Consider the following 226914-nt stretch of genomic DNA (forward strand, 5'->3'; position numbering starts at 1 on the left):
AGAGCCCGACGGCAACGAGTACAAGTCGGCGCTCGTGTTCGGCGAGGCCTTCAGGCCGCTCGCGGAGAGAACGCGCTTCCTGAAGCCAGGCGACGAGGTCTGCCCCGGCATCCACGCCCTCGCGGCCTTCGGTCATACGCCGGGCCATCTCGCCTACCATGTCGAGAGCGAGGGGCGGCGGCTGCTGATCTGGGGCGACTGCGCCCATCACGAAGTCGCCTCCCTCGCCCATCCCGAATGGAGCGCCTTCTTCGACATGGACAAGGCGCAGGGCGCCGCGACCCGCCGCGCCATCTACGAGATGGCGGCAACCGAGGAGATCGTGGTGGCGGGCTACCACACCTCGTTTCCGTCGCTGGGTTACGTCGCCCGCAATGGCACCGGCTACCGCTGGGTGCCGGTGAGCTACCAGCTCGATCTGTGAGGACACACCGCCCGTCATTGCGAGCGCAGCGAAGCAATGACGGAGCGGGGCTACTCCGCGGCAGCCAATAGGGCGGATGTAGGCCTCACGACGCCCTCGAGCGCCTCCGGCTTCGGCCCACCCGTCGCCCAGTCGAGCAGTTCCACCGTGTGCAGGATCGGGATGCCGGTGCCCTTCCCGATCTGCGTGGCGCAGCCGATGTTGCCGGTGGCGATGAGGTCGGGCTGCATCCGCTCGATATTGGCGACCTTGCGGGCGCGCAGGCGGTTCGCGATCTCGGGCTGGAGGATGTTGTAGGTGCCGGCCGAGCCGCAGCAGATATGGCCCTCGGGCACGTCTTTCACGGTGAAGCCGGCCTTCTTCAGAAGCGTCTTGGGCTCGGTACGGATGGCCTGGCCGTGCTGCATCGAACAGGCCGAGTGATAGGCGACAGTGAAATCGGTATCGACCACCGGCGGCATCAGGCCGATCGCGGTCACGTATTCGGTGACGTCCTTGGCCAAGGCCGAGACCCTGGCCGCCTTCTGGGCATAGGCCGGGTCGTCGCGGAACATGAAGCCGTAATCCTTGATCGTCGTGCCGCAGCCCGAGGCCGTCACGATGATCGCGTCGAGGCCCGCGCCGTCGATCTCGGCGGTCCAGGCGTCGATGGCGCGCCTGGCATGGGCATGGGCCGACTCCTCCTTGCCCATGTGGTGGGTCAGGGCCCCGCAGCAGCCCTCCCCGGCCGCCTGCACCACCTCGACACCGTGACGGTTGAGCAGACGGATCGCCGCCTCGTTGAAATCGGGACGCAGCACGCTCTGGGCGCAGCCGCGCAGCAGCGCGACCCGGCCGCGCCGTGTGACGGGCGCCGTATCTCCCTGGATCGTCGCGCTGATCTCCTGCGCGGACAGGTCGGCGGGGAAGGTGCCGGGACGATCGCTCGGCACCCGGTTCGGGAGCTGCGCGGGGGCGAGGTCGAGCATCGCCGCGAGACGATTGCCGACGCGCGGCAGCAGGGACACGAGCGGCCTAAGCGGCTGGCCGATCTTCGCGGCGAGCAGCGCCAGGCGGAAGCGGTTCGGATAGGGCAGCACGAAGGCGAGTACGGCGCGGAGCAGCCGGTCGCTCAGCGGGCGCGCATAGGTCTTTTCGATGTGGCTGCGGGCATGGTCGACGAGGTGCATGTAATGCACGCCCGAGGGGCAGGTCGTCATGCAGGACAGGCACGAGAGGCAGCGGTCGACATGCTTGACCACCTCGGCCGAGGCCGCCTTCCCGCCCTCGAACATGTCCTTCATCAGGTAGATGCGCCCGCGCGGGCTATCGAGTTCGTCACCGAGCAGGAGGTAGGTCGGGCAGGTCGCGGTGCAGAAGCCGCAATGCACGCAGGTGCGCAGGATCTTTTCCGAGGCCTTGGTCGCCGGGTCGGCGAGCTGCGCGAGGCTGAAGTTGGTTTGCACGGTCGGTGTTCCTGAAGCCTCAAACGCCCGCGTACATCCGGCCCGGATTGAACAGGCCTGCCGGGTCCTGCGCCGCCTTGATGCCGGCCGTGATCTTCATCAGCGGCTCGGCGAGCGGCTCGAAGACCGGCACCGCCGCGCGCACCGCGTCGGGCGCCCGCACCAGCGTGGCGTGGCCGCCCTGGGCGCGGGTCGCCGCACGGATCGTCTCGGCACCGGCGTCGCCGCTCGCGTCCGTGGCGAGCCAGATCAGGCCGCCGCCCCAATCGTAGTACCAGCGGGCCTCGCGACCGGCAGCGATTGCAGCGGTAAGGGCGGGGCCGCGCACCGGCGCCGTCGAGATGCGCCAGATCGCGGCTTCGGGCTTTTGGCTCAGCGGCTCGACGTCGCGCACGCCCTGCCAGAGCGCGGCGCAGGCCTCGCCATCGACGATCTCGGGCTGGCCATAGCGCTTGAGCAGGCGCGAGAGCTCACCGAGGCGGTAGTCGATCGACTTGGAAAAGCCTTCGACGCGCATAAGCGTGCGGGCCGTCCCCTCCCCCAGTCCGGCCGGCAGATGCGCCGCCCCGGTCAGCTCGAAGGGCGAGCCGAGGGCGGCGGACAGCGCCTCGATGGCGCGGGCGTCGTCGAGGCCGGAGAAGACCAGGGTCGAGACCCGCTCCTGCACCGGGAGCACCTTGAAGGTCACCTCTGTGAGGAGCCCTAGGGTTCCCCACGAGCCGGCCATCAGCTTCACGAGGTCGAGCCCGGTCACGTTCTTCATCACGCGTCCGCCGGACTTGATCGGCTGGCCGCGTCCGTTGACGAAGCGCACGCCGATCAGGCTGTCGCGGGCGGCGCCGGCATTGATGCGGCGCGGGCCGGAATTGTTGCAGGCGGCAACCGCGCCGAAGGTCGGCTCGCCGGCCGAGCCCATCAGGCCGCGATGGTCCATCGGCTCGAAGGGCAGCATCTGGCCTCGCTCGGCGAGGAGCGCCTGGACCTCGGCGAGCGGCGTGCCGGCACGGGCCGAGACCACCATCTCGGCCGGCTCGTAGAGCGTCACGCCGCTGATGGCGGAGGCGGCGAGCGTCGATTCATCCTGGGCCGGACGGCCGATCCCGGCCTTGGTGCCGCCGCCGACAAGGCGCAGGCGCTCCGACCGGCCTGCCGCCTCCGCGACGATCGCGGCGGCCTCCTGCTCGCTCGCCGGAGCGTATGAACCCATCGTTTCCTGCCCGTGAGACGCGTCTCTTCGCAACGCTCTTTGGAAGCAGTCAAAACGGATTGTCCATGAGATTCAAGCGCGACCCCACCGCGCAGCGGCGGATTTCCCGTTTTACGGCAGCTTGCCGGGTCACGCGGCCGGGACGGGATGCCGGGATCGGAAGCGGTCCATCACCAGGGCCTTGAGGCCGGCGATGTCGCAGACCCAGACGGCCCCGCCATAGAGCGCGATGCCGATCCCGAGACACAGCGGCAATGCGATGCCCGGCGCGAGGTGGCGCAGAGGCATCAGCACCAGCAGCATGGCGAGGCTCGCGGCGGCCGAGAGACCGATATCGCGCCAGGGCATGGACAGCCGATCCGCGCCGAACAGCACGCGGGCCGCCAGCAGTGCAACGGCGGCGGCAAGCCCCAGCGACTGCGCGACCGCGATGCCGGGCGGCCCCATCATCCCAGGCAGCACCGTGAGGCCGATCCCGTTCACGGCGCAGCCGAGCAGGGCGGCGGCGACGACCGGACTGGTCTTGCGGCGGATCTGGAAGATCGGGTTGAGCGCGAAGTTCATGATCGACAGGCAGAACAGGCCCGGGATCAGCAGGGCGGTGTAGAGCGCGAACGGCCCTCGGAACGCCTCCGGCACCACGAGTTGCTGGAGCGCCGGCGTGACCGCCCAGTATCCGGCGGCACAAGGCAGCAGCAGGGCCACCACCACGCCGATGTTGCGGCTGATCTGCGCTTCCGCGGCCTCACGGCCGTGATGCTCCTCGGCCCGCACCGCGAGCTGGAACAACAGCAGGTCGAGCGCCGTGCCGAGGGTCGAGAAGCCACGCGAGCCGAGATCGGCCGCGAGGGCGAAATAGCCAGCTTCGGAAAAGTCCGCGGCGGCGGCGATGGCGCCGCGGTTGATGAAGGGCATGAGCTGGTAGATCGCGTTGGCCGCAATCAACGGAAGGCCGTATGCGGCGAACACCTTCAGCGCATGCCGGCTGCGTTCCGGCGCGACCTCGCCGGGCCGGTCGTGCAGGGCCTTGCGCATCACCACCACGGCGAGCGCCTGGCTGGCGGCTCCCGCCAACAGAACCCAGACCGGCTGCGGGAAGAACCAGGCAGTGCCCGCCATCAGCACGACGCCGAAGACGTTCTTCCAGACGACGAGCTTGAGATAGGTCCCGCCGACGAAGCGGGCGCGGGCCAAAGCCGCGTGGTAGTCGAACACGCCGATGCCGACGGCGGTCACGGCCGTCGCCGCGGTGACGGCGAGCCGGCTCTCCGGCGTCGGATCGATCACGAGGCCAAGCCCGGCGCAGAGAGCGGCAACGGCCGTGAGCGCGATGGCGAGGACGCCGTAGGCACGGTCGAGCCCGGCCCGGATCCAGGGCTCGCCCTCCCTCACGCGCGCCGAGTAGAAGCGGGTCGTGGACAGCCTCAGCCACTCGAAGAGCAGCGTGTTCAGCACCACCGCGCCGGCAGTCGCCAGGGCGAAACGGCCGAAATCCGCCGGCCCGAGCATCTTGGCGATGAGCAGGCCAAGCAGCAGGTTCAGGGCCGAGTTGATGACGAAGGCGGCGATGACGGCCATCGGTCCAGGAAATCCCGCACGGGTCCGGCCGATGTCATCATCGGCTTGCGCGGCATTCTCGGGGCGAGGCGCCAAGAAAGACTGAACGTGATCGGCGACCGCCCCGGCTGGGATCAGGCCTCGATTCGGTCTTGCTCTGCCGTTGCCAGCATGGCCGGAAGCCTTTCTTCGATCCACTCGGCGAGGTTGGCGACCCTCTCGGCGGCCTCCTCGCCAAGCGGTGTCAGCGAGTACTCGGTATGCGGGGGCACGACCGGATAGGCACGGCGCAGAACGAGCCCGTCGCCCTCGAGCCATTTCAGCGTCTGCGACAGCATACGCTCGCTGACGCCGTTCACCCGCTGGCGCAGCTCGCTGAAGCGTAACGTGCCGTCCCGCAGGGCTATCAGGATGAGTACGCCCCAGCTCGAGGTGACGTGCTTCATCACCTCGCGCGACGGGCAGCCCGGCGCGAACAGGTCGCCCCTGCGCAGCTTTTCAGCGAGGGTCGCGTGCGGATGGGTCTTCATACTTACCAGAATGTACGTACTTACTTATCGTAAGCAAGGGGATTACGTCGTCTGAACTCACGATCGGCAAGAGGACAGATCCATGTACGCCATCACCGCCGCGAACGGTCAGCTCGGTCGCCTCGTCATCGAGGTGCTGCTCGAAACGATCCCCGCCTCGCAGATCGTCGCGATTGCGCGATCGCCTCAGAAGGCAGCGGATCTGGGTTCGCTTGGCATTGCCGTGCGCGAGGGCGACTACGACCGCCCCGAGACGCTGGCATCCGCCTTTGCCGGCGTGAGCAAGGTCTTGCTGATCTCGTCGAGCGAAGTCGGCTGGCGACTGCCCCAGCACAAGGCCGCGATCGATGCAGCCAAGGGCGCCGGTGTCGGCCTCGTCGCCTATACCAGCATCCTGCATGCCGACACGTCGCCCGCGAAACTCGCCCAAGAACACCGTGCCACCGAGCTGGCGCTGATCGAATCCGGCCTGCCGCACGTCCTGCTGCGCAACGGCTGGTACAACGAGAACTTCCTGATGGCGCTGCCTGCCGTGCTGGAGCACGGGACGCTGATCGGCTCGGCCGGCAACGGTCGCTTCTCGGCTGCCGCCCGTCGCGATTTCGCGGAAGCCGCCGCCGTCGCGCTGACGGCCGAGGGTCAGGCAGGCAAGGTCTATGAACTCGCGGGCGACGAGGCCGTGACCATGAGCGAAATCGCGGCGGAACTCTCCCGCCAGAGCGGCAAACCCGTCGCCTTCCAGAACCTGCCGGAGGAGGCGTTCAAGCAGGCCCTCGTCTCGGTCGGCCTGCCCGAGGTGCTCGCCGATGCGCTCGCCGACGAAGATGCCATCGCGGCCGACGACACGCTGTTCGACGACGGCCGGCAACTGAGCCGGCTCATCGGCCATCCGACCGTGTCGTTCAGGGAGACGGTCGCCAAGGCCCTGGCCGCGAAAATCTGAAACGCTTCAGCGGCGGCGGACATGCTTCCGCCGCTGCTCAGACGGGCAGCTACACCCAGCCCTTGATCCGCGAGACCACGATCGGGATCAGCGCCGAGAGCGCAATCAGGCTGAGGCCATACGGGTAGCCGTAGATCCAGTCGAGCTCGGGCATGTGCTTGAAGTTCATGCCGTACATCGAGGCGACCAACGTCGGCGGGATGCCGACGACCGAGACGACCGTGAGGATCCGGAAGGCGTTGTTCTGCTCGATGTTGATCAGGCCGAGCGCCGCGTCGAGCAGGAACTGAAGCGTTTCCGTCTGACGGGTCTCGAACTCGTCGAGCGAGGTGATGTCGCGCGAGAGCGTGTCGAAGCGTGGGCTTTCCTCGGCATCGAGATGCTCGGCGCAGGAATCCTTCACGAAGGGCACGATGCGCTCCAACCCGAGCAGGCTCGCCCGAACCTTGCCGAGCGCTTTACCCTGCCAGCCGATCGAGCGCAGCAGCCGCCGCAGCGCCAGGTCGCGGCGCTTCGGCGAGAGGCGGCCGACCCTGTCCGACCCCGAGCGCTCGATCGGATCGAAGTCGAAGATCCGCGTCGAGAGCGAGGCGAGGTCGGCCGACATCTCCTCCAGCGTGTCGGCGAGGCCGTCGACCAGCTCCTCGACGATCAGGAGGAAGATCTCGACGCCGGTGGCGCAGTCGCCGTCGCGCTCGGCGATCCGAGTCTTCACCGTGTCGTAGGCCCGCAGCTCGTGGAAGCGGATCGTCACGAGACGGTCCTTGGTGAGCACGAAGCCGACCGGCTTCAGGGCGAAATCCGCGTGGTCGAAGGTGATCATCGGCGAGGACAGCGACAGGCCGCCGGTCTTCAGCCGGCGCAGGCGGCTCGACGACTCGACCTCACTGAGCGCCTCGCGCGTCGGCACCCTGAGGCCGAAGGCCGCCTCGACCTGGCGCGCCTCCTCCTCGGTGGGGTCGAGCAAGTCGATCCAGATCGCCTCGCGCGGCAGCTCCGCCCCCTCCCCCGGACCGGCATGCTCGATCGGCCCCTGGGGCCCGTGCAGACTGATCATCCAGGAAGAACTTTCCGGAAAGGACGAACGGAGGCGAACGCTCACGCTCCTTGACTCGAAGATAGGGCATGCCTATCTCGCGGTCGTCGTTAGCACTCGTTGTTTCGAGTGCTAACGATCGGGTCGGGACGCGGTCCCCGCCGCATCAAGACCATCCGAGATTCTGAAGCAAGAGGGCAGCTCATGAAGTTCCGTCCGCTGCACGACCGTGTCGTCGTCCGCCGTATCGAAGGTGAAGAGAAGACCAAGGGCGGGATCATCATTCCCGACACCGCCAAGGAGAAGCCCCAAGAGGGTGAAGTCGTCGCCGTCGGCCCTGGCGCCCGCGACGAAGCTGGTCGCGTCAACGCCCTCGACGTGAAGGCTGGCGACCGCGTGCTGTTCGGCAAGTGGTCGGGCACCGAGGTCAAGATCGACGGTCAGGACCTCCTGATCATGAAGGAATCCGACATCATGGGCGTCGTCGCCGCCTAAGGCGACCTGCCCTCTTCGGACTGCGACCACCGCCCTTCGAGGCCGCCGAGACCGGCGCGCCTTGGGGCGTATCCCGAAACCAGACAAGGACAACACAGATGGCAGCGAAAGACGTACGCTTCTCGTCCGATGCCCGCGACAAGATGCTTCGCGGTGTCGACATCCTCGCCGACGCGGTGAAGGTGACCCTCGGCCCCAAGGGCCGCAACGTCGTGATCGAGAAGAGCTTCGGCGCTCCGCGCATCACCAAGGACGGCGTCACCGTCGCCAAGGAGATCGAGCTCTCCGACCGTTTCGAGAACATGGGCGCCCAGATGGTGCGCGAAGTGGCCTCGAAGACCAACGACATCGCCGGTGACGGCACCACCACCGCGACGGTGCTCGCCCAGGCGATCGTCCGCGAGGGCACCAAGTACGTGGCCGCCGGCATGAACCCGATGGACCTGAAGCGCGGCATCGATCTCGCCACGGCCACTGCCGTGAAGGACATCACCGGCCGCGCCAAGAAGGTCGCCGAGTCGTCCGAGGTTGCCCAGGTCGGCACGATCTCGGCCAATGGCGACAAGGAAATCGGCGAGATGATCGCCCACGCCATGCAGAAGGTCGGCAACGAGGGTGTCATCACCGTCGAGGAAGCCAAGACCGCCGAGACCGAGCTCGACGTCGTCGAGGGCATGCAGTTCGACCGCGGCTACCTCTCCCCGTACTTCATCACGAACGCGGAGAAGATGGTCGCCGAGCTCGAGGACCCCTACATCCTCATCCACGAGAAGAAGCTGTCGTCGCTCCAGGCGATGCTGCCGGTGCTCGAGGCCGTGGTGCAGACCGGCAAGCCGCTCGTCATCATCGCCGAGGACATCGAGGGTGAGGCTCTCGCCACGCTCGTCGTGAACAAGCTGCGTGGTGGCCTCAAGGTCGCTGCCGTGAAGGCTCCGGGCTTCGGCGATCGCCGCAAGGCGATGCTCGAAGACATCGCGATCCTCACCAAGGGCCAGATGATCGCCGAGGACCTCGGCATCAAGCTCGAGAACGTGGCTCTCCCGATGCTCGGCCGCGCCAAGCGCGTCCGCATCGAGAAAGAAAACACCACGATCATCGACGGCGCCGGCGAGAAGGCCGACATCGAGGCCCGCGTCGCCCAGATCAAGGCGCAGATCGAGGACACCACCTCGGATTACGACCGTGAGAAGCTCCAGGAGCGTCTCGCCAAGCTCGCTGGCGGCGTCGCGGTCATCCGCGTCGGCGGCGCGACCGAGGTCGAGGTCAAGGAGAAGAAGGACCGCGTGGACGACGCGCTCAACGCCACCCGCGCTGCGGTGGAAGAGGGTATCGTTCCCGGCGGCGGTGTCGCCCTCCTGCTCGCCAAGAAGGCGGTCTCCGAGCTCAAGAGCGACAACCCGGACGTCCAGGCCGGCATCAAGATCGTGCTCAAGGCGCTCGAGGCCCCGATCCGTCAGATCGCGTCCAACGCGGGTGTCGAAGGCTCCATCGTCGTCGGCAAGATCACCGATAACGGCGGCTCGACCTACGGCTTCAACGCCCAGACGGAAGAGTATGTCGACATGATCCAGGCCGGCATCGTCGACCCGGCCAAGGTCGTGCGCACCGCCCTTCAGGACGCGGCCTCGATCGCCGGCCTGCTGGTGACCACCGAAGCCATGGTGGCCGATGCTCCGAAGAAGGAGTCCGCTCCCCCCATGGGCGGCGGCGGCGGCATGGGCGGCATGGGCGGCATGGACTTCTAAGTCCGAGCCACCATTACGAGACGAAGGGGGTCGCCGAGAGGCGGCCCCTTTTTCGTTTGGCAGAGCACACACCACCGTCATTCCGGGGCCGCGGAGCGGAACCCGGAATCCACGATCGGGCGCCACATCTCACGCTACCGCGCATCTCGGGTGGATTCCGGGTTCTCGCCTTCCGCGAGCCCCGGAATGACGGGTTTGGAAAGGACTCAGCCCTTCTTCTTTTTCTTGCCGCCCTTGGCCGCAGCCGTGTCGCGGTCCTTGCCGTCCCACGTCGCCGCGAAGGGGCGCTTGCCGAGGGCGCGCTGGGGCGCCGGCTTCTTCGCTACGGCCTTTGCCCGGGAGCCCTTAGGCGCCGCGCTGGGCTCGTCTGCATTCGCCAAGCCTTCGAGCCAGGTGCGGTGCCAGGCCGACGAGGCGGTCTTGAGGGTCGCGTTATGGCGGTCGAGGCGCGCGACGATCGCCTTGATCTCCACATCCGTCATCCCGTCGAGGACGAGCGCGAAGGTCTCCGCGCCGAGCGTCCTGCGGATCAGCCGCAACCGCGCCAGCGGCAGCGCCCTGTGCTTGAGCTGCTTGACCACGAGCGCCCGCGCCGTGCGCGCGATGTCGGGCCGGATCTCGGCGAAAACCTCGGGCACCGTGGCGATGGCGCCAAGCACCGCGTAGCCGTCGATATCAAGCGCCATGGAGGATCCCCTTCAGTTCGTCGATGAGCGGAATCAGCACGGTGGAGACGTGGGTGTTGTATTTCGCGGTGAAGGTCGGCGGCAGGTCACGCGGGACCAGCGCGTCGGCGAGCGCCGCCGCTTGGGGGATGCAGGTCGTCAGCAGCTTGAACCCAGCATCGGGCGCCTCGGCCTCCGCGCGCAACTGGTCAAGCGTGCGCTGGTGCTGGCGGACGTGCTGCTGATAGCGGGTCACCAGCACGTAGGGTGGGCTCTTCGGACGATCCTGCCCATCCCCACCGCTACTGCGCCGCCAGATCGTCTCGACGAAGGCGTTCAATCCGTAGGTCGAGAGGAAATCGGGAATTGAGGTGACCAGCACGAGGTCCGATCCACGCACCGCGACCTCGGTCATCGGCGAGATGCCCGGCGCACAATCGAAGATCACGTAGTCGTAGTCCTCGGCCAGCGGCGCGATGGTGTTGCGGAACAGCTTGGTCAGCCGCTCCTCAATGGCGTGCATCGACAGGCCCTGGCCGGTGAGCTCGTAGATGATCTCGCGCTCGACCATCCGGAGATAAGGGCCCGAGGCCAGCAGCGAGAGCCCGAGGGGCCGGTTCTTGTGCGTCGTCAGGCTGACCTGTTCCTGGATACGCGAGGCCAGCGCCGGCTTGTCCCTCGCGATCAGCTTGAGGGCGAGGAACGCTTCGAGCGTGCGCCCCTTTGCGATCAGCTCGCCGAGGCGGTCCGGACCGGCGAGACAGACCGAGACGCTGGCCTGCGGGTCGAGGTCGGCGACGAGCACGCGCGCGCCATCGGCCGCCAGAGCCTCGGCGAGCATGACCACGGTCGTGGTCTTGCCGACCCCGCCCTTCATGTTGGCGACCGCGATGAGCTTGCCCGTCACGCTCTCGCGTCTCCCGAAGCGTTGGTCTCGAGTGTCTTTGGCAGAGGCTCGCGCCCGTCGGAAGTCGGGAAAGGCCGTTGCGCGCCGGCTCCGGCCGTTCGATCCAAAGGACTTCGCGATGCAGAGCCGGCTCAGCGTCCCGGCGGCACTAGCCGGGCCGAAAAACTCGCCAGAATCAGGCCGACACCGAGGGCGAAGCCCGGGCGGCTGATGTCGCCGCCGATCGACGCGACGATCCAATAGCCGACGATGACGATCCCGGCGATGATCAAGCCGAAGCGCAGGAACAGGCGCAGCGGCGTCCGCCAGGTCAGCCCCGTGTCGGACCCGCTCATGATACGGCGACGCGCGGCCGGGCCGCAGAGGCGGGATCGGCGGCGACGGCCTCCTCGATCATGGCGGCGGCGGTGTCGCCGCCCCGCTCCAGCGTCGCCACCGCGAGGGGCTGGTCGCGTCCGCGAAGGATGTGGGCGCCGAGCCCGCGCGGGGTGACGCCTTCGGGCAGGCGCGGCAGCCGGCCGAGCAGGTCCTCGGAGATCAGGATGTCGACGCCGAGCGGTCGGCAGAGCGCCTCGATCCGCGCCGTGACGTTCACCGCGTCGCCGAAATAGGCGATCTTGTGCCGGTCGACCCCGACTTCCGCCGTGACCACCGAGCCGCCATGCAGGGCTGCGCGCAGGCGCGGCACCGTGCCGAAGCGCGCCCGCCAAGCCTCGGCCTCCGCCTCGATCCGGTCGCGCACGGCGAACAGGCAGGAGACGCAGCGCGCATCCTTGAGGCCGCGCTCCATCGGCCAGGTGATCATCGCCATGTCGCCGATATAGTCGTCGGTCGAGCCCTGGTAGCGCCTTACCGGCTCGGCCAGGGTCGCGAAGACTGCGCTGAGATATTCCTGCGCACGCAAGTCGCCGTGGGTCTCGGCGAAGGCCGTCGAGCCGACCACGTCGAGGAACAGGAAGATGCGCTCCTCCTCGACAGGCCGATGATAGCGCCCGATCAGGAAGTTCACGAAGACCTCGCCGCCGATCAGGTCGCGCATGCGGATCACGAAGACCAGGAAGGCCGAGACCGCGAGCGCGTAGGCCAGCACCCGCGGCGTCGTGCGCACGGCCTCCGAGAGAGGATCGCCGGTCAGTCCGAACGCCCAGACGAAGACGCCGCCGAGCGCGTTGCCCGCCACGATCATCAGCACGTAGGAGAGTTCTGCAGCCGGAACATAGAGTGACGCCGGCAAGCGGCGGATGCGCGATTGCAGGCCCGCCAGGATGAGGCCGCGGTCGAAGCCGAGCGCCGCCGTGCCGATGCAGAAGCCGTAGACGAAGCCGGCCGCCGGGGAGGCCCCCTGCGCGAAGACGAGGTTGTAGATCAGGCCCGCACCGCCGGCGGCGACGAGGATCAATGCCCAGAACCAGCGATGCTGCGGCAACATCAGCCGACCCTCGCGACGCCGGATGCCGCCGGCCTGCCCGCGCCGGCCTGCAACCCTACGGCGCAGCGGTGAGGCGGGGCGGTTCGCACGGGCGCTCCTTGTCGCGTCGATGAGGAGAGGGCGTGGCAGGCAGAGAGGGGGGCACGCCCAGGCGTTGCAAGGCTCATGCTGGTATGATGGCTTCAGTATGGCGCAGGCGCCCGAGAGCCGAAACTGATCACCGCCTGTGTCTGAACGGATGCAAAACAAAAGGGCCGGCGTTTCCACCGGCCCTTCGATCGAAAAGAGGTCTGGCTGCGCTCAGCGCTGGACGATGACCCGCGTGCCGACCTTGACCCGGGTGTAGAGGTCCGAGACGTCTTCGTTGGTCATGCGGATGCAGCCCGAGGAGACGGCGGTACCGATCGTATCCGGCTCGTTCGAGCCGTGGATGCGGTAGATCGAGTTACCGAGATACATGGCGCGGGCGCCGAGAGGGTTCTCGATGCCGCCCTTCATGTAGCGCGGCAGGTCGGGACGGCGCTTCAGCATCTCGGACGGCGGACGCCAATCCGGCCATTCCTTCTTCATGGTGATGTTCTGGGTACCGCCCCAGGTGAAGCCCGGTCGGCCGACGCCGATGCCGTAGCGCATGGCCTCGCCGCCACCCATGATCAGGTACAGGCGGCGCTCGGCGGTCGACACCACGATCGTGCCGGCCGTGTAGGGCCCGTTATAGGCGACGACTTCCTTCTGGATCGCCGCGGCCTGCGGGGCGGTGGCCGCCTGCTGCTCAAGCGGGTCGGCAGCCGGCAGGGAAACGTTTTGCGGGCGCACGCGCACGGTCAGCACGTCGGTCAACGGCTGGCGGGTCAGCGGGTCGATCTCATAGGCGGAGGCGGGCGTCGCCAGCGCGACGGACGCACAGGCGAGGCCCGCGAGGGCGGTGACGATACGGCGCATCGATGGCCTCGCGTGGGCAGGCAGACTTGTGGAAACTCGGTGGATAACTCCGGCACGTATTCGTACGGAGCGCTGCCCAGACCTAAACCGCCCTGCGTTAAAGCCAAGCTCAAATCGCGGGCTGAATACCCGTTCGGCCAAGCTCGTGACCGTGTGGCAACACTGTGGCAACTTAGCCGTATTACGGACGAGAAGAGGCCGCGAACACGCCAGGTTAGGGAACCTTTCACGACCGGCGCGACTGCGATCCACGCCTGAGATTCGGCCGATCGCGGCGCGGAGCGGTAAGCCCTCTCAATGGAGGCGCAGGGAGCGCGTCAGGCCGCGTCCAGCCCCAAATCGATGATCGCGGCGCTGTGCGTGATCCAGCCGACGGAGATCAGGTCGACGCCGGAGGCCGCCACGGCGCCGACGGTCTCGCGGTTGATCCGGCCCGAGGCCTCGGTGATGGCGCGGCCGTCGACGAGGCGCACCGCCTCGGCCAGGGTTTGCGGGCTCATGTTGTCGAGGAGGACCGCGTCGGCGCCGACGGAAAGCGCCTGTTCGAGCTGGGCCAGGGTGTCGACCTCGATTTCGATCTTCACGAGGTGACCGGTATGGGCGCGGGCGCGCTCGATCGCCGCCACGATGCCGCCGGCCACCGCGACGTGGTTGTCCTTGATCAGCACGGCGTCGTCGAGGCCGAAGCGGTGGTTGGAGCCGCCACCGGCCCTGACCGCATGCTTTTCAAGCGCGCGCAGGCCCGGCGTGGTCTTGCGGGTGCAGACGATCTTGGCGTGGCCGTGCGGACGGGCCGCCTCGACGAGCGCCGCGGTTGCGGTGGCCACCCCGGACAAACGGCAGAGCAGGTTCAGCGCCACGCGTTCAGCGGTGAGGATGGCGCGCGCCGGGCCGTCGAGCCGGATCACGGTGTCGCCCGGCGTGACGCGGGCGCCGTCGCCGCGCTCGACGGTGACCGTCACCGCGGGATCGATCAGCCCGAAGGCGATCGCCGCGGTGTCCACTCCGGCGATCACGCCGTCCTGGCGGGAGGCGATGACGCCGGAGAGCCGGTCGGCGGCCGGCACGATCGCGTCGGTGGTGATGTCGCCGGCCCGGCCGAGATCTTCGAGCAGCGCCGCTCGGACGATCGGCTCGACCAGGAGGCGCGGCAGCGGAAGCAGCGTGGCGTCAGGCATCGGTCAGGCTTTCCGCCGGGGTTTGGCTCTCCGCGATCCGCTCGGCCGCACGGAGGCATTCCGAGAGGGTCGTCAGCGTGTGATAGCGCGCCGCCTGCCCGGAAAAATCGCCGCGCCAATGGCCGCCACGGCTCTCCTGCCGCGACAGGGCACAGACCGCGATCATCAGGCCGGTGAGCGCAGCGTCCGAGCCGGTCTCCGCGAGGGCACGTAGGCGGATGATCGCCGCGCGCAAACCCGCCTCATCGCGCACCACGCCGACCCGGCGCTCCATCAGGGTGCGCACCTCCGGCAAGGCCCGGCCGCCATCGCTGCGATGCCGCTCGGGCATCGTCGCCTCGCCGATCAGGGAGGCGGGGGGCGCCGCCTCGATCGAGGCGGCGATCGGTCCGGAAAAGGCGAGGGCTTCGAGCAGCGAGTTGCTGGCGAGGCGGTTCGCCCCGTGCAGGCCCGTCGAGGCGACTTCGCCACAGGCCCAGAGACCCGGAACGTCGGTGCGGCCCTCGGCGTCCACCAGCACGCCGCCCATGTGGTAGTGCGCCGCCGGCCGGACCGGGATCGGCTGCACTGCCGGATCAATGCCGAGCCCGGCGCAGAGACCGGCCACGGTCGGAAAGCGCCGCGCCATCGATTGGCCGAGCTCGCCGCGGGTATCGAGGAAGACCTCGCGCCCGCCGGCCTGGGCCTGGAAGATCGCGCGGGCGACGACGTCGCGCGGTGCGAGGTCGCCTCCGCCGATGCCGGCCATCACGCGCTCGCCCTCACCGTCGACGAGCCGCGCGCCCTCCCCCCGCAACGCCTCGGTGGCGAGCGGCATCGGGTCGGCGCCGGCATCGATGGCCGTGGGGTGGAACTGCACGAATTCGAGATCGCGCAGCGTCGCGCCCGCCCGCGCCGCGAGCAGCAGCCCGCTGCCGACGGCGCCGCGCGGATTGGTGGTCGCCGCATAGAGACCGCCGACGCCGCCCGTCGCCAGCACGACCGCGCGGGCCGGCAGGCGGAAGGCCGCACCGTCGCTCTCGCAGACGAGGCCGCAGACCGCGCCGTTCGCGTCCTGCATCAGGGCCTTCGCCTCGGCGACGAGCACCTCGATCGACGGCGTCGCGCGCACGGCCGCGACGAGTCCTTCGAGGACGGTCGCGCCGGTGGAATCGCCGCGCCCGCGCACGATCCGGCGACGGCTATGCGCGGCCTCCAGCCCGAGGGCGAGGTTGCCATCGGCGTCGCGGTCGAAGCCGATGCCGGCCGCGACCAGCCAATCGATCAACCCGGGCGCCGCATCGGCGACGGCGAGCGCGATGTCCGGCTCGGTCAGGCCGGCGCCGGCCGCCTCGGTATCGGCGGCGTGCAGGGTGGGTGCGTCGTCCGTACCGATGGCGGCGGCGATGCCGCCCTGGGCCCAGCCCGTGGCGGTGCCGGTACCGAGGGGAGCGGCCGTGACGAGCGTCACCGGGCGGGGTGCCAGCCGCAGGGCCGTGGCGAGCCCGGCGACGCCCGCGCCCACCACGATCACGCGGTCGGCGGGACTGCGCGAGACGATGCTCATGTCAGGCCTTCGGAACGGGCGAGACCACGGGAGTCGGCTTCACCGCGAGCATGCGCTCGACGGCGAGCCGCGCACGGTCGGCAAGCGCCGGCTCGACGGTGACCTCGTGGGTCATCGTCTCCAGGGCGCGCCGGATGTTGGAGAGCGACATCCGCTTCATGTGCGGGCACATGTTGCAGGGCTTGATGAACTCGATATCCGGGTTCGCCACGGCGATGTTGTCGGCCATCGAGCACTCGGTCACCAGCACGACCTGCGACGGGCGTTTCTCGGTGACGAAGTTCATCATCATCGCGGTGGAGCCCGAGAAGTCGGAGGCCTCGACCACCTCCGGCGGGCATTCCGGATGGGCGATCACGGTAACGCCGGGATAGCTGTCGCGCACCGCGGCGATGTCGTCGGGCGTGAAACGCTCGTGGACCTCGCAATGGCCCGCCCAGGTCAGCATCTCGACCTCGGGCACCTGCTGCTGGACGTTGCGGGCCAGGAACTCGTCCGGGATCATCAGCACGCGCGGCACGCCGAGCGCCCGCACGACGTCGGCCGCGTTGCCGGACGTGCAGCAGACGTCCGACTCGGCCTTCACCGCGGCGGAGGTGTTCACGTAGGTGACCACCGGCACGCCCGGATACTTCGCCTTGAGCGCACGCACGTCGGCGGCCGTGATCGAATCCGCGAGCGAGCAGCCGGCGCCCATATCCGGGATCAAGACGGTCTTTTCCGGGTTCAGGAGCTTGGCCGTCTCGGCCATGAAGTGCACGCCGGCCAGCACGATCACGTCGGCATCCACCGTGACCGCCTCGCGGGCGAGCGCCAGGCTGTCGCCGACGATGTCCGCCACCGTGTGGAAGATCTCCGGGGCCTGATAATTGTGCGCGAGGATCACGGCGTTGCGCTCGCGCTTCAGCCGGAGAATCGCCTCGATATCGGGCGCGAGCGCCGGCCATTCGATCGCCGGCACATGCCGGCTGACCCGGGCATATAGATCGGGAAGCGGCAGACCGTCGAAGCGGGTGTCCCGCTGCAAGGCTGAGGTCGCTGCCATGGCACGCTCCTTTATGCTCATAATGAGCATTGTGCCGCCTAAGTTAGGAGCGAGTCTGTGGCTTGTCCAGATATGCTGAGAGTGAGCATATCGTTTTTGCGACGCGAAAGTCTGATGCAGCGCAACACGATCGGCCGAGGTTTCTGGGGGTGTCCGAAGGAGCAAACCTCGCGCACGCGCCGACACGAGACACGGCGATCGTGCCTGATTATCGCCGGTTCACTTCCGCGTGGCCTTGCGAAACACGCGCGAGAGATCTTCGACCGCATAGGGCTTTCGCAACAACTCGAAACCCTGCGGTCCCTCTTCCGCCAGAACGTGGCTGTAACCGCTCGTGAGGACCACCGGCAGGCTCGGATAGAGCTTGCGGATCTCGCGAGCCATCTCGACACCGTTCATACCGGGCATCACCACGTCGGAGAAGACCACGTCGAACTGCGTCACGTCTTCGGCGAGCAGCAGCAGCGCTTCGGAGGCGCGGCCGGCCCAGGTCGTGGCATAGCCGAGATCCTGCAGGAGCTGTGTCGAGAAGGCGCCGACGTCCGGGTTGTCCTCGACGACGAGAACGCGACGGCCGCCGCCGGTGTCGCGCTGGATGCCACGGATCGAGGGGACCGCGCGTTCGCCGGTCCTGGCCTCGACCTGCGGCAGGTAGATCGTGAAGGTCGCGCCCTGGCCGACTTCGCTCTGCACCTCGACGTTTCCGCCCGACTGCTTGGCGAATCCGAAGACCTGCGAGAGGCCGAGGCCTGTGCCCTTACCGACTTCCTTGGTGGTGTAGAACGGCTCGAAGATGTGCGCGATCCGCTCAGGCGCGATGCCCGTGCCGGTATCGGTGACGGAGACGGCGACATAGGGCGAGGTATCGCCGTGATGCGTCCGGATCGCCGGCAGCTCCGCGCCGCAATGGACACGAAGCTCCAGGCGGCCCTCGCCGTCCATCGCATCGCGGGCATTGACGGCGAGGTTCACGAGCGCCGTCTCGAACTGGCTGATGTCGGCCTCGATGTAGCAGGGCAGCTCGTGCAGAATCCGCTCGATGCGGATGCGCGCGCCGACGATGGTGCCGAGCATCTCGGTGATGCGCTCGACGCGATCGTTGACGTCGAAGACCTCTGCCTTGAGCGACTGGCGCCGGGCGAAGGCGAGGAGTTGGCCGGTGAGGCGGGCGGCGCGGTCGACCGTGTCGGCGATGGCGTCGACGTAGCGGCGGCGGCGCTCGTCCGCGAGGTCGGGCCGGCGCAGCAGGTCGGTGGACGACTTGATGATGGTCAGGAGGTTGTTGAAGTCGTGGGCGATGCCGCCAGTGAGCTGGCCCACGGCCTCCATCTTCTGCGCCTGGCGTAGGGCATCCTCCATGCGCTCGCGTTCCTCGCTCTGCGCCTCCAGCCGGGCGTTGGCGTCGGCCAGCTCGCGCACGCGGCTGCGCTGCTCGGTGAGGTCGGTGATGATGCCGCAGAGCAGCGGCGCGGTATCGGTGCGCTCCAGGAGGCTGAGCGAGACGTTGGCCGGAACGCTGCCGCCGCCGGCCGTCTGGAGAGACAACTCGCCGCGGGCGCTCCCCTCAGAGGCCTCGCGCAGCAGCCGCGACAGCACGGGAGCATCGTCTCCGGCGATGAAGGCGTGAAGCGGCTGGCCGATGAGCCGTTCCTGGCGCAGGCCGAGCATCTCGGTCATGCGCCGGTTGCTATAGAGGATGGTGCCGTCGGCTCCGAGCGTCACCGCGCCTTCCTGGATCTGCTCGATCAGGACGCGATAGGGCCGGTCGGCATTCTCCAGCGTGTAGATCTGATTGCGGTTGTCCGGCCCCTGCACGACCACGGCGTCGAAATCGCCGCTACGCAGGGCGGCGAGCGTGTCCTCGCTCTCCTCCAGCCGCGCTTCGAGCTCGGCGATCCGCGCGCGGTCCGCCTCGGCGGAGCGCTGAGCCGTCTCGGGATCAGGCACCGTGCTCATCGGTGGGCTCGCGGGATGGGATGATGCCGAGCCCGCGCAGCACGCGCGGCTCGTCCGAGAGGTCGCCAATGATCTGGCGTTGCGGAAGCGGCGACAGTCTCAGCAAGGTGGGCGCCGCGACAACCCGGTTCGCCTCGGCCAGTTCCGCCTGCTGATAGATGTCGATCACCTCGATATCGACGTTCGGGCCGATATGCCGGTCGCAGATTCGGCGCAGGTTCTCGATCGTACGACGGGAGCGCGGCGTGGAGCCGGCGATGAACAGGCGCAGGCGATACTGCGTCGACCCGGGCGCGGATGGCCCGCCGTCGGTCAAGGTGAATCTTTCGCGCGGATGTCGAGGCCGACGAGGACCTTCTCTGTATTGGAGAGGTCGCCGATGATGCGCTTGAGCGGCTCCGGCAGCCGGCGCACCAGCGTCGGCACGGCGAGAATCTGATCACCGGCGGCGAGCTGCGGGTTCTTCAGGAGATCGATGACCTCGATCTCGTAGCGACCGGCGAGATGTTCCTCGCAGACCTTCTTGAGGTTCGCCATCGCGGTGAGCGACTTGATGGTCTGCCCGGCGACGTAGAGGCGAAGATGGTAGTGTCCCGGCGCGAGGTCGGCATCCGCGTTCGGATCGGTCGCCATAGTGGTGCTCTCGCTCATTCCGCCGCACCTCGTCGGCCTGCGAGCGCCGCGCGCTCGTCGGCGAGCAGCGACTCGCGCGTTTCGTCCTCGCCGATCAGCACCTGCTCTTCCTCTTCGGCAACGTCCAGGCTGGCACGCAACTCCGCGATCTGGCGCTCGATGCTCTGGCGTCGGCGCACCACCTCGCGCTTGCGGCGCTCCGAATCCTGCCGGCGCCGAAGCGTCGCGGCCTGCTCCTCAGCTTCCTGGACGAGACGGGCGGTGCCGGTCAGCACGCCGGCCGGCCCGACATAGGCGTCGACGAGCTTCACGCCCTTGGCCGACATCTGGAACTCGCGGACCTGGTTGGAGTGGCTCATGCCGCGCGCCTTGATGACGTAGAGCGTGCGGGTACGCTCGCCATTGGCGTCGATGTCCTGCAGCTTGACCCAGACATCCATTAGCGACGACAGGCCGAGATCGCCGACCTGATCGAACGAACCGTCCGTGCGCAGACTGGTGAACACCGCCGTGATGCCGCGGCCTTTCAGCATATCGACCATGCGCAGCAGCGTCGCCTGCAACTCGTTGGCCGGCCCGCGCAGGGCCGAGACCGGATCGATCACAACGATCGACGGCTTGAACCGTTCGACGTCGCGATTCATCCGCGCGAGGTGCATCTCGAGCCCATAGAGCGACGGCCGTGCCGCCTCGAAACGCAACAGCCCTGCATCGAGATGCGGCTTGAGGTCGAGCCCGACCGAGAGGGCGTTGCGGCAGATCTGAGAGCCGCTCTCCTCGAAGACGAAGGCCATGCAGCGCTCGCCGCGCCGACAGGCCGCATCCAGCAGATGCGTGGCGATGGTGGTCTTGCCGGTGCCGGCGACGCCCGAAATCAGCACGCTCGATCCGCGATAGAACCCGCCCGGCCCGAGCATCGCGTCGAGCCCCGGTATTCCCGTCGAGATCACCTCGGTCGAGGCGCCGTAATCGAGATCGGCCGAGGTCACGGGAAGGACGCTGATGCCCTCCTCGTCGATGAGGAACGGGTATTCGTTGGTGCCGTGCGCCGAGCCGCGATACTTCACGACGCGCAGGCGCCGCGTCGTAATCTGATCCTCGACCCGGTTGTCGAGCAGGATCACGCAATCGGAGACGTATTCCTCCAGGCCCTGCCGGGTGAGCTGGCCCTCGCCGCGCTCGCCTGTGATGACGGCGGTGAGCCCGCGCTCCTTCAGCCAGCCAAACAGTCGGCGCAGCTCCGCGCGCAGGACGGCGGCATCGGTGAGGCCGGCGAACAGCGTCTCGATGGTATCGAGCACCACGCGCTTGGCGCCGATCGATTCCACCGCGTAGGCGAGGCGGATGAACAGGCCTTCGAGGTCGTACTCGCCCGATTCCTCGATCTCGCTACGCTCGACACGGACGTGGTCGATGGCGAGCTTCTTCTCCGCGACCAGCCGGTCGAGGTCGTAGCCGAGGGAGGCGACGTTGGCGATGAGGTCCTCGGCGCGCTCCTCGAAGCTCATGAAGACGCCGGGCTCGTCGAACAACGTCGCGCCGTTGACCAGGAAGGTGGCTGCGAACAGCGTCTTGCCGCAACCAGCCGCGCCGCAGACCAGCGACGGCCGGCCCGCGGGCAGGCCCCCATAGGTGACGTCGTCGAATCCGGAGATGCCGGTCAGCGCTTTCGCCAGCTCGCGCGGCGAGGACTCGGGTAGCACGCTTCGTTCTTCCTTCTCGGCGTCAGCCCAGCGCGACCAGCGTCAGCCCCGGATGAAGGCAGCGCTATCCCAATCGGCTCACTAGCGCAAAATCATGTTGTGCATTTCACCATTTCGGGCGGCCGCTTCGGAAGATGGTTGAGTTGGCCGAACGCCCGGGTTGGGCGCAATGCTGCCGGAGTAGCGGCAGAACGCATGTCCGCTGTCGGGAACCGCGCGACCGGACTTGTACGGCTGGCGAGGGCCGAAAACAGGCCCGAACCTCGGGTACCACGCGTCAGATCTCGACCAATAAAATCCTGCCTGCCCTATCGCGCAGGCTGTCCGGGATCGAGGGCCGGCAGTTCGTTCGCCGGAAGGCCGCCGGCATTGGCCTGCTGCGTCGGCGTCCCGTCGATGCCGCGGGCGCGGTTGGCCAGGGCCACGGTCAGCTTCTCGGCCGGCTCGGCGCCCATCACTGCCAGGACCTCGGCCATCTTGCGGGGGTTCATCGCCAGCACGATCGGCACCAGCACGTCGAGCCCGAGCCGGTCGAAGACCCGGGCGGCGTCCTTCGGCTTCATCGTCTCGTACATGGTGACGATGCTCTTGAGCCCCGCGCGCTCGGCTTCGGCCTTCTTGGTCCCACCGAGATCGGCCTTGTCTTCGGCCTGCTGCAGGGTGCTGACGCCGGTCTCAAGCTTCTTCTCCGCCTCGCCGAGCATCTTTTCGCGAAGGTCGAGCTCGTCGGCGCGCTGCTTGAGGGTGTCGCGGCGGTTCGCGAGCTTTTCGAGGATGGCGCGCTCGGTCGGCGAGACCGGCTCCTTCACGGCGGGCTGATAGACCGGCGGCTCGGCCGGCTTGGCGGCCTCGGCGGGCTTGTCCTTCGGCGTGATCGAACCCGTGGTCGTCGGGTCCGGCAGCTCGTAGTCGGTGCGGGCGTTGGCGATGGCGCGGGCGAAGTCGGGCAGCGGCGGGGCCGACGAGGCGCCGTCGCCGATCATCGCGACCAGTTTCAGGACGAGCAGGCCGACCGCCGCCATGGTGACGGCATCGATCAGGCGCAGGCGGAACGGCCGCTCGGGCAGCTGCGCCAGAACGGTGAGCCGACGGCGCGGCTTGGCCTTCGCGGGCTGCGCTTTGGCTGGCGCCGTCTTCGTGCTCATGCGGCCTTGGCCCGGAGCCGGTCGAGGGCGCGCTCGGACATGGCGTGGGCGGCGGCCAGCGCCACGTCGAGCCGCTCGCTGGTGGAAACCGCGCGCGGCGCGGCGGGCTTCGTCGCCACGAGGACCGGCTCGGCCTCGCGGCGCGCGGCGGGACGTCCGGCCTGGGACACGATGGCGCCGATCCGCGCGATCACGCTCTCGCCGGCCTCGACCTGCGCTTCGAGCTGAAGCGCGCTGCGCTCGGCGGAGCCGAGGCGCTCGGTGAGGCCGCGGTCGCATTCGTCGAGGGCAGCGCGCAGGCCGGCAATGGCGCGCTCGGCCGCCGCGCTGGCGGTGACGAGGTCGCCGATGGTGCGGCGCATGGCCGGCTCATCGGCCTTCATCGCGGTGATCCGGCGCGACAGCTTCACCGAGGTGAGGATCGTCGCCACGAGCAGGATCGCGACGAGGGCGTCGGCGGCGAGGGTGATGAAGAGCGACATGACCAATCAGCCGTCGGTTCGGTTGGAGGTGGCGGCCTCGAAAGCCTGCAGCGTCGTGCGGGAACGGCGCAGTGGCCGCGCCACCTGGACGGCGATGTTGTCGTCGATCCGCCCGATCCGGCCCTGCGTCAGCGCCCAATCGCCGCAGCGCACGGTGATCAGGTCGGAGGCCTTCTGCTCGAACATGATGGTGTCGCCGACCTTCAGCGCCATGACCTTGCGCAGCGGCATGGTCATCTCGTGCAGCACGGCGTCCATGCCGACGTCGGCCTGCCAGATCTCGGTGGCGAGGTGGCTTTCCCAGACGTGGTCGCGGCCGAGCTTCTCGCCCATGAAGCTCTGCATGAGCAGTTCACGGATCGGCTCGATGGTCGCGTAGGGGAACAGGATCTGGAGGCCGCCGCCGCGGCCGTCCATGTCGAGCTTCAGGTTGATCAGGATCGCGGCGTTGGCCGGCCGCGTGATCGTGGCGAAGCGCGGGTTGGTCTCGATCCGGTCGATCGAGAACCGCACCGGCGAGAGCGGCTGGAACGAGGCTTCGAGGTCGGTCAGAATGATCTCGACGAGCCGGCGCACCAGGCTCATCTCGATCGTCGTGAAGGGCCGGCCGTCGAGGCGCGTCGCCGAGCCACCGCGCTTGCCGCCGAGCAGCAGGTCGAGGGTGGAGTAGGCCAGCGTCTGCTCGACGGTGACCAGGCCCGAATTCTCCCAGGTATCCGCCTTGAACACGCCGAGCAGCGTCGGAAGCGGGATCGCGTTCAGGTAGTCGCCGAAGCGGACCGAGGTGATGCCGTCGAGGGAGACTTCGACGTTGTCCTGGAAGAAGTTGCGCAGGCTCGTCGACAACAACCGGATCATCCGGTCGAAGACGATTTCCAGCATCGGCAGGCGTTCGTACTGGACGACGCCCGAATCCACGATGGCGCGCACGCCACCGGCGCCCGAGGCCGATAGCTCGCGGAGGCTGAAGCCGAGGACCGCGTCGATCTCGTCCTGGACGAGGATGCGGTCGTTGCCGGCGAGCTCGGGGAGGTTCTCGGTCTCCCCGTCCTCGATCATCGTCGCCCATTCGGCGGCGACGTCACCCGTGTTGTTGGTGGTGCCCTGCTCGGCGAGGGCCGCGCCCCATTCCTCGGCCAGCGAGGAATCGCCGCCGCCGCTCTCGTTCTGCTCGATGAGCGCGGCCGCCCAGTCGTCTTCTTCGGGTTCGTCGGCCATCGTCGTGTCGATCGCTTCTGTGGCGTCTGGCCGGGTTACTGGACGACGACGTCCTTGAAGAGCACCGCCTCGGCTTTGGCCGGGTGGATCGCGACGTTGACGCGCCGCAGCAGCTCTTCACGGAGACGGTAGAGGCCGGCCGAGCCGGCGATGTCGGAGGCGCGTAGCTCGCGCATGTAGGTCTGGAAGGTGTCCTCGACGCGCGGCAGCAGCGGCTTCACTTCGGCCTCGACGAGGCCGTTCTTCAATTCGAGGGCGACCTTCAGCTTGAGATAGCCGCCCTTCGACTGGCCGGGCTCGGGGGTGAGGTTCACGATGAGGTCGCGCACCTCCAGGAAAGCCACGGCCATCTTCGGCGCGGCTGCGCCATGTCCACCGCCGCCCTCGGCCGCGGGCGCGCCATGCGCATCGGCCTGCTCGCCGGAGGCCGCGGCCGGCTTCTTCATCATGAAGTAGCCGCCGCCGCCGCCCCCGAGCAGCAGCACGGCGGCGGCGGCAGCAATGATGATCAGCTTCTTCTTGGATTTCGGGGCCTCGGCGGCTGCGCCATCTTCGCCTTCGGGCGCCTTCTTGGGCTTCTTGGCCATGCCGGACGCTCCTGAACCGCACCGCGCGACGATACACGGATCGCGATCAGCGACCCTCTTGCGCCGAGCTTTTGCCGATCGTGGTTAACGCGCGATTAAGTACGGCAAAATCTGCCGAGTCGGACTTGCCGACGGCAGGCCGCGCATGAGGGCCCGCTGGGCCTGCCGTACCGTTAACCATCTAAGCTTCAAGGGAAAAACGAAAAATCCTCACCTGGCACGGCTTCTGCGGAGATGGTCCCGTACCGCTTTTCGGTCGAGGCCCTGAGATCCATGCAGAACGCGCTCTTCGTCGGTGTCTCCTCCCAGATGGCCCTCGCCCGCGAACTCGACGTGATCGCCAACAACATGGCGAACGTCTCGACCACCGGGTTCAAGGCCCGCAGCGCCCGCTTCGAGGAATACCTGATGCCGACGGCCTCGGCCGACAGCTTCATGGGCTCCGACCGCCGCGTTTCCTACGTCGTCGACCAGGGCACGCCGCTCGACCTCAGCCAGGGCCCGATCGAGCCGGACGGCAACCCGATGCACGTCGCCGTGCGCGGCGAGGCCTTCCTCGTGGTGAAGACCCCGGCCGGCAATCGCTTCACCCGCAACGGCGCCTTCGAGATCGATGCCAAGGGCACGCTGGTCAATTCCGACGGCTACGCCGTGCAGGGTGATGGCGGCCCGATCAGCATCAGCCAGCAGGAGACCGGCCTGGCCATCGCGCCGGACGGCACGGTCTCGACCAATCTCGGCGTTCGCGGGCGGATCAAGCTCGTGACCTTCAAGAACCCGCGCGGCCTCAAGAACGAGGGCGCGAACATCTACTCCTCGACCGAGCAGCCCCGGGCCGCCGGCCTCGACGGCCGCGTGGAGCCCGGTGCGCTGGAGAAGTCGAACGTCAAGCCCGTGCTCGAGATGACCCGGCTGATGGACGTGAACCGCACCTACACGACGGTGTCGAGCATCATCTCCCGCCTCGACGATCTGCGCGGCACGGCGATCCGCCGTCTCGCCGACGTCGCCTGAACGATAGCGCGAAGGAGCCCACGCGATGCGCGCCCTCTACTCCGCCGCCACCGGCATGGCGGCCCAGGAACTCAACGTCCAGGTCATCTCCAACAACATCGCGAACTTGCGCACCACCGGCTACAAGCGCCAGCAGGTGCACTTCCAGGATCTGCTCTACCAGAACCTGCGCCGCGCCGGCTCCTCGACCTCGGACCAGAACACCACCCTGCCGGCGGGCCTCGCCCTCGGCTCGGGCGTGAAGACCACCTCGACGGCCCGCGCCATGGGCCAGGGCACGCTGACCTCGACGGAAAAGGACTACGACGTCGCCATCCGCGGCGAGGGCCTGTTCCGCATCCGCATGCCGGATGGGACCTTCGGCTACACCCGCGACGGCTCCTTCGACCTCGACGCCCAGGGCAACATGGTCAGCCGCGACGGCTACCTGCTCGACCCCTCGATCACCGTGCCCAATACCGCGACCTCGGTGACGATCTCGGCCTCCGGCACGGTCCAGGCGACCCTGCCGGGCCAGACCGCCCCGCAGACCCTCGGCCAGTTCCAGCTTGCGCGCTTCGTCAACAAGGTCGGCCTCGAATCGATCGGCGACAACCTGTTCAAGGAGACCGCTGCCTCCGGCCCGGCCATCACTGGCCTGCCCGGCTCCGAGGGCTTCGGCAACCTGCAGCAGAGCTACCTCGAAGAGGCGAACGTGAACGCCGTCACCGAAATCTCGTCCCTGATCGCCGCGCAGCGCGCCTACGAGATGAACTCGAAGGTCGTCACGGCGGCCGACCAGATGCTCTCCACCACCTCCCAGATGTTCCGCGGCTGAAGGCCCTGATCCCGATGCAGCCCTTGAAACCGCTTCGCCAGACATCCCTCCGCAGCGCGCCTGTCCCGACACCCGGAATGATCGTTCGCGTCGTGCTCGCCGTCTCGGCCCTCGTCGCCGTCTCGCTCGCCTTTCCGTCGCTGGCCCGCGCCGACACGCTGCGCCTGCGCGGCGATATCACTGCCAAAAGCGACGTCCTGACCCTCGGCGACCTCGTCGAGAACGCGCCGGCCGCACTCAGCGGCCGCCCGATGTTCCGCGCGCCAGCCCTCGGGACCTCCGGGACTATCCAGACCCGGCGCATCGCCGAGTCCGTCGACCGGCTCGATCTCGGCAACATCGACACCGGCGGTCGCAGCCAGATTCAGGTCCAGCGCGCGGCTCGCCGCGTCGGGGCGCCGGAGATCGAGGCCGCGCTCAAGCGGGTGCTCGCCACGACCATGGGACTCGATGCCGGAAACCTCTCGGTCCGCCTCGACGGCGAGGCGACCCTGTTCGCGCCGCTCAGCCTCGACGGGCAGGCCAACGCTCTCGACGTCACCTACGATGCGCGTTCGCACCGGATCGCCGGCCTAATCGTGCTCGGCGAACGCCAGGCCTCGCTGCGCGTCACCGGACAGGTTTACGAGACCCGCGAGGTCGCGGTGCTCACCCGTTCGCTCAACCGTGGCGATGCCGTCTCGCAGGGCGACATCGCCCTGGAGCGGCGTCCGCGCGACGCCCTCGGCGGCGATGCACTCGGCAATGGCAGCTCGCTGATCGGACAGGTCGCGCAGCGCTCGCTCAGCGCCAACGCTGTACTACGGGCCGGCGACGTGGCGCCGCCGGATCTCGTCCAGCGGGGCGATGCCGTCGCCATCGTCTTCGAGATGCCGGGCGTCTCGCTGTCGATGACCGGGATCGCGAACGAGACCGGTCGGCTCGGTGCCGCCGTCTCCGTGACCAACCCTGCCTCCAAGAAGACGCTTCAGGCCACGGTGATCGGTCCCGGCCGGGTCTCGGTGAGCCCGATCCGCTCGCAGCCCATCGTGCAGGCGAGCGCTTCTGCCGCGCCGCGCGTGAACTGAACCCGTCCCTGTCTCGTCAGAGCGGCCCTCCTCCATGACCCTCCGCGCTTCCCATCTCTTCGCGCTGGCGATCAGCTGCGCCGGCCTCGGCGCCTGCAACACGGCCGACCGCCTCTCGCAGATCGGCGCCCAGCCGAACCTCACGGCGATCGAGGACCCGACCTCGCAGCCGGGCTACAAGCCTGTGCGCCTGCCGATGCCCGACGTGCAGCCGGTCTCCTACGCCCCGAATTCGCTGTGGCGGACCGGCTCGCGCGCCTTCTTCAAGGACCAGCGCGCCGCCCGGATCGGCGACATCCTGACCGTGAAGGTCAACGTCACCGACAAGGCCAACCTCAACAACGAGACCAAGCGGACCCGCGCCAATTCCGAGGGCTTCGGCCTGCCCAACGCGTTCGGCCTCGAGAAGGCCGCGGGGGTAGCTGCGGCCGGCATCAGCGCCGACAAGCTCCTGAACGCGACCTCGACCTCGTCGAGCGATGGCGCGGGCTCGGTCCAGCGAGCGGAGACGGTGACCACGAACGTCGCCGGCATCGTCACGCAGGTGCTGCCGAACGGGAATCTCGTCATCGAGGGCAAGCAGGAGATCCGCATCAACTTCGAGGTGCGCGAACTCATCGTCGCCGGCGTGGTGCGCCCAGAAGACATCGAGTCCGACAACACCATCGATTCCACGAAGATCGCGCAGGCCCGCATCGCCTATGGCGGCCGCGGCCAGATCACCGACGTGCAGCAGCCGCGCTACGGCCAGCAGATCGTCGACGTGCTGCTGCCGTTCTGACGGCGCGGCGGTTCAGCCGTCGCGGCGACCGCAGCGCACATAGGAGGACGAGCCCTTGGCGCTCGTCCAGATCAGGTGGTCTCCGTCCACGAGCAGGCGCACCTGCGAGGTCCAGTTGCGACCGCGGTCGCTGCAATCGGCAGAGACGGTCCAGGCGACGCCGTCGCGCCGGCCGTTGCGGAAACGGCAGAGCGTGCGGCCGGCCCTGGCGCCTTCCTCGGTGATCGTCGCCGGAATGTAGCCGCGCCGGCGGCTGCGCGAGCCGCAGGCTTGTGCGTTCGGACCCCAGGTCCCGACATAGCCGATGCGCTCGATCGGCAGAGCCGGAGGACGGGGGACGGCGTTCGACGCGGCCGCAACCGGCGCCGGCGTCGGCGTGGGCAGCGGCGTGGCCGAGGGCGACGGAGTGGCGGGAGGCAGTGGCTCGGCCGTCGCATTCGCGACCTTGACGACGCTCGCCGCCGCGGCGGCCGGCTCGACTAGGGCAGCGACCGCCTCGGCCGGCTCCAGCGGGCGGACCTGCGCCTCCTTGGTCCGCGCCGGCTCGGGACGCTCGGCGACCGGCGCGCGATCGGGGGGCGGCGCCGGGCTGTGGCCGTCCTCCATCAGGAACATCACGCTGAAGGTCAGCAGCGCACCCCATCCGGCCGCCAGCAGCAGAGGCACGGCGAGACGGAGGGGGCGCGGCTCGCCGAGGTCGAGCACGGGCGCGACGGGCAGTTCGAGATAGGGCACGACGGGTTCGTCCCTGATCTCGTACGCCACGCTCATATTCGGCCCCTCTGACATCATCAGCGCCCGAAAATGCCCTTCAGGACCTGCGCCATGCCGTTGCGCTTCTTCTTGCGCTCCAGCTCGCTCGCATCCTTGATCCAGGCGACCTGCACGACCCGGCGCTCGCCCTCGAACGGCTCGTGGCCGTGCCAGGAATTGTCGGCGCGCAGGAAGGCGAACATCGTGCCCATGGTCGGCGGCACCTCGACGGCGAAGGGCTCGTAGTTCTTACCGTCGTAGAGCACGCGCAGACGGCCGGCGGCCGGGGCGTCCCACTCGTCGTTCATGTAGACGAGGAGCGTCATCACCTTGGACGGCCCATCCGTGTGGATCGCGCCGTATTTGGGCTGGCTCTTCTTCATGATCGTGGTGAGCCGCGGGCACGACACGAGGTCGATGCCGAACTTCTCGCCGAGCAGGCGGGAGAAGTCGTCGCTCTCGAGCTCGTCGATCAGCGCCTTGAACCGGCCCTTGAGCGCGACCTCGTCGACGGTGAGGTAGCCGGGCTTGGCGATGGCCGGGAAATCCTCCCGGATCTCGGCGACCGCATCCTGGTTCAGGACGCCGTTGCCGAGGAAATAGGTGTAGGGCGAGCGCGAGACGGGGGCTGCGCGCACGGCATCCAGGTTCAGGATCGATAAGCTCGACATGATGAGATCTCGCCCGTTGGGAGCGGCGCGATTCGTTGTTTCTACGGCCGCTTCATCGTTTGTTAAAGGCTTTTCACGCCACAGCGATTCGTTAACTGCGCGAATAAGGCTTCCGCACGGCGGTACGTCAGGCGGCGCCCCTTTTCCAGGCGGGCCGAACCTGCCATGGTCAAGCTTGGGCCGGAATCGTCACGCGGCCCTGTGGCATCATGACCTTCGCTCGCGTCCTCCTGACGAGCACCTTGGCGCTGGCCCAGGTGGCTCCCGCCGCCGCCCAGCAGCGGCTGGCGACCAATCGCATGACCTGCACGGACGCCAAGGCGTTGGTGAAGCAGGACGGCGACGTCGTGCTCGCGACGGGGCCGGGCCTCTCGGAGCGGATCGTGGCCGACCGCGGCTATTGCGAGCTCACGGAAATCGCCGAGCTCCGCTTCGTGCCGACCCGCGACAACCTGCAATGTCCCGTCGGCTACCGCTGCAAGGCGCCCGAATTCGAGGACTGGAACGGAAACTGACCGGCGGCCCGACCGGGCCACGAGGTCGCACCCGAGCGGGCCGGTCCAGGGGCGAACCGACGCTGAAACCCGCCGTCCCCAGGGCGCCGCGGCAAACCTGACCAAAATTTCAGGAGACAGAGGTTGCCCGGCAACACTATGTCGCCACGGGACTTCGGCAGGTGGGCTCCGGCATCGCCGACCCGCCAGAGCCGATACGAGAAATCCTAAGGGAGACCAGCGTGGCCGCACTCAAGAGCGGGCTCGGCATCCAAGCCGTCCTGACCGCCATCGTCGCGCTACTGCTGATCGCGGCGCCGGGCCTGCCCTCGCCGCCGCTCTACGTCTCGCTCGCCGGCTTCGCGATGGCGGGCATCCTGCTCGCCTCCCGAAACATCTCCGCCTACCTGAAGATCTTCATCTCGGTCTACGGCATCGGCTTCCTGTTCCTGGCGCTGGCCAAGCAAGCCGCCGTGCTCGGGCTGCTCCCGCCGGTCCTGGCCGCGCTGCTGCCGCCGGAATTCGCTTCGACGGGTGCCGTCGTCTTCGCGGCGATCGTGCTGGCGATCTCCTATCTGCAGCCGATCCGTGACATCACGCTGATCGCCGACCCCTACTTCGCCACCCGCGATGAGCCGACCCGCGAGATCGGCCCGTTCCGCTTCCTCGGCCGCACCGAGGGCACGCTCGGCCAGCGTCTGGTCGCGCTCTCGATCTTCATCACCTTCGCCCAGGTCGCGCTGCAGTTGCGCCTGAACTTCTGGTACCGCGACCTCTTCAACGCCCTCCAGGAGTACAAGGCCGAGGTCTTCTGGTATCAGTTGATCTGGATCTTCGGGCCGCTCGCGACGGTCTGGGTGATCATCGGCATGCTCGACGTCTTCGTCGATGCCAGCCTGCACATCCGCTGGCGGACCTGGCTCACCAAGAGCCTCTACGAACGCTGGCTCGACGGCGGCACGCATTACCGCATCCCGTTCACCGACGAGCACGCGGACAACCCCGACCAGCGCATCCAGAGCGACGTCAACCTGTTCATCCAGCAGACGACGACGCTCTCGATCCGGCTGCTGTCTCAGGCGGCGACGCTCGTCTCGTTCATGGTCATCCTGTGGAGCCTGTCGCGGGACTTCGTGCTGCCCTTCACCGATACGGTGATCCCGGGCTTCCTGGTCTGGCTGGTGATCGGCTACGCCGTGATCGGCACCTGGCTCACCCACCTCGTCGGCAGACCGCTGATCGGCCTCGACTTCCGCCAGGAGAAGGTCGAGGCGGATTTCCGCTTCTCGCTTGCCCGCTCCCGCATCTACAGCGAGCAGATCGCGCTGCTGCGCGGCGAGCGCGCCGAGACCGTGCGGCTGCGCGGCCTCTTCAACTCGATCATCGAAAACTACCTCGGCATCATCTATCGCCGGATCAAGCTCGGCAGCCTGACGCTGTCCTACAGCCAGATCAGTGTGGTGTTCCCCTACATCCTCGCGGCGCCGTCCTACTTCGCGAAGAAGATCACGCTGGGCCAGTTCCAGCAGACGGCGGATGCCTTCTCGAGCGTGCAGGGCGCATTGTCGTTCTTCATCAGCTCCTACACGACGCTGGCCTCCTACAAGGCCAACACCAACCGTCTCTCCTCCTTCAAGCGCGCCATGACCAAGGCCGAGGCCCTGAGCGGCGCCGGCTACGGCCTCGTCCAGGGTAACGAAAGCAGGGGCGACGTCACGGCCAAGGACCTCGTCCTCGGGCTGCCCGACGGGCGCGAGATCGTCCAAACCGCCGGCTTCGCGCTGCCCAAGGGCGTGGCGACGCTGGTCACCGGCCCCTCGGGCTCGGGCAAGTCGACGCTGTTCCGCGCCATTGCGGGGATCTGGCCTTTCGGCAAAGGCCGGGTAGACGTGCCGGCGGGCCAGTCGGCGTTGCTGTTGCCACAGCGGCCCTACATCCCGCTCGGCACCCTTCGCGGCGCTGTTAGCTATCCGAACACCACCGACCAGTTCTCGGACGACGCGATCCGCGACGCACTCACCGCCGCTCAGCTCCCTCAACTCGCCGACAGCCTCGATCTGGTCGACGCCTGGGACCAGCGCCTTTCCGGCGGAGAGCAGCAGCGCCTCGCCATCGCCCGCGCCATCCTGGCCAAGCCGGACTGGCTCTTCCTCGACGAGTCCACCGCGGCCCTCGACGAGCCGAGCGAGGCCGGCATCTACCGGACGTTGCGTGAGAAGCTGCCGGGCACCACGATCGTCTCGATCGGCCACCGCTCGACGCTGCACGAACTCCACGATGGCCGCATCGACATGCAGCCGGCCAATGACGGCCGCTTCGAGCCGAAACGCCTGCCGGCGCCCGCTGCGGCGGAATAGAGCGTTCCAGACGTCTCCGCACCTCGCCTGCGGCTCGCCAAGCTCGGCGAGCTGCGCAGGATGGGTTTCGGCTGATCAGATCGGTCTGTCCGGGCGCGTCGGCCATCTTCGGGAGAGATGGCCGCGAAGCGGATGGCGGAGACTGCGCCGTCGTTGCCGACAATGGGAGCCGCCGCGCGCAAGACAGGGCTGCACATTCGCACCAACGGCGAAAGCGCAATCTCTACACGGACTTACGAGGATTGAGTGGCGGAGACGGAGGGATTCGAACCCTCGATACCCTTATTAGGGGTATGCTCATTTAGCAAACGAGTGCCTTCAGCCTCTCGGCCACGTCTCCGTTGGTACCGGCTCTAGAAGCTCGCATGGAGTCGGTCAACCCGCCTCGGACGGCTGCCGGAAATGGCGGCACGGCTCAGCGGGTTTTTCGACGCCCCGGCATCGGTGGGTTGAGCACGAAGTCCGGTCAGGCTTGCGTCTCGGCCAAGCGCTTGCGCTGGACTTTGCCGTTGACGGTGCGGGGCAGCGCGTCGAGGAAGCGGATCTCGCGGGGGGTCTTGTAGGCGGCGAGGCGCTCGCCGCACCAAGCGATCAGGGCTTGCGGGTCCTGCGCAGCGCCCGGCGCCAGGACGACGAAGCCGGCGATCACCTTGAGATCGGCACGCACGGCGAGTTCGGCGACCCCGGCCTCGGCGACGTCCGGGTGTTCGATCAGCGCTGCCTCGACCTCGTTCGGCGAGACCCGGTAGCCCATGGCGTTCATCAGGTCGTCGTTGCGGCCGTGGAACCAGAGGTAGCCGTCCGCGTCGAGGCTGGCGAGATCGCCGCCCGTGAACCAATCGCCGCGCAGCACGGCCTCTTCCTCGTCCGGCCGGTTCCAGTAGCCGAGCATCAGGCCCGGCTCGGAGCGGTGCACGGCGAGAAGCCCGGTCTCGCCGGCCCGCAGCGGCACTGGTTCTCCCTCTGCCGGCAGGATCGCGACCCGGCGGCCGGGTTGCGGCTTGCCGGGGGAGCCGGGCCGGACGGGGATCGTCGGACCGCTCGACACGTAGGTCGAGATCTCGCTCATCCCGAGCGCCTCGTAGAGCGGCTTTTTCGTCGTCTCCGTCCACGCGTTCAGCAGGTCGGCCGGCAGCGCCTCGCCGGCAGTAACGCCATGGCGCAATCGCGAGAGGTCGTGCCGCGCGAGGTCGGCGTATTTGAGGATCTGCCGGTAGACGCTCGGCACGGCGGCGAAGATCGTGGCGCCGTGGGCCGCGATCAGGGCCGGCCAGATGCCGCGGTCGCGCGGGCCGTTATAGACGATCGCCGTGGCGCCGCAGGCCCAGGGATCGGTGATGCCGACGCCGAGGGTGTAGGTCCAGTTCATCGCGCCGGCATGCAGCATCACGTCGTGCTCGGTGAGGCCGAGCCAGTGTGCGTGCATTGGGCGGCGGCCCCAAATCGCGCGATGGGCATGCAGCACGCCCTTCGGCGAGCCGGAGGTGCCGGAGGTGTAGACGAGGGTCGCGGGGTCGTCGGCGGCGCTGTCGGCGTAGTCGGCCGCGGGTTCGCCGGCCTTCATCGCCGCGATCTCACCGGGACCGAGCAGGATGCGCTCGCCGAGGCGATCACGGTTGATAACGGCGCCCTCGCCGAGCACGATCGCCGAGGCGCCGGAATCCTCCATCAGGAAAGCCGCCTCGGCCGCGGTCAGCTGCAACGAGGAGGGCAACGCCACCAAGCCGGCGGCGAGCGCCCCGAAATAGACGAGGACGTAGTCGGCTTCGTTGCCCATGCGGATCATCACGCGGGTACCCGGCTCCAGGCCGAGACGCGACAGGCCGCCCGCGATCGCGCGCACCGCGCGATCGGCTTCGGCGAAGCTGAGGCGCTGCACCTCTTGCTCACCGACGACGACCAGGGCCGCTTTGTCGCCGCGGTGACGGGCATTCTCGGCGAGGCAGTAGCGGGCCGCGTTGAAGCGCGGCGGCGGCGCGCGATCGTCGTCGGACACGAGGGTGCGGTTCCGTTGGCTCGAACTGGCTCTCCGGTTGTGTCGGGCGCTCCGAAGCGAGCGTCAAGCTTTGGTCACGGTCGGCGTCGAGGCTGTCGGCATGATCACCAGACGTGCCGTCGCCGCTGCCGGACTTGTTTTCGCAATGGGGCGTAGCGCCTCGGCGGAGGAGCCATCGCCCGAGGAGAGCTTCGCGGGGATCGAGGCCTCTCTCGGCGGCCGTCTCGGCGTCGCGGTTCTCGAGCCGAGCAGCGGCCGGGCGCTCCGCTACCGGGCCGAGGAGCGCTTTCCGCTCTGCAGCACCTTCAAGCTGCTGGCGGCGGCGGCGATCCTGACCCGCGTCGAGGCCGGGCAGGAGAGCCTGGAACGGCGCATCGCCTACCAGGAGGCCGATCTCGTGGACTACTCGCCGACGACCAAGGCGCGCGTGACCGAGGGCGCGATGCCCCTGGCAGACCTGTGCGAGGCGGCACTCACGCTGAGCGATAATACCGCCGGCAACCTGATGCTGGCGCAGATCGGCGGACCGTCGGGGCTGACGCGCTTTCTGCGCGAAAGCGGCGACGCGCTCACACAACTCGATCGCACCGAGCCCAGCCTCAACGAGGCCCTTCCGGGTGATCCGCGCGATACCACGAGCCCGGGCTCCATGGTCGCCAACCTCGATCGGTTCACGCTGGGCGAGGCTCTCTCGCCGGGCTCCCGCGAGAGGCTGAAGAGCTGGCTCCTCGCGAACCGGACAGGCGCAACTCGCCTGCGCGCCGGGCTGCCCGCGTCCTGGCGTGTCGGAGACAAGACCGGCACCGGAGATCGCGGAACGGCCAACGACGTCGGTTTTCTGCTTCCGCCGGACGGTGCCCCCATCCTCGCGGCGGTCTACCTTACGGGGTCGATGGCCACCGCCGAACAGCGCAATGCCGCCATTGCGAACGTTGCGCGCATCGTCGCGAACAACCTCAGGCAGCGCTGAGCCCCTGACGCGTCGAAGCGATGAGCGTTCAAGTAATAATTTGCCGGGAAAATTTTGACTGGGATGACCTCTCGGTGGAAGACAATTTGCCGATCGGTTCTTATCAGGTGTTAAATCGCAGGCCGCACAGCGACGCTATGAGGCCTCGAACGAACGGACGGCCGAAAGCATGGACAACCCCCTGGTCCGGAAACTTCAGCGCTTCGCGCGTCTGTCGACCGGGGATAAGCAGGCGCTTAACGAGGCGGCCCGCCTGAACGTCCGCCGGATCGGGCCGCGCGAGGACATCATCCGCGAGGGCGAGAGCCCGGATCAGGTCAACCTCATCCTCTCGGGCTGGGCTTGCCGCTACAAGCAGCTCGAGGACGGCCGCCGGCAGATCATCGCGTTCTTCCTGCCGGGCGATCTCTGCGACACGCATGTCTTCGTCATGCGCGAGATGGACCATTCGATCGGCACGCTCAGCGCGGTGACGGTCGCGGAGATCGGCCGTGACACGCTGACCGCGATTACCGAGCAGCACCCGCGCGTCACGCAAGCGCTCTGGTGGGAGATGCTGGTGGCCACCGCCGTCCAGCGGGAATGGACGGTGAATATCGGCCAGCGCACGGCAACCGAGCGGCTCGGCCACCTGTTCTGCGAGCTGTTCCTGCGCATGCGGGCCGTCGACCTGACCGACGGCACCTCCTGCGAACTCCCGATTACGCAGGTCGACCTCGCCGACGCCCTCGGCCTCTCGAACGTCCACGTGAACCGTGTGCTGCAAGAGTTGCGCGCCAATGGTCTGGTGACCTTGCGCGGACGCCTATTGACGATCCCCGATCTTCCGGCCTTGAAGGCCGCATCTCTTTTTAATCCGAACTATCTCCATTTGGATCAAATCGGCCGGCACCTGGACGCCAACGAGGATTGATTTTCGGGACCACCCGTCTTCGCACGCGGGGATGTCTCGACTGAGCGAGGGACGTCGTGCGTACGAAACGCGATACCGACAAGGGTCGGATCACGCCTTGGCCTCATGCCGCCGGCGCGATGGCGGACGCGATCCGCGACCATCCCTGGTCGGCCACTCCGCTCGGCGCGATCGGGACATGGCCGCCCGTCCTCTGCTTCGCCTTGAGCGGCATCCTCGAATCGCGCTTCGCGAACCTGCTGGTGTGGGGGCCCAATCGCATCAGTCTCTACAACGATGCCTTCGTTCCGATCCTTGGGGAACGCCCTGATCCCCTCGGGCAACCCTTCGAGGTCACCTGGGCGGACATCTGGGACGAGATCCGCGACGTCTACGAGGGAGCCTTCGCGGGCAATGCCGGATATCGCGAGGATCTGCCTCTCAACGTAGCCCGGCCAGGACTGCCCGACCTGTCCTGGTGGACTTTCTCCTGCACGCCGGTGCGCGACGAAACGGGCCGGATCTGCGGCGTGCGGGCGGTCATCCTCGAGACCACGGCTCGCGTGCGCCTGGAACGACGGCAGTCCCTGCTGATCCGGATCGGCGATGTCCTGCGCCAGCAGACATGTCCCGGCGAGATCGCCACGAGCGTCTGCACGGAACTGGGACGACATTTCCAGGCCGACAGGGTGAGCTATGCCGAGATCGACGTCGACAAAGGCATCGCTCGCCTGGGTCCCGGCTGGACGACGAACCCGCGGGCCTATCGAGCCGAAGACATCGACCTTTCGGCATTCGGTACCGACTACCTCCCCGGACTGAAGTTGGGTGTGCCCTCGGTCGTCGACGACGTCGCGAACGATCCTCGGGCCGCCGGCACCACGGTCTATGGAAGGCTCGGCATCGGGTCCGTCATGGTGATCCCGCTGATGCGGGACAGCATTTGGGTCAATTGTCTCACCGTGGCGATGCTGCGGCCCCACGTCTGGACCGAGGGCGAGCTGAGACTCGCGATCAACGTCGCGGAACGCACCTGGCAGGCGCTCGAGCGAATTCGAGCCGAGACATCGTTGCGCGCGAGCAATCGTCGTCTCGAAGAGGCGCTGGAAGCCGCGCGCATGGTCGCCTGGGACTGGGACGTCGAGGCCGATCGCATCGACGTCACCGGCAGCGTCGCCGACGTGTTCGGCTTGAAGCCCGATGCGACGATCGACACGAAAAGCGCCGGCTTCCAGCACGTCCATCCGGACGATCACGAGCGGCACAGCAGGACCGTCGAGGAGGCGGTCACGGCGGAGAGGGGCTACGAGAGCGAGTTCCGCGTCATCCGGGAATGTGACGGCGAGATCGCCTGGCTCGAGGAGCGGGCCCTGCCCAAACGGGCCTCGGCATCGGGCAAGATCGGTCTGACCGGACTCGTCTGGGACGTCACGCGCCGCAAGCAAGCGGAGGTCGCGACCGAAGACGCCCGGCGGGAGGTGGCCGACGAGCTGACCGTGCTGACGAGGCTTCACGACTGGGCCGTGCGCGTGGCGAGTCCGGCCGAGTGGCAATCGCTGCTCGACGAGATGCTCGCCGCGACGATGGCTCTGCTCAATGCCGATTTTGGTTCGATCCGCGTCTATGAACCGGCCGATCAGACCCTCACGATCATTTCGGGGCGGAACCTCGACTCCGACTACGTCAAACGCTTCCCCGTCGTCTCCACGAGCGACGAAAGCACTGCCTGGGGTCGCTCCATCAAGTCCGGGCAGCGGATCGTCTACGACGATTTGCAGAACGATCTCACACAGCTGGAGCTCAGCAACGCGGCGCGCCAGCACGATTGCAACGCGCTCCAGATCACGCCCCTTTTCGATCGAAACGGAGCCCCCGTCGGTGCTCTCGCAACGGCGTTTCGCCAGTCACACGTTCCAAGCAACCGAGAATGGCGCCTGATCGATCTTTACGGTGCGCAGATCGCGGACGTGATCAGCGCGAAGCGCGCCCGGGACGCGTTGGCGGCGAGCGAGCAGCGTCAGCGGGGGTTGATCGAGAGCATGCCGCTGCTGGTCTGGCGCTCGACCTATGATGGCCAAGCGAGTTGGCACAGCCCGCAATACTATGCCTATACCGGGCACAAGCCGGAGGACAGCCTCGATCACGGCTGGCTCGACTCCATCCATCCGGATGACCGTCCCAAGGTTAGGGAGGCCTGGTCCAAGGCCGGCGAGCGTAACCTGTACACCTGCGAATGCCGGATCTGGAGCGCGCGCGAAGGTCGCTACCGCTGGTTCCAGGAGCGCGCCGTGGCCGAGCCGATCGGCGAAGGCGGCAGTGTCGAGTGGATCGGAACCTCGACCGACATCGACGAGCTGCGCACACTGCACGAGCAGCAGCGCGTCCTGCTCGCGGAGCTGCAGAATCGCGTACGGCACACCCTGTCTCAGTTGCGGACCATCGTGCGCCGGACCGCCGTGTCGCGGGAAAATTTCGACGATTACGTCCTGCGGCTCGACAGCCGGCTCGGAGCGCTCTCCCGGGCACAGGGACCCGCTCTGCGGGACCCGAGCGCAGGGGTCGAGCTGTCCGAGCTCGTGGCCAGCGAACTGACCGCCCATCATGCGCGCGAGGGTGAGCGCGTCTCCGTCTCCGGGCCGCCGCTGCGTCTGCGTCCCAGCGCGGCCGACATCCTCGCGCTCGCCCTGCACGAGCTGGCGATCAACGCCGTCGAGCACGGTGCGTTGGCGCGGGAGCGCGGCCGCGTCCACGTGAGTTGGCGGATCGAGGACGACCCGGGCGGCCCGCAACTGCATTTCGTGTGGAAGGAGACGCGCTGCGCGCTGCCGGCAGCCGGAGAGCCCATCCGCGAAGGCTTCGGCTTTCAGCTGCTCAAACGAACGCTCTCGGACGAGTTCAAGGCGCGGACCAGCATCAGCATCGCAACGAGCGGGCTGATCTGCGAGATCGCGCTGCCCCTCACCAAGCGCGTCGTTCTGCCCTGATACCGGGAGCGCCGCGGCCCCTCGACGGATCGCCTGCCGCGCCACAGCTTCGTCGAACCTCGCGGCCCCCGTCTGCCCGGGTCGCCATCAATCGGAGACGGACGATGACGGATGCCACCAGCGTGCCTCGCCTCGCGCTGAACGACGGAGCCAGCATCCCGCAGCTCGGGTTCGGTGTCTGGCAACTGCCCGATGCCGAGACTCCGACCGTCGTCGGGACCGCCCTCGATCGTGGCTACCGTTCGATCGACACGGCATCGATCTACGGAAACGAGGCCGGCGTCGGCCGCGCCCTGCAGCGGGCCGGCCTGCCGCGCGACGAGATCTTCGTGACGACGAAGCTCTGGAACGACCACCAGGGCTACGACGCCACGCTCGGAGCTTTCGATGAGAGCCTGGGACGGCTCGGGCTCGATGCGGTCGACCTCTACCTGATCCACTGGCCCTGCCCGCAGCGGGACCGCTGCGTCGACACGTGGCGCGCCTTCGCTCATTTGAAGCAGCAAGGCCGGGTGCGGTCGATCGGCGTCTCGAACTTCAATGCCGATCATCTGGAGCGGATCATCGACGAGACCGGGGTCGTCCCGGCGGTCAACCAGATCGAGCTCCACCCGCATTTCCAGCAGCGCGCCCTGCGCGAGGTCCATGCCCGGCTCGGCATCGTCACGGAATCTTGGAGCCCGCTCGGCCAGGCCAAGGGGCTGAGCGATCCGGCGCTCGTCGAGATCGCCCGGCGGCACGGCCGCAGCCCGGCCCAGATCGTCCTGCGCTGGCATCTCGACAACGGGCTCGTCGCGATCCCGAAATCGGCCACTCCGTCGCGCATCGCCGAGAATTTCTCGGTGTTCGACTTCGCGTTGACGGCCGAGGATCAAGCGGCGATCGCGGCCCTCGACGATGTCGACGGCCGGATCGGACCCGATCCGGCGAGCTTCAGCTGACGCCGGTTCCCGGCAGCGCCAGCGGCTGCACCGGCCGCGGAAGCGCCGTGCCGCCCTTGCGTTCGAGCAGGCCCGGCGGGGGCACCGGTGCGTCGATGGTGCACACGACGCCGCCGGGCTCGTAGAGAAGCTCGACCTTGCCCTCGAGTTCGCGGGCGAGACTGCGCTCGATCAGCCGCGAGCCGAAGCCTGTGCGGGTCGGGCGCTTGACCGGCGGTCCTCCGCTCTCGCTCCAGTGCAGGCCGAGACGTGTCTCGGCGCCGCGCGCCACGGTCCAGGTGATCTCGATCCGGCCATCCTCGTTGGACAAAGCGCCGTATTTCACGGCGTTGGTGCCGAGTTCGTGGAGCGCCATGGCGATCGACAGGGCGAGCCGCGGCGGCAGCCGCAACGGCGGTCCCGAAACCGAAAAACGGGAGGTCTGTCCGCCACCATCGAGAGGACGGATCGCGTCGGCGACCACGGCCCCCATTTCCGCGCCCTCCCAATTTTCGCGGGTCAGGACGTCGTGGACGCGGGCCAGGGCCAACAGGCGATTCTCGAAGGCGCTGCGCGCGGCCTCCGCCTCCTCGCCTTCGAGCCCGCGCAGGGATTGCAGCGCGATCGATTGGACCGTGGCCAGCGTGTTCTTCACACGGTGGTTCAGCTCATTGATGAGCAGGATGAGGTGCTCCTCGGCGCGCTTGGCATCGGTGATGTCGATGTTGCAGCCGGTATAGCCGAGAAATACCCCGGTCTCGTCGAGACGCGGCACGCCCTCGCAGCGCAGCCAGCGCACGGCGCCGTTGCGATCGATGACGCGCATCTCTGCCTTGAAAGACGTGCGCTGCTGGACGGCTTCCTCGAATAGCGCGGCGAAGGCCGGCAAGTCGGGCGGATGGATGACCTTGTGCCAGCCCTCGCCGGCCAGCTCCGAGTAGGGCCGGCCGAACAGTTCGTCGAAATGCATGTTGGCGAAGACGATCTCGCTGTTCTCGTCCGTCATCCAGATCAGCGCCGGCGCGGAATCGGCGACGACCCGGAAGCGCGCCTCGCTCTCCCGGAGCGCCGCGAGGCCGCGCTGGGTATCGGCGAGCGCACGGTCGCGCTCCTCGCTTCGGGTGCGCAAGCGCAACGAGGCGTCGGCGAGCACGTCGCCGAGGCGGCGGATCTCGTGGATCGGCGAAGAGATGCGCGGGATCGCCTGGCCCCGCGACAGCGCAGGCCCGGTCGCCGCGAGCTGGCGCAGCGGTCGCGACACCCGCGACCAGAGATGCACGGCCAGTGCCGACGAGGTCGCCAGAACCAGCAGTCCGAAGCCGCCGAAGGCCCAGATCCAGCGTCGCAGCCGCGCCTCGACGAGATGCTGAGGGATGCTCGCCGCCACCGTCCAGCCGCTGAAGCGCGAGCGCTCCTCGACGACCGTGACGGGTTTGAACGCGCGATCCTTTCCTTCCCAGACCCCGGGTGTGTCGGTCGCGTATTGGCGCAGCGTCGAGAGGCGCATCCGCCCGACCACGCCGGGCATTTCCGGGATGCGCGCGAGCACGATCCCGTCGCGGTCGGCCAGTCCGGTCGACCAGCCATGGACGTGATCGCGCGCCAGCATGGCGTCGAGTCGGCTCAAGGGCACCGCGTAGCTCAGGATGAACTTGACACCGGTTTCGAGCTTGACCGCCACGCCGATGGCATAAGCGGCCCCGAGCGGATCGGAAGCGCCGAGATAGCCGGTCACTGCGGAACGCTGGATGCCCCCCGCGATCTCGTCGTCGAAGGGCAGCGGCGTGATCGGCAGCGGCGAGCCCGGCTGCAGGCCGGTATTGACCACCTGCTGGCCGTCGGGCTTTCGCAGGATGATCTCGAGGCCGATCGTGTCGCGCACCAGCCGCGCCTGCGCGTCGAAGCTCTCGAATTCACCGTTACGCAGGCGCGGAGAGGTCGCGAGCGTCTGAAGCCCGGCGACGAGCCCGGCAATGTCGCGGTCGATCGCCAGCGAGATGCCGCGCACATTCTCGCGGGCGTCCTGTTCGAAACGCGCCCGCTCCGTCGCCGCATAGCGGGCAAGAAGGATCGCGGTGAAGATCAGGCCCGGCCCGATCAGCGCGATCACCAGCATGATCAGGTAGAACTGCGTGGAGAAGCCACGTTCGTCCAGCCGGGCGAGGATGCGGCCAATCAACGACCTCCGCTTCCTGGGAGTGATCCGGGCACTCGCCGGGTCGGTAGGGTCAGGTCGCATGCCGTGCATCACTGCCGACCTTCATCGCCGGGCGCCGCGTCACGCCCGGTCCTTCCCGTCATCCGCCCCGATCGCCGCCGCGCCGTCGACATGGCCGAGGTCGCGGCCCGGATCGATCCGGTCGCGCACCCGCTGCTTGAGCGCCTTGACGTCGGGAAAGCCGCCATCGCGCACCCGTTCCCAGATCGTGTCGCCATCCACCGTGATCAGGAAGACGCCTCCCCTTCCCGGAACCAAGGCGACCTCGCCGAGGTCATCGCCGAAGGTCGACAGAAGCTCCTGCGCCATCCAGGCCGCCCGCAACAGCCACCGGCACTGCGTGCAGAAGACGATCGCGACCCGAGGCTTCGCCGCACCGGAGGAAGGCTCTTCCATCGGGGCACAGCGCTACCAACCGCCCCTGCTTGTCAACCGCGAGATCCGGTGATCACGCCCGATCCGTCCCCTTTCCGTGGAGAGGGGTGTATCCCATGTCATGCTCGACCGTTTGATCGCGCGCGATGGCCGTGCAGCCGCGCCCGAACTTCACCGAAGGAGACCATCGATGCGTCAGGGTTCCCTGTCGGCAAGCCTGCCGCGCTCTCCTGTGGCGGCCCGCGTGATCGGGGCGCTCCTCGCCATGGTCCTCGCCACCTGCCTGTCGGGCTGCGGCGCCATCAACCGGGTGCCGACCCTGGAGGAGCAGGCGAAGTCGTCCTGGAGCGAGGTCCAGAACCAGTATCAACGCCGGGCCGATCTGATCCCGAACCTCGTCGAGACGGTGAAAGGCTACGCCAAGCAGGAGCAGGACACCCTGACCAAGGTGGTCGAGGCCCGCGCCAAGGCGACGAGCGTCCAGGTCGACGCCTCCACCGTCAGCGATCCGGCGAAGTTCAAGCAGTTCCAGGACGCGCAGAACCAGCTCAGCGGAGCGCTCGGCCGGCTGCTCGCCACCGTCGAGGCCTATCCGGATCTGAAGTCGAACCAGAACTTCCTGGCCCTGCAATCGCAGCTCGAAGGCACCGAGAACCGCATTGCGGTGGCGCGGCGCGACTACATCCAGGCGGTCCAGGCCTACAACACCGAGATCCGCACCATCCCCGGGCGCTGGATCGCCGGCTGGTTCTATCCGGACGCCAAGCCGATGGAGACGTTCACGGCGACGCCGAATTCCGAAAAGCCGCCGAACGTGAAGTTCTAGGGCCGGTTTCGCAGTCGTGATGCCACGTTCGTCATTCCGGGGCGCCGCAGGCGAACCCGGAATCCACGACTGGCCTGGACCCCGTTCACAGCGGCGCGCTCGATCGTGGATTCCGGGTTCCGCTGCGCGGCGCCGGAATGACAGCGCTTGGCGCGTTGCCCGCTGCGCGCTCACCTTCTTGCTGATCTTCTTCAGCGCCGCAGCCGCCTTCGCCGCCGAGCCGTCCTTCCCTCCCCTCGACGGCCGCGTGACCGATGCGGCCGGTGTGCTGCCCCCGGAGACACGCGAGCGGATCACCGGGAAGCTCAAGGCGCAGGAGGACAAGAGCGGCGATCAGATCGTGGTCGCGACCGTGCCGCGCCTTCAGGGCCTGACCGTCGAGGACTACGCCAACCGGCTCTACCGCGAATGGAAGATCGGACAGGCCAAGCAGAACAACGGCGCCCTGCTTCTGGTGGCTCCGAACGAGCGCAAGGTGCGGATCGAGGTCGGCTACGGGGTCGAGGGCGCGCTCACCGACGCGGTCTCCAAGGTGATCATCACCACGGCGATCACGCCGAAGTTCAAGCAGGGCGACATTCCGGGCGGGATCGAGGCGGGCGCCGACGCGATCCTCTCGGTTCTCGCGGGCGATGCCGAGCAGTTTCAGCGGCGCGCGCCGGTGCGCAGCGACTCGGTCAACGGCATCGAGGTGGTGTTCTGGATCATCCTGATCCTGTTCGTCGTCATCGCCGTCTGGCGGATGAATTCCGGCGCCGGCAGCGGCCGGCGCCGGCGTGGTGGCGATACGATCTTCTTTCCCTCGCCGTCCTCAGGCGGCTGGAGCGGCGGCTTCTCCGGGGGCGGCGGCGGATTCTCGGATAGCGGGTTCTCGGGCGGCGGCGGCTCGTCCGGCGGCGGAGGTGCGTCCGGTGACTGGTAGGACGCGCCCTGCCCTCTCCCTTGCCGATCGCGCCGGGATCGCTGCGGAGATCGCGCGGGCCGAAAGCACGACGAGCGGCGAAATCGTGGTCATCGTCGCCGCGCGCTCGGGGCTCTACCGCTCGGCGGCACCGGTCCTCGCGCTGCTCTGCGCCTTGGTCGCGCCCTGGCCGCTCATCGCCTTCACCGCCTTATCCGCCGCCTCGATCGCCGCGATCCAAGCCGCGGTCGCCCTCGCCGCTCTCTCGATCGCTTTGAACGAGCGTGTCCGGATCGGGTTGGTCCCGTCGACCATCCGCCGTCACCGTGTGCGGGACGCGGCCAGCCGCGAGTTCGATGCCCGCGGTCTCGCCGGAACGCAGGGGCGGACGGGCGTGCTGGTCTACATGGCTCTGGCCGAGCGCCATGCCGAGATCGTCGCCGATGAGGCCGTCCGCGCGCGCATTCCCGACGAGGCCTGGGGCGAGGTTCTCGCCGCGCTGACCGAGGCGGCCGGACGCGGCGCACTCGGCCCCGGCCTCCTCGCTGCGGTCGGGCGCGTCGGCGCGCTGCTCGCCGAGGCGCTGCCTGCCGGTCCGAACCGGAACGAGCTTCCGAACAGGGTCGTGCTGCTGGACTGAGCGAGCCCCTGTGAGTGAGGCTTGCTTGCAACTGGAAATCTTTTGCAGACTGTCTAAAAGCAAATTTGAAAGCCGTGTGAATCAAGAATTACGGCTCAGTTGGGAGAAGCGTCGATGGGCGCGGTACAAAAGCATGGGCCTTGGGCCCTGGTCGGAGCTTTGGGCGCCGCGGCGCTCGCCATCGTAGCCACGCAGAGGGGCGAGTCGATAAACGCCCTTTGGGTCGTGGTGGCCTCGGTCTGCGTCTACCTGATCGCCTACCGCTATTACTCGCTCTTCATCGCCGACAAGGTGATGGCGCTCGATCCGAAGCGCCAGACGCCGGCCCACACGCATAACGACGGGCTCGACTACGTCCCGACCAACAAGACCGTGCTGTTCGGCCACCATTTCGCAGCCATTGCCGGCGCCGGCCCGCTCGTCGGCCCGGTGCTCGCGGCGCAGATGGGCTACCTGCCCGGCATGCTCTGGATCCTGGCCGGCGTCGTCCTCGCCGGCGCGGTGCAGGACTTCATGATCCTGTTCGTCTCGATGCGCCGTGACGGCCGCTCGCTCGGCGAACTGATCCGGGCCGAACTCGGCGTGATCCCCGGCGTGATCGCGCTGTTCGGCACCTTCATGATCATGATCATCCTGCTGGCCGTGCTGGCCTTGATCGTGGTCAAGGCGCTGGCCGACAGCCCATGGGGCACCTTCACCGTCGGTGCGACGATCCCGATCGCCATGCTGATGGGCGTCTATGCCCGCTACATCCGGCCCGGCAAGGTCGGCGAGGTATCGATCGTCGGCTTCCTGTTGCTGATGGCGGCCATCGTCTATGGCGGCCACATCGCCGAGGATCCGTTCTGGCGGCCGCTCTTCACCTTTACCGGCACCCAGCTCACCTGGATGCTGATCGGCTACGGATTCGTCGCCTCGATCCTGCCGGTCTGGCTGCTGCTCGCCCCGCGCGACTACCTCTCGACCTTCCTCAAGATCGGCACCATCGTCGGCCTTGCGCTGGGCATCGCCGTGGTCGCGCCGCACATGCAGATGCCGGCCGTGACGAAGTTCGTCGACGGCACCGGCCCGGTCTGGGCGGGTACGCTGTTCCCGTTCCTGTTCATCACCATCGCCTGCGGCGCGGTCTCGGGCTTCCACGCCCTGATCTCGTCGGGCACGACCCCGAAGCTCATCGACAACGAGAAGGACGCGCGCTTCATCGGCTATGGCGGCATGCTCATGGAGAGCTTCGTCGCGATCATGGCGCTGGTCGCCGCGACCGTAATCGAGCCGGGCATCTACTTCACGATGAACTCCCCCGGCGCCCTGATCGGCACCACCGCGGAGAGCGCGGCAGCGGCCGTGACCAAGCTCGATCCGGCCTTCACGATCACGCCGGAGCAGATTACCCAGACCGCCAAGGACGTCGGCGAGACCACGATCATCTCGCGCGCCGGCGGCGCTCCGACGCTCGCCGTCGGCATGGCGCACATCATCTCCTCCGCCATCGGCGGCAAGGCGATGATGGCCTTCTGGTACCACTTCGCGATCCTGTTCGAGGCCCTGTTCATCCTCACGGCCGTCGATGCGGGCACGCGAGCCGGGCGCTTCATGCTCCAGGATCTGCTCGGACTGATCGCACCTGGCTTCAAGGACACGAGCGCGTGGGCGCCGAGCATCCTGGCGACGGGCCTCTGCGTCGCGGCTTGGGGCTACTTCCTCTACCAGGGCGTGACCGATCCGCTCGGCGGCATCAACACGCTGTGGCCGCTCTTCGGCATCTCCAACCAGATGCTGGCTGCCGTGGCGCTGACGCTCGCCACCGTGGTGATCTTCAAGATGAAGCGCCAGCGCTATGCCCTGGTGACGATCATCCCGACGGTCTGGCTCTGCATCTGCACCCTGACCGCCGGCTGGCAGAAGATCTTCTCGCCCGACCCGAAGATCGGCTTCCTGGCCCAGGCGGAGCGCTTCTCGAACGCCATCGCCGAAGGCAAGGTGCTTGGACCGGCCAAGAACATGGACCAGATGCACCAGATCGTGCTGAACAACCGCATCGACGCGGCTTTGGCAGTCCTGTTCGTCGGCCTCGTCGTGGCCATCGCGGCCTTCGGCATCATGGCCTGCGTCAAGGCCATGCGGACCGATCGCTGGACCGCGCTCGAAGCCGACCCGAAGCTCGCCCCGGCAGAGTGAGAGCAGCATGATGGCGCCGTCGACCGACTACCGGGCCCGCCTCAAGGCGCTCAGTCAGTGCGTGTGCGACGGCGCTCGTCTCATGATCGGCCAGGGCAATTACGGCGCCTACGTCGCTCACGTCGAGAAGACCCATCCGGATCTCGCGCCGATGACCGAGCGGGAGTTCTTCCGAAACCGGGAGAACGCCCGTTTCGGGGTCGGCAACAAGAGCGGTTTCCGCTGCTGCTGAGCCCGCCAGCCGGCCGGTATGGCGCGCGTCCACATTAGGATGCTGCGCCGGACAGCAGTCTCTCTTCGTCGGCTCATCAGTCAATCCTCAAACAAGACGCCGTGAACGGTGCGACACAGCACCGATTTTCGGCGTGCATCCCGCGCAACTCCGTCTAGTTTGACCACCAAACGAGGGGGTATGGGATGAGTGGATCAGCATCGATGCCGGGCGCTGCCCCGTCGAGAATAGATGAGGTTGCTTTCGATCGGGAGACCAAAGGTCTCACCGGGATCGTGGTGAAGGGCGTCCTGCTCTCGCTGGTGACCTTCGGCATCTATCGCTTTTGGTACATCACGAATCTGCGACGTTACTTCTGGAGCCGCACGATCGTCGCCGGCTCTCCCGGAGAATACACGGGCCGCGGCAAGGAACTCTTCCTCGGCTTCCTCGTCGCATTGGCGATCCTGGTGCCGATCTACCTGCTGCTATTTGGCCTCAGCTTCGCCTATCCCCCGCTCGCGAGCGGAGCCGGCCCGATCTCCTTCTTCTTCCTGTTCTTCCTCGGCCAGTACGCGATCTATCGCGGCCGCCGCTATCGCGCCTCGCGCACGCTCTGGCGCGGCATCCGGCTCGGCCAGGACGGCTCCGCCATCACCTATGTCGGCATGGCGCTGGGCTGGTGGCTGCTTACCATCGTCACCCTCGGCATCGCCTTCCCGTGGATGCGCGCCGTGCTGGAGCGCTACCGCATCAACCACACGCTGATCGGCGGCAGCCGGATGGTCTCGACGGCAACCGGAGGCATGGTCGCGAAGCCATGGCTCCTGCTCTATGTCGTCGGCCTCGGCCCGCTCCTCGTCAGCGTCCTGGCCTTCCTGATCGCCAACAAGTTCTCCATTCCGGCGGACATGATGCTTCCCGACCCGCACAAGCCGGGCCAGTTCATCTTCAACCCGATCTATGCCGGTACTCCGCTGGCCACCTACGGAACGGTGGTCGGGGTCGTCTCAGCGATCTTCATCCCGCTCGCCGTGTTGCTGTTCCCGTATTATCGCGCTCGCGAGACCCGCGCCTTCATGAACGCCGCAGCGCTCGGCGCATCTCGTCTGCATTCCACGTTGAAGGCACGCCAGTTCTACTGGCCCTACATCATCTACTTCCTCACGCTGATTGGCTTCATCGTCGTCTTTGCGATCGTCATCGGCGTCGGCACGGCCATCGTCGCGAGCGGTGGCGGCGGCAGCAGCGGGTTCAGCGGCATGCATTGGCTCATCATGCTGCTGATCATCCCGCTCTATCTCGGCATGCTCCTAGCCTTCGCCGTGCTGGCGGTCCGCATCATCACCGTGCGCCTGTGGCGCGCCGTGACGGATTCGACGACGATCCAGAATGTCGAGGCGCTCAACGCAGTCCTCGCCTCCTCGCGCCGCACCGCCAGCGGGCTCAACGAAGGCCTCGCCGACGCGCTCGATGTCGGTGGCGCCATCGAGATCGGGTTCTGACCGGTCACCTCCCGATGAACGTGCACCCCTCGACCATCACGGCGACCGGCACGTTCTTCGATGGGCGCAGCGCCCGGCCGCATCCGGTCACGCTGCGTCTCGGGGATCGGCTTGAAATCGTGGGAGGCGAGATCCGCGAGGATTGGAGCCTCTACGACATCCGCGCCAGCGAGACCGAGCCACCGACCATGCGGCTCACCCTCGCCGGCAGCCCGACGCGGGTGGAATTCACGGACGAGGCCTTGGCGGACGCGATCGGTACGCGCTGCCCCGATCTGCACGTCGACGACGAGGCGCATGGTGGCGTGCTGCGCCTCGTGCTCTGGTCAATCGCGGCCGGTCTCTCGGTTTTGCTCGTCGCGATCTACGGCGTGCCGGCCGCCGCCGGCCTCATTGCGCCGCTGGTGCCCCAAAAGGTGGAGTCGCAGTTCGGCGCCTCGATAGACGGGCAGGTCGTCTCGCTGCTCGGCGATCCGCCGCTCTGCGACGACCCCGCCGGGAAGGCAGTCCTCGACCGGCTGGTCGCCCGCATGATCGAGGGCGCCGGACTGCAGGTTGCCCCAGTCGTGAGCGTGAGGCGCCACAAGATGGCCAACGCGCTGACGCTTCCCGGCGGTCACGTGATCGTTTTGGCCGACCTGATCGAGAAGGCCAACTCGGCCGACGAGTTCGCTGGCGTCCTCGCTCACGAATTCGGGCATGTCGTCCATCGCGATCCAACGAAGGCCGTGATCACGGCCGGCGGCGTGTCGTTCCTGCTGAGCCTGATCCTCGGAGACCTCACCGGATCGACTCTGATCATCGGCGTCGGTCAGGCAGCCATCTCGGCGGGGTATTCCCGCGACGCGGAGCGCGCTGCCGATGCCTATGGCGTCGCGATGATGCTGCGGGCGGGCGGGAACGGCGCCGCGCTCGCCACGATCCTGGAGCACATCGACGAGGATGCCGAGAAGGAGGGCTCGCCGACGGGCTTCCTGCGCAGCCACCCCTACACCAAGGAGCGGGCCGCCACGATCCGGCGTCTCGCCGGTGAGCAGAAGCCGCATGCCCGCATCCTCTCCGACGAGGATTGGCAGGTGCTGAAACGGATCTGCCCGACCAGCAAGCCGAAACCCGGTGATGCAAAACCGAAGGCCTCCGGCGATTGATGCCGGTTCGGCTCGTCAGCAGCTTTGCATGAAGGTCAGGAACGAAAACCTGCACTGGGCCGTTACCCGGTGCAATTTCGTCAGGAGTTCGTGCGATGTTGAAAGGTGGTCTTCTTTGGCTGATCGGGATTCCGCTGCCGGTGATCCTGTTGATCTACTTCTTCACACCCTGGCTGCACTGAGCGCAGCTCCACACGGCGCGGTCCTGTAGAGGCCCGCGCCGTACGAATACGTTGATTTACTCGGCCGCGTCGAGGCGGGGCCGTTCGATCTCGGCTCGCTCGCGCTTGACCAGTTCCGCCGTCAGGAACGCCACCTCCAGCGCCTGCTCCGCGTTCAGGCGCGGGTCGCAATAGGTGTGGTAACGGTCCTGCAGGTCGTCGGCCGTGAGTGCACGGGCACCGCCCGTGCACTCGGTGACGTCCTTGCCGGTCATCTCCAGATGGATGCCGCCAGCGATCGTGCCCTCGGCGCGATGGACGCCGAAGAACGCCTCGATCTCCTGCATCACCCGCTCGAACGGACGCGTCTTGTAACGGCCGGCCGAAATGGTGTTGCCGTGCATCGGGTCGCAGATCCAGCCGACCGTACGACCCTCCCGCTCGACCGCCCGGATCAGGTTCGGCAGGTGATCTCCGACCTTCTCCGCGCCGAAGCGGCAGATCAGCGAGAGACGGCCCGGCTCGTTTTCGGGGTTGAGCTGGTCGATCAGGCCAAGCAGCCCCTCGGCCGTCATCGACGGCCCGCATTTGAGGCCGATCGGATTCTTGATGCCGCGGGCATACTCGATATGCGCGTGGTCCGGCTGGCGGGTGCGGTCGCCGATCCAGAGCATGTGGCCAGAGGTGGCGTACCAGTCGCCGCTCGTGGAATCGACGCGGGTCAGCGCCTCCTCGTAACCGAGCAGCAACGCCTCGTGGCTGGTGAAGAAATCCGTGGTGCGCACCTCCTGGTGCGTCTCCGGATTGATGCCGATCGCCCGCATGAAGTCGAGCGCGTCGGACATCCGGCCGGCCACGTCCGCGTAGCGCGAGGATTGCGGCGAATCCTTCACGAAGCCGAGCATCCAGCGATGCGCGTTCTCGAGATTGGCGTAGCCGCCGGTCGCGAAGGCGCGCAGCAGGTTCAGCGTCGCCGCCGACTGCCGATAGGCCTCGAGCTGGCGGCGCGGATCCGGGATGCGCGCCTCTTCGGTGAAGCCGATGCCGTTGACGATGTCGCCGCGGTAGCTCGGCAGCGCGACGCCATCCATCGTCTCGGTCGGAGAGGAACGCGGCTTGGCGAACTGGCCGGCGATGCGCCCGACCTTCACCACCGGCGAACCGCCGGCGAAGGTCAACACCATCGCCATCTGCAGGAAGACGCGGAAGAAATCGCGGATGTTGTCGGCGGAGTGCTCGTCGAAGCTCTCGGCGCAATCGCCACCCTGGAGCAGGAAGGCGTCACCCGCGGCGACGCGCGCGAGTTGCGCCTTCAGCTTGCGGGCCTCGCCTGCAAAAACCAGCGGCGGAAAGCTCGCGATCTGGGTCTCGACGGCCTGAAGCGCAGAGGCATCCGGATAGGACGGCACCTGCTGGATCGGCAGGTTACGCCAGCTTTTCGGGGTCCAACGCTCGGCCATGACGATACTCCGCACACCTCTTCGTGCATCGGCGCGGAAACGATCCCCGCGCGGAAAGCGGGGCTTATAGAGAGGTTTTCGGAGAGTGGCGAGGCTTATGCCGAGCGCTCAACTGCCGAGCAGCCAAGTCGTTTGGCGCTAGCTCTCTTCGACCTCGATCCCATACTCGGCCAACACCCAGAAGATCGCCTCGAGATCCTCGGCGGTCACGTCGCGCGGGGGGAGCGCCTCTTCGAGGTCGTCGTAGGTCAGGGCCGTGCGGCGCTCGGCGTCGGCCTTTGCGAGCAGGCGGTCGACGGTGCGCCGGATGTCGTCCGGCAGGGCGTCGTGACTCGGCAGCGCATGGCGGGTCACGCTGGTGAGCGCGTCGTGCAGCATGCGGTCGATCACCGCCTGGCGTCGGGCGTGGGCCGCGTCGTTGGGGTCCGTGTGTTTCCGGTCCATCCGTCGAATATGGACAGCGGGCGCCCCGCGTCGAGGGCTGCCCCGTGATCGAGGATAGTCATTTCTCCGGTGGAGACGCCGCCGCCTTCATGATGCGGACTGGGATCGCCTTCGCTGCGGGCGTCTTGGCCTGCTCGTCGTGGTGCCAGAGCGGGATGAGGACGTTCAGCTCAGGGTAGTATCCGGCACAATTCCCCTCGGGGATGTCGTATTTCACAACCCGGAAGTTTTTTACCGCGCGGACCCGGTCGTCCGCGGATTCGGTCACGATGTCGACGCTGGCACCATCCGAGAGATCGAAGCGCGCGATGTCGGCCTCGTTCATGAACACGATCTGCCGCGTGCCTTTCACGCCACGGAAGCGGTCGTGGTAGCCGTAGACCGTGGTGTTGAACTGGTCGTTCGAGCGCAGCGTGATCAGGTCGAGCACCTCAGCGCTGCGGGCCGGCAGATCGGGATCCTCGTCGAGGCCCGCAGGTACCTTGAAATTGGCCTTCCCGGTTTCGGTCTCCCAGCGTCGCTCGCGCGCGGCAAGCGGCTTGTGGTTGCCGCCAGGCTGGAACAGTCGCGCATTGAAATCCTTGAACACCGCCGGATAGGTCGCCTCGATGGCGTCCCGCACCTTGGCGTAATCGCCGACCCAGGCATCCCAATCGACGTTCGGGTTCGGCGCCAGCGTCGCCTTGGCAAGACCGGCGACGATCCAGGGCTCGGATCGCGCCTGATCGCTCACCGGGCTGGCGACGCCGACCGAGCCATGGAAGCACGACGTCGAATCTTCCATCGAGACAGCTTGCCGGCCGCTGGCCTGCTCGTCGATCTCGATGCGGCCTAGACAGGGCAGGATGTAGCTGACTTCGCCGTGCACGAGGTGCGAGCGGTTGAGCTTGGTCGAGATCTGAACGGTCAGCCGCTGCCGGCGCCAGACCGCCTCCATTCGTTCGGTGTCGGGGATCGCCCGGACGAAGTTTCCGCCGAGCGCGACGAAGCCTCGGACTTCGCCGGAAAGGATGCCCTCACAAGCCTCGACCGTGTTCAGACCCTTCTCGCGCGGCGGCTCGAACCCGTATTGCTCCTTCAGCCGATCGAGTGGCACCAGTTCCGGCTTCTCGGAGATGCCGACCGTGCGCTGGCCCTGCACGTTGGAATGACCGCGCACCGGACAGATCCCGGCTCCAGGCTTGCCGATATTGCCCCGCAGCAGCATCAGGTTGACGAGCATCTGCACCGTCTCGGTGCCCTTTCGGTGTTGGGTCAGGCCCATGCCGTAGATGCCGATGACACGCTCCGCATATCCGTAGGCGGAGGCTGCCGCCTCCAGATCGACGCGTTTCAGCCCCGAGCGACGCTCGAGCACCGGCCATTCCTGATCGTCGCAATAGCGCACGAACTCATCGAATCCGTGCGTGTGCTCGGTAATGAAGGCGTGGTCGAGGATGAGAGGCTGGCCCACGGCCTCCGCCTCCCGATCGGTGGCTATGAGCGCCTTGCAGATGCCCGTGATCGCGGCGATGTCGCCGCCGGCCTTCAGCTGGTGATACTGCGTCGAGATCCGCGTGGAGGACTTCGTCACCATCTCCAGCGGCGATTGCGGATTGGTGAAGCGCTCCAGCCCGCGCTCGCGCAACGGGTTGAACGTGATGATCGGCACGCCCCGCCGACGCGCATCCTGGAGCGGATGAAGCATCCGTGGCGCGTTCGAGCCGACGTTCTGGCCGAAGAACAGGATACAGTCGGTGCTCTCGAAGTCCTTCAGCACCGTAGTGCCGACGGGAACGCCGATCGATTGCTTCAGCCCGACCGAGGTGGGCTCGTGGCACATGTTGGAGGAATCCGGCAGGTTGTTGTTGCCGTACATGCGCGCCAGCAGGCCGTACATGTAGGAGGTTTCCAGGGACGCGCGGCCCGAGGCGTAGAACACGACTGATTTCGGTTGGAGCGCGCGCAACTCCCGCCCGATCTCGGCGAAGGCCTCCTGCCAGGACACCGAGAGGTAGCGATCGCTCACCGGGTCGAAGCGCAGGGGATGGGTCAGCCGGCCCTTCTCTTCGAGGTCGTAGTCGCTCCAGCCGAGCAGCTCGGTGACGGTATGGCGCGCGAAGAAGTCCGGCCCGATTCGCTTGCGCGTCTGCTCCCAGGCCGTCGCCTTGGCGCCGTTCTCGCAATACTCGAAGGTCGAGGGCTCCTCCGGCTTCGCCCAGGCGCAGGAGACGCACATGAAGCCGGCCGGCTTGTTCTGCTTCATCAGCAAAGCCGCACCGGAGACAGGAATCTCCTCCCGCGTCAGGATCTCGACGAGCGACTTCGCCGATCCCCAACCGCCGGCCGGATCCTCGTAGGCTTCGATCTTGGTTTGTCCCACGGGATGCCTCCGCACTGATCAGAGGCAACTGCAGGTCAAATCGCGAGTTCCGGTGCCGGTCGTGGCTCTACCAGTGCTCGCCCGGCGCCCTTCCTTCGCGGAACTCGTCGAGCCGCGCGCGGGTGCCGCGGGTGGTGTCCGCCGGCAGAGCGTCCAGCGGGAAGAAGCCGCACTCCGCGATCTCGCGGTCTGGAGCCTTGGCGCGCGCCAGCGTGAAGGCCGGCGCGACGAAGAGCGCGATATGGTCCCGGCCCCACTGACGGGAGTTGAAGAGGAAGCCGTGCAGGCGCAGCGGCACGGCCGGATCGACGATCAGCTCGGCTTCCTCGCGGAATTCGCGGGCCATCGAGGCCGCGGCGGTCTCGCCGGGCTCGATGCCGCCGCCCGGCAGATACCAGCCACGCACGTAAGTGTGCCGCACGAGGCAGACCCGGTTCTCACCGTCGATGGCGATGCCGCGCACGCCGAGCGTCATGCCGCGGGTCAGCATGGCGGCGCCGTGGGCGAGACGTCGCAAGACGGGTAGATCGAGGTTCAGGGCCATGCTGGGCTTCGCGTGACGAGGAAGTCCTCAAGACCAAGGCATCGCTCCATCATTGCGAGCGCAGCGAAGCCATCCAGGGCCAACGCGCCGACGGTGCGGATGCGGCCCTGGATGGCTTCGCTGCGCTCGCAATGATGGAGTCTACGAGACAGCCGGCTCACACCACCTTGAGGTCGATCCTGCCCAGTCCCTCGATCGCGGCGGTCATCGTCTCGCCGCGCGAGACCGCGCCGACACCGGACGGGGTGCCGGTGAAGATCAGGTCGCCGGGGTGCATCTCGAAATAGGTAGAGAGCAGCGCGATCTGCTCGGCCACCGACTGGATCATCTCCGAGAGGTCGCCGCTCTGCCGCTGCTGGCCGTCCACCGACAGGGTGATGGCTCCTTTGGCCGGGTGGCCGATCGCAGAGACAGGATGCAGCGGCCCGATCGGGCCAGAGGCATCGGCGCCCTTGCCCATGTCCCAGGGACGCGACATGCGCTTGGCCTCGTCCTGGAGGTCGCGCCGCGTCATGTCCAGACCGACGGCATAGCCGTAGACATAGGCCAGCGCGTCCGCCTCGGGGATGTCGCGACCGCCATGGGCGAGGGCCGCCACCAGCTCGACCTCGAAATGGTATTTTTCGGTGCGCGGCGGATAGGGGTGCTCGGTGAGCGTGCCGTAGGGGACCGCCTGCAGCGCGTCGGCCGGCTTCAAGAAGAAGAACGGCGCCTCGCGGTCCGGGTCGGCGCCCATCTCGCGCGCATGCGCCCCGTAATTGCGGCCGACACAGTAGACCCGCCGCACGGGAAACGTGTCCTCGCTGCCGACGATCGGCAGGACGATCCGAGGTGGGTTGGGGATGACGGAGAGCATGGTCGCGGCCTTTAACATGGCCGCGCGTCCTTCAAAGGCCGGGGCCTCCTGCTATGTAGAGCGTCTTCGACGGTCGGTCATCATCCCGCACGACATCATGCCTTTTTCCCAGGACACGGCTCACACCCTCATCGCGACGCTGCGCGAGCAGCTCGGCGACCGGCACGTCCTGACGGCGGCCGAGGACATCGCACCGGCCCTGGTGGAGTCGCGGGGCCTCTACCGCGGCACGGCGCTCGCCGTCGTGCGACCGGGCAGTACCGAGGAGGTCGCCGCCACGGTGCGCGCCTGCAGCGAGGCCGGCGTGCCGATCGTCGCGCAGGGCGGCAATACCGGGCTCGTCGGCGGCGGGGTGCCCTATGGCGGCATCGTGCTCTCGCTGGCGCGGCTCGACTGCGTGCGCTCGGTCTCGCCGGGCGATGCGGCGATCACCGTGGAGGCCGGGGTCATCCTCGCCGACGTCCAGGCGGCGGCGGACGAAGTCGGCATGCTGTTTCCTTTGTCTTATGCCTCGGAGGGCTCTGCGCGGATCGGCGGCAGCCTCGCCACGAATGCCGGTGGCACGGCGGTGCTCGCCTACGGCAATGCCCGCGAGCTGGTGCTGGGACTCGAAGTCGTGCTCGCCGACGGCAGGATCTGGAACGGCCTGAAGGCGCTGCGGAAGAACAATGCCGGCTACGACCTCAAGCACCTGTTCATCGGCTCGGAAGGCACGCTCGGCATCATCACGGCGGCGGTGCTGAAGCTGTTTCCGAAGCCACTCTCGCGCAGCGTCGGCTTCGTGGGGCTGCCCTCCTTTCGCGCGGCGGTGGAGCTTTTTCAGCACATGAGCCGAGCGGCCGACCGCGACCTCACCGCGTTCGAGGTGATGCCGCGGTTCGGGCTCGAGATCGTCCTCAAGCATGCGCCCGGCTCGGTCCGGCCGCTCGCGGGCGACCACGCCGTCTATGCCCTCGTCGAGTTGTCCTCGACCAGGCCGAATGCCGACACCGGCGAGGATCTGGAAGGCATGCTCGCGGCCGGGATCGAGAACGGTCTCGTCGAGGACGCGACGATCGGCACGAGCGAGGCGCAGAATGCCGGACTCTGGGCGCTGCGCGAGAATCTCTCCGACGTTCAGAAGGCCGAAGGCGGCTCGATCAAGCACGACGTCTCGGTGCCGTTGTCACGCCTCGCCGACTTCCTCGAACAGGCGACTGCGGCCTGCGAGAGAGAGATGCCGGGCTTGCGCGTGTGTGCCTTCGGCCATGCCGGCGACGGCAACATCCATTTCAACCTGAGCCAGCCCGTCGGCATGGACAAGGCGGCCTACCTCGCCGAATGGGGCCGCTTCAACCGCATCGTCCACGACATCGTCTCGGAGATGGATGGCTCGATCGCGGCCGAGCACGGTATCGGCCTGATCAAGCGCGACGAGCTTGCCCTCTACGGCGATCCCGTCGGGCTCGACCTGATGCGGCGCGTGAAGGCGGCGCTCGATCCGCACGACTTGATGAACCCGGGCAAGATCGTCGCGCTCGGCGACGACGCGCCCGCGGCGCTGCCGGTCTGACAGGATCGACCGGAGACGAGCGGCACGCGCGGTTCGTGCAACAACGCGAGGCCTCAGCGTTTCACCACGCAAATCGCTATTGTGCAGCGCACAAGATCAGCGCATATTTACCCATCGCATTGCGTCAAAGCCAAGCTTTTCAGGCGGCGATGCAGGGCACGTATGTCGGAACGTTCGCTGCCTTCACCGGATTCGGGATCGAGGCGATGGGTGACGCAAGCTTAACGGTTTCAGCACCGCTTTCGGCAACGATGCGGCCTTGCGCCTCTGCTGCGGAGACCCTGCGCGTGCGGATGTCCCGAGCCCCCGAGCCCACAGTGACATCGCGGCCTACGGCTACGCTGCGCCGCAATATCGCCCGTCTGGATAGTCAAGCTGGGCACCGCATTTCGATTCTCCATGCGAATCGAAAACCGATCTGACGAGACGAGAGAAAGGAGCCGTTACGATGCCCACCTCCCAGGCGCGAGTGCCGACCTCCGAAGCGAGCCGCTACCTGGCTCAGCTCTGCCGGCACTGGAGCCACAAGTTTCCCGTCGAGGCGAACAGCGACCATGGCGTCGTGCCCTTCGGTGAGGACCGGGTCTGCACCTTCGAGGCCAGCGCCGACGCCCTGCTGATGAAGGTCGCCACGCCCGATCCCGCCGGCTTGACCCGCCTCGAGAACGTCGTCGCGGACCATCTCCTGCGCTTCGCCTTCCGCGAGAATCTTGGCGACATCACCTGGTCGCGCGCGGCCTGACTTGAACCAAGCCGTCCTCGCCCGATCTTGAGCCGGATCATCGGGTCAGAAGGACGAGACATGACCGTGGCCGTTCGCGGGGCGGAAGCCGCCGCCCTGAGCTTCTCCGAGCGCCTCGACAGGTTGGCCGAGGTCGCCGTCAGGGTCGGGCTCGGGCTGAAGCCCGGGCAGGAGTTGATCCTCACTGCGCCGCTGGAAGCGGTGGCGCTCGCCCGCGCGATCACCGAGCAGGCCTACAAGGCCGGCGCCTCACTGGTCACCACGCTCTACAGCGACGATGCCGCGACCCTCGCGCGATTCGGGCATGCCCGCGGCGAGGCCTTCGATACCGCTGCCGGCTGGCTCTTCAACGGCATGGCCGATGCCTATCGCAACGGCGCTGCGCGCCTCGCCATCTCCGGCGACGACCCCTCCCTGCTGACCGGCCAGGATCCCGACAAGGTCTCGCGGGCGAACCGCGCCCGCTCGAAGGCCTATTTGCCGGCCCTGGAGCTCATCGCCGGCTTCTCCACGAACTGGACCATCGTCTCCGCGGCCACGACCCCGTGGGCGCGTACCGTGTTCCCGGATCTGCCGGAGGACGAGGCGCTCGCCCGCCTATGGGACGCGATCTTCGCCGCCTCGCGCGTTGACGGGCTCGATCCCGTCGCGGATTGGCAGGCACATAACGCTGCGCTTCGCCACCGCACCGATTGGCTGAATGGCCACCGCTTTGCGGCCCTGCACTTCCGGGGCCCGGGCACCGACCTGACCGTCGGCCTCGCCGACGATCACGAATGGTGCGGCGGAGCTACGACGGCCAAGAACGGCATCGTCTGCAACGCCAACATCCCGACCGAAGAGGTCTTCACCACGCCGCACAAGGCGCGGGTCGAGGGGCATGTGACGAGCACCAAGCCGCTTTCCTACCAGGGCACGTTGATCGACGGCATCCGCGTGACCTTCAAGGAGGGGCGCATCGTCGAATCGAGCGCGCGCACCGGCAACGATGTGCTCGCGCGCGTGCTGGAGACCGACGAGGGCGCGGCGCGCCTCGGCGAGGTGGCGCTGGTGCCGGCCTCCTCCGCGATCTCGGCTTCGGGCCTGCTCTTCTACAACACGCTCTACGACGAGAACGCCGCGAGCCACATCGCGCTGGGCCAAGCCTATTCGAAGTGCTTCCTCAACGGCGGCGAGGGGCTGAGCGAAGAGGATCTCGCCTCGCGCGGCGCCAACCGCAGCCTGATCCATATCGACTGGATGATCGGCTCTGCCGAGATCGACGTGGACGGCATTGCCCCGGACGGCCGTGCCGTCCCGGTCATGCGTAAGGGCGAATGGATCAGCTGACGGGTTCGGCGGGGACAGGAGCCGGCTGAGCCACGGTCTTCGGCTTCGGCAGCATGTTCGGGCGCCAGCGCCGATGCATCCAGAGCCACTGGCCGGGATTCTCGCGCACCCAGCCCTCTACGACGCTAGTCATCGCCTGCATGGCGCCCTGGACGTCGATCTGCCCGGAAGCGTCGCGCGGCAGGTCGAGAGCCGGCGTCAGCTCCAGCATGAAGCGGCCGCCGGGTCTGCGCACCACGCGCGCGCCGTGGACCGGGCACTCGTGATGGCGCACGAGCTTGCCGAGCAGCGGGTTCGCCAGCACGGGACGGCCGAAGAACTCCACCACGACGCCACGGGTGAAGTGCTGATCGATGAGCTGACCGAGATGACCGCCCCGCTCGATCACGCCCTGCATGGCGAACACGGCGCCGGGCTGCGAAGCGGCTAGGCCACCCATCGTCTTGCGGCGCACCTCGGCGACGAGCTGCGCCGCGGCCGGATTGTTTGGCGGCCGGAATACCGCGGTGGTTTCGAGCCCGAACTTTTCTGCGCAGATCGCGGGCAGTTCCCAATTGGCCAAATGGGCCGAGAACAACAAACCCGGCTTGCCGTCGTCGCGCACCGCCAGGAACTGCTCGATCCCGTGCACCGAGACGCGTTTCTCCGATCCCTCGGGATCGAAGTCGAACAGCGTGTCGAGATGCGCGTATTCGGCGCCGGTGCGGCCGAGATTGTCCCAGGCCTCGCGGGCGATGCGCTGGACGCCGGCCTCGTCGAGATCGGGAAAAGCCGCGCGGATGTTCGCCACCGCGATCTTGTGCGAGGGCAGCCACGGGCCGACGGTGCGTGCGAGCCAGCCACCCGTATCGCTGGCCCGGTCGGCACCAAGTGCCCGTGCGAGCAGGAACAGCCCCCGGATCAGAGGGATGGTCGCGAGCCCGGCCATGCGGGGAAGATGGCGCTGCAGGATCAGCGCAAGACGCAACACGGGCGGCTCATGGGCTGGCGAAGGGCGGGAATTCGGTCAGGCCGTATACCCGAAGCGCCCGCCCAAGCAACGTTTCAAAGTGTAACGAGAATTTTCCCGAACACCTTTCGTGATTCCAACCGTTCGAGCCCCTGAGCAAAGTCTGCGAGCGGCAGCACCGTATCGACGACCGGGCTCATCCCGTCCGCCATCTTGTCGAGCGCTTGGCGGATATTCTCGATGCGGCAGCCGAACGAGCCGGTGATGCGATATTGCTGCTGGAACAGCTGCATCAGGTTCATCGTCGTCGAGGGGCCGGAGGTCGAGCCGCAGGTCACGAGCCGCCCTCCCCGCTTCAGGCAGAGCAGCGAGCCGTTCCAGGTATCGGCGCCGACATGCTCGAACACGACGTCGACGCCCTTGCGCTTGGTCAGGCGCCGGACCTCGCCCTCGAAGCGTTCTTCGCGGTAGTTCACCACGAAATCGGCGCCCAGCGCCTTGGCCTTCTCGCCCTTCTCGTCGTCTCCGACCGTCGTGTAGACGGTGCAGCCGATGGCCTTGGCCATCTTGATCGCCGTGGTGCCGATGCCGGAGCCGCCGGCATGGACGAGGATGCTCTCGCCGGGTTCGAGCCGGGCATTGTCGAACAGCATGTGCTGGACGGTGCCGAAGGCGATGCCGGCGCAGGCCGCCTGAACGTGATCGACGCCGGCCGGCACCTTCACGCAGAGCCGCGCCGGAATGTTGATCAGCTCGCGCGAAAATCCGTCGATGTGGAAGCCGTAGACGCCGCCGACATCCTCGCAGAGGTTGTCGCGGCCCACCTGGCAGGCCTTGCACTTGCCGCACGTGAGCGCGCCGTAAAGCGCGACCGGATCACCGACCTTGAGGCCCTCGACGCCCTCGCCGAGCGCAGCGACCTCACCGGCCCCTTCGGCACCGACGGTGAGCGGGAGCTTGCGCTTGGCGAACGCCATGCCGCGAAAGCCCCAGACGTCGATGAAGTTCAGGCCCACTGCACGCACGCGCACCTGGACCTCGCCGGGGGCCGGCGGTGGGGGTGTATCGATCTCGATGAGGCGCAGATCGCGGTCGCCGAAGAGCTGCAGGGCTTTCATGACGGCTCCTTGGCACGTCTGCCAGGACAGATCGAGACCCAGCGCTTTCAGATCAATCCGGCGACAGATACCGCCGCCGTGCCCAGCCCACCGCGGGGCCGAACTTCACTCGGCACCACGTGTTGCCGCTCGGCGTCTCGTTCGTGCAGCCGAAGCCGAGCAGCCTGCGGCCGACGGGAATGGTCTCGACGGGCGCGGCATCCGCATCCGGCGCCTCGCGGATCGTCAGGGAGTCGCCCCTCGGAAGGCCTGAGACCCGGAACGGTTCCGGCTCGGCCAAAGCAGCCACTGTCCCCAGGACCAGCAAGCCGGCGGAGAGAGCGAGGACGCGCTGCATCGAAAGGGGCCCGCCGTCAGTTGCGATGGACGCCCATCATCGCGGTGAGGCCGCCATCGACGGGCAGGACCGCGCCGGTGATGTAGGCGGCCGGCTCGCTCATCAGGAAGGCGGCGAGCGCGGCCACTTCCTCGGGCGCGGCGAAGCGCCCGGCCGGGATCTGGCCCTCCATCTTGTCGCGGTAGGCCGCGTAGGAGGCCATCATGCCGGTGTCGATGAAGCCGGGAGCGAGCACGTTGACAGTCACGCCGCGTTTGGCCGACTCGACGGCGAGCGTCCGGCAATAGGCGATCAGAGCGCCCTTCGTCGCGGCATAGGCCGCGTTCCCCGTATTGCCGCGCAGGGCCGCGACGGAGCCCACCGCCACGATGCGGCCCGAGCGGGCCCGGATCATGCCGCGCACCAGCACCTTGGCGATGCGCGTCAGCGACCAGAAATTCACCTGCATAGCGGCCTCCGACCGGTCCCGGTCGAGCATCACTGCCAGGGCATCGGCGGATTGGCCGGCATTGTGGACATAGCCGTAGAAGGCGGTGTCCTCGATCGTCTCGCAGAAGGCCTCGACCGCGTCGCGATCGGCGAGATCGAGCCGGTGCGGCTCGAAGACGGCGCCGGGATGGGCTGCGCCGAGCTCGACGGCGAGCGCCTCGGCCTCGTCCGGCTTGGAGCGGTAGGTGAAGCTGACCGAATAGCCCGCGGTGGCGAGCACCCGCACCACCGCGGTGCCGAGGCCGCCTGCACCTCCGACGACGAGGATGCGCTTGGGTTCGCTCATGCCGGCTCGTCCGCGAGCACGAGACAGGTGTTCTGGCCGCCGAAGCCGAAGGAGTTCGACAGCACTCGGGAGACCCGCACATCACGCGCCGTCGTGACCACGTCGAGGGTCAGGGAAGGGTCAGGCACGACGTGGTTGATGGTCGGCGGAATGCGGCCGTGCTGGATGGTCAGCATCGAGACGACCGCCTCGATGGCGCCGGCCGCCGTCAGCGTATGGCCGATCATCGACTTGTTGGACGAGATCGGTAGCGAGGCGATGCGCTCGCCGAACACCGCCGTGCAGCCCATCGCCTCCATCTTGTCGTTCTCCGGCGTCGAGGTGCCGTGCGCGTTGATGGTGTCGATGGCCTCGGGCGCGGTATCGGCATCCTCGAGGGCGGCCCGGATCGCGGCGATGATCGGCTCGCCGTTGGGGCTGGAGCGGGTGCGGTGGAAGCCATCGCCCTTCTCGCCGCAGCCGAGCACGTAGCCGAGGATCTTGGCGCCGCGCGCCTTGGCGGCCTCGGCATCCTCCAGCACGAGGGCGGCGGCGCCCTCGCCCATGACGAATCCGTCGCGGTTCTTCGAGAAGGGTTTCGAGGCCGTTTCGGGGTTCTCGTTCTGCGTCGAGAGGGCCGAGAGCAGCGAGAACCGGATCAGCGATTCCGGGTTCACCGAACCGTCGGTGCCGATGCAGAGCGCGGCTTTCATCTCGCCGCGGCGGATCGCCTCGACGCCGAGCTGGATCGCGGTGGCGCCCGAGGAACAGGCGGTGGAGAGCGAGATCGGCGACCCCTTGGTGCCGAAGCGGTCCGAGATGCGGTCGGCCACGGTGCCGAATATGAAGAGATCATGCCAGGCATCGAAGCGCCGGCCGGCCGCAGCCTTGAGCAGGCTGCGATAGGTGATGTCCTCGTTGTCGCCCGAGGCCTCGGCCAGCGCCTGGCGTTGCGGCCATTCGAGTTCCACGGGCGGCACGGCGATGAACAGGGCGCCCGGGAAATCGTCGCCGATGCCGGACTGGGTCACGGCTTCCTCGGCGGCCACCTCGGCGAAGCGCTCGGAGAGCAGCGGCGCGCAGAGCGGATCGGTCTCGAAGGCGTCGACTGTGCCGGCGATCGAAGTGCGCAGGCCATCGGTGGGGAAGCGCGAGATCGTGCGGATGCCGGAGCGGCCCTCGGTCAGGGCCTGCCAAGTTTCGGCGGCGCCGCAGCCGAGGGAGCTGACGATCCCGAGCCCCGTCACCGCAACGAGCGGGCGGCCCTTGGCGTCACGGGTGGAGGATGCACTCATGAGACCGCCTTAGCGCAAGTTTTCCCGGTGTGCACGATCAGGCGGCGACGACCCGGATGACGCCCTCGCCGCTGCGATGGCCGACGGAGGTAATCGCCACCTCGCGCGCCTTGCCGGCCGCGCAGAGCGCCGCTGCGATCGCCGTGCCGAAGGAGGCCACAGCCTCGATCGGATGGCCGATCACGTCGCCGGTGGCGCGGATGCGTGCGCCGGGCAAAGCCGCCTTGAGGCCCTGCGCCTCCTCCTCGGCGAGGCTGGCGACGCCGGTGGCGCCGGACAGGATCACGTCGGGAAGCGCCACGCCCGCCTCGCGCAGCAGGCGCGGCAGGGCCTCGGCGACCGAGCCGGGCTTCCGGCGGACGCGGTCATTGGCGATCGCATCGATGACGGCGAAGGGCTTGGCGCCGCGCTCGGCCGCGCGCTCGGCGGTCTCCAGCAGCAGGAAGGCCGCGCCGCTGCCCAGGATGAAGCCGCCATTACCCTCACCGCCGCGCGAGAAGACGGGGCGATAGTCGGGCTTGTGAAGGAAGCCGCCCATCTCGTGGACGAGCAGAACGTCGGCCCGCTCGGCATTGTAGGAGCCGCCGACCAGCATGGCGTCGTCCTGGCCGGAGGCGATGCGGGCATGGGCGATGCGCAGCGCGTCGACGCCGGCCGATTCCTCGCCCATGAATGTGCGCGAGGCGCCGGTCACGCCGTGGACGATGGCGATGTTGCCGGCGAGCAGGTTCGAGAGCTGGGCCAGAAATAGCGTCGGCCGCAGGTCGTTCTGCAGGTGCTCGTTGAGATAGGCGCCGGGATTTTCCGCATCGCGCAGGCCGGTGAGGATCGCGCCGTCGACGGCATAGTCGCGCTCGCCACCGCCGGAGGCGACGATGAGATGCAGAGCCGCTTTTCGGGCTACATCGTGTTTGAGGCCCGCGGAATCGAGGGCGAGGCCGGCGGCGTAGACGCCGAGGCGCTGCCAGCCCTCCATCTGCCGCTGGTCCGATTTCTTCGGGATCTGCGTGTCGAGCGCCACCGGCGCGACCGGATGCACCGGATAGGGCGCGTAGGTCTCGGAATCGGTGCGCGGCGCTTCACCCGCCTCATAGGCGGCGAGATGGGCTTCGACGCCCTCACCCGCGCAGGAGACGAGACCGATACCGGTGATGACGACCTTGCGTCCGCTCACGCTGCCGCTCCGTCGATGTCTAGCAGCCCGATCTTCTTCGCTCGCTCAAGCATCGGCGCGTCCAGTCCCTCCGGAAACGGCATGGTGCGGAAGCGAAGCTCCGCGTCGCAGAGCGCCTTGCCCTCGTGGCGGATCGAGGCCTTGGTCACGGCATAGCCGGAACCGTCATGCTCCAGGCTCGCGGTGATCGCGAGCTGGGCACCGGGGCCGACGAAGGAGCGGAAGCGCGCCTTGTCCACCGCCATCAGGAATGGCATCTGCGCGAAGTCGAGATGTGCGAGAACGAGATAGCCGGAGGCCTGCGCCATGGTCTCGGTGAGCAGCACGCCCGGCACTAGGGGGTGACCCGGAAAATGGCCCTCGAAGACCGGGCTCGCCTCGGGAACGAGCGCGAGGCACTCGATCTGGCCGGCAGCGCGGTCGAGCCGCACCACCTGGTCGATCATCTCGAAATATTCGAGCCGCATGGGTCCTTGCCCCGGGCTATCAGGCTTTGGCGGCCTTCTCGGCGACGAGCGCGTCGATGCGTGCGCAGAGGTTCTTCAGCACGAAGTACTCCTCGGCCGGGACCTTGCCCTCGTTGACTTCCTGGGTCCAGCGCTCGAGCGGCAGCTTGATGCCGAAGGCCTTGTCGACCGCGAAGGCGATGTCGAGGAAGGCCAGCGAGTCGATGCCGAGATCGTCGATCGCGTGGCTCTCCGGCGTGATCTTCTCGCGCGGGATGTCGGCGGTGTCGGCGATGATGTCCGCGACGCGGTCAAAGGTAGCGGTGTCGGTGGACATGCGTGGCTCGCCGCTTTCTCGTGTCTCGACCGGTCGATCCGGGGGAATCCCGCCGGTCTCGGTGACCTTGGCGCGGAACGCGACCCCTTACACGAAGCCAGGGAGCACGGGCAACCTTGCCGCCCACCCTCGGTGGGACCCAGACGGACTGCACGAGATCGCGCACACGTTTCGTGTCGCCCACTTATTCCTCACGGCCTTCTCTGCAACTAGATGCATCGAGCGATGGGATGAGCGGCGGAGCAGCAGCACATGCAGGCGGGCGAAGAGTCTCGGGCACGGCCGTTCACGGCACCGGCAGATGACCGGGGACAGGCCATCGCCCGCGTGGCGCTCGCCGCCGCTCTGCTGGGCCTCGGCCTCTACGTCCTGTCGGATTTCCTGCGCGCGCTGGTCTGGGCCGTCGTGCTCGCCATCGCGCTGTGGCCACTCTACGCGAAGGCGGAACGGCGATTTCCGCCCGGCAGGCACAACATCCTCTGGCCGAGCCTGTTCACCGCCGTGGTGGCGCTCGCCTTCCTGATCCCGGTCGTGCTGCTCGCGGTCGAAGCCGTGCACGAGGCCCACGACCTCCTCGACTACGCCAAGAATGCGGAGCAATTCGGCATCCCGGTTCCGGCCATCGTCGAGCGGCTGCCCTTCGGCGCCCAGCAGGTCACCGACTGGTGGAACACGAACCTCGCCCATGCCGGCTGGGCGAAGGAGATGCTGGGCCACGTCAACACCGCCTCCAACCGCGATCTGACCAAGACCGTCGGCGCCAACGTCGTGCATCGGGTCGTGCTGTTCGGCTTCGCGCTGCTGACCCTGTTCTTCCTGTTCAAGGACGGTCGAACCGTGGTCGCGCAGTGCCTCACGGCGAGCCACCGCCTGTTCGGTCCGCGCGGCGAGCGGGTGGCGCGGCAGATGGTGGCCTCCGTCCATGGCACCGTCGACGGCCTCGTCCTCGTCGGCATCGGCGAGGGCATCCTACTCGGCATCGTCTATTGGTTTGCGGGCGTGCCCCACCCGATCCTGTTCGGTGCGATGACGGCGGTGGCCGCGATGATCCCATTCGGCGCCCCGGTCGCCTTCGGCCTCGCCGCGCTCCTGCTCGCGGGCAATGGCGGCGTGGTACCGGCGATCATCGTCGTCGCCTCGGGTTTCGTCGTCACCTTCGTGGCCGACCATTTCGTGCGTCCCGCCCTGATCGGGGGGACCACGCGACTGCCCTTCGTCTGGGTGCTGCTCGGCATCCTCGGCGGCGTCGAGACGTTTGGGCTCCTCGGCTTGTTCGTAGGGCCTGCAGTAATGGCAGCGCTGATCCTGCTGTGGCGGGAGTTCACTCAAGACGCGCCGGCCTAAGGGCGCCCTCAATCATACCATCGCAGGAACGGCACCCGATGAAATCGATTACACTGTCTCTCGCCATGCTGGCATCCGCCTCTGCCGCAGGGGCGCAGACCGCGGCTCCGATCGGATCGCCCGGCGACGTGCCCGTCCTCACGACCACGGCGACCGGCGTGCAGGTCTACGAGTGCAAGGCTTCGTCGGCCGGCGCACTCGAATGGACCTTCAAGGAGCCGCGCGCCGACCTATTCGTGGGCAAGGAAAAAGTGATCCGGCACTTCGCGGGGCCGTCCTGGGAGTATTCCGACGGCAGCCGGATCGTCGGCAAGGTCGCCGCCAAGCAGAACGCGCCGGGATCGGACGACATCCCCTGGCTTCGCCTCTCCGTCGCCTCCCGATCCGGCAGTGGCACATTGAGCGATGTCACGGCCGTGCAGCGCATCGACACGCATGGCGGCGTCAAATCGGGCGGGTGCGATCAGGCGGGAGCGGTGTCGGAGGTGCCGTACACGGCCACCTATACCTTCCTGCGCGAGGCAAAATAGGTGGATCCCAGTCACCGATCTCGGGTCGCGTCGTCGGGTACAGCGGTCCGACGCCACGCTCCAGCTAAAGTCGGTGGATGAGACTGGGCGGCCGTTGCACCCTGCCCCGCAGCAGTTCCACACTCACGGGTTCGGACGAGCGGCCCGGCAACCCCGGAGTTGCGTGGGCCGTTGATCGGACGACGCCGGCTCTTGCCGGCGCGAGGAGCCCGTCATGGCGACGCTAAAGGAATTCGAGGAAGCCTTGCGCGAGCAGGGCATGCACATGGCGCTGGCCCTGCTGCAGCGGCTGCGCGAGCGCGACCGCGCAACGCGCAGCGTTCGCCCGGCACGGCGCCTCACCGGGCAGAAGATGACTCCGGAACTCGCCCGCTCGATCCTCGAACTCCACGCCTCCACCGGCATGACCCAGCAGGAGATCGCCTTCAAGGTCGGGGTGAACCAGGGCCGGGTCAACGAGGTGATCAAGCACGGCAAGTGGCTGACCGAAGACCCTCAGGCGCCCGAGGCCATCGCCCGCGACAAGGCCAAGGCGCGGATGCTGTCCGAGCCGAAGGCACGACCGCGGCGGCCGAAAGCCGAGGCGCGGGAGCGGCCGGTGCGAGCCAAGAAGCCGGCGCCGCAAGGGGAATTGCTGCTCGGAGATCCCTGATCGATCAGGCCGGCTCGAGGCACTTCGCGATCTTACCGAGCAGCCTCGGCATGTCGACGGGCTTGGTGTCGAAGTCGTTGCAGCCGACCTCGATGCTCCGGGCACGGTCGCTCGACAGGGCGTGCGCCGTCAGCGCGATGATCGGCACATGCGCACTGCGTCCGTCTGCACGGATCGCGGTGGTGGCCTCCCATCCGTCCATGTCGCCGAGCGCCACGTCCATCAGGATCACGTCGGGCGCCTCGGACACCGCCATGGCGACGCCCTTCGGGCCGTCCTCGGCGATGACCGTCGTGAAGCCCTGGCGCGTGAGGCGCCGGGACAGCATGTCGCTGTTCATCGGGTTGTCTTCGACGATCAGGATCTTCGACATCGCGTCCGATCTCCCTTCGTGTGACCAGCGTCAGGCCGCCAGGGCCTGCGGATAGTCGGCATCCGGTGCCGGTAGATCCGGCGCCGAGGAAGGCTGCGGCATCGCCGCGGCCGGGGGCGCAACCGGCAGGGTCACGGTGAAGCGGCTGCCGCGGCCGAGCTCGGTCTCGACAGCGATGTCGCCCTGCATCAGGCGGCAGAGCTTGCGCGCCAGCGCCAGTCCGAGCCCGGTGCCGCCATATTTCGTCGCCGTCTGCTCGTCGCTGTCGGCGAACTGCTCGAACAGGTGGGGGACATGCTCGGCCGCGATGCCGATGCCGGTATCCTGGACGCCGATCCGGAAAACCTCTCCGCCGGGAGCCACCGCGCGCGCCCCCGTCACCGTGATGGCGCCGTTCTCCGTGTACTTGATCGCGTTGTGCAGGACCTGGGACAGGGCGTTCTCGATCTTCATGCGGTCGCCGGTGATGATGCCGATCTCCGGATCGAGGGCGACCGTGAGCGTGTTGCCGCGCTCCGCCGCGCTGGCGCGCAGGCCATTCACGAGGCCCTCGACGATCTCCGCGACCGAAAGGCTCTCGTTGAACACCTCCATCCGGCCGGAATCGATCTTCGCGAGTTCGAGGATTTGGTTCACGAGCTTGAGCAGGTGCTGGCCGGCGCTCTGGATGCGCTGCAGGTCTACGAAATCCTCGTCCTCCTGCTCGCCTTCGGCTTCCTCGATCAGCATCTGGCTGTAGCCGATGATGGCGTTGAGCGGGGTGCGCAGTTCGTGGCTCATCTTGGCGACGAACTCGACCTTGGCGACGCTGGCGCGCTCGGACTGGAGCGCGGCCTGCTTCAGCGCGGACGCCGTCGCCCGGTGGCTGCGCATCACGGATTCGAGCTCGGCCTGCGAGGCGAGCGCCTTGGCGTAATAGAGCGCCATCATCGTCACGTAGAGGGCGATCGCCGCCGTCGAGAGCAGGCCGAGGCGCTGCATCGCGATCGTGGAGATGCCGTGCGCCGGCGCGTCGAACAGATGATAGACTGCGTAGAACCCAAGCGCGTTGACGCCGAGCAGCACGAGGATGGCGAGCCGCATCGCCCGTGAATCCCCGACATAGAAGAAGGCCAGCAGCGGGATGGTGATCATCCAGGTCAGGAACGGTGAGGTCGCCCCGCCGTAGAAGTAGGTCACCCACAAGACGCTGAAGGTCAGGTTCTGGATCGAGATCAGTGCCAGCAACTCGAGGCGCCCGAACCAGCGCAGCAGGAACGGAAACACCCAGAACCCGCCGATCCCGAGAAGAAGTACGCCGATCTCGAAGCCAGGATCCGGTTCCGCGAGAAAGAGCACCAATGCGACGCCGTTCCCGAGGAACGGCCCGAGGATGTGGCTCAAGAGAAAGAGCCGGGCCTGCTTCCGCTTGGACTTGTCGTCGACCATGCTCGGATGAAGAAACCAGTCGACGAACCGGTCGAACCTCTCGAGCTTCAAGTTCCGGAACATGGGCTGCTTTCCGAACTCTCGCTCATCCCGTCGCAAGACGCCGACCGGAGCGAGACATGATCTGCAAAGCTACAACGACCGAATGCGCGGCAGCAGATCAAGATATGCCACGGACAAAGCCATGCAACGTTTAATGGAAATTTGATTTCTTGAGTATGTTTTACAGGAAATTAACACCATGAAATTCTTTGGCCAGAGCGCCCATATACATAAAATTAATGTTTGAAATCATACGTTCTTCTGCCTAGGAGCCGAGCCGCGTTGATGCGACCATCCGTCCAGCACATCGTCGACTGGTTCATTCCCCAGTCCGCGCATCTCGAGCGTTCGGACCTCTCGGTCGCGCGCAACTTCGTGCTGACGCACATCTTCGGGCCGTTGATGTCCCAGTCGATGTGCGTGTTCCTGTATCGCACCGACCCGAATCCCGGCTTTGCCTGCTTCACGGTCATCGCGTGCGTGTGCCTGTTCTGGACGCTGCCGTTCGTCCTGAAGTTCACGCAGAACATCAAGCTCGCCGCGATCCTGTCGGTGGAGCTCCTCGCCTTCACCGCCCTGTTCGGGACCTATTTCTACGGCGGTGCCAGCTCGCCCTGCCTGCCCTGGCTGATCATCGCGCTTCTGCTCGGCTTCTTCTACTTCTCCGAGCAGCCGATGCTGATCGTCGCGCTGTTCGCGGTGAACGTCACGGTCTTCTTCATCGCCTATATCTGCACTGACTTCCCCGAGATCGTCTCGGCGAGCGAGTTGTCGGTCGTGACCTGGATCTCGATCGTGTCCGCGACGCTCTACATGTCCTGGATGGCGATCTACTACTCGCACGTCATGTCGATGCGATCGCAGATCGAGAAGGAAACCGAGCGCTATCTCGCCGCCAACGAGCAGCTCCAGGTCGTCAAGGAACTGGCCGACGCCGCCAACCGGGCCAAGTCGGTCTTCCTGGCCAAGATGAGCCACGAGCTGCGCACGCCGCTCAATGCGGTGATCGGCTACAGCGAGCTGATCCTGGAGAACATTCCGCCCGGCACCGACGAGACCAAGCAGAAGGACGTGCGCAGCATCAACGCCGCCGGCCGTCACCTGCTCTCGCTGGTGGTCGACGTGCTCGACCTCTCGAAGATCGAGGCCGAGACGATCGAGCTCAACGTCGAGACCTTCGATCTCGCCTATCTGCTGGACCAGGTCGTCGCCACGGTGAAGCCGCTCGCCGAGGCCAACGGCAACAGCCTGATCGTGCAGCATCTGACGCCGCTCGGCTCGATGCAGACCGACCAGACCAAGCTGCGCCAGATCCTGGTCAACCTGCTCAGCAACGCCTCCAAATTCACCAAGAATGGCAACGTGACGCTCTCCGTCAGGATGGACCGGAAATCCACCGGCACCTGGCTCGACGTGCGGGTGCGCGATACCGGCATCGGCATCTCCCAGGCCGACATCGCGCGCCTGTTCGAGAACTTCCGGCAGGTCTCGGCCGCCACGGCGCACCAATACGGCGGCACCGGCCTCGGCCTGGCGCTGAGCCAGAAGCTCTGCACGCTCATGGGCGGCAGCATCGGCGTGACCAGCGAACCCGGACGAGGCTCGGTGTTCAGCTTCTGCATCCCGGCCGAGGTCTCGGAGGCCGCTGCCGAAGCGAGCGCTCCGCCGGACCACTCTCCTCTCGTGGCGCCTTCGACGGCCGCCTTGAAACCCGCCCTTGGGGTATCGTTCTGATGAACTTTCGCGACAATCTTGCGGTCGAGCAATTCGGCCCGGTGGACGTGGCGGCCGACGTCGAGGTGCAGCGTGCGCCCCGGCTCCTCATCGTCGACGACATCGCCGACAATCGGACGATCCTGCTGCGGCGCTTCGCCCGGCGCGGGTTCGCGGTCGCAGAGGCCGATGGCGGTGCGCGCGCGCTGCAGATGATCGAGCAGGAGAGCTACGACGTCATTCTGCTCGACGTGATGATGCCCGAGATCGACGGCATCGAGGTTCTGAAGACGATCCGGTCCAAATACACGCCGCTGCAGCTGCCCGTCATCATGGTGACGGCCAAGGCCGAGTCCGAGAACGTCGTCGAGGCGCTGAACCTCGAGGCGAACGACTACGTCACCAAGCCCGTCGACTTCGAAGTCGCCCTGGCACGGGTCAACGCCCAGGTCGACCGCAAGCGCGCCGAGGAGAAGGTCGCCTCGGCGGCTCACGCGCTGCGGCAGGTCAACGACCAGCTCGAACTGCGCGTCGAGGAGCGCACCCGTGAGCTCGTCGAGATCAACCAGCAGCTCCAGGGCGAGATCGTCCAGCGCCAGCAATCCGAGGCGCGCTCGCGCTTCCTCGCCTTCCACGATCCGCTGACCGGTCTTCCGAACCGCCGGCAGTTCCGCGAGGAACTGGTGAGTGGCCTCGCCGCCGCCGCGAACGATCCCGGGCAGAGCGTGGCGATCCTGTTCATCGATCTCGACGGCTTCAAAGGCGTCAACGACACCCTCGGCCACTCGATGGGCGACATGCTGCTCCAGGCCGTCGGCGAGGAATTCCGCGGCGCCATGCGGCGCTCCGACCGGATCGCCCGACTCGGCGGCGACGAGTTTGCCGTCCTCCAAGTCGGCAACCGGCAGCCGGAGGATGCCATCACCCTGGCGAACCGGCTGATCGAGATCGCGAGCCGCGAGCGCCACATCCAGGGTCATCTCACCATGATCGGTGCCAGCATCGGCATCGTCATCGGCGCAGGCCCGGGCGACGACCCGGAAGAGCTGCTGAAATCCGCCGATCTCGCGATGTATCGCGCCAAGGTCGAGGGCCGCGGCACCTTCCGCATCTTCGACCCGGCCATGGATGCCCATGTCCAGGCACGCCGCGCGCTGGAACTCGACCTGCGCAACGCCCAGGCGCTCGGTCAGTTCGAGGTGTTCTACCAGCCGCAGATCTCGCTCAGCACCCGCAAGGTCACTGGCTTCGAGGCCCTGCTGCGCTGGCGCCATCCGACCCGCGGCATGGTCTCGCCGGCCGAATTCATTCCGCTCTCGGAAGAGATCGGCCTAATCGTGCCCATCGGCGACTGGGTGATGCGTCAGGCCTGCCAAGAAGCGGCCGGCTGGCCCGGTACCCTGACCATCGCCGTCAACGTGTCGTCCGTCCAGTTCCTGCGCGGCAGCCTCGTCCCCTCAGTGGTCAGCGCGCTGGCGAGTTCCGGGCTGCCGGCGGAACGGCTGGAGATCGAGATCACGGAATCGGTGCTGCTGCAGAAGACCGACAAGAACATCGACACGTTGAACCAACTGCGCGCGCTCGGCGTGCGGATCTCGATGGACGATTTCGGGACCGGTTATTCGAGCCTCAGCTACCTGCGCATGTTCCAGTTCGACAAACTGAAGATCGACAGGTCCTTCGTAGAGGACGTCACCAGCAGCCGCGACTGCAGCGCCATCGTCAGCGCGATCCTCGGGCTCGGCACCAGCTTCGGCATCCCCACCATCGCCGAGGGCGTCGAGACCGAGGAGCAGCTTTCGCACCTCACCGGCGAGGGCTGCACCGAGGTGCAGGGCCGGTTCTTCAGCATGCCGATCGACGCGCAGGAGGTCCGCAAGATCATCGAGCGGATCGGCGTGTGACGATCCTCATGATTCACAGGGTGTGGCCATGCCCGTCTCGCATCGGCGCCCATGTGATTTTTGCACAATGAATACGCTTTAAGAAAATACCAGACCGATCTATCCTGTGATCACTTCTTCCCAGGAAGTGTCCAACACACGAACTACAGCGCGCCCCTCGGGGCGCGCTTTTTCATTGGTTCGCTATTTGGAACAGCTAAAAATTAGCTGGGAAACTATTGTGCGGCATCCTGTCTCGCGGTTCGGCCCAGCCGGCCTCCGTCGATCGACGCGCGCACTGTTAACTCCGTATCAACCCTAACGGACGTTGATGGGCGCCAGCGATGGCAGCCCACCCCTCCCCCGCGGACGATCCCGCAGCCGAGCACGACCTCGTGTCGTTCCCCGGCGACGCGGCCCTACGCGGCCTGGCGCTCGGGTGGCTCAACAGCCTCGCTCGTGAGCGCCGCATGGCGGGCAACACCTGCGAGGCCTACGCTCACGACCTGCGCGAATTCTTGACCCATCTCGACCGGCGTCTCGGCACGCCGACGATCCAGAAACTCATCGCGCTCAAGCCGCGCGACGTGCGCGGCTTCATGGCCGCGCGGCGCGCCGACGGGCTCGGTGGCCGCTCGCTGATGCGCGAACTCGCCGGCATCCGCTCCTTCGGCCGTCATCTCGAACGCGAGGGCCATGGGAGCATCGCGGCGCTCGGCGCAGTGCGCTCGCCGAAGGTCGAGCGTCGCCTGCCGCGCCCGCTACCGGTCGAGGCGGCTGTTGCGGCGACGCAATCCGGAAGCCGACCCGACGACGAGCGCGAGCCCTGGGTGCTCGCCCGCGACGCGGCGGTGATCGCGCTGCTCTACGGCTCCGGCCTGCGCATCTCGGAAGCGTTGGGCATAGCCCGCAAGGACGCGCCGACGCCCGGCCAGGACGAGGTTCGCGTCCTCGGCAAGGGCGGCAAGGTCCGCTCGGTGCCGGTGCTGCCGGCGGTCTCCCAAGCGATTGCCGCCTATCTGGCCGCCTGCCCGCATCTCCTCGCGCCCGAGGGTCCGCTCTTCGTCGGCGTGAAGGGCGGCCCACTCTCGCCCCGGATCATCCAATACGCGATGGCCTCGCTCCGCGGCGCCCTCGGCCTTCCCGAGAGCGCGACCCCGCACGCCCTGCGCCACTCCTTCGCGACGCATCTGCTGGCGCGGCAGGGCGAGCTCCGCGCGATCCAGGAACTGCTCGGCCACGCCTCGCTGTCGACGACGCAGCTCTACACCCGCGTCGACGCAGCCCGGCTGATGAGCGCCTTCGACGCCGCGCATCCGCGCGCCGGCCGGGCGGCCTGACCGGATGCCCGTACTCGGCAAAATTCCGCAAAGAGGCGGGATCTGTCCTTCGTATTGCCGCGATTGGGTCGCGGTATGTCCCCTCCGGGCCACGCCATCGGCGCAGCCCAGCAAACAATGGAGCCTGCGATGCCCGTGATCGGAATCTGCGTAGCGATTCTACCGGTTCTCGCCGTCCTTGCCGTCACCGCCGTGGTGAAGGCGATCCTGCTCCCGTTCTCAGCCGTGCGCCTGCTCTACCGCAGCCACGCCGCGCGGGCCTAAACTCGCCGAACGATCGTCATTCCGGGGCCGCGTGAGCGGAACCCGGAATGACGAGGCGGTAGGTCTTTCGACTATTTCGTCGCGACGGCCTCGCTCGAACCCGCCCGCCGGGTCGCGAGGCTGACGAGCAAAGCGACGACGACATTCAGCACGAGCGCCACGGCGCCGATATTCACGTCCTGGATCGCGCCAGGCAGGGCCGGAAACAGGCTCGTCATGGTGTGGCCGCCGATGGCCGTCGCCGCCACCGTTCCGACGCCCGCGACGATGCCGGCCGCCGCGCCTTCCTTGGTCAGCGGATTGCGTGCCCACAGGCTAGTGAGCAGCGCCGGGAAAAGCTGCGTGACGAAGGCGTAGCCCATCAGCAGGAGCTGCACGATGGTCTCGCCGCCATGCAGCGTGAAGCCCACGCAGATCAGCGCCAGCAGCGGCGTCGCGAGCTTGGCGAGACGGCCGATCGAGGCATCCGTCGCGGCGGGGCGCAGCGGCCGGTAGAGGTTGTGCGCGACGAGCGTCGCCCCCGCGATCAGGATCATCGAGCCCGGCACCAGGGCGGTGAACACGCCGGTCGCGCCGATCACGCCGACGAACCAGGGCGGGAAGGCCTCGATCGAGAGCTTGAACAGGGCGAGGTCGACATCCGGCCCCTTCAGCCCCGGCACCTGCAGCACGGCCGCGAAGCCCACCAGGAACACGAAGAGCAGCATCAGCTGGTAGAGCGGCAGGAACACCGCGTTGCGGCGAAATACGTTCGCCTCGCGCGCCGTGTAGACCGAGCCGAAGATGTGCGGGAACATCCAGCCGCCGAGCGCCGTCAGCAGGGTCGTCGAGGCGAACCAGCTCGCGCTCTGTCCCCGCTCGGGCAGCGCCAGGAAGCCGGGCTTGGCCTGGTCGATCGCCCGGAACATCGGCTCGATGCCGCCATAGAAGTGGTAGGGCAGGTAGAGGCCGAGAAAGACCACCACGGACAGGATCAGGATGTCCTTGATGACGGAGTTCCAAGCCGAACCCCGCACGCCGGAGGCCATCACATAGGCGGTAACCGTGGCGGCTCCGATCCAGATCGCCACGGTCGGCGAGATCGCGCCGTAGGAAGCAGTGGCCACGATGATGCCGAGGCCCTTGAGCTGCAGCACCATGTAGGGGACGAGCGCCACCAGCCCCACCAGCGCCACGAGCACGCCAAGCCACGGACTCTCGTATTTCGCGGCGTAGAAATCGGGCTGCGAAAACAGCTTGTTCTGCTTGGCGTAGCGCCAGATCGGCGGCAGCAGCCAGTACGAGATCAGGTAGATCAGGCAGAGATAGCAGAGGATGTAGTAGGTCGGGCCGCCCTTGCCGTAGGCCCAGCCCGAGGCGCCGAGGAAGGTGAAGGTGGTGTAGACCTCGCCCGCCATGAGCAGGAAGACGAGTATCGTCCCGAAGCCACGCCCGCCCACGGTCCATTGCTCCAGGCTCATGTCGTGGCCCGCGCGCGCCCACAGGCCGAGGCCGAGCGCGAGAACGACGGCGAGCGCGATGATCGGCAGCGCGGCGTTCATCACTCGGTCTCCGAGCGGGCGGGATCGCAGAGATAGATCACGCCCATCACCGCCGAACTCGCGACAACGCAGGCGACGAGCCACGCCAACAGCAGCGGCAGGCCGAGTACCAGAGGCTCGACCCGGTTGAGCACGAACGGCCCTCCGAGCATGCCGAGGAACGGCAGCAGGACGAGCCATTTGACGTGTTTCATGCGAGATCCCGTCTCGTGAGCGGCAGGTTCGGCGAATGTGGTGCTGCCCGGAGCAAGGCAGGTTTCGCGCCGAACCGAGCCTTCTCAAGAACTTGCGTGATGGCAAGCCTTGTCGCCCGCAGGGCGGCCTCTATCATCGCGATGTCGTCGATCGGCGAGCTGGCCACACGGGAGTGAGTCGCATGGCGTTGTTCATCGGGATCGGATGTTCCTGGTTGCTCGTCGCGGTGATGATGCTGTGGGCGCACCGGAGGGCCGAGAACCCGGAGACCGGCCAGTGGCGCTCCGAACCCTCGAACCTGTTCGGCGGACCGGATCATACCCGGACCGTCGAAGAGCCGGCTGCCCCTGGCGGATCTGCCGCCTGAGCCGGCATCAGCGCCGCCGCACCGTCCAAGTCGACCAATAGACCGGCCGGCCGTAGAGGCTGGAACCCACGCTCCCGTCCGAGCGTGGGGCGAACCGGTCGAGCCAGGTCAGGAAGCCGCCCTTGGTGGGATAGGCCGCCGGCGTGTCGACGTTGCCGTAGCGGTCGGTCATCCAGAAGAAGCCGTCGCGGCTGTAGCGGCCGCCGCCGTCTCCTCCTGAGCGCAGAGCGAGATAGGACGGCGAGCGCGCCGCGCCCATCGGCTCGGCGAAGAGCGGGAGCGTCTTGAAGGAGGCGGTCGACAGGTCGGCCGTGTAGTGCAGGCAGATGTCGGCGACCGGACCGCCGGGCGCATCGGCCGGGCGGAAGCAGGAATAGGCCATCGCCCAGCGCTCCATCCCCTTGGCCTTGCCTACCCGCACCAGCGTATCCGGCGGCAGCACGTCGATCACGGTCTGCGGGGCCGACCACGCCTTCTCGGCCGTGACGTCGCGACTGGTGCGCAGGTAGAGCCCGAGCCGGCGCTTGGCCGGCGGCTCGGAGCAATCCGAGGGCAGAACGTCGGTATAGAAGTAGTGGTAGACCTGACCGACGACGCTGAACGAGCCGACGAGCCCCTGCACGTCGAAACCCTCGCCGGTGCAGTTGCCGACGATCGGCTTGCCGGCCTCGTCGAGGACGGGGGCTAGGGGCGGCGGCTCGGCTGAGCGGGAGCGGCGCGAGCGCCGGCCGCGCGTCTCGGCCTTCCGTTCGCCGAAGGGGAACCATTCGGCCGCCTCCGTGCCTCCAGAGCGCTGCCGGACGTCGAAGGCCTCGAAGTCGAGCGTCCGCGCCTGGATCAGCACGTGGCGGCGGCGCTCCTCGTTCGCCTCCGTCGCGATCATGAAGACGTAGTGATAGTCGTCGCCCGCCCAGTCGCGCCCGGCCACCGTCATCGGATCGCGGGCGCCGACGCCCTCGCGCGCCACGGCCGCGGGCTTGATCTCGGCAGGTTCGGCCTCCCGGCGCCGATGGCCGCGACGGTGCCTGCGTGTCGGGCGCGCCTCCGTCTGCGTCGTGCCGCTCCAGAACCGGTACGCGCTCGGCGGCATCGCTCCGGCGAGTTGTTCGGTCAGCCGGCCCGAGCGGACGGACGCGCCGATCGCCGGATCGGTCGCCCTGAGATCCGGCTCGCAGGTCTCCTTGCCGCGCTTGTCCTTGCGGGGTGGCTCGGCTTCGAACACGGCCTGGAGCGGCCCCGGCGCGCCACGCGCCTGCAGCCGGACGATCTGGACACCGGAGGCGAAGCGGCACGTCGGCGGTGCATAGAGCACGCCTTCTGGCTCGCCCCCGGACCGGCAGATCTCAAGCGCGCCGCCGGCCGTCGGGTAGCACGACGGAGACGTAGTCTCGGGCTCGGCCCACGCCGGAGCGATCCAGGCGACGGCAAGCACCGCCGAGCCGGCGAGGCGGAGCAATCGGGCCGAACATCTCGGCTTTTTGGAAGGAAGATGCATCGGAGCCGGTGCGACGTTCCAGGGACGGAGAAGGCGGATTTGGTACCGCACAGGTTCGAACCCTTCGCTGCCTTCGGGGGTTTGGCTGGTCTCGGGCCATCGGGACCGGGGAGCACAGGGCGCATTCCGAACGCCGCGGCTCCGCTTACGGCTCCCAGGCTCGGCCTGTTTCTTTCCGTCACCCCGTCAGGAGTTTCCATGGACATCGCCGTCGACACCGTCACCGACCTCGTCCTGCGGCTGAAGGCGCTGGAGGTGAAGGAGGGCATCACCGACCCGGATTCGGGCTCGAACCCGATCGACGACGGCGCGACGGACGTCCTCACCTCCGGCACGGACGACGCCACGGAGAGCGAGGTACGCGGCCTGATCCGGGGGCTCAACGACGACCAGCGCGCCGATCTCCTGGCGCTGCTCTATGTCGGCCGCGGCGATTACGACGCCCAAGATTGGGACGGAGCCGTTGCCTTCGCCCGCGAGCGCCAGGCGGCTGGCGACGGCGCGCTCAAGGAACTCCTGCATACGCCCAATGCCAGCGACCTCCTGGAAGAAGGCCTCGATGCGCTGGGCCTGAGCCAGGACATCTCCGCGGACTGAGCCGGTCGGGGCACCCTACTCCTTCACCCGGCGGCACTCGGTCTTGAGGTAGGAGGTCTTGCCGATCTCGTCGCGCAGGTCGGTGCGGGCAATGATCTCCTGCCATCCGCTGGTGCAGCCGAGCTCGTTCGCGACGCGAACCTTGCGCACCTCGCTCGCCTTGTCGTCGGTGCAAGCGTCCTGCGGGACGCCGTTGGCGCAGACGAGCACGACGGCGATGAAGGCATTCATGAGGGGTCCTCCGCGCGCGCCTCGGATAGGAGGCACGCCAAGCGTTACGCGGCGGGAGCCGCTTTGGTTTCCGGGTGCGCGAGGGAATCCGCGTGTGTGGGAGGCAACGCCTGGTTCCTTTCGCCGTCGATCCGAGATCGCAGATCTTGTCGCCGGCGCGCTGCGCCCGTATTCGGATCGTGTCGGAAAAGGCAGACTTGGTTTGGTAAGCCCAAGTCCTTTCGGTAACGAAAGCTCTGGTCTTTGGCTTCAGGCCGGGATCCCCGCGACGAACGCCGGGCGCCGCATGCGCCCCATCGTTCGTCCGGTGGGTCCCGAAGCTCGAGGAACGCTCCGGTCGAACTTCGACCCTGGAGCCATCCATGTCCGAGAACCTTCAGAACACTCATGACGTCATCATCGCCGGGGCTGGTCCGGTCGGTCTGTTCCTCGCTTGCGAGCTTCGGCTCGCGGGCTGTTCGGTGCTCGTTCTGGAAAAGGCACGAGATCCGCATTCGCCTTTGAAGGCGCTGCCGCTCGGCCTTCGTGGTCTCAACGTGCCGACCGTCGAGAGTTTCGATCGGCGCGGCCTTCTGAACGACCTCAAGAACCAGGCCGTCAGCCGGGATGTTCCCGCGGCCGCCCATTGGATGCGGCAGCCGCGCCGGTCCGCGGGCCATTTCGCTGGGATCACATTCTTCCATGACCGTGTCGATGGCACTCAATGGCCCAATCGGCTGCCGAATGCGGCCGAGGGCATTGCAACGGATATGTCCGGCGTCGAGGCGGTTCTGACACGACGCGCGGTCGCAACGGGCGTGGTGATCATGCGCGATTACGGCGTCGAAGCCATCGAGCAGACGGAAAAGGGCGTTGACGTCGGCGCTGGCGGAAGGAGGTTTTGTGGGCGCTGGCTGGTCGGCTGCGATGGCGGCCGCAGTCTCGTTCGCAAGAGCGCCGGAATCGGCTTCGCCGGCACCGATCCGGAATTGACCGGGTATTCGGCACAAGTCGTTCTGGCTGACTCGGAGAAGCTCGTGCCTGGCCGGCACGACACCGCGACGGGCACGTACACCTACGCCGCGCCGGGCACGATCGCGATGGTGGATTTCGACGGCGGCGGCTTTCACCGCACCGACCCCGTCACCCGTGACCATCTCCAGGCGGTCTTGCGCAAGGTCTCGGGAACCGACGTCACGATCACCGAGGTGGTGCTCGCGACCACCTGGACCGATCGTGCCTTTCAGGCGAGCGCGTATCGCAGCAACCGCGTGCTGCTCGCCGGCGATGCCGCGCACGTCCATTCGCCGCTAGGGGGCCAAGGCCTCAATCTGGGGCTCGGCGACGCGATAAATCTCGGCTGGAAGCTTGCGGCCACGATCCGTGGCGACGCGCCGAAGGGTCTGCTCGACAGCTACGAACGCGAGCGGCAGCCGATCGGTGCGCGGGTTCTCGACTGGTCGCGCGCGCAGATCGCGCTCATGCGTCCGAGCCCCGCGTCGCGCGCGCTTCGGTCCGTCGTCAGCGATCTCGCTGAGACGCGAGATGGTGCGACCCATTTCGCCGAGCGAGTCTGGGGCGTCGGACAGCGCTACGATCTCGGCGGCGGCCATCCGCTGACGGGCCGCAGCGCGCCCGATTTCGAACTGGCGGATGGCACGCGGCTGAACGAGCACCTGCGGACAGGACGGGGCCTGGTGCTCGACTTCGGAGCCCGGGCGTCGCTCAGGGCACTCGCAACGCGGTGGGGCGACCGGATCGGCTACGTCGCGAGTGATGCGCGAGCGCATCTGGGTGTTAGCGCGCTTCTGGTCCGCCCGGACGGGATGGTCGCCTGGGCCAGTGACGATGCCTGCGAGGACTTTGCCGACGCTGCGACACATTGGTTCGGTGAGCCGCAAGCGATGTCTCGACCAGACAGATCAGCCTGAAGACCTGATCTCTCGCCCGTTCGGCGCCTGACGGAGTAATGTCCGTCAGGCGAGCATCGAGATCACGCGGTCCTCCGCGAGCATCGCACGCGCCTCCGCGGCGTCGACATGCATGCGGGCGACCAGCACCTCGGCGTTGGCGAAGCGCTCCTCGCCGCGGATGAAGTCGACGAACTCGACCGCGACCTCCTGCCCGTAGAGATCGCAGGAGAAGTCGAACAGGTAGGTCTCGAGCAGCGGGGCACCGTTGTCGAAGGTCGGGCGGCGGCCGTAGCTCGCCACGCCGTCGCGCAGGGTGCCGTCGCCCAGGCGCATGCGCACCGCGTAGATGCCGTGGGCGAGGCCGCAGGAATCGAGGGCGACGTTAGCCGTGGGGAATCCGAGATCGCGTCCGCGCTTCTCGCCGTGGCGGATCTCACCGAGCACGAACCAGCGGTAGCCGAGAAGCGCGTTGGCCTCCTGCACCGCTCCCGCACCCAGCGCCGCGCGGATCGCGCTCGACGAAATCGGACCCTCGCCGGGTTGGAGCGAGACGGCGGGCACGATTCGGCAGGCGAGGCCAGCTGCGGCGCAGAGGTCGGCCAGGATCGCGGGCGTGCCAGAACGGCCGCGCCCGAAATGGAAGTCGTGACCAATGACGACGCCCGAGAGCCCGAGCCGTGTCTTGAGCAGACCGTCGACGAACTCCGCGGGACTCAAGGTCGCGAGCGACGCGTCGAAACGCTGCTCGATCAGCCCGTCGAGACCGAGATGCGCGAAGACGATCTCTTTCGCCGCCGGACCGGTGAGACGGAACATCGGCTGGTCGGGTGCGAAAAAGGCACGTGGATGGGGTTCGAAAGTGAGGGCGGCGGCAGGACGCGCGCGCGAGGCCCGGCGAGCCTCCTCTCGCACCGCGTCGACGAGCGCGCGGTGGCCGCGATGCACGCCGTCGAAATTGCCGAGCGCGGCGACGGCTCCGGCCAACTCGGCCGGAGGCGCCCCCTCCCCGCGAAAGATCGTGAAACGCGCCGCCCGCTCCGGAAGGCTGTCGGCTCGGGACGGACCGCGCGGGGGGATCTCCTCGCCAGACGACATCGGGTCCTGCGTGTTGCGAATGCGACGCCGTCCCTGTCGAAAAGCGGAGAGCGGGTCAAGCGAGCCCGGAACTGCGCGGCCCGTCCCTGCGATTAACCGCTTCGCAACATCGCTTCGGTAAATTGTCAGCGATTACGGGGCCGCATGACGGCACCGGCCCCGCCCTCGGAGCAGACCTTCCATGGCCCTCGACCTCGGCATGCCGATCCTCGTCGTCGACGATTATCAGACGATGGTCCGCATCATCCGCAACCTGCTGAAGCAGCTCGGCTTCGAGGACGTCGACGACGCCTCGGACGGCACGGCCGCCCTCGGCCGGCTCAAGACCCGCAAATACGGTCTCGTGATCTCCGACTGGAACATGGAGCCCATGACCGGCTACGAGCTGCTGCGCCACGTCCGCGCGGACGAGGGCCTGCGCACGACACCGTTCATCATGGTCACGGCCGAGTCCAAGACCGAGAACGTCATCGCCGCCAAGAAGGCCGGCGTGAACAACTACATCGTCAAACCGTTCAACGCGGCCACCCTGAAGAGCAAGATCGAAGCCGTTTGCGGCGCCTGATCGGCCCTTCACGGCCCCATCGTCCGGCACCGATACGGCCAAGCTGCCTTGTTGGCGACAAGCGGACCGCGAATATGGCTCCGACCGCTCCACCAGAGAGCGTCGGAGCCGTAAGCGCTCAAGGGGCTGACCATGGCACATGTCGACACGATGCCGGCCGCGCCCGGCGACGTCCTCGCGCAGGGACGCCTGCAGCATTCCATCGCGACGACCCTGCTGGTGATCGCCGCCGCCCGCGCCGAGCGCCAGGCGGCTCCGGTGCACGCTGCGCGCCAGCGCCTGGCCGAGGCCTACGGCGCGACCCGGCTGCGCCGCCGTCTCGAACGCGAGACCGCGGCGGGCTGACGGAACCGGCGATGCTCCCGACCGCGATGGCCGAGGGCGTCCTCCAATCAGGACGACAGCGGACCGCTGGTCTCGGCGGCCTCGCCCTGCGCCTCGGCCGCCTTCTGGCGATAGAGGCCAACGAAATCGATCGGATCGATGTAGAGCGGCGGGAAGCCGCCGTTGCGCACCGCGTCGGCGACGATCTGGCGGGCGAACGGGAACAGCAGGCGCGGGCACTCGATCATCACGGCCGGATGGATCTGGTCCTGCGGGATGTTCTGCATGCGGAACACGCCGGCATATTTCAGCTCGAACGCGAACAGCACCTCGTTCTTCACCTTCGCATTGCCTTCGAGCGTCAGCACGACCTCGAAATCCTGCTCGGCGAGCTGCTGGGCGTTGACGTTGACCTGGATGTTGATCTGCGGTCCGCCGTCCTGGGCCTGCGGCGAGCGCGGCGCGAGCGGATTCTCGAAAGAGAGGTCCTTGGCGTATTGCGCGAGGGCGTTGATCGCCGGCGCGAGGTCTTCGGTCTGCGGCGCGCCGCCGTTCGGTGCCGAAGTGTCGGCCATGACGTGTCTCCTTCCTGGTGTTTTCGGGCGTCGACGCCCGGCCCGGCTTCGCGTCGCGGCTCAAGACCCGATCATCGCGGCGCGAGCGCGCTAACATGCCCGCAAAGCGCGAACAAGCAGACCGGCGGTGTCATCCATGGGCGCGTGCGACGCGATCCGGAGGCTCCTGGCCGATGCGGCAATCATGCGCGCCGCGCTTGCCTGATCGCATCCGCATTCCGACTGGAACCACCCGCCCTCTCACCCCATATCCGCGTCTCGGAACGAACGTGCCCTCGTCACCGATCCGCAGCCTTGCGGCTCGATCCTTGCGCGAGGCTCGGCTAAAGGGCGGGTGGCGGGAGGTTTCCAACGCCTCGCGACCAGAGCACGTTCGTGACCAGCACGTGCGTGCGGTGACCACGATCCGGATCGGTGATGCAGGATTCCTTCGACGTTACGACGATCATCTTCCTGGCGCTCGCGGTCTTCGTGATCTGGCGGCTTCGCTCGGTGCTGGGCCAGAAGACGGGGGCCGAGCGCTCGCCGTTCCGCCCGGTCGAGCGAAACCGGACCGAGCCGCCGGCCGGCCGCGCCGAGAGCGACAACGTGGTGCGCCTGCCGGGCGCGGACCGTCCGCAGGCCGCCGCACCCGCCGCGGCGCCGGTGCGAGACTGGCGCGGCATCGCCGAGCCCGGTTCGCCGGTAGCGAGCGGACTCGAACAGGTGCTCCAGCTCGAGCCGAACTTCGATCCGCGCGGCTTCGTCGAGGGCGCCAAGCAGGCCTACGAGGCCATCGTGCTGGCCTTCAACAAGGGTGACCGCAAGACCCTGCGCAGCCTGCTCTCTCGCGAAGTCGCCGAGGGCTTCGAGCGCGCGATTAGCGAGCGCGAGCAGCGCAAGGAAACCTCCGAGGCCACCTTCGTCTCGATCGATAAGGCCGAGATCGTCGCCGTCGACGTGAAGAACCGGATGGCCCAGATCACCGTGCGCTTCCTGTCGAGCCTGATCACCGCGACGCGCGACGCGGACGGCAAGGTGATCGACGGCAGCGCCGAGGCGGTGGTCGAGGTGCCCGACGTCTGGACCTTCGCCCGCACCCTCGGCAGCCGCGATCCCAACTGGCAGCTCGTCGCCACCGAGGCCGGCAGCTGACCCGACTGCGCGAAAAATGGCCGCATCCAGGTCCACATCCATCGCCGCGATCGCGGCGGCTGCGGCCTTCCTCGTTGTTCCGGCTCAGGCAGCCGAGCCGCTTCGCTTCGGCGAGGCGGTGCTCGAACCGCTCGCGCTGACGAGCCTTCCCGGCTTCGCGGCGGACGACCAAGCCGCCGCCCTGGACGCCTTCCGCCTCACCTGCAACGCGCCGCTCGCCGCCCTCAGCCAGCTGGCCGGCGTTCACGGCTCCACGACGGATCTCGCCGCCGCCTGTGAGGCTGCCCGCGCCATCCCGCGCGAAAATGCCCGTGCCTTCTTCGAGAGCACGTTCACCGCCTACCGCGTCACCCGGCCGGCGCGCGCGATCGAATCCGAGCGGCATGCGGGCTTCCTTACGGGGTATTTCGAGCCGGAGCTCACAGCCTCGCTCATCCCCGCTCCGGGTTTCACGGCCGCGGCTCTCGGCCGCCCTGACGATCTCGTCGCCATCGAGCCCGGCCAAACTCCGCCGGGCCTCGATCCGTCACTGCGCTTTGCCCGGAAGACGCCGACGGGCTTCGAGCCCTATCCCGACCGGGCCGCGATCGAGGATGGCGCGCTTGGCGACCACGCGAAGCCCGTGCTCTGGCTGCGCGATCCGGTCGACCTGTTCGTGCTGCAGGTTCAAGGCTCAGGCCGCGTGCGCTTGCCCGACGGGCGCAGCCTGCGCGTGCGCTACGACGGCAAGAACGGCCGGCCCTACAGCTCGGTCGTCAAGACGATCGTCACCGAGGGCCATCTGCCCCTCGAAGGGCTGACCTTCGCGCGCTGGGCGGGCTGGCTGCGCGCCCATCCGGCCGAGGCTCGGCGGCTGATGCGGACCAACGCGGCCTACGTCTTCTTCAAGGTCGAGGAGGCGACGGACGTCGCCCTCGGTCCGCCGGGCGGCGCGGGCGTGCCGCTGACGCCCGGCCGCAGCCTCGCCGTCGATGCCACGCTCTGGCGTTACGGTCTGCCGTTCTGGCTCGACGGCCAGCTCTCGCCGGATGCCGGCCAGCGCGGGCGCCTCGTGGTGGCGCAGGATACCGGCTCGGCGATCGTTGGCCCGGCGCGTGGCGACCTCTATCTCGGCACGGGGGATGCGGCGGGCGCCGCCGCCGGCAACCTGCGCCACGCAATCAGCTTCGTCGTGCTGCTCCCGAAACCCTCGGCTCCGCCGGCTTCGGCGGATGCCCGCTGACTCTCCATGCGCAAGAGACAGCCTCCCCGTCATTGCGAGCGCAGCGAAGCAATCCAGGATCGCACCCGCGACGTCGGCGCGTCGGCTCTGGATTGTTACCCTGCGCTCGCAATGACGGAAGGGAGGCTGGATCGGCCAGGGTCTCCATGAGACGGCCGCGACGACCACGCACGCTCTCGGGTGAAGAGGCACGCCTCTGGGGTGAAATCGCCAAGCTGATCACTCCCCTGCGCGGCCGTGCCAAGCCGAAGCTCGATGAGCCGACGGCCTCTGCCCCGGTCAAGGCGGAAAGGAAGCGCGCCGCCCTCCCCGTCGCCGCAAAGCCCGTCGAGCCGCCGAGGCCGATCCAGAAACCGGCATCGCATCGCCCAGTGAAGCTCGCCGAGCTGGCGCGTGCGCCGGCCGTCCCGTCGCCGCAGCCCTTCACGCTAACGTCGGCTCCCAAGGCGCCCGGACTGGAGCGCCGCGAGCGCATGGGCCTTCGCCGGGGGACGCTGACGATCGACGCCCGCATCGACCTGCACGGCCTCTACCAGGCGGATGCCCACGCCGCGCTCGTCAGATTCCTGCTGCGCTCGCGCCAGGCCGGTCATGCCCGGGTTCTCGTCGTAACGGGCAAGGGCGGGGATACCGCCGCCGACGGAGCTTTCTCCGAGCGCGGCGTGCTTCGCCGCTCCGTGCCGCATTGGCTGCGCGGCGGCGAATTGCGCACCATAGTATTGGGCTTCGAGGAGGCCGCGCGGCATCACGGCGGAGCCGGCGCGCTCTATGTCCGCCTGCGGCGGCGCTGAGGTGCGGCTTCGGATGACGATGCGTCTCTACGCACGACTTCTGTCTGCTGGTTTCGTCGGCGTGGTGGGCGGCCCGACGCGGGCGCAGGAGCCGCAGGTCGTCGAGCTGCTGAAAGGATACCGCTGCATGCTGGCGGCGGCATCGTCCGGCGGTGAGCCTCTCGTCGTCCGGGACGCACCGCGAGCGGGGGCCGCCGAACTCGGAATGCCCGAGGAACCTGTCATCGCGGCCGTCTCCGCGCGCAGCGTGAAGGGCTAAACGCGCGTCCTGATGCCGGACGGCCGGCGCGGCTGGATTCTCCGCCGCCGACTGGTGCCTTGGGCCACCTCCGCCTCGCCGGGGCTGCGCTGCCTGCCGGCGAGGATGTCGGACGGGCGTCTCGGCTTCAGCTATGTCCATCCCGGCTGACGGCCTCCCGTCCTCGACGGCGGCCTTGAGCCGGGCATCGAAACGCGCTAAGCACGCTCGCTTTCCGATCGTAGTCGTGCCGCATCCGGGGCCCCCGAGGTCCATTCAAGACGATGCGCGGGCCGATCGCTTCCGGCGATGACGATCCGACCCGTGGCGCTCCTCCTGCACCCGGCTCGAACGAAATCCTCCCCACCCACCTTCCTCTCCCCGCACTCCGTCGGTTCGAAATCTCCCCATGACGTCACAGAACGACGCTCCGGTTTCCACGGACGAGCCCGTCGAGGCACCGGTCGCGGTTGCCGAGACCGAGGCCCGCCGCGAGGTCAAGCTTCAGGACCTGAAAGCGAAGTCGCCCACCGAGCTCATCACCTTCGCCGAGGAAGTCGAGGTCGAGAACGCCTCGACCATGCGCAAGCAAGAGCTGATGTTCGCGATCCTGAAGCAGCTCGCTGCCAGGGAAACCGAGATCATCGGCGCCGGCACCGTCGAGGTGCTGCAGGACGGCTTCGGCTTCCTGCGCTCGTCGGAATCGAACTACCTGCCCGGCCCGGACGACATCTACATCTCGCCGCTGCAGATCCGCCGCTTCGGCCTGCGCACCGGCGATACCGTCGAAGGCCCGATCCGCGGCCCCAAGGACGGCGAGCGCTACTTCGCGCTGCTCAAGGTCAACACGATCAACTTCGAGAACCCCGAGAAGATCAAGCACAAGGTCCATTTCGACAACCTGACGCCGCTCTTCCCGACGCAGCGCTTCAAGCTCGAACTCGACGCGCCGCCGAAGAAGGACTTCTCGCCGCGGATCATCGACATCGTGGCGCCGATCGGTAAGGGCCAGCGCGCCCTGATCGTCGCGCCGCCGCGCACCGGTAAGACCGTGCTGATGCAGAACATCGCGCAGTCGATCACCATCAACCACCCCGAATGCTACCTCATCGTGCTGCTCATCGACGAGCGCCCGGAAGAGGTCACCGACATGATCCGCTCGGTGAAGGGCGAGGTCATCGCCTCGACCTTCGACGAGCCGGCGACCCGCCACGTCCAGGTCGCCGAGATGGTGATCGAGAAGGCCAAGCGCCTCGTGGAGCATGGCCGCGACGTGGTCATCCTGCTCGATTCGATCACCCGCCTCGGCCGCGCCTACAACACGGTGGTGCCGTCCTCCGGCAAGGTGCTGACCGGCGGTGTCGACGCCAACGCCCTGCAGCGCCCGAAGCGCTTCTTCGGTGCCGCCCGCAATATCGAGGAGGGCGGCTCGCTCTCGATCATCGCCACCGCGCTCATCGATACCGGCTCGCGCATGGACGAGGTGATCTTCGAAGAGTTCAAGGGCACCGGTAACTCGGAAATCATCCTGGACCGCAAGGTCTCGGACAAGCGCATCTTCCCGGCGATCGACATCACCCGCTCCGGCACCCGCAAGGAGGAGCTGCTGGTCCCGGCCGACGCGCTCAAGAAGACCTACGTCCTGCGCCGCATCCTGAACCCGATGGGCGTCACCGACGCGATCGAGTTCCTGATGGACAAGCTCCGCCAGACCAAGACCAACGGCGACTTCTTCGACTCGATGAACACCTGAGCCGTCATTGCGAGAGCAGCGAAGCAATCCAGGGCCACAGCCGCAACGTCGGCGCGTTGGCTCTGGATTGCTTCGCTCTCGCTCGCAATAACGGGGTTGGGGTGAGAAGCGCCGATGGCCGGTCTCTCGCAAATGCCGTCCTCCGCCGAACCCACACTCTTCGCACCTGCCAGCGGTTTCGGCCGTGCGGCGGTCTGCGTGATCCGCATCAGCGGGCCGGTCTGTAGAGATCTGCTCGAGGCAATCGCCGGCACCGTGCCCGCCCCGCGCCGGCTGTCACTGCGCGCCCTTCGCGATCCCGAAACCAGCGAAATTCTCGACCGCGGCCTCGTCGTCTTCATGCCGGGGCCGGCCACCTTCACCGGCGAGGACATGGCCGAGCTTCACCTTCATGGCGGCCTCGCCGTGCGCCATGCCGTGCTCGGGGCACTCGCGCGGTTCCCCGACTGCCGAGCCGCCGGCCCCGGCGATTTTTCGCGACGCGCCGCCTTCAACGGCCGGCTCGACCTTACGCAGGCCGAAGGCATCGCCGACCTCGTCGATGCCGAGACCGAGGCCCAGCGCCGGCAGGCCCTTCGCCAGCTCGACGGCGCGCTGGGCCGGCAGGTCGAGACCTGGCGCCTGTCGGCAATCGACCTCTACGCCCGCACGGAGGCCGCCCTCGACTTCGCCGACGAGGGCGATGTCGACGAGGAGAGCCTGGAGGCCGGTCTCGCGGAGGATGCGCGCGCGCTGGCGGACGGCATTCGCATCGCGCTCGGCGACGGGCGGCGCGGCGAGCGGCTCCGCGAGGGCTTCTTCGTGGTTCTGGCCGGGGCGCCGAATGCCGGAAAGTCGACGCTGCTCAACGCTCTCGCCGGCCGCGAGGCGGCTATCGTCTCCGACATCCCCGGCACCACCCGCGACGCCATCGAGGTCCGCTGCGACCTCGGCGGTCTCCCGGTGGTGCTCGTCGACACGGCTGGCCTGCGCGAGACCGACGATCCCGTGGAATCCGAGGGCATTCGCCGGACGCGGCGCCGGATGGAGGATGCCGACCTCGTGCTGCACCTGCTGCCGCCCGACGCAGCGACCGATCCAGAGGCGACCTCGGCGCGAGGCGTTGCAGTTCGCACCAAGATCGATCTCAGATGCGCCGCGGAGACCGGTGCACTCGGCGTCTCCGCCATGACCGGTGCCGGTCTCGACGGGTTGCTCGACGCCATTCGCGCCGCGGCCGAAGCCTCGCTCGGCGGCGGGGATGCCCTGGTCACGCGCGAGCGCCACCGCGAGGCCCTGACACGCGCCTGCGATCACCTCGACCGGGTCGCGCAGGGCGTCGCGGCTGCGCCGGAACTCGTTGCCGAAGATCTGCGCCTTGCCGTGCGGGCGCTCGGCACCGTCGTCGGCCATGTCGGCGTCGATGAGATGCTCGACCGATTGTTTGCCGGCTTCTGCATCGGCAAGTAGCGCCGACTCAGTGGAGCCGACGGTCCCCGTTCCGGCGTTCGAACGCCATCGCGATCCGGGCTGCCGAGGGGGCAGCCTCGGTTCGTTCCTCGCCGTTCGGTTGTGCGAAGCGGACACCCGCCTCGTCGCCCCGGCGCCAGACCAGCTCCACCAGCTGCGTCGTTTCGTGACGATCGACGACGAGGTCGAAGCGCTCAGGCAGCGGGACGGCACCGCTCACCCTCAGCCGCGCGCCGCCCGACGACAGGTCGCGCAGCAGGCAGCTCGTGTCGGAATAGATGCGCCGATGGACGATCCGTCCACCGAGATAGACACGCCCCCGTGGGGCCTGGCGACGCTCGCTCACGGCTGAGCCTTTTGAACAGATGGTTGCACTGCGCTCCGTCAATGCAATCGAATACCAGAAAGCTGCCGCCGGCCAATCTTTACGTTTCGTTAAGGTTGACGGTGCGGGGCGTCATGCCGCCGGCGGCCCCGTCGGCTCGACGTCGCCGCGGCGTTGTAACTGCAGAGCGACGAACCAGCACAGGGCCGCCCATGCTGCGCCGACGGTCCAGCCGGCCAGGACGTCGCTTGGCCAATGCACGCCGAGGTAGACGCGGCTCAATCCCACCAGCAGCGTCATGGCGATGGCCAGGACCATGATCATGGCACTCACCCGGCGACGCCGCTCGACACGGGCGAGCAGGATTCCGAGCGTGAGGAAGGCGATGGCCGACATCATGGCGTGGCCAGACGGAAAGCTCGCCGTGAACACCTCCATGCCGTGCGGGACGAGGTCCGGCCGCGGCCGGTGGTAGAAGAGCTTGAGGACGGTCGAGACGCCCTCCCCGCCGCCCACCGCCGCCAGAACGAAGGCGGCTACGCGCCGACGCTGCGTCAGCGCGAGATAGGCGCAGACGCTGGCCGTCAGAACGACAATGGTGACGACGCTGCCCCAGCCGGTGATGTCGCGCATCGCTTCCTCGAGCCAGGGCGGTCCGATCGGGTCGGCGAGATCCGCAGGATTGCGCAGCGCGAGCAGTAGCCGGCGGTCGAGCGCCGCCGTCGAGCCCTCGCCGACTTCGTGCGCCAGGGCGAAGAAACCGTAGCCGAGCAGGCTGAGCGCGAGCAGCGAGACCAGCGGGCCGACCTCGTTGAGGTAGAGCCTCAGCCAGATCCGGCTGGCCCCCCCGGCGATCGGTGCGCCGGTACGACGGGCGAGATCGAGCATGCCCATCGCTAGCGGCTCCCGCCGAACAGCAGGGCGGCCCGCGGCTCCCAGGGCCCGCCGAGATAGCGCCACAGCAGCACGCCCGAGGCCGTGAACCGGAACGGCACGAAATCCCGCTCCAGATCGGCCTGCAGCGTGCGCGCCGTCTCGGGTTCTACCTTGTTCTGTACCGTGACGTGCGGGCGCCAACCTTGCCGGTCTTGCGGTGTCAGCCATTGCTCGAAGGCCGAGGCCAGACGCGCGCGAAACGCCGACAACGCCTCGCAATCCAGCACGAAGGCGACGCCGCGGCCGGTGAAGCGCAGGCCCGTCACCGAGACATCCACCGGCTTCATCGCACGGGCGAGCCCGTCGATCGTATCGGTGATGCCGGCCTCCTCCTCGCCGGGAAGCGCATGAAACAGCGTGGCGTGAGCCGGAATCTTGTTGAGCGTCTCGGGAAAATGCCGGCGGCGCAGCTCCTCGAACCGCAGGAAGGTGTCTTCCTCCATCTGGAGCGTCAGGATCAGGGGCGGGATCGGTTCGGGCATGATCTCGTCGAAATGGCGCGGCAGTCCCACGGTTCCAATGGCGGGCCGCAACCGAGCGGCCTCACCGATGTCGCGGGGCGGGAATCGCCCTGGCGCGAAAATGGTCTAGACACCGCTGATGCAGGCTCCCGATCCCGCCACCACCGTCCATGTCGGCCGCGACGGTTGGCTCTTTCTGATCGGTGGCACCAACTCCGTCCTGATCCAATACCGCCGCCTGTCCTGGCACTTCCTGCGGATTTGGGCCTGGGCTCGGCTGATCCGGCAGCGCAGCGCCCGCGCGCAGGTGCTCGGTATCCGCTGCGTCCAGACGATCGTGCCGGAGAAGCTGTCGATCTACGACGACCGCACCGACGGCCTGCGCTACGACCCAGCCCGCTCGCCGGCCCGACGGCTCGCCCGTCGCCTGATGGGGCTCGCCGGCTTCGTCGACCTCGTCGCTCCCTTGCGCGCGGCGCGCGACGACGCCGAACTCTACCGCCGGACGGACACCCACTGGAGCTACGAGGGCTGCCATGTCGCCTATCGCGCCCTGATGCGGGCCTGCGGCGCGGTTCCCCTGGCCGACGTCGGCAGCCGGCCGCGCTTCACCACAGAGGGGGTCTGGGATCTTGGCGAGAAGCTATCCGATCCGCCTCTCGAAACGGTCACGCACTGGACGCTCGATCGCAACGCCGTGCGCGCCTGGGCGAGCCCACGAGTCGAGGCCTACGAGGCCGCCGGCCGCATCAGCGAACTGCATGTCGGCGCCCACGTCATCTACCGGAACGCCTCGCCCGATGCCGATCCGCGTACCGTGATGCTGTTCGGGGATTCCTGCGCGCAGTTCACACGCACCCTCCTCACCGGCTTCCTCGCCGAGAGCTTCGCGGAATTGCACTTCATCTGGTCGTCCAGCATCGACTGGACCCACGTCGCGCGCGTGCGACCCGACATCCTGATGTTCGAGATGGCCGAGCGCTTCATGGTGCGCATTCCCGTGGACGATTTCGACGTCGAGACGGCCGATCGGGTGCCGGCCGACCTCCTGACGTCGCAAAAGGCGGCCGCCGCGGAATGAGCCTCGCCTAAACGCGACGACGGCGCTGCCTTGCTCCTTCGACACCAGTTGAGTAGTCAGAGAAAACTCAACGACGCCAACGGATTAGTTCCATTCTAAACTGCGACCGCTCGCACGATCGCCGGCTCGATCGGGACCGCGTCGCTGGGCTGGCGCGATGAGCGGAGCCGTGGCCTCGCAAACCGAAATCCGCGCTGGGCGCCTCCCTGCGATCCGCGCCCTCGCGCCATTCTTCTGCCTCTACGTGACCTTCGGCGCCACGCTCGGCTTCCTCTCGGGCGGCGCGCCATTGATCCTACGCGCCAGGGGCATGGAGCTGGCCGAGGTCGGCCTGCTGCAGCTCATCAACCTGCCGGTGGGGCTGACTTTCCTGTGGTCCGCCGTCCTCGACCGAATCCGACTGCCGATCCTCGATCACTGGACCGGCTGGATCGTCGCCGCACAGGGCATGACGGTGGCGCTGCTGGCCGGCTTGAGCTTCGGCGAGCATTGGCCGCTGCCGGCCCTGCTCGCTCTGGCCGTCGCTGCCTGTGCCTGCGTCGCCACCATGGACATCGCGCTGGAGGCCCTCGTCGTCGAGACCGTGCCGGCCGAGCAGCGCACCTTCGTCGCCTCGGCAAAGCTCTGCGGCGGCTCGCTCGGCGGCATCCTCGGCATCGGCGTCCTGGTCGGTGCCTACGATTCCATCGGGTGGCAAGGCGCCATCCTTGCCTGCGCGGCCCTGGATATCCTCTGCCTGCTGCCGATCCTGTTCTATCCGGAGGAGCGCCTGCGGGGCGCCGGCGGCAGGCCTGAGCGTTTCGCCGGCGCCCTGGCGCGGTTGCGGGCGGTGGGCATTCGGATCCTGGTGCTCGGCGCCTATTTCGCGGCGACCTATCTGCTGTCGGGGCCGAACACCCTGGCGCTCCTCGATCTCGGCGTGCCCCTGTCGCAGGTCGGCCTCCTGACCGGCACGGTGTTTCCGGCGGTCAATCTGGTCATGGCCGTGGTGGCCGCCGGCCTCGCGGCGCGGTTCGGCACGGTGCGGATGCTTGTCATCGGAGCGCTCGGCGTCCTCGCCACCGGGGGCGCGATGGCGACCGCCTGCGCCACTGGCGCGGCTTGGCTCGCTATCGCCGCGACGGTCGGAAACTTCGTCTGCGCGGGGCTGATGGGCGTGCCGGTGTTCAAGATGATCTACCGCTGGGCGCAGGGTCCGCAGCCGGCCACCGACTATGCGCTGCTGTTCGGGGCGGCCTTCTTCGCGGCAATGCCGCCGCGGGTGGCGGCACCGGCGCTCGCCGGCGGCCTCGGCTGGCCGGGCTATTTCACGGCCGCCCTGCCCCTCTACGCCGTCGCAGCCGCCTGGCTCATCGCCGCGATCCGCCGGACGCTGCAGGCCGATGAGGCGGAGCGTTCATGATCGAGGAGATCGCCGAGCGCGTCCCCGATTCGCTCGGCGCCTATCGCGGTGGCGTCGCGACCGGTCCCGGCAGCCCGGATGCGCTGCCGCTGACCAGCTTGCGCGACCCCGACGTCTTCGATGCCATGCTGGACCGTTTCAGCAAGGGACTGGACCTCGATACGACCGACCGGCGGGCCTTGGTGTCCTATTGGAGCCAGTTCTACTTCGCCGTCCTGGCCACACCCGCTCTGACCGCGCTGATGTGCCTCGGCCGCCCGCTGCCGCTCGCCTTCGAGGCGACGAGCCTCGAATGCGACGAGGCCGGCCGCCCCGCCTGCCTGCTCGTACCACCGGACGCCGTCGCGGCGGCGCGCCCGTCCGCCTGCGCGGCGGCACAGGGCCTCGCCGGTCTGATGGACGACCACCTGCACCCCTTCGTCGAGCTCTGCCGGGCGCAATGCGGCATCGCGCCCAGGGTGCTCTGGGGCAATGCCGCAGTCATCTTCGACTACGTCGCCCGCGAAATCGGGGAGGAGACCGCGCTGGCTTGCGCCGACATCGCCTCCTGCCTTGGATGGCCCGGCGCCCGAGCCGGTGCCGGAAGCCCCCTCGCCCGAGCTTTATGCCCGGGAGCCTCCGGCTGCGCACGGCGGCGCGTGTGCTGCCTGCGGCAGCGCCTGCCCGGCGTCGCCTCCTGCGGCTCGCTCTGTCCGCTGGAATGCGCCGACAGGTGATCCGATCCGTCAGCGCCCCGTGCGCCACGCCCGCGAACGGCTCCGGTCCGGCCCCACTGCCTCGCGCGCGAGCCCGTAATGCTCGGCGAGCCGACCTAGCGCGATGCGGGCTACGACCTTGGCCGAGCGCGCCGGCCAGCTTCGCTCGGATTCGATCTGCTCCAACCCCTTGAGGAAGCCGCACAGGTCGATCAGCAGCCCCGAGAGATCCCCACCCACGGTCGCGAGCGCCCGGTCGACCCTCTCCTTCGCCACGACCCGGCGGTCGGACGACGCGGCCGGGTCGCGTGGTCCCCCGCCATCGACCTTCACCCTCGACCAGTCGAGGCCGACCTGCGGCAGCATCGCCGCCTGGGTGAGGTCGCGGCGCAGGCGCTCGCCCGCCTCGAAGGCAGCCGCGTCGATCAAAGGCGCCCCGTCGCGGCCGCGGCGCCGGGCCATCCAGGCGAGCGGAGATTCCGACGCGTCGCGCAGCACAGGCGTCTCGCCGGCACGGTCGACGACGAGGTCGAGATGCTGCGCGAGAAATGCGACCTCGCCCGGCCGATCCCGGCGGCGCAGCCGCGCCCCGCCCGCATCGCTGAGCACCAACCGCTGCCGGCGCTCGCCTTCCCGCTCGACGAGACCCGCGCGGAGCAAGGCCTCACCACAGCTCACCGGACAACGCCCGCGCCCAAGCGACACGCCCTCGCCTCCCCCGCGCAGGATCAGCATGTCCGGATCGATCGGGTCGGTCAGGGCATAGGCCCCCGCCGCGGCAAGCTGGTCGAGCAGCCGCTCGGCCGCCCGCCCGAGCGGAGCCGACGTCTCGACCGGCCGCGTACGCGCCACGGCGAGCCTGTGATGACGAGCTATATTCATGATATGTTCCAACGCCGGACTGCCTCGTTCAAACGAGGAAGATACCCAGGTTAGAAGAAGAATATCCTATTTCAAGCCTTGACGCCGCTTCCGCCCTGAGATGGCCGGCGAGCGTCACGCTGCCTTGGACGAAGAGCGGTGCTGCTATGCTCGCGAGAGGCCGTCGAGCTCGATCAACGCGACGCGGGCCGGGTCGGCGGCTTCTTCAGGATTTCCGCGATCTCGTCTTCGGATTTGCCGGCGACGTCGTAGCCCATGCCCTTGAGCCGCTCGAGCAGCATTGCGCTGTCGTCTGCGGAGCGGGCGGTCCACTCGGCCAGCATGGCGTTGATCTCGGGGAGTTTTTCCTCGGGCGGCTTCTCGTGATCGCTCATCGGGTGATCGCTCGTCCTGATGGCCTCTGTGAGCCATGACCTAGCAGGCACGCGCAGGAAGAGAAGCCCTGTTGGCGAGGACGGGCCGGGCCAGTCCTCGCCACGAGGGGATCGCGCAGCCTCAGGCGGCTTCGCCGTACTCGCCGCCGCGGGTCTGGCCGAGGCCGATGGCCTTGGCGAGATCGGAGCGGGCCTTGGCGTAGCTCGGAGCGACCATGGGATAGTCGGGCGGCAGGCCCCACTTGGCCCGATACTGCTCGGGGCTGAGGTTGTACTTCGCGCGCAGGTGGCGCTTGAGCGACTTGAAGGTGCGGCCGTCTTCGAGGCAGACGATGTACTCGTTCGTGACCGACTTCTTGATCGGCACCGCCGGCTGCTGCGGCTGGGCCGGGGCGGCGCTCTCGGGAGCCTTGCCGCTGGCCACCTGCAGGAGCGCGCCGTGCACGCGCGTGAGGAGCTGGGGCAGCTCCGCCGGGGGCACCGGGTTGTTACTTACGTAAGCCGACACGATGTCGGCGGCCAGCTCGACGAAATCGACCGGCGTCTCAGCTTCGTTCATGATCGGATCTATTCCCTCATCGTTGGCGCACCGGGCATGAGCCTCGGGCATTCCGGTAAACAGAATCGCCCCGCCTCGCCTGCTTCGGCTCGCACACCGCACCCGCCCGCAAGTGTATCGGAAAAAGCGGCAGCCTCGATGCGATGGTTCGCCACTTATGATATTCGCTTACGTCTCGCAAGACAGAGCAGATATGCAGCTTGAATAGGAATCAACTTTCCGACAGGCGCTGGGGATTTGTCGAGATTTTGCAGAGACGGATATCGGCGCGATCACGCGAAGTTGAACGCGCGCATCCGGCGGCCCGCACCGAACCTCCCGTGGCACGGCAAAAGACGCGTGGGATATTGAGCGGGTTGCGGGCCGGGCCGGGGCGCGGCACATGGCGGCGAACAGGCGGCAGACCCGCCCTCAACCCAATCGGACGCGCCCAATGACCTCCGAAACGCTCCCGCCCTTCACGCTCCCAACCGATGCGCCGAAGGCGGAGGCCAGGCCGCATGCCTTCACGATCCACGAGCACAAGGTCGAGGACGACTACGCCTGGTTAAAGGCGGAGAACTGGCGCGCGGTGCTCAAGGACCCGGCGGCGCTCGCTCCCGACATCCGCGCCTATCTCGATGCGGAGAATACTTACGCCGAGGCAGCACTCTCCGAGGCTGGGGCCCTGCGTAAGACCCTCGTCGCCGAGATGCGCGGACGCATCCGCGAGGACGATTCCAGCGTACCGGAGCCGGACGGCCCCTTCGCCTATTACACGCGCCACCGCGAGGGCGGCCAGCATCCGCTGATCTGTCGGCGCCCTCGCACGGTCGTGGTGCTGCCCGGACAGGGCGCGGAGACCGCCGCCGACGGCGGCCCCGAGGAAGGCGAGCAGATCCTGCTCGACGGCGACCGGGAGGGCGAAGGCCGGCCCTTCTTCGAGATCGCCGCTGCGGTCCATTCGGACGACCACCGGAAACTCGCCTGGGGAGCCGACACCAAGGGCTCCGAACTCTACACGATCCGCGTGCGCGACCTCGGCACCGGCGAGGATGCCGCCGACGGGGTCGAGGCAACTTCCGGCGAGGCGGTCTGGAGCGCGGACGGCGCCTCCTATTGGTACGTCGCCCTCGACGAGAACCATCGTCCCGCCAAGGTGATGCGCCACCAGCTCGGCACGCCCCAAACCGAGGACGTCGCGGTCTACGAGGAGGCCGATGCGGGCTTCTTCGTCCATATCGGCAAGACCCAGTCCGGCCGCTACCTCACCGTCACCGCGAGCGACCACGAGACCGCCGAGGTCCATCTCCTCGACCGCACGGCGCCGGATTCTGCTTTACTGACCGTCTCGCCGCGCGAACACCGGCTGATCTACTCGGTCGAGCACTGGGCCGATTTCCTCGTCATCCTGACCAATGCCGACGGCGCCGAGGACTTCAAGGTCGTCACCGCTCCGCTCGCGTCACCGAACCGCGCCAACTGGCAGGACGCGGTGCCCTACCGGACCGGCGTCATGATCCGGCACCTGCACGTGCTCGGAAACCACATGGTGCGGCTCGAACTCGAGAACGCCCTGCCCCGCATCGTGGTGCGCGATCTCGCCGGCAACGAGCACACGGTGTCGTTCCCGGAAGAGGCCTACTCGCTCGGTCTCGCCTCGGGCTACGAGTTCGAGACGGCTCGCATCCGCTTCACCTATTCCTCGATGACGACGCCGGCCGAGACCTACGACTACGACTGCGTCACCAAGGGGCGCCACCTGCGCAAGCGCCAGGTCGTGCCGAGCGGCCACGACGCCGCCGACTACGTGACGCGCCGTCTCTTCGCCACGGCGCCGGACGGCGAGCAGGTGCCTATCTCCCTGCTGCACCGGAAAGGCCTGGAGCTCGACGGCAAGGCGCCGCTCCTGCTCTACGGCTACGGCTCCTACGGCACGCTGATGCCTGCCTCGTTCAGCACCAACCGCCTCTCCCTGGTCGACCGTGGCTTCGTCTACGCCATCGCCCATATCCGCGGCGGCACCGAGAAAGGCTGGCGCTGGTATCTCGACGGCAAGCGCGAGAAGAAGCCGAATACCTTTTCGGACTTCGTCGCCTGCGGCCGCGCACTCGTCGAAGCCGGCTACACGTCCGAGAAAAGCATCGTCGCGCATGGAGGCAGCGCTGGCGGCATGCTGATGGGGGCGGTCGCCAACATCGCCCCGGAGCTGTTCGCGGCCATCGTCGCCGACGTGCCCTTCGTCGACGTGCTCAACACCATGCTCGACGGCGACCTGCCGCTCACCCCGCCGGAATGGCCCGAATGGGGCAACCCGGCCGAGAGCGAGGAGGCCTGCCGCACCATTCTGTCCTACTCGCCCTACGACAACGTCGCGGCCAAGGCCTATCCGGCGATCCTGGCGCTCGGCGGCCTCACCGATCCGCGCGTGACCTATTGGGAGCCGGCGAAATGGGTCGCGCGGCTGCGCGCCACCATGACCGGCGGCGGCCCGGTTCTGCTCAAGATCAACATGGAAGCCGGCCATGGCGGCGCGGCCGGCCGCTTCGACCGCCTCGAAGAGGTCGGCCTAATCTACGCCTTCGCGCTGATGGCAGCCACACGGGCGAAAACCGGCTGATCACGCGACACCCTGTCACCGTCCCTTAACCTAAACCTGCGCGATAGGCAGGGCCGTGGGGTCGCTTGGGGGGCAAGCTTGCGCATCGGACGTCGAGACAAGCTGGTGGCCGTGTTCGTCGCGGCGACCTGCGCCGCCGCACTGGCGCGGTACGCCACGCATCGCGAGCCCGCCGATCCCTGCAAGGCCCATCCGGGCACCTATGCCTGCGCGGTCTTCGCCCAGCCGGAATGGCTGAAGCGCCGCGTCTATGCCGGGCGCCCGCAGACACCTCCAGCTGTGGCAGAGCTGCCCGGCCCGGCAGTCGAGGCGCTGCCCGTTTCCACAGAGACCGTGACGGCGCCAGTTGAGGCCTCAGCCGACGGCGTCTGAGACAGCAAACGCCTGTCCTGACTATTGCGGCGGCCGGATATCGAGTGGTTCGGCCGAAGGCTCGCCACGGATGCGGCGGCTTTCGTCGTCGATGTTCTGGCGATCGCGGGCCTGACGGGCCTGCTCTTCGGCGGCGGCCTGTTGCGCACGCATCCGGGCGATCCGGGCCGCATCCTCGGCGGCCTTGTCTTTGGCGGCCTTCTCCGCTGCGGCCTTGAGCGCCGCGGCGCGCGCCTGGTCCATCTCGATGCGCGCGCGGCGGCGCTGGCGCTCGACTTGGTCGGCCTCGAAAAGCTCGATCTTCTCGAGTTCCCGCTGCAGCACCAGGGCCGAGAGGCCGTTGGAGAGCGCGCCGGGTTCGATCTCGCGCCGTGGCCCGTTCAGGGTGCCCACGAAGCTGAGTTGGACCGATGGCTTGCCGCCGGACCAGCCCTTCGGCGCGGAGGCCGAGCTGAGCGTGCCGCGGGCCTCGATGCGCTTCGACTTCAGGTCGAGGGTGAAGCCCCCGTTCCAGCGCGCCGAGCCGAAGTCGAGGTCGACGGGGCCGCTCCGCAGCGTGCCGCCACCGAGCGTCACGGGCGTGGTGACCGGCCCTTTGGCCGAAAGCGCTCCCGCGTCGAATTCCTCCGAGAGGATGGTGGCCAGCCGACCCTCGCGCAGGGGATCGTCCTCGGCGAGCGCGCGGGTCAACGTGCGGTCGAGCGCGGAGGGATCGGCGGCAGGCACCGTGATCTCGGCGAGCACCGCCTCCCCGCTGCCGCCGAGATTGGCCGCGAGCGCAGCCGCGCTGTCGCCGGTGCCGCTGTAGCGTAGGTTCAGCGACAGATTCGCCCGGATCGGGCCTCCGGCCGCGAGCGCCTGAATGGAGGTCCCAGCGAGGGCCGCGATCGAAACGCCCGACAAGGCCCCCTCGCCCGACACGCTCGCCCCGCTGCCCTGCCGGGCGATCGTGGCCGAACCGCTCACTTGGCCGCCCGCGAGGCGCCCCGACAGGTTCTTGAGGCTCAGCGCATCGCCATCGAGCGACAGCTCGAACGCCGCACCCTCGGCGACCAGATCCTTCCCGAGACCGAGCCGGCCGACCGACAGCGACAGGTCGGCGCGCGGGCGCGGCGGAGCGGGCAGGAACCGCGCCTGAGACCAGCCGGCGGTGTCGCCAGCATTTGCCCGCGGGTCGGTGGGCAGCACCAGGGCGGCGGCCAGTCCCGGCAGCGAGAGCGCGCCCAGGCTGGCTTTGCCGGCAAGGCCGCCATCGGTCGCACGATCGAAGCTCGCCGAGGCGTCGGCCTCCGCGAGGCGCCCACTCGCCTCGATGTGCAGTCCCGCATCCTTGCGTGAGAAAGCCAGGGTCAGGTCCGCCGGCAGCGGGCCAGCCAGCTGTGACGTGCTGCCCGCAAGGCTCACGAAGGCCGAGGCATCAGCGGTCGCCACGTGAAGCGTGCCGGCACTGGGCAGGGCCGCCTCCGTATCGAGCATCAGCGGCTTGACCGTCGAGACGTCGAGCCCGGCCACCGTGCCGGCGACGGTGAGGTTCAACGGCGTCGCGGCGCCGGCTTCACGGCGCGCCTTCACGGTCAGGCTCGCAGGCTGGCGTAGGCCCGCAATGTCGTCGCGCTTGAACCAGCGCCCGGCGCGCGGCGCGGCAATGGTGGCGTCGAGGCTGTCGAGGCGTCCGCCGCGCGAGAGCAGCGAGCCGTCGATCGTGCTCTCGGCGGCCCGGCCCTTGGCGCTGGTCCGCAGGGTGTCGGCCTGGCCGGCCTCGCGCTCCAGGCTCACGTCGAGGTCGAGGGCGCCCTCTTTCAGAAAGGCCGGCAGCAGGCGCGCCTCGGGAATCCAGACCCGGTCGAGCAGGGCCAGGAGCGGTGCTGCGGAGGGTGCGCCGACATGGCCTGCAATGCGGCCGGCACCATCCGGGGCAATGCGGCCGGAGAGCCGGGCATTCGCCCCGGCGAGGTCGGCGATGTCCAGGCGGTCGACGACGAGGCTCGCCCCGTCCGACTGGATGCTCGCCGTGATGGTTCCGTTGCCCGAGCGGGGGCCGGCCGGTCCGTAGCGGACGTTGCGCGCGCGGATGGTCAGGCCGACATCGTGCCGATCGAGCGAGGGCAGCATCCCGCCGAACGGCGGCAGCTCGGCAATGTCGACGCCCTGGGCCTGAAGCGTGGCCTCCAGCCGCCCACGCACCGTGCCCTCGCCCCGGGTGTAGTGGGCATCGCCCGAGAGCCGAGCCTCGCCGAGGGACACACGCAACCCCTTGAGGGAGAGATCGTTCGCTGCCGCCGTGACGTCGGCCACCGCTTGGACCGGGCGCCCGTCGAGCAGGGAGAGGGCGGGCCCCTCGATCCCGAACCGGCGCAGATAGCGGCCGACCCCCTCGGAACTCGCCGCGTCGACCTCGAGATGACCGCTGAAGCGCGGCGAGCTCGCGACATCGAACTCGCCGGAGGCATCGACCTTGGTCGTGCCTGGCGCGGTGCCGGTGAAGCGGCGCAGGATGAGGCCGCCGGTGCGGTCGAGGGTACCCTTGGCCTGCACGTCCGACCAATCTTCGAGGCCGAAGGCGACACTCTCGGCATTCAGGTCGAGGTCGAGCATCACCGGCAGGGCGGCGTCGCCGGAAAGCCGGCGCGCCAACAGAGCCTGTCCTGCCGAGGAATAGAGCAGCCCGTCGAGGTTGATCCGGCGGGATTCGAGGCTGAGCCCTGCACGCCAGGTCCGCAGGTCGATCTGTCCGGTTCCGGCGAGCCGCACGGCCTGGCCTGCCGGATCGATCTCCGCGTTGACGCTCTCGAAGTGCACCAGCGGCCCGCGGGCCTTGAACTTGCCGGCGAGCGAAAGGGGCAGAGCCGAGCCGGCATCCTTGGTCGGCGGACCGACCACGACGCGCGCCGAGCCTTCGGCCTCGGGGATCAACGCACGCATCTCGCCGGGCGCGCTCGGCTTGGCCGGATCGACGGGTTTCAGGACGATCCGGGCATCCGCCTCGAAGCGGGGCTGGCGCTCACCGCCGCCCGAGATCTTCACCGTGGCGCCGTCGCCCGCGATCTTCGTGCTCGCGAGGCGGAACGGCACGCCGCCGCTCGCGCCCTCCATCTGCCAAGGGCCCGCGAGCGAAGGCGCCTTGAGCCGCAACGCCTCGACGGCGACTTGTTCGGTACGGCCAGTGGCCGGGATCTGCGTGGTGACGAGCGCTTGCTGGATGTACAGGTCCTCGATGACGAGGTCGCGGCCTCCCAACGCCTCGCCGAGGCTGCCGGGCAGCATCAGCGCGTCGCCGTCGCTCACCGGAAGTTTCAGCTCGGCTCGGCCGATCCGGGTTTCGGTGAAGCGGAACTCGCCTTTGAGCAGAGGCGCGAGCGCGAGCTCGGCCTTGACCGAGGCGAGCTCGAGTGAGGGCTTTTCGGGATCGCCGCCCAGATGCAGCACGTCGAGGCGGAGGCGCGGCGACGGCAGGAGCCGCAGTTCGATCCGGCCGTCGCTGTGGGCGGGAAGGCCGAGCGAGGCGCCGATCGCCTGATCGATCAACGGGCGCCGCGCCGTCCAATCGACGAAGGGCGGCGCGGCGAGCGCCGCGATCAGGATCAGGATGACGGCGCCCGCGAGCGCGGTCAGGATGTCACGCACGGCTCGTGTTTCCGCTCGCGCCGCCGCCCGACGCCCTACGGATCACCCGCGGGCCGAGGCCCGGCGGCGCTCCAGCTTCGCGCTTAGCACAGCCGCGCGACGCCTGCCTGTGTCCTTCGGGCGTCAGCCCCGCGGATCAGCGGTGGCGCCGCCGAATATAGCCGCCGGGATTGATGCTGGTGTTGTTGTAGAGCCGGTCGGTGGTCCGATGCGCATTCATCTGATTGTTGTTGAACGTCTGCTGCTGCTGCATGCCGCGCATCGCGTTCTGCTGCTGGAAGGACTGGTTGGCGGCGTTCGAAGAGCCGACGCCGGCCGTGAGCTGGGCGCTGGCCGGCCCGGCGAGCGGGAGCGCCAGGGCGCCGGACAGGACCAGCGACGGGATGAGAGAGGCGGCACGCATGATGGCTCCTTGAGAACGGGTCTTGGCCGGTGTGTCCGGCATATGATGAAACGACGCGCAGACGGCCACCGGAGTTCCCCCCACGCGCTGTTTGCAGGCCTCGACGGCGTTCGCGTTTTGGTCCAGGGATGCCCGGATGAAACATCAGCCGGACGAGTCGCGCGAGGACGCGCCCGAGGCCCATCCGCCCGTCTCGATCACCGCCCGCGCCATGGCCTCGCTGAGGCCGGATGCCGCGGCCTATCTATCAGGGCTGAACCCCGAGCAGCGCCGCGCCGTCGAGACGACGGAGGGGCCGGTGCTCGTGCTCGCGGGTGCCGGCACCGGCAAGACCCGCGTCCTCACGACGCGGATCGCGCATCTCATCGCGACGGGTCGGGCGCGGCCCTACGACATCCTTTCGGTGACCTTCACCAACAAGGCCGCGCGGGAGATGAAGCACCGCATCGGTGCGCTGATCGGGCCGGCCGGCGAGGGCATGCCCTGGCTCGGCACCTTTCACGCCATCGGCACCAAGATCCTGCGACGCCATGCCGAGCTCGTCGGGCTGAAGTCGGACTTCACCATCCTCGGCATGGACGACCAGCTCCGCCTGATGAAGCAGGTCATCATCGACCAGAACATCGACGAGAAGCGCTGGCCGGCCCGTTCGCTAGGCCACACCATCGACGGCTGGAAGAACCGCGGCCTCGCGCCCGAACAGGTGCCCCCGGGCGAGGCCCAGGCCTTCGCCTTCGGCAAGGGCGGCGCGCTCTACACTGCCTACCAGGAACGGCTGAAGTCGCTGAATGCCGCCGATTTCGGGGATCTGCTGCTGCTCTGCCTCAAGCTCTGGCGCGAGAACCCGGACATCCTGGAGAACTACCAGGAGCGTTTCCGCTACATCCTGGTCGATGAGTACCAGGACACCAACGTCGCCCAGTATCTCTGGCTCAGGCTGCTGGCGCAGAAGCGCAAGAACGTCGCCTGCGTCGGTGATGACGACCAGTCGATCTATGGCTGGCGCGGCGCCGAGGTCGACAACATCCTGCGCTTCGAGCACGACTTTCCGGGTGCCGTCGTCGTGCGCCTGGAACGCAACTACCGCTCCACCGGCCATATCCTCGCCGCTGCTTCGGGCCTGATCGCCAAGAACGAGAGCCGGCTCGGCAAGACGCTGCGCACCGAGGCCGAGAAGGGTGAGCCCGTCACGATCTCCGGCGCCTGGGATTCCGAAGAGGAGGCCCGGCTACTCGGCGAAGAAATTGAATCCCTCCAGCACAAGAAGCATCCGCTCTCCGAGATCGCGGTGCTGGTGCGGATCTCCGCGCAGATGCGCGAGATCGAGGACCGGTTCGTCCAGCTCGGCTTGCCCTACCGGGTCATCGGCGGCCCACGCTTCTACGAGCGCGCCGAGATCCGTGATGCGTTGGCCTATCTGCGCGTCACCGCGAACCCGTCCGACGACCTCGCCTTCGAGCGCATCTTCAACACGCCCAAGCGCGGCCTCGGCGATGCGACCTTGCAGACACTTCACGCCTTCGCCCGCGCCGACAGGATTCCGCTGCTCGCCGCATCGAGAAAGCTGATCGAGACCGACGAGCTGAAGCCCCGCGCCCGCACCATGCTGCGCGGCCTCGTCGAAAGCTTTTCTCGGTGGGCGCGTCTCGTCGGTACCCAGCCGCATTCCGAGGTCGCGCAGACGATCCTCGAAGAATCCGGCTACACCGACATGTGGAAGAAGGACCGCTCGGCGGATGCCGCTGGCCGGCTCGAGAACCTCAAGGAATTCGTCCGCTCGATGGAGGAATTCCCGGACCTCGCCGCCTTCCTCGAACACGTCTCGTTGGTGATGGAGGCCTCCGAGGCCGAGGGCGCTGAGCGGGTCTCGCTGATGACGCTCCACGCGGCGAAGGGCCTGGAATTCGACACCGTGTTCCTGCCTGGCTGGGAAGACGGCCTGTTTCCAAACCAGCGGGCGCTGGACGAAAGCGGCCGAGCCGGCCTCGAAGAGGAGCGGCGACTGGCGCATGTCGGCCTGACCCGTGCCAGGAAGCGCGCGAAACTCTCTTTCGCGGTCAACCGGCGCATCCACGGGATGTGGAACTCCACCATCCCCTCGCGATTCATCGACGAGTTACCGCCGGGCGCCGTCGACGTGATCGACGCTCCGGCGCATTTCTCCGCCGGCGCCTCGCGCTTCGACCGCAACCCGACGCCGTTCGGGTCGTCCTACGCCACGCCGGGCTGGCAGCGCGCGCAGGCGCAGACGGGCCACAAGTTCGGGGGCCCCTTCGGAAGCGGCACCGTCGGCCGATCTGGCGGCCCGCGCCAGATCGAAGGCGAACTGGTCGCCAAATCGAGCGGCACTCCGTCCGCCTTCCAGGGCGGGGACCGTGTCTTTCATACCAAGTTTGGCCCTGGCACAGTCGCCGACGTCGACGGCAATAAACTTACCGTTGACTTCGACAAAGCAGGCCGCAAGATGGTGCTCGAAAGCTTCGTCCAACCTGGATGAAGCGTCCCGCCGGATCCTGTCCGGCCGGTTTCGCTCCAATGCGGGCGAGTGAGGGCGATGGTGCTGGCGGGTGCTCCGTCATTCCGATCCACCTCAGGTGCTGATCCGGCGCCTCCCCTTCCTGCCCCCCGAGACAACCCGTCGACCCTCCGTCTGATTGTTGCCGCCAGGCAACAGGCCAGAAGCGATTTCGCTCTGCAGTCGAGCGGCTCCGCGAGTCACACGCGCGTCGCGCGGCTCTGCGATGTCCACTGTCGGCAGGATGTATTCCACAGATCTCGCGTTATCGGCGGGAACTGCTGCGACCAGATTGGCTTTGCTCTTGCAAGGTCACGCACGCGACATCGGAGAAGGAGCTTGGCTGTGTAAACTCGAACAGATCTGAAAAACCTATCCAGTCTCGGGATATCAAGGTCCAGGTGGAGTGTTGATCGATGAAAAGACGACGCGCACGGCTTGAACTGGTTGAAGATCGTACCTCACGTCTCCACCGCACCCGTTTCGACGAGGAACGTCACCTCGCTCCGATACAACCACTGACCGATCGACAGGGCCAATACCTCGACGCCCTCGCCTCATCCCAACAAGTCATCGTCCTCGGACCTGCCGGAACCGGCAAGACCTACATCGCCGGCACCCGCGCCGCGGACCAGCTCCGGCAGCGGCGGATCGCCAAGGTGATCATCACCCGCCCCAACGTCGCCTCGGGCCGTAGCCTCGGCTTCTTTCCCGGAAGCCTCGAGGAAAAGATCGCCCCCTGGGTCGCGCCCCTCACCGAGACCATGAAAGAGCGCATGGGCGATGCCGCCTTCGACATCGCGCTCAAGAGCGGCGACATCGAAATCGTCCCCTTCGAAGTGATGCGGGGACGCACCTTCAAGAACTGCCTCGTGATCCTCGACGAGGCGCAGAACACTACCACCGCCGAGATCAAGATGTTCCTGACGCGCATTGGGGACGATTGCCAGGTCATCATCAACGGCGACATCTCGCAGACCGACCTCCGCGAAACCTCCGGCCTGCGCACTGTGATCCACCTCGTGAAGAGCCGGATGATGAACATCCCGATCGTCGAATTCACCCTCGACGACATCGTGCGATCGGGCGCCTGCGCGGACTGGGTGCGGGCCTTCGAGGAAGCCAAGCTCTAGATCCGAACGAAGACGCCTCGGCCTTTCTCCGCTCGTCGGAGAAAGGCCGAACGATCTGCGATTGTGATGCAACGGTATCGAGAGTCGGGGGTTTAGCCCCCGCGACGAATTCGTTCTCCGGTTTTAATCCTTCCGGATAACGACGTTCTCGCTCCATCTTAGAAATAGAGAACTGGAGTCTCTCGTGAGGAAACTGACTTTCGCCGTGGCCGTGCTGGCCTCTCTCGGTGGCGCTGCCGTAGCGACCTCAGCCTCGGCCGCTCCGGGAGCCCCGATGGGCGTGACCGCCCCCGCGACCACCACGACCGTGGGCATGCATAGCCGCATGGAGCATCGCATGATGCGCCGTCACATGGAGCGCAAGATGATGCGCCGTCACATGGAGCGGAAGATGATGCACCGTCGTATGCATCACATGTAAGCAGCGGAAAACGGGGCCCTTCGGGGCCCCTTTTTTCGGCCGGGAGCAGCCCCGGCTCGTCGCGGCCCGCTCAGTTCTTGGAGCGGGTCTTGTCGTCCTTGGCAGCAGGCTCGGCAGCGGCGTGGCGCTTAGGCTCCGCCTTCTTTGCCGTCGCAGAAGTCTCCGTGACCTCCTTCACCTGGGCAGCATGCCGTGCCGCCATCCGGGCAGACGGCTTCGCCGGAACGGGCTTCGCGATCTCTTCAGCCACCGGAGCAGGGGCAGCGGCCGGAGCGGCCGCCGCCGGTGCCTCGGACTTGCCGAACAGGTTACCCAGCAACTTCTGGTAGGCAGCCGGATCGCCGTCCGCATCGGCCACCGCGATGCGAGCGGGCGCGGCGGGCCTCACCTCGGGAGCCGGCTCCTGAGCCGCCAGCAGCGTCGGACCGTTGGCGGCGGGACCGGCCTTGCCCTTTGCGTTCTTCTTGGCGAGCGCCGCGGCGGCGAGCTTGGTCGGGCCGGGTGCATTCGGCGAGACCGCCGCGACGAGGACCGGACGGCCCTTGGCGTCGATCTCGATCTCCTGCGGGCCGGCGGCGAGGCTCTCGGGCCGGCTCACGTCACCGAGATTGTGACGCGAATATTCCTTGGCGGAATAGGAGAGCTCCTTCTCCTTGTCGCTCTCGGTCAAGGCGGCGAAGCTGCTCTGCGGTGCCTGCGGACGGAACACCGCGTTGCCCGAGCCGTCCTCGTAGACAACGCGCGTGGCCTTCTCGCCCTTGGCGACGAGTTCGGCGATCTGCCTGTTGTCGGTCTCGCGCTTCTCCGCCACCAGCGGGTCGACCCGCGGCGTGCACGAGCCGGCGGCGACGTCGGAGCCGCCGAACACGTATTTCGTGCCGCAGGCCGCGGTGCGCGGCTCCTCCTTCAGGGCCTCGAAATAGTCCGAGCCCTCCTTGAGGTTCCGCCAGAACGGCGCGTTCGGGTCGTTCCGGAACTTGGCCATATTCGAGGCCGTCATCCGGAACGGGTAGGACTGGAACTGGAAGGCGCGCTGGCCACCCTGGAAGGCGTCACGGGCGATGGCGTAGACCTCGGCCATCGAGGCATCGGTCATGGCGAAGCAGCCCGCCGACGAGCAGGTGCCATGCACCATGATGTACTTGCCGGTGCCGCCCTTGGCCCGGTCGACCGCGTTCGGATAGCCGACGTCGAAGGACAGGTAATAGGCCGAGTTCGGGTTCATCTGACCCGGCGTGATCGTGTAGAAGCCCTCGGGCGCCTGGCGGTCGCCCTCCTTCGTCTTCGGACCGAGCTGGCCGGACCAGCGACAGATCGGGAAGGTCTTGAGAAGGGCGTACTGGCCGCTGGAATTGCGCTTCCAGACTTCCATCTCCGCTTCCCGCTTGTAGGCGCGGACGAGGATCGGGTCGGACTGGCTCATGCCCTTGGTCTGCATGAGCGAGAGGGTTTGAGCCGGGATCGGCGCGAGGCTGCGAGCCGAGACGCCGCCGAGCATGCCACTGTCCTGGCAGGCTCCGAGGGACATCGCCACTGCGACGAGACCGGCCGCCGCCAACGGACGCACAGACATGGGGGACCCCGTTTGCATGCGCCGGCAAGACCCTTCGGCCGTGCGGCGCCACTCCCCAACCCAATAGCCCCGTTAGACTTACCCGGACCTTACCTCAAGGATTTCAGAGGGTCCGGCGCTGAAAGGTCCACCAGTGTGGTGAGCTGGCATCACTGCAGATGCTTTCGGGCAAAAGCGGGGCCGTTACAGCATTCCCGAGTCTTCGCAGGGAGCCTGTGCAAAACTCGCACGATCGGAGACTCCGCAAACACTTGCGCCGGGATGACGGCTCAGAGCTTGCGACCGATCTCGAGGAATTTCTGGGCGCGGCGGTCGCGAATCTCGTCCGCGCCGAGGCCGTCGAAGGCGGACAGGGCGGAGGCGATGGCCGCACCGGCTTCGGCGATAGCCCCGTTCTTATCGCGATGCGCGCCGCCGGTGGCCTCGGGCACGATGCCGTCGATGATGCCGAGCCGCAGCAGGTCCTGCGCGGTGATCTTCATGGCGGTGGCGGCGTCGTGGGCGCGGCCCTGGTCGCGCCACAGGATCGAGGCCGCGCCCTCGGGCGAGATCACGCCGTAGATCGCGTGCTCCAGCATCAGGACGTGGTTGGCGGTGGCCAGCGCGATGGCGCCGCCCGAGCCGCCCTCGCCGATCACGATCGCGACATTGGGCACTCCCAGCGCGAGACAAGCCTGCGTCGAGCGGGCGATGGCCTCGGCCTGTCCGCGCTCCTCGGCCTCGATGCCGGGAAAGGCACCGGCCGTGTCGACGAAGGCGAGGACCGGAAGGCCGAAGCGGTCCGCGGTTTCCATCAGGCGCACCGCCTTGCGGTAGCCCTCGGGTCGGGCCATGCCGAAATTGTGGCGCAGGCGCGCCTCGGTGGTCGCGCCCTTCTCCTGGCCGAGCACCAGCACCGACCGGCCCTTGAAGCGGCCGAAGCCACCGACGATCGCTTCGTCCTCGCCAAAGGCCCTGTCGCCGGCGAGGGGTGTGAAGTCCTGGATCAGCCCGGCGCAGTAATCCACGAAATGCGGCCGCTGCGGATGCCGGGCGACCTGCGTCTTCTGCCAGGGCGTCAGGTTCGCGTAGATCTCGGAAAGCGCAGCCGCGGCCTTACCCTCGAGCCGGCTGATATCCTCGCTGATCGAGACGGCGCCGTCGCGCTCGCCCAGAGCCCGCAATTCCTCGAGCTTCGCCTCGAGTTCGGCGACCGGCTTCTCGAAATCCAGGTAGGAACGCGTCGCCATGGGTCGCCAGCCAGTCCCTCGTGGTTCCCGGCGCCCGAGCCGGATGGATGCTGTCCCGCCTCACCGGAGCCGAGGCGGAACCCCGGGCCGGCTTCATGATCGGCTTAACGGAACGGGCGCGAGGTGTTGGCGAAGCGCGTCCGGGTGTCAACCACTTGGCCCCAAAGCTGCACCGTCGAGCCGTCCACCGCGCCTTGTGCAGTGCGTCATCCGACTGTCGCCGAATCTCCACAAGGGTCCGCGCAGCCAAGCCATTTGCGAGGTATCGTGTCGTCTGCTTTCGAGTCCGGTGAAACCTCGGTCCTCGTGCTTCAGGGCGGCGGCGCGCTCGGCTCTTATCAAGCCGGCGTCTACGAAGGCCTCCACGAGGGCGGCATCCATCTCGACTGGGTCGCGGGCATCTCGATCGGCGCGATCAACGCGGCGCTCATCGCCGGCAACGCCCCGGAGCATCGGGTCGAGCGCATCCAACAGTTCTGGGACCAGATCTCGTCGAGCCTGACCGCGAACCCCTGGTTTCCCGGCGAGAAGGCCCGCATCGCCTTCAACGAGGCCTCGGCCAACCTCGTCGCGACCTTCGGCGTCCCGGGCTTCTTCTCGCCCCGCATCCCGCCGGCCCAATTCTACCCGGAGGGCGCACCCCAGGCGCTGAGCCTCTACGATACCAGCGCCCTCAAGGGCACGCTCGAACGCCTCGTCGATTTCGACCGCATCAACCACGGCGACGTGCGCCTCAGCGTCGGCGCGGTGAACGTGCGCAGCGGCAACTTCGTGTATTTCGACAGCCGCCGCGACCTGATCATCCCCGAGCACGTGATGGCGTCCGGGGCGTTGCCGCCCGGTTTCCCGCCCGTCGAGATCGAGGGCGAGAGCTACTGGGATGGCGGTCTCGTCTCGAACACGCCGCTCGACTACGTGCTGGAGCGCGAACGCCAGCGCGACCTCGTGGTCTTCCAGGTCGACCTCTTCGCCGCGCATGGGCCGATGCCGCGCTCGCTGCTGCAGGCCGCCGAACGCGAGAAGGACATCCGCTATTCGAGCCGCACCCGGCTCAACACGGACAAGAACATCGAGATCCGGAAAGCCAAGCTCGCCTTCCGCAACTTGATCGACAAGCTGCCGGCAGAGCTCGCGCAGGACCCGGATGTCGGCTTCCTGCGCCAGGTCAGCCACGCGAACTACCTGACAGTGATGCAGCTGATCTACCGGCGCCAATCCTACGAGGGCAACTCGAAGGACTACGAATTCTCGCGCGCCACCATGCTCGAACACTGGGCATCCGGCCGCAACGACGTCCGCCGCTCCCTGCGCCACACCAAGTGGCGCGAGCGACGGTTCACCGAGGACGGCGTCGCCGTCTTCGATCTCACGCGGGATGCGCGCGACTAACCCACCCCCTGTCCCGATCAGCCGGAGCCGAGGCCATGAACCGCGAAGAGATCCTGATTCAGCCCTCGATGCCGGTCTTCAGCCCGAGCTATCCGCGCGGGCCGTACCGGTTCGTGCGCCGCGAATACCTGATCATCAACTACGAGACGGACCGCGATGCCCTGCGCCGCGCGCTCCCCGAGCCGCTGGAGCCGCATCCGGACAACCTCGTCTTCTACGAGTGGATGAAGATGCCCGACTCCTCGGGCTTCGGCGACTACCAGGAGAGCGGCCAGGCGGCCCACGCCTTCTATAACGGCGAGCCCTGCAACTTCTCGATCCAGATGTATCTCGACGACGAGCCGCCGATCACAGCCGGCCGCGAGATCTGGGGTTTTCCGAAGAAGTGGGGCCAGCCGCGCCTCGACCTGCGCAAGGACACCCTGACCGGCACGCTCTATTACGACGAGGAGCGCGTCGCGATGGGCACGATGACCTACAAGCACAAGAGCCTGAACGGTGACCTCCCAAAGGTGAAGGAGGGCCTGAAGAAGCTCAACGTGAACCTCAAGCTCCTGCCCGACGTCGACGGCAGCCCGAAGGTCGCTCAGCTCGTCGGCTACCGGCTCGAGGACATCACCGTCCACGGTGCCTGGGATGGCGAGGGCCGCCTCGACCTGATCCCGCACGTGAATTGCCGCGTCGCCGATCTGCCGATCAAGCGCATCGTCGGCGCCCGCCATATGATCGTCGACTTCACGCTGCCCTTCGGGCAGGTGCTGCACGATTATCTCGCCTGAATACGACCCGGGAGATCCCCATGACCCTGAAATCCAAAGTAGCCGTCGTCACCGGCTCGACCAGCGGCATCGGTCTCGCCATCGCCAAGGGCTTCGCGGCCGAGGGCGCCAACGTCGTGATCAACGGCTTCGGCAAGCCTGAGGACATCGAGCGCGAGCGCGCCGGGATCGAGAGCGAGTTCGGCGTGAAGGCGGTCTACTCGCCCGCCGACATGTCGAAGGCCGACGACATTGCCGGCATGATCAAGCTCGCCGAGGAGTCCCTCGGCTCCGTCGACGTGCTGGTGAACAATGCCGGCATCCAGTTCGTTTCGCCGATCGAGGAGTTCCCGCCGGCCAAGTGGGAGCAGATCATCGCGATCAACCTCTCCTCGGCCTTCTACGCCATGCATCACGCGATCCCGCTGATGAAGGCCAAGATGTGGGGCCGCATCATCAACACGGCTTCGGCGCACTCGCTGGTCGCCTCGCCGTTCAAGTCGGCCTATGTTTCGGCCAAGCACGGCATCGCCGGCCTGACCAAGACGGCGGCGCTCGAAACGGCGACCTCGGGCATCACCGTGAACTGCATCTCGCCTGGCTACGTCTGGACCCCCCTCGTCGAGAGCCAGATCCCGGACACGATGAAGGCACGTGGGCTGACCAAAGAGCAGGTGATCAACGACGTGCTGCTCCACGCCCAGCCGACCAAGCAGTTCGTCACTGTGGAGCAGGTCGCGGCGCTCGCGGTGTTCCTGTGCTCGGACGCGGCCAGCCAGATCACAGGCGCCAACATCCCGATCGATGGCGGCTGGACGGCACAGTAAGTCCGCAGGGACCGACGTTACGGTGAAGGCTCGCGATCGGATCGCGAGCCTTTCTCGTTCCTGCGCATGAAAAAGCGGCGAGGCTCTCGCCCCGCCGCTGGTTCGGCCGTCTCGATTGACTCAGGCGGCCGGCCCGCCTGCGGTCGTCCCATATTGCGGGAACTCACGCTCCGGCTGGGATGCGTTACCGCCCTTCGCGGAACTGTCGATCGCACGCTGCTGCCAGGCCGGCTGCGCATGGTCGTGGCGACCCTGCGCAAATGCGGTGGCGGGAGCGCTGACGGCCAGAGCGAGTGCTGCGGCGGCTGCAAAAACACGAGTGTTCATCACGGAGTCCTCCTTGAGAGGCGCGGTCTCCGGCGTTGGTCGGGGGCCGTGTCTGCTTCGGTGAAACTGATATGATCCCCGAAGCGCGATCACGGCGTGCGGTCGCGCACGCAACCATTCTCACACAGCATGCCGGCGGCATCGAAGCTCTCGGCACATGATTTCAGCGCATCGACTTCGGTGGTCTACGGCTCGCCGGCATCGTAGCGGGCCTGAGCGCCGGCGATCCGGTCGATGTGTCGAAACGCCCAGGTCCCGAGCGCCTCGACGGGCTCAGCCAGCGAATGGCCCATCGCCGTGAGCTCGTAATCCACCCGCGGCGGGATCGACGGCGTCACCGTTCGCGTAACGAGGCCATCCCGTTCGAGGTTGCGCAGCGTCAAGGTCAGCATCCGCTGCGAAATCCCATCGATACCGCGCTTGAGTTCGCTGAACCTCAGTGATTGGCGTCGCAGCGACATGATAACGAGCACGCTCCATTTGTCACCGATCCGAGAAAGGACCTGCGAGATCTTGAGACACTCGTCGGAGCGATGGACAATAGGGTCAGTCACACCCGTGTAACCTCGGTATCATGTGTGTGCGTCCTTGCGCAGCCGATGGGGTTCATATCAGATTGTGGTCACCAAAGAGAACCAGGTACTGATATGAAACTCCTCCATATCGACAGCAGCATCCTCGGCGCCGGCTCTGTCTCGCGGGAACTCTCGGCCCTCGTGGTCGCCCGCCTGACGAAGTACGGCCGGGCCGATGTCGTCTATCGCGATCTCGCGCTCGACGACCTGCCTCATCTCGCCCCGGCGACCTTGCCGGGCGCGCATCCTCTCTCGGCGATGGCCGGGCCGCTCGAGGGCGCTGCGCAGGCCACCCGCGAGACGAGCGACCGGATCCTCGAGGAATTCCTCGCGGCCGACACCGTGGTGATCGGCGTGCCCATGTACAATTTCACGATCCCGTCCCAGCTGAAGGCCTGGATCGACCGGATCGTGGTGCCGGGCAAAACCTTCCGCTACGGCGCGGGTGGGGCCGAAGGGCTCGCCTCCGGCAAGCGCGTGATCGTGGCGCTGGCGCGCGGTGCCGTCTTCGGGCCAGACCGCGCATCGGCAGAGCATGCCGAGAGCTACCTTCGCACCGTCCTCGGGTTCATCGGGATCACCGATCCCGAATTCGTCCTGGCCGAAGGTCTAGCAGCCGGTGAGCCGAGCAAGGCCAAGGGTGTCGCATCCGCGCGCGACGCCATCGGTCAGCTCGCTGCCTGAGCGGCGACGCGGAGAGCCGGCTCAGTTCGTCGGCTCGCCCGCGGCCACCTTCGCGGTCCAGTCGTCGAAGGCGATCACGGTCTGGCGCTGCTCGCCCAGGCCGTCGATGCGCAGCACCATCTCGTCGCCGGACTTGAGGTAACGCGGCGGCTTCATGCCGAGGCCGACGCCCGGCGGCGTGCCGGTGGTGATGACGTCGCCCGGCTCCAGCATCATGAAGTGCGAGACGTAGGCGACGAGTTGGGCCACGTCGAAGATCATCGTCGCGGTCGAGCCGGTCTGCATGCGCGTGCCGTTGACGTCGAGGCTCATCGACAGCTTCTTCAGATCCGGGATCTCGTCGAGCGTGACGAGCCAGGGGCCGAGCGGCCCGAAGGTCGGGCAGCCCTTGCCCTTGGTCCAGGTGCCGCCCCGCTCCATCTGGAATTCGCGCTCCGACACGTCGTTCATGATGCAGGCGCCGGCCACGTAGTCGAGCGCCTCGTTGGCGTGGACGTAGCTCGCCCGCGCGCCGATCACCACGGCGAGCTCGATCTCCCAATCGGTCTTGGCCGAACCCTTCGGCAGGATGACGGGATCGTTCGGCCCGGACAGGCAGGACGGCGCCTTGTTGAACAGGATCGGCTCGGCAGGAACCGCCGCTCCGGTCTCGGCGGCGTGGTCCGAAAAGTTCAGGCCGATCGCCACGATGTTGCGCGTACCGCCGACGCAGGGGCCGAGACGTGTGCCGGCCGGGATCACGGGCAGCGTCCTTGGATCGATCATGCGCAGGCGGTCGAGAGCCTGGCGCGACAGGCACGGCCCGGCAATGTCACGCACCGATCCGGACAGATCGCGAAGTGTCCCGGTGGAATCGACGAGGCCGGGTTTCTCGTCGCCGGCGCTCCCGTGACGGATCAGCTTCATCGCGGAATTCCCCATACGATCGAATCGGCGCGACCATGGCCGGCGCCCCAAAGCGGTGCAAGCGCGGCCGCGCGTAGCTCGAGGGCCACATCGGCGTGGCGCGGGCGCCACAGACCGGAATCAAAGTGCGCCGGGCCGGATTTTGCCGCGCGAGGTCTGCACAATATCGTATGAAGTTTATATGTGAACCAAATCTGATATTCCCTCGGCGGCGAGCATTAGCCAAGCAATTCCACCGCATGCGTATGGTTAACGAAGAATTAATAGTTACAGAGCCTATGCTGCCCCAACGATTGATAAGCTTTGCGCAAACCGGCATCGTCGACAGCAAGGTGACAGCCCGGCCGGGGCACGGCGGGGATACGAGCACCATCGAAGCGGCTTGGGGACATGAACATGATCGGCAGGATTGGTTTGCTCGCCTTGGCGGGCGTCTCGGCACTCGGCCTCGCCACGGGCGCGCAGGCCGGCGCTTTCGGGCTTCGCGAGCAGAGCGCGGAAGCCGAGGGCATGTCCTTCGCGGGTGCCGCCTCCGGCTCCGGCGGCGTCTCCTCGATGTTCTGGAACCCCGCCGTCATTACGATGCGGCCGGGCTGGGTCTCCGAGCAGAACCTCACCTATATCGGCCTGCACGCCAACATTAAGCCGCAGGTGGGCACGAACCCCGCCTTCCTCGGCCTGGGCGAGTCCGGCGACATCGGCCAGGGCGCGATCGTGCCGGCCGGCGCGACCTCCTACCAGCTCAACGACAAGATCTGGATCGGTCTGCAGACGGGCGCGCCGTTCGGCCTGATCACCAACCCGAACAAGGTCTGGGCCGGCGAGGTCTACGGCCGCTCATCGCGGATCTTCTCCCTCGCCTTCAACCCGGTCATTGCCTACAAGGTCAATGACTGGCTCTCGATCGCGGCCGGCCCGAACATCGAATACTTCAAGCTGACGCTGCGCCAGGCCCTGCCGATCCCCGGCATCCTGCCTCAGAACTATCCGAGCGGGTTCCTGAAGGGCGATTCCTGGGGCGTGGGCTACACCGCCGGCGTGACCGTGACGCCCTGGGACGGCACCGTCCTCGGCGTCGGCTACCGCTCCTCGGTGCATCACGACATCGACGGCAAGATCGGCCTGCCGTTCATCTTCGCCGGACAGGCCAAGGCCAACCTCAACACCCCCGACAAGGTCAGCGTCGGCCTGACCCAGGCAATCAATCCCCAGACCCGGATCAATCTCGGCTTCGAGTGGGACAACTGGTCGAGGCTCGGCACCATCCCGATCATCGCACCGGCCATCGGTGGAGTGATCACGACCCTGCCGCTGAACTTCAAGGACGGCTACACCTACTCGATCGGTGCCGAATACGATTGGTCGCCCGCTCTCACCGTGCGCGCCGGCTTCTCCTACGAGGAAGTTCCGATCGACAACCAGAACCGCACCGTCCGTCTGCCCGACAACAACCGCTACACCGTCTCGGTGGGCGCGGGTTACCGTTGGAGCGACAAGCTGACCCTGACCGCAGCTTACTCGCACATCTTCCTGAACCAGAGCAGGATCCTCGCCGGCGCCGGCCAGAACTACAACGTCGGCAACATCGCGCTCGCCGGCTTGGTCGATGCCAGCGCGGACATCGTCTCGGTGGGCTTCCGCTACACGTTCGGCGCTCCGGCCGCGCCAATGCCCGCACCGATCGTGCGGAAGTACTGAAAACCAACTCGCTGACGACGGACCATCCGGCCCCGGAGAGACTTTCCGGGGCTGATTTTTTGACCGCTTTGACAGCATGTTGTCATTATGACAATATAATGCCCCAATGCATGACAACCCTATCACCGAGCTAATCCTGGAAAGCTTCCGGCTGAACGGCTGCCTGCTTGCCGCCGGCGACGCCCTGGTGAACGACCTCGGGCTGACCAGTGCGCGCTGGCAGGTGCTCGGGGCCGCCGCTCTCTCGCCGACGCCCGCGCCCGTGGCGCAACTCGCGAGAGACATGGGATTGTCGCGCCAGAACGTGCAGCGGATCGCCAACGAGCTGGAGGCGGCCGGGCTGCTGACGTTCGCCCCGAATCCCAACCACCAGCGGGCGAAACTCGTCCTGCTGACCGAGTACGGCCGTGCCGCCTATGCCAAGGCCGCCGCCAGGCAGGTTCCCTGGGCGGCCGCTCTGTCGAAGGGACTGCCGGACGACGCCATCGAGGAGGCGACGAGCCTGCTGCGCAGCCTGCGCCGCCGGCTGGAAGCCCAGCACCCGACACCGCGTAGGAGCCCCGCATGATCTTCGGACAATTGGCCTTCCTCACCGCGGTCCTGTTCACAGGCGCCGCCATCTACGTGAGTGCCGTCGAACAGCCGGCCCGGCTCGTCCTCGACGACCGTGCCCTGCTGAGCCAGTGGAAGCCGTCCTACAAGCGGGCGACGGTGATGCAGGCCTCGCTCGTGGTCCTCAGCTTCGCCCTCGGCTTCGCGGCCTGGGTCCGCGCGGACGGGCTCGGCTGGATCGCCGGGGCGCTGCTCATGCTCGCCAACCTGCCCGTCACCTTCCGGCTGATCATGCCGGTCAACAAGCGGCTGATGGCGACTGACCCCGCCGATGCGGGCCCCGAGACCCGCGCGCTCATCCTGCGCTGGGGATCGCTGCACGCGATCCGCACGGCGCTCGGTATCGCGGCGTCGATCTCCTACGCGACCGCCATGCTGACGTGAGCCTCAATAGGCGTCGGTGCCGCGCCGCCGCTGCGCATCGAGGCTGAGCGGGCCGGGGCCGGCCACGGCGATGTAGAGGAAGACGAAGCAGAACAGGATCGCGGCGTCACCGCCGTTGAGCGCCGGGAAGAAGCTTTTTGGCGCATGGGCCAGGAAATAGGCCACCGCCATCTCGCCCGAGAGGATGAAGGCGACCGGCCGACTGAACAGCCCGATCACGAGGAGTGCGCCGCCGACGAGTTCGAGCACGCCCGCGATCCACGGCAGCGAGAACATCGCCGGATTCATGCTGCTCGCCGGAAAGCCGAGGATCTTCTGCGTGCCGTGCACCATGAAGACCAGGGCGGCGACGATCCGCAGGATGCTCAGCATCCGCGGGGCCCAGATCACCGTCATCGCCTGAAGATTCATCCGACTTACGCTCCTGGGACATGGGTCGGCCCGTGCGAACGACCTATGTCGGCGTGAGCCAAACGGCAATCCGATGATGGAGCGCCATGGTGGGAGACGACGTCATGCATTGGCCCGATCGCCGCGTCCTCGACCTCGTCGGGCTGACGTATCCCATCATCCAGGCGCCGATGATCGGCCCCAAGCCGGCCCTGGCGGCGAGCGTCACCGGCGCAGGCGGTCTCGGGTCGCTCGGTTGTGCCGCCTGGCAGGCCGACCAGACTCGCGCCGTCGTGGCCGCGATCCGCGAGAGCACCGACGGGCCGCTCAACCTCAATTTCTTCTGCCACGTGCGGCCGCCCGAGGACGAGGCGGCCGAGGCGCGCTGGCTGGCGCGGCTCGAACCGTATTACCGCGAGCACGGCATCGACCCGGCGGATGCGCCGCCCGGGGCCAAGCGCGCTCCGTTCGACGCCGCGGCCTGCGCGCTCGTCGAGGAGCTGAGGCCGAAGGTGGTCAGTTTCCATTTCGGCCTGCCGGACCGGGCCTTGCTCGCCCGCGTCCGCGCCGCCGGCAGCCTGATCTTCGCCTCGGCGACGACGGTGGCGGAGGCCCGCTGGCTCGACGAGCACGGCGTCGACGCGGTGATCGCGCAGGGCGCCGAGGCGGGAGGACATCGCGGCATCTTCCTCCCCGGCGAGCTCGCCGCGCAGCCCGGTCTCTTCGCCCTGCTGCCGCAGGTGGCGGACGCGGTGCGCGTCCCGGTCATCGCCGCGGGCGGCATTGCGGATGGGCGCGGCGTCGCGGCGGCCTTCGCGCTGGGAGCATCGGCCGTACAGGTCGGGACCGCCTACCTGCGCTGTCCCGAAGCCGGCATCTCGGCGCCCCATCTCGCGGCCCTGCGCGCCGCTCGCGACGAGGACACCGCGGTGACGAACGTCTTCACGGGACGCCCGGCGCGTGGCCTGCTGAACCGTGTAATGCGCGAACTCGGCCCACTCTCGCCGGATGCGCCCGCCTTTCCGAACGCCGCCGTCGCGCTGCAGCCCCTGCGGGCGGCGGCGGAGGCTCGGGACGAAGGGGATTTCTCGCCGCTCTGGTCGGGACAGGCGGCTGCGCTAGGCCGCGATCTCGGCGCAGCCGAGCTGACCCGGCTCCTCGCCGAGGAAGGCTCAAGGCGACTGGCCGAGATCGGCGGCCGCTAGCCGCCGTAGCTCTGCACCAGCGATCCCGCCACCAGCGTCCAGCCGTCGACCAGCACGAAGAAGATCAGCTTGAACGGCAGGGCAACGGTGGCCGGCGGCACCATCATCATGCCCACCGCCATCAGGATCGAGGCAACGACGAGGTCGATGATCAGGAAGGGGATGAACAGGAGGAAGCCGATCTCGAAGGCCCGCCTCAGTTCCGAGATCATGAAGGCCGGGGTGAGCACCTCCAGCCCCACGGCCTCGGGGCCCGACGGCACCGGCACCTTCGCCATGTCGAGGAAGAGCTTGAGGTCTTTCTCGCGCACGTTCTTCAGCATGAAGGTCTTGAACGGCGCCGAGGCGCGTTCGAAGGCGACGGTTTGCGTGATCTGCCCGGCCACCAGTGGCTCGATGCCGTTGCGGTAGGCCTCCTTGCCCACCGGCGCCATGACGAACGCAGTGAGGAACAACGCGAGGCTGACGATCACGGCGTTCGGCGGCGCGGTCTGTGTGCCGAGCGCCGAGCGCAGGATCGAGAGCACCACCACGATCCGCGTGAAGGAGGTGGCCATCACCAGGACGGACGGCGCCAGCGCCAGAACCGTGATGAGGGCGACGAGCTGCAGCGCGCGTTCGGTGACGCCTCCGGTGCCGAGGTCGACGCTCACGCTCTGCGCTTGCGCGCCAGCGGCGCTCAGGGCGACGAGCGCGAGGCCGGCGAGGGTTGGGATCAGGGCTCGATTCGAGGGTCGCATCGCGCGGGCAACCTGCGTCGCGGGGGCGCCGCGCACAAGCGACGCGCGGCCACGCCGTCCGATGATCTGCCGGCTGATCAGTTCTTGCGGTCGAGGGGACGACCGAGGAGCCTGGCGAACTCGGTCTCGATCTCCTCGACCGTGAAGGGCGTGCCGCCCTGCGGCTGCCCAGCCTTCGCCTCGGCAGAGGATGCCGGAGGATGCTCCTCGGCGAGCGCCTGCTGAGGCGACGCCATCGCCATCTCCAGGGAAGCGGGCTTCGGCTCGGGTGCCGGCGGAGGCGGCTGCGGCACGGGGTTGGCGCGCCCCAGCATGAAGGACGGGTTCGGCCGTGCCGTGGCCTGGGCGATGACCGGCTCTGCCGCCGGCGGGGCTGGCGGCGGAGGCGGTGTGGGGGTCGGTGCGGGCTCCTCCGGCGTCGCCGGTGACGGGCTCGGACCGGGCGGCGGTGTGACGGCCGAGGATTGCCGGCGCAGGGCCGTCTCGAGCTGGCGCGCCATGTCCGACAGGGCCGCCGGATCGAGCGGCCTCGGCGAGCCGGACGACATCAGCGACGGCGGCACGAAGGGCGGTGCGTCACTGCCCGCGGCCTGGACCGTCGGCTCGGCCTGCGCCTGCTTGGGCGCGAACTTGGCGCGGGGATCGAGGATCGACGGCGTCGCACGACGCAGGATACGGCCGACTTGACCGATGCTGATCCGCGACGTCGCGGTTTCGGTCGACTGCCGATCCGTCGGGGAGGCTTCGGGCTCGAACAGCGCGGGATCGAGCGGCGGAGCGCGCCCGGGGGAGGCGAGCTCATGCCCGTTGGTGCCGGGTTTCGGCGGTGGCACCGCCAGCGGCATCTCGAAGGGCGACACACCGAACGAAGCCGATGGCTCCTGCCGGTCTTGCACCGGCGCCATGTCGGATGCCGGTTCGGGACGCAAAACGGTATCGGCCGGCAACCGCGAGCCGGCGCTGCGGATGACGTTTCGCTCGACCACGACGTCGTTGGGGCCGCCGACGAGCAGCAGGTGCTCCACGTTGTCCCGGCGTAGCAGGATGAGCTGGCGCTGCCGGTCGAGCTCGTAGATGTCGACGATGCCGAGCCGCGGCTGGCGCGCTCGGTTCGTCGTGCGCGCGGTCATCGACAATCCCCTGCCCGCGATGCGCCGGAACAGCAGGACGGCCCCCATCAATAGGACGAGGATGACGAGGAATATGACCAGGAACTGCAAGTAGTAAGGTCCGTCAGAACTGAAGAACTCTGGCAAGACGGGACACTCTCGTTGTCCGGGCCAAGCCGGCCGGGCATGTGACGCCACGCGAGAGTATCGCGTCAGGCCCGGCGGCGGGCAATAAAGGTGAAAACTTCGTTAACAGCTTCGCACAGGGATCGGGTTTCGCTCGATCCGAAGAGACCGACTCTGCGGCGGCTATCGGTCTGTTTACGCGGGAGCCTCTCGATTTAACGGTCCATTAACCATGGACGCGGCATTTTTTGCCCACCCGGAGCGCGTCACTCGGCAAGCATTGCCGAGCATCCCGCCGCTCGCGGCTGAGGCGAGGAGACCCGCCGCGCCATGTCGCTCACCGATCTGCCCATCCTCGGGATGCTGCGCAACAGGATGCAGTGGCACCAGGCCCGCCAGGCGCTGCTGGCGGAGAACGTGGCCAATGCCGACATGCCGCGCTTCCGCCCGCGCGACCTCGCCGAGATTGGCGGCGCCTCCGGCCCGAGCGGCCTGACGGCGCCGTCGGCTGCAATCGTCGGCGGAGACGGTCTCGCCCGCACCGATAGCGGCCATATCGGCCTTGCCTCGGCCGATGGGCCGAATGCCGACGCCAAGCGCTTCAAGGGGTTCGAGGTTCGTCCGAGCGGCAACGGCGTCAACCTCGAAGAAGAGATGATGAAGGCCGGCGAGAACCAGAGCGACTACCAGATGGTCGCCTCGCTCTATCAGAAGAGCCTCGACGCTCTGAAGATCGCCGTCGGCAAGCGCTGAAACCTCTGAGCGGAGCGCGCCATGGACTTCCTGAAATCACTCGGCATCGCCGCCTCGGGGCTCAAGGCCCAGTCCGGCCGCATGCGGATCATCGCCGAGAACATCGCCAACGCGGATTCCGCGGCCAAGACCGCCGGCGGCGAGCCTTATCGCCGCAAGGTGCCGACCTTCACGAGCCGCTTCGACAACGAGCTCGGCGCGACCATCGTCGATACCGGGAAGGTGCGGCGCGACCAGTCGCCATTCCGCACCAAGTACGATCCCGGAAACCCGGCGGCCAACGATCGCGGCGAGGTCTCGCTGCCCAACGTCAACGGGCTGATCGAGAACATGGACATGCGCGAGGCCCAGCGCTCCTACGAGGCCAACCTCAACATGGTCACCGCCACCCGGCGTATGATCTCCAAGACCCTCGAAATCCTGAAGGCCTGACCGCCATGGCGACCTCCTCCTTCGCCGCGGGCGCCTATGCCGCGGCCCAGTCGATCGGCCGCCCCATGGCGGCGCCGAAGCCGCTGCAGACCGCGGGAGCCGGCAACGGCTTCGGCTCGCTTCTCACCCAGGCTCTCGATTCGGTAGCGCAGACCGGCGCCAAGGCCGACGCACAGACCCTGTCGGCGGCGAGCGGCAAGGCCAACGTGATCGACGTGGTCACCGCGGTCGCCGAGAGCGAGACCGCGCTGCAGACCCTCGTGGCGGTCCGTGATCGCGTGATCTCGGCTTACGAGGACATCATGAAGATGCCGATCTGACGACTCCCGGCCCTCTCCCTTCTGCGGGAGAGTGCAAGTACCTGCAGCGCCAGAAGGCCCCCAAAAAAATGACCGGCCTCGCCATCCTCGACATCGCCCGCGATGGGATCTTCACCTTCCTCAAAGTGGCGGGTCCGTTGATGATCGTCGCGCTGATCGTCGGCCTCGCTGTCTCGCTGTTCCAGGCGCTCACCCAGATCCAGGAGCAGACCCTGATCTACGTGCCGAAGATCGTTGCGGTGTTCGGCACGCTGCTCCTGATGCTGCCCTTCATGGGCGACGCGCTCGGCAGCTACATGACCCGCATCGCCGAACGCATCGCCTCGGGCGGCTGAGGGAGCGTTCTGGTATGACGGGCCATGAACCTGCTTCTGCCCGGCATCGCGGCGGCCTTTCTGCTGACCTTCGCGCGCGTCGGCGTGCTGATGATGCTGATGCCGGGGCTCGGCGAGCAGAACATCTCGGCGCGGATGCGGCTATCGCTCGCCCTGCTCGTCACGCTGGTGCTGTTTCCCGCCGTGCGCCCGCTTCTGCCGGCGACGGATGGGTCGCAGGCCGGCCCCGCGCTGATCGGCGTGCTGATCGGCGAGATCCTGGTCGGGATGGTGCTCGGACTCACCGTGCGCATGGTACTGGCCGCTTTGCAGACGGCCGGCGTGGTGATCTCACAGTCGCTCGGCCTGTCCTATGCCATGACCGTCGACCCGATGACGGCTTCGCAGCAGGTCACGCTCGGCAACTTCCTGTCGCTGCTTGGCATCACGCTGATCCTGGCGACCGACCTGCACCATCTGGCGCTCGACGCGATCGGGCACAGCTACGCGATCCTGCCGCCGAATGCGCTTCCGAGCATGGGCGATGCGGCCCAGCTCGCGATCACGGCCATCGCACGCGGCTTCACGCTGGCGATCCGGATCTCGGCACCGTTCATCGCCTTCGGCATCCTGTTCAATCTCGGGCTCGGCGTACTGTCGCGGCTGATGCCGCAATTGCAGGTCTTCTTCGTCGCGGTGCCGGCCTCGATCCTGATCGGGATGCTGATCCTCGTCGCGGCGCTTGGCGTGGTGATGGGCGTCTTTTTGGACGACCTCGGACGCTATCTCGCGGATTTCGTCGGCCGTTGAGCACCCCGGCAGGAGGCTTCTAGGCCATGGCCGAGGGCGCGGAACAGGAAGACAAAACAGAAGAACCGACACAGCGGCGCATCGATCAGGCGATCGAGCGGGGCGACGTCGCGAACTCGGTCGAGATCAACACCTTCTTCATGCTCGGCGCCTTCACGCTGGCGCTGATGCTCACGGCCGGCCCCGTCGCGACGACACTGATGACGGACATCCGCGGCTTTCTGGCGAATGCCCATGCGATCCCCCTGGACCCGCACGCTTATGGCGGCCTCGGCGGCCGGATCCTGATCATCTTCCTGCAGGCCGTTGCGATCCCCGCCGCCATGGTCGGCGCGGCGGCTCTTGCCGCCGGCATGATCCAGCATCGCCCGGTCTTCACCGCCCAGAGCCTCGCGCCGAAGTTCGAGCGCATCTCGCCGATGTCCGGCATGAAGCGGCTGCTCGGTGTCGAGGCGCTGTTCCAGTTCGGAAAGGGGCTCGCCAAGCTCGTCGTCGTCGGCACCGTCGCCGGCACGATCCTGTGGGGCGAGCGCGACCGCCTCGAATCGTTCGCGCAGCTCGATCCGGGCTCGGCTTTGCAGGCGGTGCTGGCGCTCTCGCTCAAGATGATGGGGGGCGTGCTGGCGGCCTACGTCGCGATCGCGCTGGGCGACGCCCTCTACCAGCGCCACCGCTGGCGCAGCCGCCTTCGCATGTCGAAGGAAGAGCTGAAGCAGGAGCACAAGGAGAGCGAAGGCAACCCGGAGGTGAAGGGCAAGCGCAAGCAGCTCATGCATGCGCGGGTCAAGAAGCGGATGATGGCCGCCGTCCCCACCGCCACCGTGGTCGTCACTAACCCGACCCACTTCGCGGTGGCTTTGCGCTACGAGCCGGGAATGGGCGCACCGATCTGCGTCGCCAAGGGCGTCGACTCGCTGGCCTTCCGCATCCGTTCGGTGGCGACCGATGCCGGCGTGCCGGTCATCGAGAACCCGCCGCTCGCCCGCGCGCTGCACGCCACCGTCGAGATCGACGACGAGATCCCAGCCGAGCATTATCGCGCGGTTGCGGAGGTGATCGGATTCGTGCTTCGCCTTCGCAAACGGGCCGCGTGACGCGAGCGCTTGCGCCTGCGTGGAACGCCACGGTTTATCCACCTTTTTTCGCGAGATTTTTCCGTTAGTTCTCTGAGGTCTCCAGCGCAGGTTCGCGCATGGCGGCACGGGCTCGACGGATGGATGGGGCCTGATGGCTGAGGAGAGCGGAGCGGTGGCATCGACGACGACGCCTGCGGCGGCGTCGATCGATCGCTCGGAGCGGCCGGGCCGCGTCGGATTGCTTCTGATGCTGGCGGGCCTGCTGGTCGGCGCGGCCGTGGGCCTGTCCTTCGTCGCCACCGACCAGGCGCAGCCGCTGATCCTCGGGCTGCTGGCGCTGCTCGCCATGGCCGGCGTGTTCTTCCTGTTCGCCCTGGCGATCGGCGCCCTGCAGCTCGCCGGGCGATCGGGTCGTGACGACGTCACCCGCGGAATCGTTGACGCCGCGCCCGAGGGCGTCGTGGTGGTCGAGGATGGCGGCCGGCTGATCTACGCCAACGAGGCCTATATGCGGCTTGCGGGCGGCGACAGCTTCGCGACCTTGCGCCCGGTCGAGCGCATCTTCGTCGGCGCGCCAGAGGTCTCCGAGGCAGTGTTCCGCCTGGCCGAGGCCGGGCGCGACGACCGCGCCCATACGGAGGAGGTCCGCATGGCCCCTCCGCCGATCGGAGCCGCCGAGCGCGATGCCGCCTGGTACCGGATCTCGGTGCGCCCCGTCGCCCGGCAGGGCCGCAGCGCCGCGCTGTGGACGGTGAGCGACATCACCCACGAGCGCGAGCGCCAGGAGAACGTCTTCCAGGAGCTGCAGCACGCGATCGACTATCTCGACCACGCGCCCGCCGGCTTCCTGTCGATCGATGGAGCCGGGTCCATCGTCTACATGAACGCGACGCTCGCCTCCTGGCTCGGCTACGACCTGGCCACGGTGGGCTCCGGCGGCCTCAGGCTGCTCGAGATTGCCCCCGGCGCCGACGTCTTCACCCACGCCACCGGCCTGCCCGGCGAGGTGCGCACCGACCGCTTCGACATCGATCTGCGCCGCCGCAATGGCCACCCGCTGCCGGCCCGGCTCTACCACCGCGTCGCCTACGGGCAGGACGGCAAACCCGGCCCCTCGCGCACCTTCGTGCTCAACCGCTCGGCTGGCGCCGAGAGCGACGAGCCGCAGCGCGCGGCCGAGGTGCGGCTCGCCCGCTTCCTCAACAACAGCCCGATCGCCATCGCCACGGTCGACCGCGACGGCCGCGTGGCACGCGCCAACGCCTCGTTCATCCGGCTCTTCACCGACATGCCGCGGCAGCCCGGCGCCGGCTCGGCGGCCGACGCGCCCGAGCCGATGATGCGCGAGGCCGTGCTGGAGCGCGATCGCGGTGCCCTGGAGGCGGCCCTCGTCAAGGCCGCCAATGGGGGGACCGGCGAGATCGAGCCGATCGAGGTGGCGCTGGCCGGCCCCGGCAACCGCTCGGCCCGCGTCTGGATGAGTCCGGCCGACGCCGAGGTGCCTCAAGCCGCGAGAGACGGTTCGCAAGCGCAGGCGGACCGCGAGCGCATCATCCTCTATGCCCTCGAAACGACGGCACAGCGCCAGCTCGAACAGCAGGTTGCGCAGGCCCAGAAGATGGACACCGTCGGCCAGCTCGCCGGGGGCATCGCGCACGATTTCAACAACGTCCTCCAGGCGATCATCGGGTATTCGGACCTGCTGCTGGCGAGCCACAGGCCGACCGACCACGCCTTCCAAGACATCATGCAGATCAAGCAGAACGCGAATCGGGCCGCGAGCCTGGTGCGACAACTGCTGGCCTTCTCGCGCCGCCAGACCCTGCGGCCGGAGGTGATGAGCGTCGGCGAGGCCCTGGCCGACCTTACGCTGCTCCTGAAGCGCCTGCTCGGCGAGCGCGTCGCCCTCGACCTCAAGCACGGGCGCGACGTCTGGCCGGTGAAGGCCGACGTGAACCAGTTCGAGCAGGTCATCGTGAACCTCGCGGTCAATGCCCGCGACGCCATGCCGACCGGCGGCAAGCTCCTGATTCGCACGGCCAATGTCGCGCAGGCCGACGAACGCCCGGCCGAGGTGCCGGCCGGAGAGCACGTCCTGATCGAGGTGCTCGATACCGGCGAGGGCATCCCGCCGGAGATCATGGAGAAGATCTTCGAGCCATTCTTCACCACGAAGGAGATCGGCAAGGGCACCGGCCTCGGCCTCTCGACGGTGTTCGGCATCGTCAAGCAATCAGGCGGCACCCTCGACGTGCAGTCGAAGGTCGGCGAAGGCACGGCGTTCCGGATCTACCTGCCCCGGCACATCCCCGAGGCGGAGCCCGTCGCCGCGGAGCCGACGGCCGAAGCACCCGTGGCCCGTGTCGCGGCAGCCTCCTCCGCGAAGATCGCCAAGGAGCGCCTGAGCGAGGCGCTGCAGAAGCCGACGACGCCGGTTCCCGCTGCGGCCGCCGCCTCGGCACCGCCGCCCGGGGGCGCCGACGTCACCGGACAGGCCACGATCATGCTGGTCGAGGACGAGGACCCGGTCCGCGCCGTGAACTCGCGTGCCCTGATGGCCCGCGGCTACACCGTGCTCGCCGCCGCCTCGGGCCCGGAGGCGCTGCGTCTGATGGAAGAGCACGAGTACAAGGTCGACCTCGTCGTCTCCGACGTTGTGATGCCGGAGATGGACGGCCCGACCCTGCTGCGCGAGCTGCGTAAGACCCGGCCGGACCTCAAGGTGATCTTCGTGTCGGGCTATGCGGAGGACGTCTTCCGCAAGAACCTGCACGAGGGCGAGTCCTTCGACTATCTCGCCAAGCCATTCAGCCTGAAGCAACTCGTCGAGACGGTGAAGACGACCCTGGCGGGGTAAGATCCGCTGCCGTCCTTGCGAGCGCAGCGAAGCAATCCAGGGCCACACGCGCAACGTCGGTGAGTCGGCTCTGGATCGCTTCGCTGCGCTCGCGATGACGGAGGTGCCATTTCAGGCGGTCCCGTCGCGCAGCTGCCGCCGGATGATCTTGCCGGTGGTGGTCATCGGCAACGCATCCAGGAATTCGACCTCGCGCGGATATTCGTGCGCCGACAGGTTTTTCCGTCCGAAGGCCTGGATCTCGGCCGCCAGTTCCGACGTCGGCGCGAAGCCCTCGCGTAACACCACGAAAGCCTTCACGATCTCGGTGCGCAGCGGGTCGGGCTTGCCCACGGCGGCGGCCAGCGCCACGGCCGGGTGGCGCAGCAGGCAATCCTCGATCTCGGTCGGTCCGATCCGGTAGGCGGCCGAGGTGATGAGGTCGTCGTCGCGCCCGACGAAGTGGATGTAGCCATCCGCGTCGCGCCGGGCGGTATCGCCGGTCATCCACCAGCCGTCGCGAAACTTCTTCGCGGTGGCCTCGGGCTGGCGCCAATAGCCGAGGAACAGCACCGGGTCGGGCGCCTTCACCGCGATCTCGCCGGTCTCGCCGGCCCTGGCCTCGCTGCCATCCTCGCGCAGCACGGCGACGCGGTGACCCGGCACCGGCTTGCCGGTGGAGCCGGGCCGCGCGACGCCGGCGCGGGCGCAGGAGGCGAGGACGAGGTTGCACTCGGTCTGGCCGTAGGCCTCGCCGATGGTGAGCCCGAGGGCATCCCGCGCCCAGGCGAAGGTTTCCGGCCCCAGGGCTTCGCCGGCCGAGGCGACGTTGCGCAAGGCGGACAGGTCGAAGCGTTCGCGGGGTTTTTCCAACCCTCGCAGCATCCGCAAGGCCGTCGGCGGCAGGAAGACGTTGGTGACGCCAAGATCGGCGATGAGCCCGAAGGCCGCCTCCGGCTCGAAGCGACCAAGGGGCCGCGCCACCACGGGCATGCCCCGGCGCAGCGAGGGCATCAGCACGTTGAGCAGGCCGCCGGCCCATGCCCAGTCGGACGGCGTCCACATCAGGCCGCCGCCCTCCTCGGGGAAGTCGTGCATCATCGACCAGCCCGGCAGGTGGCCCAGCAGCACACGATGGCCGTGCAGCGCACCCTTGGCGAGCCCCGTCGTGCCCGAGGTGTAGATCATCAGGGCTGGATCGTCGGGTCCGGTCTCGCGGGTCGCGAACTCCGCAGAGGCCCCGGCGAGAACCTGCGGGAGGCCCTCGGCCGGGCCGCAGGGGCCGTCGGCCGAGAGGAACACGGTGAGATCCGGCAGCGCCGCCCGGATGGGCTCCAGCTTGGCGAGGCCGGCGGCGTTGGTGACGATGGCCCGCGCGCCGGAATCCGTGAGCCGGTAGCGCAGCGCTTCCGCACCGAACAGCCCAGCCAGCGGCAGGGCGATGGCGCCGAGCCGATAGGCTGCGAGATGCGCCACCACCACGGCCGAGGATTGCGGCAGCAGCACCGCGACGCGGTCTCCGGGCCCGATGCCGCGCGCGGCGAGCGCGTTCGCAAGGCGGTTGGACTCGTCCCGCAGACGCCCGTAGCTCACAGGCGCCGCAACGCCCTCCGCCGAGACCTCCAGGATCGCCGGGCGGTCCGGCTCGGACAGGGCCCAGCGATCGCAGACGTCGGCCGCGATGTTGTAGCGATCGGGGATGTCCCAGGAGAACCCGGCGACGAGCGCCGCATAGTCGGTTGCGGGTTTCAGCACGTGCGTCGGGCTCTTGGGGCAGGCTCTCGGGATCGGTCTCAGGCGTCTCGGGGCGGGAAGCCGCCCTTGAAGGCGAAGTCGGTGACGGGGCGCCGGGCATTCGGCGTCTCGCGCCCGCGCTGCTCCTCGGTGAGGCCGTCATGCGGGGTCTTGCGGCCGATGGCGATGGCCGCCTCGATGCGATGATCGGCCGGCAGATCCAGCACCTTGGGGGCGCGCTCGTGATCGAAACCGACCATGCCGTGAGCGTACCAGCCCTGCCGGACCGCCTGCAGCGCCAGGCTCTGCCAAGCCGCGCCGGCATCGAAGGAGTGGCTGTAGGACGGCTTGATCTCGCCCCCGACCTTCATGTTCTTGTTGGAGGCGAGGAACAGGATCGCGCCGGTATCCTGCACCCATTTCTGGTTGCCGGGCACGAGCAGGTCGAAGAAGGTCTGCCACTCGGGCGTGTCGCGCAGGGCATAGACGAAGCGCCAGGGCTGAGAATTGTAGGAGGACGGCGACCAGCGCGCGGCCTCCAGCATCCGGAACAGCTCGGATTCCGGCAAGGCCTCGCCGGTGAAGGCACGGGGCGACCAGCGCTCGGTAAAGAGCGGATCGATGTCGTGGTCGGCTTGGCGCGGGTTCGGCTCTGTCACGAGATGATGTCTCCTGGGCAGTGGCTGATGGCCCCCTATGCCACGGAGGGCGCCGGCTCGACAGGGGCACTTTCGGCGGGGTCCCTTGCCCTCGGCCGCGGGGTGCCGGAGAGTCGGAACGAACGCAATCGACCGAGACGAAGCCCGATGACCAATGCCGCGGAAGCCCTCGTCCTCCGCTCGGACCGAGACGGGGTCGCGACCCTGGTGCTCAATCGCCCGAAGGCGCGCAACGCCCTCTCGGTCGCCATGCTCGAGGCCCTGCGCGATACCTTCGAGAGCCTCGCGACCGACGACGGCATCGGCGCCGTGGTGCTCGCCGCAGAGGGGCCGGCCTTCTGCGCCGGCCACGACCTCAAGGAGATGACCGCGTTTCGCACCGACGCCGACAAGGGTGCGGCGCGGTTCGCCCGGCTGTTCGACCTCTGCTCGGCGGTGATGATGGCGATCCCCTCCCTGCCGCAGCCGGTCGTCGCGGCGGTGGAGGGCATCGCCACTGCGGCCGGATGCCAGCTCGTGGCCTCCTGCGACCTCGCCATCGCCGGGGCGGAGGCGCGTTTCGCCACGCCGGGCGTGCAGATCGGTCTGTTCTGCTCCACGCCGATGGTGGCGCTCTCGCGCAACCTCTCCCGGAAGGCAGCGATGCACATGCTGCTGACGGCGGATCTCGCCGACGCGGCCGAGGCCAAGGCGCTCGGGCTCGTCAACGACGTGGCGGCGACAGGGAGCGCACTGGCGGCCGCGCAGGAGCTGGCCGCGGGGATCGCCCGGCGCAGCGCCTATACCGTCCGTGTCGGCAAGCGCGCCTTCTACGAGCAGTTGGAGATGCCGCTGGCGCAGGCCTACGCCCATGCCGGCCGGGTGATGACCGAGAACATGCTCGCGCGCTCGGCGGAAGAGGGCATCGACGCCTTCCTGAACAAGCGGACGCGTTGAGCCCGTCCCTGTCACCGGCTCCGCCGCGCGCTAGCTTCGTCCGCGATTGCGGCTCTGCACGGCCGCGCTGCCTTTCTCATGACACCAGGGGACGAAACCTGCGCGCATGATTCGACGCCTTCGCCGCCGTGAGACCGATCCCGCGCCTTCCGGCGTCATGAACCCGCCGTTTCCCCCGGGAACGCGGAAGATCGTCAGTTGGAATCTGTTGCGTCGGACCGGTGCGGCCGTGGACTGCATCGTCGCCCTCGTCGAGCGTGAAAAGCCCGACCTCGTGCTGATGCAGGAGGCGACGGAGGGCATCGCCGCGATCACCGAGCGCATCGGCGGCCACTTCGCCCGCGCACCGCTGCCGGGACGCATCCACGGCCCGGCGATCTGGAGTTGCGCTCCCTGGGAGACGCCGCCGGAGGTGGTTACGCTGCCCGCCGGGATCATCGTCGACCGGGTCTGCCAGATCCTCGATCTCGGCGAGTTCGGCATCGCCAACGTGCATCTCTCGCATGGGCAGATGATGAACCGGCGCCAGCTTCGGCGGATCGAGCAGCACCTGCCGGCCCGGGCGGCGGTGCTCGGCGACTACAACATCGTCGGCCCGGCCCTGCTCCCCGGCTTCCGCGACGTCGGCCCGCGCCGGCCGACCCATGCCATGGCCGGGGTCGCTCCGTTGCGCCTCGACCGCTGCCTGGTGCGCGGCCTCGCCTGCCATGGTCACGGGGTGCTGCCGCGCGGGCTCTCGGACCATCGTCCGATCGTGGTGCATCTCGCCCCCGCCACCGAGGACGCGCCGCAGAACCGGCGGATCAGAGATATGGCAGCAGCAGTCGCACGGCTGCGTCGCGAAGGCGGACGGGCAATGCGCGGGCGTCGAGATCGGCGAGAGTCAGCCGAGCCGCCTGCTTCGATCGGATGAAGTCGTCGAGGCGCCCCGCGAGCGCCTCGTCGTAGACCTCGACGTTCAGCTCGAAATTCAGCCGGAAGCTGCGCGAATCCCAGTTCGCGCTGCCGATGAAACTCCAGCACCGGTCGATCACCAGCGCCTTGGAGTGGTCGAAGGGTGGCTCGTCGAGCCAGATCCTGACGCCGGAATCGAGCAGCGGCGCCACATGCGCCCGCATGGCGTAGTCGACGAAATGGTGATCGCTGCGGCGGGGCACCACGATGTTCACCGAGATGCCTCGGGCTGCAGCAAGGCAGAGCGCATTGGTGATCAGCTCGTTCGGCAGGAAATAGGGCGTCGCCAGGCGGATCGACGAGCGGGCGCAAGAGATCGCTTGCAGGATCACGGTGGCGATCTTTTCGATGTCCGCGTCCGGCCCGGAGGTCACGACCCGCGCCGTCAGGCTACCGACCGGCGCCAGGGTCGGCAGCCAGCGCTCGCCCTCCAGCTCCTCGCCCGCAACGAAGGCCCAGTCGGCTGCGAAGGCCTGGGCGAATTGCTCGACCACCGGCCCCTCGATCCGGAAATGCGTGTCGCGGATCGGCCAGACCGGCTTCGAGGCGAGCCGGTTGCCGTCGGAGATGTTGACGCCACCGGTGAAAGCGAGGGCGCCGTCAACGATCAGCAGCTTCTTGTGCGAGCGCAGATTGAGGAACGGCATCCGCCAGGGCAACGCCGAGTGCATGAACAACCCGGCCGGTACGCCGGCATTAGTCAGGTGCCGCCAGGCCGCGGGGCGAAAGTAGCCGCTGCCGATGCCGTCGATGATGACGCGGACCTCGGCCCCGCGCGCCTTGGCGGCGACCAGCGCCGCGATGAAGGCTTTGCCGATCTTGTCGTCGCGAAAGATGTAGCTCGACAGCGCGACGCTGGTGCGCGCGCTCTCGATCGCCGCGAGCATGGCTGGATAGGCCTCGTCGCCGTTGCGATAGACCGTGATGGCCGTGCCGGCGACGGTGGGCAGGCCGGTGATCGCGCGCACCGCCAAGTCGAGGGCCGCGTAGGTCTCCGGTACGGCGGCGGTCGGCTGCGGTGTGTCGTCGACCTGCTGTGAGGGCTTGCGCTTGAGCTTACGCGCCCGCCGTTCGACCCGATTGATGCCGAGGATCAGGTAGAACGCGCTCCCAAAGACAGGCGCCAGCCAGGCGAGCCCGATCCAGCCGATCGCCGCGCCGACTACGCGCTTCCTGAGCAGCACGTGCACGGTGACGGCAACCGACAGGACGAGTCCGAGCAGGGCGAGCACGTCCGAACGCACGGACGCGGTCGCGGCGAGCCATCGATAGAGGGCTTCTTCCAAGGGGTGCGCTCAGTCCTGCCGGGGATTCGAGCCATACGGCAGCCGCAGACGGTGGGGAATAGATCGCGTCGGACCCGGCGAGTGATGCACCTCAAAAGCTGAAAGCCCCGCCGCGAGGCGAGGCTACCATGGTCGGTCGGGATGAGGTTGCCTACCAGCGGTAGGTGAGCTGGCCGAACACCCGGCGGCGATACCCTTCGAAGATGTAACCCTGGTAGAATGACGCCGAGTAGTAGCGGTGATCGAACAGGTTGGAAGCGTTCACCGAGAGCGAGGCACCGGTCCAGGCGGGATTGAGCTTCGCGAGATCGTAGCTCAGCGTGGCATCCACCAGCGCATAGGACGGGATGTCGTCCTTGTTGGTCGAGTCGGTGCGCTGGCCGACGTAGCGAACACCGGCGCCAGCCCGCAGGCCGCCCAGGGCCGAAGACTGCGGGAAGCTGTAATCGGCGAACAGCGACAGCGTGTTGTTCGGTGCGTTGATCAGACGCTTGCCGACGAGCGTCGGGTCTTGAGGGTTCTTCGTCACCTCGGTGTTGAGATGGGCGTAGCCGAAGACGAGGTTGAAGCCTTCGAACAGGTTCGCCTTGGCCTCGAACTCGAAGCCCTTCGACGCGACTTCACCGGTCTGGATGAGGAAGCCCGGATGCAGCGGATCCTGCTGCGAGATGTTCGTCTGGGTGATCTCGAAATACGACGCCGTGTAGATCTGGTTGGTACCGACGGGCTGCCACTTCACGCCGCCTTCGATCTGCTTGGCTTCACGAGGATCGAGAGCGGAGCCGTCGAAACGCGATCCTGCCTGTGGGTTGAACGAGGTCGAGTACGACACGTAGGGAACGATGCCCGAGTCGAATTCGTAACCGAGGCCGAGACGATAGCTCAGGGCCGAGAACTTCTGCCGAGAGGTCGTGTTGGTGTTGGTTGCAGCAAGGGCCAGCGGTATGAATGCGGGCGGGATCGGCAGACCTGCGACCCGCGGGAAGTTCTGGATCGTGTTGAGTTCCTGATCCACCCAATCGTTACGAACGCTTCCCGTGAAGATCAGGCCATTGAACTTCATTTGATCCTGGAAGTAGATACCAGTCTGCTGGATGGACTGGCGGCTCGCAACGTTCGTTGCATCCGGGAAATTCAGAGAAGCCCCGTAGACGGGGTTATACAGATCAACGAGGTAACGATACGGGCGATATCCCAGTGCCGTGAAGGCAGCGGTCGTCGTCGGCGGCAGACCGTTGACGAACTGACGATTGTCGCTGCGATGATAATCTTGGTAGTCGACACCTGCCACGACGTTGTGCTGGACACCGAAGGTGTTGAACTGGCCTTCGACGTGGTTATCCGTCACGAGACCACGGCTTTGCTGGTCTCTCGCATACGGGAACGTCGCCAGGGAGAGTGCACCGGGCGGGGTGAACGAAGGGTCGACGCTGACGACGTTGTACTTCGCGTCGGTCTCGTAATACCGGAACGCCGAGTGGAACAGCCAGTTCTGCGCGAAGCTGTGATCGAGGACGTAGCCGATCTCCTTGTTCTCAAGGAGGCCGGTATTGAAGTTGGGCTGACCGACGAAGACGTCGCGCTGGAACTGGCCCCTCGAGCTCGGGAGAATGGAGCCGATGATCGGCAGCGCCTGCTCAGAGCCACCGCCCCGGTACTCGGCGTATTTGGCCAGGACCGTCAGCGAGGTGTCGCTGTCGGGCTTCCAGGTGATCGACGGCGCGATGAAGGTGCGATCGTCCGGTGTATATTTCACCTGGCTGTCGGAGTTCCGGATCAGGCCGGTGATGCGGTAGGCGAATTGCGGCGCCCCCTCGACCGGGCCGGTCAGGTCGAACCCGGCCTGGATACGGTTGTAGCTACCACCCTGGAGGAAGACCTCGTTGGATCGGGTGAAGCTCGGCCGCTTCGACACGAGGTTGATGATGCCGCCCGGCTGCCCTTGGCCGTAGAGGACCGAGCTCGGCCCCTTGATGACGTCGATACGCTCGTAGGCGTAGGGCTCGATGTTCTGGTCGAACGAGTTAAAGCCGTAGCGCAGGCCGTCCTGGTAGACGCTGTCGAAATTGACCGCGTTGAAGCCGCGCAAGCTGAAGGTCGGGCCACCCTGTCCGCCGGGATAATCGATCGCGTAGACGTTCGGCGTATAGGCCGTGGCGAGGTTGATGTCCTGCACGCCGCGGACATCGAGTTCTTCGCGGGTGATCACGCTGACGGTGGCTGGCGTCTCGAGGATCGAATCGTTGCCCTTCATGCCCGCCGTGGAGCGCGTGGCGACGAAGCCGGCCGTGCCGAAGGTCGGCTGCTGGCCCTCGACCGAGATCTCGTCGAGGGTCGTCGACCCCGCCGGGGCGGCGCCCTGAGCGCGGGCCGAGACCAGACCGGAAAGCAGCGCGGCAGCGGCAACGCCTGCCAGCAATCCGCCATGAAGCCCGCAGCGTCCGAAGACGCTGTCTCGTGTGGTGCGCATGATACCCCAAGCCCGTTCGTGTTCGCGACCCGCGGCGGCTTTCGCGCGGAGCTTGGCAAATTCAGTAATGTTGCCCGATATTTCTTCAATCGCGACTGTTTAGACGGGGTCTAAAAGACAGACCCGGTTCCATTCGGTCGCCTCACGTGGGCAATGGCCAAGCTATTGCCACGTCTTCGATCTTTGCCCGCTGCCGCTGGCCGGAGCCTGTCGGCAGCCGATTTTGCGGGCCACTTCGGCGCCGGTGCGCGTGTTGATTCTGCAACGCTTGGAACCGGGGCTAACCGACCCAACGGCGGTCAGCCAGCGTCGGCGTGCGAGCTGGCCGGCCATGACGGCATCCCAACGATCCGAACCAGCGCCTGAAACGACGGCCGCACCTCGGCACGCACCGGGGTTAGAGCTGTCCGGGGGCCGGCCCGGCACTGTGCCGAAGGCGACCGGCAGCAGCTCGCGCTCTACTTGGCCGAGAGCTGGCCCGCGGCCGCCGAGAGGCCGGCATCACCATGAGCGCCGCTGAGGGCGTAGGCGGTCTGGCCGTAACGCCAATAGGCGGTCGCGCCGTCGGCCGAGCGGGTCAGCCCGTCGGGGCCAGAGCCGCCGCCCGCCTTGCGGGTCGCAAACAACGAGAGATCGCCGAGATCTCCCGCATCGATCGCGATCTCCACACCCGTGCCGCTGCGCGAGGGGAAGACCTGGACGTCGCGCACGGACCAGCCTTCCGGCAGGCTCGGCAGCGAAAGCCCGGTGGCCGCTTCGAGATCTGCCCGGTCGTAGGCGGAGACCGCGCGTTGTGAGTGGGTCTTGGCGCGCACCAACACGGCCTGGCGTGCCTGCTGCGCCTCCTCGACCAGGGCGGGGTCGATGGTGGAGGCCTGGCTGTCCGGTACGCCGAAGGTACCGATCTCGGTATGCGCGAGCCAGCCGGCGCCGACGAGCACGGCGATGGCGGCCGCCCGGCGCAGACGCGCGCCGACCCGCTGCCAAGCCATCGACCGGTCGAGCCGGCGCGCTCCGGTGCGCAGCCGCTCCGGGCCGGGCCCCGGCATGCTCGCATAAATCTCGCGCAGAGCGTCGCGGTCGCGCAGGTCGGCCATCACCCGCGCCGCATCCTCGGGATGCTTCGCCAAATGGCTCTCGACCTCCAGCCGCCGCATCGCGCCGAGCTCGTCGTCGACATACGCCGCGAGATCGCTTTCCGTGATCGGGTCGATCATCACGCCACTCTGCCTTTCCGGATCGCTCCGTCAGCGAAACGTCGGCCCGACCGAGTCGGGTTGGCGCTTCAGGATTGTTGCGACGCGCCTTCTTCCGACGAACCCGTATCGCGTTCGTCGGAGGACGCTCTTGTGATTCATCTTCGGTCGCGAGGCTCAGCCCTCGCCGACCGCCTGCTTGTGCTCGAAACCGGGCGCCTGCACGGCAAACTCGGTCTCGCCTGACCCCGGGCGCCCGGCGCTTGCGACGATGCGCAACAGCGGACGCCCACGGTCAGGAGGGCTCGAAGGCTGCCCCGCCTGCCGGCTGGCCTCGGGGGCTCGCACGGGCTCGTTGTCCTCGAAGGCCCGCAAGGCCGCCCGACCGCGGCCGAGCCGCGACATCAGCGTGCCGATCGGAATGCCCAGGACCGCGGCGGCGTCGGCATAGGCCATGCCCTCCAGCGTCACGAGGTGAAGCGCCGCGCGCTGCTCTTCGGGCAGCGTCTCGAAGGCCTTTCGGATCTGCGAGAGACGGACCTGCCCTTCCTGCGCCGGCAGCGCGACGTCGTCGCTGAGCTGGACCAGAACGTCGGCGTGGCGCGCCTCGACCTTCCTGCGGCGCTGCTCGTCGATGAAGACGTTGTGCAGCACGGTCATCATCCAGGTGCGCAGGTTGGTGTTGGCGCGCAGTGAGCTCTTGGCCTCCAGCGCCTTGACCAAAGTGTCGTGGACGAGGTCGTCCGCCTTCAAGGAATCACGGGTGAGCGAGCGCGCATAACGCCGCAATGGAGGCAGCAGGTCGACGATGTCGGGTCGCTTGGGGCGCGATCGGCTGGGTATCATAATGTGTGAACGCCTGGAGCCCGGGCGCTAATCCAGGCCCGGGCGTCCACCCACTATAGCACGTGCGCTCGCGCACATGAGCCGGGTCGCAGACCCGTTTGCGCTACTGATACGCGCTTCGCAGATCGAGCGTGCTCTCGCGCCCGACGCCGTCGAGGCGCTCAGCGAGCCAGTGCTGCGCCGCCTCGCGGCCTCGGTCGCGCAGGCGCTCGAGACCGCGCCAGCGGGCGTCGAGGCGGGACGAGGCATCGTAGTCGTCGAGCGCCTCTGTACCGTCGATCCGATGGATGAAGACGCGCTTGTCCTTCGTTCCGTCGGGCTCCTGACCGGTCAGCACGTCGTGCATCACGTCGATGGCGCGCAATTCCCTCATCAAGTTGGCGTTGAAGGTGATCTCGTTCAGGCGATTCTGGATCTCCTGGGGCGTTCTCGGAGTCTCGCGCCGCTCCACCGGATTGATCTGGACGATCAAGATGTCGCGCGCGCAGCGTCCCTCGCCGATATCCTGGTGGAGCGGATAAAGCGCCGGATTGCCGAGATAGCCACCGTCCCAATATGGGACACCGTCGATCTCGACCGCCTGGAACACGGTGGGCAGGCAGGCCGAGGCCATCAGGTGATCCGCCGTCAGGCCCTCCCGCTCGAACACCGTGAGCTTGCCCGTCCAGACATTGGTGGCCGAAACGAACACATCCGCCGTGTCCGCATTCCGCAGCCGTTCGAAATCGACGGTTTGTTCGAGAGCCCTGCGCAGCGGATTGATGTTGAGCGGATTGGAGACGTAGGGGCTCGGCGCCAGCACCTTCATCCAAAACTCGGCGAAGGGGTTGTCCTTGAACGCGCCGACGACGCCGCTGACCACGCCACGCTGGACAGGCCAGAGATCGCCATCGACGCTGGCATGCCGCCAGAACGTCGCCAGCGCCTCGCGCGCGCCGTCGGGGCCGCCGGCCAGCCAGCCGTCGATCAGCACGACGGCGTTCATGGCGCCGGCGCTCGCCCCCGTCACCGCGTCGAAACCGAGACGGCCATCCTCGATCAGCGCGTCGAGCACGCCCCAGGTGAAGGCGCCGTGCGCGCCGCCACCCTGCAGGGCGAGGGCCACTGTCTTCTCGGTCTGCGGGCCGACGAGCGGATTGCGACCGCGTGTCCGAGCCCGAGAGACGGGCTCGGCCTTCGCCGCCCCGCTGGGGACGATTGTGGACAGGGCCTTCAGATCGGAAGTCGTGCCGGTTTGAGCCATCCGAACCTCGCAACGATATGCTGCAGTGCAAACTGAAATGCTGCGAAGCAATAAATAGGCTCGGCGCGGGGTGGTTCAAAACGACGGCGTGCATGGCAGTCCGGCGGATACCCCGCTTGCAGCCCTCTCTCGGCATTCTCCCGACCTGCTTTTGCCGCAATGCGGCGAGCGCTCGACATCGCGCGCTGGATGCGACATGAAGCGCCGCAAAGACCGATGCCGCGCAGGGGCGCCGTCACCCATGCGTCGGTCGCGGTTGACGGTGGTCGTTACCGCTCACAGCTAAAGCGGTCGCGGGCGCACGCCGCATCGGGTAGAGTGATGCGCGCGGTCTTCGCCCACGGCCACACCCGACGAGACCGACGGAAGCGGCCACGTCTCCGAGCCAAGGTCCCAGATGGAAGCCATGGAAGCCCCTGACGCCCTCTCGAACCCGATCGATCCCGAGAGCCCCAACATGCGGGGACCGGAGATCGCAGGCCCGTCGCCGCGCCACCGCACCGAAGGTGTGACGGTCGGTCACGGCGAAGGCGCGATCACCGTCGGCGGCGGTGCTCCGATCGTCGTTCAGTCGATGACGAATACCGATACGGCGGATATCGACGCCACCGTGGCCCAGGTGTCGCAGCTCTCGCGCGCCGGCTCGGAATTGGTGCGCATCACGGTCGACCGCGACGAGGCGGCCGCCGCGGTGCCGAAGATCCGCGAGCGGCTCGACCGGATCGGCTGCCACGTGCCGCTGGTCGGCGACTTCCACTATATCGGCCACAAGCTCCTGACCGACCATCCGGCCTGCGCCGAGGCGCTCGCCAAGTACCGGATCAATCCGGGCAATGTCGGCTTCAAGAACAAGCGCGACGTCCAGTTCTCGACGATCGTCGAGCAGGCGATCAAGTACGACAAGACCGTCCGCATCGGCGCGAACTGGGGCTCCCTCGACGGCGAGTTGCTCACTCACCTGATGGACGAGAACGCCAAGTCGGCGAAGCCCATCGATGCGCGCGCCGTGATGCGCGAGGCGATGGTGCAGTCGGCGCTGTCGTCGGCCCAGCGCGCTGAAGAACTCGGCCTCGGCAAGGAAAAGATCATCCTGTCGGCGAAGGTCTCGGCGGTGCAGGATCTGATCGCGGTCTATCGCGAGGTCGCCCGTCGCTCCGACTACGCCATCCATCTCGGCCTGACCGAGGCCGGCATGGGCTCGAAGGGCATCGTCGCCGCCTCCGCCGCCATCGGCGTGCTGCTGCAGGAAGGCATCGGCGACACGATTCGCTACTCGCTGACCCCGGAGCCCGGCGGCGACCGGACCGTCGAGGTCAAGGCGGCGCAGGAACTCCTGCAGACCATGGGTTTTCGGACGTTCGTGCCGTTGGTGGCCGCGTGCCCGGGTTGCGGCCGCACGACATCGACGACGTTCCAGGAACTGGCCCGCGACATCCAGAACTGGATCACCACTTCGATGCCGGAATGGAAGAAATCCTATCCGGGCGTCGAGGGTCTCAACGTCGCGGTGATGGGCTGCATCGTGAACGGCCCCGGCGAATCGAAGCATGCCGATATCGGCATCTCGCTGCCCGGCACCGGCGAGACCCCCACCGCCCCCGTCTTCATCGACGGCCAGAAGGCGATGACCCTGCGCGGCCCGACGCTCGCGAAGGATTTCGAGGGCATCGTCATCGACTATATCGAGCGGCGCTTCGGCCAGGGCGGCGGCTCGGGCACCCGCGACGCTGCCGAGTGACGGGATCGGCCTTCTCCAAGGCCGATCTCATGGTTCTCCCCTCGAGCCTCCCGACGCGCCTTCGTCATGCCGATCCGGCAGAATTCGCGACCGGACGCCTGAGTATCGACCGGATTCCATGACCCAACCCGTCTCGCCGAGCACGCCCGCTGGCCCGGCCGCAGGGGCACCTCCTCCGGAGGTCGCCGCAGCATCCGGTCCCGCTCCCGGCGAGGGCGGACCCGTGGCCGCCTCGGCGGGCTCGGTGGATGCCTCCGACGAGGCCGCGCACGGGCATGCGAAGACCGGTTTCTTCACGCTGGCGCTTGGATCGGTGGGCGTCGTCTACGGCGACATCGGCACCAGCCCGCTCTACGCTTTCCGTGAGGCGCTGGCCCCCTCTCGTGCCGACGGCACGCTGACCAGTGAGGAGGTGATCGGCACCACCTCGCTGATCCTCTGGGCGCTGATGTTGATCGTCTCGATCAACTACGTCTCGATCCTGCTGCGCATGGACAACAAGGGCGAGGGCGGCATCCTCTCGCTGATGGCCCAGGCGCGCCACGCCCTCGGCGGCTCGCGCCTCGTCTTCATGCTGGGCCTGCTCGGTGCGGCCCTGTTCTACGGCGACTCGGTGGTGACCCCGGCGATCTCGGTGCTGTCCTCGGTGGAGGGCCTCAAGCTCGTCACCCCGGCCTTCGAGGAGTACGTCCTGCCGATCACCGTGGTGATCATCATCGGCCTGTTCCTGGTCCAGAGCCGGGGCACGGCCAAGGTCGCGACCTTCTTCGGGCCGATCATGGCGCTGTGGTTCCTGTCGCTTGCCGTCGCCGCGCTGCCCCATATCTGGGGCAATCCAAGCGTGTTCTGGGCCTTTAACCCCTGGCACGCCGTGAACTACCTGCTGAACCACGGCTCGTACGCCCTGGTGGCACTCGGCGCGGTCTTCCTGGCGGTGACCGGGGCCGAAGCGCTCTTCGCCGATCTCGGCCATTTCGGACGCAAGCCGATCCAGTTCGCCTGGCTCGGCTTCGTCGGCCCGTGCCTGATGCTGAACTATCTCGGCCAGACGGCTTTGATCCTCGCCAAACCCGAGACGACGGACCCGTTCTACCAGCTCGTGCCGGGCTGGGCGCTGCTGCCGATGGTGATCCTGGCGACGCTCGCCACCGTCACCGCCTCGCAGGCCGTCATCACCGGTGCCTTCTCGCTGTCGCGGCAGGCGATCCAGCTCGGCATGCTGCCGCGCCTGGAGATCCGGCACACTTCGGAATCGCATTCGGGGCAGATCTACCTGCCGCAGATCAACATGCTGCTCGGCCTCGCCGTGGTGATCCTGGCGATCGTGTTTCGCACCTCATCGGCACTGGCTGCCGCCTACGGCATCGCCGTGACCGGCACGATGCTGCTGACCGCGAGCATGGCCTACATCGTGCTGTGGAAGGTGATGCGGCTCGGCCCGGCCCTGTCAGCGCTGATCATGATGCCGTTCATCGTGCTCGAATCGCTGTTCCTGATGTCGAACCTGCTCAAGCTCCACGAGGGCGGCTACGTGCCGCTGCTGCTCGCCGGCGGCCTGATGCTGATGATGTGGACCTGGGTCCGCGGCGTCGCGATCCTCACCAAAAAGACCCGCAAGACCGACGTGCCCCTCTCCGAGCTCGTCGGTATGCTCGAGAAGAGCTCTTCGTATCATCACGTGAAGGGCACGGCGGTCTTCCTGACCAGCGATCCCGAGATCGCTCCGGCCGCCCTCCTCCACAACATGAAACACAACAAGGTCGTCCACGAGAAGAACGTGGTCCTGACCATCGAGACCGTGGACACGCCGCGCTTCCCGGATTCCGAGCGCGTGCGCATCGAGCCGGTCGGCCCGCATTTCCACCGGGCGGTGATGAGGTTCGGCTACATGGAAACGCCGAACATCCCCAAGGCGTTGGCGCTGCTGCGCAAGGAGGGCTTCAAGTTCGACATCATGTCGACCTCCTTCTTCCTGTCGCGCCGCTCGATCCGCCCGGCCGCGCATTCCGGCATGCCGCTCTGGCAGGACCGGATCTTCATCACGCTCGCCAAGAACGCCAACGACGCCACGGACTTCTTCCAGATCCCAACGGGCCGCGTGGTGGAAGTGGGGACGCAGGTGACGGTTTAAGCAATACGCCCGTCATTCCGGGGCCGCGCAGCGGAACCCGGGATCCACGACTGGGCGCTGCATCTCGGGTGGATTCCGGGTTCTCGCCAAGGCGAGCCCCGGAATGACAGCGCTCTGAAGGAGTTCGTATGAGTGCGACCAAGGATTCAGCCCTGAAGATCGTCGTCACCGGCGCCGAGGGGCGCATGGGTCGGATGCTGATCCGCGCCGTCGCCGAGGCCGAGGGTTGCACCCTGTCCGGCGCCATCGAACGCGAGGGCTCGCATGTCGTCGGCCACGATGCCGGCACGCTGGCCGGTCTCAGCCCACTCGGCGTCGAGGTCAGCGACGATCCGCTGCCGATCTTCGCCGAGGCCGACGCGGTGCTCGACTTCACCGTGCCGAAAGCCACCGTGGCTTTCGCAGAACTGGCGGCCCAGGCCCGCATCGTCCACGTCGTTGGCACCACCGGCCTGTCGGACTCGGATCTGGAGAAGCTGAAGGCGGCCTCCTACCACGCCCGCATCGTGCGCTCCGGCAACATGTCGCTCGGGGTGAACCTGCTGGCCTCTCTCGTGCGCAAGGTCGCGGCGACGCTCGGCGAAGAATTCGACATCGAGGTGCTGGAGATGCATCACCGCATGAAGGTCGACGCACCCTCCGGCACCGCCCTGTTGCTCGGCGAGGCAGCGGCCGAGGGCCGCCAGGTGGCGCTGTCCGAGACCCGCGTCTCGACCCGCGACGGCCATACGGGCGCGCGGCGGCCCGGCGATATCGGCTTCGCGACCCTGCGCGGCGGCAGCGTCGTCGGCGACCACAGCGTGATCTTCGCCGGCCCCTCCGAGCGGATCACACTCAGCCACCACGCCGAGGACCGCGCCATCTTCGCACGCGGCGCGCTCAGGTCCGCGCAATGGGCCTTCGACAAGCCGCCGGGCCTCTACGGCATGGACGACGTGCTTGGGGTTTAGGCCGCGTGGATGCCTTGAGCATGCTGCGAGAAAGTGGACACGGCTTTTCGCAGCACGCTCTCACTCATTAAATCGATCATGCTGCGTTTTGATGGGTTCGATCAAAACGCAGCATGATCTACGCGCGGAGAGCTACGGCCGCAGACCGAAAGGCACCTCCGCCGAGGCCGGCTTCGAGCAAACCGGGGATTTCGGAGGGTGTGTCGGCCACCGCGACGCCCGCCGCCTCCAGGGCGCGTCGCTTGCCGTCGTAGCTGCCCATGGTCCCCGACACGATCGCGCCGGCATGGCCCATCTTCTTGCCGGGCGGCGAGGCGCGGCCGGCGATGAAGGAGACCACGGGCTTCGACATGCCCGAGGCGTACTCCGCCGCCGCCTCTTCCATGGCGCCGCCAATCTCGCCGACGAGCACCACGGCACGGGTCTTGGCGTCCTCGTCGAGGGCCTTGAGGGCATCGCGCGTGGTGGTGCCGATCATCGGATCGCCGCCGATGCCGAGGAAGGCCGACTGGCCGATGCCGGCGCGGGTCAGGTTGAGGCAGATCAGGGTGCCGAGGCTGCCCGAACGCGAGATCACGCCGACCTCGCCCGGCTGGAAGATGTTCGGGTTGTGCCCCGGCATGATGCCGACGAAGCCCTCGCCCGGCGTGACGATGCCGGCGGTGTTCGGCCCGATGATGCGGGTGTGGTGGGCTGCCGCCGCGTGATGGATCGCCATCACGTCGCGGGCCGGGATGTGCTCGGTGAGGATCACCACGGTCTTGGCGCCGGCTTCGATCGCGTCGACCGCGGCATCGCGCGCCATGGCCGGCGGAATGAACATCACCGCGACGTCGAACGGCGTCTGCGCCATCGCGGCCTTGGTCGAGGCATAGACGGGCACGCCGAGATGGGTCTCGCCGGCGCGCTTCGGATTGACGCCGGCCACGACCTGCGTGCCGCACTCCATCATCTTCTCGGTCCAGAAGGTGCCCTGCTTGCCGGTGATGCCCTGGACGAGCACGCGGGCGGACTGGCGATAGATGATCATCGTGCGGCCTCTCCGCTTGCTGCGTTCACGGCGGCCTGGACCGCATCTTCCATCAGGTCGAAGGGCTCCTGGCCGAGCCCGTCGCGCACGAGGCGCACGGCCTCGTCTTCGCCGGTTCCGTGGATCGAGAAGAAGACCGGGATGTCCGGGTTCAGCCGCTTCCAGGCGGTGACGACGCCCTCGGCCATCACGTCGGTGCGCGCGAAGGCGCCGCAGAAATTGACGACGAGGCTCTTCACGCCAGGATTGGACAGCACGAGCTTCAGCGCCGCTTCCGACTTGGTGTAGGCTTCGCCGCCGATCTCCAGGAAGTTCGCCGGCCGGCCGCCGCAATGGGCGATGACGTCCATGGTCGTCATAGTCAGCCCGGCGCCGTTGGCGAGCACGCCGACATTGCCGTCGAGCTGGATGAACTTCAGGCCGTTCTCGGCGCCTTGCCGCTCGAGATCGGTCATCGGTTCTTCGGCCGCCTGCAGCGACAGTTCCGGCTGCCGGAAGCCCGCGGAATCGTCGAGGGTCAACTTGCAGTCCAGCGCCACGACCCGGCCGTCGGCCAGCACCGCGAGGGGGTTGATCTCGATCAGCTCCGCATCGGTCTTGCCGCTGGTGGCGTAGAGCGCCGCGAGGATCTCGGCGACCTTCTCCTCGGTGCCGCCGAGATCGAGCCCGGCCAGCAGGGCAAGCGCGGCAGCTTCGTCGAAGCCCTTGTCGGGATCGACGAGGTGCCGGCGTAGCGCGTCGGGACGCGTCGCAGCGACCTCCTCGATGTCCATGCCGCCCTCGGTCGAGAACAGCACCAGCGGGCGCCGGCTCGCGAAGTCGGTGAGGATCGCGGCGTAGAACTCGCGTGTGATCTTGGCCTGCTCCTCTAGCAGCACCGAGCCGACGGCATGGCCGTCGATGCTCATGGAGAGGATGCGCTCGGCGACGCTGCGGGCTTCGGCGGCCGAGTTCGCCGGCTTGATGCCGCCGGCCTTGCCGCGCTTGCCGGTAGGCACCTGCGCCTTGACCATGCAGGGGCCGAGTTCCTCGAAGGCCCGAGCGGCTTCATCGGCCGTCATGCAATGGACCGAGCGCGGTACCGGGATGCCGGCGGGCGCGAGGACCCGCGCTTTGGCGACGTGCTCCAAAAAGTTCATCGGGCGGCCTCCTCGTGTCCGATCCGCTTCCAGTGCGGCCCGAACAGCTCCAGCTCCGTGGGTTTGTCCTCGGGGATCGGCGTCACGAGGTGGGTGATGTTGAGCATGTGCCGGTAGCTGAGGTTCTCGGAGATCGAGTTCTTCTGCCAGGAGCCGCAGCCCATGCTCAGGGTGAAGCCGAGGCCCGAATTGAAGCCGCCGCCATTGCCGAATGTGTGGGCGAAGTTGACCAGCACGCGCACCACTTCGAGGTCCTCGGCGAGCTCGCGCGCCCGGTCCATGTTCTTGGTGTGCAGGCCGCAGGAATGGCCCTTGCCCTGGTGGTTCAGGATCTCGTCGACCCGCGCCTTGGCGGCCTTGAAGTCGCTGGCGCGATAGACCGTGAGCACCAAAGCGAGCTTCTCGCCCGAGAGCGGATAGGCCTTGCCGACACCAGTCTCCTCCACGAGGAAGAACTTCTTGCTCTCGGCCTCCTTCGGCAGCTCGAAGGCCTTGGCCAAGATGTCGGCGTCGCGGGCGATGAGGTCGCGGCTGAGCTTGCCCTTCACCCAGAGCCGGTCGACGACCCGCTGCTTCTCCTCCGGCGTGCAGAGATAGGCGCCGGCCCGTTCCAGGGCGGCGATGGCCTGGTCGTAAACGGCGTCGACGATGACGACGGCGTTCTCGGATGAGCACGAGGTCGCGTTGTCGAAGATCTTCGACTCGCAGATCCGCTCGGCGGCCGCGTCGAGATCGGCGGTCTCGTCGATGATCACCGGCACGTTGCCGGCGCCGACGCCGATGGCCGGCGTGCCGCTCGAATAGGCGCGGCGGACATTGTCCTGCGAGCCCGTCACCACGACGAGGTCGCAGGCCTTCATAAGGGCCTCGGTGGAATCCTTGGTGACCGGGGAGGGCAGGATCTGCACGAGGTCCTGCGGCAAGCCGATCTTGCCGAGCTCCTCGCGCATCAGGTCGACGATGCGCGACGTGGTGCGGTAGCCGAGCGGCGAGGGTGCGATGACGATGGCGTTGCGGCCCTTCACGGCCATCATCGCCTTATTGACCGGCGTCGCGCCCGGATTGGTCGAGGGGGTCACGGCGCCGATCACGCCCATGGGCTTGGCGTATTTCACGAGCCCCTTGGCCTCGTCGCGCTCGATCACGCCGACGGAGGGGGAGCGCAACAGGTCGCGCAGCGTCCCGAAGGTCTTGCGCTGCTTCTTGCGAACCTTGTCGGCGACGTTGCCGAGGCCGGTATCCGCGACGGCGAGCTCGGCGAGCTCACGGGCATGGTCCGGCTGGTAGAGCGCCCAGGCCAGCGCCCGCACGGCGGCGTCGGCGGTCGCCTGGTCGACATGGGCGAAGTCCCTCTGGGCCGCCCGGGCCCTGAGCATGACGCCCTCGACGGGTCCAGACTCGATCGGGCTCGGGGTGACGGGGACCGGTTCCTGCCGGTCGACGGAACGCTCTTTGAGACTGACGACGGACATGCCGCGGCTTTCCTTACGCTGCTGTCGAAAAAGGATGGGCGAGGGGAGGGAGACCTGCGGTCAGGCGCTGGGCCTGACCGCCACCGAAGCGTTCGCGGTGGGCTGCACCGGCTCGACATCGTCAACGAAGAGCTCGTCGGGCCGCATGAACAGGGCGAGCACGGCGCCGAGCAGGAGCAGACCGAGGGAGGCGATGAAGGGCAGGTCCCATCGCCCGGTCGCATCGATCACGGCACCGAACACCACCGGCGAGATCATGCCGGCGAGGCCGAAGCCGAAATTCATGAAGCCCGAGGCCGTCCCCGAATGCTGGGGCGCGATGTCCATCGGCACGGCCCAGATCGGCGCGACGATCAGCTCGGCGAAGAAGAACGCGCCGGACAGGCAGAGCGCGATCGTGACGAGGTCGTGCACGAACAGCACCGGCAGCATGAAGGCGAAGGCGCCGAGGAAGCCCACCACGATCACGCTGACGCGGGCCTTCGAAACACTGCCGGTCCTGCGCAGGATGGCGTCGCTGACGATACCGCCGACCGTGTCCCCGACGACGCCGGCGAAGAAGACGCCCGAGGCGAAGATCGCCGATTTCTTGATGTCGAGATGGTACTCGTGGAGAAAGTAGGAGGGGATCCAGTTCAGGAACAGCCAGAGCGTCCAGCCGTAGCAGAAGTCGGTCGCCGTTACCGGCATCATGCGCTTGAGCAGGCGCCCCCACGGCACGGCCTTGCGCTCCGTGGCGATCTTCATCTTGGGAAGGACGGACAGCTCCTGCTCGGTGATGTGCTTGTGCTCGCGCGGATCGTCCCGGAAGTACCAGAACCACAGGCCGACCCAGGCGAAGCTGATCACGCCGACGATCCAGAAGCTGTCGCGCCAGGACAGCGCCACGATCAGGAAGGCGATGAGCGGCGGCGTCAGCGCGTTGCCGAGGCGGGCGGCGGCATGAGTGATGCCCTGCGCGAAGCCGCGCTTGTCCGCCGGCATCCAGTTGGCCAGGGCCCGGGTAGCGGTGGGGAAGGCCGAGCCTTCGCCGATGCCGAGGATGAAGCGAGCGATGATGAGGGACATCGCGCCCTCGACGAAGCCGATCGCGATCGTCGCCGCCGACCAGATCGCGCCACAGATCAGCAGCGTCTTGCGCGGTCCGAGGCGATCGCCGAGCCAGCCGCCGGCGATCTGGAAGAAGGCATAGGGATAGGCAAAGGCCGAGAAGGCGAGGCCGAGTTCGAAATTGGTGAGCCCCAGCTCCTTCTGCATGGCGGGGGCGGCAGTGCCGATGTTCACCCGGTCGATATAGGTGACCAGATACATCAGGCAGATGATCAGCAGTACGCGATCGGTGGCTTTGAACCGAACAAGCCGCAGCATTCTGCCCTCCTGACTGATGTCGGACAGATCTGGCCGGCCGGCGCGCAAGATCACGCGCAGGCAGGGCAAGTCCCCAACATCCGTTGAGCGTTTCTCTCCTTTGAAGCGACGGCCTGTCCGGGGTCGTTGATCGCCCTGAATCATGAGTGTGTCGGCGCTTCAACCTCACTCTAGCGATTGCATTTGCATTGGAGAAATTTATTCTCTGCATCGAGATCATTCAGGAAATTGATCGATATGATTCCGGATCTCGAAATTCCGCTGCTCCGAACCTTCGTCGCCGTAGTGGAGACCGGCAGTATAACGCTGGCCGGAAAGCTCGTCGGGCGCACTCAACCGGCCATCACCCACCAGATGCACCGGCTGGAAAAGGCCCTCGGCAAGTCGCTGTTCGAAGGGGACCGCCGGCATCTCACCCTGACTCGGGACGGGGAGATGCTGCTCGGCTATGCGCGCACCCTCCTCGGGCTGAACGACGAGATCCGCGAGCGCTTCGAGGCACCGGACGTCGCCGGCCATGTCCGGCTCGGCGTGCCGGATCTCTACGCAGCCTTCCTGCTCCCGGCCGTGCTCACGGGGTTCTCGCGAGCCTATCCGCAGATCGAGATCGAGCTGCGCTGCTCGCGCAGCGTCAACCTCCATGCCGCTCTCCAGCGGGAGGAGATCGACATCGCGCTGATGACCCGACAGCCGGAATTCGGCAGCGGCACGATCGTCCGTCAGGAGCCGCTCGTTTGGGTCGCCGCCCGCGACTACCTGGTCGCGGCGCAGGGGGCACTCCCCCTGGCGCTTCTTCCGGCCGGCAGCGTCTACCGGCAGCATGCGCTCGACGCACTGGGCCATGTCGGACGGCCCTGGACCATTGCGGCGGTCAGCGACAGCATCGCCGGGCTGCAGGCCGCCGTGTATGCGGGCCTCGCCATCTCGGCCTTCCCGCTTTGCGCCGTCGGCCCGCTGGTGCGACGGCTCGGCCGGACCGACGGCCTGCCCGACATGCCCGACCTCGAAATCGTGCTGCAGCGCAAGCCGAGTGGGATCGCGGCGGCGGCCGAGCATCTCGCCGAGTACATGATCGCCGAGGTCGGCAATCTCCCCCGCTGAAGAGAGAGACGCGCCGCGCCTGCCACGCACGAGCGGCAAAGCTCCCATGCCGTCTCGGCAGCGATCGGAATATTGCGACGCAATATTCGCTCGGTTAATTTGTTTGCATTGCAGCAAGCAACCGCCGAGGCTCCTCGCCATGTCTCCCACCGAGCGCCTTCGTCAGATCCTTCCTTTCGCTGCGGCTCTCTACCTGGCCATCAGCGTCGCGCATCTGCAGGCGAAGCAGCCGGCCGTTCAGCTTCCGCGCGATGGCATCTCGCTCAAGCGCATCACCGCCAGCATCAAGTGGCACCTGATTGAGATGGCAAAGACCGAGCAGGCCGAGGCGCTGATCGCCTTTCCGGGCAACTGATCGAACACGGCAGAACGTCTCGGACTCCATCTAGACCACTCTCCGAACGGGTGGAGCGGCAGCGGAACCCGATCCGGGGGCCAGCAAGGACGGTCGCGAAGCGTCCGCATTTCAGCGCTTTTCATAGCGAGCCGCTGACGCGGCCCACCTTCGCTCTAGCTCCCGGACCACCTTCCGCTTCGCTCCAGGCGTCCGGGAAGAGGCGGCGCGGCGTCACATCGGCGCGCCACAGTCTGCGTTGACATGCCCCCGTTTTCCTCATTTAATCGAACATAACGTTTCGAAATTCGAGATAGATGCTCGAAGCGGGATGTTACTGAGGAAACGCATTCGGGGAGGTGCAGGCGGTGCAAGTCGCCCCCTTCGACTTCATCATCGTTGGCGGTGGGACCGCGGGATGCGTCCTGGCGAACCGCCTCTCCGAGGACGGCCGGCATCGCGTCCTGATGCTGGAGGCCGGGCCGCGCGATCGCTCGCCCTGGATCCATCTTCCCATCGGCTACGGGAAGACGATGTTCCACAAGACCCTCAACTGGGGGTTCTCCACCGAGCCCGAGCCGACCATGAAGGATCGGCGGATCTACTGGCCGCGCGGCCGCACGCTCGGCGGCTCCTCTTCGATCAACGGCCTGATCTTCGTCCGCGGACAACCCGAAGACTACGATCACTGGGCCGAGCTCGGGAATGTCGGCTGGTCGTGGAAGGATCTTCTCCCGTATTTCATCAAGTCGGAGCACAACACCAAGGGTGCCGGGCCGGCCCATGGCGGTGACGGACCGCTCTGGTGCTCCGACATCGAGCACAAGCACGAGCTGATCGAGGCGATCATCGCCGGCGCTGGCGAGCTCGGCGTCCGGCGCACCAGCGACTTCAACGCTGGGGACCAAGAGGGCGTCGGCTACTACCAGCTCTTCACGCGCAAGGGTTGGCGCTGCAGCAGCGCCGTCGCCTATCTGCGACCCGCGGAAGGGCGCCCCAATCTCCGCGTCGAGACGGATGCGCAGGCCACCGGCCTGATCCTCGAAGGCAGCCGCACTGTGGGCGTGCGCTACCGGCAGAACGGCCGGGTCACCGAGGCTCGCGCCTCGAACGAGGTCATCCTCGCGGCAGGCGCCCTGCAGAGCCCGCAGCTCCTCATGCTGTCCGGCATCGGCCCGGCAGCCGAGCTGCGGCGGCACGGCATCCCGGTCGTGCGGGAACTGCCCGGCGTCGGCGAGAACCTGCAGGACCACCTGCAGATCCGGCTGATGTACAAGGTGGCGAAGCCCATCACGACCAACGACGATCTGCGCACTGTCTTCGGCAAGGCGCGGATCGGCCTGCAATGGCTCCTGACCCGCAGCGGACCGCTGGCGGTGGGCATCAACCAGGGCGGCCTGTTCACCCGCGTCATGCCGAGGCCGGGCACGCCGGACGTGCAGTTCCACTTCGCCACGCTCTCGGCCGACATGGCCGGGGGAGCGCCCCACCCCTGGTCGGGCTGCACCTTCTCGGTCTGCCAGCTCAGGCCGGAATCTCGTGGCACGGTGACGCTACGCAACGCCGACCCGTTCGAGGCGCCGGTGATGCGGGCCAACTACCTCGCCACCGAGACCGACCGCCGCTGCACGGTCGAGGGCATGAAGTTCGCCCGTCGCCTCGCAGCGACCGGCCCGCTGCGGGACCTCCTCATTGAGGAGACCAAGCCCGGTCGTGCGGTCGAGGGCGACGAGGCCCTGCTCGACTTCGCCCGCGCCTCGGGCGCGACGATCTTCCACCCCTCCGGCACCTGCAAGATGGGCGACGACCCGATGGCCGTGACGGACGCGCGGCTGCGCGTCCACGGCGTCGGCGGCCTGCGCGTCGTCGATTGCTCGATCATGCCGACGCTGGTCTCCGGCAATACCAGCGCACCGGTGGTGATGATCGCCGAGAAGGCCTCCGAGATGATCCTGGCCGATACCCGCGCCGGTTCGGCGCCGGTTCGGATTGCTGCCAACACACCGCGCCCGCTCGCCGAGCCGGCCAGGGAAAGGAGCCCGGCATGAGCGAGACCAAAGGCGGCCTCGGCCGCGTCGTCACCGCCTCGCTGATCGGCGCGACGATCGAATGGTACGACTTCTTCCTCTACGGCGTGGTCGCCGGCATCGTCCTGAACAAGCTCTACTTCCCGGCGAGCGACCCGCTCGTCTCGACGCTGCTCGCCTATTCGACCTTCGCGGTCGGCTTCGTGACGCGCCCGCTCGGCGGCGTGATCTTCGGGCATTTCGGCGACAAGATCGGCCGCAAGAGCATGCTGGTGATCACGCTCATGCTGATGGGCGTGGCCACCTTCCTGATCGGCCTGGTGCCCACCTATGCCCAGATCGGCATCGCCGCGCCGCTCCTGCTGCTGTTCCTGCGCATCATCCAGGGCATCGGGCTCGGCGGCGAATGGGGCGGGGCCGTGCTGATGGCCTTCGAATACGCTCCGCCCGAGAAGCGCGGGCTCTATGCCAGCATCCCGCAGATCGGCCTGGCGCTCGGGCTCTGCATCGCCTCCGGCGTGGTCGCGGCACTGTCTTACGGGCTGACGGAAGAGCAGTTCCTGGCCTGGGGCTGGCGGCTCGCCTTCCTGCTGAGCGCCGTGCTCGTCGCCGTCGGCGCCTATATCCGGCTCAACGTGATGGAGACGCCGGAATTCGCCCAGGTGAAGAAGGCGAATACCGAGGCCGCCATCCCCTTCGTCTCGATGATGCGGGACTATCCCGGCAACGTGCTCGCCGGCATGGGCGCGCGCACCATCGACGGCGTGTTCTTCAACATCTTCGCGGTGTTCTCGATCGGCTATCTCACCGGCACGGTGAAGCTGCCGCGCACCGAGGCCCTGCTCGGCGTCACGGCAGCTGCCTTGCTGCTCTGCGCCACGATCCCGCTCGCCGGCTGGCTCTCCGACCGGCTCGGCCGCACGCGGGTTTACGCCTGGGGCTCGCTGCTGACGGGGTTTTCCGCTTTTCCCGCTTTCTGGATCTTCCTGAACAGCGGAGGCAGCATGGGCATGATCTGGCTGGCGCTGATCGTGCCCTTCGGCATCCTCTACGCCACGGTCTACGGACCCGAAGCGGCCCTGTTCTCGGAGCTGTTTCCGGCACGCGTGCGCTACACCGGCATCTCCTTCGTCTACCAATTCTCCGGAATCTTCGCGAGCGGCCTGACGCCGATCGTCGCCACGGCGCTCCTGCAATATTCGGGGGCCGACAAGCCCTGGCTTGTCTGCGCCTATTGCGCCTTCGCGGGTGTCGTCAGCGCCATGTCAGCCTGGTGGATCGGCCGGGAGGCACAACGTGGCTCACTGGCGGAGCCGGACCGGGCCGACCAATGGACCCGTACACAGGCAACCTGAAGGATGTTCTACGTTCCAGAACGATCTTGGAAAATTGTTCTCGAATTTTGCTGCGAATGAGCAAAGAATTGCTATGACGGCCTAGACTAGCGATGCCAAAGATCGGCATCGGAGAGTGACGATGCTGCAGGACAACCGTTTCGTGACGCCGCCCAAAACGAACCCGGTCATCGCGCGCCTGACCTCTCTGGCGCCGGGGATTCTGCTCTGCATCGCGGTGACGCTCGTCTCGATCGGCCTTCAGCATGTCGAGGAGGGCGTGTTCGAGCACCCCTATATCGAGGCGCTGGTCATCGCGATCCTGCTCGGCATGGCGATCCGCACCTTCTGGCAACCGAGCCAGATTCTGCGCTCAGGCATCGCCTTCAGCGCCAAACAACTCCTCGAAGTCGCAGTGATGCTGCTCGGCGCCTCGATCAGCTTCGCGGCGATCGTCGCCTCCGGTCCGGTGCTGCTCGCGGCCATCGTCGCCACCGTCATCGTCACCATCGTGGCGAGCTTCACGATCAGCCGCATGCTCGGTCTCGCCGTGCGGATGTCGCTGCTGATCGCCTGCGGCAACTCGATCTGCGGCAACTCGGCCATCGCCGCAGTTGCCCCGGTGATCGGCGCGTCCAGCGACGACATCGCCTCCTCGATCTCCTTCACGGCGATCCTCGGCGTGCTGATGGTGCTCGGTCTGCCGCTCCTGATCCCGCTCCTCGGCCTCGGCGCGAGCCAGTACGGCATCCTCGCGGGCCTGACCGTCTATGCAGTGCCGCAGGTGCTCGCCGCCACCGTTCCGGCGGGCCTCGTCGCGACCCAGATCGGCACCCTGGTGAAGCTCGTGCGCGTGCTGATGCTCGGCCCGGTCGTGGTCGGCCTGTCGCTGCTCGCCCCGCGCTTCAGCGAGACGCAAGGAGTTCCGGCCAAACCCCGCAAGTTCGATCCGTTCAAGCTGGTGCCGTGGTTCATCCTCGGCTTCCTGATTCTCGCGGCCTGCCGTTCCTTCGGGCTGGTGCCGGATATGGCCGTCGGCCCGATCACCAAGGTCGCCGGCTACCTCACCGTGATCTCGATGGCGGCCCTCGGCCTCGGCGTCGACGTGCGGGTGATCGGCCGCGTCGGCGGTCGCGTCACCGCGGCGGTGACGCTCTCGCTCGTCCTGCTCCTCTTGATCAGCCTCGGGCTGATCCACCTGCTTCGGCTCGGCTGAGACAAGTCCGGCCCACGAGACGGCGGCCCCATGAAGGGGCCGTCCGAGAAGGAGGAAACGATGTTGCAACGACGCGATGTACTTCGCGGCGCTGGCTCCGCTTTGCTCGCGACGGCCGCCTTTGGCGGTCGCGCGCGGGCCGCGCCAGCCAGCCAAATCACGCTCCCATTCGGTAATGGCGAGAGGCCGCTCGTCGCCTATCCCGGGAAGCGCCCGCTCATCCAGATGACGAGCCGCCCCCCGCAGCTGGAAACGCCGTTCTCGGTCTTCGACGAGGGCACGATCACCCCGAACGACGCCTTCTTCGTGCGCTACCACCTCGCCGGGGTGCCTACCGAAATCGACCCGGAGAGCTTCCGCCTGGAGATCAAGGGCAAGGTCGACAAGCCGCTCACCCTGTCGCTCGCCGATCTCAGGAAGCTCGACGCGGTGGAGATCACGGCGGTCAACCAGTGCTCGGGCAATTCCCGCGGCTTCTTCGAGCCGCGCGTGGCGGGCGGCGAACTCGCCAACGGCGCCATGGGCTGTGCCCGCTGGAAGGGCGTGCCGCTCAAAGCCGTCCTCGAACAGGCAGGTGTCCAAACCGGCGCCAAACAGGTGATGTTCGAGGGGCTCGATGGGCCGATTCTCGAAAAGACCCCGGACTTCGCCAAGGCGCTCGACATCGATCACGCCCGCGACGGCGAGGTGATGCTGGCCTACGCCATGAACGGCGAGGACCTGCCCTTCCTCAACGGCTTCCCGCTCCGTCTCGTCGTGCCCGGCTATTACGGCACCTACTGGATGAAGCATCTCAACGCGATCACCGTCCTCGACACCACGCTCGAGAACTTCTGGATGAAGACGGCCTATCGCATCCCGGCCAATGCCTGCGCCTGCACCGAGCCCGGCAAGATGCCGACGGCGACAGTTCCGATCAACCGCTTCACTGTGCGTTCCTTCATCACCAACGTGCAGGATGGCGGCAAGGTGAAGGCCGGCGAGACGGCTTTGCGCGGCATCGCCTTCGACGGCGGCTACGGCATCACCGACGTGTTGGTTTCGGGCGACGACGGACGAAGCTGGACGGTGGCCCGGCTCGGCAAGGATCAGGGCCGCTACGCCTTCCGCGGCTGGGAGGCGAGCCTCAAGCTGCCGGCCGGCGAGCACAAGCTGCGCGTCCGCGCCATGAACCGGGTCGGCCAATCGCAGCCACTCGAAGCCTTATGGAATCCGGCCGGCTACATGCGGAACGTCGTCGAGACGACCCGCGTCACGGCGAGCTGAGGGGGGGTAAGCATGACACGATCAGCGAAACGGATGACCCGCCTCGGCGCTGCCGGCCTCGCCCTCTGCGGCGCCTGCCTCTGGATCGGCGCAGCCGGCGCCAAGCCGGTGACCTACGACCTGCCCGAGGACACGGCGCAGCTCCATCCCGGACCCGGCGTCGAGGTGGCCGAGGCGCATTGCCTGACCTGCCACTCGCCGGACTACATCGCCATGCAGCCCGCCAAGAAGGGCCAAGCCTTCTGGACGGCCGAGGTCACCAAGATGATCAAGGCCTATGGTGCGCCGATCGAGGAAGCGGACGCTAAGACAATCGCCGATTATCTGGCGGCGACGTACTGAACCCGGTCGCCGGGCCGGCGCGGGACACTCTGTTCGAGGGTCCATCGCGCCCGTGCCCGGCGACGTGCTCCCACCCCGACTCGGTCGAAGCCTTCGCGCAAAGCGATCGATCAGCGACGGACAACGAGCCGGGCGACGACCTCCGGCAGCTTCGTCATGCCTTTCAGCGAACCGGCCTCGCCTGCCTCGAACTCGATCCAGCCTTCGTTGAAGCCATCGACCATGCGCGCGCGGGGCCCGGGATTGCGGGCGCCCGCCGCCTCGAAACTGGTCTCCCACGCCGACCGCTCGACCGCTTCGGCGCGAACCGGGCGTTCGAGCTGTGCCGAGAAGGCCGCGGCGAGCGCGATCGGCGCGATCCGTTCCGGCCCTTCGAGTTCGACGATGCGCGTTCCCGTCCAGGTCTCGCGCAGGAGATCCGCGCCGAGCCGCCCCACATCGGCCGTCGCGACCATCGGTACCGGCTTGTCGAGGGGCTGCAGATAGCTCGCGATCACGCCCGTCTCCCGGGCTGAGACGACATCCGCGGCCGCGTTCTCCATGAACCAGGCGGCACGCAGGAAGGCGACCGGGATCGGCAGAGGCGCGAGAGTCGCTTCGACGATCCCGAGCTGGGTCAGGAGGTTCGGCTCGCTCGCCTGCGCGCCGATCGTCGAGAGCATCACCACCCTGCCGGGTCGCGCTTTCCCGATGGCCTCCACCAGCGCCACCGCGATGGCACGGACCTCGGGGAATCCCGGTTCCGGATCGAAGAGCGGCGGGATCAGGACGAAGACCCCGGTGCAGCCGGCAAAGGCCGCCGCCAGCGCCTTCACGTCGGTGATGTCCGCCAGGGCAAGCTCGCACCCGCGTGCGACCCAGTCAGCGGCTCTGCCTTCGTCACGCGCGACGATCCGGACGCGCTCGCCGCGCGCTAGCAGACGTTTGACCACCGCGCTTCCGACCTGACCCGTCGCGCCGGTAACAGCATACATCTCGGTGCCCTTGAACGATCTGCTCGTGAGGGGCGGCACTATCGTCCCTGCGGAAGCTGACGCACAGTGCGGCTTTGTCAGATGATCCCTGACTGAAACTCAGGAATGATCGTGAGCTTCGACACGCGTCTGCTCTCCGGGCTCGGAGCCCTCGCCGCCGTGGTGGACAGCGGCAGTTTCGTTCGCGCGGCCGAGCCGCTCGGCATGACGGATTCCGGCGTGAGCCGCGCCGTGTCCCGCCTGGAGGCCCGCGTCGGCATCCGGCTGCTCGATCGGACGACGCGATCGTTGCGCCTGACGGATGAAGGCGCGCGCTTCTACGAACGCGTGGCTCCCCTGCTCGAGGAGATCCAGGAGGCAGCCGCCATGGCGGGGGGCGCCTCGATCTCGGCTCGGGGGCGATTGCGGGTCGATGTCGACGCGTTCCTCGGCCAGACCCTGATCGCGCCGAGACTTCCGGAATTCTTTGCAGCCCATCCCGGCCTGTCGGTCGAGCTGGAGACGCGACGAAGCGTCGGCGACCTCGTTGCGGATGGGATCGATCTCGGGCTACGCTTCGGGCCGCCGACCACTGCCTCGATGGTGTCGCGGAAACTGCTCGACACGCGCGTGCTGACGGTGGCCTCGCCGGATTACCTACGCCGCCACGCTCGTCCAACGGTGCCCGAGGATCTCTCCGGTCATGCCTGCATCATGTTCCGCGACCCGATCGGCGGTCATCCCTTCGAATGGGAGTTTCATCGCGGCACACAGGTTGTCCCGGTGGCTGTCGGCGGGCCACTCATGGTCGGCGATGTCGGAACGATGATTCAGGCATGTCTCGCTGGCGCCGGCATCGCGCAGATGCTGCATCTTTTCGTCGCCGAACACGTCGAGAGCGGACGGCTGGTCGAACTCTTCCCGGAATGGCGCGACGAGACTTTCCCGCTCCATGCCGTCCTGCCTTCGCGCAACTTCGTACCCGCGAAGATCCGTGTCTTCCTCGATTTCGTACTCGGGATCCTCGCGGATGGCGGCCCCCGGATCACTGATCCGAGGACCTGACGTCGATGGGCGGGCGCTGGATCAGGCCGGCCGCTGCGGCTGCATGTCCGCCTTGTCGATCCCGGCAACGACCACGGGCTTTTTCATCGCGTCGCGGCGGAAGGGCTCGCCGAGCTCTTGGTTCAGCATCACCTCGATGAAGGTGGTGACGCCCTGCGCCTGGGCTTCGCCCGCCTGCTGGATCGCTTCGGTGAGCGCGCGCTGCGTGTCGACGCGGACGCCCTTGAAGCCGCAGCCATCGGCGATCTTAGCGTAGCTCAGCTTCGGGTCGAGCTCGGTGCCGACGAAGTTGTTATCGTACCAGAGCGTGGTGTTGCGCTTCTCGGCGCCCCATTGAAAGTTGCGGAAGATCACCATGGTGACCGCCGGCCATTCGTCGCGGCCGATCGAGGTCATCTCGTTCATGGAGATGCCGAAGGCGCCATCGCCCGAAAAGCCGAAGACCGGGACGTCCGGGCAGCCGATCTTGGCGCCGATGATCGAGGGGAAGCCGTAGCCGCAGGGGCCGAACATGCCGGGCGCGAGGTACTTCCGGCCCTGCTCGAAGGTCGGGTAGGCGTTTCCGATGGCGCAGTTGTTGCCGATGTCGGTCGAGACGATCGCATCGCGCGGCATGCCGGCCTGGATCGCGCGCCAGGCCATGCGCGGCGACATCTTGTCGGATTCGCGCTCGCGGGCCTCGGCGTTCCAGCTCGTGCCCTCGTCGTCCTCCTCGTGGTCGATCGAGGACAGGGCCTGGGCCCAGGCCGACTTGGTACGGTGGACGAGGGACTGGCGATCCTCGCGGCCGGCATTGCCCGCGCTCGCCGAGAGCTGTTCGAGCAGCTCCCGCGCGACGTGCTTGGCGTCACCGCAGATGCCCACCGAGATCTTCTTGGTGAGGCCGATCCGGTCAGGGTTGATGTCGACCTGGATGATCTTGGCGTTCTTCGGCCAGTAATCGATGCCGTAGCCCGGCAGGGTCGAGAACGGGTTGAGGCGGGTGCCGAGCGCCAGCACCACGTCGGCCTTGGCGATCAGCTCCATCGCCGCCTTCGAGCCGTTGTAGCCGAGCGGGCCGACGGCGAGCGGATGCGAGCCGGGGAACGAATCGTTGTGCTGGTAGCCGCAGCAGACCGGCGCATCGAGACGCTCGGCCAGCGCGACGGATTCCTGGATCGCGTTGCCGATGACGACGCCGGCGCCGTTCAGGATCACCGGGAACTTGGCATTCGAGAGCAGCTCGGCCGCGTCGGCGATGGCGTGCTTGCCGCCGGTCGGGCGCTCCAGCTGCACGATCTGCGGCAGCTCGATATCGACCTGATGCGTCCAGTAATCGCGCGGGATGTTGATCTGCGCCGGGGCGCAGCCGCGCCAGGCCTTCTCGATCACCCGGTTCAACACCTCGGCGACGCGGGTCGGATCGCGGACCTCTTCCTGGTAGCAGACCATGTCCTCGAACAGGGCCATCTGCTCGACTTCCTGGAAGCCGCCCTGGCCGATGGTCTTGTTGGCCGCCTGCGGCGTGACCAGCAGCATCGGCGTGTGGTTCCAGTAGGCGGTCTTGATCGCGGTGACGAAGCCCGTGACGCCGGGGCCGTTCTGGGCCACCGCCATCGCCATCTTGCCGGTGACGCGGGAATAGCCGTCGGCGATCAGCGCGGCGTTGCTCTCGTGCGCGCAGTCCCAGAAGGTGATGCCTGCCTTCGGAAACAGATCCGAGACCGGCATCATGGCCGAGCCGATGATGCCGAAAGCATGCTCGATCCCGTGCATCTGCAGGACTTTGATGAAGGCTTCTTCCGTCGTCATCCTCATGGCGCGCTCTCCCAAGCCTGGCTCGGCCAAGTCGTTGTCGATTTTTTCAGCTCGGACGGCAGCGTTGCGTCGTGGCGGTCGGGCTGATCCGGGATGAGGCGCGCAAGGCCTGCGGCATCCTCATCTGGGTCGAACCTAACGCCTCGCCACCGCCTCGTGCAACAAAAATCTCGTTTTTTTGCTTTTTTCATTCAGGAATTCGGAATATGAAACGGGAGACCATGGACGAAGCCACCGAATCCTCACCAGCGCTCAAGGCGTTCAGCCTGCTTGAGACCATCGCCGCGATGGATCACGCGCCGACGCTCGCCGAGCTGACGGAAGCGGCGAATCTGCCCAAGCCCACGCTGCACCGCTGGCTGAGCATGCTGGAGGGCGCGGAGCTGCTGCGGCGGATGCCGGACGGCCGGCGCTACGAACTGGCCTCGCGCGCCACTGCGCTCGCCTTCGCGATCCTGTCGAACAATGCCGGCTCGACCCAGCGCCACCAGATTCTGGAGCGCGTCGTGCGCAGCCTCGGCGAATCCTGCAACCTGACGGTGCTGGAGGGCAGCGAGGTCATGTATCTCGACCGCGTCGAGGCGGCGGCTCCGTTGCGCGTCGCCTTCCAGAAGGGCTCGCGCGTGCCGGCCCATGCCTCGGCGAGCGGCAAGCTCTTCCTAGCGATGATGCCGCCGGCCAAGCGCGACCGGCTGATCGGCACGCTGACGCTGGAGCGCTACACCGCCAACACCCTCGCCGACGCCGAGGCGCTGAAGGCCGAGCTCAGTCGGATCAAGCGCGACGGCTACGCCTTCGACGACGAGGAATTCCTGTCCGGCCTGTTCTGCGTGGCCGTTCCGATCTTCGACCAGAACGGCCGCGACTGCCTCGCCGCCCTCGCGCTCCAGGCGCCCGTGGTGCGCGTCTCGCGCGCCAATGCGGCCGAGCGCGTCTCGGCCCTGCGCGAAGCGGCGGAGGCGCTGGCCGTCACGCTGCGATAAGCGCCCGCCAAGGGCGCGCTCACAAGGAGAGACGCCCATGGACGACGCCATTCTCGTGCTCAATGCCGGCTCGTCGAGCGTGAAATTCGCGCTTTTCCGAGCCGAAACACTGGAGCCGCTCTGCCGTGGCGGCATCGAGGGCATCGGCAGCCGGGCGAGCTTCGGGGGCGCCAAGGGTGCCGAAGCGGGTCTGTTCGACGGCGCAGACCTCCCCGAATCGAGCAACCACGAGGTCGCCACGCGCTGGCTGCTCGACGGCATCCGGCGCTCGGATCGCATCACCCTGCAGGCGGCCGGGCACCGCGTCGTCCACGGGGGTCCCGACTTTTCCGCACCCGTGCTGATCGTCAACGCGGTGATGACGGCCCTCGAAGAGCTGATCCCCCTCGCCCCGGCGCACCAGCCCCACAACCTCGCCGCCATCGAGGCCGTGGCGAAGGCGTGGCCCGGCCTCCCGCAGGTCGCCTGTTTCGACACCGCCTTTCACCGGACCATGCCGCGGCTCGCCCAGATCTTCGCGATCCCGCACGAGCTGACCGACCAGGGCCTCGTCCGCTACGGCTTCCACGGCCTTTCCTACCAGCACATCGCCGACGTGCTGCCCAGCATCGCCGGCGAGGCGGCGAAGGGCCGGGTGATCGTCTGTCATCTCGGGCACGGCGCCAGCCTCTGCGCCATGAGTGAAGGCCGCAGCATCGCCACCACCATGGGCTTCACCGCCCTCGACGGCCTCGTGATGGGCATGCGCTGCGGCGCCATCGATGCCGGCCTCGTGCTGCACCTGATCGAGCAGCGCGGCATGGCCCCGGCTGAGGTCTCCGAAATCCTGAACCGCCGCTCGGGCCTGCTCGGCGTCTCCGGCATCAGCAACGACGCGCGTACGCTGCTCGCCAGTGACGACCCGCGCGCGAAGGAGGCGTTGGACCTTTTTTCTTACCGCGTCGTGCGCGAGGCCGGCTCGCTGATGGCGGCTTTGGGCGGACTCGACGCCTTGGTCTTCACCGCGGGGATCGGAGAACATTCGGCGCCTATCCGCTCGGCGATTTGCCGAGCCCTCGGTTGGGCCGGGGTGGAGCTTGACGAGTCCCGCAACGCGACGAATGCGATGCGCATCAGCGACGACGCGGCGCGAGTTCCGGTGTACGTCGTCCCCGCTGATGAGGAGCGGCCCATCGCTCGAGCAGTGCTCCAGAGAATGTCTTGATTCGCCGGCGGCTGTTGAATCGAGAGCGACGTGCCACGGCGATCGCCTTGAACCATCCGCTTGCCGGTACTCCAGACCACGATGTTACGTCGCCTGCAGCCGCTCGTGAGTGGGTAACGAGTGGGAGCCGCCGCCCCGATGCCATCGGGCCGGATGCGGCTCCAGCCGGTTACGATAGACCAAAGTCGCAAGGCATCCGCCGCGCCAGCGCTTGGGAGCAGGCACGGCCTCTGCTAGGGACCCGGCCATCATGGCGCGTTCAGGCGTGCGCCTCTATCTGCCTGGAAAAGCCAGCCTGTCCGGAGTCCCCCGTCCATGGAGCGCCTGCTCGTCCTCGCTCGCCACGGCCAGAGCGAGTGGAATCTCAAGAACCTTTTCACTGGCTGGCGCGACCCCGACCTGACCGAGAAGGGCGTCGAGGAGGCCCGCAAGGCCGGCATCTGGCTCAAGGGCCAGGGCTACGCGTTCGACGTGGCCTTCACGTCGAATCTCGGCCGCGCCCAGCGCACCTGCGCCCTGATGCTCGAAGAGATGGGCCAGACCGGCCTCGAAACGATCCGGGCCGAGGCCCTGAACGAGCGCGATTACGGCGACCTCGCCGGCTTGAATAAGGACGACGCCCGCCAGCGCTGGGGCGACGAGCAGGTCCGGCTGTGGCGCCGCTCCTACGACGTGCCGCCCCCCGGCGGCGAGAGCCTCAAGGACACCGTCGCGCGCGTCCTGCCCTTCTACATCCAGGCGATCCTGCCGCAGGTACTGGCCGGCAAGCGGGTCCTCGTCGCCGCGCACGGAAATTCCCTGCGGGCGCTGGTCATGGTGCTCGACGGCATGACCACCCAGACCATCGCGGGCCTCGAGATCGCGACGGGCGTGCCGCTGGTCTACCACCTCAAGGCCAACGCCACGGTCGAGGCCAAGACCAGCCTCGACAAGGACATCGACTGATCGCGGCCGCCATCACGCTGGCGCCGGGGTTGATTCACTACCCCGGCTGGCTCGACGCGCAGGCGCGCCTCTCACTCGCCACGGCGCTGGCCGCGGCTCTCGACAGCGCGCCGCCCTACACGCCGCGGATGCCGCGCACCGGCAAGCCGTTCTCGGTACGCATGACGAACTGCGGGCCGCTCGGCTGGGTCTCCGGCCGGGACGGCTACCGCTACCAGCCCAACCACCCCGAGACCGGGGCGCGCTGGCCAGCGATCCCGGAGACGGCGCTGGAGGCATGGGACGCTCTCGGCGGGTACACTGCGCCGCCCGAAGCCTGCCTGGTGAACCTCTATGATCCCGGCACCCGCATGGGCCTCCATCAGGATCGCGACGAAGAGGACCTCGCCGCGCCCGTGGTCTCGCTATCGCTCGGGGCGACGGCCCTGTTTCGCTACGGCGGCCTGAAGCGCAGCGATCCGACCCGCTCGATCCGCCTCGCCAGCGGCGATGCCTTGGTGATGGGCGGCGCATCCCGGCTGGTCCATCACGGCGTCGACCGCCTGATCGACGAGCCGCCGCAGCTGTTCGCCGGCGATCGCTCGGCCGGGGACGGCCGGCTCGACGACGTCCTGCGCCATTTCCTGGCCGCCGGCGGCCGCTGCAACCTCACGCTCCGCCGTGTGACGCAGCCGCGGGACCGGCCCGGCGCTTGACAGCGGACGGATGCAGGCGGACCCATCGCGGGTGAGTGCCCGCCCGTCCGGGCCTTTCGGAGACACGATCCCGATGCCGTTGCGTCCCGCCCTCCGCCGTCTCGCCGTTCTCGGCCTGCTCCTCGGCGGCCTGTCCTCGCCACTCTTCGACGCCGCGAGTGCACACGCCGACACGCCGGTCTTTCCGTCGAGTTCGCGCTTCGGGTTCCAGCCCCCCTCCGACATGGCGCCCTCGAAGCGCTTCATGGGCTTCGAGCGGCTCGAAGGCGGCGCCATGGTTTCGGTGGTCGAGCTGCCGGGCGGCGCCTACGGCGAGATCGAGAAGAGCTTTACCGACGACAACCTGAAGAGCCAGGGCTTCGCGGTGGAATCGCGCGAGACGGTGAAGGTGAGCGGCGGCCTCGAAGCGACGTTGCTGGTCGGCGGCCAGTCGCCGCCGCCCGCCCCTCCCGCCGACGGATCCGGCGGCGCCGCGCCCGACGCGCCGGCCCTCCCCGCCGACCTGCCGACCGTCAGGAAGTGGCTTCTGCTCGTGAACGGTCCGGACGTGACCGGGATCGTCGTCGCGCAGATGACGCCCGGCGCCGAGACCGACGAGACCATGAAGGGCATGCTGCTGGGCGTGACCCTGCGGCCGGCTCTGACCCTCGACCAGCAGGTCGAGGCCCTGCCCTTCCGCATCAACGATCTCGCCGGGTTCCGGCCTGTCCGGGCGCTCGCCGGCAACTCGCTGCTGCTGACCCGCGGTGCGAGCGACCAGCCGACGAACCTGGAGCAGCCGATCCTGGTCCTGGCCCAGGCCGTGCAGCAGCCCCCAACGGCCGAGCAGCGCGACGCCTTCGCCCGCGCCGCGCTCTACTCGAACCAGACGATGAAGGACTTCATGATCGAGCGGTCGCAGAGCTACCGCCAGAACGGCATCGACTGGCACGAGATCGTCGCCCGCGCCAACGACATCCCCACCGGCCAGGCCGTGGTGATCACCCAGACCATCCGCTTCGCCCCGGACGGCTACCTGCGCTCGCTCGGCGTGGTCCGCGCGGACCAGCGCGACCAGACGCTGGCCCTGTTCCGGCAGGTGGTGGACAGCGTGCAGCTCAGGTGAGGCTCACGCCACTGCCGGCGCGGCCAGCTTGATCCCGGCCTTGCGGAACAGCGCCAGCCAGACGCCATTGAGTTCGCTGCGCGTCGCATCGCTCGCGCCGCCATCGACGAGGAAGCAGCGCGCCTCGTATTCCAGGCCGGTCTCGCCGAGCTTGACCAGCAGGATGGTCGGCTCCGGGGTCGCCGCGACGTTGGGGTGACGCCGGGCAACTCCGATCACGATGTCCTGCAGCACCTGCCCGTCGACGTCGCGATCGAGCACCATCGGCACGCGCAGGCGCTGGGTGTCGTCGGTCAGCGTCTTGTTGCGCACGATCGAGGTGATCAGGTCGGTGTTCGGCACGATGAGATCGGTGCGGTCGCCGGTGGCGATCAGGGTCGAGCGCACGCTGATCCGTTTCACGCGGCCCTCCTCGCCTTTCACCGTGACGAGATCGCCGACGCGGATCGGGCGCTCCGCCAGCACGATCAGTCCCGAGACGAAGTTCGAGACGATGCTCTGCAGGCCGAAGCCGATGCCGACGGAGAGCGCGCCGGCGATCACGGTGAGGCTCTGTGGGTTCACGCCGAGCTGGCCCAGCGCCAGGATCAGCGTCAGGGCGAGGCCGCCATAGCCGACAACCGTGATGATCGAGTAGCGCGCGCCGGCATCGAGACGGGTCTGAGGCAGCAGTTGGCGGTCGAGCCAGCCGGTGGCGATCCGGGTTCCGGCAACGCCGACGAAGAAGGTCAGGCAGGCGAAACCCGCCGAGCCGAGCAGGTTGCGGAGCTCGCTCAGGTTGAACCCGAGGAAGGCGTCCTGGAACGGGTTCATCTCGCCGTATTCGAGATGCCATGGCCCGACCAGGACGAAGGCCAGGGCGACCAGCACCATGAGCCGCAGCAGGCCGGACAGCCCGATCGAGACGATCGCCAAGGTCTCCGGCGACACGGCGAGCGTGCGGCAGAGCCGTTGCAGCCGTGGAGCGGCCGCGACCTCTGCAGCCGAGACGAACAGGGCATCGATGCAGATCAGCAGGAGCCACGCGAAGGCAGCGAGCACCGCCGTGACGATGAAGCGCCCCATGACGAAGGCGCCCAGTGAGGTGAAGCCTGCGATCACGCAGAGCAGGCAGAACCCCGCGATGATCCACGCGAACGGCGTCAGCCAGACGAAGCCGCGCACCGCGATCCCGGCCGGCGTCGCGTCGGCATCGTCATCCGCCCGCGCGAGACCGGCGAGCCCCAGGATCATCAGCGTGATGCAGGCGAGCACCATCAGAACGGTGCTGAACTCGCTCAGGATCACCATGAAATGGACGATGCCCGCGAAGCTCGAGAATACGATCTCCGTCGCGAAGACCAGGATCATCGCCGTGCCGGTGCGGTAGACGACGAGCGCGGCGGACTGGCTGACGGAGACCAGGCGCAGCCGCGGATCGTGTGGCGACATCACTGCGCTCAAGATCCCGCTGCCCAGCAGGACCCCGACCACCGCGAGGACCAGGGTTTTCAGGAACCCGTCGAACTGCGGGGGTGCGAAATCGAGCTCCTCGTTGACGAAGGCAAGCAGGCTTAAGGCGAGCGGAATCGGGATCGTCCCGAAGGCGAGTTCCAAGAGGGCGCCGATTGCGGCGGCGCGCCGTGGCGCGACCCCGCTGAAGACGGCGAAACGGCGCCACCGGGCGAGCAGGCGATGGCTGATCCGGCGTAGGATCAGGATTCCCGCCAGCAACCCGGCCGCGACGATGACCATGATGACGACGTCGGTGGTCGCCTCGTTCTCGTCGACATGCGACCGCCAGCTCTCGGCGAAGGTCCGCATCTTGTCGCCGATGAGCGGCAGCCCCTTCTGGATCAGCTCGCTCCAGAAGGTCGGCGAGAGCGGGCTGAGGCTGTAGGAAAACAGATGGCCGGAAAACAGCTTGCGCCGAAGCTCGGTGATGGTGTTCCAGGCGGCCTCGGCGTCGCGCGCCAGCCGGGTATCCTCGCGGAACTGCGCCTCGGCCTCGGCCACGAGGCCGTCAGCGCCGGCGACGCCATTGGCGGCCTGCTGCTTGACCTCGTCGCGGGTCGCTTCGCTCTCGCTCCGCAGCGCGCGGGCTTCGGCGATGAGCCCCTCGGCACGATCGCGCAGAACGAGCAGGCCCTTGAAGTCGTTGCTGCGCGACGGGATCGCCGCTTCGAGCGACCCAATCGCCGTACGAAGCTCGCTGCGCCGCATGTCCGGCTGCTGTGCCTCGGCGCGGTCACTCCAGCTCGTCAGGCCGAGCAAAAGCGCGAACGCCAGGAGGAGGCGGTTCAGGGAGCGAGCGGTCATGATCGGGGGAGCGACGCGGAACGGGGATCATGCTGATGCCACCAGGACCGGCGGCATCAACTGATCAGGCATCAATCCCCTGTTGAAATCGGCAGTAAACTCAGCCGCGTGTCTGCGTGACCGCCAGCTCCGGCTTGTGGTTCAAGGTCTGGAACACGACGCAGTAGCGCTCGGTGAGCTTGAGGAGCTGGTCGAGCTTGTCCTGAGGCGCGTCGGTGTCGAGGGCGAAGCTCAGGCGGATGGCGCGAAAACCGACCGGGGCGGTCTTGTCGACGCCGAGCGTGCCGCGGAAGTCGAGGTCGCCCTCGGCGCTGACCGTGCCGGCGCGAAGCGGGATCTCCAGCGCGGTCGCTACGGCCTTCACCGTCACGCCGGCGCAGGCGACGAGGGCCTCCAGCAGCATGTCGCCCGAGCATAGCTCCAGGCCCGAGCCGCCGGTCGCCGGATGCAGGCCCGCCACCGCCAGCGCGCGGCCGGTCTCGACCTTGCAGGCGATGGAGGTGTCGTCGAGGGTGCCCTTGGCCTTGAGCGTGATCACCGCCGAATCCGGCGCCTCGCGATACTGGTTCTTGAGCGGGGCCTGCATCTCGCGCAGCGCGTTGGCGTCCATCGGGCGTATCCTCGTTTTCGACTTCGATTGTTCGACGGGTGCGACGTAACCCAGTCGCAAGCGCTCAGAAAGACCCGCCGCCCGCGAAGGCTTCGACGACCTTCGGCCGCGTCTCGATGGGGCGCAGGGAGCGGTCGAGGGCCGCGAGGATGTTGCGGGTCGCGGCCTCGCTGCCCGGCGAGGTGGGATCGCGCGGGCGCGCCATCGGCAGGGCGAGGGTCTCGTCGAGGCGTCCGGGTTTCGGGCGCATCACCACGGCGCGGTCGGCCAGCGTCACCGCCTCGGCCACGTCGTGGGTGACGATGAGCACCGTCGGCCGGACCTCTTCCCAGAGCCCGAGCAGGTGGCGGTGCAGGTCCTTGCGGGTGAAGGCATCGAGCGCCGAGAACGGCTCGTCGAGGAGCAGCACGCGGGGGCTCGCCACGAAGGCGCGGGCGATCGAGACGCGCTGCTGCTGCCCGCCGGAGAGTTCGCGCGGCCAGCGCCGGCCGTGCTCGGACAGGCCGACCCGGTCGAGCGCATGGGCGACGCGCTCCTGCCGCTCCCGGCGTGGCCGGTCGGCGAGGCCGAAGCCGACGTTGTCGGCGACGTCGAGCCAGGGCAGCAGCCGCGGCTCCTGGAACACCAGCCCGACACCGGGATGCGGGCGGGTGATGGCTTCGCCGTCGAGGCTGATCCGGCCCATGCTCGGCGTATCGAGCCCGGCGATGAGGCGCAGCAAGGTGGTCTTGCCGCAGCCCGAACCGCCGATCAGCGCGAGGATCTCGCCGGCCGCGACCTGCAGGTCGATGCGGTCGAGGGCGTGCGTGCCGTCGGCATAGGTCTTGGAGAGGGAGTCGAGGCTGAGCATGGCCGAGCCCCGATAGCATGGCTCGCGCAGGCCGCGCATGGGATTCCCCGCGGCCTGTCGCCGGCATGCCATAGGGACGCCACCCGCCCGGTGTTACGGAGCGGCATCTCTTCGCCGGAACCGGGCCGTGACCGTGATTCTCCGTGGCCTCCTGCTGTCGGCTCTCCTCGCCGGCTCCGCCTCCGCCGCCGACCTGCACGAGCGGAGCGTGCGCACCGGCCGATTCCTTGCGACCTGCGAAGACCTCGGCCAGTTCTGCTTCGCCGATGGCTGCGGCGGCAACCAGATCGACGCGGCGCTGAACTGCCGGGCGGCCTGCCCGAGCGCGGTGATCCTCAGCGTGGTGCCGGCCGCGTGCCCGCTGCCGCCGCGGGATGGGAGCGTGCGGGTTAGGTTGCGGTCGAAGGGGTAAGAAGCCAGCGCCCTGCAGGAGCGGCGGCCGTGCTTCTAGGCCGCTTCGCGGCACCTCAGCATGAGGATCGTTAGTGACCGGCAGTCCCGTTGATCTCTGACCAAGGTCAGAGCGTCTCCCGGGCCGTGTCCTGCCAGCGCACTAGCGGGGCGGTGAGGGCGACGAGCAACGTGTCGGCGAGCTTGCCGACGATGGCGAAGGCGATGATCGCGGCGACGATCTGGTCGGGCTTGCCGAATTGCTGGCCGTCCACCAGCAGGTAGCCGAGGCCTTCCGAAGCGCCCATCAATTCGGCGGCGACCACGAACAGGAAGCCGAGGCCGAGCCCCGTGCGGAGGGCCGTCAGCGTCGCCGGCAGGACGGCGGGGAGCAGGATGCGGCGGGCGAGCGCGGTCTGCGACAGGCGGAAGATGCGGCCGACCTCGACGAGCTTGCGGTCAACCGAGGCGATGGCGCCGGCCACCCCGACATAGACCGGGAAGAACACGCCGACCGCGATCAGCGCGACCTTCGGCGTCTCGAGGATGCCGAACCACAGGATGAAGAGCGGCACCCAGGCGAGCGAGGGCACGGCACGCAGAGCCTGGAGCGTCGGATCGATCAGCCAGCGCAACCAGGGCAACGTCGCCGTGGCCGTGCCGGCGAGGATGCCGGCACCCGCGCCGAAGGCGAAGCCGAGGCCCACACGGATCAGCGTCGCCTCGACATGCGTCCGGAGGTCTCCCGAGGCGGCGAGTTGCCAGAGAGTCGCGGCGATGCGGCTCGGCGGCGGGATCAGCCGCCCCTGCGCGAAACCGCGCGAGACGGCGAGCTCCCAGCCCAACGCCAGGACGAGCGGAACCGCGAGGCCAAGCGCCCAGCGCAGGGCGGATCGCGCGCCGTCCCTTGCGGGTCGAACCGAGATCGCGCTGGAGGTCACGACCGGATCGAGCGCAGCGGCGGAGACGTTTCCCTCGGCAGCCAAGGCTTGAACCCAAGAATTCGCGGAAGTTTAGGGGGCCGGCGTCGGGTTGAACTGCGTGTCGATCAGCCCGTCGACGGCGGCGGCGACGTCGGTGGTCGCCGGTATCACGCCGGCCTGCTGCAAGGCTATACCGGCCGCGCGGATCGCATCGGCTTGGGTTTTCCCGACCGCCGGCTTGCCGAGATCGGTGCGCTCAAGCTGCCGGGCGATCACCGGGTCGGGCAGCTTGGTCGCCGCGACGAGGGCGGCCTTGAGGGCATCCGGGTTCGCGCGGGAATAGGCGCGGGCCTGCTCGTAGGCAGCGATCACGGTCTTCACGAGATCCGGATGCTCCTTGGCGAAATCCTCGCGCACGTCGAGCACGCCCCAGGTGTTCGCGGCGGGGTCGCGGAAGAACAGCACGTCGTTGTTCTCGATCTCGGCGGCGGCCATCATAGGGTCGAGACCGGCCCAGGCATCGACGTCACCGCGATCGAGCGCCGTGCGGCCGTCGGCATGTTGCAGCAGGACGAGCTTGGCGTCCTTCTCGGTGAGGCCAGCGCCCTGCAACGCGCGGATCAGGAAGATGTGCGGGTCGGTGCCACGGGTGACCGCGATGCGCTTGCCCTTGAGATCGGCGACGCTGGAGATGCCGGTTTCCTTGCGAGTGACGAGTGCCGTCCATTCGGGCTGCGAATAGGCGTAGATCACCTTGACCGGGTTGCCGTTGATGCGCGCCAGCAGCGCTGCCGCGCCGGCGGACGAGCCGAAATCGATCGCGCCGCCGTTCAGGAATTCCAGCGCCTTGTTGGAGCCGAGCGACTGCACCCAGCGCACCGTGATCCCCTTGGCCTTCAGCACCTCTTCGAGGAAGCCCTTGTCCTTGAGGACGAGGCTCACGGGATTGTAGGTCGCCCAGTCGAGCCGGATCTCCTTCACGTCGGCGGCGTCGGATGCCGTCGGCAGGCCGATCAGGGCGAGGGCACCGGCGAAGGCCGAGAGAACGGTGCGACGGGCGAGCATAAAGGGCTCCGAAGGATCGAGGATGGGCGTGGCCGTGGCGGAATTTTCGATGGCTAAGTCAACGGCGTTCGCCTCGTCAAACGAAAATCCGCGATAGAGAACAAAGCTCTTCAACTTTCCGCCCTGGTAGATGGAATACTCCGTCGCCCGACACCGCTGTCGCGCGGCCCGGAACATGCTAACGGGAGCAGCATGTTCGACGCTGCGGCCGCCCTCGACAAGGTCCTGGAATCGCTCGACCGGGACGCGCGGGAGCCGACGCGGCTCCGCGCGGCGCTGGTGCCTGAGCTGCGCAAGGTCATCGAAGCCGGCCACAAGGACGCCGAGCGCCAACTCCTGAAGGATCGCAACGGCGTCGCCTGCGCCGAACGCATCTCCCGGCTGACCGACGGCGTCGTCAAGGCGATCTTCGACGCCGTGGTCTGGCGCCTCTACCCCAACGACAACCCCTCCACCGGCGAGCAGCTCGCCATCGTCGCCACCGGAGGCTACGGCCGGGGCACGATGGCGCCGGGCTCGGACATCGATCTGCTGTTCCTGCTTCCTTACAAGCAGACCGCCTGGTCCGAGAGCGTCGTCGAGGCGATGCTCTACGTCTTGTGGGACCTCAAGCTGAAGGTCGGCCACGCCACCCGCTCCGTCGAGGAATGCCTGCGCGAGGGCCGCGCAGACATGACGATCCGCACCGCTCTCCTCGAAGCGCGCTTCCTGTTCGGCTCGCGGACGCTGTTCGAGCAGCTCGTTACGCGCTTCGACAGCGAGCTGGTGATGGGCACGGCCGCCGAGTTCGTCGACGCGAAGCTGCGTGAGCGCGACGGCCGCGTCGCCAAGGCCGGCTCCTCCCGCTACCTCGTCGAGCCCAACGTCAAGGATGGCAAGGGGGGGCTACGCGACCTCAACACGTTGTTCTGGATCGCGAAATACACCTACCGGGTCCGCGATCAGGCGGAGCTGGTGAATGCAGGCCTGTTCACGGCCGAGGAATACAAGCTGTTCGAGCGCTGCGACGAGTTCCTGTGGCGGGTTCGCTGCCACATGCACTTCGTCACCGGCCGGGCCGAGGAGCGCCTGTCCTTCGGACTGCAGCCGAAGATCGCCGAGCGGTTCGGTTTCGGCGCCCGCGGCGGCCTTTCCGGCGTCGAGCGCTTCATGAAGGCCTATTTCCTGGTCGCGAAGGAAGTCGGCGACCTGACCGCCATCGTCTGCTCGGAACTGGAGGCGCGCCACGCCAAGCGCACGCCGGTGCTCGACCGCTGGATCGGCCGCTTCCGCGATCGCTTCCGCGCGACGACGATGGAGGCCGAGGATTTCCTGATCGACAACGGCCGCATCAACACGCGCAACGAGGCCACCTTCGAGCGCGACCCGATCAACCTGATCCGGCTGTTCTGGCTCGCCGACCGCTACAACCTGCCGATCCACCCGGATGCCAAGCGCCTCGCCAACCGCTCGCTGCGGCTGGTCTCGCAGGCAGTCCGCACCGATCAAGAGGCCAACCGGCTGTTCCTCGACATCCTGACCTCGGCCAACGCGCCGGAGACGATCCTGCGGGCGATGAACGAGGCGGGCGTCCTCGGCCGCTTCGTCCCGGACTTCCGGCGCATCGTCGCGATGATGCAATTCAACATGTACCACCACTTCACGGTGGACGAGCACCTGCTGCGCACGCTCGGCGTGCTCTCGGCCATCGAATCCGGCCGGCTCGAGGACGAGCATCCCCTCGCCTCCCGCCTGATCGGCACGATCCAGAACCGCCGGGCGCTCTACGTCGCGGTGCTGCTGCACGACATCGCCAAGGGCAGGCCGGAGGATCACTCCATCGCCGGCGCGGCCATCGCCAAGAAGATCGGGCCGCGCTTCGGCCTGACCCAGGCCGAGACCAACACCGTGGCCTGGCTCGTCGAGCACCACCTGCTGATGTCGATGGTGGCCCAGAGCCGCGACCTCTCCGACCCAAAGACCATCGAGAAATTCGCAACCGTGGTGCAAACCCTGGAGCGACTGAAGCTCCTGCTGATCCTCACGGTCGCGGACATCAAGGCGGTGGGTCCGGGCACCTGGACGGCCTGGAAGGGCACGCTATTGCGCACCCTCTACGACGAGACCGAGGTGCACCTCTCGGGCGGTCATTCGGAGATCGCGCGCACCGACCGGGTCAAGATGATCCAGATCGCCCTGCGCGAGCGCCTCACCGACTGGGGTCCCGAAGAGTTCGACGCCTACGCGCTACGCCACAACCAGGCCTACTGGCTGAAGGTCGACGGCACGCGCCAATTCAAGAATGCCGGCTTCATCAAGTCGGTCGACGAGAAGGGCCGCACTTCGGCAACCGCCTACGAGACCGACGTCTCGCGCGGCGTCACCGAGCTGACGGTCTACTCACCGGATCATCCGCGGCTGCTCGCCATCATCACCGGCGCTTGCGCGGCGGCGGGCGGCAACATCGTCGACGCGCAGATCTTCACCACCACGGACGGCTTCGCCCTCGACACGATCTTCATCTCTCGCGCCTTCGAGCGAGACGAAGACGAGCTGCGCCGCGCAAAGCGGATCGCCACCGCGATCGAGAAGGCGCTCAAGGGCGAGATCAAGATCGCCGAGCTCGTCGCGGACAAGCATCCGAAGCACCCGCCGAAAACTTTCCTGGTCCCGCCGGATCTCTCGATCGACAACGCCCTGTCGAGCCGCGAGACGGTGATCGAGATCACCGGGCTCGATCGGCCTGGCCTGCTCTACGAGCTGACCACCGCGATCAACCGGCTCAGCCTGAACATCGTCTCGGCGCATATCGCCACTTTCGGCGAGCGGGCAGTGGACGTGTTCTACGTAGTCGACCTCACCGGCACGCGGGTGGTGCAGCCGGACCGGCTCGCGGCGATCCGCAATGCGGTGATGGAGGTCTTTGCCGGCGACGTCGCAGCGCTGAGGGCCGAGGGGCTCGATGCCCTGGTCGACTCGCCGCCGCCGCGGGAGGCGTGAGCCGGGGGCCCAACCCACAGCGAAACTTGATTTCGCGGGGCCTGGGCCTGATATCAGCGCCGTTCCCAAAACGATGAAGTCGACTGACGAACGGCGATGATGGCAGACCACAACGAGCATGAGGATCCGCGCAACCAGGCGGAGGCCACCCCGCAGGCCGAGCCGGCCGCGGTCGATGCCGAGGCGCTGGCCGCCGCCCTGCGCGAACGCGACGAGATGAAGGACCGTCTCCTGCGCACGCTCGCGGAGATGGAGAACCTGCGCCGCCGCACCGAGCGCGAGGTCACCGATGCCCGGACCTACGCCGTCACCAATTTCGCCCGCGACATCGTGGGCTCGGCCGACAATATCCGCCGCGCGCTGGATAGCGTGCCGGCCGAGGCGCGCGAGCATGCCGATGGCGCGCTCAAGGGCCTCATCGAGGGCATCGAGCTCACCGAGCGCGACCTCGGCAAGACGCTCGAGCGCCACGGTGTGAAGATCGTCGATCCCAAGGGCCAGCGCTTCGACCCGAACCGCCACCAAGCCATGTTCGAGGTGCCAGACACGCAGGTTCCGAACGGCACCGTCGTCCAGGTGGTCCAGACCGGCTACGTCATCGGCGATCGCACTCTGCGCCCGGCTCTGGTCGGCGTGTCGAAGGGCGGCCCGAAGCCGGAGGCGGCGAAGGACAAGCCCGCCGACGCCGCTTGAACGTAAGAGCAAGCGCCTGAGCCGTCATTGCGACGCGTAGCCGAAGCAATCCAGGGCCAACGCGCCGACGTCAGCGAGTTGGCTCTGGATTGCTTCGCTGCGCTGGCAATGGCGGAAACGGCCAGCGGACCTTCGTCATCTCTTCCGACACGTTCCAGAGCCGGCGCGCATCGGCTTCGTCGCGCGCATGCGGGGCGATGACCGACGGAGTTGGCGCGCCTCGCATCTCCCCGCGGCCGTCCGGCCCGTAGTAGTTACCTCCAAGCGCCTCCGGGGCGGTCGCTGCGTAGAGCAGCGGGAGCGCGCCCCGCGCGGCGGACTGCCCGAACAGGATCATCACGAGTTGTCCCGTCAGCCTTTGCATCGGCCCGGCGACCCCACCGAACCGGGTAATGGCGGTGCGCGTGATACCGGGATGCGCCGCGACCGCGCGGATCTCGGACCCGGATGCGCGCAGCCGCCGGTCGAGTTCGAGCCCGAACATCAGCATCGCGAGCTTCGACTGCCGATAGGCCATTCGTGGCTGGTAGGCTCGAAGCTGCAGGTCGTCGAAGTGTAGCGCGCCTCTCTGATGGGCGATGCTGGCCACCGGCACGATCCGCGAGGCAGGCCCCGGCCGCATCGTCGGCAGCAGCAGTGCGGCCAGGGCGAAATGGCCGAGATAATTCGTGGCGAGCTGCAGTTCGAACCCGTCCTCGCTCTCGTGCCGCCGGGGCAGCCAGGCGATGCCGGCATTGAGCAGCAGGACGTCGATCGGCAGCCCCTGCTCTCGTATCCGCTGGGCGAAGGCGTGCACGGAGGACAGGCTGGCGGTGTCCAGCAGCCCGATTTCCACCGCGGCGTCGGGATGCCGTCGCCGGATCGCGCAGACCGCGCGCTCCGCCTTTCCGCGATCGCGTGCTGCCAGCACGACCCGTGCGCCGGCCCCAGCGAGCGCCAGAGCCGCCTCGTAGCCGATCCCGCTGGTTGCGCCCGTAACGATGGCGAGACGACCGTGCTGAGACGGGATCTCGGCCGTAGTCCAGTCTCGCTTCGGCATTACCGCGCGCAGGTGATCGCGACGATGGAGCCGAGCACGGGAGCCGCCGCCGCGCCGAGGCTCGCCGGGGCGGGAGCGGCGTTCGGAGCGGCTTTCGCGGTGTTGACTCCGGCCTGCGCCAGGAAGGCGGCGATTACGTTTCCCGGCACCACGGCGTAGCTCGTCGGCGGCATCACTCCGGCGATCAAGCGGGGAGCGGTCGCGAATCGTGCGACGAGGCCAACGAGACGGCCGGACCGGTCGAGGACGGGCGCACCGCCCGCGCCGGGCTGGAGCGGGGCGACGACGCTCCCGCTGCCGGCCGAGCCGGGGGCGACGGCCGCGCCCTTCGCCTCGGCGCCGACCACGACGAGAGCTTCGCCGGACGTGACGGGTTCGCTGCGGATCGCCGGCAGGGCCGCCGCCGGATTGCGCGCGTCGGTCTCCAGCAAGGCGAGGTTGCCCGTGGCATCGCGTCCTGCGGCGCGGGCTGCTGCACCGCCGACGCGCGGCACCGTGCAGTGTTCGAGTGCTGCCGCCGAGGTCAGGATGCGTCCATTGCCGATGGCGAAACCCGTCGCGGCCGGCGGCGCGGTGAGGCCCGGCAGCGGCGGAGGCGCCAACGGAGAGGCTGTGTTTCCAGCCGGCTTTCCGCTCCCGGCATAAGGGTTCGGTGCCGCCGCAACGGGCTTGGCCTCCGGTGCCGGTGTAGCCTCCGGGAAGGGCAGGTAGCTGTTGGCCACCGCGATCACCAGGCGGTCGACCTCTGCGGTCAGCGCCTTGTCGTAGGCCATGGTGAAGCCGCGGATACCCTCGGCACCGGCGGCGTGCCGGATGTAGAATCGGCCCGTCGGCGTCTCGCCGGTCACCACGAGGAAGTCGGGCTTCTTGACCTTGTAGGTGATCTTCCGCTCGGGCGTGACCGCCGTCGCGCGCTCGAACAGGCCGTCGAGATCGGCGCTTCCGGCGGGATAGGAGGTCGTGTCGAGCGTCACCCGAGCGTCGGCGCTCTGCCAGCGGGTGCCGCGCGGCAGCGGGCTCTTCTTCGCCAGCAACTTCTCCGGCACGCCGATGACGGCGCCGCTCGCCGGATCGGCCTGGACGGTAAAGCGGAGCGCCTTGCGCGCCGCCTCCCCCGCGGCGTCGAGGGCGGTGCGGTCACGCGCTCCGAGGATGCCCGTCGGCTCCAGGCCCTGTCGCTTCTGCCATGCGACGATGCCTTCATAGGTACGGCGACCATAGGTGCCGGCCGTCACCGCGTTGTAGTCGCCGGTCCAGACCAGCGAATCCTGGATCGCCTTGCGCAGGGCCTCGGGCAACGCCTCGAAAGCAGCCTGGGAGGCCGCATAGGCAGGATCGGCGGCAGGGCGAGGGGAAACCGGCGGCTTCGGCTTGGCCAGGGGTGGTGCGGGCGGTCGTACCGGTGGCTGAAACGGTGCGGGGGCTTGCGCCTGCGCCGCCTGCGCCAGGGACAGGAGGCAACCGAGGGCGGACAGGCGAGCGAGCTGAATCATCATCTCCCCATGGTTGCCGATCACGCTGGCCGAGTCGCGTATGGCAGCGCACGGATCGCAGACAGCTTTCGATGCGAAGAGGCAAGAGAAATCGCGGTCCAACGAGTATTCGCAGGACTGAGATACTCGGCTAACGAGCGTTGCGGCCGGCAACGGCCGTGATAGCGTGCCGGCGCGCCGGTTCGGCTGCTCTGATGGGGTGGGACGTGGTCATGTCGCGGGAAAACCTCTTGGGGCGCAGCCTCGGCGCATGCGTGCTTCTCGGGCTCTTGGCTGGCCAGGCCTCGGCCCAGGCGCCTCGGCCTCCGATGCCGGCGCCCAAGGCCGCCACGGCTCCGGTCGTTAAGAGCTACGTGAACGAGGCTCTCGCGAGCCAGGGCGTGCGCCTCGAAGCCTCGCTCAAGAGCGAGTCCCCGGCCAATGGCAAGAATGCCGCGCAGTGGCGCAAGGAGGCGGAGGCCGCAGCGGCCGACGAATCCGAGGGCGCCGACGCCGATGCCGAGATGAACGCCTATGCGGCTGCCGTCTCCGCCGACCCGACCGATCCGCGCAACTGGCTCGGCTATGCCCGCACCGCCAGCACGGCCGGCGCCGACGAGGAGCAGACGGATTACGCCGAGCGCAGCAAGCTGAAGTCGCGCGCCACGGCGGCAGCCTACCAGGCCTATCTCCGCTCGAAAACGGTTGCCGACGAAGCCAAGGCCCTGACCGCGCTCGCGGAAACCTATGTGGCGCAGTCCGAATGGCGCCCCGCCCTCGACGCCTATCGCGCCAGCCTCGCCGTCAGGGACGATGCCGAGACCCGCGCCACCTACGAGAAGCTGCGCGAGGAGCACGGCTTCCGCATCACCGACTACAAGGTCGATTCGGACGCCGCCGCGCCGCGGGCCTGCTTCACCTTCTCGGAAGCGCTGGTCCGCAAGACCGACTACACGCCCTTCGTCGCCGTCTCGGGCGCGGCCAACGCCGCGGTGACGGCGGAGGGCCAGCAGGTCTGCGTCGACGGGCTCAAGCACGGCGAGCGCTACGCCTTCGTCATCCGCCAGGGGCTCCCCTCCTCCGTCGGCGAGACCCTGCTGAAATCGGCCGATTACGAGATCTACGTCCGGGATCGCTCGCCGCAGGTGCGCTTCACCGGACGCAACTACGTGCTGCCGCGGGCCGGCCAATCCGGCGTGCCGCTGGTCTCGGTGAACGCGGCGAAGGTGGACGTCGAGGTCCTGCGCATCGGCGATCGCGGGCTGCTGCCGGCCCTGCGCTCGGAAGACTTCCTGGCCCAGCTCAGCGGCTCGACGGCGCAGACCATCGCCGACCAGAAGGGCGTCCGCGTCTGGAAGGGCACGCTCGACACGGCCAAGGCCGAGACCAACCGCGAGGCGGTCACGGCCTTCCCGGTCCTGCAGGCGGTCGGCAAGCTCGAACCCGGCCTCTACATCATGCTGGCCAAGCCCAGCGGCACGAGTTCGCCCTCCGAAGAGGAGGGCGGCGGCTACGAGCAGCAGGCCACGCAATGGTTCGTGGTCTCCGATCTCGGGCTGACCGCCTTCCAGGGCCGCGACGGCGTGCACGTCATCGCTCGCTCGCTGGCCTCCGCCGCGGCGCTCTCCGGCGTCGACGTCCGGCTCATCGCCAAGAACAACGACGTCCTCGCCACCGCGAAATCCGATGGGAAGGGCCTCGCGAGTTTCCCGGCAGGCCTCGCCCGCGGCGAGGGCGGTCTGTCTCCGGGTATCGTGGTGGCGCAGCTCGGCGACGATTACGGCTTCCTCGACCTCAACCAGACAGCGTTCGACCTGTCCGACCGCGGCGTGAAGGGCCGCGCGGTAACAAGCGGCGCCGAGGCCTTCGTCTTCGCCGAGCGCGGGGTCTACCGCTCGGGCGAGACCGTGCAGCTCACCGCCCTGCTACGCGACCCGCAGGGCGTTGCGCTTGCCGGCCTGCCGCTGACGCTGGTGGTGAAGCGGCCAGACGGCGTCGAGTATCGCCGCGTCTCCGTCGCCGACGAGGGGCTCGGCGGCCGCTCGCTCTCCCTGCCGCTGATGGCCGGCGCGATGCGCGGGACGTGGCGGGTCACCGCCTTCACCGACCCGAAAGCCCCCGCCGTCGGCGAGGCGAGCTGGCTCGTCGAGGATTACGTGCCCGAGCGGCTCGAGGTCAGCCTCACGCCGGAGACACCCTCGCTCAAGAAGGGCGAGGCCGCCAAGATCGACGTGGCCGCGCGCTATCTCTACGGCGCCCCCGGCTCCGGGCTCGACGTCTCCGGCTCGGTGGCCGTGCAGCAGGCGGCCACGAGCGGCATCAAGGGCCTGGACGGCTTCTCGATCGGCCTCGACGACGAGTCGGTCGAGGCGACGACGGCCGAGATCGACGGCAAGGCGACCACCGACGCGCAAGGCCGCACCGTGATGACCGTGCCGGTCCAGGAGGTCGCGAGCCCGCGTCCGCTGGAGGCCAAGATCACGCTCAACGTCGGCGAACCGGGCGGCCGGGCGCTCAGCCGCAGCGTCACGCTGCCGATCCTGCCCGCTCAGCCGGTGCTCGCCATCCGCAAGGGCTTTTCCGGCGACCTCGCCGAGGGCGCCCCGGCGAGCTTCGATCTCGTCATGGCCGCGCCCGACGGCCGTCGCCTCGCGCAGGCCGGCGTGAGCTGGTCGCTGGTGAGGGTCGACAAGACCTATCAGTGGTACCGCGAGGACGGCCGCTGGCAGTTCGAGCCGGTGAAATCGACCCGCAAGATCGCCGATGGCCGCGTCGACCTCGGTGCCGATGCGCCCGCCCGCATCACCTCGCCGGTGACTTACGGCAATTACCGCCTGGAGGCGTCCGTCGCCGGCCAGCCGCTCGCGGCGGCCAGCATCTCCTTCACGGTGGGCTGGGGCGGCGGCGAGACCGCCGACGTGCCGGACCTCCTCGTTCTCACCCTCGACAAGGCGGCCTATGCCTCCGGCGAGCACATCCGCGCCCGGCTCCAGCCGAAATTCGCCGGCACCGCGACACTGGCCGTGGTCGGAGAGAAGCTGCACGAGGTGCTCGACTTGAAGGTCGCCGAGGGCGGCTCGACCATCGACATCCCGGTCAAGGCCGAATGGGGCTCCGGCGCCTATCTCGTCGCCACCGCCTATCGACCGCTCGACCAGGCGGCCAAGCGCATGCCGGGTCGGGCGCTCGGCCTCGCCTGGTTCTCCATCGACAAGGACAAGCGCGGGCTCTCGGTCTCGATCGGCGCGCCGGAGAAGACACGACCGCGTGAAAACCTGACCGTGCCGGTCAAGGTCGCCGGGCTGCAGGCCGGCGAAGAGGCGCGGGTAACGCTCGCCGCCGTCGATGTCGGCATCCTCAACCTGACCCGCTACGAGGCCCCCAACCCCTTCGCCTATTTCTTCGGCCAGAAGGCACTCGGGCCGGAGATGCGCGACCTCTACGGCTTCCTGATCGACGGCATGCAGGGCACCCTCGGCGCCATCCGCTCCGGCGGCGATGGCGGTGGCGGCGAACTCGCCGATACGCCGCCGACCCAGGCGCCGCTCGCGCTCTATTCGGGCGTGGTCACGGTGGGCGCCGACGGCACCGCGCAGGTGCCGCTCTCCCTGCCGGCCTTCAACGGGACGGCGCGGATCATGGTCACCGCCTGGACCAAGTCCCGCGTGGGGCAAGCTTCCACCGACATGATCATCCGCGATCCGGTGGTGCTCACAGGCACGCTGCCGCGCTTCCTCAATGTGGGTGACCGCTCGCGCTTCTTCGTGGCGGTGGACAATGTCGAGGGCGGCGCCGGCGACTATACGGTCGATCTCGATCTGACCGGCCCCGTCGTGGTCGGCGGCGATGCCGTGCATTCGACCATGAAGCTCGCCGCCGGCACCAAGGGCCAGCTCGTGATCCCGATCACGGCGGCAGGACCCGGCACCGCGCGGCTCGACGTGAACCTGTCCGGCCCCGGCATCCAGGGCGTCGCCGGCCAGAGCTTCAACCTCGCCATCGGAGCGGGCACGGGAGCGCTGGTGCGTCGCACCGTGCGGCCTCTGGAGCCCGGCGCCAGCGTCGAGATCAACAAGGACCTGCTCGCCGACATCCTGCCCGGCACCGGCGCGGTCTCCGTCTCGGCCAGCCGCCTCGCCGGCATCGACGTGCCGGCCCTGCTGCAGGCGCTCGACCGCTACCCCTATGGCTGCTCGGAGCAGACCGTGAGCCGCGCCATGCCGCTGCTCTACGTCAACGCCCTGGCGGCTTCGGAAAAGCTCGGCCTCGACGGCAAGCTCGACGATCGGGTGCGCGAGGCGATCGACCGGGTGCTCTCGCGCCAGGATTCGAGCGGCGCCTTCGGTCTGTGGTCGACGGAGAATGCCAGCGACACCTGGCTCAACGCCTACGTGACCGACTTCCTCACCCGGGCCCGCGAGCGCGGCTTCGCCGTGCCGCAGACCGCCTTCAACAGCGCCTTGGACCGCCTTCGCAACACGGTCGCCAACGCCACCAAGGTCGAGGAAGGCGGCATGGACCTCGCCTACGCGGCCTATGTGCTGGCCCGCAACGGCCGCCCGGTGATGGGCGATCTGCGCTACCTCGCCGACACCAAGCTCGCCGACTTCTCGACGCCGCTCGGCAAGGGCCAGCTCGCCGCCGCCCTCGCCCTGCTGGGCGATCGCGGCCGGGCTCAGAAAACCTTCGGCGAAGCGGTGAAGTCGCTCCAGAGCGAGCGCGACAAGGGCGCCTATCGGGCCGATTACGGCTCGCGCCTGCGCGACGGTGCCGGCCTCATCGCACTCGCTGCCGAGACGGGCATGACCGGCGGCATGCTGCAGCCGGTCTCGGCGATCGTCGGTGAGGAGCGCGCCAACGGCCGCTCCACCAGCACCCAGGAAAATGCCTGGATGGTGATGGCCGCCGAGAGCCTGTCGAAGGAATCCGAGGCGCTCGCCATCGGTGTCGACGGCACGGTGGCGAAGGGACTGCTGGCCCGCCTGTTCAAGGCGCCGGCGCTGGAGGAGAAGCCGGTCAAGCTGACCAACGCGGGCAGCGAGCCGGTGGAGCTCGTGGTCGGCGTCTCGGGCAACCCGATCGCGCCGGAGCCGGCGGAATCGCGCGGCTACACGGTGGAGCGGGGCTTCTACCGGCTCGACGGCACGCCGGTCGACGCCACGAAGCCGCTGCGCCAGAACGACCGCCTCGTGGTGGTGCTGAAGGTGACCGAGGCCAAGGCGACGTCGGGCCGCCTGCTCCTCGTCGACCGCCTGCCGGCCGGCCTCGAGATCGACAACCCGAAGCTGCTCGACTCGGACGCGCTCTCCGGCCTCGCCTTCGCCAAGAGCGACGTGCAGCCGAACCACACCGAGTTCCGCGACGACCGTTTCGTCGCCGCCTACGAGCGCGGCCCGGACCAGTCCGCCTTCTTCTCGGCGGCCTACACGGTGCGCGTGGTCTCGCCGGGCACCTACGTGCATCCGGGCGCGACCATCGAGGACATGTACCGCCCCGAGCGGTTCGGACGCACGGCGTTCGGATCGGTCGAGGTGGTGGCGAAGTAACCTGTGATGGAGCGCGACGCGGGCCGCGGAGGTTCCCTCTCCCCGCACGCGGGGAGAGGGCCGAGCCCCCCTCGTCGGGGGCGAGGCGAGGCGCTAGCCGATGGTGAGGGGACGGCTCCGGATGAGACTCCTTCGTCGACGCCCCCTCACCGTCGCTTCGTCTTCGCCTTCGCTCGTCGCAGGCACGACGAGGTGCCTGCGACCCTCTCCCCGCGTGCGGGGAGAGGGAGACGCGCGGCAATCGTCGGTGCCTGCCTGGCCGCCGTCGCGCTGGCACCCGCCCTGGGCCTCTGGCTCTTCGTTCAAAACCTCCCACCCCTCGACCTGACTCAGGCCAACCTCCGCTCCACGGTCATTCTCGACCGGGACGGACAGCTCCTGCGCCCCTTCGCCACCGCAGATGGGCGCTGGCGGCTTCCGGCGGGCGCGGGGGACGTCGATCCGCGCTACCTCGCCATGCTCAAGGCCTACGAGGACCGGCGCTTCGAGGGGCATCCGGGCATCGATCCGGCGGCAACATTGCGGGCGGCGTGGCAATGGGTCCGACACCGAAAGATCGTCTCGGGGGGCTCGACGCTGTCGATGCAGGTCGCCCGCCTCGTCGAGCCGCGCTCGGAGCGCTCGATCGGCCAAAAACTCCGGCAGATGGTGCGTGCCGTCGAGTTGGAGCGGCAGCTCGGCAAGGCCGGCGTGCTCGACCTCTACCTGCAGCTCGCCCCCTATGGCGGCCCGGTGGAGGGCGTGCGGGCAGCGAGCCTCGCCTATCTCGGGCGCGAGCCGGCGCGGCTCTCCTTCGCCGAGAGCGCGCTCCTCGTCGCCCTACCGCAATCGCCGGAGGCACGCCGGCCCGATCGGTATCCCGCGCAGGCTCGCCGCGCCCGCGACCGGGTGCTCGACATCGCCGCCGCCCGCGGTGTGATCGACCGGGCCGAGGCCGAGGCCGCCAAGGCCGAGCCGGTCCCGACCTCGCGAAAACCCTTCCCGATGATCGCGGCGCATGCGGCCGAGCAGGCGGTGGCTGCCGATCCCGACGCGCGTGTGCAGCGCCTGACCCTCGACAAGCGCCTGCAGGCGAGCCTCGAAACCCTGGCCAAGGAGCGCGCCGCTGCCATCGGCCCCGCCCTCTCGGCCGCGATCCTGGCGATCGACAACCGCACCGGAGCCGTGATCGCTCAGGTCGGCAGCGCCGGCTATCTCGATGCGGCCCGGGCCGGTGCGATCGACGCGACGCAAGCCGTGCGCTCGCCAGGATCGGCGCTGAAGCCCTTCATCTACGCGCTGGCCTTCGAGAACGGCATCGCCCATCCCGAGACCCTGCTCGACGACCGGCCGGTGCGCTTTGCCGCCTCCTACGCGCCGGAAAACTTCGATCTCGGCTTCCACGGCACGGTGACCGCGCGTTACGCCCTGCAGCACTCGCTCAACGTCCCGGCGGTGGACCTGCTCGACGTCGTCGGAGCCGCCCGCTTCATCGCCCGCCTGCGCGGAGCCGGCGCGACGATCCTGCTGCCCCGCGACACCGCCCCCGGCCTCCCTGTGGCGCTGGGCGGCCTCGGCATCACCCTCACCGACCTCGCCCGCCTGTACTCGGGCATGGCGCGCGGCGGCAGCGTGCCGGCTTTGGTGCGGAGGCTTCCCCCCGTCATTGCGAGCGAAGCGAAGCAATCCAGAGCCGCATCCGCGACGCCCTGCGCGGCGGCCCTTGATTGCTTCGCTCCGCTCGCAATGACGGAGCGCACCATCGCCGACCCGGTCTCGGCTTGGTACGTCTCCGACGTGCTGCGCGGCGCGCCGCCGCCCGAGAACGCCCTGACCGGCCGAATCGCGTTCAAGACCGGCACCTCCTACGGCTACCGCGACGCCTGGGCCGTGGGGTTCGACCGGCGCGTAACCATCGCCGTCTGGATCGGGCGGCCCGATGGCGCCTCGGTGCCCGGACTCGTCGGCCGGGTCTCGGCCGCGCCGGTCCTGTTCGACGCCTTCGCGCGCTACGGCGGCGAGCCCGAGCCGCTGCCCCGGCCGCGTGATGCGCTAGTCTCGACCACCGCCGGGCTGCCGCCGCCCCTGCGCCATATCCGCCGCGACGCCCCGAAGACGCTGGTGGCGACGCTCGGGGTGCCACTCAAGATCGCCTACCCGCCGGACGGATCACGCGTCGATCTCGGCCTCGGCGACGGCGCGAAGCCGGAACTCGCCCTCAAGGCGCTCGGCGGCCAGCCGCCCCTCACCTGGATGGTCGACGGCCTACCCGTCGGCCAGGGCATGCGCCGGCAATCGGCCTGGAGCCCGGATGGAGCCGGCTTCGCGCGGATCTCTGTGATGGACGCGGCAGGTGCCAGCGACAGCGTGGTGGTGCGGATCGAGTAGGCGCCGGCCGGGTTCCCCTTCCCCTTGCGGGGAGGGGTCAGGGGGGGTGGTTCAGAATCGAGCACCCCGGTGCCTCCTGCACTACCCCCCACTTCCAACTCCTCCCTGCAAGGGGGAGGAGAGTCACGCGCGAGGCTGGCCTGCGCCGTTCCGTCTGGCAGCGCGGCCGGCGCGACCGTACATGCAGCGCATGACCACGAGCCGCATCGTCTGCATCCGCCACGGCGAATCCACCTTCAACGCGCATCACAGAGCCACCGGCCGCGACCCCGGCCATATCGATGCGCGGCTGTCGGACCTCGGCCACCGTCAGGCCGCCGCGGCGCGCGAGGCGCTGCAGAGGATTCCGTTCGAGCTCGTGGTGACCTCTCCGCTGACGCGCGCGATCCAGACCACCATCGGCATCTTTTCGGAGCATCCGGCCAAGCCCCAGATGCTGGTCGAGGTGCTGCACCGGGAATGCCAGGAAAGCTCCTGCGACGTCGGCCGCGCCGCCTCGGTGCTGGCCAAGGAGTTTCCGGATTTCGACGTCCGCCACCTGCCCGAGATCTGGTGGCACGACGCGGATGCGGTCCAGGCCAGGGGCTGGCCAGTCGAGCCGCCGCACCTGTTCGACGAGCGCGTCGCCGGCTTCCGAGACTGGCTGCGGGCGCGGCCCGAGACGACCATCGCCGTCGTCGGGCACTCGACCTTCTTCTACCACCTCACCGGTCGCTGGCTTGCCAACTGCGAGGCCATGGAGATCGACCTCGACGTCGAGCCGCAGCTCCGCGCTTACGGCTGATCCCGGTCAGCCGGGGATTGCGCCGATCTGCTTGAGGATGCCGAGTTCGTCGGACGAACCCCAGCGCTCGGTCATCTTGCCGTCCTGAAACTGGCCGATCTGCAGGCCGCGGACCTTGATCGCCTTTCCTGTCGGCGCGTGGCCGTTGAAATCGCCCTGGTGCGTGCCGGTGAGCGTGTAGGCGAAAGCGACGCTGTCGCCCTCGGCGACGAGCTTCTCGACCTCGACCTTCATGTCGGGGAAGGCCGTGCGTAGCTGCGTGAAGAACTGCCGGTAGCCTTCGGGACCGCGATGCTGGCCCGGCGCCGGGTCGTGGTCGTGACACTCGGGCGCGACGACCTCGGGGAAGGCATCGAAGGTGCCGGCATTGACGAGTGCGCCGAAGCGCTCGGTGGCCTGGATGCTGCTCTCTCTGGACATGAAGCTCCTTTCGGTTGCGGGCAATCGAGTTCGCCCGTGCGTCAACCACCGGAAGCCGCGAGTGTTTCCCGGAATCTGCCGGTTCGGCTCAGACCGTTGCGCCGGCGCGGGCAGCGTCGAGGCGGCGGCCGGCCTGGACTAGATCGATCTCAGGCGCCCGGCGGCCGATCGCCAGCGCCTCGTCGAGGATCGCCACCGCGATCGGCCAGATGCCCCCGGCGAACGGCGCCGCGCCTTCGGCGACCTCGGCCGCGCAGCGCGGATCGTCGAAAGCCTTCGCCGCGGCCGTCGCGGTGCGTGACACGGCGGCGAGCCGCGCGCCCTGCAGCCAAGCGCGCCGATGCGACGCGGCTTGAGCCAGGACGGCGCCTTGGCTCTCGGCCGTGCGCGCCGCGGCCATGGCATCGGCGGCAACCGTAGCGATCTCGCAGCGCGCGGCGAGTGCCGGTAATCCCGCCAGGTCGAGGAGTGCGGGCAAGATGCGGCGCACGCTCTCCAGCGCCAGGAATTCGGTGCGCTCCGCCTCGACCGCCTCGCTGTCGGCCGAACCCGAGAGGCGCAGCACGAAGGCCATCAGCCTCGGCCGCTCCGCATCCGGCATCGCATCGTTGAGGCCGAGGGCGTAGGCGGCCAACGGCCGCGAGAAGCAGGGTGGGCAGTCTTCCGTCGCGGTGATCGCCTTGTAGGGCAGCCCGGCCGCGACGATCGCCGCCTCGTTGATGCAGGTGCCACCATCCGGACCGGGAAAGGCATGCGAGCCGGCAAGCAGACGCCAGTTCAGGATGTGGTCGAAGGGGCCTGCAGTCACGGGCATTCCTCTCGGGATCCGAGGGGAGACTGACAGCCGCGGCGCCGTTTGGCGAGTGCGCTTCGTCTCAGCCGCCGACGCCGAGCGCGAGGCCCGAGAGCATCGCCAGCCCGAGGACCAGCACGAAGGCGGCGGCCGCGAGTTCGAGGCCGCCGACGGCAATCACACCGGCATTGCCGCGTCCGCCCGCGAGACGCAGCGCCAGCGCCTTGGCGAAGACCGCGAGGCTGGCCAGCGCCCCCGTGGTCAGCGCCGTGCCGAGCGCCATGGCGAAGGTCGCCACCATCCCGGCCGCAAGCATCCCCTGCGCGGCGGAGAAGACCAGGATCAGGATTGCCCCGGAGCAGGGCCGCGTCCCGGCCGCGAGCACCACGCCCGTCCGCTCTCGCCACGTATCGAGCCGCGCCACGGTCTCGGCGTCGGACAGATGGACATGGCCGCAGCCGGGCTCGCAGGCCGCGATCGGCTCGGCGGATGTCAGCGCGGCGAGCCGCCCGGCCTTGCGCCAGGTGACGGCCGCACCGAGCAGCGCGACGAGGGCGAAGCTGACGGTCTCGATCAGCGTCCCGGCCCGGTTCATGGCGCTTGAGGTGGCGTTGAGCAGCAGCACACCGATGCCGACGATGGCGACGGCGACGAGCGCCTGCATCATGGCTGCCGCGAAGCTCAGGGCGAAGCCGCGGCGCAGGGTGCGCTCGCCGGCGACGATGTAGCCAGCGATCACCGCCTTGCCGTGGCCAGGGCCGGCAGCGTGGAAAACGCCGTAGGCAAAGCCGAGCAACGCCAGCGGCCCCCATTCGCCGCCCTGTTTCAACGCGGTGACCGCGCTCTGGAGGCTGCGCGAAAAACTCGATTGAACGGAGAGCAGCCAGCCACCGATCCCGGTTGCCGACGGCGCGGATTCGCGAAAACCCATCCCGAAGGGGGAGCGGGGCGGCGGGGCGGCGACGCCCGGCATGACGAGCCACGCCAGAAGCGTCAGCACGGCGGCAGCAAGGGCGACGGCGCCCGCAGCGAAGGCTAGGCGCAGGGCCAGCCGGCTGCGCGGCGATCGCGCCGGTTCGAGCGCGATGCCTACGGACATGCGACGATCGCCCGGTTGGCGAACTGAACCCCGTAATCCGCGGCGGCTGTCAGCGCCTCGAAGAAGGCCTCCGACATCGGCTTCCCGGCATCCGCAGTCTGCGGTTCAGTGGTCTTGGGGCGGTTGATGGTGACGGCGCAGCCCGAGGGCGCGCCCTTCAGGCTGACGGCGTCGGCTCCGTCAGCGAGCCCGAAGGAGACGAAATAGGTCGGATCGTACACCTCGATCGCGGCGACCCCGCGACCCTGCGCGGCCGGGGCTTTCAGCGGCAGGAGGAAGCTGAGCGTCACCTTGTCGCCGTCCATCGCCATGTGCGGCTCCCGCGGATCGGCAAAAACCTGCTCCTTGCCAGCGACCTTCAGCTTGGTGAAGTAGCCGAACTCCGCGAGGTTCGTGGTGTTCTCGGTGGCGAGGCCCTGGAGCTCCTCGGAGGACAGCTTGCCGTCCTTGTTGGTGTCGAGGCCCTGCGTCACGTAGGCGGAATAGGCGGCGTCGAAGGTCCAGCTGTGCCGCACGCCGGCGACCTTGCCGCTCTCGTAGGCGATCTCGGCCTTCGCCACGACCCAGACATGCGGATGCGCCAGCGCCGGGCCGGCAGCGACGACGCCGAGCAGAGCGAGCGCGTGGCGAAGAGACGAGGCAATCGGCATGCGGGTCACGGATGCTCGCGGCTCGCTGAAATCGGGTTCGAAGCGGGGTGTCGACGATGGTGCAGCCGCGATGGGGCGAAAGCGGGGCATGGCACTTCGCAAGGCGCCGTCACCGCGATTTCACGCAACGGTCGTAGTCGCGAACCATTCTGATCTGAGGCCTCTCGCGATGTCCGACACCGATCACCCCGCCGGCCCCACCATCGGCGAGATCATCACCCAGCGACTCAGCCGCCGCGACGTCATGCGCGGCTCTCTCGCGGCCGCAGCCGCTTCGACGCTGATCGGCCCCGGATCGACCGCTGCTGCAGAGGCCGAGCCGGGTGGCGTCTTCGACTTCCCCGAGCTCAAGGCCGGCGTCGACGAGACGCTGCACGTGGCCGAGGGCTACCGCGCCGACGTGCTGCTGCGCTGGGGCGACCCGCTCTTCGCCGACGCGCCGGATTTCGACCCGACCGCGCAGACCGCCGAGGCCCAGCGCCGGCAGTTCGGCTACAACAACGACTTCGTCGGCTTCATCCCGCTCGATGGCGATGGCCGGCGCGGGCTGCTCACGGTCAACCACGAATACACCAATGGCGAGCTGATGTTTGCCGGGCTCGTCGCCAACACCCGCAAGGAGGCGCTGACCGCGCTCAACGCGGATCAGGTCGCGGTCGAGATGGCGGCGACGGGCGGCTCGGTGGTCGAGATCGCGCGTGGCGCGACGGGCTGGCATCCGGTGATCGGCTCGCCCTACACGCGGCGCATCACCTCCGACACGCCGATGGCGATCACCGGCCCGGCGGCAGGCCATGCCCGCCTGCAAACGAAAGCCGATCCGACGGGGCGCACCGTGCTCGGGACCATCAACAACTGCTCGGGCGGCATCACGCCCTGGGGCACCTGGCTCTCGGGCGAGGAGAACATCCACTATTACTTCACCGGCAGCCTGCCCGAGGGCCATGCCGAGAGCGACAACGCCAAGGCGATGGGCATGGGCGGCCCATTCTTCGGCTGGGGCCGCTTCCACGACCGGTTCGATCTCGGCAAGGAGCCGAACGAGGCGAACCGCTTCGGTTGGGTGGTGGAAATCGACCCGCACGACGCCGCCTCGACGCCGAAGAAGCGCACGGCGCTGGGCCGCTTCAAGCACGAGGGCGCGGCGGGCGTGATCAACCGCGATCAGCGCTACGTCGTCTATCTCGGCGACGACGAGCGCTTCCAGCACATCTACCGCTTCGTCAGCGCAGGGACGGTGGGCAAGACACGCGCAGACAATGCCGACATCCTCGATTCCGGTACGCTGAGCGTGGCGCGTTTCGCGGCCGACGGCACCGGACGCTGGCTGCCGCTGGTCCACGGCGAGAACGGGCTCGACGCCTCCGCGGGTTTCGCGAGCCAGGCCGACGTGCTGATCGAGACGCGGCGCGCGGCGAAGAAACTCGGCGCCACGCCGATGGACCGGCCCGAGGATATCGAGGCGAACCCGAAGACGGGTCGCGTCTACGTGATGCTCACCAACAATGCGAAGCGCACCGCCGATCAGGTCGACGCCGCCAACCCGCGCGAGAAGAATCTCTACGGCCACATCATCGAGATCTCGCCGGATGAGGGCGACCACGACGCCACGACCTTCCGCTGGGAGGTGCTGGTGCGCTGTGGCGGCCCGGAATCCGGGGCGAGCTTCGGCGCGGCGACGAGCGCCGACGGCTGGTTCGGCATGCCCGACAATTGCGCCTTCGACGGACGTGGCCGCCTCTGGATCGCCACCGACGGTAACTCGCGCAAGGCGACGGGACGCGCCGACGGGATCTGGGCGCTCGAGACCGACGGAACGCGCCGGGGCACCGGCCGGCATTTCCTAAGGGTGCCCGTCGGCGCCGAGATGTGCGGGCCGTGCTTCACGCCGGACGACGAGTCGTTCTTCGTCGCCGTCCAGCATCCGGGCGAGTCGGACGACGAGGCCGTGCCGGCGAACTACGACAAGCCCTCGACGCGCTGGCCGGATTTCCGCCCCGACATGCCGCCGCGCCCGTCCGTGGTCGTGGTGACACGCAAGGCGGGGGGCCCGATCGCTTAAAGCGCCTCCGTTTTCCTGGGGCCACAACCGGTGCAGCGCAATCGTCTCTTTGCGACTCGTTGCAGATCTAGCCGACTTCCAAGGTGAACTTGCCGGAGCATTTCACTACGCTCCGAGCAGAGGAATCGCAGGAGTATCGTTAGCGTGCCGGTGGAGAATTTTATTGGTCGCTGGATAACCATGAACAATCGCCGCAAGGTTGCGACGATCGAAGTTGACCTAGTCGATGGCCGCCTCATCGTGTGTGCCATCGACAATGCAAACGGCGAGTTGGCAGACATCAGAAATCTGAATTGCGACGACACCGAAATTCGATTCGCCGCCACGTGGTCGTCGGGTCGAACGGTGTCGTATCGGCTTCAGAAGGATGACGACGAACTCGTCGTCCATTTCACGACCTCGGACACCGCCCGCTTTCGAAAGGACGTCAACGAAGACGGGACGCTTCGATGGCGCAGCGGCGTACTGCATGTCGCGCCCGGACATTCGGCGGGGTATTCGATCAGTCTGGCGCTGCGCGAGAGTGGCCGCACCGACCACGTGATCAGTTTTCCCGATGAGCTGAGTTGCGGTCCAATCGATTCCGACGACTCTGCGATGCGAGCCGCTTGGTGGGCGTCGATTTTTGATGAGTACGACGCCGACGTCGACGCATTCTGGCGTCATCTCGCGTCCACGAGCGACCGCCTCGTCATTTGGTTCGGACGCCGCAGCGCAGATGAGTACGCGTTTTTCTTGGCTCTCGCAGATCGCCTGGGTGACCGCCCCTACGACATCATCGACGTCACCGGACTGCAAATGCCGGTGACGCTGCCGACTGGCGAGCCGGGACTTTCGCGCCCGAAATTGGCGGTTTCGTATATCGGCGAGGACGAGCTCGCGGCGCTGTTCGACACGGAACGCGCGATGACGAGCCAAGAGAAAAAAGAAGCTGCGCAATCTTGGCACAAGCTGAAATCCGAGAACGCACCGTTTCGTATCGTGACGGACGCCGGACTGGTCTCCGCGCCTGCTGAGGTATTCGATGATGTCTTGTTGAAGCACGCAACGAAAGAGTGGCGCAAAGTTGCTTTGGTCATCGGCGAAACATTGGGGGAGACGATGGACCCCTACATTCAAGTTGGTGATCGGATGTTGTTGGCCCGTGTCGTCGCCCTCGTAGAGCAAGGCAAGCTTCTGGCCCACGGCGACCCTTGGGTCATGCGGAGATGTGAGGTGCGTCTGCCTGACTAGAGACGCCAGCAAGCGCGCCGCATTTCGCTCGGAGTGCAGCGTTCGAAACGCCGGCTTCGTGAGCGAAGATCGACCTTGGTCTCCGCGTGCTCGAACATCCGCCTCATACGCGCGCCGCGACTATCTCGACGAACACAAGGTGGGCGGCTATTCCCGCGCCCATGCCTGATCTCCTCCTCGAACTCCTCTCGGAAGAAATCCCGGCCCGCATGCAGCGGCGTGCGGCCGAGGATCTGAAGAAGCTCGTCACCGACGCGCTGGTGGAGCGAGGTTTTTTGTATGAGGGCGCCAAGGCCTTCGCGACGCCGCGTCGGCTGGCGCTGCATGTCGCCGGGCTGCCGGCGCGAGGCGAGGCGGTGCGCGAGGAACGGCGTGGGCCGAAGGTCGGTGCGCCGGACGCCGCCGTGCAGGGCTTCATGAGGGGCGCGGGGCTCACGAGCCTCGACCAGGCGACCACCGTCACCGACCCGAAGAAGGGCGAGTTCTACCTCGCCGTGATCGAGCGCGCCGGCCGCGAGACCCTCGACGTGCTCGCCGAGATCCTGCCGCAGATCATCAAAAACTTCCCCTGGCCGAAATCCATGCGCTGGGGCGCGGCCTCGGCGCAGCCGGGCGCTCTGCGCTGGGTGCGGCCGCTGCAATCGATCGTCGCGACCTTCGGCCCCGAGACCGAGACGCCGGAAGTCGTTCCCTTCGAGGTCGACGGCATCAAGGCGGGCACGCTGACCCGCGGTCACCGTTTCCTGGCGGCCGGCGAGATCGAGGTGCGCCGCTTCGACGATTACGTGCAGGCGCTGGAACGCGCCAAGGTCGTGCTCGATGCCGACCGGCGCAAGGACATCATCCTGCACGACGCGAAGGACCTCGCCTTCGCGCGCGGGCTCGACCTCGTCGAGGACGAGGGGCTGCTCGAAGAGGTCGCCGGGCTGGTCGAATGGCCGGTGGTGCTGATGGGCTCGTTCGACGAGGCCTTCCTCGAGATCCCGGCCGAGGCGATCCGCGCCACCATCCGCGCCAACCAGAAGTGCTTCGTGCTGAGAAAAAGCGGCTCCGAGACGCTGGCCCCGGCCTTCCTGCTGGTCTCGAATCTCGTCGCCACCGACGGCGGCCTCGCCATCACCGCCGGCAACGAGCGCGTGGTGCGAGCCCGGCTCTCGGACGCGAAGTTCTTCTGGGAGACGGACAAGGCGATCCAACTCGAAAGCCGGCTTTCCAAGCTCGATACGATCGTTTTCCACGAGAAGCTCGGCACGCAGGGCGAGCGCGTGAAGCGCATCGCGGCGCTGGCCAAGGAACTCGCGCCATTGGTCGGTGCCGATCCGGCTCAAGCCGAGCGCGCCGCGAACCTCGCCAAGGCCGACCTCGTCACCGAGATGGTCGGCGAGTTCCCGGAACTGCAGGGCCTGATGGGGCGCAAATACGCGGCGCTCCAGGGCGAGCCGGAGAGTGTCGCGGCCGCAATCGAGGAACACTACAAGCCGGTCGGCCCCTCCGACCGTGTGCCGACCGACCCGGTCTCCATCGCCGTGGCACTCGCCGACAAGCTCGACACGCTGGTGGGCTTCTGGGCGATCGACGAGAAGCCTACGGGGAGCAAGGACCCGTACGCGCTTCGGCGTGCGGCGCTCGGCGTGATCCGCTCGTTGATCGAGCGTTCGTTCCGCTTGTCACTGGCAGAGATCGTTGCGCGCCAGTTCGCGATCGCCGAACGACGCGGTGCTCCGCAGGGTGCGGCTGCCGGCGAGGTCCGCGAGCAGGATCTTGGTGCCTCCGGCTTCCACTTTTCGGGCGTGGTCGAGACCGAGGGGCAGGCGGCGCACAGCCCCTCGGCACAGCGGGTCGCAGACCTCCTCGCCTTCTTCGCAGACCGCCTCAAAGTCTACCTGCGCGACCAGGGCGCCCGCCACGACCTGATCGACGCCGTCTTCGCCCTCCCCGGCCAGGACGACCTGCTGATGGTGGTCCGCCGCGTCGAGGCGCTCGGCCAGTTCCTCGGCACGGATGACGGCAAGAACCTGCTCGCGGGCGTCAAGCGGGCCTCGAACATCCTGCGCATCGAGGAGAAGAAGGACGGCCGCGCCTACGATGCCGAGCCGGATACCGCACTCATCGGCTCCTCCGGCCAGCCCGAGGAGCAGGCGCTCGCCGAAGCCCTGAGGGCCGCCCGTGCCGACGCCTCGGCCGCCGTCGCTGCGGAGGACTTTTCCGGGGCGATGCGGGCTCTGTCGCGGCTGCGGGCGCCGGTGGACGCCTTCTTCGACAAGGTCACCGTCAACGCCGACGACCCGGCCGTGCGGGCAAACCGCCTGGCGCTGCTGAACGCGCTGCGCGCGGCCACACGCGAAGTCGCGGATTTTTCGCGCATCGAGGGCTGACCTCGCCGGTGGCGCATCCCCTCTCCCCGTGTGCGGGGAAAGGGGGAAGATCGGCGTCATAAAGCCGCTCGCCACCTCTCAAATCCGCCTCAAAGCGCGGCCATTGATCGACGGCTCCGCCCTCACCTTGCGAAGCCCGCGCGATTCGCGTCTGTCCCGTGGCGGTGCATGCGACCCTTGAGCCGGATTTCCCTCAGCCTTCGACCGCTCCTCCGTCTCCTCGCCGTCTCGCTCTGCCTCGGTGGCGCGGCGCGGGCGCAGACGGACAAGGCGTCGGCGCCGATTCCGCCGGCGACGCTCGCGCTGATCAAGGCGAAGGGCAGCAGCGCCGAGGCGCCGATCCTGATCCGGGCCTACAAGAAAGAATCCGAGATCGAGCTCTGGAAGCGGACAGGCAACGGCCGCTTCGTCTTCGTGAAGACCTACCCGATCTGCCGCTGGTCCGGTCAGCTCGGGCCGAAGACCAAGAACGGCGACCGGCAGACGCCGGAGGGGTTCTACACCGTGGCCAAGAGCCAGATGAACCCGAACTCGCATTACTACCTGTCGTTCGACGTCGGCTATCCCAACGCCTTCGACAAGGCGCACGGCTATACCGGCTCGGCGGTGATGGTTCACGGCATCTGCTCGTCGATGGGCTGCTTCGCCATGACCGACGCCGTGGCGGGCGAACTGTTCGCGGTGGCACGCGAGGCCTTCGCCGGCGGCCAGGCGGCGTTTCAATTCCAGTCCTTCCCGTTCCGGATGACCGCCGCCAACATGGCGCGCTACCGGAGCGACACGAACATCGCCTTCTGGCGCCAGCTCAAGGAAGGCTCGGACCGCTTCGAGGCGACCGGCCAGGAGCCGGCGGTGAGCGTGGCGGCCGGCCGCTACGCCTTCGCGCCCCTGAAGGATAAAGACCAGGAGGCGCTGGCCGGCGCGCGGGTGAAGGAGGAGGCCGCGCATGTCGCCCATCTCGTCGAGGACGGGGCCCCCGCCATCCGCACCACCTATTCCGACGGAGGCCAGCACCCGTTCTGGGCGGCCCTGATCAACCGGGGCGTCCCCGTCGGGGAGGTCAGCCGGCCCGAGGCCCTGGCCTATGCGGGGCAAGAGGTCGTCCTGATCCCGGCGCGCCGCAAGCCGCCGCCGATCCTGCCTCTGCCGGAGGCGGTCTGGAGCGTCGCCATCGGCCCCGGCGCCCCGCTATCGAGCATCCGCACCCTCGGCTTCGTTCCCCCGCAGGACCGGCCGTCGTCCCGGTTCGACTTCGATCTGGCGTCGACTTACGCCGTCGGCCTGCCGCGGCTCGTAAGGGTCGCCTTGGACGACAAGGCCTCCGTACCCACATTCCGTGGAACCACCGCAATTGCCGACGCCGTTGCCCAATGGTGACACGGTCCGGGATTCGAGGTGGTGATATCCGGTGCGGTGTGCGGGCACGCACACGGACCGGAATGGCCGCCGACTATCTCTTCTCTATACATACTCCACAAAGGCACCGGCTCTCGTGGCCGCAGTTGAACCCATGTCGACGCGTCGGAAAGCGCTCGCCGGAAACGGCCGGAGCGACTGGTACACACGCATGAACGAAACGAGTTCCGTATCGGACGGCGCGCTCACCCTGCGTTTCTGGGGTGTTCGCGGCTCCACGCCGGTCAGCGGACCGGACTTCGTCGAGTTCGGCGGCAATACGCCATGCCTTGAGGTTCGCTGCGGCGAACGCCTGTTCGTGATCGATGCCGGCTCCGGCATCGGGCCGTTCGGTCGCAACGACATCGAGAAACTGCCGCAGGAGATCGACCTCCTGTTCAGCCACCTGCATCTCGACCACACCGCAGGCCTGCCGTTCTTTAAGCCCGTCGTGTTCGACGCGAGCCGCACGATCCATACCTATTGCGGCAACCTCGACGGTGCCTGCGCGGGCGAGGCGCTCGGCCGCCTGTTCTCGCCGCCGCTGTTTCCGGTCGAACTCGACGTGCTCCCCTGCAGCATCGAGCATCATGGCTTCAAGGCCGGCGAGACGCTGAGCTTCGCCGACGGCTCGCGCGTCGACACCATCCTGCTGAACCATCCGCAGGGCTCGGTCGGCTACCGGTTCGAGCATGGCGGCAAGCGACTCTGCGTGATCAGCGACATCGAGCATTCCGATCCATGGCCGGATGCGGCCCTGCTCGATTTCGTCCGGGACGCCGACCTCGTCGTCTATGACGGCATGTTCACCGAGGGCGAGTATTGCCGCTGCCAGGGTTGGGGCCATTCGACCTGGCAGAAGGGCGTCGAGCTGGCGCAGGCCGCCAACGCCAAGGCGCTGGCGATCATCCACCTTCACCCGGCCCATACGGACGCGCAGCTTCGGCAGGTCGAGGCGGACATGCAGGCCGCCATGCCGGCCTCCTTCATCGCCCGCGAGCGCCAGAGCGTCGACGTCGGCGCCGTCATGACCTCGGCACGCCCGCAACTCGCGCTGGCGCTGACGGCCTGAAGTCCGAGCGCAGCTAGCGCTGCGCCAGACCCGGCCGCTTCCCGATTTCCGCCAGCACGATCCCCTCGGTGAGGATCTGCGGCAGCACCACCGCCTCCGCCTTGCCGCGATAGACGAGATAGAGCGGCACGCCGCTGCGGCCGTAGCGCTCGAGAAGTGCGGTGATCTCGGGGTTCTGGTTGGTCCAGTCTCCGCGCAGCAGGGCGACGTCGTTGGCACGGAAGGCCTGACGGACGGGGTCGCGCGAGAGTGTGGTGCGCTCGTTGATCTGGCAGGTGATGCACCAGGCCGCCGTCATGTCGACGAAGACGGTGCGGCCTTCGTTGCGCAAGCCGTCGAGCCGCGCCTGGGTGAACGGCTCGAACCCGTCCGCCGTCACCGTTGCGCCGGCCCGGGCGCGATCCGCGTCGAGGGCGACGACGAGGCCAGCTGTCGCCACCAGGGCCGCAAGCGCCGCCGCGCGGGCGAGGCCGCCGCTCCAGCCGCCGGAGAGGTGAGCACGCTCCCAGGCCCAGGCGGCGAAGCCGACGAGGACGAGGCCGGAGAGTCCCGCCAGCAGGCCACTCGGCCCGACCTGCTGGGCCAGGACCCAGACCAGCCACGCCACCGTGGCATAGACCGGGAAGGCGAGGACGCCCTTGAGCGTATCCATCCAGGCGCCGGGGCGCGGCATCAGCCGCAGCGCGCCCGGCCACAGGGTCAGCATAAGGAAGGGCAGCGCGAGCCCGAGACCGAGGCTCGCGAAGACGACGAGCCCCACGGCCGGCGGCTGCGTCAGCGCGAAGCCGACCGCCGCGCCCATGAACGGCGCCGTGCAGGGAGTCGCCACCAGCGTCGCCAGGACGCCGGTGAAGAACGAGCCCTGGTATCCGGCACGCCGGGTCAGACCGTCGCCGAGCCCGGCAATGCCGCCCCCGAGATGGACGACGCCCGACAAGCTGAGACCCATGGCCAGGAGCCCGTAGGCAAGCAGGGCCACAACGATCGGCGATTGCAGCTGGAAGCCCCAGCCCAGCGTCGCGCCGCCGCCCTTCAGCGCCATCAGCAGCCCGGCGAGGGCGAGGAAGCTCGCCAGCACGCCCGCCGTGTAGGCGAGGCCGTGGATGCGCACGCGGCGCGTCGACTCGCCCGCCTGCTTCACGAGGCTCAGCACCTTGATCGAGAGCACCGGGAAGACGCAGGGCATCAGGTTCAGGACCAGGCCACCGAGCAGCGCGAGCCCGGCCGCGCTCCACAGGGTCAGCGTCTCTTCAGGAGCCTGCGCCGACACGGGCGCTGGCTCCGGCACCGCCGCCACCGCGGGCGCCGCAGCCGGGGCTTCGCCGATGGCGAAGGCGCGGCGGGTGCCATTCTCGCTGAAGGCGAGCACGCCCGGCAGCTCTGCGGGTGCGGCAGCGGGGTCGGAGGGTTTCAGCGCGAGATGCAGGCCCTTGTCGTCGACCGTCAGCGTCTGTGCCGCGGCGTTGTCGAGAACCGTCTCGCCGTAGGGGAAGAAGGCGGCCTCGCTCACCGAACCCGCCGTCAGGCCGGCATGGTCGAGATGCAGCACCAGCCCGTCGCCCTCGCGGGTCAGGCGCGACGGCCAGGGTGACGGCGTCGGCAGTGCCGCGCGGGCCTCGGCGAAGAGCGTCGCATGGGTCGGGTCCGGCGAGGGCGACGTGCCCGGCTCGGCGACCGGCAGGTCGAGGGCGAGATCGGAGGAGCCCGGGATGCAGATCTCCTCGCAGACGAGATAGGAGAGCTTGCCCTTGAGATGCAGCGGCTGGCCGGCGGGAACGTCCTTCGCCACGCTCAGCGGCATGAGCAGCGTGACCTCGCCCTCGTAGCCGTAGTTCATCAAGGTTTGGACCGGCAGCCGCTCCGGCACCGGCCAGTCGATGGCGCCGACCGCCGCGCCAGGCGGCAGCTCCCAGGCCATCTCGGGCGGCAGGCCGGAATCGCCGGGGTTGCGCCAGTAGACGTGCCAGCCCGGCTTCATCGCCATGTGGATGCCGACCGTCACCGTGGTGCCCGGCGCGACGGTCGCGGTCTCGGCGACGAGGCTCGCCCGGACGAGGTCCTTCGGCTGCTTCGGCACGAGCGCGACGGCCTCACCGAGGCCGGCCAATAGAAGGACGAGCGCCGCCAGGGTCCGCATCATCGCTCTTACCTACTCGAACTCGCCCATCCGGTGCACCTCCTTCCTACGCCCCCCGGCGCCCGGAAGTTACGCGCGAAAAGGTCACGGCGCGTAGGCGCGGACCTGCGTCGGCAGACCGGGAACCGCCAATGGAGCCGCACGCACCAGCGCCGCGAGCGGATCTGCGGCCTCGGCCTGTGCGCCGCCATGCACCGCGACGGCACTCCAGGGACCGGTGATCTCGAAGAAGGTGGGAATTGTCAGCGGGTCCGCTTCCGCCGTGCCCTTGCGCGGCAGCAAGGCGGCCCGCGCCAGGATCGTCCGCTCGGGCAGCGAGATCCGGCCGATCAGGCGCGCCGCCAGCACCCGCGAAGTCAGGCCGCCCTCCTCGATCTCGCCGATGCCGTCGGTGAAGGCGAGCGAGGCGGTGGCACGGTCGAAGGCGGTGCGGGCGTTGCGGCGGGCCAGCGCACCCGGCGCCAGGGCGCCGCCGCGATGGATCACGTCGGCGAGGTCGAGCCCGGCGATGCTGCCGCCATCGATCGCAGCGGCGGCGCGGCCGGTCAGCCGGCGCACCAGACTGGCGGCGTCGCGGCCGCGCCCGTCGAAGGCGAAGTTGCCCTGTGTCGCGCCAAGCATCCAACCGGATTCACCGAGGTCGACCAACAGGTTGCCGAGGTCGAGCCCGTCGAACATGCCTTGCGTCTTGACCTCGATCTCGTCGGCGGCGGCCCCTTCCGACTTAGAAAGGGCGAGGCGGCCCTTCAGCGATCCGCCATGCAGGTTCGCGCGGCCGAGCGTCACGTCGATGCCGTCAGCGCGCACGATCACGCTGGAGGCGAGATTTTCGAACAGGAGCGGCCCGAGCCGGGCGCTGCCGCCCGACAGCCGCAGGTCGAGGTCGCCCCCGGTCAGCGGCCCGAGCGCCAGCGGATGCTGGCTCCAGCCGTCGTCGCCGTCGAGGCCGGTGACGCGCAGCAGGCCGCCGAGGACTGGCGCGAGGTTGATCTCCGGCGCGTCGAGCGTCGCGCGGATCGAGGGGCGTCGGCCGCTCATCTCGGCAGAACCCGCGCCTTCGAGCACGGTGTTGCCGGCGGCGACCCGCATCGCGGGCATCCTGACGCCGTCCCGCGACGCCTCGAAGCTGCCCTCGATCGAGAACGCCTCCAGCAGGGGCGACAGGCCGATATCGCCGCCAATCCAGGCGAGGGTCTCGGGCAGCGAGCGGGTTTCCAGCCTGCCCTGGCCGGCCAGCGTCATGCCGTCCTGCAGGCTTCCGCTGCCATCCGCGCTGAGCGAGCCGGCTGGCCATGTCAGGGAAACGGCAAACGGCGTCTCGCGGCCGGCAACGAGATCGACCGGGCGCAGCGACGTGAGCTGGATGCGCGCCGAGGCGCCGTTCCAGGTCAGGCTGCCAGAGACGGAGGCCTGGGCGCTCCAGAGCGGCCAGGACAGGGCGAGCTCGACGTCGCTCGCGCGCTCCGGCCGGCCGTCGCGCGGGTCATGGCCGCTCATGGTGGAATGGCTGAGGATGATCCGGCGCGGATGCGAAACCTCGCCGCCGGACAGGCTCTCGGCGATGCGCTTGGCCGGCCCGGCCCAGCGGGCGTCGCCGTCGTTTTCCGGCAGCATCACATGCGCGCCGTCGAGGCTGAGCGAGACCACCTCGGCGCGGCCGAGGAGCAGCGTGGCGAGGCTGAGCTGCACCGTCAGGCTGCCGCCCTCGGAAAGCGCTGGGCCGTCTGGCCCGCCCGCTGTCAGCCGCACGTGCGAGAAGCCGATCCGAGGCAGCGGCAGCAGCGAGACCTCGGTCCGGCCGCGGGCGGTGAGCCCGATGCCATAGGCCTCGCGCAGACCCCGGTCGACGAAGCCCGCGGCGCTCGGCAGGTCGAGGAGCCACGGCACGCAGCCGCCGGCCAGCGCGCAGAGCGCGAGGCCGATCGCGGCAGCCGGGCCGAACGACTTCAAGATACGGCGCGGCGTCATGGCACTCCGTAAAGGGCGCACGATGGCACGGACGGTCCGGTGGGACCGGCGGGATGCCATCGAGCCGGTTTCGAGACGGCGCTCGACACAGATCCCTACCGGGTTCCGAGCGACGTGTCTCTTCGCTGCCGGCCCCAAGAGCCGTGTCTTCACAGCGTCCTGAGGATCAGGCATGCCGCCTCCTCACGCGCAAATGCGTCGCAGGTTTGACGAGACCCTTGCTGCTGTGCACATCAGGCACGCGCCCGCCTCATTGCGAGGGGCGGCCGGATCTTTCGAGGACGGTGTCGATGAAGAAGGTATATCCCGATCCGAAGGCGTCGCTCGAAGGCCTCCTGCGCGACGGGATGACGATCATGGCCGGCGGCTTCGGCCTGTGCGGGATCCCCGACGAGCTGATCGCCGCGATCCAGGCCTCGGGCGTCAAGGATCTCACCGTCGTCTCGAACAATGCCGGCATCGACGGCGTCGGCCTCGGCAAGCTGCTCGAGACCCGCCAGGTCAAGAAGATGATTTCGTCCTATGTCGGCGAGAACAAGGAGTTCGCCCGCCAATTCCTCGGCGGCGAGCTCGAGATCGAGTTCAACCCGCAGGGCACGCTGGCCGAGCGCATCCGCGCCGGCGGCGCAGGCATCCCGGCCTTCTACACCAAGACCGGCTACGGCACGCAGGTCGCCGAGGGCAAGGAGACCAAGGAGTTCGACGGCCATCACTACGTGATGGAGCGCGGGCTCTTCGCCGATCTCGCCATCGTCCATGCCTGGAAGGGCGATACCGAGGGCAACCTCGTCTATCGGAAGACCGCGCGGAACTTCAATCCGATGATGGCGACCGCCGCCGCGGTGACGGTGGCCCAGGTCGAGCAGCTGGTTCAGCCGGGTGAGCTGGACGCGGATCACATCCACACGCCGGGCATCTTCATCAAGCGCATCATTCACGTGCCGGTCCGCGAGAAGCGGATCGAGCAGCGCACCGTACGCAAGCGCGGGGACGCTGCTGCTGCCGCTGGTGGCGGTACGCATTGAGCGAGACATCCGGCCGGCAGGCCGCAAGCGCGAATGCGCGTCGCCGCTGATGCGGCGGGTCGTGCCTCATCGGCACGATGAGGCACACTCTAGGAGACCACCGATGGCCTGGACCCGTGAACAGATGGCGGAGCGTGCCGCCAAGGAGCTGAAGGACGGCTTCTACGTGAATCTCGGCATCGGCATCCCGACGCTGGTGTCGAACTACATCCCCGACGGCATGACGGTTCAGCTCCAGTCGGAGAACGGCATGCTCGGCATGGGCCCCTTCCCCTACGAGGGCGAGGAGGACCCGGACCTGATCAATGCCGGCAAGCAGACCATCACGGCGCTGCCGACCACGAGCTACTTCACCTCGGCCGATTCCTTCGGGATGATCCGCGGCGGGCACATCAACCTGTCGATCCTCGGCGCCATGCAGGTCGCGGAGAACGGCGACCTCGCCAACTGGATGATCCCCGGCAAGATGGTGAAGGGCATGGGCGGTGCCATGGACCTCGTGGCCGGCGTCAAGAAGGTCGTCGTGGTGATGGAGCACGTCGCCAAGAACAAGGACGGCTCCGAGTCGGCCAAGCTCCTGAAGTCCTGCGATCTGCCGCTGACCGGCACCCGCGTCGTCGACATGGTGATCACCGATCTCGGGGTCTTCACCATCGACAAGGAGGGAACGGGCGGCATGACCCTCGTCGAGCTCGCCGACGGCGTCACCGAGGACGAGATCAAGGGCAAGACCGAGGGCGCCTACACAGTCGCCCTGCGCTGAGGTCGCGTCCCGGCTCAGGACGATCCGGGACAGCCGCGTCCCGGCATGGCTAAGCAGGCATTAAGCCGACTCGGGCCATTGTTTCGAATACCGGAAGGGCGCCGCACGAGCGCCTCCCGACAGTGTTCGAGACGAGGGTGTTGCGTATGCGTAGTTCGGCGGCGACGGACAACGTCATTCCCTTTCGCCGGCCGGCCGGCCTGATGGCGAATGCGGCCCGCTCCGCGGAAAGCGTGGCGCTCGGAGCCCGCGGCCGCGAGCGCGCCCACCAGCGCAGCCTGATGGACGCGGTCTACGCCACCGGCACTATGGTGATCGCCGCCGACGAGCGCGACACCAAGCTCGTCGCCTCTCGCCTGCAGGTCTACGGCTTCCTCACCATCGAGGAGATCGCCGAGGACGGCACCGCGCGCCGCCTGCGCCCCTCCGAGGCCATCCGCGCCCGCGCCGAACGCCCCTGGCGGCTCAGCAAGGCCTCCTACGGCGCCGGCCTCTCGGTGACGATCCCCTCGGTGGATGACTTCCTGTTCGAGACGTCCGGCCTGCCGGCCTGAATGTCGACGGCGGAAACTCGCTCGGAACGACTCTCCCGGGCCGTTCGATCACGAAGGTGATCCGGCCCGATCCGCGCCTCGTCGAGGCCATCCCGACAGCCGCCGATCAGCCCAGGAACGCGCGCAGTTCCGCCAGAACCTCCTCGGGCCGCTCCTCCTGCAGGGTGTGGCCGCAATCGAGCGCGCGACCTGAGACGTCGCGGGCCTTCTCGCGCCAGGTCTCGAGTACGTCGTAGATCTGCCCGACCGTGCCCCTGGCGCCCCAGAGGGCTAGCAGCGGCGCCTCGATCCGCTTGTCGGCGTCGTCCGCGTCGTGCTCGAGGTCGATCCCGGCGGCGGCGCGGTAATCCTCGCAGATCGCGTGGATCGCGCCCTCGCTGGTGTAGCAGCGCAGGTATTCGGCGAAGAGCTCGGGCGGCGTCGCGCCCGGCGTCTTCGACTGCCCGTCGATATGCGTGCGCAGAAAGAATTCCGGATCGGCCGCGATCAGCTTTTCGGGCAACGGCGCCGGCTGGATCAGGAAGAACCACCAGAAATAGCGCGTCGCAAAGGCCTTGTCGGTGAGGGCGTACATCGTCGCCGTCGGCGCGATGTCGAACACCGCCAGCCGCTCCACCGCCCCCGCGTGATCGAGCGCCAGACGATGGGCGACCCGGCCGCCGCGATCGTGCCCGACGACGGCGAAGCGCTCGTGGCCGAGGCTGCGCATCACCGCCACGGCATCCGCGGCCATGGCGCGCTTGGAATAGGCCGCGTGACGCTCGCCGCCGGGCGGTTTCTCCGAGTCGCCGTAGCCGCGCAGATCCATCGCGACCACACTATGCCGCTCGGCGAGGCGCGGCGCGATCCGCCCCCAGGTGGCGTGGGTCTGAGGGTGGCCATGCATCAGCAGAAGCGGCGGCCCCGAGCCGCCGAGCGAAACGCGGATGCGCACGTCTCCGGCATCGATGTCGTGCAGGGCGAAGCCGGGCAGGAACGGGTCGGATTCGGGCAAGCGCAGTCTCCCGTCAGCGGGTCACGCGGCTCGCGCCAGCGATCGCCGTGATCTCCTGGCGGATGGCTTTGAGCAACTCGCCCTCGAACAGCAACGCCGACCCGTAGTGAAACTCGATGTCGAAGGGCCGACGCGAGTTCATCGACAGCGACGCGCTCTGCATCGCGAGCAGCCGGCCAGTCGGATCGAACAATCCGGACCCGGAGCCTCCGAATCCGTCGTTGCAATCGTGACGGACACGGCGGATCTCGTCCTCGCTCGGGGGATCGATCTGGCGGATGGAGCAGTTTTCGATGCTGCTCGGCCCGCGATAGTTCTCGTGGCCGCCTGGCGAGACCATCACCACGGGCCGATCGCCGGATCCGGCCGGCAGGTCCGAGGCATTGGGCACCGGCTGCGGGACGGCGCCCTCCGCCGGCTTGGCGAGGCGCAGCAGCGCCCAGTCATCGGTGATGTGGAGCGATCGCGCATCCGGCGGCGTGCCGAGGCGAAGGCTGCCCGATTCGAAATCGTGGTTACGGCCGGAGATCTGGAAGAAGCAATCGGCGACCTCGCGGGTCGTCTCCATCCGCCGGTTGCGAAAATTGTGCGCATTCAGGACAACGAGCGACCGATCGCCGATCAGCCAGGCCGCTGCGGCCTTTTGCGGCACCCCGTCCGGGCGCCGGCAATACAGGACTCCGGCGCCGGGATAGCGCCCGTTATCGGCACCCGTCATGTCGCGGCGGCCGTCATGCGGATAGAGCGCCGCCAGCGCCACCCCACAACCGAGCAGACCTGCGGCGCCGGCCACGCCCAGCGCCCGGACCGGACCCGCGAGATGTGGTGTTCGGTCGACCATGTTGCGCAGCGGTACGGCGATCCGCAGACGAATCCAAATCCTTTGGAGTAAATCCGGCCCAAACATCGCGCCGCAACGTAAAATATTGCGCTCGCGAAGATGTCGTGACGGCTCATGACTTCGCCGTCCGTCCGGCCGTTCGTCCATCGGCCCCTCTCCAAGAATGACCGGACGACCCGGCGCCGGCTGCTTCGCACAAGTGGTGCGACGGGGCCGGCGGACCGTCAAGCGCAGCCTATCTCTAGAGGGAGGTTACGCAATGCTCATGTTCCGAATGCCAATTCTTCCTGCCTACAAATGTCGAACCGTCTAAAGACTTTTGTCGAGGGTGCGGCCTAGAAATAACAGGACGAGAGGCAGTAATAAGTATCTCATAAGACGCAGCTAGACTTATCTCGATCTTATTGATTGAGGTTAATTAGCGAACTTCCATTGAGATCTGCTTCCGGCCTTTGAGGGAAATAGCCACGCATGACCGCGAGGTCGAAAGACGCGGCGGACAGGCTAGGAGACGCAGGATGAGCAGACTCTTAAGTTCGGTTTCTCTGTTGGCGGTGATGGCGCTCGCGCCGATCGCCGTGTCGAGCATCGCGGCTGCTGCCGACGACAAGCTCGTCGAGCTCTCGAAGAGCGATGAAAACTGGGTGATGCCCGGCAAGAACTACGACTCGAACAACTATAGCGAGCTGAAGCAGATCAATAAGAGCAACGTGAAGAACCTCCGGGTGTCCTGGACGTTCTCGACCGGCCTGCTCAATGGTCACGAGGGCGCGCCGCTTGTCGTCGACGGCAAGATGTACATCCACACCTCGTTCCCGAACTACACCTTCGCCCTCGGTCTCGACGATCCGGGCCACATCCTGTGGCAGGATAAGCCGAAGCAGAACCCGGCCGCCCGCGCCGTGGCCTGCTGCGACCTCGTCAACCGCGGCCTCGCCTACTATCCGGGCGACGGCAAGAGCCCGGCTCTGATCCTCAAGACCCAGCTCGACGGCCACGTCGTGGCGCTCAACGCGCAGACCGGCGAGACCGTGTGGAAGGTCGAGAACTCCGACATCAAGGTCGGCTCGACCCTGACGATCGCCCCCTACGTCGTGAAGGACAAGGTGATCGTCGGCTCCTCGGGCGCCGAGCTCGGCGTGCGCGGCTACCTCACCGCCTACGACGTGAAGACCGGCGCCCAGGTCTGGCGCGCCTACGCTACGGGTCCGGACAAGGACCTGCTGCTGGCCGACGACTTCAACGTCAAGAACGCCCATTACGGTCAGAAGGGCCTGGGCACCGCGACGTGGGAAGGCGACGCCTGGAAGATCGGCGGCGGCACCAACTGGGGTTGGTACGCCTACGATCCGGGCACCAACATGATCTACTTCGGCACCGGCAACCCGGCGCCGTGGAACGAGACCATGCGCCCGGGCGACAACAAGTGGACCATGACCATCTTCGGCCGCGACGCCGATACGGGTGAGGCCCATTTCGGCTACCAGAAGACCCCGCACGACGAGTGGGACTATGCCGGCGTCAACGTGATGATGCTGTCCGAGCAGAAGGACAAGGACGGGAAGATGAGGAAGCTCCTCACCCACCCGGACCGCAACGGCATCGTCTACACCCTCGACCGGACCGACGGCTCGCTGGTCTCGGCGAACAAGATCGACGACACCGTCAACGTGTTCAAGTCGGTCGATCTGAAGACGGGCACCCCGGTGCGCGATCCGGAATACGGCACCCGGATGGACCACCTCGCCAAGGACATCTGTCCCTCGGCGATGGGCTATCACAACCAGGGTCACGACTCCTACGACCCGAAGCGTGAAGCCTTCTTCATGGGCATCAACCACATCTGCATGGACTGGGAGCCCTTCATGCTTCCGTACCGCGCAGGTCAGTTCTTCGTCGGTGCGACGCTGAACATGTATCCGGGCCCGAAGGGTGACCGCCAGAACTACGAAGGACTTGGCCAGATCAAGAGCTACAACGCGATCACGGGCAAGTTCAACTGGGAGAAGATGGAGCGCTTCGCCGTGTGGGGCGGTACGACGGCCACGGCCGGCGACCTCGTCCTCTACGGAACGCTGGACGGCTACATCAAGGCGCGTGACTCCGACAACGGCGACCTTCTCTGGAAGTTCAAGCTACCGTCGGGCGCGATCGGCTACCCGATCACCTACACCCACAAGGGTGATCAGTACGTCGCCATCAACTACGGCGTCGGTGGCTGGCCGGGCGTTGGCCTGGTGTTCGACCTGCAGGATCCAACCGCCGGTCTCGGCGCGGTCGGCGCCTTCAAGAAGCTCGCCAATTACACCCAGATGGGCGGCGGCGTGGTCGTGTTCTCGCTCAACGGCAAGGGTCCATACGACGACCCGAACGTCGGCGAGTTCGTCTCCAAGTAAGTCGACCTGACGATGGGGCTCCGCCGGTCATCCGACCGGCGGGGACTCCCACGCGGAACGGCATGAGCGACGGCCCAGGGAGCGCCATCCCAGCCCGCGCGCCGAACCTCACAAGAAAATCTTTTCGAGGAAACGGGTTTCACAGCCATGCGGCTCGTCACCGGACGACATCTCGCGGCGGTTTCCGCTGCGGCCCTTCTCGCCCTCGCCTCGGGCGCCGCCTTCGCGGCCGGCGAGTCCGAGTCCCAGGTTCCTCCATCGGAGAGCGCGGCTCCCGCCAAGGCCGCGGATGCGGTGCCGGCCGATCCGTCGATCCTGCGCATCTGCGCGTCCGAGAAGCAGGCCCCGCTCTCGATGAAGGACGGATCCGGCCTCGAGAACAAGATCGCCGCCGCGGTGGCCGAGGGCATGGGCCGCAAGCCGGTCTTCGTCTGGAACGCCAAGCCAGCGATCTATCTTGTCCGCGACGGGCTAGAGAAGAAGCTCTGCGACGTCGTCGTCGGCCTCGACAGCGACGATCCGCGGGTCCTCACCACCAAGCCCTATTACCGCAGTGGCTACGTCTTCATCACCCGCGCCGACAAGGACCTCGACATCAGGTCCTGGACCGATCCGCGCCTGAAGACGGTGGACCACATGGTGGTCGGCTTCGGCACGCCCGGCGAGGCGATGCTCAAGGATATCGGCCGCTACGAAGAGGACATGGCCTATCTCTACTCGCTGGTGAACTTCCGCGCAGCGCGAAACCAGTACACGCAGATAGATTCCGGCCGGATGGTCAGCGAGGTCGCCAACAACAAGGCCGACGTCGCCGTGGCCTTCGCCCCCGATGTCGGCCGCTACGTCAAGGATTCCACGACGAAGCTGCGCATGACGCGGGTGCCCGACGACACGGTGCGCAGCGACGGCCAGAAGATGCCGCAGAGCTTCGACCAGTCGATGGGTGTGCGGAAGGGCGACGAAGCCCTGCGCGACGCGCTCGATGCCGGCATCGCGAAGGCGAAGCCCAAGATCGAGGCGATCCTGAAGGACGAGGGCGTGCCGACCGCGCCGGTCTCGAACTGACGGCTCCCACGCGCACCAAAACCCGTTTCCGCGGCACCCGCTCGAGGCGCGCGATCGCCCCGGCCCGCCAAAACCGCACCATGGATGGACGATGATCAGGTCAGTGAAAGTTACTGCGTACGCGCTTCTCGGTTCGGTTCTGCTGTCTTCTCTTGCAACCTCCGCCTTGGCTCAGCCGCAGGCAGGCCCGTCGACGACCGGTGTCGAGTTTCGGAACACCATCACCGGCGAGATCATGAAGACCGACGAAGGCAAGCCGGGCGGGCGCGACTCGGAAGGCATCAAGACCTTCCTGCAGACCGGCGTGAACAAGTACATCGACGACAAGTCCTGCCTGAGGAACGGCGAGAGCCTGTACCTCACCTCTTGTTCGGGCTGCCACGGCCATCTGGCCGAAGGGAAGGTCGGGCCGGGCCTCAACGACAATTACTGGACCTATCCGTCCAACACGACCGATGTCGGCCTATTCTCGACGATCTGGGGCGGCGCCAACGGGATGATGGGTCCGCATAACGAGGACCTGAACCCCGAAGAGGCGTTGCAGGTCATCACCTGGATCCGGCACCTCTATACTGGTCCGACCCAAGATGCCGTCTGGCTCACTGCCGAGCAGAAGAAGAATTACGAGCCCTACAAGGAGGGCCAACACTTCTCGAAGGACGAGAAAGGCCAGTGCAAGCCGCTGGAAGAGTAATCGTTCTCGACAAGCATGCCGCCACACGGAGCGGCGAATAAGCGGCTGCAGAGCCGCGATGTGGGAAGAGACGGAGGAGTGATCATGCGGACATTCGTTTACGCTGCGGCCCTCGCGGTCGGCTCGACGCTGGCTCTGCCGGCGGTCGCCTATGACGGCCAGAAGTGCAAGGCGCCGGGCAATTGCTGGGAGCCGAAGCCCGGCTTCCCCGACAAGGTCGCGGGTTCGAAATACGACCCCAAGCACGACCCGAAGGAGATCGCCAAGCAGGCCGAGTCCATCAAGCAGATGGAAGAGCGCAACAAGGCGCGCGTCGAGCACGCCAAGAAGACCGGCAAGTTCGAGTACGACGTCAGCAAGCTCTCAGCGAACTGATCGGACTTCAATCGGCGTCGCGCGGTCCCGGCTTCGCGACGCCAACTCGGCACTGGACGGCCATCGGCACGAACGCGTCGCGACGGCTCCGACGCACGACGCGCGTGGTCCGAAGGAGCATGTGGCGCACGGCGCCCAAGGTTCAGAACAAATGAACACCATTCGCCACGGCGACGCGATGCTCACCGATTGGCGCGAGGCCGCCTCCCGCTTCCAGAGCGAGGTCGGCAAGGCGGTCGTCGGTCAGGAACGGGCCGTGCGGCTCGTCACCATCGCGATCTTCGCGCGCGGCCACGTGCTCCTCGAAGGCGATGTCGGCGTTGGCAAGACCACCTTGCTGCGGGCCGTGGCACGGGCGCTCGGAGGCGCCTACGAGCGCGTCGAGGGCACGGTCGACATGATGCCCTCCGACCTGATCTACCACACCTATCTCGCCGATGACGGGCGCCCGCGCGTCGAGCCCGGCCCGGTGCTGCGCAAGGCCGAGGACCTGTCGGTCTTCTTCTTCAACGAGATCAACCGCGCCCGGCCCCAGGTGCACTCGCTGCTGCTGCGCCTCATGGCCGAGCGTAGCCTCACCGCCTTCAATCGCGAGTACCACTTCCCCGATCTTCAGGTCTTCGCCGACCGCAACCGGGTCGAGCGCGAGGAGACCTTCGAGCTGCCGGCAGCGGCGCGCGACCGCTTCCTCATGGAAATCGGCATGGAGGCCCCGCGGGACTCGCAGGCCCGCCGTGACCTCGTCTTCGATCCGCGCTTCCACGACACGGACACCCTGCTCGAGGGCCTGCAGCCTGGCATCATCGATCACGCGGCGGTCGGAGGCATCGCGAACGCCATCCAGCACACGATCCAGGCGGCGCCTGAGATCGAGGCCTACGTCGTCTCCCTCTGGGAGGCGTTGGTGCGACCAGCCGAGGCCGGCATCCGCCTGCCTGGTGTCGACATGGCCGCGCTCATCAAGGGCGGTGCCTCTCCGCGCGGCCTCGCCTTCCTGGTGCGCGCCGCCCGCGTGCGCGCCTGGCTCGAAGGCCGCGAATTCCTGGTGCCCGAAGACATCCGCGACATCTTCCCCGAGGTGATGGCGCATCGCGTCTTCCTCGAGCCGGTCTACGAGATGCGCCGCGACACCATCGTGCCCGGGCTGATCCGTGCCGTGTTCGAGACGGTGCCGGCTCCGTGAAGACCGGCGACGTCGTCTACCTCCCACGCTGGCGGCCGGGCGGCAGCCGCGCAGGCGCCCATCGCGGCCGCGATGCCGGCGGCCTCGGCACCTTCCGGGACCAGGTGCCATTCCTGCGCCTGCCCGATGCGCGCCGCATCGACATCCGCGCGACCCTGCGCGACCCGTTCGAGGGCACCTACGTCCGCCGGTTCGAGACGCGCACCGCGATCGAGGTCTGGGCGCTCGTCGACCTCTCGGCCTCCATGCGCTTCGAGGGCGAAGCCAGCCGCGCCGAGCTCGTTGCCGACCTCTGCATGGGCCTCGCCGATTCCGCGACACGCATCGGCGACGCCTTCGGGCTGATCGGCTGCGACGACCGCATCCGCGAGGACGTCGTCCTGCCCGCGACCCGGCAGAGGGGGCTCGCCACCGAGCGCGCCGCAGGGCTCACAGAGGTCGACTTTCGCGGCGGCAGCGCCCGCGGCCTCGTCGACGCCGCCACCCGCCTCGCCGGCCGGCCGAAACTGATCTTCGTGATCTCGGATTTCCGCTGGCCCGAGCCACTGATCGAGGAGGTGTTTTCGGGTCTCGCCCTGCACGACGTCGTACCGGTGCTGCTCGCCGACCGGGCCGAGGACGAAAACCTGCCCAGCTTCGGCCTGATGGAATTCGACGACCTCGAAGGCGGCGGCCGGCGCATGGTGTTCATGCGCCCGAGCCTGCGCCGGCGCTGGCACGCGCGCGAACGCGCCCGGCTCGACACCCTGCGCCACATCGCCTCGGCCTATGGCAGGCCGCCGTTCCGGCTCGAAGGGCGGTTCGATGCCGAGGCGCTGAGCCGCCATCTGATGACGACGTGATGCGGCGCCTCGCTCACTTCGCCATCCTCGCGGCCCTCCTCCTGGTGGCGCTGCCCGGTGCTGCCCTGGCCCAGGTCCGCTCGGTCGAGATCCGCGCGCCGCGCGCCTTCGGCTATTTCGTCGGCGACCTCCTGCGCGTCCAGGTCGACGTGCTGGTGGACGAAGGCTTCGCCGTGCAGGCCGCCTCGCTGCCGCAACCCGGGCCCGTGACCTATTGGCTCGACCTGCGCAGCATCACCACGGAGAGCACGGCGCAGGGCGACGCGCGGCGCATCCGCCTGAACCTCATCTATCAATCCTTCTATGCGGCGCTCGACGCGCGCGCGCTCGAGATCCCGGCTTTCACCCTCACCGTGGCCAATGAGCGCCCGGAGGGCGCCACCACCGCGAAGGCGCAGGTGCCGGCCTGGTCGATCAACGTCTCGCCCCTGCGCGAGGTGCAGCCGCCCTCTCGCGAGGACCCGCTCGACTACATGCGACCGGATGGCCGGGCAAAGGCGCTCGACATCGAGCCGCCCCTGCGCTGGGCCGGGACCTTCGCCGTATTGGCGCTGCTGGCACTCGTCCTGCTCGCCCGCGACAGGGCCTGGGCGCCTTTCGGACGGCGGCGGGGCCGGTCTTTCGCCGGGGTCCGGCGGACCCTGCGACGTCTCGCGGCCCGCCCCGATCAGGATGCCGCCTATCGCGAAGCCTTGATCGCGCTCCATCGCGGTCTCGACGAGACCGACGGGCGGCGCGTGCTCGCCGACGACCTGCCTGCCTTCCTCGAGCGGCACCCCGGCTTCCGCGGGCAGGAGGTAGCTCTGGCGCGCTTCTTCACCGCCTCCCGCCGCGCCTTTTTCGGCCGAGAGACCGCGGCCGCCCGCAGCCAGTGGCCTTTCGCGGAGGCGGAAGCTGCCGCGAAGAACCTCGCCGCGGCCGAGCGGACGGCGCGGGGCTGATGCGATGACCTTGCTCTCCCGCCTCGGTGCGACGCTCCCGCAGATCCTCTGGCTGCTGCCGCTGGCGCTCCTGCCGCTCGTCGTCTGCAGCCAGCGCAGGACTCTCGTCTCTGCCATCGCCGCCGCCCCCGCCGACGGCCTGTCGCGGACGATCGGCTGGGCGCTCAGGCTCGCCGGAATCGTCGCGATCGGCGGCCTGATCCTGGCTTTGTCCGGTCCCTACCGCTCCGGTGAAACCATCACGCGCACCGGGATCGGTGCCCAGATCTCGATGCTGATCGACCGCTCGGGCTCGATGAACGAGACCTTCGCCGGCAAACAGCCCTCGGGCGCCGAGGAATCCAAGGCGGCGGCCTCGCGCCGGCTGCTCGCCGACTTCGTCGGCAGCCGGGCGCACGACCAGTTTGCGGTGACCGCCTTCTCGACCTCGCCGATGCTCGTCGTGCCGATGACCGACCGCCACGCCGCCGTGCGCGCCGCCATCGCCGCCATCGACCGGCCAGGCCTCGACTACACCAACGTCGCCCGCGGGCTCGGCATGGCGCTGCCGCAATTCGGCGCCGGCGCCGCGCAGGTCTCGCGCGTGGTGCTGCTCGTCTCGGACGGCGCGGCCGTGATCGATCCCAAGATCCAGGGGCCGTTGCGGGCCGAGATCGCCAAGATCCACCCCAATCTCTACTGGCTGTTCCTGCGGACCAAGGGCTCGCCCTCGATCTACGACAAGCCTGCCGGCGAGGACACGCCGCAGGCTGCGCCCGAGCGCCATCTCGATCTGTTCTTCAAGAGCCTCGGCGTGCCCTATCGCGCCTTCGAGGCGGAGGGTCCGGAACAGGTCGCCGAGGCGATCCGCCAGATCGAGAGCCTGGAGCGCGACCCGATCCCCTATACGGAGCAGCGTCCGCGACGCGACCTGACGCCGTGGGCCTACGCTCTGGCGATGGCGGGGCTGCTCGTGCTGGTGGCGGGCAAGCTCCTGGAGGCGGATCTGCAGGGCGGCGGCCGAGCCGCGGCCGCGCGGACGGCGCCGGACGATGCCACCGACGAGCGGAGGCTGGCCGCATGAGTTCAGGCCCCCTCGCCCTCTCCGGCTCCGCGCCGCTCGCCCGCCTGGGCGCGCTGTTCGCCAGCGGGCTGCGCCGCCTTCGGCCGTCTCTCCTCCTCGCCTTGCCGATCCTGCTCGCGCTCGCCGCCCTCGCCTGCGCCGGGCTCGCCTGGCGCACGGCGCAGGCGAACCGCGCCATCGCGGATCTCGCCGGCAACCGGGACGTCGCGGTCTCCACCGAGGCGCCCTCCCCCGTCCTGGTCGCCCGCATCCTGTTCCTCGCCCGCCGCGACCGGCTGGAGGAGGCGGAGACGCTCGTCCAGACCCTCGAACGGCGCGACGAGGCGGACGGCTCGGCCCGCGCCCGCTACGCCATGGCCAATTCCCGCCTGCGCCAGGCCTTCGGCCATCTCTCGCGTAACGACATCGATCCGGCCGGCCCCCTCGTCATCCTGGCCCGCCAGGACTACCGGCGCGCGCTCCAGGCGCGGCCCGATTTCTGGGACGCCAAGTACAATCTTGACGTCGCCTCCCGGCTGATCCGCGACTTCCCGGATTTCGACCGCAAGCACGGCGACGACCTCAAGGCCGAGCCGAAGAAGATCTGGACGGACATCCCTGGCCAGCCGCGGGGCGCCCCGTGACCCGGTTCCTCGCCCGCAATCTCCGGGACTGGCGCCTGCAGGCTCTGGCCGGGGCGCTCGTGTTGCTCGCGATGACCTTCGTGGTGAGCACGGTGACGCTCACCCGGAACATGATCGACGTGCTCGCGGTCGTCGACATCACCGGCAGCATGAACGTCCGAGACTACAAGCGCCCCGACGGCACGCCCGCGAGCCGTCTCGAGACCGCCAAGGCAGCCCTGCGCGACCTGGTGAGCCGCCTGCCCTGCGGCTCGCGGCTGGCGCTGGGCATCTTCACCGAGCGCCGGCCCTTCCTGCTCTTCACCCCGATCGAGGTCTGCCGCGACTTCTCGCCCCTCGACGGCGCCCTCGACGCGCTCGACTGGCGCATGGCCTGGGAGGGCGACAGCAGGATCTCGGCCGGCCTCTACCGTTCCATAGAGATGGCAGCGGGTCTCGGCACCGACCTGATTTTCATCTCCGACGGTCACGAGGCGCCCCCGCCGCCGAGCACCGGAGGCCCGGACTTCGAGGGCAAACCCGGCGTCGTTCGCGGATTCATCGTCGGCGCCGGGGGCTACGGCCTGTCGCAGATCCCGAAATTCGACGATCGCGGCCGCGAGACGGGCTTCTACGGCGAGACTGACGTCCAGCAGGAGAACCGCTTCGGGCCACCGCCGGCCGACGCAGAGAGCCGTCCGGGCTACGAACCGCGCAACGCTCCCTTCGGCGCGACGGCCGCTCACGGCACCGAGCACCTCTCCTCCGTGCGCGAGCCTTATCTCAAGAAGCTCGCAGCCGAGACAGGCCTCTCCTACGCGCATCTCGACGGGCCCGGCGGCCTGCTCGCACCGCTGATGCAGGCCGCCACGCCCCGGCCTCTGCCCGGGAGCCTCGACCTGCGTCCCCTCCTCGGCAGCATCGCCCTGGGGCTGCTTCTCGCCGTCTACGTCGTACCGCCGCTCCGCGCGCTGCGGCGGCGGGGCGGCTCCCCTCCGACAAGTTGGAAGAAGGTCTGATTCATGCTTCGTACGACCCTGCGTTTCGTGACTTCAACCTTGCTCGTCCTCGCCGCGACAGCCGCCATCGCCCATGGACCGACGCCGCAGAAGATCGACCAGTCGGTCACGATCAAGGCCAAGCCGGACGCGGTCTGGAAGGTCGTCGGCGATTTCGGCGGCATCAAGAACTGGCACCCCGACCTCGAGAAGAGCGTCGGCGAAGGCGGAAACAAGGAAGGCGGCAGCCGCATGCTGACCTTCAAGAACGGCGGCGTGCTGAAGGAGGGCCTCGACGAGTGGAAGGCCGACGGCTTCACCTATTCCTACCGCTCGGGCGATCCCGATCTGAAGGCGCTCCCGGTCTCATCCTACTCGGCGACCATCACCGTGACTCCCGAGGGCGACGGCTCGAAGGTCGAGTGGATGGGCCGCTTCTACCGCGGCGACACCGGCAACGAGCCGCCGGACAACCTCTCCGACGCCGCCGGCAAGGAGGCGATGAACAAGTTCTTCGGCGACGGCCTGAAAGGCCTTAAGGCCAAGGTCGAGGGCGCAACGACGCAATGAGGCCTGCCGAGGCGGAGATGGGTGATGCGCGGCTCTCCCTCTCCCCGCACGCGGGGAGAGGGCCGAATGCACCCTGTCGTGCATTCGGCAAGCGCAGGCGCAGCCGAAACGATGATGAGCGGACGTCAGCGGATGAGCCGCTTAGGCACCGTCCCCTCACTCTCGTCTGCCGCCAGGGCGTGCACAGAGCCGTTTCCCAGGTCTGGCTGGCGGCTTTTTCCATCGCTTGCACCTGCGGGATCCCCCTGCCCTCCTCCGCAGCATCGGTGTTCGTCGCGAGCCAGGATGCCGGGCAACTCGCCCGGATCGAAACCGGCGCAAACACCGTCACAGCGACGATCGACGTCCAGGCTGGGCCGGCCGCGCTCGCAACGGATGCGCAAGGCCGGATCTATCTCTCTCACCCGGACCATCACGCGGTGACGATCGTCGATGCCGGAACGGGCCGCGTGCTGAAGCGCCTGCCCTATGCGGGCCAAGCCTTCGGCATCGCCGCCGATCCGGACGGACGCTTCGTCTATGTCGGCGATTGGAAGGCCGGGCACGTGGTGCGTCTGTCCACGGAGACCGGTGCCGTCGAAGCCACCGTCGCGGTCGGCAAGGACCCGGCGAACCTGGTGCTCGATCGGGCCGGCCGGCTCTGGGTCGCCGACCGCGAGAGCCACCAGGTCAGCGTCGTCGACGTGGCGCGGATGGAGCGGATCGGCACGATCCCCGTCGGAGAGGCGCCCTTCGCCCTCGGGCTCAGCCCGTCGCAGGACCGACTCTACGTGGCCAACGCGCGCAGCAACGATCTCAGCGTGGTCGACACGGCGACGCTGAAGCCCCTCGCCACCGTGCCCGTCGGTGCGATGCCCTACGGCGTGGCGACGAGTGCCGACGGCAGCCGCGTCCTCGTCACGAACCAGCATGCCGGCACGGTCTCGGTGGTCGACGCCGCGAGCCTCAAGCTGACGGACATCCTGAAGGTCGGACGTTACCCCGAGGGCATCGTAGTCAGCGGTCCCCGCGCCTACGTCGCCAACTGGTTCTCCGAGGACGTCTCGGTCATCGATCTCGCGACCCTCAGCGAGACCGCCCGCATCCACGTTGGAGAAGGGCCGCGGGCTCTCGGCGTGACGCAAGCCGATCGCTCCCGGCAGAGCGAGGCCGTGCCATGAAGCGATCGTCGCTCGGATCGCTCGCCATCCTCCTCGCTCTCGCCCTCGGCGGCTGCGGCGGCAAGGACGAGGATCAGGCGAAGACCGAGGAGCAGTCGGTCGTCGCCACCCAGTCCGATGCCGACATCCCGACTTGGCTTTCGCCGACCGATGCGATGGATACGGGCCGCTGGCTCGCCAGTCGAGAAGCCGGGCGCCCAATGGCGAACGACGACGCCGCGAGCGCGCAGATGCGCCGCAGCCTCGGGCAGGCGCAGGCCTTCTTCATCGAGGATCCGAGGATGATCGCCAACCGGACAGTACAGCTCGGCCAGATGCTCGGCGAGGCGGGGAAGACCGAGCGCTACGAGGATCTGCTCGAGGGGCTGACAAACGTCGCGCGGGGCGCCAAGGGGCGGCAGCTCTACGGCGAGATGTGCCAGCACTATTTCAATACGCGCCAGCAGGGGGACGAGCCGGCAGCCGCCTTCGCCAAGCTTGCGGAGCGTTACGGCGCGCAGCGCGACGGGGAGACCAAGCCGTGAGAGCCGTCGCGCGCAGCACGCGACCTCGGCGGGAGGGCGCCGGAGAGGCGAAATCGCCCGCTCACGTCCTCCTCATCGACGACCATCCCGTCGTGCTGAGCGGCTTCCGGCGCGTCGTCGAAGATCTGGCGGACGACCTCGACATCGGCCAGATCCACGAGGCGACCGACATCGTCTCCGGCTATCGCGCCTTCCACAAGCTTCGTCCCGACGTGGTGGTGGCGGATCTCAGCTTCCAGGACAGGGAGCTGTCCGGCCTATCGCTGATCCGCCGGATGCGCGCGTTGGAGCCGGAGGTGCGCATCCTCGCCTTCAGCATGCATGACGACCCCGTCGTCGTTTCGCGGGCGCTCGAATGCGGCGCGCTCGGCTATGCCCTCAAGGACGCGCCGACCTTCACCTTGATCGAAGCCTTCAAGACGGTGCAGGCCGGCCGCGGCTATCTCGAACATCGCCTGGCGACCAGCGTGGCCATGCTCAACATGCGCGGCCACGGCCCGACGCTCGGCACGCTCAACGCCCGCGAGTTGCAGATCCTGTCGCTGCTGAGCAAAGGCAAATCCTACCGCGTCATCGCCGACAACCTGTCGGTGAGCTACCGGACGGTGATCAGCGCCTGCTCCAGCATGCGCCAGAAGCTCGGCGTGCGCACGCTCGCGGAACTGATCCACGTGGCGGTGTCGCGGCACAAGCTCGACGCGGGGGCCTGACGGGCCGTACTCGCGAGAGCGGCGGCGAGCAAGATCACGGATTCAAAATCGCCAGCGCTTGCTCGTGTAGCCGCCGGTCGCCGGCAGCGATGATACGGCCGCCGCCGGTCGCTGGGCCGCCGTCCCATGAGGTCACGACGCCGCCGGCGCCCTCGACGATCGGGATCAGGGCGACGATGTCGTAGGGTTGCAGGCCAGCCTCGACCACGAGGTCGATCTGGCCGGCGGCGAGCATGCAATAGGCGTAGCAATCGGCGCCGTAACGCGACATCCGCACCGCACTCTCGACCTGGAGGAAACGTTCGCGTTCCTCGCCTTCCGAGAACAGCCGCGGGTCGGTCGTCGCCAGGATCGCGTCGGCGAGCTTTTCGGTGCGTCGGGTGCGCAGCTTGCGCTCGCCCTTCGCCGTCCTGATCGTGGCATTACCGCCATCTCCCAGGAAGCGTTCACCGAGATAGGGCTGGTGCATCAGACCGCGCACCGCCGTGCCGTTTCGGGTCAGCCCGATCAGTGTGCCCCAGGTCGGCAGGCCGGCGATGAAGGCGCGGGTGCCGTCGATCGGGTCGAGCACCCAGACGCACTCGGCGTCGGTCTGCTCCGAGCCGAATTCCTCGCCGAGGATGCCGTGAGTGGGAAAGGTCGCGCAGATCATCCGGCGCATGGCGACTTCGGCTGCGCGATCGGCCTCGGTCACCGGGTCGAAGCCGCGGCCGGAGCCGCTCGCCTTGTCGTCCATGCCGAAATGCGCGCGGAAGAACGGCAGGATCGCCGCGCCGGACTGCGTGGCGAGATCCTCCATGAACCGGGCGAGATCGACGACGCTCATGCAAGGCTCATCGGTAAGACTTCGCGGAAGGCTGTCGAGCCTGATCGTGCCGGCCGACGAAGGCGGCTTCGGCACCGTAGGTCAAGCCGCCAGGCCGAAAATTCGCCGGTCTCTCACCCTGTGGCCAGACGCCGGGCGTCGTGCTGGATGCGTGCCACCATGGCGCGCACGCCGTTCGAGCGCTTCGAGGTGACGTGGGCACCGAAATCGAGCTGCCGGAAGATGTCGAGCCCGTCAGTCGTGGCCGCATCCTGGGGTGTTTTGCCCTGATAGAGCGCGACCATCAGGGCGACGAAGCCGCGCACGATGCTGGAATCGCTGTCGCCGCGCAGAGCAAGACGCGGCTCCGGGGCGGTCTCGTCAAGGCCAACGTCGAGCCAGACCTGGCTCTCGCAACCGTGGACCCGGTTGTCCTCGCTGTGAAGCGCCTCGGGCAAGGCGTCCATCTCGCGGCCGAGCTCGATGATGTAGCCGTAGCGCTGCTCCCAATCCTCGATCAGCTCGAAGTTCTCGACGATGTCGGCGATGGGCGGCAGCATGGACGGCGCGGGACTCTTCGGACGGGGATACCGGTGGCGGTATAGGCGCTCGGGCCGCGGGATGCGACCGGCGCGCGGTATAGATCAGCCGGGTGTCCGCGCCTCGGGCAGTTGCAGGGAGAGCGGATGGGCACGGGTGGCGTCGCCGCTCACCGCAATCTCGGCCTGAGCCGCGTAAGCCGCGATCAGGCGCGGCCCGAGCTTCGGCACGCCGGGCCGGCCGGCGGCGGCGGCCTCGCCATGCCCGGAGACGATGGAGAGCCTGACCGGCTCGCCGAAGCCCGCGATGATGGTGATGGATACGCTGCAGGTCACCGCATCCGTCGTGGCGTCGAGGCACTCCGCCACCACCTCCGCGACGATCATGCCGAGCGCGTTGGCAGTGCGCGGCTCGACGACGCTGGTGCCGCTCCCGTCGACCGTGACGCTGATGCGCCCGGCCCGGCGCAGCTGGCCGAGCCCTGAGGCGAGGCGGTGCAAGTAGTCACGCAGATCGATCGAGGCGATATGGGGCGCCTCGTGCAGGTGCTGCTGCACCAGAGCGATGGCGCGCACGCGCTGACCCAACGCATCGAAGCTGCCGCGGCACGGCTCGGGCGCAGCGCGGCCATAGAGGCCGATCAGGCTGACCATCACCTGCAGGTTGTTGCGGACCCGGTGGTAGATCTCGGCGAGGAGCGTCTCCTTCTCGACGAGGGCCGACTCTGCATGGTCCTCGGCGTTCTTGCGATCGGTGATGTCGAAGCAGGAGCCGAGATAGCCGGTGAAGCGCCCGTCTTCCGTGAGCGGCCGCGCCGTATCGAGCAGCCAGCGATAGGCACCGTCGTGACGGCGCAGGCGAAATTCCACACTGAACGGCTCGCGCGCCTTGAACGCCTCGGCGACGACCTTGGCGTGGCGCTCGAAATCGTCCGGGTGGAGGCCACGGCGCCAGCCGTCTCCCAGCTCCTCCTCCAACGGACGGCCGGTGAATTGCAGCCAGCGTTCGTTGTGATGAAGCGCCCGACCCTGGTCGTCCGAGCGCCACATCATCTGCGGCACGAAATCGGCAAAGCGACGGAAATCGTCACCCAACCCCCGTGGCGGGTCGTGATCCGGCGTGTCAGTCGAGGGTCTGTCCGAATCCATGCCTGCCGTTCGATCCGCCACGCTGTCCCGGCCTGCCCTCTTCGATTTTGGACACGCGGCGGTCAACGTGTCGTCCGTAGGGGCGTTCCGGGGAAAAAGGTCAATGTCTTGTACTGTTGTAGACAGACTTGTTCACGCTGCACCGAGACGGCTGACGATCGCTGCGCGCGCGAGACGCCCGATCAGCGGATTTCCTCGTGCCAGGTCCGCCCGTCGCGCTCGATCAGGGCGATGGCCGCCGTCGGCCCCCAGGAGCCGGCGGCGTAGGGGCGCGGCGGCTCGGGGCGGTCGGACCAGGCCTGGAGCAGCTTGTCGGCCCATTCCCAGGCGGCCTCGACCTCGTCGCGACGCATGAACAGGGTGGCGTTGCCACGCACCACGTCCATCAGCAGGCGCTCGTAGGCATCCGGGTAGCGCTGCTTGAAGGTCTCCTCGAAGGAGATGTCGAGATCGGTCGGCCGCAGGCGCATGCCGCCGGGGCCGGGATCCTTGGTCATCACCTCGAGCTTCATGCCCTCCTCCGGCTGGAGGCGGATGACGAGGCGGTTCGGCTCCCGGCCGAAGGCCTCGTCGGGGAAGATCGAGAAGGGCGACGCGCGGAACTGCACCACGATCTCGGAATGCTTGCTCGGCAACCGCTTGCCGGTGCGCAGGTAGAACGGCACCCCGGCCCAGCGGGCCGAACGGACCTCGAGCTTCAGTGCGACGAAGGTTTCGGTGCGGCTCTGCGTCTCGCCGCCGAGATCGGCCTGATAGCTCGGCACGCTCTTTCCGGCGACCGCCCCCGCGGCGTACTGGCCCCGCACCGTGACAGCCTGAACCTCGGCGGGCGTGATCGGTTTGAGGGCGCGCAGCACCTTCAGCTTCTCGTCGCGGACCGAATTCGCATCGAGCGAGAGCGGGCTCTCCATCGCCGTGAGGCAGAGGAGCTGCAGGAGGTGGTTCTGCACCATGTCGCGCAGGGCGCCGGAGGTGTCGTAATAGCCCCCGCGTCCTTCGACGCCGACCGTCTCGCCCACCGTGATCTGGACGTGATCGATCACGTCGGCGTTCCAAAGCCGCTCGAAGATCGTGTTGGCGAAGCGAAGCGCCAGCAGGTTCTGGACCGTCTCCTTGCCGAGATAGTGATCGATGCGGAAGATCTGGCCCTCGGGAAAGACCGCGCCGACGGCGTCGTTGATGGCGCGTGCGGACTTGAGATCCTTCCCGATCGGTTTCTCCAGCACGACGCGGGTGTTCGCGCCGACGAGGCCGCAGCGCTCGATATTCCGGCAGATCGCGCCGTAGAGGTCTGGCGATGTGGCGAGATAGAACGGCCGGACCTGATCGGGCCGCTCGTCGAGCAGGGCCTTCAACTCGTCCCAGCCATCGGTGCCGAGCGCATCGACCGCGACGTAGTAGAGGTGGTCGAGGAAACTCCCGAGCGCGGCCTCGTCGATATGGCTCGGCGGGATGAACTCGCGCAGCGCCTCGCGCGCCCGATCGCGAAACGCCTCCGTCGACAGTTCCGAGCGCGATGCGCCGATGATGCGGCTGCTGCCGGGGATCTGGCCGTCGCGGAAGCGGTAATACAGTGCCGGCAGGAGCTTGCGGCGCGTCAGATCGCCGGTGGCGCCGAACACCACGTAGTCGAAGGAGGCGACGGGGATGATGGTGGCCAAGGGCTCTTTCTCCCGCTTCAATCGAAGTGCCGTCTCGCCCGACGGAGTCGTGTCGGGCGCGATGCGTCGGCGCGTTCATCGGACGACCCGATGCAAGGGCATCGCCAGCCGCCGGCGCCAGGGTCGCCGATGCGGCGCCTACCTCATATGCCGAGCGAAGGCTTCCGCGAAACCCGGGTGCCAGCGCGACAGGGCCGGACGGTTCTCGATGACGTCGCCGGCCGCCCAGGCGATGCGGCGGCGGTCCTGCTCCGGGCTGGTCTCGTTGTCCGGGCACAGGATGTAGAAATCGCCCTGCGCCATGCGCTCGAGCATGAAGGCGACCGTTTCCTCCGGCGTCCAGGCGCCCTCGGGCTTTTCGGCGACGCCGCGCGCCCGGGTCAGGCCGGTATAGACGAAGCCCGGGATCAGCAGATGCGCGCTGACCGGTGCCCCACTCTGCCGCAGTTCGTGCGCGAGCGCCTCGGTGACGACTTTCACGCCCGCCTTCGAGACGTTGTAGGGCGCGTTGCCCGGCGGCGTGGTGATGCCCTGCTTCGAGCCGGTGACGATGATGGCGCCGGGCCGATCGGCCTCGATCATGCCGGGAGCGAAGGCCCGGATGCCGTCGACGACACCGAACAGGTTGGTGTCGATGATCCGCCGCCAGGTGGTGGAATCCGAGAAGAGCCGTCCACCCGCCTCGATGCCGGCATTCAGCATCACCACGGCCGGCGCACCGTCCTGCGCGGCTTCCGCCGCGAGAGCCTGCAGCGCGGATTCGTTACAGACATCGGTAGGACAGGCCCGGACATCGGCGCCGGTTGCGGCGAGCGCGGCGCGGGCACTGTCCAGCAGCTCACCGGGCAGGTCGGCGAGAACGAGGCGCATGCCGTGCGCGGCGAAGGCTTTCGCCGCCGCCAGCCCGATCCCGCTCGCCGCTCCGGTGACGACGGCCGTCTCGCCCGCGCGAAAAGCCGGATGCGTCGTCGGATCCGCCATGGTTCACCCTGTCGCTCGTGTCGTCACGGCCGAAGCTAGGGCGGAGCTTGCGGGTTTTGAGTGGTGAAGCGTCCGGCCGGTGGCGCGGGAGGGTTGCAATCCAAACAGCGCTGACAAAGGCGGCGTGCGTGTCCGCACCACGCCGCGATCACGGCGCCCGCAGTGAAGGGAAAGATAACCATCCCGGTGCATCGTCGGGCCACGACCCGCCTGAGGCCGGACATGTTGCTGCGTCACCACACTCGGACCCGTGCCCTCGGCACGGTGGCTCTCGCGCCGATCACGGCGCTGATGATCTTGGGTGCGGCTCACGCCGAACCGCAAGCGCGGGCCGAGCCCGCTCCAGCGCCCCTGCCGCTCTCCGTCCAGCCCTCCACGCAAGAGCATGCCCCGGCGCCCGCGCCACAGCCGGCCGTCGCGCCACAGGCGGCCCCTGCCCCGAAAAAATCGCGTGAG

At 68.0% G+C, this 226914-nt stretch carries 208 protein-coding genes and 1 tRNA gene (2 of these 209 only partly in view); 112 read left to right on the forward strand and 97 right to left on the reverse strand.

Annotation, left to right across the window (positions count from 1 at the left end; translation table 11 throughout):
* Positions 1-424: the final stretch of an MBL fold metallo-hydrolase gene (locus GGR33_RS06140; RefSeq protein WP_183502938.1), read on the forward strand. Its footprint begins 581 nt before the window's first position; only the last 424 of its 1005 coding nucleotides appear in the window; its start codon lies off the left edge, out of view; the stop codon is at positions 422-424.
* A 50-nt stretch (positions 425-474) separates the two neighbouring features.
* Here the strand turns inward: GGR33_RS06140 and glcF are convergent, their stop codons facing one another.
* From glcF to GGR33_RS06160, 4 genes are all read right to left on the reverse strand, one after another.
* On the reverse strand, positions 475-1869 hold the full coding sequence (gene glcF, locus GGR33_RS06145) for a glycolate oxidase subunit GlcF (RefSeq protein WP_183502940.1): 1395 nt from the start codon (positions 1867-1869) through the stop codon (positions 475-477).
* Between the two features lie 19 nt (positions 1870-1888).
* Positions 1889-3076 carry a glycolate oxidase subunit GlcE gene (glcE, locus tag GGR33_RS06150; RefSeq protein ID WP_183502942.1) on the reverse strand — a complete coding sequence of 396 codons (1188 nt, stop codon included), beginning with the start codon at positions 3074-3076 and terminating at the stop codon, positions 1889-1891.
* Between the two features lie 129 nt (positions 3077-3205).
* Entirely contained in the window at positions 3206-4654 is a 1449-nt protein-coding gene (locus tag GGR33_RS06155; RefSeq protein ID WP_183502944.1) for a lipopolysaccharide biosynthesis protein, read from the reverse strand.
* Between the two features lie 113 nt (positions 4655-4767).
* Positions 4768-5163, reverse strand: a complete 396-nt coding sequence (locus GGR33_RS06160; RefSeq protein WP_183502946.1) for a winged helix-turn-helix transcriptional regulator — start codon at positions 5161-5163, stop codon at positions 4768-4770.
* 82 nt (positions 5164-5245) lie between these two features.
* Between GGR33_RS06160 and GGR33_RS06165 the strand changes: the two genes are divergently transcribed.
* Positions 5246-6106 (forward strand): SDR family oxidoreductase, encoded by an 861-nt coding sequence (locus GGR33_RS06165; RefSeq protein WP_183502948.1) that lies wholly within the window; start codon positions 5246-5248, stop codon positions 6104-6106.
* 49 nt (positions 6107-6155) lie between these two features.
* On the opposite strand, the gene GGR33_RS06170 is transcribed toward GGR33_RS06165, so the two are convergent.
* Positions 6156-7163, reverse strand: a complete 1008-nt coding sequence (locus GGR33_RS06170; protein ID WP_183502950.1) for a magnesium transporter CorA family protein — start codon at positions 7161-7163, stop codon at positions 6156-6158.
* Between the two features lie 183 nt (positions 7164-7346).
* On the opposite strand from GGR33_RS06170, the gene groES reads away from it, so the two are divergent.
* Both groES and groL read left to right on the forward strand, forming a co-directional pair.
* Positions 7347-7637, forward strand: a complete 291-nt coding sequence (gene groES, locus GGR33_RS06175) for a co-chaperone GroES (RefSeq protein WP_020093567.1) — start codon at positions 7347-7349, stop codon at positions 7635-7637.
* A 98-nt stretch (positions 7638-7735) separates the two neighbouring features.
* On the forward strand, positions 7736-9382 hold the full coding sequence (gene groL / locus GGR33_RS06180) for a chaperonin GroEL (RefSeq protein ID WP_183502952.1): 1647 nt from the start codon (positions 7736-7738) through the stop codon (positions 9380-9382).
* Between the two features lie 206 nt (positions 9383-9588).
* Here the strand turns inward: groL and GGR33_RS06185 are convergent, their stop codons facing one another.
* The 16 genes from GGR33_RS06185 to fliL form a co-directional block, all read right to left on the reverse strand.
* The gene (locus GGR33_RS06185; RefSeq protein ID WP_183502954.1) at positions 9589-10068 is read right to left on the reverse strand and encodes a hypothetical protein; all 480 of its coding nucleotides are present in this window, start codon (positions 10066-10068) and stop codon (positions 9589-9591) included.
* A complete protein-coding gene (locus GGR33_RS06190; RefSeq protein WP_183502956.1) occupies positions 10058-10954 on the reverse strand; it encodes a ParA family protein in 897 nt (298 codons plus the stop codon). The genes GGR33_RS06185 and GGR33_RS06190 overlap by 11 nt, the downstream gene beginning before the upstream one ends.
* Positions 10955-11085: 131 nt before the next feature.
* Positions 11086-11289: a hypothetical protein gene (locus GGR33_RS06195; RefSeq protein WP_183502958.1), complete on the reverse strand. Its 204-nt coding sequence runs from the start codon at positions 11287-11289 to the stop codon at positions 11086-11088.
* Positions 11286-12383 (reverse strand): adenylate/guanylate cyclase domain-containing protein, encoded by a 1098-nt coding sequence (locus GGR33_RS06200; RefSeq protein ID WP_183502960.1) that lies wholly within the window; start codon positions 12381-12383, stop codon positions 11286-11288. Before GGR33_RS06200 ends, GGR33_RS06195 begins: the two co-directional genes overlap by 4 nt.
* A gap of 300 nt (positions 12384-12683) precedes the next feature.
* Positions 12684-13325 (reverse strand): L,D-transpeptidase, encoded by a 642-nt coding sequence (locus GGR33_RS06205; protein ID WP_183502962.1) that lies wholly within the window; start codon positions 13323-13325, stop codon positions 12684-12686.
* Between the two features lie 317 nt (positions 13326-13642).
* Positions 13643-14503, reverse strand: coding sequence for a carboxylating nicotinate-nucleotide diphosphorylase (nadC, locus tag GGR33_RS06210; protein WP_183502964.1), 861 nt, complete (start codon positions 14501-14503; stop codon positions 13643-13645).
* Complete coding sequence (locus tag GGR33_RS06215; protein WP_183502966.1) at positions 14496-16049, reverse strand: L-aspartate oxidase; 1554 nt, start codon at positions 16047-16049, stop codon at positions 14496-14498. Before GGR33_RS06215 ends, nadC begins: the two co-directional genes overlap by 8 nt.
* 1 nt (position 16050) lies before the next feature.
* Positions 16051-17094, reverse strand: coding sequence for a quinolinate synthase NadA (nadA, locus tag GGR33_RS06220; RefSeq protein ID WP_183502968.1), 1044 nt, complete (start codon positions 17092-17094; stop codon positions 16051-16053).
* A 219-nt stretch (positions 17095-17313) separates the two neighbouring features.
* On the reverse strand, positions 17314-19050 hold the full coding sequence (locus GGR33_RS06225; RefSeq protein WP_183502970.1) for a PAS domain-containing sensor histidine kinase: 1737 nt from the start codon (positions 19048-19050) through the stop codon (positions 17314-17316).
* Positions 19034-19366: a circadian clock KaiB family protein gene (locus GGR33_RS06230; protein ID WP_246412868.1), complete on the reverse strand. Its 333-nt coding sequence runs from the start codon at positions 19364-19366 to the stop codon at positions 19034-19036. Before GGR33_RS06230 ends, GGR33_RS06225 begins: the two co-directional genes overlap by 17 nt.
* A complete protein-coding gene (locus GGR33_RS06235) occupies positions 19363-19683 on the reverse strand; it encodes a circadian clock KaiB family protein (RefSeq protein ID WP_246412900.1) in 321 nt (106 codons plus the stop codon). The genes GGR33_RS06230 and GGR33_RS06235 overlap by 4 nt, the downstream gene beginning before the upstream one ends.
* Before the next feature lie 14 nt (positions 19684-19697).
* On the reverse strand, positions 19698-21386 hold the full coding sequence (kaiC, locus tag GGR33_RS06240) for a circadian clock protein KaiC (RefSeq protein WP_183502974.1): 1689 nt from the start codon (positions 21384-21386) through the stop codon (positions 19698-19700).
* Between the two features lie 308 nt (positions 21387-21694).
* Positions 21695-22531, reverse strand: coding sequence for a MotE family protein (locus GGR33_RS06245; RefSeq protein WP_183502976.1), 837 nt, complete (start codon positions 22529-22531; stop codon positions 21695-21697).
* Positions 22528-23013, reverse strand: coding sequence for a DUF6468 domain-containing protein (locus GGR33_RS06250; protein WP_183502978.1), 486 nt, complete (start codon positions 23011-23013; stop codon positions 22528-22530). The genes GGR33_RS06245 and GGR33_RS06250 overlap by 4 nt, the downstream gene beginning before the upstream one ends.
* 6 nt (positions 23014-23019) lie before the next feature.
* Positions 23020-24231: a flagellar motor switch protein FliM gene (fliM, locus tag GGR33_RS06255; protein WP_183502980.1), complete on the reverse strand. Its 1212-nt coding sequence runs from the start codon at positions 24229-24231 to the stop codon at positions 23020-23022.
* Between the two features lie 35 nt (positions 24232-24266).
* Positions 24267-24818, reverse strand: a complete 552-nt coding sequence (gene fliL, locus GGR33_RS06260) for a flagellar basal body-associated protein FliL (RefSeq protein WP_183502982.1) — start codon at positions 24816-24818, stop codon at positions 24267-24269.
* A 273-nt stretch (positions 24819-25091) separates the two neighbouring features.
* Here fliL and flgF point away from each other — a divergent pair, with 273 nt between their 5' ends.
* From flgF to flgH, 4 genes are read left to right on the forward strand one after another with little or no spacing between them, the layout of a single operon-like run.
* Complete coding sequence (gene flgF, locus GGR33_RS06265) at positions 25092-25832, forward strand: flagellar basal-body rod protein FlgF (RefSeq protein ID WP_183502984.1); 741 nt, start codon at positions 25092-25094, stop codon at positions 25830-25832.
* A gap of 25 nt (positions 25833-25857) precedes the next feature.
* Positions 25858-26649: a flagellar basal-body rod protein FlgG gene (flgG, locus tag GGR33_RS06270; protein ID WP_183502986.1), complete on the forward strand. Its 792-nt coding sequence runs from the start codon at positions 25858-25860 to the stop codon at positions 26647-26649.
* A gap of 14 nt (positions 26650-26663) precedes the next feature.
* Positions 26664-27716, forward strand: coding sequence for a flagellar basal body P-ring formation chaperone FlgA (gene flgA, locus GGR33_RS06275; RefSeq protein WP_183502988.1), 1053 nt, complete (start codon positions 26664-26666; stop codon positions 27714-27716).
* A 34-nt stretch (positions 27717-27750) separates the two neighbouring features.
* Complete coding sequence (gene flgH, locus GGR33_RS06280) at positions 27751-28497, forward strand: flagellar basal body L-ring protein FlgH (RefSeq protein WP_183502990.1); 747 nt, start codon at positions 27751-27753, stop codon at positions 28495-28497.
* A gap of 12 nt (positions 28498-28509) precedes the next feature.
* On the opposite strand, the gene GGR33_RS06285 is transcribed toward flgH, so the two are convergent.
* Positions 28510-29268: a hypothetical protein gene (locus tag GGR33_RS06285; RefSeq protein WP_246412869.1), complete on the reverse strand. Its 759-nt coding sequence runs from the start codon at positions 29266-29268 to the stop codon at positions 28510-28512.
* A 20-nt stretch (positions 29269-29288) separates the two neighbouring features.
* Complete coding sequence (locus GGR33_RS06290) at positions 29289-29921, reverse strand: 2OG-Fe(II) oxygenase (protein WP_183502992.1); 633 nt, start codon at positions 29919-29921, stop codon at positions 29289-29291.
* A 209-nt stretch (positions 29922-30130) separates the two neighbouring features.
* Here GGR33_RS06290 and GGR33_RS06295 point away from each other — a divergent pair, with 209 nt between their 5' ends.
* Positions 30131-30436, forward strand: a complete 306-nt coding sequence (locus GGR33_RS06295; RefSeq protein ID WP_183502994.1) for a hypothetical protein — start codon at positions 30131-30133, stop codon at positions 30434-30436.
* 221 nt (positions 30437-30657) lie between these two features.
* Positions 30658-32772 carry an ABC transporter ATP-binding protein/permease gene (locus tag GGR33_RS06300; protein WP_183502996.1) on the forward strand — a complete coding sequence of 705 codons (2115 nt, stop codon included), beginning with the start codon at positions 30658-30660 and terminating at the stop codon, positions 32770-32772.
* A gap of 247 nt (positions 32773-33019) precedes the next feature.
* Here GGR33_RS06300 and GGR33_RS06305 read toward each other — a convergent pair.
* Both GGR33_RS06305 and GGR33_RS06310 read right to left on the reverse strand, forming a co-directional pair.
* A tRNA-Ser gene (locus tag GGR33_RS06305) sits at positions 33020-33112 on the reverse strand.
* A gap of 126 nt (positions 33113-33238) precedes the next feature.
* Entirely contained in the window at positions 33239-34768 is a 1530-nt protein-coding gene (locus GGR33_RS06310) for a class I adenylate-forming enzyme family protein (protein WP_183502998.1), read from the reverse strand.
* Between the two features lie 100 nt (positions 34769-34868).
* Between GGR33_RS06310 and bla the strand changes: the two genes are divergently transcribed.
* From bla to GGR33_RS06330, 4 genes are all read left to right on the forward strand, one after another.
* On the forward strand, positions 34869-35738 hold the full coding sequence (bla, locus tag GGR33_RS06315; protein WP_183502999.1) for a class A beta-lactamase: 870 nt from the start codon (positions 34869-34871) through the stop codon (positions 35736-35738).
* Between the two features lie 169 nt (positions 35739-35907).
* Positions 35908-36651: a Crp/Fnr family transcriptional regulator gene (locus tag GGR33_RS06320; protein WP_183503001.1), complete on the forward strand. Its 744-nt coding sequence runs from the start codon at positions 35908-35910 to the stop codon at positions 36649-36651.
* Positions 36652-36707: 56 nt separating this feature from the next.
* A complete protein-coding gene (locus GGR33_RS25855; RefSeq protein WP_183503003.1) occupies positions 36708-39614 on the forward strand; it encodes a PAS domain-containing protein in 2907 nt (968 codons plus the stop codon).
* Positions 39615-39718: 104 nt separating this feature from the next.
* Complete coding sequence (locus GGR33_RS06330) at positions 39719-40555, forward strand: aldo/keto reductase (RefSeq protein ID WP_183503005.1); 837 nt, start codon at positions 39719-39721, stop codon at positions 40553-40555.
* Here the strand turns inward: GGR33_RS06330 and GGR33_RS06335 are convergent.
* Both GGR33_RS06335 and GGR33_RS06340 read right to left on the reverse strand, forming a co-directional pair.
* A complete protein-coding gene (locus GGR33_RS06335; protein ID WP_183503575.1) occupies positions 40548-42701 on the reverse strand; it encodes a sensor histidine kinase in 2154 nt (717 codons plus the stop codon). The two genes, GGR33_RS06330 and GGR33_RS06335, sit on opposite strands and share 8 nt — an antisense overlap.
* Positions 42702-42812: 111 nt before the next feature.
* Complete coding sequence (locus tag GGR33_RS06340; RefSeq protein ID WP_183503007.1) at positions 42813-43148, reverse strand: Rdx family protein; 336 nt, start codon at positions 43146-43148, stop codon at positions 42813-42815.
* Positions 43149-43317: 169 nt separating this feature from the next.
* On the opposite strand from GGR33_RS06340, the gene GGR33_RS06345 reads away from it, so the two are divergent.
* From GGR33_RS06345 to GGR33_RS06375, 7 genes are all read left to right on the forward strand, one after another.
* The gene (locus GGR33_RS06345) at positions 43318-43953 is read left to right on the forward strand and encodes a LemA family protein (RefSeq protein WP_183503009.1); all 636 of its coding nucleotides are present in this window, start codon (positions 43318-43320) and stop codon (positions 43951-43953) included.
* A gap of 109 nt (positions 43954-44062) precedes the next feature.
* Entirely contained in the window at positions 44063-44875 is an 813-nt protein-coding gene (locus GGR33_RS06350; protein WP_425488751.1) for a TPM domain-containing protein, read from the forward strand.
* On the forward strand, positions 44865-45494 hold the full coding sequence (locus GGR33_RS06355) for a TPM domain-containing protein (RefSeq protein WP_183503013.1): 630 nt from the start codon (positions 44865-44867) through the stop codon (positions 45492-45494). Before GGR33_RS06350 ends, GGR33_RS06355 begins: the two co-directional genes overlap by 11 nt.
* Before the next feature lie 114 nt (positions 45495-45608).
* Positions 45609-47672 (forward strand): carbon starvation CstA family protein, encoded by a 2064-nt coding sequence (locus tag GGR33_RS06360; protein ID WP_183503015.1) that lies wholly within the window; start codon positions 45609-45611, stop codon positions 47670-47672.
* Between the two features lie 7 nt (positions 47673-47679).
* Positions 47680-47904 carry a YbdD/YjiX family protein gene (locus tag GGR33_RS06365; RefSeq protein WP_246412871.1) on the forward strand — a complete coding sequence of 75 codons (225 nt, stop codon included), beginning with the start codon at positions 47680-47682 and terminating at the stop codon, positions 47902-47904.
* A 185-nt stretch (positions 47905-48089) separates the two neighbouring features.
* The gene (locus GGR33_RS06370) at positions 48090-49388 is read left to right on the forward strand and encodes a YjgN family protein (protein WP_183503017.1); all 1299 of its coding nucleotides are present in this window, start codon (positions 48090-48092) and stop codon (positions 49386-49388) included.
* 14 nt (positions 49389-49402) lie between these two features.
* On the forward strand, positions 49403-50536 hold the full coding sequence (locus GGR33_RS06375) for a M48 family metallopeptidase (RefSeq protein WP_183503019.1): 1134 nt from the start codon (positions 49403-49405) through the stop codon (positions 50534-50536).
* Between the two features lie 238 nt (positions 50537-50774).
* Here the strand turns inward: GGR33_RS06375 and GGR33_RS06380 are convergent, their stop codons facing one another.
* The 5 genes from GGR33_RS06380 to GGR33_RS06400 all read right to left on the reverse strand — a co-directional run bounded on the left by GGR33_RS06380 (position 50775) and on the right by GGR33_RS06400 (position 56363).
* Positions 50775-52157, reverse strand: a complete 1383-nt coding sequence (locus tag GGR33_RS06380; protein ID WP_183503021.1) for a class II 3-deoxy-7-phosphoheptulonate synthase — start codon at positions 52155-52157, stop codon at positions 50775-50777.
* A gap of 138 nt (positions 52158-52295) precedes the next feature.
* Positions 52296-52601, reverse strand: a complete 306-nt coding sequence (locus GGR33_RS06385) for an RNA polymerase sigma factor region1.1 domain-containing protein (RefSeq protein ID WP_183503023.1) — start codon at positions 52599-52601, stop codon at positions 52296-52298.
* Between the two features lie 58 nt (positions 52602-52659).
* Positions 52660-54963 carry an FdhF/YdeP family oxidoreductase gene (locus GGR33_RS06390; RefSeq protein ID WP_183503025.1) on the reverse strand — a complete coding sequence of 768 codons (2304 nt, stop codon included), beginning with the start codon at positions 54961-54963 and terminating at the stop codon, positions 52660-52662.
* Positions 54964-55030: 67 nt separating this feature from the next.
* Complete coding sequence (locus GGR33_RS06395) at positions 55031-55507, reverse strand: NUDIX domain-containing protein (protein ID WP_183503027.1); 477 nt, start codon at positions 55505-55507, stop codon at positions 55031-55033.
* 157 nt (positions 55508-55664) lie between these two features.
* The gene (locus tag GGR33_RS06400) at positions 55665-56363 is read right to left on the reverse strand and encodes a fumarylacetoacetate hydrolase family protein (RefSeq protein ID WP_183503579.1); all 699 of its coding nucleotides are present in this window, start codon (positions 56361-56363) and stop codon (positions 55665-55667) included.
* A gap of 97 nt (positions 56364-56460) precedes the next feature.
* On the opposite strand from GGR33_RS06400, the gene GGR33_RS06405 reads away from it, so the two are divergent.
* The 3 genes from GGR33_RS06405 to GGR33_RS06415 all read left to right on the forward strand — a co-directional run bounded on the left by GGR33_RS06405 (position 56461) and on the right by GGR33_RS06415 (position 59986).
* Positions 56461-57915, forward strand: a complete 1455-nt coding sequence (locus GGR33_RS06405; RefSeq protein ID WP_183503029.1) for an FAD-binding oxidoreductase — start codon at positions 56461-56463, stop codon at positions 57913-57915.
* Between the two features lie 448 nt (positions 57916-58363).
* On the forward strand, positions 58364-58657 hold the full coding sequence (locus GGR33_RS06410) for a DUF2218 domain-containing protein (protein WP_183503031.1): 294 nt from the start codon (positions 58364-58366) through the stop codon (positions 58655-58657).
* Between the two features lie 60 nt (positions 58658-58717).
* Positions 58718-59986, forward strand: a complete 1269-nt coding sequence (locus GGR33_RS06415; protein WP_183503033.1) for an aminopeptidase — start codon at positions 58718-58720, stop codon at positions 59984-59986.
* Here GGR33_RS06415 and GGR33_RS06420 read toward each other — a convergent pair.
* The 8 genes from GGR33_RS06420 to GGR33_RS06455 form a co-directional block, all read right to left on the reverse strand.
* Positions 59979-60956 (reverse strand): lipid A biosynthesis lauroyl acyltransferase, encoded by a 978-nt coding sequence (locus GGR33_RS06420; protein ID WP_183503035.1) that lies wholly within the window; start codon positions 60954-60956, stop codon positions 59979-59981. The two genes, GGR33_RS06415 and GGR33_RS06420, sit on opposite strands and share 8 nt — an antisense overlap.
* A 74-nt stretch (positions 60957-61030) precedes the next feature.
* On the reverse strand, positions 61031-62053 hold the full coding sequence (locus GGR33_RS06425) for a zinc-binding dehydrogenase (protein WP_183503037.1): 1023 nt from the start codon (positions 62051-62053) through the stop codon (positions 61031-61033).
* Positions 62054-62105: 52 nt separating this feature from the next.
* Positions 62106-62390: an SH3 domain-containing protein gene (locus tag GGR33_RS06430; protein WP_183503038.1), complete on the reverse strand. Its 285-nt coding sequence runs from the start codon at positions 62388-62390 to the stop codon at positions 62106-62108.
* A gap of 16 nt (positions 62391-62406) precedes the next feature.
* Entirely contained in the window at positions 62407-63165 is a 759-nt protein-coding gene (locus tag GGR33_RS06435) for an SDR family NAD(P)-dependent oxidoreductase (protein ID WP_183503040.1), read from the reverse strand.
* Positions 63162-64439: a beta-ketoacyl-ACP synthase gene (locus tag GGR33_RS06440; protein ID WP_183503042.1), complete on the reverse strand. Its 1278-nt coding sequence runs from the start codon at positions 64437-64439 to the stop codon at positions 63162-63164. Before GGR33_RS06440 ends, GGR33_RS06435 begins: the two co-directional genes overlap by 4 nt.
* A 37-nt stretch (positions 64440-64476) precedes the next feature.
* The gene (locus tag GGR33_RS06445; protein ID WP_183503044.1) at positions 64477-65613 is read right to left on the reverse strand and encodes a beta-ketoacyl-ACP synthase; all 1137 of its coding nucleotides are present in this window, start codon (positions 65611-65613) and stop codon (positions 64477-64479) included.
* On the reverse strand, positions 65610-66080 hold the full coding sequence (locus GGR33_RS06450; RefSeq protein WP_183503046.1) for a 3-hydroxyacyl-ACP dehydratase FabZ family protein: 471 nt from the start codon (positions 66078-66080) through the stop codon (positions 65610-65612). The genes GGR33_RS06445 and GGR33_RS06450 overlap by 4 nt, the downstream gene beginning before the upstream one ends.
* Positions 66081-66099: 19 nt before the next feature.
* The gene (locus GGR33_RS06455; RefSeq protein ID WP_183503048.1) at positions 66100-66396 is read right to left on the reverse strand and encodes an acyl carrier protein; all 297 of its coding nucleotides are present in this window, start codon (positions 66394-66396) and stop codon (positions 66100-66102) included.
* A gap of 252 nt (positions 66397-66648) precedes the next feature.
* On the opposite strand from GGR33_RS06455, the gene GGR33_RS06460 reads away from it, so the two are divergent.
* The 3 genes from GGR33_RS06460 to GGR33_RS06470 all read left to right on the forward strand — a co-directional run bounded on the left by GGR33_RS06460 (position 66649) and on the right by GGR33_RS06470 (position 68922).
* Positions 66649-67740 carry an AI-2E family transporter gene (locus GGR33_RS06460; RefSeq protein ID WP_183503050.1) on the forward strand — a complete coding sequence of 364 codons (1092 nt, stop codon included), beginning with the start codon at positions 66649-66651 and terminating at the stop codon, positions 67738-67740.
* Between the two features lie 38 nt (positions 67741-67778).
* Positions 67779-68270 (forward strand): DUF3455 domain-containing protein, encoded by a 492-nt coding sequence (locus GGR33_RS06465; RefSeq protein ID WP_183503052.1) that lies wholly within the window; start codon positions 67779-67781, stop codon positions 68268-68270.
* Positions 68271-68484: 214 nt separating this feature from the next.
* Positions 68485-68922, forward strand: a complete 438-nt coding sequence (locus GGR33_RS06470; RefSeq protein ID WP_183503054.1) for an RNA polymerase subunit sigma-70 — start codon at positions 68485-68487, stop codon at positions 68920-68922.
* A gap of 4 nt (positions 68923-68926) precedes the next feature.
* Here the strand turns inward: GGR33_RS06470 and GGR33_RS06475 are convergent, their stop codons facing one another.
* Together GGR33_RS06475 and GGR33_RS06480 are read right to left on the reverse strand one after the other, a co-directional pair.
* Positions 68927-69295: a response regulator gene (locus GGR33_RS06475; protein WP_183503056.1), complete on the reverse strand. Its 369-nt coding sequence runs from the start codon at positions 69293-69295 to the stop codon at positions 68927-68929.
* Positions 69296-69325: 30 nt separating this feature from the next.
* The gene (locus GGR33_RS06480) at positions 69326-70786 is read right to left on the reverse strand and encodes a sensor histidine kinase (protein WP_183503058.1); all 1461 of its coding nucleotides are present in this window, start codon (positions 70784-70786) and stop codon (positions 69326-69328) included.
* Positions 70787-71050: 264 nt separating this feature from the next.
* On the opposite strand from GGR33_RS06480, the gene GGR33_RS06485 reads away from it, so the two are divergent.
* From GGR33_RS06485 to GGR33_RS26220, 4 genes are all read left to right on the forward strand, one after another.
* Positions 71051-72499 (forward strand): sensor histidine kinase, encoded by a 1449-nt coding sequence (locus GGR33_RS06485; protein ID WP_183503060.1) that lies wholly within the window; start codon positions 71051-71053, stop codon positions 72497-72499.
* Entirely contained in the window at positions 72499-74382 is a 1884-nt protein-coding gene (locus GGR33_RS06490) for a putative bifunctional diguanylate cyclase/phosphodiesterase (protein WP_183503062.1), read from the forward strand. The genes GGR33_RS06485 and GGR33_RS06490 overlap by 1 nt, the downstream gene beginning before the upstream one ends.
* A gap of 323 nt (positions 74383-74705) precedes the next feature.
* Complete coding sequence (locus GGR33_RS06495) at positions 74706-75701, forward strand: tyrosine recombinase XerC (RefSeq protein WP_183503064.1); 996 nt, start codon at positions 74706-74708, stop codon at positions 75699-75701.
* Positions 75702-75830: 129 nt separating this feature from the next.
* Positions 75831-75965: a hypothetical protein gene (locus GGR33_RS26220; RefSeq protein ID WP_267922292.1), complete on the forward strand. Its 135-nt coding sequence runs from the start codon at positions 75831-75833 to the stop codon at positions 75963-75965.
* Positions 75966-76036: 71 nt separating this feature from the next.
* Here the strand turns inward: GGR33_RS26220 and GGR33_RS06500 are convergent, their stop codons facing one another.
* Positions 76037-77506, reverse strand: coding sequence for a sodium:solute symporter family protein (locus GGR33_RS06500; protein ID WP_183503065.1), 1470 nt, complete (start codon positions 77504-77506; stop codon positions 76037-76039).
* Positions 77506-77700, reverse strand: coding sequence for a DUF3311 domain-containing protein (locus tag GGR33_RS06505; RefSeq protein ID WP_183503066.1), 195 nt, complete (start codon positions 77698-77700; stop codon positions 77506-77508). Before GGR33_RS06505 ends, GGR33_RS06500 begins: the two co-directional genes overlap by 1 nt.
* 182 nt (positions 77701-77882) lie before the next feature.
* Between GGR33_RS06505 and GGR33_RS06510 the strand changes: the two genes are divergently transcribed.
* Entirely contained in the window at positions 77883-78068 is a 186-nt protein-coding gene (locus GGR33_RS06510) for a hypothetical protein (RefSeq protein WP_183503067.1), read from the forward strand.
* A 7-nt stretch (positions 78069-78075) separates the two neighbouring features.
* Here GGR33_RS06510 and GGR33_RS06515 read toward each other — a convergent pair whose 3' ends face one another.
* Positions 78076-79524 carry a hypothetical protein gene (locus GGR33_RS06515; protein WP_210301858.1) on the reverse strand — a complete coding sequence of 483 codons (1449 nt, stop codon included), beginning with the start codon at positions 79522-79524 and terminating at the stop codon, positions 78076-78078.
* 237 nt (positions 79525-79761) lie between these two features.
* Here GGR33_RS06515 and GGR33_RS06520 point away from each other — a divergent pair, with 237 nt between their 5' ends.
* On the forward strand, positions 79762-80160 hold the full coding sequence (locus tag GGR33_RS06520) for a DUF3775 domain-containing protein (protein ID WP_183503068.1): 399 nt from the start codon (positions 79762-79764) through the stop codon (positions 80158-80160).
* A gap of 15 nt (positions 80161-80175) precedes the next feature.
* Here the strand turns inward: GGR33_RS06520 and GGR33_RS06525 are convergent, their stop codons facing one another.
* A complete protein-coding gene (locus GGR33_RS06525) occupies positions 80176-80391 on the reverse strand; it encodes a hypothetical protein (protein WP_183503069.1) in 216 nt (71 codons plus the stop codon).
* 362 nt (positions 80392-80753) lie between these two features.
* On the opposite strand from GGR33_RS06525, the gene GGR33_RS06530 reads away from it, so the two are divergent.
* Entirely contained in the window at positions 80754-82301 is a 1548-nt protein-coding gene (locus GGR33_RS06530) for an FAD-dependent monooxygenase (RefSeq protein WP_183503070.1), read from the forward strand.
* 45 nt (positions 82302-82346) lie between these two features.
* Here GGR33_RS06530 and GGR33_RS06535 read toward each other — a convergent pair whose 3' ends face one another.
* A complete protein-coding gene (locus GGR33_RS06535) occupies positions 82347-83378 on the reverse strand; it encodes a bifunctional riboflavin kinase/FAD synthetase (RefSeq protein ID WP_183503072.1) in 1032 nt (343 codons plus the stop codon).
* Between the two features lie 181 nt (positions 83379-83559).
* Between GGR33_RS06535 and GGR33_RS06540 the strand changes: the two genes are divergently transcribed.
* Both GGR33_RS06540 and GGR33_RS06545 read left to right on the forward strand, forming a co-directional pair.
* Entirely contained in the window at positions 83560-83943 is a 384-nt protein-coding gene (locus tag GGR33_RS06540; protein ID WP_147044648.1) for a response regulator, read from the forward strand.
* Between the two features lie 132 nt (positions 83944-84075).
* Entirely contained in the window at positions 84076-84288 is a 213-nt protein-coding gene (locus GGR33_RS06545; protein ID WP_183503074.1) for a hypothetical protein, read from the forward strand.
* A gap of 47 nt (positions 84289-84335) precedes the next feature.
* Here the strand turns inward: GGR33_RS06545 and secB are convergent, their stop codons facing one another.
* Complete coding sequence (gene secB / locus GGR33_RS06550) at positions 84336-84842, reverse strand: protein-export chaperone SecB (protein WP_183503076.1); 507 nt, start codon at positions 84840-84842, stop codon at positions 84336-84338.
* Positions 84843-85259: 417 nt separating this feature from the next.
* Between secB and GGR33_RS06555 the strand changes: the two genes are divergently transcribed.
* From GGR33_RS06555 to mnmE, 6 genes are all read left to right on the forward strand, one after another.
* The gene (locus tag GGR33_RS06555; protein ID WP_183503077.1) at positions 85260-85976 is read left to right on the forward strand and encodes a Tim44/TimA family putative adaptor protein; all 717 of its coding nucleotides are present in this window, start codon (positions 85260-85262) and stop codon (positions 85974-85976) included.
* Positions 85977-85992: 16 nt separating this feature from the next.
* Complete coding sequence (locus GGR33_RS06560) at positions 85993-87198, forward strand: MltA domain-containing protein (RefSeq protein ID WP_183503079.1); 1206 nt, start codon at positions 85993-85995, stop codon at positions 87196-87198.
* Between the two features lie 146 nt (positions 87199-87344).
* A complete protein-coding gene (locus tag GGR33_RS06565) occupies positions 87345-87989 on the forward strand; it encodes a Smr/MutS family protein (protein WP_183503081.1) in 645 nt (214 codons plus the stop codon).
* Positions 87990-88002: 13 nt separating this feature from the next.
* Positions 88003-88248 (forward strand): hypothetical protein, encoded by a 246-nt coding sequence (locus tag GGR33_RS06570; protein WP_183503083.1) that lies wholly within the window; start codon positions 88003-88005, stop codon positions 88246-88248.
* A 388-nt stretch (positions 88249-88636) separates the two neighbouring features.
* A complete protein-coding gene (gene rho / locus GGR33_RS06575) occupies positions 88637-89980 on the forward strand; it encodes a transcription termination factor Rho (RefSeq protein WP_183503085.1) in 1344 nt (447 codons plus the stop codon).
* 114 nt (positions 89981-90094) lie between these two features.
* Entirely contained in the window at positions 90095-91429 is a 1335-nt protein-coding gene (gene mnmE / locus GGR33_RS06580; protein WP_246412872.1) for a tRNA uridine-5-carboxymethylaminomethyl(34) synthesis GTPase MnmE, read from the forward strand.
* A gap of 7 nt (positions 91430-91436) precedes the next feature.
* Here the strand turns inward: mnmE and GGR33_RS06585 are convergent, their stop codons facing one another.
* The 3 genes from GGR33_RS06585 to GGR33_RS06595 form a co-directional block, all read right to left on the reverse strand.
* The gene (locus GGR33_RS06585) at positions 91437-91775 is read right to left on the reverse strand and encodes a PilZ domain-containing protein (RefSeq protein WP_183503087.1); all 339 of its coding nucleotides are present in this window, start codon (positions 91773-91775) and stop codon (positions 91437-91439) included.
* Between the two features lie 111 nt (positions 91776-91886).
* Positions 91887-92642 carry a phosphatase PAP2 family protein gene (locus GGR33_RS06590; protein WP_183503584.1) on the reverse strand — a complete coding sequence of 252 codons (756 nt, stop codon included), beginning with the start codon at positions 92640-92642 and terminating at the stop codon, positions 91887-91889.
* 8 nt (positions 92643-92650) lie between these two features.
* A complete protein-coding gene (locus GGR33_RS06595) occupies positions 92651-93172 on the reverse strand; it encodes a 2'-5' RNA ligase family protein (protein WP_183503089.1) in 522 nt (173 codons plus the stop codon).
* Between the two features lie 118 nt (positions 93173-93290).
* Here GGR33_RS06595 and GGR33_RS06600 point away from each other — a divergent pair, with 118 nt between their 5' ends.
* The 3 genes from GGR33_RS06600 to fhuF all read left to right on the forward strand — a co-directional run bounded on the left by GGR33_RS06600 (position 93291) and on the right by fhuF (position 96350).
* Positions 93291-94232: an alginate O-acetyltransferase AlgX-related protein gene (locus GGR33_RS06600; RefSeq protein ID WP_183503091.1), complete on the forward strand. Its 942-nt coding sequence runs from the start codon at positions 93291-93293 to the stop codon at positions 94230-94232.
* A 157-nt stretch (positions 94233-94389) separates the two neighbouring features.
* The gene (locus tag GGR33_RS06605) at positions 94390-95634 is read left to right on the forward strand and encodes an MFS transporter (RefSeq protein WP_183503094.1); all 1245 of its coding nucleotides are present in this window, start codon (positions 94390-94392) and stop codon (positions 95632-95634) included.
* Positions 95631-96350: a siderophore-iron reductase FhuF gene (fhuF, locus tag GGR33_RS06610; protein WP_183503096.1), complete on the forward strand. Its 720-nt coding sequence runs from the start codon at positions 95631-95633 to the stop codon at positions 96348-96350. Before GGR33_RS06605 ends, fhuF begins: the two co-directional genes overlap by 4 nt.
* A 9-nt stretch (positions 96351-96359) precedes the next feature.
* Here the strand turns inward: fhuF and GGR33_RS06615 are convergent, their stop codons facing one another.
* From GGR33_RS06615 to GGR33_RS06625, 3 genes are all read right to left on the reverse strand, one after another.
* Positions 96360-97211, reverse strand: coding sequence for a DUF6456 domain-containing protein (locus tag GGR33_RS06615; RefSeq protein ID WP_210301859.1), 852 nt, complete (start codon positions 97209-97211; stop codon positions 96360-96362).
* A gap of 173 nt (positions 97212-97384) precedes the next feature.
* Positions 97385-97585, reverse strand: coding sequence for a hypothetical protein (locus tag GGR33_RS06620; protein ID WP_183503098.1), 201 nt, complete (start codon positions 97583-97585; stop codon positions 97385-97387).
* Positions 97586-97706: 121 nt separating this feature from the next.
* A complete protein-coding gene (locus GGR33_RS06625; protein ID WP_183503100.1) occupies positions 97707-98144 on the reverse strand; it encodes a Ros/MucR family transcriptional regulator in 438 nt (145 codons plus the stop codon).
* Positions 98145-98577: 433 nt separating this feature from the next.
* On the opposite strand from GGR33_RS06625, the gene GGR33_RS06630 reads away from it, so the two are divergent.
* Together GGR33_RS06630 and GGR33_RS06635 are read left to right on the forward strand one after the other, a co-directional pair.
* A complete protein-coding gene (locus GGR33_RS06630; RefSeq protein ID WP_183503102.1) occupies positions 98578-100743 on the forward strand; it encodes a S9 family peptidase in 2166 nt (721 codons plus the stop codon).
* 105 nt (positions 100744-100848) lie between these two features.
* Positions 100849-101115: a hypothetical protein gene (locus GGR33_RS06635; protein WP_183503104.1), complete on the forward strand. Its 267-nt coding sequence runs from the start codon at positions 100849-100851 to the stop codon at positions 101113-101115.
* A gap of 21 nt (positions 101116-101136) precedes the next feature.
* Here GGR33_RS06635 and GGR33_RS06640 read toward each other — a convergent pair whose 3' ends face one another.
* Complete coding sequence (locus tag GGR33_RS06640) at positions 101137-104739, reverse strand: AsmA family protein (RefSeq protein WP_183503106.1); 3603 nt, start codon at positions 104737-104739, stop codon at positions 101137-101139.
* Positions 104740-104875: 136 nt separating this feature from the next.
* The gene (locus GGR33_RS06645) at positions 104876-105142 is read right to left on the reverse strand and encodes a hypothetical protein (RefSeq protein ID WP_183503108.1); all 267 of its coding nucleotides are present in this window, start codon (positions 105140-105142) and stop codon (positions 104876-104878) included.
* 136 nt (positions 105143-105278) lie between these two features.
* Between GGR33_RS06645 and GGR33_RS06650 the strand changes: the two genes are divergently transcribed.
* The 3 genes from GGR33_RS06650 to GGR33_RS06660 all read left to right on the forward strand — a co-directional run bounded on the left by GGR33_RS06650 (position 105279) and on the right by GGR33_RS06660 (position 109211).
* The gene (locus tag GGR33_RS06650) at positions 105279-107639 is read left to right on the forward strand and encodes an ATP-dependent helicase (RefSeq protein WP_183503110.1); all 2361 of its coding nucleotides are present in this window, start codon (positions 105279-105281) and stop codon (positions 107637-107639) included.
* A gap of 434 nt (positions 107640-108073) precedes the next feature.
* The gene (locus tag GGR33_RS06655) at positions 108074-108790 is read left to right on the forward strand and encodes a PhoH family protein (protein ID WP_183503112.1); all 717 of its coding nucleotides are present in this window, start codon (positions 108074-108076) and stop codon (positions 108788-108790) included.
* Positions 108791-108974: 184 nt separating this feature from the next.
* Positions 108975-109211, forward strand: coding sequence for a hypothetical protein (locus GGR33_RS06660; protein ID WP_183503114.1), 237 nt, complete (start codon positions 108975-108977; stop codon positions 109209-109211).
* 70 nt (positions 109212-109281) lie between these two features.
* On the opposite strand, the gene GGR33_RS06665 is transcribed toward GGR33_RS06660, so the two are convergent.
* Both GGR33_RS06665 and GGR33_RS06670 read right to left on the reverse strand, forming a co-directional pair.
* Complete coding sequence (locus tag GGR33_RS06665) at positions 109282-110784, reverse strand: L,D-transpeptidase family protein (RefSeq protein ID WP_246412874.1); 1503 nt, start codon at positions 110782-110784, stop codon at positions 109282-109284.
* A gap of 269 nt (positions 110785-111053) precedes the next feature.
* A complete protein-coding gene (locus GGR33_RS06670) occupies positions 111054-112013 on the reverse strand; it encodes an acetyl-CoA carboxylase carboxyltransferase subunit alpha (RefSeq protein ID WP_183503116.1) in 960 nt (319 codons plus the stop codon).
* Between the two features lie 264 nt (positions 112014-112277).
* Between GGR33_RS06670 and GGR33_RS06675 the strand changes: the two genes are divergently transcribed.
* The 3 genes from GGR33_RS06675 to GGR33_RS06685 are packed head-to-tail and all read left to right on the forward strand — an operon-like array spanning position 112278 to position 114987.
* The gene (locus GGR33_RS06675) at positions 112278-113402 is read left to right on the forward strand and encodes a patatin-like phospholipase family protein (RefSeq protein WP_183503588.1); all 1125 of its coding nucleotides are present in this window, start codon (positions 112278-112280) and stop codon (positions 113400-113402) included.
* A gap of 35 nt (positions 113403-113437) precedes the next feature.
* On the forward strand, positions 113438-114181 hold the full coding sequence (locus tag GGR33_RS06680; protein WP_183503118.1) for an acetoacetate decarboxylase: 744 nt from the start codon (positions 113438-113440) through the stop codon (positions 114179-114181).
* Between the two features lie 20 nt (positions 114182-114201).
* Positions 114202-114987 carry a 3-hydroxybutyrate dehydrogenase gene (locus GGR33_RS06685; RefSeq protein WP_183503120.1) on the forward strand — a complete coding sequence of 262 codons (786 nt, stop codon included), beginning with the start codon at positions 114202-114204 and terminating at the stop codon, positions 114985-114987.
* Positions 114988-115107: 120 nt separating this feature from the next.
* On the opposite strand, the gene GGR33_RS06690 is transcribed toward GGR33_RS06685, so the two are convergent.
* Both GGR33_RS06690 and GGR33_RS06695 read right to left on the reverse strand, forming a co-directional pair.
* The gene (locus tag GGR33_RS06690; RefSeq protein WP_183503122.1) at positions 115108-115314 is read right to left on the reverse strand and encodes a hypothetical protein; all 207 of its coding nucleotides are present in this window, start codon (positions 115312-115314) and stop codon (positions 115108-115110) included.
* 185 nt (positions 115315-115499) lie between these two features.
* Positions 115500-115868 carry a winged helix-turn-helix transcriptional regulator gene (locus GGR33_RS06695; RefSeq protein WP_183503124.1) on the reverse strand — a complete coding sequence of 123 codons (369 nt, stop codon included), beginning with the start codon at positions 115866-115868 and terminating at the stop codon, positions 115500-115502.
* 93 nt (positions 115869-115961) lie between these two features.
* Here GGR33_RS06695 and GGR33_RS06700 point away from each other — a divergent pair, with 93 nt between their 5' ends.
* A complete protein-coding gene (locus GGR33_RS06700) occupies positions 115962-116573 on the forward strand; it encodes an FMN-dependent NADH-azoreductase (protein WP_183503126.1) in 612 nt (203 codons plus the stop codon).
* A gap of 21 nt (positions 116574-116594) precedes the next feature.
* Here the strand turns inward: GGR33_RS06700 and GGR33_RS06705 are convergent, their stop codons facing one another.
* On the reverse strand, positions 116595-117479 hold the full coding sequence (locus GGR33_RS06705) for a fumarylacetoacetate hydrolase family protein (RefSeq protein WP_183503128.1): 885 nt from the start codon (positions 117477-117479) through the stop codon (positions 116595-116597).
* Positions 117480-117875: 396 nt separating this feature from the next.
* Between GGR33_RS06705 and GGR33_RS06710 the strand changes: the two genes are divergently transcribed.
* From GGR33_RS06710 to GGR33_RS06720, 3 genes are all read left to right on the forward strand, one after another.
* Positions 117876-119177: an OmpP1/FadL family transporter gene (locus tag GGR33_RS06710; RefSeq protein WP_183503130.1), complete on the forward strand. Its 1302-nt coding sequence runs from the start codon at positions 117876-117878 to the stop codon at positions 119175-119177.
* 106 nt (positions 119178-119283) lie between these two features.
* Complete coding sequence (locus GGR33_RS06715) at positions 119284-119745, forward strand: MarR family winged helix-turn-helix transcriptional regulator (RefSeq protein ID WP_183503132.1); 462 nt, start codon at positions 119284-119286, stop codon at positions 119743-119745.
* Complete coding sequence (locus GGR33_RS06720; protein ID WP_183503134.1) at positions 119742-120173, forward strand: anthrone oxygenase family protein; 432 nt, start codon at positions 119742-119744, stop codon at positions 120171-120173. Before GGR33_RS06715 ends, GGR33_RS06720 begins: the two co-directional genes overlap by 4 nt.
* 3 nt (positions 120174-120176) lie before the next feature.
* Here the strand turns inward: GGR33_RS06720 and GGR33_RS06725 are convergent, their stop codons facing one another.
* Entirely contained in the window at positions 120177-120584 is a 408-nt protein-coding gene (locus GGR33_RS06725) for a DoxX family protein (protein ID WP_183503136.1), read from the reverse strand.
* Positions 120585-120688: 104 nt separating this feature from the next.
* Here GGR33_RS06725 and GGR33_RS06730 point away from each other — a divergent pair, with 104 nt between their 5' ends.
* The gene (locus tag GGR33_RS06730) at positions 120689-121768 is read left to right on the forward strand and encodes an NAD(P)H-dependent flavin oxidoreductase (RefSeq protein WP_246412875.1); all 1080 of its coding nucleotides are present in this window, start codon (positions 120689-120691) and stop codon (positions 121766-121768) included.
* Here the strand turns inward: GGR33_RS06730 and fliP are convergent.
* Together fliP and GGR33_RS06740 are read right to left on the reverse strand one after the other, a co-directional pair.
* Complete coding sequence (gene fliP / locus GGR33_RS06735) at positions 121765-122508, reverse strand: flagellar type III secretion system pore protein FliP (protein ID WP_246412876.1); 744 nt, start codon at positions 122506-122508, stop codon at positions 121765-121767. The two genes, GGR33_RS06730 and fliP, sit on opposite strands and share 4 nt — an antisense overlap.
* Before the next feature lie 77 nt (positions 122509-122585).
* Positions 122586-123764, reverse strand: a complete 1179-nt coding sequence (locus GGR33_RS06740; protein WP_183503139.1) for a hypothetical protein — start codon at positions 123762-123764, stop codon at positions 122586-122588.
* A gap of 309 nt (positions 123765-124073) precedes the next feature.
* Here GGR33_RS06740 and flgB point away from each other — a divergent pair, with 309 nt between their 5' ends.
* The 7 genes from flgB to cckA all read left to right on the forward strand — a co-directional run bounded on the left by flgB (position 124074) and on the right by cckA (position 130305).
* Complete coding sequence (gene flgB / locus GGR33_RS06745) at positions 124074-124496, forward strand: flagellar basal body rod protein FlgB (RefSeq protein ID WP_183503141.1); 423 nt, start codon at positions 124074-124076, stop codon at positions 124494-124496.
* 21 nt (positions 124497-124517) lie between these two features.
* The gene (gene flgC / locus GGR33_RS06750; RefSeq protein ID WP_183503143.1) at positions 124518-124928 is read left to right on the forward strand and encodes a flagellar basal body rod protein FlgC; all 411 of its coding nucleotides are present in this window, start codon (positions 124518-124520) and stop codon (positions 124926-124928) included.
* Positions 124929-124933: 5 nt separating this feature from the next.
* Complete coding sequence (fliE, locus tag GGR33_RS06755) at positions 124934-125248, forward strand: flagellar hook-basal body complex protein FliE (RefSeq protein ID WP_183503145.1); 315 nt, start codon at positions 124934-124936, stop codon at positions 125246-125248.
* Between the two features lie 68 nt (positions 125249-125316).
* Complete coding sequence (gene fliQ, locus GGR33_RS06760; protein ID WP_183503147.1) at positions 125317-125583, forward strand: flagellar biosynthesis protein FliQ; 267 nt, start codon at positions 125317-125319, stop codon at positions 125581-125583.
* 24 nt (positions 125584-125607) lie between these two features.
* Positions 125608-126372, forward strand: a complete 765-nt coding sequence (fliR, locus tag GGR33_RS06765) for a flagellar biosynthetic protein FliR (protein ID WP_183503149.1) — start codon at positions 125608-125610, stop codon at positions 126370-126372.
* A 26-nt stretch (positions 126373-126398) separates the two neighbouring features.
* Entirely contained in the window at positions 126399-127466 is a 1068-nt protein-coding gene (flhB, locus tag GGR33_RS06770; protein WP_183503151.1) for a flagellar biosynthesis protein FlhB, read from the forward strand.
* A gap of 133 nt (positions 127467-127599) precedes the next feature.
* On the forward strand, positions 127600-130305 hold the full coding sequence (gene cckA, locus GGR33_RS06775; RefSeq protein WP_183503153.1) for a cell cycle histidine kinase CckA: 2706 nt from the start codon (positions 127600-127602) through the stop codon (positions 130303-130305).
* 111 nt (positions 130306-130416) lie between these two features.
* Here the strand turns inward: cckA and GGR33_RS06780 are convergent, their stop codons facing one another.
* Complete coding sequence (locus GGR33_RS06780) at positions 130417-132039, reverse strand: acetate--CoA ligase (protein ID WP_183503155.1); 1623 nt, start codon at positions 132037-132039, stop codon at positions 130417-130419.
* A 38-nt stretch (positions 132040-132077) separates the two neighbouring features.
* Complete coding sequence (locus tag GGR33_RS06785; protein ID WP_183503157.1) at positions 132078-132677, reverse strand: nitroreductase family protein; 600 nt, start codon at positions 132675-132677, stop codon at positions 132078-132080.
* Between the two features lie 147 nt (positions 132678-132824).
* Here GGR33_RS06785 and GGR33_RS06790 point away from each other — a divergent pair, with 147 nt between their 5' ends.
* Both GGR33_RS06790 and GGR33_RS06795 read left to right on the forward strand, forming a co-directional pair.
* Positions 132825-133613: an enoyl-CoA hydratase gene (locus GGR33_RS06790; RefSeq protein WP_183503159.1), complete on the forward strand. Its 789-nt coding sequence runs from the start codon at positions 132825-132827 to the stop codon at positions 133611-133613.
* Between the two features lie 157 nt (positions 133614-133770).
* A complete protein-coding gene (locus tag GGR33_RS06795; protein ID WP_183503593.1) occupies positions 133771-134526 on the forward strand; it encodes an endonuclease/exonuclease/phosphatase family protein in 756 nt (251 codons plus the stop codon).
* Here the strand turns inward: GGR33_RS06795 and cls are convergent.
* The 5 genes from cls to GGR33_RS06820 all read right to left on the reverse strand — a co-directional run bounded on the left by cls (position 134417) and on the right by GGR33_RS06820 (position 141608).
* Positions 134417-135853, reverse strand: a complete 1437-nt coding sequence (gene cls, locus GGR33_RS06800; protein WP_183503161.1) for a cardiolipin synthase — start codon at positions 135851-135853, stop codon at positions 134417-134419. The genes GGR33_RS06795 and cls overlap by 110 nt on opposite strands.
* A 151-nt stretch (positions 135854-136004) precedes the next feature.
* Complete coding sequence (locus tag GGR33_RS06805) at positions 136005-138323, reverse strand: TonB-dependent siderophore receptor (protein ID WP_183503163.1); 2319 nt, start codon at positions 138321-138323, stop codon at positions 136005-136007.
* Positions 138324-138781: 458 nt separating this feature from the next.
* Complete coding sequence (locus tag GGR33_RS06810) at positions 138782-139540, reverse strand: anti-sigma factor family protein (RefSeq protein ID WP_183503165.1); 759 nt, start codon at positions 139538-139540, stop codon at positions 138782-138784.
* Positions 139541-139696: 156 nt separating this feature from the next.
* The gene (locus GGR33_RS06815) at positions 139697-140365 is read right to left on the reverse strand and encodes a sigma-70 family RNA polymerase sigma factor (RefSeq protein ID WP_183503167.1); all 669 of its coding nucleotides are present in this window, start codon (positions 140363-140365) and stop codon (positions 139697-139699) included.
* A 103-nt stretch (positions 140366-140468) separates the two neighbouring features.
* Positions 140469-141608: a patatin-like phospholipase family protein gene (locus tag GGR33_RS06820; protein WP_183503169.1), complete on the reverse strand. Its 1140-nt coding sequence runs from the start codon at positions 141606-141608 to the stop codon at positions 140469-140471.
* A gap of 397 nt (positions 141609-142005) precedes the next feature.
* On the opposite strand from GGR33_RS06820, the gene ispG reads away from it, so the two are divergent.
* From ispG to dapB, 3 genes are all read left to right on the forward strand, one after another.
* A complete protein-coding gene (gene ispG / locus GGR33_RS06825) occupies positions 142006-143346 on the forward strand; it encodes a flavodoxin-dependent (E)-4-hydroxy-3-methylbut-2-enyl-diphosphate synthase (protein WP_183503171.1) in 1341 nt (446 codons plus the stop codon).
* Positions 143347-143464: 118 nt separating this feature from the next.
* Complete coding sequence (locus tag GGR33_RS06830; RefSeq protein ID WP_183503173.1) at positions 143465-145477, forward strand: potassium transporter Kup; 2013 nt, start codon at positions 143465-143467, stop codon at positions 145475-145477.
* 152 nt (positions 145478-145629) lie between these two features.
* On the forward strand, positions 145630-146427 hold the full coding sequence (gene dapB, locus GGR33_RS06835) for a 4-hydroxy-tetrahydrodipicolinate reductase (RefSeq protein WP_183503595.1): 798 nt from the start codon (positions 145630-145632) through the stop codon (positions 146425-146427).
* Positions 146428-146545: 118 nt separating this feature from the next.
* On the opposite strand, the gene sucD is transcribed toward dapB, so the two are convergent.
* The 4 genes from sucD to GGR33_RS06855 all read right to left on the reverse strand — a co-directional run bounded on the left by sucD (position 146546) and on the right by GGR33_RS06855 (position 151436).
* The gene (gene sucD, locus GGR33_RS06840) at positions 146546-147457 is read right to left on the reverse strand and encodes a succinate--CoA ligase subunit alpha (RefSeq protein WP_183503175.1); all 912 of its coding nucleotides are present in this window, start codon (positions 147455-147457) and stop codon (positions 146546-146548) included.
* Positions 147454-148596, reverse strand: coding sequence for a succinate--CoA ligase subunit beta (locus tag GGR33_RS06845; protein ID WP_183503177.1), 1143 nt, complete (start codon positions 148594-148596; stop codon positions 147454-147456). Before GGR33_RS06845 ends, sucD begins: the two co-directional genes overlap by 4 nt.
* On the reverse strand, positions 148593-149972 hold the full coding sequence (gene sauS / locus GGR33_RS06850) for an acylating sulfoacetaldehyde dehydrogenase (protein ID WP_210301903.1): 1380 nt from the start codon (positions 149970-149972) through the stop codon (positions 148593-148595). The genes GGR33_RS06845 and sauS overlap by 4 nt, the downstream gene beginning before the upstream one ends.
* 156 nt (positions 149973-150128) lie before the next feature.
* Positions 150129-151436, reverse strand: a complete 1308-nt coding sequence (locus GGR33_RS06855; protein WP_183503179.1) for an MFS transporter — start codon at positions 151434-151436, stop codon at positions 150129-150131.
* 237 nt (positions 151437-151673) lie between these two features.
* Here GGR33_RS06855 and GGR33_RS06860 point away from each other — a divergent pair, with 237 nt between their 5' ends.
* From GGR33_RS06860 to sorB, 7 genes are all read left to right on the forward strand, one after another.
* The gene (locus GGR33_RS06860) at positions 151674-152537 is read left to right on the forward strand and encodes a LysR substrate-binding domain-containing protein (protein WP_183503181.1); all 864 of its coding nucleotides are present in this window, start codon (positions 151674-151676) and stop codon (positions 152535-152537) included.
* A 139-nt stretch (positions 152538-152676) separates the two neighbouring features.
* Positions 152677-152892 carry a hypothetical protein gene (locus GGR33_RS06865; protein WP_183503183.1) on the forward strand — a complete coding sequence of 72 codons (216 nt, stop codon included), beginning with the start codon at positions 152677-152679 and terminating at the stop codon, positions 152890-152892.
* A gap of 347 nt (positions 152893-153239) precedes the next feature.
* Positions 153240-154919 carry a GMC family oxidoreductase gene (locus tag GGR33_RS06870; protein ID WP_183503185.1) on the forward strand — a complete coding sequence of 560 codons (1680 nt, stop codon included), beginning with the start codon at positions 153240-153242 and terminating at the stop codon, positions 154917-154919.
* Entirely contained in the window at positions 154916-156253 is a 1338-nt protein-coding gene (locus GGR33_RS06875; protein WP_183503188.1) for an MFS transporter, read from the forward strand. The genes GGR33_RS06870 and GGR33_RS06875 overlap by 4 nt, the downstream gene beginning before the upstream one ends.
* A gap of 124 nt (positions 156254-156377) precedes the next feature.
* Entirely contained in the window at positions 156378-157448 is a 1071-nt protein-coding gene (locus GGR33_RS06880; RefSeq protein WP_425488752.1) for a YeiH family protein, read from the forward strand.
* A gap of 60 nt (positions 157449-157508) precedes the next feature.
* Entirely contained in the window at positions 157509-158714 is a 1206-nt protein-coding gene (gene sorA / locus GGR33_RS06885; RefSeq protein WP_183503192.1) for a SorA family sulfite dehydrogenase catalytic subunit, read from the forward strand.
* A 33-nt stretch (positions 158715-158747) separates the two neighbouring features.
* A complete protein-coding gene (gene sorB / locus GGR33_RS06890) occupies positions 158748-159056 on the forward strand; it encodes a SorB family sulfite dehydrogenase c-type cytochrome subunit (RefSeq protein ID WP_246412877.1) in 309 nt (102 codons plus the stop codon).
* A 110-nt stretch (positions 159057-159166) separates the two neighbouring features.
* Here sorB and GGR33_RS06895 read toward each other — a convergent pair whose 3' ends face one another.
* Positions 159167-160030: an NAD(P)H-binding protein gene (locus GGR33_RS06895; RefSeq protein WP_183503599.1), complete on the reverse strand. Its 864-nt coding sequence runs from the start codon at positions 160028-160030 to the stop codon at positions 159167-159169.
* Positions 160031-160141: 111 nt separating this feature from the next.
* Here GGR33_RS06895 and GGR33_RS06900 point away from each other — a divergent pair, with 111 nt between their 5' ends.
* Complete coding sequence (locus tag GGR33_RS06900; RefSeq protein WP_284211053.1) at positions 160142-161074, forward strand: LysR family transcriptional regulator; 933 nt, start codon at positions 160142-160144, stop codon at positions 161072-161074.
* A gap of 21 nt (positions 161075-161095) precedes the next feature.
* On the opposite strand, the gene xsc is transcribed toward GGR33_RS06900, so the two are convergent.
* On the reverse strand, positions 161096-162871 hold the full coding sequence (gene xsc, locus GGR33_RS06905) for a sulfoacetaldehyde acetyltransferase (RefSeq protein WP_183503198.1): 1776 nt from the start codon (positions 162869-162871) through the stop codon (positions 161096-161098).
* 221 nt (positions 162872-163092) lie between these two features.
* Between xsc and GGR33_RS06910 the strand changes: the two genes are divergently transcribed.
* The 5 genes from GGR33_RS06910 to GGR33_RS06930 all read left to right on the forward strand — a co-directional run bounded on the left by GGR33_RS06910 (position 163093) and on the right by GGR33_RS06930 (position 167803).
* The gene (locus tag GGR33_RS06910) at positions 163093-163854 is read left to right on the forward strand and encodes an IclR family transcriptional regulator (RefSeq protein WP_246412878.1); all 762 of its coding nucleotides are present in this window, start codon (positions 163093-163095) and stop codon (positions 163852-163854) included.
* Between the two features lie 37 nt (positions 163855-163891).
* Positions 163892-165058: an acetate/propionate family kinase gene (locus GGR33_RS06915; protein WP_183503202.1), complete on the forward strand. Its 1167-nt coding sequence runs from the start codon at positions 163892-163894 to the stop codon at positions 165056-165058.
* A gap of 315 nt (positions 165059-165373) precedes the next feature.
* Positions 165374-166003: a 2,3-bisphosphoglycerate-dependent phosphoglycerate mutase gene (locus tag GGR33_RS06920; RefSeq protein ID WP_183503204.1), complete on the forward strand. Its 630-nt coding sequence runs from the start codon at positions 165374-165376 to the stop codon at positions 166001-166003.
* Positions 166004-166032: 29 nt separating this feature from the next.
* On the forward strand, positions 166033-166698 hold the full coding sequence (locus tag GGR33_RS06925; RefSeq protein ID WP_246412879.1) for an alpha-ketoglutarate-dependent dioxygenase AlkB: 666 nt from the start codon (positions 166033-166035) through the stop codon (positions 166696-166698).
* A gap of 73 nt (positions 166699-166771) precedes the next feature.
* The gene (locus tag GGR33_RS06930; RefSeq protein ID WP_183503206.1) at positions 166772-167803 is read left to right on the forward strand and encodes a hypothetical protein; all 1032 of its coding nucleotides are present in this window, start codon (positions 166772-166774) and stop codon (positions 167801-167803) included.
* A gap of 3 nt (positions 167804-167806) precedes the next feature.
* Here the strand turns inward: GGR33_RS06930 and GGR33_RS06935 are convergent, their stop codons facing one another.
* The 3 genes from GGR33_RS06935 to GGR33_RS06945 form a co-directional block, all read right to left on the reverse strand.
* Positions 167807-170101 carry a DUF3772 domain-containing protein gene (locus tag GGR33_RS06935; protein WP_183503208.1) on the reverse strand — a complete coding sequence of 765 codons (2295 nt, stop codon included), beginning with the start codon at positions 170099-170101 and terminating at the stop codon, positions 167807-167809.
* Positions 170102-170201: 100 nt separating this feature from the next.
* The gene (locus tag GGR33_RS06940) at positions 170202-170711 is read right to left on the reverse strand and encodes an OsmC family protein (protein ID WP_183503209.1); all 510 of its coding nucleotides are present in this window, start codon (positions 170709-170711) and stop codon (positions 170202-170204) included.
* A gap of 64 nt (positions 170712-170775) precedes the next feature.
* A complete protein-coding gene (locus GGR33_RS06945) occupies positions 170776-171561 on the reverse strand; it encodes an ABC transporter ATP-binding protein (RefSeq protein ID WP_183503211.1) in 786 nt (261 codons plus the stop codon).
* A 127-nt stretch (positions 171562-171688) separates the two neighbouring features.
* Between GGR33_RS06945 and GGR33_RS06950 the strand changes: the two genes are divergently transcribed.
* Complete coding sequence (locus tag GGR33_RS06950; protein WP_183503213.1) at positions 171689-171973, forward strand: hypothetical protein; 285 nt, start codon at positions 171689-171691, stop codon at positions 171971-171973.
* Between the two features lie 106 nt (positions 171974-172079).
* Here the strand turns inward: GGR33_RS06950 and GGR33_RS06955 are convergent, their stop codons facing one another.
* Both GGR33_RS06955 and GGR33_RS06960 read right to left on the reverse strand, forming a co-directional pair.
* Entirely contained in the window at positions 172080-172892 is an 813-nt protein-coding gene (locus GGR33_RS06955) for an ABC transporter permease (RefSeq protein WP_183503603.1), read from the reverse strand.
* Between the two features lie 72 nt (positions 172893-172964).
* Positions 172965-173939 (reverse strand): aliphatic sulfonate ABC transporter substrate-binding protein, encoded by a 975-nt coding sequence (locus tag GGR33_RS06960; protein ID WP_183503215.1) that lies wholly within the window; start codon positions 173937-173939, stop codon positions 172965-172967.
* 192 nt (positions 173940-174131) lie between these two features.
* Between GGR33_RS06960 and GGR33_RS06965 the strand changes: the two genes are divergently transcribed.
* Both GGR33_RS06965 and grpE read left to right on the forward strand, forming a co-directional pair.
* Positions 174132-176918, forward strand: a complete 2787-nt coding sequence (locus tag GGR33_RS06965; RefSeq protein WP_183503217.1) for a [protein-PII] uridylyltransferase — start codon at positions 174132-174134, stop codon at positions 176916-176918.
* A gap of 96 nt (positions 176919-177014) precedes the next feature.
* Positions 177015-177611, forward strand: coding sequence for a nucleotide exchange factor GrpE (grpE, locus tag GGR33_RS06970; protein WP_183503219.1), 597 nt, complete (start codon positions 177015-177017; stop codon positions 177609-177611).
* 70 nt (positions 177612-177681) lie between these two features.
* Here grpE and GGR33_RS06975 read toward each other — a convergent pair whose 3' ends face one another.
* Both GGR33_RS06975 and GGR33_RS06980 read right to left on the reverse strand, forming a co-directional pair.
* Positions 177682-178650, reverse strand: a complete 969-nt coding sequence (locus GGR33_RS06975) for an oxidoreductase (RefSeq protein ID WP_183503221.1) — start codon at positions 178648-178650, stop codon at positions 177682-177684.
* Complete coding sequence (locus tag GGR33_RS06980; protein ID WP_425488753.1) at positions 178650-180143, reverse strand: peptidoglycan-binding protein; 1494 nt, start codon at positions 180141-180143, stop codon at positions 178650-178652. The genes GGR33_RS06975 and GGR33_RS06980 overlap by 1 nt, the downstream gene beginning before the upstream one ends.
* A 212-nt stretch (positions 180144-180355) precedes the next feature.
* On the opposite strand from GGR33_RS06980, the gene GGR33_RS06985 reads away from it, so the two are divergent.
* The 3 genes from GGR33_RS06985 to GGR33_RS06995 all read left to right on the forward strand — a co-directional run bounded on the left by GGR33_RS06985 (position 180356) and on the right by GGR33_RS06995 (position 188819).
* On the forward strand, positions 180356-185668 hold the full coding sequence (locus GGR33_RS06985) for an alpha-2-macroglobulin family protein (protein WP_183503223.1): 5313 nt from the start codon (positions 180356-180358) through the stop codon (positions 185666-185668).
* Between the two features lie 6 nt (positions 185669-185674).
* Complete coding sequence (gene pbpC / locus GGR33_RS06990; RefSeq protein ID WP_246412880.1) at positions 185675-188035, forward strand: penicillin-binding protein 1C; 2361 nt, start codon at positions 185675-185677, stop codon at positions 188033-188035.
* A gap of 181 nt (positions 188036-188216) precedes the next feature.
* Positions 188217-188819 (forward strand): histidine phosphatase family protein, encoded by a 603-nt coding sequence (locus GGR33_RS06995; protein ID WP_183503227.1) that lies wholly within the window; start codon positions 188217-188219, stop codon positions 188817-188819.
* A gap of 6 nt (positions 188820-188825) precedes the next feature.
* Here the strand turns inward: GGR33_RS06995 and GGR33_RS07000 are convergent, their stop codons facing one another.
* The 4 genes from GGR33_RS07000 to GGR33_RS07015 form a co-directional block, all read right to left on the reverse strand.
* On the reverse strand, positions 188826-189239 hold the full coding sequence (locus tag GGR33_RS07000; protein ID WP_183503229.1) for an ester cyclase: 414 nt from the start codon (positions 189237-189239) through the stop codon (positions 188826-188828).
* Between the two features lie 88 nt (positions 189240-189327).
* Positions 189328-190047, reverse strand: a complete 720-nt coding sequence (locus GGR33_RS07005) for a hypothetical protein (protein WP_343068426.1) — start codon at positions 190045-190047, stop codon at positions 189328-189330.
* Positions 190048-190114: 67 nt separating this feature from the next.
* On the reverse strand, positions 190115-191131 hold the full coding sequence (locus GGR33_RS07010) for a nickel/cobalt transporter (RefSeq protein ID WP_183503233.1): 1017 nt from the start codon (positions 191129-191131) through the stop codon (positions 190115-190117).
* Entirely contained in the window at positions 191122-191781 is a 660-nt protein-coding gene (locus GGR33_RS07015; RefSeq protein WP_183503607.1) for a DUF1007 family protein, read from the reverse strand. The genes GGR33_RS07010 and GGR33_RS07015 overlap by 10 nt, the downstream gene beginning before the upstream one ends.
* A gap of 169 nt (positions 191782-191950) precedes the next feature.
* Between GGR33_RS07015 and GGR33_RS07020 the strand changes: the two genes are divergently transcribed.
* The 5 genes from GGR33_RS07020 to GGR33_RS07040 all read left to right on the forward strand — a co-directional run bounded on the left by GGR33_RS07020 (position 191951) and on the right by GGR33_RS07040 (position 199918).
* Positions 191951-193843, forward strand: coding sequence for a PhoX family protein (locus GGR33_RS07020; RefSeq protein ID WP_183503235.1), 1893 nt, complete (start codon positions 191951-191953; stop codon positions 193841-193843).
* A gap of 144 nt (positions 193844-193987) precedes the next feature.
* The gene (locus GGR33_RS07025) at positions 193988-195076 is read left to right on the forward strand and encodes a DUF3658 domain-containing protein (RefSeq protein WP_183503237.1); all 1089 of its coding nucleotides are present in this window, start codon (positions 193988-193990) and stop codon (positions 195074-195076) included.
* 161 nt (positions 195077-195237) lie between these two features.
* Positions 195238-197451, forward strand: coding sequence for a glycine--tRNA ligase subunit beta (glyS, locus tag GGR33_RS07030; protein WP_183503240.1), 2214 nt, complete (start codon positions 195238-195240; stop codon positions 197449-197451).
* A 168-nt stretch (positions 197452-197619) separates the two neighbouring features.
* Positions 197620-198828, forward strand: a complete 1209-nt coding sequence (locus GGR33_RS07035) for a L,D-transpeptidase family protein (RefSeq protein ID WP_183503242.1) — start codon at positions 197620-197622, stop codon at positions 198826-198828.
* A 190-nt stretch (positions 198829-199018) separates the two neighbouring features.
* Positions 199019-199918 carry an MBL fold metallo-hydrolase gene (locus tag GGR33_RS07040; RefSeq protein WP_183503244.1) on the forward strand — a complete coding sequence of 300 codons (900 nt, stop codon included), beginning with the start codon at positions 199019-199021 and terminating at the stop codon, positions 199916-199918.
* Between the two features lie 13 nt (positions 199919-199931).
* Here GGR33_RS07040 and GGR33_RS07045 read toward each other — a convergent pair whose 3' ends face one another.
* Together GGR33_RS07045 and GGR33_RS07050 are read right to left on the reverse strand one after the other, a co-directional pair.
* Complete coding sequence (locus tag GGR33_RS07045) at positions 199932-202058, reverse strand: protein-disulfide reductase DsbD family protein (protein WP_183503246.1); 2127 nt, start codon at positions 202056-202058, stop codon at positions 199932-199934.
* 81 nt (positions 202059-202139) lie between these two features.
* Positions 202140-204023, reverse strand: coding sequence for an AsmA family protein (locus GGR33_RS07050; RefSeq protein ID WP_183503248.1), 1884 nt, complete (start codon positions 204021-204023; stop codon positions 202140-202142).
* Between the two features lie 290 nt (positions 204024-204313).
* On the opposite strand from GGR33_RS07050, the gene GGR33_RS07055 reads away from it, so the two are divergent.
* The 3 genes from GGR33_RS07055 to GGR33_RS07065 all read left to right on the forward strand — a co-directional run bounded on the left by GGR33_RS07055 (position 204314) and on the right by GGR33_RS07065 (position 206365).
* Entirely contained in the window at positions 204314-205048 is a 735-nt protein-coding gene (locus GGR33_RS07055; RefSeq protein ID WP_183503250.1) for a CoA transferase subunit A, read from the forward strand.
* 103 nt (positions 205049-205151) lie between these two features.
* A complete protein-coding gene (locus GGR33_RS07060; protein ID WP_183503252.1) occupies positions 205152-205811 on the forward strand; it encodes a 3-oxoacid CoA-transferase subunit B in 660 nt (219 codons plus the stop codon).
* Between the two features lie 146 nt (positions 205812-205957).
* Positions 205958-206365 (forward strand): HET domain-containing protein, encoded by a 408-nt coding sequence (locus GGR33_RS07065; protein WP_183503254.1) that lies wholly within the window; start codon positions 205958-205960, stop codon positions 206363-206365.
* A 106-nt stretch (positions 206366-206471) separates the two neighbouring features.
* Here GGR33_RS07065 and GGR33_RS07070 read toward each other — a convergent pair whose 3' ends face one another.
* Positions 206472-207359: an alpha/beta fold hydrolase gene (locus tag GGR33_RS07070; protein ID WP_183503256.1), complete on the reverse strand. Its 888-nt coding sequence runs from the start codon at positions 207357-207359 to the stop codon at positions 206472-206474.
* A gap of 13 nt (positions 207360-207372) precedes the next feature.
* Positions 207373-208200: a trypsin-like peptidase domain-containing protein gene (locus tag GGR33_RS07075; RefSeq protein ID WP_246412881.1), complete on the reverse strand. Its 828-nt coding sequence runs from the start codon at positions 208198-208200 to the stop codon at positions 207373-207375.
* Positions 208201-208718: 518 nt separating this feature from the next.
* Between GGR33_RS07075 and GGR33_RS07080 the strand changes: the two genes are divergently transcribed.
* The 14 genes from GGR33_RS07080 (at position 208719) to GGR33_RS07145 (ending at position 221323) form a co-directional block, all read left to right on the forward strand.
* Positions 208719-210596 (forward strand): methanol/ethanol family PQQ-dependent dehydrogenase, encoded by a 1878-nt coding sequence (locus GGR33_RS07080; protein ID WP_183503261.1) that lies wholly within the window; start codon positions 208719-208721, stop codon positions 210594-210596.
* A 147-nt stretch (positions 210597-210743) separates the two neighbouring features.
* Positions 210744-211661, forward strand: a complete 918-nt coding sequence (gene moxJ / locus GGR33_RS07085) for a methanol oxidation system protein MoxJ (RefSeq protein WP_183503263.1) — start codon at positions 210744-210746, stop codon at positions 211659-211661.
* A 91-nt stretch (positions 211662-211752) separates the two neighbouring features.
* Entirely contained in the window at positions 211753-212355 is a 603-nt protein-coding gene (gene moxG / locus GGR33_RS07090) for a cytochrome c(L), periplasmic (RefSeq protein WP_183503265.1), read from the forward strand.
* Between the two features lie 84 nt (positions 212356-212439).
* Positions 212440-212730, forward strand: coding sequence for a methanol dehydrogenase [cytochrome c] subunit (locus GGR33_RS07095; protein ID WP_183503267.1), 291 nt, complete (start codon positions 212440-212442; stop codon positions 212728-212730).
* A 151-nt stretch (positions 212731-212881) separates the two neighbouring features.
* Positions 212882-213913 (forward strand): AAA family ATPase, encoded by a 1032-nt coding sequence (locus tag GGR33_RS07100; RefSeq protein ID WP_183503269.1) that lies wholly within the window; start codon positions 212882-212884, stop codon positions 213911-213913.
* On the forward strand, positions 213910-214755 hold the full coding sequence (locus tag GGR33_RS07105; protein WP_183503271.1) for a DUF58 domain-containing protein: 846 nt from the start codon (positions 213910-213912) through the stop codon (positions 214753-214755). Before GGR33_RS07100 ends, GGR33_RS07105 begins: the two co-directional genes overlap by 4 nt.
* Positions 214755-215696, forward strand: coding sequence for a nonribosomal peptide synthetase MxaA (locus GGR33_RS07110; RefSeq protein ID WP_183503273.1), 942 nt, complete (start codon positions 214755-214757; stop codon positions 215694-215696). Before GGR33_RS07105 ends, GGR33_RS07110 begins: the two co-directional genes overlap by 1 nt.
* 4 nt (positions 215697-215700) lie before the next feature.
* The gene (locus tag GGR33_RS07115) at positions 215701-216759 is read left to right on the forward strand and encodes a vWA domain-containing protein (protein WP_183503275.1); all 1059 of its coding nucleotides are present in this window, start codon (positions 215701-215703) and stop codon (positions 216757-216759) included.
* Positions 216756-217382 carry an MxaK protein gene (locus GGR33_RS07120; protein ID WP_183503277.1) on the forward strand — a complete coding sequence of 209 codons (627 nt, stop codon included), beginning with the start codon at positions 216756-216758 and terminating at the stop codon, positions 217380-217382. Before GGR33_RS07115 ends, GGR33_RS07120 begins: the two co-directional genes overlap by 4 nt.
* A complete protein-coding gene (locus GGR33_RS07125) occupies positions 217379-218380 on the forward strand; it encodes a vWA domain-containing protein (RefSeq protein ID WP_284211063.1) in 1002 nt (333 codons plus the stop codon). Before GGR33_RS07120 ends, GGR33_RS07125 begins: the two co-directional genes overlap by 4 nt.
* A 3-nt stretch (positions 218381-218383) precedes the next feature.
* Entirely contained in the window at positions 218384-218929 is a 546-nt protein-coding gene (locus GGR33_RS07130) for an SRPBCC family protein (protein ID WP_183503279.1), read from the forward strand.
* A 266-nt stretch (positions 218930-219195) separates the two neighbouring features.
* Positions 219196-220089 (forward strand): YncE family protein, encoded by an 894-nt coding sequence (locus tag GGR33_RS07135; protein WP_284211064.1) that lies wholly within the window; start codon positions 219196-219198, stop codon positions 220087-220089.
* Entirely contained in the window at positions 220086-220613 is a 528-nt protein-coding gene (locus tag GGR33_RS07140; protein WP_183503280.1) for a hypothetical protein, read from the forward strand. Before GGR33_RS07135 ends, GGR33_RS07140 begins: the two co-directional genes overlap by 4 nt.
* Complete coding sequence (locus GGR33_RS07145; RefSeq protein WP_183503282.1) at positions 220610-221323, forward strand: response regulator; 714 nt, start codon at positions 220610-220612, stop codon at positions 221321-221323. The genes GGR33_RS07140 and GGR33_RS07145 overlap by 4 nt, the downstream gene beginning before the upstream one ends.
* 34 nt (positions 221324-221357) lie before the next feature.
* Here GGR33_RS07145 and hisN read toward each other — a convergent pair whose 3' ends face one another.
* The 5 genes from hisN to GGR33_RS07170 all read right to left on the reverse strand — a co-directional run bounded on the left by hisN (position 221358) and on the right by GGR33_RS07170 (position 226458).
* Positions 221358-222149, reverse strand: coding sequence for a histidinol-phosphatase (hisN, locus tag GGR33_RS07150; protein WP_183503284.1), 792 nt, complete (start codon positions 222147-222149; stop codon positions 221358-221360).
* 113 nt (positions 222150-222262) lie between these two features.
* On the reverse strand, positions 222263-222688 hold the full coding sequence (locus GGR33_RS07155; protein ID WP_183503286.1) for a SufE family protein: 426 nt from the start codon (positions 222686-222688) through the stop codon (positions 222263-222265).
* 84 nt (positions 222689-222772) lie between these two features.
* Positions 222773-223816, reverse strand: coding sequence for a PAS domain S-box protein (locus GGR33_RS07160; RefSeq protein ID WP_183503288.1), 1044 nt, complete (start codon positions 223814-223816; stop codon positions 222773-222775).
* Between the two features lie 182 nt (positions 223817-223998).
* Complete coding sequence (gene zwf, locus GGR33_RS07165; protein ID WP_183503290.1) at positions 223999-225477, reverse strand: glucose-6-phosphate dehydrogenase; 1479 nt, start codon at positions 225475-225477, stop codon at positions 223999-224001.
* A 138-nt stretch (positions 225478-225615) separates the two neighbouring features.
* Positions 225616-226458 carry an SDR family NAD(P)-dependent oxidoreductase gene (locus GGR33_RS07170; RefSeq protein ID WP_183503292.1) on the reverse strand — a complete coding sequence of 281 codons (843 nt, stop codon included), beginning with the start codon at positions 226456-226458 and terminating at the stop codon, positions 225616-225618.
* A gap of 291 nt (positions 226459-226749) precedes the next feature.
* On the opposite strand from GGR33_RS07170, the gene GGR33_RS07175 reads away from it, so the two are divergent.
* A protein-coding gene (locus GGR33_RS07175; RefSeq protein ID WP_425488754.1) for a L,D-transpeptidase family protein crosses the window boundary here: on the forward strand, positions 226750-226914 show its start. The gene runs 1380 nt beyond the window's last position; the window shows 165 of its 1545 coding nt (coding positions 1-165); the start codon lies at positions 226750-226752; its stop codon lies off the right edge, out of view.

It is taken from the genome of Methylobacterium brachythecii (assembly GCF_014196345.1).
Classification (GTDB): Bacteria; Pseudomonadota; Alphaproteobacteria; order Rhizobiales; family Beijerinckiaceae; genus Methylobacterium; species Methylobacterium brachythecii.

Bases quoted from the DNA above. Each gene is read 5' to 3' on its own strand.
- glcE (WP_183502942.1), bottom strand. From the start codon at position 3,076: ATGGGTTCATACGCTCCGGCGAGCGAGCAGGAGGCCGCCGCGATCGTC.
- GGR33_RS06155 (WP_183502944.1), bottom strand. From the start codon at position 4,654: ATGGCCGTCATCGCCGCCTTCGTCATCAACTCGGCCCTGAACCTGCTG.
- GGR33_RS06160 (WP_183502946.1), bottom strand. From the start codon at position 5,163: ATGAAGACCCATCCGCACGCGACCCTCGCTGAAAAGCTGCGCAGGGGC.
- GGR33_RS06165 (WP_183502948.1), top strand. From the start codon at position 5,246: ATGTACGCCATCACCGCCGCGAACGGTCAGCTCGGTCGCCTCGTCATC.
- GGR33_RS06170 (WP_183502950.1), bottom strand. From the start codon at position 7,163: ATGATCAGTCTGCACGGGCCCCAGGGGCCGATCGAGCATGCCGGTCCG.
- groES (WP_020093567.1), top strand. From the start codon at position 7,347: ATGAAGTTCCGTCCGCTGCACGACCGTGTCGTCGTCCGCCGTATCGAA.
- groL (WP_183502952.1), top strand. From the start codon at position 7,736: ATGGCAGCGAAAGACGTACGCTTCTCGTCCGATGCCCGCGACAAGATG.
- GGR33_RS06185 (WP_183502954.1), bottom strand. From the start codon at position 10,068: ATGGCGCTTGATATCGACGGCTACGCGGTGCTTGGCGCCATCGCCACG.
- GGR33_RS06195 (WP_183502958.1), bottom strand. From the start codon at position 11,289: ATGAGCGGGTCCGACACGGGGCTGACCTGGCGGACGCCGCTGCGCCTG.
- GGR33_RS06200 (WP_183502960.1), bottom strand. From the start codon at position 12,383: ATGTTGCCGCAGCATCGCTGGTTCTGGGCATTGATCCTCGTCGCCGCC.
- GGR33_RS06205 (WP_183502962.1), bottom strand. From the start codon at position 13,325: ATGCGCCGTATCGTCACCGCCCTCGCGGGCCTCGCCTGTGCGTCCGTC.
- nadC (WP_183502964.1), bottom strand. From the start codon at position 14,503: ATGCCTGACGCCACGCTGCTTCCGCTGCCGCGCCTCCTGGTCGAGCCG.
- GGR33_RS06215 (WP_183502966.1), bottom strand. From the start codon at position 16,049: ATGAGCATCGTCTCGCGCAGTCCCGCCGACCGCGTGATCGTGGTGGGC.
- nadA (WP_183502968.1), bottom strand. From the start codon at position 17,094: ATGGCAGCGACCTCAGCCTTGCAGCGGGACACCCGCTTCGACGGTCTG.
- GGR33_RS06225 (WP_183502970.1), bottom strand. From the start codon at position 19,050: ATGAGCACGGTGCCTGATCCCGAGACGGCTCAGCGCTCCGCCGAGGCG.
- GGR33_RS06235 (WP_246412900.1), bottom strand. From the start codon at position 19,683: ATGGCGACCGATCCGAACGCGGATGCCGACCTCGCGCCGGGACACTAC.
- GGR33_RS06245 (WP_183502976.1), bottom strand. From the start codon at position 22,531: ATGAGCACGAAGACGGCGCCAGCCAAAGCGCAGCCCGCGAAGGCCAAG.
- GGR33_RS06250 (WP_183502978.1), bottom strand. From the start codon at position 23,013: ATGTCGCTCTTCATCACCCTCGCCGCCGACGCCCTCGTCGCGATCCTG.
- fliM (WP_183502980.1), bottom strand. From the start codon at position 24,231: ATGGCCGACGAACCCGAAGAAGACGACTGGGCGGCCGCGCTCATCGAG.
- fliL (WP_183502982.1), bottom strand. From the start codon at position 24,818: ATGGCCAAGAAGCCCAAGAAGGCGCCCGAAGGCGAAGATGGCGCAGCC.
- flgF (WP_183502984.1), top strand. From the start codon at position 25,092: ATGCAGAACGCGCTCTTCGTCGGTGTCTCCTCCCAGATGGCCCTCGCC.
- flgG (WP_183502986.1), top strand. From the start codon at position 25,858: ATGCGCGCCCTCTACTCCGCCGCCACCGGCATGGCGGCCCAGGAACTC.
- flgA (WP_183502988.1), top strand. From the start codon at position 26,664: ATGCAGCCCTTGAAACCGCTTCGCCAGACATCCCTCCGCAGCGCGCCT.
- flgH (WP_183502990.1), top strand. From the start codon at position 27,751: ATGACCCTCCGCGCTTCCCATCTCTTCGCGCTGGCGATCAGCTGCGCC.
- GGR33_RS06285 (WP_246412869.1), bottom strand. From the start codon at position 29,268: ATGAGCGTGGCGTACGAGATCAGGGACGAACCCGTCGTGCCCTATCTC.
- GGR33_RS06290 (WP_183502992.1), bottom strand. From the start codon at position 29,921: ATGTCGAGCTTATCGATCCTGAACCTGGATGCCGTGCGCGCAGCCCCC.
- GGR33_RS06295 (WP_183502994.1), top strand. From the start codon at position 30,131: ATGACCTTCGCTCGCGTCCTCCTGACGAGCACCTTGGCGCTGGCCCAG.
- bla (WP_183502999.1), top strand. From the start codon at position 34,869: ATGATCACCAGACGTGCCGTCGCCGCTGCCGGACTTGTTTTCGCAATG.
- GGR33_RS06320 (WP_183503001.1), top strand. From the start codon at position 35,908: ATGGACAACCCCCTGGTCCGGAAACTTCAGCGCTTCGCGCGTCTGTCG.
- GGR33_RS06330 (WP_183503005.1), top strand. From the start codon at position 39,719: ATGACGGATGCCACCAGCGTGCCTCGCCTCGCGCTGAACGACGGAGCC.
- GGR33_RS06340 (WP_183503007.1), bottom strand. From the start codon at position 43,148: ATGGAAGAGCCTTCCTCCGGTGCGGCGAAGCCTCGGGTCGCGATCGTC.
- GGR33_RS06345 (WP_183503009.1), top strand. From the start codon at position 43,318: ATGCGTCAGGGTTCCCTGTCGGCAAGCCTGCCGCGCTCTCCTGTGGCG.
- GGR33_RS06360 (WP_183503015.1), top strand. From the start codon at position 45,609: ATGGGCGCGGTACAAAAGCATGGGCCTTGGGCCCTGGTCGGAGCTTTG.
- GGR33_RS06365 (WP_246412871.1), top strand. From the start codon at position 47,680: ATGATGGCGCCGTCGACCGACTACCGGGCCCGCCTCAAGGCGCTCAGT.
- GGR33_RS06370 (WP_183503017.1), top strand. From the start codon at position 48,090: ATGAGTGGATCAGCATCGATGCCGGGCGCTGCCCCGTCGAGAATAGAT.
- GGR33_RS06375 (WP_183503019.1), top strand. From the start codon at position 49,403: ATGAACGTGCACCCCTCGACCATCACGGCGACCGGCACGTTCTTCGAT.
- GGR33_RS06380 (WP_183503021.1), bottom strand. From the start codon at position 52,157: ATGGCCGAGCGTTGGACCCCGAAAAGCTGGCGTAACCTGCCGATCCAG.
- GGR33_RS06385 (WP_183503023.1), bottom strand. From the start codon at position 52,601: ATGGACCGGAAACACACGGACCCCAACGACGCGGCCCACGCCCGACGC.
- GGR33_RS06395 (WP_183503027.1), bottom strand. From the start codon at position 55,507: ATGGCCCTGAACCTCGATCTACCCGTCTTGCGACGTCTCGCCCACGGC.
- GGR33_RS06400 (WP_183503579.1), bottom strand. From the start codon at position 56,363: ATGCTCTCCGTCATCCCCAACCCACCTCGGATCGTCCTGCCGATCGTC.
- GGR33_RS06405 (WP_183503029.1), top strand. From the start codon at position 56,461: ATGCCTTTTTCCCAGGACACGGCTCACACCCTCATCGCGACGCTGCGC.
- GGR33_RS06410 (WP_183503031.1), top strand. From the start codon at position 58,364: ATGCCCACCTCCCAGGCGCGAGTGCCGACCTCCGAAGCGAGCCGCTAC.
- GGR33_RS06415 (WP_183503033.1), top strand. From the start codon at position 58,718: ATGACCGTGGCCGTTCGCGGGGCGGAAGCCGCCGCCCTGAGCTTCTCC.
- GGR33_RS06425 (WP_183503037.1), bottom strand. From the start codon at position 62,053: ATGAAAGCCCTGCAGCTCTTCGGCGACCGCGATCTGCGCCTCATCGAG.
- GGR33_RS06430 (WP_183503038.1), bottom strand. From the start codon at position 62,390: ATGCAGCGCGTCCTCGCTCTCTCCGCCGGCTTGCTGGTCCTGGGGACA.
- GGR33_RS06435 (WP_183503040.1), bottom strand. From the start codon at position 63,165: ATGAGCGAACCCAAGCGCATCCTCGTCGTCGGAGGTGCAGGCGGCCTC.
- GGR33_RS06440 (WP_183503042.1), bottom strand. From the start codon at position 64,439: ATGAGTGCATCCTCCACCCGTGACGCCAAGGGCCGCCCGCTCGTTGCG.
- GGR33_RS06450 (WP_183503046.1), bottom strand. From the start codon at position 66,080: ATGCGGCTCGAATATTTCGAGATGATCGACCAGGTGGTGCGGCTCGAC.
- GGR33_RS06455 (WP_183503048.1), bottom strand. From the start codon at position 66,396: ATGTCCACCGACACCGCTACCTTTGACCGCGTCGCGGACATCATCGCC.
- GGR33_RS06460 (WP_183503050.1), top strand. From the start codon at position 66,649: ATGCAGGCGGGCGAAGAGTCTCGGGCACGGCCGTTCACGGCACCGGCA.
- GGR33_RS06465 (WP_183503052.1), top strand. From the start codon at position 67,779: ATGAAATCGATTACACTGTCTCTCGCCATGCTGGCATCCGCCTCTGCC.
- GGR33_RS06470 (WP_183503054.1), top strand. From the start codon at position 68,485: ATGGCGACGCTAAAGGAATTCGAGGAAGCCTTGCGCGAGCAGGGCATG.
- GGR33_RS06475 (WP_183503056.1), bottom strand. From the start codon at position 69,295: ATGTCGAAGATCCTGATCGTCGAAGACAACCCGATGAACAGCGACATG.
- GGR33_RS06480 (WP_183503058.1), bottom strand. From the start codon at position 70,786: ATGTTCCGGAACTTGAAGCTCGAGAGGTTCGACCGGTTCGTCGACTGG.
- GGR33_RS06485 (WP_183503060.1), top strand. From the start codon at position 71,051: ATGCGACCATCCGTCCAGCACATCGTCGACTGGTTCATTCCCCAGTCC.
- GGR33_RS06490 (WP_183503062.1), top strand. From the start codon at position 72,499: ATGAACTTTCGCGACAATCTTGCGGTCGAGCAATTCGGCCCGGTGGAC.
- GGR33_RS06495 (WP_183503064.1), top strand. From the start codon at position 74,706: ATGGCAGCCCACCCCTCCCCCGCGGACGATCCCGCAGCCGAGCACGAC.
- GGR33_RS26220 (WP_267922292.1), top strand. From the start codon at position 75,831: ATGCCCGTGATCGGAATCTGCGTAGCGATTCTACCGGTTCTCGCCGTC.
- GGR33_RS06500 (WP_183503065.1), bottom strand. From the start codon at position 77,506: ATGAACGCCGCGCTGCCGATCATCGCGCTCGCCGTCGTTCTCGCGCTC.
- GGR33_RS06505 (WP_183503066.1), bottom strand. From the start codon at position 77,700: ATGAAACACGTCAAATGGCTCGTCCTGCTGCCGTTCCTCGGCATGCTC.
- GGR33_RS06510 (WP_183503067.1), top strand. From the start codon at position 77,883: ATGGCGTTGTTCATCGGGATCGGATGTTCCTGGTTGCTCGTCGCGGTG.
- GGR33_RS06520 (WP_183503068.1), top strand. From the start codon at position 79,762: ATGGACATCGCCGTCGACACCGTCACCGACCTCGTCCTGCGGCTGAAG.
- GGR33_RS06525 (WP_183503069.1), bottom strand. From the start codon at position 80,391: ATGAATGCCTTCATCGCCGTCGTGCTCGTCTGCGCCAACGGCGTCCCG.
- GGR33_RS06530 (WP_183503070.1), top strand. From the start codon at position 80,754: ATGTCCGAGAACCTTCAGAACACTCATGACGTCATCATCGCCGGGGCT.
- GGR33_RS06535 (WP_183503072.1), bottom strand. From the start codon at position 83,378: ATGTCGTCTGGCGAGGAGATCCCCCCGCGCGGTCCGTCCCGAGCCGAC.
- GGR33_RS06540 (WP_147044648.1), top strand. From the start codon at position 83,560: ATGGCCCTCGACCTCGGCATGCCGATCCTCGTCGTCGACGATTATCAG.
- GGR33_RS06545 (WP_183503074.1), top strand. From the start codon at position 84,076: ATGGCACATGTCGACACGATGCCGGCCGCGCCCGGCGACGTCCTCGCG.
- secB (WP_183503076.1), bottom strand. From the start codon at position 84,842: ATGGCCGACACTTCGGCACCGAACGGCGGCGCGCCGCAGACCGAAGAC.
- GGR33_RS06555 (WP_183503077.1), top strand. From the start codon at position 85,260: ATGCAGGATTCCTTCGACGTTACGACGATCATCTTCCTGGCGCTCGCG.
- GGR33_RS06560 (WP_183503079.1), top strand. From the start codon at position 85,993: ATGGCCGCATCCAGGTCCACATCCATCGCCGCGATCGCGGCGGCTGCG.
- GGR33_RS06565 (WP_183503081.1), top strand. From the start codon at position 87,345: ATGAGACGGCCGCGACGACCACGCACGCTCTCGGGTGAAGAGGCACGC.
- GGR33_RS06570 (WP_183503083.1), top strand. From the start codon at position 88,003: ATGACGATGCGTCTCTACGCACGACTTCTGTCTGCTGGTTTCGTCGGC.
- rho (WP_183503085.1), top strand. From the start codon at position 88,637: ATGACGTCACAGAACGACGCTCCGGTTTCCACGGACGAGCCCGTCGAG.
- mnmE (WP_246412872.1), top strand. From the start codon at position 90,095: ATGGCCGGTCTCTCGCAAATGCCGTCCTCCGCCGAACCCACACTCTTC.
- GGR33_RS06590 (WP_183503584.1), bottom strand. From the start codon at position 92,642: ATGCTCGATCTCGCCCGTCGTACCGGCGCACCGATCGCCGGGGGGGCC.
- GGR33_RS06595 (WP_183503089.1), bottom strand. From the start codon at position 93,172: ATGCCCGAACCGATCCCGCCCCTGATCCTGACGCTCCAGATGGAGGAA.
- GGR33_RS06600 (WP_183503091.1), top strand. From the start codon at position 93,291: ATGCAGGCTCCCGATCCCGCCACCACCGTCCATGTCGGCCGCGACGGT.
- GGR33_RS06605 (WP_183503094.1), top strand. From the start codon at position 94,390: ATGAGCGGAGCCGTGGCCTCGCAAACCGAAATCCGCGCTGGGCGCCTC.
- fhuF (WP_183503096.1), top strand. From the start codon at position 95,631: ATGATCGAGGAGATCGCCGAGCGCGTCCCCGATTCGCTCGGCGCCTAT.
- GGR33_RS06615 (WP_210301859.1), bottom strand. From the start codon at position 97,211: ATGAATATAGCTCGTCATCACAGGCTCGCCGTGGCGCGTACGCGGCCG.
- GGR33_RS06620 (WP_183503098.1), bottom strand. From the start codon at position 97,585: ATGAGCGATCACGAGAAGCCGCCCGAGGAAAAACTCCCCGAGATCAAC.
- GGR33_RS06625 (WP_183503100.1), bottom strand. From the start codon at position 98,144: ATGAACGAAGCTGAGACGCCGGTCGATTTCGTCGAGCTGGCCGCCGAC.
- GGR33_RS06630 (WP_183503102.1), top strand. From the start codon at position 98,578: ATGACCTCCGAAACGCTCCCGCCCTTCACGCTCCCAACCGATGCGCCG.
- GGR33_RS06645 (WP_183503108.1), bottom strand. From the start codon at position 105,142: ATGCGTGCCGCCTCTCTCATCCCGTCGCTGGTCCTGTCCGGCGCCCTG.
- GGR33_RS06650 (WP_183503110.1), top strand. From the start codon at position 105,279: ATGAAACATCAGCCGGACGAGTCGCGCGAGGACGCGCCCGAGGCCCAT.
- GGR33_RS06655 (WP_183503112.1), top strand. From the start codon at position 108,074: ATGAAAAGACGACGCGCACGGCTTGAACTGGTTGAAGATCGTACCTCA.
- GGR33_RS06665 (WP_246412874.1), bottom strand. From the start codon at position 110,784: ATGTCTGTGCGTCCGTTGGCGGCGGCCGGTCTCGTCGCAGTGGCGATG.
- GGR33_RS06670 (WP_183503116.1), bottom strand. From the start codon at position 112,013: ATGGCGACGCGTTCCTACCTGGATTTCGAGAAGCCGGTCGCCGAACTC.
- GGR33_RS06680 (WP_183503118.1), top strand. From the start codon at position 113,438: ATGAACCGCGAAGAGATCCTGATTCAGCCCTCGATGCCGGTCTTCAGC.
- GGR33_RS06685 (WP_183503120.1), top strand. From the start codon at position 114,202: ATGACCCTGAAATCCAAAGTAGCCGTCGTCACCGGCTCGACCAGCGGC.
- GGR33_RS06690 (WP_183503122.1), bottom strand. From the start codon at position 115,314: ATGAACACTCGTGTTTTTGCAGCCGCCGCAGCACTCGCTCTGGCCGTC.
- GGR33_RS06700 (WP_183503126.1), top strand. From the start codon at position 115,962: ATGAAACTCCTCCATATCGACAGCAGCATCCTCGGCGCCGGCTCTGTC.
- GGR33_RS06705 (WP_183503128.1), bottom strand. From the start codon at position 117,479: ATGAAGCTGATCCGTCACGGGAGCGCCGGCGACGAGAAACCCGGCCTC.
- GGR33_RS06710 (WP_183503130.1), top strand. From the start codon at position 117,876: ATGATCGGCAGGATTGGTTTGCTCGCCTTGGCGGGCGTCTCGGCACTC.
- GGR33_RS06715 (WP_183503132.1), top strand. From the start codon at position 119,284: ATGCATGACAACCCTATCACCGAGCTAATCCTGGAAAGCTTCCGGCTG.
- GGR33_RS06720 (WP_183503134.1), top strand. From the start codon at position 119,742: ATGATCTTCGGACAATTGGCCTTCCTCACCGCGGTCCTGTTCACAGGC.
- GGR33_RS06725 (WP_183503136.1), bottom strand. From the start codon at position 120,584: ATGAATCTTCAGGCGATGACGGTGATCTGGGCCCCGCGGATGCTGAGC.
- GGR33_RS06730 (WP_246412875.1), top strand. From the start codon at position 120,689: ATGCATTGGCCCGATCGCCGCGTCCTCGACCTCGTCGGGCTGACGTAT.
- fliP (WP_246412876.1), bottom strand. From the start codon at position 122,508: ATGCGACCCTCGAATCGAGCCCTGATCCCAACCCTCGCCGGCCTCGCG.
- flgB (WP_183503141.1), top strand. From the start codon at position 124,074: ATGTCGCTCACCGATCTGCCCATCCTCGGGATGCTGCGCAACAGGATG.
- flgC (WP_183503143.1), top strand. From the start codon at position 124,518: ATGGACTTCCTGAAATCACTCGGCATCGCCGCCTCGGGGCTCAAGGCC.
- fliE (WP_183503145.1), top strand. From the start codon at position 124,934: ATGGCGACCTCCTCCTTCGCCGCGGGCGCCTATGCCGCGGCCCAGTCG.
- fliQ (WP_183503147.1), top strand. From the start codon at position 125,317: ATGACCGGCCTCGCCATCCTCGACATCGCCCGCGATGGGATCTTCACC.
- fliR (WP_183503149.1), top strand. From the start codon at position 125,608: ATGAACCTGCTTCTGCCCGGCATCGCGGCGGCCTTTCTGCTGACCTTC.
- flhB (WP_183503151.1), top strand. From the start codon at position 126,399: ATGGCCGAGGGCGCGGAACAGGAAGACAAAACAGAAGAACCGACACAG.
- cckA (WP_183503153.1), top strand. From the start codon at position 127,600: ATGGCTGAGGAGAGCGGAGCGGTGGCATCGACGACGACGCCTGCGGCG.
- GGR33_RS06790 (WP_183503159.1), top strand. From the start codon at position 132,825: ATGACCAATGCCGCGGAAGCCCTCGTCCTCCGCTCGGACCGAGACGGG.
- GGR33_RS06795 (WP_183503593.1), top strand. From the start codon at position 133,771: ATGAACCCGCCGTTTCCCCCGGGAACGCGGAAGATCGTCAGTTGGAAT.
- GGR33_RS06805 (WP_183503163.1), bottom strand. From the start codon at position 138,323: ATGCGCACCACACGAGACAGCGTCTTCGGACGCTGCGGGCTTCATGGC.
- GGR33_RS06810 (WP_183503165.1), bottom strand. From the start codon at position 139,540: ATGATCGACCCGATCACGGAAAGCGATCTCGCGGCGTATGTCGACGAC.
- GGR33_RS06815 (WP_183503167.1), bottom strand. From the start codon at position 140,365: ATGATACCCAGCCGATCGCGCCCCAAGCGACCCGACATCGTCGACCTG.
- GGR33_RS06820 (WP_183503169.1), bottom strand. From the start codon at position 141,608: ATGGCTCAAACCGGCACGACTTCCGATCTGAAGGCCCTGTCCACAATC.
- ispG (WP_183503171.1), top strand. From the start codon at position 142,006: ATGGAAGCCATGGAAGCCCCTGACGCCCTCTCGAACCCGATCGATCCC.
- GGR33_RS06830 (WP_183503173.1), top strand. From the start codon at position 143,465: ATGACCCAACCCGTCTCGCCGAGCACGCCCGCTGGCCCGGCCGCAGGG.
- sucD (WP_183503175.1), bottom strand. From the start codon at position 147,457: ATGATCATCTATCGCCAGTCCGCCCGCGTGCTCGTCCAGGGCATCACC.
- GGR33_RS06845 (WP_183503177.1), bottom strand. From the start codon at position 148,596: ATGAACTTTTTGGAGCACGTCGCCAAAGCGCGGGTCCTCGCGCCCGCC.
- sauS (WP_210301903.1), bottom strand. From the start codon at position 149,972: ATGCTCAGGGCCCGGGCGGCCCAGAGGGACTTCGCCCATGTCGACCAG.
- GGR33_RS06855 (WP_183503179.1), bottom strand. From the start codon at position 151,436: ATGCTGCGGCTTGTTCGGTTCAAAGCCACCGATCGCGTACTGCTGATC.
- GGR33_RS06860 (WP_183503181.1), top strand. From the start codon at position 151,674: ATGATTCCGGATCTCGAAATTCCGCTGCTCCGAACCTTCGTCGCCGTA.
- GGR33_RS06865 (WP_183503183.1), top strand. From the start codon at position 152,677: ATGTCTCCCACCGAGCGCCTTCGTCAGATCCTTCCTTTCGCTGCGGCT.
- GGR33_RS06875 (WP_183503188.1), top strand. From the start codon at position 154,916: ATGAGCGAGACCAAAGGCGGCCTCGGCCGCGTCGTCACCGCCTCGCTG.
- sorA (WP_183503192.1), top strand. From the start codon at position 157,509: ATGTTGCAACGACGCGATGTACTTCGCGGCGCTGGCTCCGCTTTGCTC.
- sorB (WP_246412877.1), top strand. From the start codon at position 158,748: ATGACCCGCCTCGGCGCTGCCGGCCTCGCCCTCTGCGGCGCCTGCCTC.
- GGR33_RS06895 (WP_183503599.1), bottom strand. From the start codon at position 160,030: ATGTATGCTGTTACCGGCGCGACGGGTCAGGTCGGAAGCGCGGTGGTC.
- xsc (WP_183503198.1), bottom strand. From the start codon at position 162,871: ATGAGGATGACGACGGAAGAAGCCTTCATCAAAGTCCTGCAGATGCAC.
- GGR33_RS06910 (WP_246412878.1), top strand. From the start codon at position 163,093: ATGGACGAAGCCACCGAATCCTCACCAGCGCTCAAGGCGTTCAGCCTG.
- GGR33_RS06915 (WP_183503202.1), top strand. From the start codon at position 163,892: ATGGACGACGCCATTCTCGTGCTCAATGCCGGCTCGTCGAGCGTGAAA.
- GGR33_RS06920 (WP_183503204.1), top strand. From the start codon at position 165,374: ATGGAGCGCCTGCTCGTCCTCGCTCGCCACGGCCAGAGCGAGTGGAAT.
- GGR33_RS06930 (WP_183503206.1), top strand. From the start codon at position 166,772: ATGCCGTTGCGTCCCGCCCTCCGCCGTCTCGCCGTTCTCGGCCTGCTC.
- GGR33_RS06935 (WP_183503208.1), bottom strand. From the start codon at position 170,101: ATGACCGCTCGCTCCCTGAACCGCCTCCTCCTGGCGTTCGCGCTTTTG.
- GGR33_RS06940 (WP_183503209.1), bottom strand. From the start codon at position 170,711: ATGGACGCCAACGCGCTGCGCGAGATGCAGGCCCCGCTCAAGAACCAG.
- GGR33_RS06945 (WP_183503211.1), bottom strand. From the start codon at position 171,561: ATGCTCAGCCTCGACTCCCTCTCCAAGACCTATGCCGACGGCACGCAC.
- GGR33_RS06960 (WP_183503215.1), bottom strand. From the start codon at position 173,939: ATGCTCGCCCGTCGCACCGTTCTCTCGGCCTTCGCCGGTGCCCTCGCC.
- GGR33_RS06965 (WP_183503217.1), top strand. From the start codon at position 174,132: ATGTTCGACGCTGCGGCCGCCCTCGACAAGGTCCTGGAATCGCTCGAC.
- grpE (WP_183503219.1), top strand. From the start codon at position 177,015: ATGATGGCAGACCACAACGAGCATGAGGATCCGCGCAACCAGGCGGAG.
- GGR33_RS06975 (WP_183503221.1), bottom strand. From the start codon at position 178,650: ATGCCGAAGCGAGACTGGACTACGGCCGAGATCCCGTCTCAGCACGGT.
- GGR33_RS06980 (WP_425488753.1), bottom strand. From the start codon at position 180,143: ATGATTCAGCTCGCTCGCCTGTCCGCCCTCGGTTGCCTCCTGTCCCTG.
- GGR33_RS06985 (WP_183503223.1), top strand. From the start codon at position 180,356: ATGTCGCGGGAAAACCTCTTGGGGCGCAGCCTCGGCGCATGCGTGCTT.
- pbpC (WP_246412880.1), top strand. From the start codon at position 185,675: ATGGAGCGCGACGCGGGCCGCGGAGGTTCCCTCTCCCCGCACGCGGGG.
- GGR33_RS06995 (WP_183503227.1), top strand. From the start codon at position 188,217: ATGCAGCGCATGACCACGAGCCGCATCGTCTGCATCCGCCACGGCGAA.
- GGR33_RS07000 (WP_183503229.1), bottom strand. From the start codon at position 189,239: ATGTCCAGAGAGAGCAGCATCCAGGCCACCGAGCGCTTCGGCGCACTC.
- GGR33_RS07010 (WP_183503233.1), bottom strand. From the start codon at position 191,131: ATGTCCGTAGGCATCGCGCTCGAACCGGCGCGATCGCCGCGCAGCCGG.
- GGR33_RS07015 (WP_183503607.1), bottom strand. From the start codon at position 191,781: ATGCCGATTGCCTCGTCTCTTCGCCACGCGCTCGCTCTGCTCGGCGTC.
- GGR33_RS07020 (WP_183503235.1), top strand. From the start codon at position 191,951: ATGTCCGACACCGATCACCCCGCCGGCCCCACCATCGGCGAGATCATC.
- glyS (WP_183503240.1), top strand. From the start codon at position 195,238: ATGCCTGATCTCCTCCTCGAACTCCTCTCGGAAGAAATCCCGGCCCGC.
- GGR33_RS07035 (WP_183503242.1), top strand. From the start codon at position 197,620: ATGCGACCCTTGAGCCGGATTTCCCTCAGCCTTCGACCGCTCCTCCGT.
- GGR33_RS07040 (WP_183503244.1), top strand. From the start codon at position 199,019: ATGAACGAAACGAGTTCCGTATCGGACGGCGCGCTCACCCTGCGTTTC.
- GGR33_RS07045 (WP_183503246.1), bottom strand. From the start codon at position 202,058: ATGATGCGGACCCTGGCGGCGCTCGTCCTTCTATTGGCCGGCCTCGGT.
- GGR33_RS07050 (WP_183503248.1), bottom strand. From the start codon at position 204,023: ATGACGCCGCGCCGTATCTTGAAGTCGTTCGGCCCGGCTGCCGCGATC.
- GGR33_RS07055 (WP_183503250.1), top strand. From the start codon at position 204,314: ATGAAGAAGGTATATCCCGATCCGAAGGCGTCGCTCGAAGGCCTCCTG.
- GGR33_RS07060 (WP_183503252.1), top strand. From the start codon at position 205,152: ATGGCCTGGACCCGTGAACAGATGGCGGAGCGTGCCGCCAAGGAGCTG.
- GGR33_RS07065 (WP_183503254.1), top strand. From the start codon at position 205,958: ATGCGTAGTTCGGCGGCGACGGACAACGTCATTCCCTTTCGCCGGCCG.
- GGR33_RS07075 (WP_246412881.1), bottom strand. From the start codon at position 208,200: ATGGTCGACCGAACACCACATCTCGCGGGTCCGGTCCGGGCGCTGGGC.
- GGR33_RS07080 (WP_183503261.1), top strand. From the start codon at position 208,719: ATGAGCAGACTCTTAAGTTCGGTTTCTCTGTTGGCGGTGATGGCGCTC.
- moxJ (WP_183503263.1), top strand. From the start codon at position 210,744: ATGCGGCTCGTCACCGGACGACATCTCGCGGCGGTTTCCGCTGCGGCC.
- moxG (WP_183503265.1), top strand. From the start codon at position 211,753: ATGATCAGGTCAGTGAAAGTTACTGCGTACGCGCTTCTCGGTTCGGTT.
- GGR33_RS07095 (WP_183503267.1), top strand. From the start codon at position 212,440: ATGCGGACATTCGTTTACGCTGCGGCCCTCGCGGTCGGCTCGACGCTG.
- GGR33_RS07100 (WP_183503269.1), top strand. From the start codon at position 212,882: ATGAACACCATTCGCCACGGCGACGCGATGCTCACCGATTGGCGCGAG.
- GGR33_RS07110 (WP_183503273.1), top strand. From the start codon at position 214,755: ATGCGGCGCCTCGCTCACTTCGCCATCCTCGCGGCCCTCCTCCTGGTG.
- GGR33_RS07115 (WP_183503275.1), top strand. From the start codon at position 215,701: ATGACCTTGCTCTCCCGCCTCGGTGCGACGCTCCCGCAGATCCTCTGG.
- GGR33_RS07120 (WP_183503277.1), top strand. From the start codon at position 216,756: ATGAGTTCAGGCCCCCTCGCCCTCTCCGGCTCCGCGCCGCTCGCCCGC.
- GGR33_RS07130 (WP_183503279.1), top strand. From the start codon at position 218,384: ATGCTTCGTACGACCCTGCGTTTCGTGACTTCAACCTTGCTCGTCCTC.
- GGR33_RS07140 (WP_183503280.1), top strand. From the start codon at position 220,086: ATGAAGCGATCGTCGCTCGGATCGCTCGCCATCCTCCTCGCTCTCGCC.
- hisN (WP_183503284.1), bottom strand. From the start codon at position 222,149: ATGAGCGTCGTCGATCTCGCCCGGTTCATGGAGGATCTCGCCACGCAG.
- GGR33_RS07155 (WP_183503286.1), bottom strand. From the start codon at position 222,688: ATGCTGCCGCCCATCGCCGACATCGTCGAGAACTTCGAGCTGATCGAG.
- GGR33_RS07160 (WP_183503288.1), bottom strand. From the start codon at position 223,816: ATGGATTCGGACAGACCCTCGACTGACACGCCGGATCACGACCCGCCA.
- GGR33_RS07170 (WP_183503292.1), bottom strand. From the start codon at position 226,458: ATGGCGGATCCGACGACGCATCCGGCTTTTCGCGCGGGCGAGACGGCC.